The organism is Streptomyces sp. NPDC079141 (genome assembly GCF_040686775.1).
Classification (GTDB): domain Bacteria; phylum Actinomycetota; class Actinomycetes; order Streptomycetales; family Streptomycetaceae; genus Streptomyces.
This window is the reverse complement of the sequence record NZ_JBFBLP010000006.1, coordinates 210,481-408,335: the sequence shown is the minus strand read 5'-3', so window position 1 is coordinate 408,335 and position 197,855 is coordinate 210,481. Positions and strand designations below refer to the sequence as shown.

The 197,855-nt window shown below is 71.7% G+C and carries 171 protein-coding genes, 1 tRNA gene and 1 pseudogene; 79 read left to right on the top strand and 94 right to left on the bottom strand.

Annotation, left to right across the window (positions count from 1 at the left end; genetic code table 11):
• Positions 1 to 123: 123 nt before the first annotated feature.
• Genes AB0Q90_RS20345 through AB0Q90_RS20330 form a run of 4 tightly spaced genes read right to left on the bottom strand, consistent with a single transcriptional unit; the run spans position 124 to position 5,761 of the window.
• The gene (locus AB0Q90_RS20345) at positions 124 to 1,284 is read right to left on the bottom strand and encodes an acyl-CoA dehydrogenase family protein (RefSeq protein ID WP_363165560.1); all 1,161 of its coding nucleotides are present in this window, start codon (positions 1,282 to 1,284) and stop codon (positions 124 to 126) included.
• A gap of 5 nt (positions 1,285 to 1,289) precedes the next feature.
• Entirely contained in the window at positions 1,290 to 2,219 is a 930-nt protein-coding gene (locus tag AB0Q90_RS20340) for a hydroxymethylglutaryl-CoA lyase (protein ID WP_363165558.1), read from the bottom strand.
• Complete coding sequence (locus tag AB0Q90_RS20335) at positions 2,216 to 4,138, bottom strand: acetyl/propionyl/methylcrotonyl-CoA carboxylase subunit alpha (protein ID WP_363165557.1); 1,923 nt, start codon at positions 4,136 to 4,138, stop codon at positions 2,216 to 2,218. The genes AB0Q90_RS20340 and AB0Q90_RS20335 overlap by 4 nt, the downstream gene beginning before the upstream one ends.
• A 6-nt stretch (positions 4,139 to 4,144) precedes the next feature.
• Positions 4,145 to 5,761, bottom strand: coding sequence for a carboxyl transferase domain-containing protein (locus AB0Q90_RS20330; protein ID WP_363165556.1), 1,617 nt, complete (start codon positions 5,759 to 5,761; stop codon positions 4,145 to 4,147).
• A gap of 87 nt (positions 5,762 to 5,848) precedes the next feature.
• On the opposite strand from AB0Q90_RS20330, the gene AB0Q90_RS20325 reads away from it, so the two are divergent.
• The 4 genes from AB0Q90_RS20325 (at position 5,849) to AB0Q90_RS20310 (ending at position 9,614) form a co-directional block, all read left to right on the top strand.
• Positions 5,849 to 6,448: a TetR/AcrR family transcriptional regulator gene (locus AB0Q90_RS20325; protein WP_363165555.1), complete on the top strand. Its 600-nt coding sequence runs from the start codon at positions 5,849 to 5,851 to the stop codon at positions 6,446 to 6,448.
• Positions 6,449 to 6,546: 98 nt separating this feature from the next.
• On the top strand, positions 6,547 to 7,704 hold the full coding sequence (locus tag AB0Q90_RS20320; RefSeq protein ID WP_363165554.1) for an acyl-CoA dehydrogenase family protein: 1,158 nt from the start codon (positions 6,547 to 6,549) through the stop codon (positions 7,702 to 7,704).
• Between the two features lie 48 nt (positions 7,705 to 7,752).
• Positions 7,753 to 8,619 carry an acyl-CoA thioesterase II gene (locus AB0Q90_RS20315; RefSeq protein ID WP_363165553.1) on the top strand — a complete coding sequence of 289 codons (867 nt, stop codon included), beginning with the start codon at positions 7,753 to 7,755 and terminating at the stop codon, positions 8,617 to 8,619.
• A gap of 11 nt (positions 8,620 to 8,630) precedes the next feature.
• Positions 8,631 to 9,614, top strand: a complete 984-nt coding sequence (locus AB0Q90_RS20310; RefSeq protein ID WP_363165552.1) for a cation diffusion facilitator family transporter — start codon at positions 8,631 to 8,633, stop codon at positions 9,612 to 9,614.
• Here AB0Q90_RS20310 and AB0Q90_RS20305 read toward each other — a convergent pair.
• Both AB0Q90_RS20305 and AB0Q90_RS20300 read right to left on the bottom strand, forming a co-directional pair.
• Complete coding sequence (locus AB0Q90_RS20305) at positions 9,553 to 10,341, bottom strand: phosphatase (RefSeq protein ID WP_363165551.1); 789 nt, start codon at positions 10,339 to 10,341, stop codon at positions 9,553 to 9,555. The genes AB0Q90_RS20310 and AB0Q90_RS20305 overlap by 62 nt on opposite strands.
• A gap of 74 nt (positions 10,342 to 10,415) precedes the next feature.
• Entirely contained in the window at positions 10,416 to 11,990 is a 1,575-nt protein-coding gene (locus tag AB0Q90_RS20300; protein WP_363165550.1) for a PucR family transcriptional regulator ligand-binding domain-containing protein, read from the bottom strand.
• Between the two features lie 193 nt (positions 11,991 to 12,183).
• Between AB0Q90_RS20300 and AB0Q90_RS20295 the strand changes: the two genes are divergently transcribed.
• The 6 genes from AB0Q90_RS20295 (at position 12,184) to AB0Q90_RS20270 (ending at position 19,001) form a co-directional block, all read left to right on the top strand.
• Positions 12,184 to 13,644 (top strand): sodium:solute symporter, encoded by a 1,461-nt coding sequence (locus AB0Q90_RS20295; RefSeq protein ID WP_363165549.1) that lies wholly within the window; start codon positions 12,184 to 12,186, stop codon positions 13,642 to 13,644.
• Positions 13,645 to 13,698: 54 nt separating this feature from the next.
• On the top strand, positions 13,699 to 14,667 hold the full coding sequence (speB, locus tag AB0Q90_RS20290) for an agmatinase (RefSeq protein ID WP_363165548.1): 969 nt from the start codon (positions 13,699 to 13,701) through the stop codon (positions 14,665 to 14,667).
• A complete protein-coding gene (locus AB0Q90_RS20285) occupies positions 14,664 to 16,349 on the top strand; it encodes a thiamine pyrophosphate-binding protein (protein WP_363165546.1) in 1,686 nt (561 codons plus the stop codon). Before speB ends, AB0Q90_RS20285 begins: the two co-directional genes overlap by 4 nt.
• A gap of 96 nt (positions 16,350 to 16,445) precedes the next feature.
• Positions 16,446 to 16,931 (top strand): MarR family winged helix-turn-helix transcriptional regulator, encoded by a 486-nt coding sequence (locus AB0Q90_RS20280; RefSeq protein ID WP_363165545.1) that lies wholly within the window; start codon positions 16,446 to 16,448, stop codon positions 16,929 to 16,931.
• A gap of 97 nt (positions 16,932 to 17,028) precedes the next feature.
• A complete protein-coding gene (locus AB0Q90_RS20275; protein ID WP_363165544.1) occupies positions 17,029 to 18,522 on the top strand; it encodes an MFS transporter in 1,494 nt (497 codons plus the stop codon).
• Positions 18,523 to 18,560: 38 nt separating this feature from the next.
• Positions 18,561 to 19,001, top strand: a complete 441-nt coding sequence (locus tag AB0Q90_RS20270) for a pyridoxamine 5'-phosphate oxidase family protein (RefSeq protein WP_363165543.1) — start codon at positions 18,561 to 18,563, stop codon at positions 18,999 to 19,001.
• A 68-nt stretch (positions 19,002 to 19,069) separates the two neighbouring features.
• On the opposite strand, the gene AB0Q90_RS20265 is transcribed toward AB0Q90_RS20270, so the two are convergent.
• Complete coding sequence (locus tag AB0Q90_RS20265; protein ID WP_363165542.1) at positions 19,070 to 19,873, bottom strand: endonuclease; 804 nt, start codon at positions 19,871 to 19,873, stop codon at positions 19,070 to 19,072.
• 335 nt (positions 19,874 to 20,208) lie between these two features.
• On the opposite strand from AB0Q90_RS20265, the gene AB0Q90_RS20260 reads away from it, so the two are divergent.
• Positions 20,209 to 21,051 carry a serine hydrolase gene (locus tag AB0Q90_RS20260; protein WP_363165541.1) on the top strand — a complete coding sequence of 281 codons (843 nt, stop codon included), beginning with the start codon at positions 20,209 to 20,211 and terminating at the stop codon, positions 21,049 to 21,051.
• 48 nt (positions 21,052 to 21,099) lie between these two features.
• On the top strand, positions 21,100 to 22,119 hold the full coding sequence (locus tag AB0Q90_RS20255; protein ID WP_363165540.1) for an esterase-like activity of phytase family protein: 1,020 nt from the start codon (positions 21,100 to 21,102) through the stop codon (positions 22,117 to 22,119).
• Between the two features lie 57 nt (positions 22,120 to 22,176).
• Here AB0Q90_RS20255 and AB0Q90_RS20250 read toward each other — a convergent pair whose 3' ends face one another.
• Together AB0Q90_RS20250 and AB0Q90_RS20245 are read right to left on the bottom strand one after the other, a co-directional pair.
• Positions 22,177 to 22,770, bottom strand: coding sequence for an ankyrin repeat domain-containing protein (locus AB0Q90_RS20250; protein WP_363165539.1), 594 nt, complete (start codon positions 22,768 to 22,770; stop codon positions 22,177 to 22,179).
• Between the two features lie 108 nt (positions 22,771 to 22,878).
• Positions 22,879 to 23,430: a heme-binding protein gene (locus AB0Q90_RS20245; RefSeq protein ID WP_363165538.1), complete on the bottom strand. Its 552-nt coding sequence runs from the start codon at positions 23,428 to 23,430 to the stop codon at positions 22,879 to 22,881.
• Positions 23,431 to 23,615: 185 nt separating this feature from the next.
• Here AB0Q90_RS20245 and AB0Q90_RS20240 point away from each other — a divergent pair, with 185 nt between their 5' ends.
• Both AB0Q90_RS20240 and AB0Q90_RS20235 read left to right on the top strand, forming a co-directional pair.
• The gene (locus tag AB0Q90_RS20240; RefSeq protein ID WP_363165537.1) at positions 23,616 to 24,851 is read left to right on the top strand and encodes a sensor histidine kinase; all 1,236 of its coding nucleotides are present in this window, start codon (positions 23,616 to 23,618) and stop codon (positions 24,849 to 24,851) included.
• The gene (locus AB0Q90_RS20235) at positions 24,848 to 25,474 is read left to right on the top strand and encodes a response regulator transcription factor (RefSeq protein ID WP_363165536.1); all 627 of its coding nucleotides are present in this window, start codon (positions 24,848 to 24,850) and stop codon (positions 25,472 to 25,474) included. Before AB0Q90_RS20240 ends, AB0Q90_RS20235 begins: the two co-directional genes overlap by 4 nt.
• A gap of 12 nt (positions 25,475 to 25,486) precedes the next feature.
• On the opposite strand, the gene AB0Q90_RS20230 is transcribed toward AB0Q90_RS20235, so the two are convergent.
• Complete coding sequence (locus tag AB0Q90_RS20230; protein WP_363165535.1) at positions 25,487 to 26,056, bottom strand: hypothetical protein; 570 nt, start codon at positions 26,054 to 26,056, stop codon at positions 25,487 to 25,489.
• 196 nt (positions 26,057 to 26,252) lie between these two features.
• Here AB0Q90_RS20230 and AB0Q90_RS20225 point away from each other — a divergent pair, with 196 nt between their 5' ends.
• The 3 genes from AB0Q90_RS20225 (at position 26,253) to AB0Q90_RS20215 (ending at position 31,985) form a co-directional block, all read left to right on the top strand.
• Positions 26,253 to 29,957 carry an ABC transporter ATP-binding protein gene (locus tag AB0Q90_RS20225; protein ID WP_363165534.1) on the top strand — a complete coding sequence of 1,235 codons (3,705 nt, stop codon included), beginning with the start codon at positions 26,253 to 26,255 and terminating at the stop codon, positions 29,955 to 29,957.
• Positions 29,958 to 30,065: 108 nt separating this feature from the next.
• Positions 30,066 to 30,455, top strand: coding sequence for a hypothetical protein (locus tag AB0Q90_RS20220; protein ID WP_363165533.1), 390 nt, complete (start codon positions 30,066 to 30,068; stop codon positions 30,453 to 30,455).
• A gap of 102 nt (positions 30,456 to 30,557) precedes the next feature.
• Positions 30,558 to 31,985 (top strand): S28 family serine protease, encoded by a 1,428-nt coding sequence (locus AB0Q90_RS20215; RefSeq protein ID WP_363165532.1) that lies wholly within the window; start codon positions 30,558 to 30,560, stop codon positions 31,983 to 31,985.
• Between the two features lie 60 nt (positions 31,986 to 32,045).
• Here the strand turns inward: AB0Q90_RS20215 and AB0Q90_RS20210 are convergent, their stop codons facing one another.
• The 6 genes from AB0Q90_RS20210 to AB0Q90_RS20185 all read right to left on the bottom strand — a co-directional run bounded on the left by AB0Q90_RS20210 (position 32,046) and on the right by AB0Q90_RS20185 (position 40,707).
• Positions 32,046 to 36,179 (bottom strand): trypsin-like peptidase domain-containing protein, encoded by a 4,134-nt coding sequence (locus AB0Q90_RS20210; protein WP_363165531.1) that lies wholly within the window; start codon positions 36,177 to 36,179, stop codon positions 32,046 to 32,048.
• Complete coding sequence (locus AB0Q90_RS20205; protein WP_363165530.1) at positions 36,176 to 36,520, bottom strand: CU044_2847 family protein; 345 nt, start codon at positions 36,518 to 36,520, stop codon at positions 36,176 to 36,178. Before AB0Q90_RS20205 ends, AB0Q90_RS20210 begins: the two co-directional genes overlap by 4 nt.
• 82 nt (positions 36,521 to 36,602) lie before the next feature.
• On the bottom strand, positions 36,603 to 37,247 hold the full coding sequence (locus tag AB0Q90_RS20200) for a hypothetical protein (RefSeq protein ID WP_363165529.1): 645 nt from the start codon (positions 37,245 to 37,247) through the stop codon (positions 36,603 to 36,605).
• Positions 37,248 to 37,362: 115 nt separating this feature from the next.
• A complete protein-coding gene (locus AB0Q90_RS20195) occupies positions 37,363 to 39,162 on the bottom strand; it encodes a glycoside hydrolase family 3 protein (RefSeq protein ID WP_363165528.1) in 1,800 nt (599 codons plus the stop codon).
• Between the two features lie 367 nt (positions 39,163 to 39,529).
• Positions 39,530 to 40,177 carry a LysE family translocator gene (locus AB0Q90_RS20190; protein ID WP_363165527.1) on the bottom strand — a complete coding sequence of 216 codons (648 nt, stop codon included), beginning with the start codon at positions 40,175 to 40,177 and terminating at the stop codon, positions 39,530 to 39,532.
• Positions 40,165 to 40,707, bottom strand: a complete 543-nt coding sequence (locus AB0Q90_RS20185; protein ID WP_363165526.1) for a hypothetical protein — start codon at positions 40,705 to 40,707, stop codon at positions 40,165 to 40,167. The genes AB0Q90_RS20190 and AB0Q90_RS20185 overlap by 13 nt, the downstream gene beginning before the upstream one ends.
• A 194-nt stretch (positions 40,708 to 40,901) precedes the next feature.
• On the opposite strand from AB0Q90_RS20185, the gene AB0Q90_RS20180 reads away from it, so the two are divergent.
• From AB0Q90_RS20180 to AB0Q90_RS20165, 4 genes are all read left to right on the top strand, one after another.
• Positions 40,902 to 42,239, top strand: coding sequence for a PLP-dependent aminotransferase family protein (locus AB0Q90_RS20180; protein ID WP_363165525.1), 1,338 nt, complete (start codon positions 40,902 to 40,904; stop codon positions 42,237 to 42,239).
• Between the two features lie 182 nt (positions 42,240 to 42,421).
• Positions 42,422 to 43,654 (top strand): 3-phosphoshikimate 1-carboxyvinyltransferase, encoded by a 1,233-nt coding sequence (gene aroA / locus AB0Q90_RS20175; RefSeq protein WP_363165524.1) that lies wholly within the window; start codon positions 42,422 to 42,424, stop codon positions 43,652 to 43,654.
• A gap of 12 nt (positions 43,655 to 43,666) precedes the next feature.
• Complete coding sequence (locus AB0Q90_RS20170; protein WP_363165522.1) at positions 43,667 to 44,305, top strand: GNAT family protein; 639 nt, start codon at positions 43,667 to 43,669, stop codon at positions 44,303 to 44,305.
• Positions 44,302 to 44,661: a DUF6086 family protein gene (locus AB0Q90_RS20165; protein ID WP_363165521.1), complete on the top strand. Its 360-nt coding sequence runs from the start codon at positions 44,302 to 44,304 to the stop codon at positions 44,659 to 44,661. The genes AB0Q90_RS20170 and AB0Q90_RS20165 overlap by 4 nt, the downstream gene beginning before the upstream one ends.
• Here the strand turns inward: AB0Q90_RS20165 and AB0Q90_RS20160 are convergent.
• Positions 44,648 to 45,586 carry a LysR family transcriptional regulator gene (locus tag AB0Q90_RS20160; RefSeq protein ID WP_363165520.1) on the bottom strand — a complete coding sequence of 313 codons (939 nt, stop codon included), beginning with the start codon at positions 45,584 to 45,586 and terminating at the stop codon, positions 44,648 to 44,650. The genes AB0Q90_RS20165 and AB0Q90_RS20160 overlap by 14 nt on opposite strands.
• Before the next feature lie 51 nt (positions 45,587 to 45,637).
• Here AB0Q90_RS20160 and AB0Q90_RS20155 point away from each other — a divergent pair, with 51 nt between their 5' ends.
• Positions 45,638 to 46,204 carry an alpha/beta hydrolase gene (locus AB0Q90_RS20155; RefSeq protein WP_363165519.1) on the top strand — a complete coding sequence of 189 codons (567 nt, stop codon included), beginning with the start codon at positions 45,638 to 45,640 and terminating at the stop codon, positions 46,202 to 46,204.
• Here AB0Q90_RS20155 and AB0Q90_RS20150 read toward each other — a convergent pair.
• From AB0Q90_RS20150 to AB0Q90_RS20130, 5 genes are all read right to left on the bottom strand, one after another.
• Positions 46,185 to 47,420: an MFS transporter gene (locus AB0Q90_RS20150; protein WP_363165518.1), complete on the bottom strand. Its 1,236-nt coding sequence runs from the start codon at positions 47,418 to 47,420 to the stop codon at positions 46,185 to 46,187. The two genes, AB0Q90_RS20155 and AB0Q90_RS20150, sit on opposite strands and share 20 nt — an antisense overlap.
• 80 nt (positions 47,421 to 47,500) lie before the next feature.
• Complete coding sequence (locus tag AB0Q90_RS20145) at positions 47,501 to 48,301, bottom strand: sugar phosphate isomerase/epimerase family protein (RefSeq protein ID WP_363165517.1); 801 nt, start codon at positions 48,299 to 48,301, stop codon at positions 47,501 to 47,503.
• A 17-nt stretch (positions 48,302 to 48,318) separates the two neighbouring features.
• Entirely contained in the window at positions 48,319 to 49,251 is a 933-nt protein-coding gene (locus tag AB0Q90_RS20140; RefSeq protein WP_363165516.1) for a bifunctional helix-turn-helix transcriptional regulator/GNAT family N-acetyltransferase, read from the bottom strand.
• A 77-nt stretch (positions 49,252 to 49,328) separates the two neighbouring features.
• Positions 49,329 to 49,925: a dihydrofolate reductase family protein gene (locus AB0Q90_RS20135; RefSeq protein ID WP_363165515.1), complete on the bottom strand. Its 597-nt coding sequence runs from the start codon at positions 49,923 to 49,925 to the stop codon at positions 49,329 to 49,331.
• An 87-nt stretch (positions 49,926 to 50,012) separates the two neighbouring features.
• Positions 50,013 to 50,762 carry a sporulation protein gene (locus AB0Q90_RS20130; protein ID WP_363165514.1) on the bottom strand — a complete coding sequence of 250 codons (750 nt, stop codon included), beginning with the start codon at positions 50,760 to 50,762 and terminating at the stop codon, positions 50,013 to 50,015.
• Positions 50,763 to 50,884: 122 nt separating this feature from the next.
• Between AB0Q90_RS20130 and AB0Q90_RS20125 the strand changes: the two genes are divergently transcribed.
• Complete coding sequence (locus tag AB0Q90_RS20125; RefSeq protein WP_363165513.1) at positions 50,885 to 51,457, top strand: DinB family protein; 573 nt, start codon at positions 50,885 to 50,887, stop codon at positions 51,455 to 51,457.
• On the opposite strand, the gene AB0Q90_RS20120 is transcribed toward AB0Q90_RS20125, so the two are convergent.
• Both AB0Q90_RS20120 and AB0Q90_RS20115 read right to left on the bottom strand, forming a co-directional pair.
• Positions 51,454 to 52,299, bottom strand: a complete 846-nt coding sequence (locus AB0Q90_RS20120) for an NmrA/HSCARG family protein (protein ID WP_363165511.1) — start codon at positions 52,297 to 52,299, stop codon at positions 51,454 to 51,456. The genes AB0Q90_RS20125 and AB0Q90_RS20120 overlap by 4 nt on opposite strands.
• Before the next feature lie 46 nt (positions 52,300 to 52,345).
• Positions 52,346 to 53,269, bottom strand: a complete 924-nt coding sequence (locus AB0Q90_RS20115; protein WP_363165510.1) for an EamA family transporter — start codon at positions 53,267 to 53,269, stop codon at positions 52,346 to 52,348.
• Positions 53,270 to 53,348: 79 nt separating this feature from the next.
• On the opposite strand from AB0Q90_RS20115, the gene AB0Q90_RS20110 reads away from it, so the two are divergent.
• Positions 53,349 to 54,218: a LysR family transcriptional regulator gene (locus tag AB0Q90_RS20110; RefSeq protein WP_363165509.1), complete on the top strand. Its 870-nt coding sequence runs from the start codon at positions 53,349 to 53,351 to the stop codon at positions 54,216 to 54,218.
• 62 nt (positions 54,219 to 54,280) lie between these two features.
• On the opposite strand, the gene AB0Q90_RS20105 is transcribed toward AB0Q90_RS20110, so the two are convergent.
• From AB0Q90_RS20105 to AB0Q90_RS20095, 3 genes are read right to left on the bottom strand one after another with little or no spacing between them, the layout of a single operon-like run.
• Positions 54,281 to 55,078 carry a sugar phosphate isomerase/epimerase family protein gene (locus AB0Q90_RS20105; protein WP_363165561.1) on the bottom strand — a complete coding sequence of 266 codons (798 nt, stop codon included), beginning with the start codon at positions 55,076 to 55,078 and terminating at the stop codon, positions 54,281 to 54,283.
• A gap of 32 nt (positions 55,079 to 55,110) precedes the next feature.
• A complete protein-coding gene (locus AB0Q90_RS20100) occupies positions 55,111 to 56,262 on the bottom strand; it encodes a dihydrodipicolinate synthase family protein (RefSeq protein ID WP_363165508.1) in 1,152 nt (383 codons plus the stop codon).
• On the bottom strand, positions 56,259 to 57,416 hold the full coding sequence (locus AB0Q90_RS20095) for a Gfo/Idh/MocA family oxidoreductase (RefSeq protein WP_363165507.1): 1,158 nt from the start codon (positions 57,414 to 57,416) through the stop codon (positions 56,259 to 56,261). The genes AB0Q90_RS20100 and AB0Q90_RS20095 overlap by 4 nt, the downstream gene beginning before the upstream one ends.
• 266 nt (positions 57,417 to 57,682) lie before the next feature.
• Between AB0Q90_RS20095 and AB0Q90_RS20090 the strand changes: the two genes are divergently transcribed.
• A complete protein-coding gene (locus AB0Q90_RS20090; protein ID WP_363165506.1) occupies positions 57,683 to 58,729 on the top strand; it encodes a LacI family DNA-binding transcriptional regulator in 1,047 nt (348 codons plus the stop codon).
• Between the two features lie 253 nt (positions 58,730 to 58,982).
• Here AB0Q90_RS20090 and rbsD read toward each other — a convergent pair whose 3' ends face one another.
• The 5 genes from rbsD to AB0Q90_RS20065 form a co-directional block, all read right to left on the bottom strand.
• The gene (rbsD, locus tag AB0Q90_RS20085; RefSeq protein ID WP_363165505.1) at positions 58,983 to 59,375 is read right to left on the bottom strand and encodes a D-ribose pyranase; all 393 of its coding nucleotides are present in this window, start codon (positions 59,373 to 59,375) and stop codon (positions 58,983 to 58,985) included.
• On the bottom strand, positions 59,372 to 60,274 hold the full coding sequence (locus tag AB0Q90_RS20080) for a ribokinase (protein WP_363165504.1): 903 nt from the start codon (positions 60,272 to 60,274) through the stop codon (positions 59,372 to 59,374). The genes rbsD and AB0Q90_RS20080 overlap by 4 nt, the downstream gene beginning before the upstream one ends.
• A gap of 66 nt (positions 60,275 to 60,340) precedes the next feature.
• Complete coding sequence (locus tag AB0Q90_RS20075) at positions 60,341 to 62,284, bottom strand: substrate-binding domain-containing protein (protein WP_363160356.1); 1,944 nt, start codon at positions 62,282 to 62,284, stop codon at positions 60,341 to 60,343.
• Positions 62,274 to 63,794: a sugar ABC transporter ATP-binding protein gene (locus tag AB0Q90_RS20070; RefSeq protein ID WP_363160355.1), complete on the bottom strand. Its 1,521-nt coding sequence runs from the start codon at positions 63,792 to 63,794 to the stop codon at positions 62,274 to 62,276. The genes AB0Q90_RS20075 and AB0Q90_RS20070 overlap by 11 nt, the downstream gene beginning before the upstream one ends.
• Positions 63,791 to 64,810, bottom strand: a complete 1,020-nt coding sequence (locus tag AB0Q90_RS20065; RefSeq protein ID WP_363160354.1) for a LacI family DNA-binding transcriptional regulator — start codon at positions 64,808 to 64,810, stop codon at positions 63,791 to 63,793. The genes AB0Q90_RS20070 and AB0Q90_RS20065 overlap by 4 nt, the downstream gene beginning before the upstream one ends.
• Before the next feature lie 392 nt (positions 64,811 to 65,202).
• Between AB0Q90_RS20065 and AB0Q90_RS20060 the strand changes: the two genes are divergently transcribed.
• Positions 65,203 to 67,470, top strand: a complete 2,268-nt coding sequence (locus AB0Q90_RS20060; protein ID WP_363160353.1) for an ATP-dependent RecD-like DNA helicase — start codon at positions 65,203 to 65,205, stop codon at positions 67,468 to 67,470.
• A gap of 210 nt (positions 67,471 to 67,680) precedes the next feature.
• Positions 67,681 to 68,970 carry a citrate synthase gene (locus tag AB0Q90_RS20055; protein ID WP_363160352.1) on the top strand — a complete coding sequence of 430 codons (1,290 nt, stop codon included), beginning with the start codon at positions 67,681 to 67,683 and terminating at the stop codon, positions 68,968 to 68,970.
• A 567-nt stretch (positions 68,971 to 69,537) separates the two neighbouring features.
• Here AB0Q90_RS20055 and AB0Q90_RS20050 read toward each other — a convergent pair.
• The 3 genes from AB0Q90_RS20050 to AB0Q90_RS20040 form a co-directional block, all read right to left on the bottom strand.
• Positions 69,538 to 71,769 carry a heavy metal translocating P-type ATPase gene (locus tag AB0Q90_RS20050; protein ID WP_363160351.1) on the bottom strand — a complete coding sequence of 744 codons (2,232 nt, stop codon included), beginning with the start codon at positions 71,767 to 71,769 and terminating at the stop codon, positions 69,538 to 69,540.
• Positions 71,770 to 71,803: 34 nt separating this feature from the next.
• Positions 71,804 to 72,019 (bottom strand): heavy-metal-associated domain-containing protein, encoded by a 216-nt coding sequence (locus tag AB0Q90_RS20045; RefSeq protein ID WP_363160350.1) that lies wholly within the window; start codon positions 72,017 to 72,019, stop codon positions 71,804 to 71,806.
• Between the two features lie 74 nt (positions 72,020 to 72,093).
• Positions 72,094 to 73,053 carry a PrsW family intramembrane metalloprotease gene (locus AB0Q90_RS20040; protein WP_363160349.1) on the bottom strand — a complete coding sequence of 320 codons (960 nt, stop codon included), beginning with the start codon at positions 73,051 to 73,053 and terminating at the stop codon, positions 72,094 to 72,096.
• Positions 73,054 to 73,107: 54 nt separating this feature from the next.
• On the opposite strand from AB0Q90_RS20040, the gene AB0Q90_RS20035 reads away from it, so the two are divergent.
• Positions 73,108 to 74,307, top strand: coding sequence for a cation:proton antiporter (locus AB0Q90_RS20035; protein WP_363160348.1), 1,200 nt, complete (start codon positions 73,108 to 73,110; stop codon positions 74,305 to 74,307).
• A gap of 53 nt (positions 74,308 to 74,360) precedes the next feature.
• On the opposite strand, the gene AB0Q90_RS20030 is transcribed toward AB0Q90_RS20035, so the two are convergent.
• Together AB0Q90_RS20030 and AB0Q90_RS20025 are read right to left on the bottom strand one after the other, a co-directional pair.
• The gene (locus tag AB0Q90_RS20030; protein ID WP_190069091.1) at positions 74,361 to 74,561 is read right to left on the bottom strand and encodes a MerR family transcriptional regulator; all 201 of its coding nucleotides are present in this window, start codon (positions 74,559 to 74,561) and stop codon (positions 74,361 to 74,363) included.
• Between the two features lie 279 nt (positions 74,562 to 74,840).
• Positions 74,841 to 75,767: a sugar phosphate isomerase/epimerase gene (locus tag AB0Q90_RS20025; protein ID WP_363160370.1), complete on the bottom strand. Its 927-nt coding sequence runs from the start codon at positions 75,765 to 75,767 to the stop codon at positions 74,841 to 74,843.
• Between the two features lie 123 nt (positions 75,768 to 75,890).
• Here AB0Q90_RS20025 and iolC point away from each other — a divergent pair, with 123 nt between their 5' ends.
• The 5 genes from iolC to mmsA are packed head-to-tail and all read left to right on the top strand — an operon-like array spanning position 75,891 to position 81,930.
• Complete coding sequence (iolC, locus tag AB0Q90_RS20020) at positions 75,891 to 76,841, top strand: 5-dehydro-2-deoxygluconokinase (RefSeq protein WP_363160347.1); 951 nt, start codon at positions 75,891 to 75,893, stop codon at positions 76,839 to 76,841.
• Positions 76,838 to 77,719, top strand: a complete 882-nt coding sequence (locus AB0Q90_RS20015; protein WP_363160346.1) for a deoxyribose-phosphate aldolase — start codon at positions 76,838 to 76,840, stop codon at positions 77,717 to 77,719. The genes iolC and AB0Q90_RS20015 overlap by 4 nt, the downstream gene beginning before the upstream one ends.
• Positions 77,720 to 77,726: 7 nt before the next feature.
• Positions 77,727 to 78,539: a 5-deoxy-glucuronate isomerase gene (iolB, locus tag AB0Q90_RS20010; protein WP_363160345.1), complete on the top strand. Its 813-nt coding sequence runs from the start codon at positions 77,727 to 77,729 to the stop codon at positions 78,537 to 78,539.
• Positions 78,536 to 80,413 carry a 3D-(3,5/4)-trihydroxycyclohexane-1,2-dione acylhydrolase (decyclizing) gene (gene iolD, locus AB0Q90_RS20005; protein ID WP_363160344.1) on the top strand — a complete coding sequence of 626 codons (1,878 nt, stop codon included), beginning with the start codon at positions 78,536 to 78,538 and terminating at the stop codon, positions 80,411 to 80,413. Before iolB ends, iolD begins: the two co-directional genes overlap by 4 nt.
• Positions 80,414 to 80,427: 14 nt before the next feature.
• Positions 80,428 to 81,930: a CoA-acylating methylmalonate-semialdehyde dehydrogenase gene (gene mmsA / locus AB0Q90_RS20000; RefSeq protein ID WP_363160343.1), complete on the top strand. Its 1,503-nt coding sequence runs from the start codon at positions 80,428 to 80,430 to the stop codon at positions 81,928 to 81,930.
• Between the two features lie 52 nt (positions 81,931 to 81,982).
• Here the strand turns inward: mmsA and AB0Q90_RS19995 are convergent, their stop codons facing one another.
• Together AB0Q90_RS19995 and AB0Q90_RS19990 are read right to left on the bottom strand one after the other, a co-directional pair.
• Positions 81,983 to 82,816 (bottom strand): hypothetical protein, encoded by an 834-nt coding sequence (locus AB0Q90_RS19995; RefSeq protein ID WP_363160342.1) that lies wholly within the window; start codon positions 82,814 to 82,816, stop codon positions 81,983 to 81,985.
• A gap of 71 nt (positions 82,817 to 82,887) precedes the next feature.
• Positions 82,888 to 84,258, bottom strand: coding sequence for a condensation domain-containing protein (locus tag AB0Q90_RS19990; RefSeq protein ID WP_363160341.1), 1,371 nt, complete (start codon positions 84,256 to 84,258; stop codon positions 82,888 to 82,890).
• 255 nt (positions 84,259 to 84,513) lie between these two features.
• Between AB0Q90_RS19990 and AB0Q90_RS19985 the strand changes: the two genes are divergently transcribed.
• From AB0Q90_RS19985 to AB0Q90_RS19970, 4 genes are all read left to right on the top strand, one after another.
• Positions 84,514 to 87,144 (top strand): alpha/beta fold hydrolase, encoded by a 2,631-nt coding sequence (locus AB0Q90_RS19985; protein WP_363160340.1) that lies wholly within the window; start codon positions 84,514 to 84,516, stop codon positions 87,142 to 87,144.
• Positions 87,141 to 87,995: an ABC transporter permease gene (locus tag AB0Q90_RS19980; RefSeq protein ID WP_363160339.1), complete on the top strand. Its 855-nt coding sequence runs from the start codon at positions 87,141 to 87,143 to the stop codon at positions 87,993 to 87,995. The genes AB0Q90_RS19985 and AB0Q90_RS19980 overlap by 4 nt, the downstream gene beginning before the upstream one ends.
• Positions 87,996 to 88,142: 147 nt before the next feature.
• Positions 88,143 to 89,651 carry a von Willebrand factor type A domain-containing protein gene (locus AB0Q90_RS19975; RefSeq protein ID WP_363160338.1) on the top strand — a complete coding sequence of 503 codons (1,509 nt, stop codon included), beginning with the start codon at positions 88,143 to 88,145 and terminating at the stop codon, positions 89,649 to 89,651.
• 312 nt (positions 89,652 to 89,963) lie between these two features.
• The gene (locus AB0Q90_RS19970) at positions 89,964 to 91,883 is read left to right on the top strand and encodes an AMP-dependent synthetase/ligase (protein WP_363160337.1); all 1,920 of its coding nucleotides are present in this window, start codon (positions 89,964 to 89,966) and stop codon (positions 91,881 to 91,883) included.
• A 60-nt stretch (positions 91,884 to 91,943) separates the two neighbouring features.
• On the opposite strand, the gene AB0Q90_RS19965 is transcribed toward AB0Q90_RS19970, so the two are convergent.
• From AB0Q90_RS19965 to AB0Q90_RS19955, 3 genes are all read right to left on the bottom strand, one after another.
• On the bottom strand, positions 91,944 to 92,354 hold the full coding sequence (locus tag AB0Q90_RS19965) for a rodlin (RefSeq protein WP_363160336.1): 411 nt from the start codon (positions 92,352 to 92,354) through the stop codon (positions 91,944 to 91,946).
• A 124-nt stretch (positions 92,355 to 92,478) separates the two neighbouring features.
• Positions 92,479 to 93,507, bottom strand: coding sequence for an LCP family protein (locus tag AB0Q90_RS19960; protein ID WP_363160335.1), 1,029 nt, complete (start codon positions 93,505 to 93,507; stop codon positions 92,479 to 92,481).
• A gap of 76 nt (positions 93,508 to 93,583) precedes the next feature.
• Positions 93,584 to 93,985: a rodlin gene (locus AB0Q90_RS19955; RefSeq protein ID WP_363160334.1), complete on the bottom strand. Its 402-nt coding sequence runs from the start codon at positions 93,983 to 93,985 to the stop codon at positions 93,584 to 93,586.
• A 283-nt stretch (positions 93,986 to 94,268) separates the two neighbouring features.
• Between AB0Q90_RS19955 and AB0Q90_RS19950 the strand changes: the two genes are divergently transcribed.
• The 3 genes from AB0Q90_RS19950 (at position 94,269) to AB0Q90_RS19940 (ending at position 96,163) form a co-directional block, all read left to right on the top strand.
• Entirely contained in the window at positions 94,269 to 94,682 is a 414-nt protein-coding gene (locus AB0Q90_RS19950) for a rodlin (RefSeq protein WP_363160333.1), read from the top strand.
• Between the two features lie 316 nt (positions 94,683 to 94,998).
• On the top strand, positions 94,999 to 95,226 hold the full coding sequence (chpD, locus tag AB0Q90_RS19945; RefSeq protein ID WP_363160332.1) for a chaplin ChpD: 228 nt from the start codon (positions 94,999 to 95,001) through the stop codon (positions 95,224 to 95,226).
• Between the two features lie 130 nt (positions 95,227 to 95,356).
• Positions 95,357 to 96,163 (top strand): chaplin, encoded by an 807-nt coding sequence (locus AB0Q90_RS19940; RefSeq protein ID WP_363160331.1) that lies wholly within the window; start codon positions 95,357 to 95,359, stop codon positions 96,161 to 96,163.
• 126 nt (positions 96,164 to 96,289) lie between these two features.
• Here AB0Q90_RS19940 and AB0Q90_RS19935 read toward each other — a convergent pair.
• Positions 96,290 to 97,001, bottom strand: a pseudogene (locus tag AB0Q90_RS19935) (dimethylaniline monooxygenase); the annotation flags it as partial.
• A complete protein-coding gene (locus AB0Q90_RS19930; RefSeq protein ID WP_363160330.1) occupies positions 96,998 to 98,269 on the bottom strand; it encodes an ATP-grasp domain-containing protein in 1,272 nt (423 codons plus the stop codon). The pseudogene AB0Q90_RS19935 and the gene AB0Q90_RS19930, both read right to left, overlap by 4 nt.
• Before the next feature lie 136 nt (positions 98,270 to 98,405).
• On the opposite strand from AB0Q90_RS19930, the gene AB0Q90_RS19925 reads away from it, so the two are divergent.
• Complete coding sequence (locus AB0Q90_RS19925) at positions 98,406 to 99,650, top strand: glycosyl hydrolase (RefSeq protein WP_363160329.1); 1,245 nt, start codon at positions 98,406 to 98,408, stop codon at positions 99,648 to 99,650.
• 22 nt (positions 99,651 to 99,672) lie between these two features.
• Here AB0Q90_RS19925 and AB0Q90_RS19920 read toward each other — a convergent pair whose 3' ends face one another.
• From AB0Q90_RS19920 to AB0Q90_RS19880, 9 genes are read right to left on the bottom strand one after another with little or no spacing between them, the layout of a single operon-like run.
• Entirely contained in the window at positions 99,673 to 100,764 is a 1,092-nt protein-coding gene (locus AB0Q90_RS19920; protein ID WP_363160328.1) for a GNAT family N-acetyltransferase, read from the bottom strand.
• Entirely contained in the window at positions 100,761 to 101,405 is a 645-nt protein-coding gene (locus AB0Q90_RS19915) for a lipopolysaccharide biosynthesis protein (RefSeq protein ID WP_363160327.1), read from the bottom strand. The genes AB0Q90_RS19920 and AB0Q90_RS19915 overlap by 4 nt, the downstream gene beginning before the upstream one ends.
• Positions 101,402 to 102,556 carry a glycosyltransferase gene (locus tag AB0Q90_RS19910; RefSeq protein WP_363160326.1) on the bottom strand — a complete coding sequence of 385 codons (1,155 nt, stop codon included), beginning with the start codon at positions 102,554 to 102,556 and terminating at the stop codon, positions 101,402 to 101,404. Before AB0Q90_RS19910 ends, AB0Q90_RS19915 begins: the two co-directional genes overlap by 4 nt.
• On the bottom strand, positions 102,553 to 103,287 hold the full coding sequence (locus AB0Q90_RS19905; protein ID WP_363160325.1) for a polysaccharide deacetylase family protein: 735 nt from the start codon (positions 103,285 to 103,287) through the stop codon (positions 102,553 to 102,555). The genes AB0Q90_RS19910 and AB0Q90_RS19905 overlap by 4 nt, the downstream gene beginning before the upstream one ends.
• Positions 103,271 to 104,932, bottom strand: a complete 1,662-nt coding sequence (locus AB0Q90_RS19900; protein ID WP_363160324.1) for a lipid II flippase MurJ — start codon at positions 104,930 to 104,932, stop codon at positions 103,271 to 103,273. The genes AB0Q90_RS19905 and AB0Q90_RS19900 overlap by 17 nt, the downstream gene beginning before the upstream one ends.
• Positions 104,929 to 106,227, bottom strand: a complete 1,299-nt coding sequence (locus AB0Q90_RS19895; RefSeq protein WP_363160323.1) for an O-antigen ligase family protein — start codon at positions 106,225 to 106,227, stop codon at positions 104,929 to 104,931. The genes AB0Q90_RS19900 and AB0Q90_RS19895 overlap by 4 nt, the downstream gene beginning before the upstream one ends.
• Positions 106,228 to 106,231: 4 nt before the next feature.
• Positions 106,232 to 107,647 (bottom strand): exopolysaccharide biosynthesis polyprenyl glycosylphosphotransferase, encoded by a 1,416-nt coding sequence (locus tag AB0Q90_RS19890; protein WP_363160322.1) that lies wholly within the window; start codon positions 107,645 to 107,647, stop codon positions 106,232 to 106,234.
• The gene (locus AB0Q90_RS19885) at positions 107,644 to 108,804 is read right to left on the bottom strand and encodes a glycosyltransferase (protein ID WP_363160321.1); all 1,161 of its coding nucleotides are present in this window, start codon (positions 108,802 to 108,804) and stop codon (positions 107,644 to 107,646) included. The genes AB0Q90_RS19890 and AB0Q90_RS19885 overlap by 4 nt, the downstream gene beginning before the upstream one ends.
• A gap of 51 nt (positions 108,805 to 108,855) precedes the next feature.
• Positions 108,856 to 109,926 (bottom strand): DUF3344 domain-containing protein, encoded by a 1,071-nt coding sequence (locus tag AB0Q90_RS19880; RefSeq protein WP_363160320.1) that lies wholly within the window; start codon positions 109,924 to 109,926, stop codon positions 108,856 to 108,858.
• Between the two features lie 243 nt (positions 109,927 to 110,169).
• On the opposite strand from AB0Q90_RS19880, the gene chpG reads away from it, so the two are divergent.
• The 8 genes from chpG (at position 110,170) to AB0Q90_RS19840 (ending at position 115,343) form a co-directional block, all read left to right on the top strand.
• On the top strand, positions 110,170 to 110,409 hold the full coding sequence (gene chpG, locus AB0Q90_RS19875; RefSeq protein ID WP_363160319.1) for a chaplin ChpG: 240 nt from the start codon (positions 110,170 to 110,172) through the stop codon (positions 110,407 to 110,409).
• 263 nt (positions 110,410 to 110,672) lie between these two features.
• A complete protein-coding gene (locus AB0Q90_RS19870; protein WP_363160318.1) occupies positions 110,673 to 111,533 on the top strand; it encodes a hypothetical protein in 861 nt (286 codons plus the stop codon).
• A gap of 169 nt (positions 111,534 to 111,702) precedes the next feature.
• On the top strand, positions 111,703 to 111,984 hold the full coding sequence (locus tag AB0Q90_RS19865; protein WP_363160317.1) for a hypothetical protein: 282 nt from the start codon (positions 111,703 to 111,705) through the stop codon (positions 111,982 to 111,984).
• 193 nt (positions 111,985 to 112,177) lie between these two features.
• Complete coding sequence (locus AB0Q90_RS19860; protein WP_363160316.1) at positions 112,178 to 112,675, top strand: DUF5949 family protein; 498 nt, start codon at positions 112,178 to 112,180, stop codon at positions 112,673 to 112,675.
• Positions 112,675 to 113,259, top strand: a complete 585-nt coding sequence (locus tag AB0Q90_RS19855) for a vitamin K epoxide reductase family protein (protein ID WP_363160315.1) — start codon at positions 112,675 to 112,677, stop codon at positions 113,257 to 113,259. The genes AB0Q90_RS19860 and AB0Q90_RS19855 overlap by 1 nt, the downstream gene beginning before the upstream one ends.
• A gap of 116 nt (positions 113,260 to 113,375) precedes the next feature.
• Complete coding sequence (locus tag AB0Q90_RS19850; protein WP_363160314.1) at positions 113,376 to 113,888, top strand: hypothetical protein; 513 nt, start codon at positions 113,376 to 113,378, stop codon at positions 113,886 to 113,888.
• A 125-nt stretch (positions 113,889 to 114,013) separates the two neighbouring features.
• The gene (locus AB0Q90_RS19845) at positions 114,014 to 114,490 is read left to right on the top strand and encodes a tyrosinase family oxidase copper chaperone (RefSeq protein WP_363160313.1); all 477 of its coding nucleotides are present in this window, start codon (positions 114,014 to 114,016) and stop codon (positions 114,488 to 114,490) included.
• Positions 114,474 to 115,343, top strand: a complete 870-nt coding sequence (locus tag AB0Q90_RS19840; RefSeq protein ID WP_363160312.1) for a tyrosinase family protein — start codon at positions 114,474 to 114,476, stop codon at positions 115,341 to 115,343. The genes AB0Q90_RS19845 and AB0Q90_RS19840 overlap by 17 nt, the downstream gene beginning before the upstream one ends.
• Positions 115,344 to 115,414: 71 nt before the next feature.
• Here the strand turns inward: AB0Q90_RS19840 and AB0Q90_RS19835 are convergent, their stop codons facing one another.
• Positions 115,415 to 115,696, bottom strand: a complete 282-nt coding sequence (locus tag AB0Q90_RS19835; RefSeq protein WP_363160311.1) for a chaplin — start codon at positions 115,694 to 115,696, stop codon at positions 115,415 to 115,417.
• Positions 115,697 to 115,898: 202 nt separating this feature from the next.
• Between AB0Q90_RS19835 and AB0Q90_RS19830 the strand changes: the two genes are divergently transcribed.
• A complete protein-coding gene (locus tag AB0Q90_RS19830) occupies positions 115,899 to 116,459 on the top strand; it encodes a DUF2087 domain-containing protein (protein ID WP_363160310.1) in 561 nt (186 codons plus the stop codon).
• Here AB0Q90_RS19830 and AB0Q90_RS19825 read toward each other — a convergent pair.
• Together AB0Q90_RS19825 and AB0Q90_RS19820 are read right to left on the bottom strand one after the other, a co-directional pair.
• On the bottom strand, positions 116,423 to 117,382 hold the full coding sequence (locus AB0Q90_RS19825; RefSeq protein WP_363160309.1) for a D-2-hydroxyacid dehydrogenase family protein: 960 nt from the start codon (positions 117,380 to 117,382) through the stop codon (positions 116,423 to 116,425). The two genes, AB0Q90_RS19830 and AB0Q90_RS19825, sit on opposite strands and share 37 nt — an antisense overlap.
• Before the next feature lie 59 nt (positions 117,383 to 117,441).
• A tRNA-Arg gene (locus AB0Q90_RS19820) sits at positions 117,442 to 117,514 on the bottom strand.
• Between the two features lie 321 nt (positions 117,515 to 117,835).
• Here AB0Q90_RS19820 and AB0Q90_RS19815 point away from each other — a divergent pair.
• The 7 genes from AB0Q90_RS19815 (at position 117,836) to AB0Q90_RS19785 (ending at position 126,688) form a co-directional block, all read left to right on the top strand.
• Complete coding sequence (locus AB0Q90_RS19815; protein WP_363160308.1) at positions 117,836 to 119,443, top strand: dynamin family protein; 1,608 nt, start codon at positions 117,836 to 117,838, stop codon at positions 119,441 to 119,443.
• A gap of 3 nt (positions 119,444 to 119,446) precedes the next feature.
• Positions 119,447 to 121,390: a YfjP family GTPase gene (locus AB0Q90_RS19810; protein WP_363160307.1), complete on the top strand. Its 1,944-nt coding sequence runs from the start codon at positions 119,447 to 119,449 to the stop codon at positions 121,388 to 121,390.
• Between the two features lie 226 nt (positions 121,391 to 121,616).
• Positions 121,617 to 122,081, top strand: a complete 465-nt coding sequence (locus tag AB0Q90_RS19805; protein ID WP_363160306.1) for a single-stranded DNA-binding protein — start codon at positions 121,617 to 121,619, stop codon at positions 122,079 to 122,081.
• A 262-nt stretch (positions 122,082 to 122,343) separates the two neighbouring features.
• A complete protein-coding gene (locus tag AB0Q90_RS19800) occupies positions 122,344 to 123,768 on the top strand; it encodes a Cys-Gln thioester bond-forming surface protein (RefSeq protein WP_363160305.1) in 1,425 nt (474 codons plus the stop codon).
• 164 nt (positions 123,769 to 123,932) lie between these two features.
• On the top strand, positions 123,933 to 125,597 hold the full coding sequence (gene ettA / locus AB0Q90_RS19795) for an energy-dependent translational throttle protein EttA (protein WP_363160304.1): 1,665 nt from the start codon (positions 123,933 to 123,935) through the stop codon (positions 125,595 to 125,597).
• A 6-nt stretch (positions 125,598 to 125,603) separates the two neighbouring features.
• Positions 125,604 to 126,017 (top strand): thioesterase family protein, encoded by a 414-nt coding sequence (locus tag AB0Q90_RS19790; RefSeq protein WP_188293368.1) that lies wholly within the window; start codon positions 125,604 to 125,606, stop codon positions 126,015 to 126,017.
• Positions 126,014 to 126,688 (top strand): hypothetical protein, encoded by a 675-nt coding sequence (locus AB0Q90_RS19785; protein WP_363160303.1) that lies wholly within the window; start codon positions 126,014 to 126,016, stop codon positions 126,686 to 126,688. Before AB0Q90_RS19790 ends, AB0Q90_RS19785 begins: the two co-directional genes overlap by 4 nt.
• 18 nt (positions 126,689 to 126,706) lie before the next feature.
• Here AB0Q90_RS19785 and AB0Q90_RS19780 read toward each other — a convergent pair whose 3' ends face one another.
• On the bottom strand, positions 126,707 to 127,120 hold the full coding sequence (locus tag AB0Q90_RS19780) for a globin (RefSeq protein ID WP_363160302.1): 414 nt from the start codon (positions 127,118 to 127,120) through the stop codon (positions 126,707 to 126,709).
• A 133-nt stretch (positions 127,121 to 127,253) separates the two neighbouring features.
• Here AB0Q90_RS19780 and AB0Q90_RS19775 point away from each other — a divergent pair, with 133 nt between their 5' ends.
• Positions 127,254 to 128,237, top strand: coding sequence for a methyltransferase domain-containing protein (locus AB0Q90_RS19775; RefSeq protein WP_363160301.1), 984 nt, complete (start codon positions 127,254 to 127,256; stop codon positions 128,235 to 128,237).
• Between the two features lie 391 nt (positions 128,238 to 128,628).
• On the opposite strand, the gene AB0Q90_RS19770 is transcribed toward AB0Q90_RS19775, so the two are convergent.
• The 15 genes from AB0Q90_RS19770 to AB0Q90_RS19700 form a co-directional block, all read right to left on the bottom strand.
• Complete coding sequence (locus AB0Q90_RS19770) at positions 128,629 to 130,125, bottom strand: FHA domain-containing protein (RefSeq protein ID WP_363160300.1); 1,497 nt, start codon at positions 130,123 to 130,125, stop codon at positions 128,629 to 128,631.
• Positions 130,126 to 130,229: 104 nt separating this feature from the next.
• Positions 130,230 to 131,576 carry a VWA domain-containing protein gene (locus tag AB0Q90_RS19765; protein WP_363160299.1) on the bottom strand — a complete coding sequence of 449 codons (1,347 nt, stop codon included), beginning with the start codon at positions 131,574 to 131,576 and terminating at the stop codon, positions 130,230 to 130,232.
• A 102-nt stretch (positions 131,577 to 131,678) separates the two neighbouring features.
• Positions 131,679 to 133,013, bottom strand: a complete 1,335-nt coding sequence (locus AB0Q90_RS19760; protein ID WP_363160298.1) for a protein phosphatase 2C domain-containing protein — start codon at positions 133,011 to 133,013, stop codon at positions 131,679 to 131,681.
• Positions 133,014 to 135,536 carry a tetratricopeptide repeat protein gene (locus tag AB0Q90_RS19755; protein WP_363160297.1) on the bottom strand — a complete coding sequence of 841 codons (2,523 nt, stop codon included), beginning with the start codon at positions 135,534 to 135,536 and terminating at the stop codon, positions 133,014 to 133,016. It abuts the gene before it with no gap.
• Positions 135,533 to 136,867, bottom strand: a complete 1,335-nt coding sequence (locus AB0Q90_RS19750) for a hypothetical protein (RefSeq protein WP_363160296.1) — start codon at positions 136,865 to 136,867, stop codon at positions 135,533 to 135,535. Before AB0Q90_RS19750 ends, AB0Q90_RS19755 begins: the two co-directional genes overlap by 4 nt.
• Positions 136,868 to 136,923: 56 nt before the next feature.
• The gene (locus AB0Q90_RS19745) at positions 136,924 to 137,979 is read right to left on the bottom strand and encodes a glutamate ABC transporter substrate-binding protein (protein WP_363160295.1); all 1,056 of its coding nucleotides are present in this window, start codon (positions 137,977 to 137,979) and stop codon (positions 136,924 to 136,926) included.
• Between the two features lie 14 nt (positions 137,980 to 137,993).
• The gene (locus AB0Q90_RS19740) at positions 137,994 to 139,382 is read right to left on the bottom strand and encodes a hypothetical protein (RefSeq protein ID WP_363160369.1); all 1,389 of its coding nucleotides are present in this window, start codon (positions 139,380 to 139,382) and stop codon (positions 137,994 to 137,996) included.
• Between the two features lie 504 nt (positions 139,383 to 139,886).
• A complete protein-coding gene (locus tag AB0Q90_RS19735; protein ID WP_363160294.1) occupies positions 139,887 to 140,858 on the bottom strand; it encodes a BadF/BadG/BcrA/BcrD ATPase family protein in 972 nt (323 codons plus the stop codon).
• On the bottom strand, positions 140,849 to 142,114 hold the full coding sequence (locus tag AB0Q90_RS19730; protein ID WP_363160293.1) for a 6-phospho-beta-glucosidase: 1,266 nt from the start codon (positions 142,112 to 142,114) through the stop codon (positions 140,849 to 140,851). Before AB0Q90_RS19730 ends, AB0Q90_RS19735 begins: the two co-directional genes overlap by 10 nt.
• 7 nt (positions 142,115 to 142,121) lie before the next feature.
• Positions 142,122 to 143,012, bottom strand: a complete 891-nt coding sequence (locus AB0Q90_RS19725; protein WP_363160292.1) for a carbohydrate ABC transporter permease — start codon at positions 143,010 to 143,012, stop codon at positions 142,122 to 142,124.
• Positions 143,009 to 143,947 (bottom strand): sugar ABC transporter permease, encoded by a 939-nt coding sequence (locus AB0Q90_RS19720; RefSeq protein WP_363160291.1) that lies wholly within the window; start codon positions 143,945 to 143,947, stop codon positions 143,009 to 143,011. Before AB0Q90_RS19720 ends, AB0Q90_RS19725 begins: the two co-directional genes overlap by 4 nt.
• A gap of 6 nt (positions 143,948 to 143,953) precedes the next feature.
• Positions 143,954 to 145,288, bottom strand: a complete 1,335-nt coding sequence (locus AB0Q90_RS19715; RefSeq protein WP_363160290.1) for an ABC transporter substrate-binding protein — start codon at positions 145,286 to 145,288, stop codon at positions 143,954 to 143,956.
• 55 nt (positions 145,289 to 145,343) lie between these two features.
• The gene (locus AB0Q90_RS19710) at positions 145,344 to 146,558 is read right to left on the bottom strand and encodes an ROK family transcriptional regulator (RefSeq protein ID WP_363160289.1); all 1,215 of its coding nucleotides are present in this window, start codon (positions 146,556 to 146,558) and stop codon (positions 145,344 to 145,346) included.
• Positions 146,559 to 146,691: 133 nt separating this feature from the next.
• Positions 146,692 to 147,309: a Uma2 family endonuclease gene (locus AB0Q90_RS19705; protein ID WP_363160288.1), complete on the bottom strand. Its 618-nt coding sequence runs from the start codon at positions 147,307 to 147,309 to the stop codon at positions 146,692 to 146,694.
• A gap of 94 nt (positions 147,310 to 147,403) precedes the next feature.
• Positions 147,404 to 148,495, bottom strand: a complete 1,092-nt coding sequence (locus AB0Q90_RS19700; RefSeq protein WP_363160287.1) for a mechanosensitive ion channel family protein — start codon at positions 148,493 to 148,495, stop codon at positions 147,404 to 147,406.
• 301 nt (positions 148,496 to 148,796) lie between these two features.
• On the opposite strand from AB0Q90_RS19700, the gene AB0Q90_RS19695 reads away from it, so the two are divergent.
• Positions 148,797 to 149,333 carry an HNH endonuclease gene (locus AB0Q90_RS19695; protein WP_015660341.1) on the top strand — a complete coding sequence of 179 codons (537 nt, stop codon included), beginning with the start codon at positions 148,797 to 148,799 and terminating at the stop codon, positions 149,331 to 149,333.
• 70 nt (positions 149,334 to 149,403) lie between these two features.
• Here the strand turns inward: AB0Q90_RS19695 and AB0Q90_RS19690 are convergent, their stop codons facing one another.
• The 5 genes from AB0Q90_RS19690 to AB0Q90_RS19670 all read right to left on the bottom strand — a co-directional run bounded on the left by AB0Q90_RS19690 (position 149,404) and on the right by AB0Q90_RS19670 (position 153,795).
• On the bottom strand, positions 149,404 to 150,003 hold the full coding sequence (locus tag AB0Q90_RS19690) for a hypothetical protein (RefSeq protein ID WP_363160286.1): 600 nt from the start codon (positions 150,001 to 150,003) through the stop codon (positions 149,404 to 149,406).
• Positions 150,000 to 151,349, bottom strand: a complete 1,350-nt coding sequence (locus AB0Q90_RS19685; RefSeq protein WP_363160285.1) for a hypothetical protein — start codon at positions 151,347 to 151,349, stop codon at positions 150,000 to 150,002. Before AB0Q90_RS19685 ends, AB0Q90_RS19690 begins: the two co-directional genes overlap by 4 nt.
• Positions 151,346 to 152,125: an ABC transporter ATP-binding protein gene (locus AB0Q90_RS19680; protein ID WP_363160284.1), complete on the bottom strand. Its 780-nt coding sequence runs from the start codon at positions 152,123 to 152,125 to the stop codon at positions 151,346 to 151,348. Before AB0Q90_RS19680 ends, AB0Q90_RS19685 begins: the two co-directional genes overlap by 4 nt.
• Positions 152,126 to 152,221: 96 nt before the next feature.
• Entirely contained in the window at positions 152,222 to 153,172 is a 951-nt protein-coding gene (locus AB0Q90_RS19675) for a zf-HC2 domain-containing protein (protein ID WP_363160283.1), read from the bottom strand.
• On the bottom strand, positions 153,169 to 153,795 hold the full coding sequence (locus tag AB0Q90_RS19670) for an RNA polymerase sigma factor (RefSeq protein ID WP_363160282.1): 627 nt from the start codon (positions 153,793 to 153,795) through the stop codon (positions 153,169 to 153,171). The genes AB0Q90_RS19675 and AB0Q90_RS19670 overlap by 4 nt, the downstream gene beginning before the upstream one ends.
• A gap of 298 nt (positions 153,796 to 154,093) precedes the next feature.
• Here AB0Q90_RS19670 and AB0Q90_RS19665 point away from each other — a divergent pair, with 298 nt between their 5' ends.
• The 3 genes from AB0Q90_RS19665 (at position 154,094) to AB0Q90_RS19655 (ending at position 156,983) form a co-directional block, all read left to right on the top strand.
• Positions 154,094 to 154,327 (top strand): hypothetical protein, encoded by a 234-nt coding sequence (locus AB0Q90_RS19665; protein ID WP_363160281.1) that lies wholly within the window; start codon positions 154,094 to 154,096, stop codon positions 154,325 to 154,327.
• Positions 154,328 to 156,421 (top strand): 4-alpha-glucanotransferase, encoded by a 2,094-nt coding sequence (gene malQ, locus AB0Q90_RS19660; protein WP_363160280.1) that lies wholly within the window; start codon positions 154,328 to 154,330, stop codon positions 156,419 to 156,421. It begins immediately after the preceding gene.
• A gap of 268 nt (positions 156,422 to 156,689) precedes the next feature.
• Positions 156,690 to 156,983, top strand: coding sequence for a hypothetical protein (locus AB0Q90_RS19655; protein WP_363160279.1), 294 nt, complete (start codon positions 156,690 to 156,692; stop codon positions 156,981 to 156,983).
• Positions 156,984 to 157,070: 87 nt separating this feature from the next.
• Here AB0Q90_RS19655 and AB0Q90_RS19650 read toward each other — a convergent pair whose 3' ends face one another.
• Positions 157,071 to 157,682, bottom strand: a complete 612-nt coding sequence (locus AB0Q90_RS19650; protein WP_363160278.1) for a TetR family transcriptional regulator — start codon at positions 157,680 to 157,682, stop codon at positions 157,071 to 157,073.
• 193 nt (positions 157,683 to 157,875) lie between these two features.
• Between AB0Q90_RS19650 and AB0Q90_RS19645 the strand changes: the two genes are divergently transcribed.
• Positions 157,876 to 159,345 carry an FAD-dependent monooxygenase gene (locus tag AB0Q90_RS19645; protein ID WP_363160277.1) on the top strand — a complete coding sequence of 490 codons (1,470 nt, stop codon included), beginning with the start codon at positions 157,876 to 157,878 and terminating at the stop codon, positions 159,343 to 159,345.
• 33 nt (positions 159,346 to 159,378) lie between these two features.
• Here AB0Q90_RS19645 and AB0Q90_RS19640 read toward each other — a convergent pair whose 3' ends face one another.
• A complete protein-coding gene (locus tag AB0Q90_RS19640; protein WP_363160276.1) occupies positions 159,379 to 159,891 on the bottom strand; it encodes a MarR family transcriptional regulator in 513 nt (170 codons plus the stop codon).
• A gap of 135 nt (positions 159,892 to 160,026) precedes the next feature.
• Between AB0Q90_RS19640 and AB0Q90_RS19635 the strand changes: the two genes are divergently transcribed.
• The 3 genes from AB0Q90_RS19635 to AB0Q90_RS19625 all read left to right on the top strand — a co-directional run bounded on the left by AB0Q90_RS19635 (position 160,027) and on the right by AB0Q90_RS19625 (position 162,850).
• Positions 160,027 to 160,971, top strand: a complete 945-nt coding sequence (locus AB0Q90_RS19635; RefSeq protein ID WP_363160275.1) for an EamA family transporter — start codon at positions 160,027 to 160,029, stop codon at positions 160,969 to 160,971.
• Between the two features lie 83 nt (positions 160,972 to 161,054).
• Positions 161,055 to 161,933 carry a DMT family transporter gene (locus AB0Q90_RS19630; protein ID WP_363160368.1) on the top strand — a complete coding sequence of 293 codons (879 nt, stop codon included), beginning with the start codon at positions 161,055 to 161,057 and terminating at the stop codon, positions 161,931 to 161,933.
• A 14-nt stretch (positions 161,934 to 161,947) separates the two neighbouring features.
• Positions 161,948 to 162,850 (top strand): LysR family transcriptional regulator, encoded by a 903-nt coding sequence (locus AB0Q90_RS19625; protein ID WP_363160274.1) that lies wholly within the window; start codon positions 161,948 to 161,950, stop codon positions 162,848 to 162,850.
• A gap of 365 nt (positions 162,851 to 163,215) precedes the next feature.
• Here AB0Q90_RS19625 and pepN (AB0Q90_RS19620) read toward each other — a convergent pair whose 3' ends face one another.
• Positions 163,216 to 165,789: an aminopeptidase N gene (gene pepN, locus AB0Q90_RS19620; RefSeq protein ID WP_363160273.1), complete on the bottom strand. Its 2,574-nt coding sequence runs from the start codon at positions 165,787 to 165,789 to the stop codon at positions 163,216 to 163,218.
• A 113-nt stretch (positions 165,790 to 165,902) separates the two neighbouring features.
• Here pepN (AB0Q90_RS19620) and AB0Q90_RS19615 point away from each other — a divergent pair, with 113 nt between their 5' ends.
• Complete coding sequence (locus AB0Q90_RS19615; protein WP_363160272.1) at positions 165,903 to 166,373, top strand: DUF1203 domain-containing protein; 471 nt, start codon at positions 165,903 to 165,905, stop codon at positions 166,371 to 166,373.
• Here AB0Q90_RS19615 and AB0Q90_RS19610 read toward each other — a convergent pair.
• Positions 166,370 to 167,386, bottom strand: coding sequence for an aspartate-semialdehyde dehydrogenase (locus AB0Q90_RS19610; RefSeq protein WP_363160271.1), 1,017 nt, complete (start codon positions 167,384 to 167,386; stop codon positions 166,370 to 166,372). The two genes, AB0Q90_RS19615 and AB0Q90_RS19610, sit on opposite strands and share 4 nt — an antisense overlap.
• Positions 167,387 to 167,505: 119 nt before the next feature.
• Positions 167,506 to 169,563, bottom strand: coding sequence for a TerD family protein (locus AB0Q90_RS19605; protein WP_363160270.1), 2,058 nt, complete (start codon positions 169,561 to 169,563; stop codon positions 167,506 to 167,508).
• 107 nt (positions 169,564 to 169,670) lie between these two features.
• On the opposite strand from AB0Q90_RS19605, the gene AB0Q90_RS19600 reads away from it, so the two are divergent.
• Both AB0Q90_RS19600 and AB0Q90_RS19595 read left to right on the top strand, forming a co-directional pair.
• Positions 169,671 to 170,216, top strand: a complete 546-nt coding sequence (locus tag AB0Q90_RS19600) for a sigma-70 family RNA polymerase sigma factor (protein WP_363160269.1) — start codon at positions 169,671 to 169,673, stop codon at positions 170,214 to 170,216.
• Position 170,217: 1 nt separating this feature from the next.
• Positions 170,218 to 170,946, top strand: coding sequence for a hypothetical protein (locus AB0Q90_RS19595; protein ID WP_363160268.1), 729 nt, complete (start codon positions 170,218 to 170,220; stop codon positions 170,944 to 170,946).
• Between the two features lie 51 nt (positions 170,947 to 170,997).
• Here AB0Q90_RS19595 and AB0Q90_RS19590 read toward each other — a convergent pair whose 3' ends face one another.
• Positions 170,998 to 174,294, bottom strand: a complete 3,297-nt coding sequence (locus tag AB0Q90_RS19590) for a S8 family serine peptidase (RefSeq protein WP_363160267.1) — start codon at positions 174,292 to 174,294, stop codon at positions 170,998 to 171,000.
• A gap of 165 nt (positions 174,295 to 174,459) precedes the next feature.
• The gene (locus tag AB0Q90_RS19585; RefSeq protein ID WP_363160266.1) at positions 174,460 to 175,005 is read right to left on the bottom strand and encodes a CGNR zinc finger domain-containing protein; all 546 of its coding nucleotides are present in this window, start codon (positions 175,003 to 175,005) and stop codon (positions 174,460 to 174,462) included.
• A gap of 110 nt (positions 175,006 to 175,115) precedes the next feature.
• Here AB0Q90_RS19585 and AB0Q90_RS19580 point away from each other — a divergent pair, with 110 nt between their 5' ends.
• The 3 genes from AB0Q90_RS19580 (at position 175,116) to AB0Q90_RS19570 (ending at position 178,415) form a co-directional block, all read left to right on the top strand.
• Entirely contained in the window at positions 175,116 to 175,559 is a 444-nt protein-coding gene (locus AB0Q90_RS19580; RefSeq protein ID WP_363160265.1) for a VOC family protein, read from the top strand.
• Between the two features lie 2 nt (positions 175,560 to 175,561).
• Entirely contained in the window at positions 175,562 to 176,443 is an 882-nt protein-coding gene (locus AB0Q90_RS19575; protein WP_363160264.1) for a pyridoxamine 5'-phosphate oxidase family protein, read from the top strand.
• Between the two features lie 217 nt (positions 176,444 to 176,660).
• A complete protein-coding gene (locus AB0Q90_RS19570; RefSeq protein ID WP_363160263.1) occupies positions 176,661 to 178,415 on the top strand; it encodes a TIGR03767 family metallophosphoesterase in 1,755 nt (584 codons plus the stop codon).
• 7 nt (positions 178,416 to 178,422) lie between these two features.
• Here AB0Q90_RS19570 and AB0Q90_RS19565 read toward each other — a convergent pair whose 3' ends face one another.
• Positions 178,423 to 179,184, bottom strand: coding sequence for a helix-turn-helix transcriptional regulator (locus AB0Q90_RS19565; protein WP_363160262.1), 762 nt, complete (start codon positions 179,182 to 179,184; stop codon positions 178,423 to 178,425).
• A gap of 87 nt (positions 179,185 to 179,271) precedes the next feature.
• On the opposite strand from AB0Q90_RS19565, the gene AB0Q90_RS19560 reads away from it, so the two are divergent.
• Positions 179,272 to 179,691 carry a hypothetical protein gene (locus tag AB0Q90_RS19560; RefSeq protein ID WP_363160261.1) on the top strand — a complete coding sequence of 140 codons (420 nt, stop codon included), beginning with the start codon at positions 179,272 to 179,274 and terminating at the stop codon, positions 179,689 to 179,691.
• Between the two features lie 76 nt (positions 179,692 to 179,767).
• Here the strand turns inward: AB0Q90_RS19560 and AB0Q90_RS19555 are convergent, their stop codons facing one another.
• Entirely contained in the window at positions 179,768 to 180,805 is a 1,038-nt protein-coding gene (locus AB0Q90_RS19555) for a hypothetical protein (protein WP_363160260.1), read from the bottom strand.
• A gap of 216 nt (positions 180,806 to 181,021) precedes the next feature.
• Positions 181,022 to 183,598, bottom strand: coding sequence for an aminopeptidase N (gene pepN / locus AB0Q90_RS19550; RefSeq protein WP_363160259.1), 2,577 nt, complete (start codon positions 183,596 to 183,598; stop codon positions 181,022 to 181,024).
• A 136-nt stretch (positions 183,599 to 183,734) separates the two neighbouring features.
• Here pepN (AB0Q90_RS19550) and AB0Q90_RS19545 point away from each other — a divergent pair, with 136 nt between their 5' ends.
• Positions 183,735 to 184,373, top strand: coding sequence for a DsbA family protein (locus AB0Q90_RS19545; protein WP_363160258.1), 639 nt, complete (start codon positions 183,735 to 183,737; stop codon positions 184,371 to 184,373).
• 127 nt (positions 184,374 to 184,500) lie between these two features.
• Here the strand turns inward: AB0Q90_RS19545 and AB0Q90_RS19540 are convergent, their stop codons facing one another.
• The 3 genes from AB0Q90_RS19540 to AB0Q90_RS19530 are packed head-to-tail and all read right to left on the bottom strand — an operon-like array spanning position 184,501 to position 187,786.
• Positions 184,501 to 185,925 (bottom strand): FGGY-family carbohydrate kinase, encoded by a 1,425-nt coding sequence (locus tag AB0Q90_RS19540; RefSeq protein WP_363160257.1) that lies wholly within the window; start codon positions 185,923 to 185,925, stop codon positions 184,501 to 184,503.
• 12 nt (positions 185,926 to 185,937) lie between these two features.
• Entirely contained in the window at positions 185,938 to 186,981 is a 1,044-nt protein-coding gene (locus tag AB0Q90_RS19535; RefSeq protein ID WP_363160256.1) for a 2-hydroxyacid dehydrogenase, read from the bottom strand.
• Entirely contained in the window at positions 186,959 to 187,786 is an 828-nt protein-coding gene (locus AB0Q90_RS19530) for a DeoR/GlpR family DNA-binding transcription regulator (RefSeq protein ID WP_363160255.1), read from the bottom strand. The genes AB0Q90_RS19535 and AB0Q90_RS19530 overlap by 23 nt, the downstream gene beginning before the upstream one ends.
• A 146-nt stretch (positions 187,787 to 187,932) precedes the next feature.
• Between AB0Q90_RS19530 and AB0Q90_RS19525 the strand changes: the two genes are divergently transcribed.
• From AB0Q90_RS19525 to AB0Q90_RS19515, 3 genes are all read left to right on the top strand, one after another.
• Positions 187,933 to 189,372: an FGGY-family carbohydrate kinase gene (locus AB0Q90_RS19525; RefSeq protein ID WP_363160254.1), complete on the top strand. Its 1,440-nt coding sequence runs from the start codon at positions 187,933 to 187,935 to the stop codon at positions 189,370 to 189,372.
• Between the two features lie 128 nt (positions 189,373 to 189,500).
• Entirely contained in the window at positions 189,501 to 190,136 is a 636-nt protein-coding gene (locus AB0Q90_RS19520) for a histidine phosphatase family protein (protein ID WP_363160253.1), read from the top strand.
• Between the two features lie 12 nt (positions 190,137 to 190,148).
• Positions 190,149 to 190,922: an SAM-dependent methyltransferase gene (locus AB0Q90_RS19515; RefSeq protein WP_363160252.1), complete on the top strand. Its 774-nt coding sequence runs from the start codon at positions 190,149 to 190,151 to the stop codon at positions 190,920 to 190,922.
• A 141-nt stretch (positions 190,923 to 191,063) separates the two neighbouring features.
• Here the strand turns inward: AB0Q90_RS19515 and AB0Q90_RS19510 are convergent, their stop codons facing one another.
• Both AB0Q90_RS19510 and AB0Q90_RS19505 read right to left on the bottom strand, forming a co-directional pair.
• Complete coding sequence (locus AB0Q90_RS19510; protein ID WP_363160251.1) at positions 191,064 to 191,705, bottom strand: superoxide dismutase; 642 nt, start codon at positions 191,703 to 191,705, stop codon at positions 191,064 to 191,066.
• A 134-nt stretch (positions 191,706 to 191,839) separates the two neighbouring features.
• The gene (locus tag AB0Q90_RS19505; protein ID WP_363160250.1) at positions 191,840 to 193,219 is read right to left on the bottom strand and encodes an amino acid permease; all 1,380 of its coding nucleotides are present in this window, start codon (positions 193,217 to 193,219) and stop codon (positions 191,840 to 191,842) included.
• Positions 193,220 to 193,581: 362 nt separating this feature from the next.
• Between AB0Q90_RS19505 and AB0Q90_RS19500 the strand changes: the two genes are divergently transcribed.
• Positions 193,582 to 194,160 (top strand): biotin transporter BioY, encoded by a 579-nt coding sequence (locus AB0Q90_RS19500; RefSeq protein WP_363160249.1) that lies wholly within the window; start codon positions 193,582 to 193,584, stop codon positions 194,158 to 194,160.
• Here the strand turns inward: AB0Q90_RS19500 and AB0Q90_RS19495 are convergent.
• Positions 194,150 to 195,457 (bottom strand): FAD-binding oxidoreductase, encoded by a 1,308-nt coding sequence (locus tag AB0Q90_RS19495; protein ID WP_363160248.1) that lies wholly within the window; start codon positions 195,455 to 195,457, stop codon positions 194,150 to 194,152. The two genes, AB0Q90_RS19500 and AB0Q90_RS19495, sit on opposite strands and share 11 nt — an antisense overlap.
• 116 nt (positions 195,458 to 195,573) lie before the next feature.
• Complete coding sequence (locus AB0Q90_RS19490; protein WP_363160247.1) at positions 195,574 to 196,299, bottom strand: hypothetical protein; 726 nt, start codon at positions 196,297 to 196,299, stop codon at positions 195,574 to 195,576.
• Between the two features lie 262 nt (positions 196,300 to 196,561).
• Here AB0Q90_RS19490 and AB0Q90_RS19485 point away from each other — a divergent pair.
• The coding region (locus AB0Q90_RS19485) for a protein kinase (protein ID WP_365733418.1) at positions 196,562 to 197,855 on the top strand (1,294 nt) is incomplete at its 3' end.

The window sequence follows — 197,855 nt, the reverse complement described above, 5'->3', positions numbered from 1 at the left end:
ACCTGGCGCCGACACCATCAAGCTGTCGCGCGAGCCTGCCACCAGCACCGACACGTCCTCCAAGATCAGCCATGACCAGATCTACAACTGCCGTGTCAGATGTCCCTGTCACATGCCCCCGTACTACGCCGGCAGCCCCAACTCCCTTGCGATCAGCATCCGTTGGACCTCGCTCGTGCCCTCGCCGATTTCGAGGATCTTGGAGTCGCGCCACATTCGGGCCACCGGGTACTCGTTCATGAAGCCGTAGCCGCCGTGGATCTGCGTCGCGTCACGGGCGTTGTCCACCGCGATCGTCGACGAGTACAGCTTGGCGAGCGCCGCCTCCTTCTTGAACGGCTCCCCGGCCACCAGCCGGTACGCCGCGTCGCGCCACGCCAATCGGGCCGTGTGGGCGCGCATCTCCATGTCGGCGAGCTTGAACTGGATGGCCTGGTTGGCGCCGATCGGCTTGCCGAAGGCGTGCCGCTCCCGGGCGTACTTCACCGACTCGTCGACGCAGCCCTGCGCAAGTCCCGTCGCCAGCGCCGCGATCGCGATGCGGCCCTCGTCCAGGATGCGCAGGAACTGGGCGTAGCCCCGGCCCGCCTCGCCCAGCAGGTTGGCCGCCGGGACACGGACGTCGGAGAAGGACAGCTCACGGGTGTCGGAGGCGTTCCAGCCGACCTTGGAGTAGGCCGGCGCGACCGTGAAGCCCGGGGTGCCCGAGGGCACGATGATCGAGGAGATGAGGGGCTTGCCGTCGGGCTTGCGGCCGGTCACGGCCGTGACCGTCACCAGGCCCGTGATGTCCGTGCCCGAGTTGGTGATGAAGCACTTGGTGCCGTTGATCACCCACTCGTCCGTCTCCGGGTCCAGCCGGGCCGTCGTGCGGGTCGCGCCCGCGTCGGAGCCGCCGTCCGGCTCCGTCAGCCCGAACGCGCCGAGCATCTCGCCCGAGCACAGCCGGGGCAGCCAGGTGCGCTTCTGCTCCTCGGTGCCGAACAGGTGGATCGGCATGGCGCCGAGTGAGACCCCGGCCTCCAGGGTGATGGCCACCGAGGAGTCGACGCGGGCCAGTTCCTCCAGCGCCACACCCAGGGCCAGATAGTCGCCGCCCATCCCGCCGTACTCCTCGGGGAACGGCAGTCCGAACAGGCCCATGCGGCCCATCTCCCGCACGATCTCGTACGGGAACTCGTGCCGCTCGTAGAAGTCGCCGATCTTGGGGGCCACGACGTCGTGCGCGAACTCCTCCACCGTGCGGCGCAGTTCTTCGAGCTCTGGGGAGAGCTTGTGGTTCATCGGGGTCACTCCTTGTGGGAGAGGGCTCGTACGGTGCGGGACGGGCTGGGCCGGCCCAGGTGTCCGGCCATCCATGCGCTTGTGGCGACGAGGCGGCCGAGGTCGACTCCGGTGTCGATGCCGAGGCCCTGGAGCATCCACACCAGGTCCTCGGTGGCGAGGTTGCCGGTGGCGGACTTCGCGTAGGGGCAGCCGCCGAGGCCGCCCGCGGAGGCGTCGACCGTGCTGACGCCGTGCTGAAGGGCCGCGAGGGTGTTGGCGAGGGCCTGGCCGTAGGTGTCGTGGAAGTGGACGCCGATGGCGTCGGTGGGCACGCCGTCCCGGTTCAGGGCGGAGAGCAGCTCGCGCACATGGCCCGGGGTCGCGACCCCGATCGTGTCGCCGAGGCTCAGCTCGTCGCAGCCCATGTCCCTGAGCGCCTTGCAGACCCCGACGACCTGCTGGACGGGGACCGCGCCCTCCCAGGGGTCGCCGAAGCACATGGAGAGATAGCCGCGGACGTGCATGCCCTCGGCCTTCGCCCGGGCCACCACCGGCTCGAACATGGCCAGCGCCTCGTCCACCGTCCGGTTGAGGTTGGCCTTGGCGAAGGACTCCGTGGCGCTGGCGAAGACGGCCACGCGCGTGGCGCCCAGGGTGAGCGCCCGGTCCAGGCCGCGTTCGTTCGGCACCAGCACCGGCAGCGCGACCGGGAGGCCGGCGACGAGCGGGAACAGCTGCTCGGCGTCGGCGAGTTGGGGCACCCACTTGGGGTGGACGAAACTGGTCGCCTCGATCGTGGTCAGTCCGGCGTCGGCCAGGCGGCGGACGAACTCCGCCTTTACCTCCGTCGGCACGGTCGCCTTCTCGTTCTGCAGGCCGTCGCGGGCGCCGACCTCGTGGATACGGACGCGGGCGGGCAGGTCCGGGGCCGGTACGACCATGGGGAGCGTCATGGCTGCGCCTCCTCGTGCGGTGCGATCACTGCCAGGACCTGGTCCATGGCGACCGTGCTGCCCGGCGAGACGTCCAGTTCGGCGACCGTGCCCGCGTGCGGGGCGGAGATGACGTGCTCCATCTTCATCGCCTCCACGACCAGCAGGCTCTGACCGGCGGTCACCTCGTCGCCGACCGCGACCTTCACCACGGTCACCGTGCCGGGCATGGGTGCGGTGAGGGATTCGGCGCCGCTCGCTCCGGCGCCCGTGAGCGAGGCCGCCACCGGGTCGTGGTCGCGTACGTGCCAGGCGTCGCCGTCGCGGCCGAGCCAGTCGGCGGCGCGGTGGAAGGTGTGGCGGACGCCGTCGAGGGTGACGGACACGGTCTCGTCGGTGACGGTGTGCGTGCCCTTCGCCTCATGAGTGACGGGTTCGAGTCCCGGCACGCGCAGGGGGAAGCCGACGGTCCTGGCCTGCCCGCCCAGCCGCCAGCCGTTCGGCACCGAGAAGGGATCGGTCCAGCCGCCCGCCCGCGGTTGCAGCGCGTCGAGCCGTACGGCGGCGGCGGCCTCGTAGACCTCCTCGGGCACGTCCGCCGGGACGAGCGAATCCGCCTCCCGCTCCACCAGCCCCGTGTCCAGCTCGCCCGCGACCACGTCCGGATGGGCCAGCAGCCGGCGCAGGAACCCCGCGTTCGTCGGCACGCCCAGCGTGATCGTCTCCGCGAGGGCGGCCCGGAGCTTTCTGAGCGCGGTCGCACGGTCGGGGCCGTATGCGATCACCTTGGACAGCATCGGGTCGTACAGGCTGCCGACCTCGGTGCCCTCGCTCAGCCCCGAGTCGGTGCGCACGCCGGCGCCCTCCGGCTCGCGCAGCCTCAGGACCGTGCCGCCCGACGGCAGGAATCCGCGGGCGGGGTCCTCGGCGCAGATCCGGGCCTCGACGGCGTGCCCGGTGAGCGTGATGTCGTCCTGCGCGAAGGCGAGCGGTTCGCCCGCCGCCACCCGCAGCTGCCACTCCACCAGGTCCAGGCCGGTGATGAGTTCGGTGACCGGGTGCTCCACCTGGAGGCGGGTGTTCATCTCCATGAAGTAGTACGCGGAGGGATCGCCGCCCGGCACGATGAACTCCACCGTGCCCGCGCCCCGGTAGCCGCAGGAGCGCGCCGCCTGGACGGCCGCCTCGCCCATCGAGGCCCGGGTCTCCTCGTCGAGGAGCACGCTCGGCGCCTCCTCGATGATCTTCTGGTGGCGGCGCTGGAGGGAGCACTCGCGCTCGCCCAGGTGCACGACATTGCCGTGACCGTCCGCCAGGACCTGGATCTCGATGTGCCGGGGGCGGTCGATCCACCGCTCCACCAGGAGCGTGTCGTCGCCGAAGGAGGCGCGGGCCTCGCGGCGGGCGGCCGCGATCTCCTCCTCCAGCACGGTCAGGTCCCGCACCAGGCGCATGCCCTTGCCGCCGCCGCCCGCGCTGGGCTTGAGCAGTACGGGGGCGCCCAGCTCACGGGCGGCCTCGGCGAGTTCGGGGTCGCGGCCGCCGGGGACGACGGGGACTCCGGCCGCCTTCACGGTCTCCTTGGCGCGGATCTTGTCGCCCATCAGGGAGATGGCGTCCGCGGGCGGCCCGATGAAGACGAGGCCCGCCTCGGCGCACGCGCGCGCGAAGCCCGCGTTCTCCGCGAGGAAGCCGTAGCCCGGGTGCACGGCCTGGGCGCCGGTGCGGGCGGCGGCCTCCAGGAGCCGCTCGGCGGACAGATAGCTCTCGGCGGCCGGCGCCGGGCCGATCCGCACGGCGGTGTCGGCCTCCCGGACGTGCCGCGCGTCGGCGTCGGCGTCGGAGAAGACGGCCACCGAGCGCACGCCCAGCTGTCGGAGGGTGCGGATGACGCGGACCGCGATCTCGCCCCGGTTGGCGACAAGCACTGTGTCAAACATGGGTCCTCACATCCGGAAGACGCCGAACTGGGGGTCACCCAGCGGGGCGTTGGCGCAGGCGGTCAGGGCCAGACCCAGCACCTGCCGGGTCTCCAGGGGGTCGATGACCCCGTCGTCCCAGAGGCGGGCGGTGGCGTAGTAGGCGTTGCCCTGACGCTCGTACTGTGCGCGGATCGGGGCCTTGAAGGACTCTTCCTCCTCGGCCGGCCAGGCCTCGCCGCGGGCTTCGAGCTGGTCGCGCTTGACGGTGGCGAGGACGGAGGCGGCCTGCTCGCCGCCCATGACGGAGATCTTGGCGCTCGGCCACATCCACAGGAAGCGGGGGGAGTAGGCCCGGCCGCACATGGAGTAGTTGCCCGCGCCGTACGAGCCGCCGACCACGACCGTCAGCTTCGGCACCCGGGTGGTGGCGACGGCGGTGACCATCTTGGCGCCGTGCTTGGCGATGCCGCCGGCCTCGTAGTCCCGGCCGACCATGAACCCGGAGATGTTCTGGAGGAACACCAGCGGGATCCCGCGCTGGTCGCACAGCTCGATGAAGTGGGCGCCCTTCTGGGCGGACTCCGAGAACAGGATGCCGTTGTTGGCGACGATGCCGACCGGGTGGCCGTGGATACGGGCGAAGCCGGTGACGAGGGTCTGTCCGAACTCGGCCTTGAACTCCGCGAACCGGGAGCCGTCGACCACGCGCGCGATGACCTCGCGTACGTCGTAGGGGGTGCGGGAGTCGACGGGTACGGCGCCGTAGAGCCCGGCCGGGTCGACCTTCGGCTCGGCCGCCGTCTGCACCTGCCAGGGCAGCGATCCGCGCGCGGGGAGGGTGGAGACGATCGTCCGGACGATCCGCAGGGCGTGCGCGTCGTCCTCCGCGAGATGGTCGGTGACGCCCGACACGCGCGAGTGGACCTCGCCGCCGCCCAGCTCCTCGGCGGTGACGACCTCGCCGGTGGCCGCCTTCACCAGCGGGGGGCCGCCGAGGAAGATCGTGCCCTGGTTGCGGACGATCACGGCCTCGTCGCTCATGGCGGGGACGTACGCCCCACCGGCCGTGCACGAACCGAGGACGGCCGCGATCTGCGGGATCCCGGCGCCGGACATCCGGGCCTGGTTGTAGAAGATCCGCCCGAAGTGCTCGCGGTCGGGGAAGACCTCGTCCTGCATGGGCAGGAAGGCGCCCCCGGAGTCGACCAGGTAGAGACACGGAAGCCGGTTCTCCAGGGCGACCTCCTGGGCGCGGAGGTGCTTCTTGACGGTCATCGGGTAGTACGTGCCGCCCTTGACGGTGGCGTCGTTGGCGACGATCACGCACTCGCGCCCGCTGACCCGGCCGATTCCGGCGATCACCCCGGCCGCCGGGGCCTGGCCGTCGTAGAGCCCGTCGGCGGCGAGGGGCGCCAGCTCCAGGAAGGGCGAACCGGGGTCGAGGAGGGTGTCGACACGGTCGCGCGGGAGCAGCTTCCCGCGCGCGGTGTGCCGGGCGCGCGCCTTCTCGCCACCGCCGAGCCGGGCGGCGGCGAGCTTGCCGCGCAGCTCCTCGACGAGCGCGCGGTGGGCCTCCTCATTGGCCTGCCAGGCCTCCGACGCGGGGTCTGCCGCGCTGTGAAGCTCCGGTGCCTCGAACATCCTGCGGGTCCCCTCACCTTGTTAATGAGCGTTAACGCATTTCCTTCAGGTTAACGAGCGCTAACCTCCCTGTCTAGAATTGCTTCCATGGCCACCAGAACCGACGCCCCCACCCGCCGCGAGCAGATCCTCAAGGAGGCCGCTCGACTCTTCGCCGAGCGCGGCTTCCACGGCGTCGGCGTGGACGAGATAGGCGCCGCTGTCGGCATCAGCGGACCCGGGCTCTACCGACACTTCGCGGGCAAGGACGCGATGCTGGCGGAGCTGCTGGTAGGGATCAGCGGCCAGCTGCTGACCGGCGCGAAGCGGCGCCTGGCCGAGGCCGACGGGTCGGGTCCGGACGAGGTCCTGGACTCCCTCATCGAGGGCCACATCGACTTCGCGCTCGACGACCGCCCCCTGATCACCCTGCACGACCGCGAGCTGGACCGCCTCCGCGACAGCGACCGCAAGCTGGTCCGCCAGCTCCAGCGGCAGTACGTCGAGCTGTGGGTGGAGGTGGTCCGTGAGGTCTACCCCGAGCTCGCGGAGCCGACGGCCCGCTCGGCGGTGCACTCCGTCTTCGGCCTGCTCAACTCCACCCCGCACCTGGGCCGCCCCGGCTCCCTGCCCGGCCGGGGCGCCACGGCGCAGCTGCTGCACCGGATGGCTCGCGGAGCCTTCGCCGCCGCGAGCGGCGAGGCGTGACGAGCGTTACGGGACTGATCCTCTGGACGCCTGTGGATACTCGCCGGTACGGTTGAGTGAGCAAGCGCTTAGAAAGTCGTAGCTGGAGGAGGTCGGCCGTGCGCCGTACTGTGTTCAACGAGGACCACGAGGCGTTCCGGGAGACCATCCGCGCCTTCATCGAGGCCGAGGTCGTACCCGTGTACGACGAGTGGTTCGCGGCGGGCCAGGCCCCGCGCGACTTCTACCACCAGCTCGGCGAGCTGGGCATCTTCGGCATCAACGTGCCCGAGGAGTTCGGCGGCGCCGGCCTGGACACGCACAAGTTCGAGGCCGTGCTCTACGAGGAGACCGCGCGCGCGGGCGTCCAGTTCGGCGGCTCCGGCGTGCACGTCCTGCTCGCCCTGCCCTACCTCAAGATGCTCGGCAGCGACGAGCAGAAGAAGCGCTTCCTGCCGAAGTTCGTCTCCGGCGAGGAGATGTGGGCGCTGGCGATGACCGAGCCGGGCACCGGCTCCGACCTCGCGGGCATGAAGACCACCGCCAAGCTCTCCGAGGACGGCACGCACTACGTCCTCAACGGCGCCAAGACCTTCATCACCGGCGGCGTCCACGCCGACCGCGTGATCGTGTGCGCCCGCACCGCCGCGCCCACGGCCGAGGACCGCCGCCACGGCATCTCCCTGTTCGCCGTGGACACCAAGTCCGAGGGCTACTCCATCGGCCGCAAGCTCGACAAGCTCGGCCTGAAGACCTCCGACACCGCCGAGCTGGCCTTCGTCGACGTCAAGGTCCCCGTCGAGGACCTGCTCGGCGAGGAGAACAAGGGCTTCTACTACCTCGGCCACAACCTCGCCTCCGAGCGCTGGGGCATCGCCTTCGGCGCCTACGCGCAGGCCAAGGCCGCGATCCGGTTCGCCAAGGAGTACGTCCAGGAGCGCACCGTCTTCGGCAAGCCCGTCGCCTCCTTCCAGAACACCAAGTTCGAGCTGGCCGCCTGCCAGGCCGAGGTGGACGCGGCCGAGGCCGTCGTCGACCGGGCCACCGAGGCCCTGGACGCCGGTGAGCTCACCGCCGCCGAGGCCGCCAGCGCCAAGCTGTTCTGCACCGAGGTCGCGCACCGCGTCATCGACCGCTGCCTCCAGCTGCACGGCGGCTACGGCTTCATGAACGAGTACCCGATCGCCCGCCTGTACGCGGACAACCGCGTCAACCGCATCTACGGCGGCACCAGCGAGATCATGAAGTCGATCATCGCCAAGGACATGGGTCTGTAAGGTCCCGGAAATCACTGGCCGATACAACCAGTTGTTCAATCGGTTGCCATGAACCAGGCACTACAGGATCTCCTCGATCTGCTCGACCTGGAGCAGATCGAGGAGAACATCTTCCGCGGCCGGTCCCGGTCCGCCGTCGTCCCGCGCGTCTTCGGCGGACAGGTGGCGGCCCAGGCACTCGTCGCCGCCGGACGGACGGTCCCCGAGGACCGCCTCGCCCACTCCCTCCACGCGTACTTCCTGCGCATGGGCGACCCGGGCGCGCCCATCGTCTACACCGTCGACCGCATGAACGACGGCCGCTCCTTCACGGCGCGCCGCGTCGTCGCGGTCCAGCACGGGCAGCCGATCTTCGCCCTCTCCGCCTCCTTCCAGAAGCCGGAGGAGGGCTTCGAGCACCAGAGCGCGATGCCCGACGCCCCCGACCCCGCCACCCTCCCCACCTCCGAGGAACGGCTGAGCGGCTACGGCCATCTCGACCCCGGCGTCGTCGAACGGTTCCTGGAGGCCCGCGCCGCCGTGGACCTGCGCTACGTCGACGAACCGCCCTACGGCAAGTTCGGCGAGCCGCGCGAACCGCACTCCCAGGTCTGGTTCCGCGCCAACGGCAAGCTCGGCGACGACCCCCTCCTGCACGTCGTCCTCGCCACCTACGTCTCCGACATGACCCTCCTCGACTCGATCCTGCTCGCCCACGGGCGCGGCGGATGGGCCGTGGGCGATGTCGTGGGCGCCTCCCTCGACCACGCGATGTGGTTCCACCGCCCCTTCCGCGCCGACGAATGGCTGCTGTACGACCAGGAGTCCCCGTCGGCCTCCGCGGGCCGCGGCCTGGGCCAGGCCCGCATCTACACGCAGGACGGCCGGCTCGCCATCACGGTCATCCAGGAAGGCGTGGTCCGCAGCCCTCGGTGACACTGAGGACCATGAGCGCAGCGGCGGACGACGGCGGCGGCGAGAGCACCTTCACGGTGATCGTCGCCGCCGTCGCCAATCTCGGGATCGCGGCCGCCAAGGCCGTCGCCGGCGTCGTCAGCGGATCCAGCGCGATGCTCTCCGAGGCCGCGCACTCGGTCGCCGACACGGTCACCGAGGTACTGCTCCTGACCGCCCTCAAACGCAGCGAGAAGCCCGCCGACGAGGACCACCCCCTCGGCCACGGCCCCGAACGCTACGTTTGGGCGCTGCTGGCCGCCGTCGCCACCTTCGTCGGCGGCGCCGTCTTCTCCCTCTACGACGGCATCCACACCCTGGCCGAGGGCGAGGAACTCGGCGACCCGCTCGTCTCGTACGTCGTCCTCGCCGTCGCCTTCCTGCTGGAGGGCTACTCCCTGCGCACGGGCCTACGGCAGGCGCGCGGCGAGGCCGCCCGCTTCGAGGCGCCGTTCCGCACCTATCTGCGCCACACCCCGGACACCGCCGTGAAGGCCGTCGTCCTGGAGGACTCCGCGGCGCTGATCGGCCTGCTGCTCGCCGCGGGCGGGCTGCTCGGCGGGCAGCTCACCGGTTCGGGCGTGTGGGACGGCATCGCCTCGCTGCTCATCGGCCTGCTGCTGCTCTGCGTGGCCTGGGTGCTCGGCCGGTCCAACGCCGAGCTGCTGATCGGCCGCCCGCTCCCCAGGGCGATGCGGGAGCGGATCCGGGCCGAGCTGCTGGTCGTGGACGAGATCGAGGCCGTACTGGAGCTGACGACGCTGGTGCAGGGCCCGCGCGAGGTTCTCGTGGCCGCGAAGGTCGACTTCCGGGACGTCTCCACGGCGGCCCAGGTCGAGTGGGCCTGCGAGCGGGCGGAGGAGCGGTTGCGGGCGGCGTTCCCGGCGGTGCGCCGGGTCTACCTGGACCCGACGCCTACGCCAGACCCGCCTCCGCCAGCAGATACGCCGTCAGCGGGTCGTAGTAGCGCGGGCTGAGGACGTGGTCGTCGAGCGGGACCGCGACCTGGAGGGTGCCCTCGGACTCGGCGAGGAAGAGGGCAGGGTCGTTGCAGTCGGCGTAACCGACCGAGTCCAGGCCGTGCTGACCGGCGTAGCCCGCCCAGCCGTGGTCGGCGACGACCAGGTCGGGCAGCGGGGCGCCGAGCCGCTCCAGCGCGGTGAGGATGGCCCGCATCGGCTCGCCCGAGTGGGTGTGCCACAGCGTGGCGCCGTGCTCCAGCACCGCCACGTCCGCGAACTGCATGACGTACCCCTCGTCCGTCTGCAGCCCGTCCGGGATGACCACGATCTCGCAGCCGGCCGTGCGCAGGGCGGCGGCGGTGGCGCGGTGCACGTCGAGCAGGCCGCCGGGGTGACCGGTGGCGAACAGCACCCGCTGACCGCCGTCGGCCGCCTTGCGCAGCCGGCCTGCCATCCGCTGCAGGGCGTCGACCGTCAGCTCGGGGTCGATGCTGTCCTGGCCGAAGCGGTACTCGGGGTCGTCGTTCACGCCGACGCGCTCCGCCATCACCGCGAGCACGTCCTGCTCGTCGGTCCAGCGGTCGCCGAGCTCCAGGCCGAGCCAGAAGTTGCGGTCGCCGTTCGCGAGCTTGCGGTAGTGGGAGAGGTTGTTCTCGCGGGGGGTCGCCACGGCGCCCGCTATACGGGTTCTGACGAGGTGTTCGACGAGCTCGGCGCGGCTGGGTGTCCCGGGTATCGGCATGTGTCCCATTGTGGGGCAGACCCCTGTGGGCGTGCCGGGTGTCCCGGACGCTGGGACGTGGGTCACTCGGCAGTTCACTCACGCAGGGCGAACCACAGCTCCATGCGTACGTCGGGGTCGTCGAGGTCGGTGTCCAACAGCGCCGCGCAACGGGCGATGCGCTGCCGCACGGTGTTGCGGTGCACGGAGAGCGCGACGGCGGTGCGGTCCCAACTGCCGTGCAGCGACAGCCAGGTGCGCAGCGTGTCGACGAGTGCGGGGGAGTCGGCGACCGGCGCGAGCAGGGCACGCGCGTGTGCCTCGGCCTCGTCGTGCGGGACCAGATCGGTGAGGGCGGCGCGGGCGTGGTGGCGGACCAGCGGGGAGCGGGTGGCCCGGGCGCGGGCCAGGGCGCGGGCCGCCTGGGTGTCGGCCGTCGGCCACGCGTCCGGTTGCGCGGCATCGCTGACGCCCAGGGTCCAGCCGGGCTGGGGGGTGGGTTCGCGGCCGACGGGGACGAGGACGCGTACGACGTCCTCGGCCAGGTCCACGAGGGGGGAGCCGAGCGCGGTGCCGAGGGCGGAGGCGGCGATGGGGTCGGGGGCGGTGGGGGTCTTGGTGGCGGGATGGGCGTGCACGACGTGCCAGGCGCCTTGGCCGAGGAGGGGGGCCACGTCCTGAGGGGCGGCCCCCAGAAGGAGCCGTACGAGCGCGGAGGAACGGGCCGCGCCCGTGCCGCTGTGCTGTTCGCCGGTGAGGAGGGAGAGGAGTACGGCGGCGACGGAGGCGATGGTGTGGGCGGCGGGGTCGCGGTGGGGGGTGGCTACGCCCAGGACGAAGCCGGGGGTGGGGGCGAGGGCGTAGGTGGCCAGGTGGGTGTCGGGGGTGGTGTCTGTGGCGGTGCGGGTGGGCTGGGGCTGAGGTGGGGGCGGGTGGCGCAGCCCGGCGCTGCGGGGTGCCGCTTTCTGTGGGACGGGCGCCGCCCCAGCGGCACGATTGCCCGCGGCTGCGGGGGAGGCGGCGGCTGCCGGTCGTACTACCCCCGCCAGATCCCCCAGCGCCGTCCTCGCCTCGCCCCCCGGCTCCCTGCCCCCCTCCGCGAGCTCCGTGCCGTCCGGTCCGTACAGCACGGCCCAGCCGCCTACCCGCTGGGCGAGCTGGCGTAGTACCGAAGGCACCGCGTCCGGGCGGGACGCTGCTGCGGCCAGGCTTTGCTGGGCCTCGGTGACTCGGCGGAGTTCGGCCAGGCGGGCCTGGGCCATCAGTTGCCAGACCGCGCGGGCCACGCCCGAGAAGGTGGTCTGCGGCGGCACCTCCAGCAGCGGCAGGTCGTACGCCTCGCAGGCCGCGACCAGCGCGCGCGGGACCGTGTCGTGCACCGGCGCCAGGCCGAAACCGAGGGCCGCGCCGCCCGCCGCGACGATCCGGGAGACGTAGTCGTCGAAGTACGTTCCCGAGCCCGCCGCCTCGGGGATGTGGACGCCCGCCGTCAGCAGCAGCTCGCCACCGAGCAGGTACGGGTACGGGTCCGCCATCTCCGACGTGTGCGCCCAGTGGATCACGATGTCCGGGTCGGCCGGGCCCGCGATCAGGCGCAGGGCCAGGTCCTCGCGGGCCAGGAGCGCCGACAGCGGTACCGGTGGGGTGGGTGGGACAGCCGGATCCGGCATGGTGTGCGGAACCTCCACTGCGTACGGCCTCAATGGATGAAACGTACACTTCGCAGTCGCTTTCCGGCCACCTACTGTCAGTCCAGACCGGCAGCCGCGGGTACGGGCGGATGTCCCCGCGATCCGCTGCCGGCGTCCCCACCCATGCATCTGCACGACACGCCACCGGATGTGCGCGAAGGAGGGCCCCAACATGGCCGTCGACTACACAGTGATCGTCGTCTATCTGGCCGGCATGCTGGCCATGGGCTGGTGGGGCATGCGCCGCGCCAAGTCCAAGAGCGAGTTCCTGGTGGCGGGGCGGCGCCTCGGGCCCGCCATGTACTCCGGCACCATGGCCGCGATCGTCCTCGGCGGCGCGTCCACCATCGGCGGTGTGGGTCTCGGCTACCAGTACGGGCTGTCCGGCGCGTGGATGGTCTTCACGATCGGCCTCGGGCTCCTCGCCCTGTCCGTCTTCTTTTCCGCCCGCATCGCCCGGCTGAAGGTCTACACCGTCTCCGAGATGCTCGACCTCCGCTACGGCGGCCGGGCCGGCGTCATCTCCGGCGTCGTCATGTGGGCGTACACCCTCATGCTCGCCGTCACCTCGACGATCGCCTACGCCACCATCTTCGACGTGCTCTTCGACATGAACCGCACGCTCGCGATCGTGCTCGGCGGCTCGATCGTCGTCGCGTACTCGACGCTCGGCGGCATGTGGTCGATCACCCTCACCGACATGGTGCAGTTCGTGGTGAAGACCATCGGGGTGCTTCTGCTGCTTCTGCCCATCGCCGTCGTCAAAGCCGGCGGGTTCAGTGAGATGAAGGCCGAGCTGCCCACCGAGTACTTCGACCCGCTGGGCATCGGCGGCGAGACGATCTTCACCTACGTGCTCATCTACACCTTCGGCATGCTCATCGGGCAGGACATCTGGCAGCGCGTCTTCACCGCGCGCAGCGACAGGACCGCCAAGTGGGGCGGCACGGTGGCCGGAACCTACTGCCTCGTCTACGCCCTCGCCGGCGCCGTCATCGGCACGGCCGCCAAGGTCCTCTACCCGAACCTGGCCAACGCCGACGACGCCTTCGCCACCATCGTCAAGGACGAACTCCCCGTCGGCGTACGGGGGTTGGTCCTGGCCGCAGCGCTCGCGGCCGTGATGTCGACGTCCTCCGGCGCGCTCATCGCCTGCGCCACCGTCGCCAACAACGACATCTGGTCGCGGCTGCGGGGCATCGTCGGACCGGGGCGCGAGGAGCACGACGAGGTCAAGGGCAACCGCGCCTTCATCCTGATCATGGGCGTCGGTGTCATCGTCACCGCGATCGCGCTGAACAACGTCGTCGAGGCCCTCACCGTCGCCTACAACCTCCTCGTCGGCGGCCTCCTCGTCCCGATCCTCGGCGGGCTGCTGTGGAAGCGCGGCACCGTCCAGGGCGCCCTCGCCTCGGTCGTCGTGGGCGGCCTCGCGGTCGTCGGGCTGATGGCGACGTACGGCATCCTCGCCAATGAACCCGTCTACTACGGCCTGCTGTCTTCCCTTGCGGCCTACATCGCCGTCTCCTTGGTGACAGAGCCCACCGACGCCGCCGTCCTCGCCGCCTGGCGCGAGCGCCTCGCCGGGCGCACCCCCGAACTCGTGTCCGAACCGGTCCCGGCTCACCAGTAGAGTCGAGGGCAGATGTACATACGCGACGAAGCGTAGGAAAGAAGGCAGTTTTCCATGAGCAGCAACGAGACGCCCCGCGGCCCCGTCGACTCCTCCCGCATCCCGAGGTACGCCGGACCCGCGACCTTCGCCCGGCTCCCGCGCCTGGACGAGGTCGGCACCGCCGACGTCGCCGTGGTCGGCGTGCCCTTCGACTCGGGCGTCTCGTACCGGCCGGGCGCCCGCTTCGGCGGCAACGCCATCCGCGAGGCGTCCCGGCTGCTGCGCCCCTACAACCCCGCGCAGGACGCCTCCCCGTTCGCCCTCGCGCAGGTGGCCGACGGCGGCGACATCGCCGTCAACCCGTTCAACATCAACGAGGCCGTCGAGACCATCGAGGCCGCCGCCGACGACCTGCTCGGCACCGGCGCCCGCCTGATGACCCTGGGCGGCGACCACACCATCGCGCTGCCGCTGCTGCGCTCGGTCGCGAAGAAGCACGGCCCGGTCGCCCTGCTCCACTTCGACGCCCACCTCGACACCTGGGACACGTACTTCGGCGCGGAGTACACCCACGGCACCCCCTTCCGCCGCGCGGTGGAGGAGGGCATCCTCGACACCTCCGCCCTCTCCCACGTCGGCACCCGCGGCCCGCTCTACGGCAAGCAGGACCTCACCGACGACGAGAAGATGGGCTTCGGCATCGTCACGTCCTCCGACGTCTACCGCCGCGGCGCCGACGAGATCGCCGACCAGCTGCGCCAGCGCATCGGCGACCGCCCGCTGTACATCTCCATCGACATCGACTGCCTCGACCCGGCCCACGCTCCCGGCACCGGCACCCCGGAGGCGGGCGGCATGACCTCCCGCGAGCTGCTGGAGATCCTGCGCGGCCTCGCCTCCTGCAACCTGGTCTCGGCGGACGTCGTCGAGGTGGCGCCCGCGTACGATCACGCCGAGATCACCTCGGTGGCCGCGTCGCACACCGCGTACGAACTGACCACGATCATGTCCCGCCAGATTGCAGAGGCTCGTTCGAAGTGACCCACGACCACGACCTGGTGCTCCGTCCGACGCCCGCGCAGGTTTCGGCAGCCCTGAATCCTCCCCCGGGCCGCAACGGCGGAGACCTGGTCGTGGAGACGCTGGCCGGGCTCGGCGCGACGACGGTCTTCGGCCTGCCCGGCCAGCACGCCCTCGGCATGTTCGACGCGCTACGGCGCTCCGACCTGAGGTACATCGGTCTGCGCGTGGAGAACAACGCCGGTTTCGCGGCCGACGCGTACGGCCGGATCACGGGCGAGGCGGCCCCCCTGCTGCTGTCGACGGGCCCCGGAGCCCTGACCTCCCTGGCCGCCCTCCAGGAGGCGGCGGCGGCTTCGGCCCCCGTCCTGGCGATCAGCAGCCAGGTCCCGACGGCGGGCCTGGGCGGCGGCCGCCACGGCTACCTGCACGAACTCCCCGACCAGGCGGCCTCGTTCCGGGGCGTGGTGAAGTCCGTCCACACGGTCCGCACCCAGTCCCAGATCCCCTCCGCGATCGAGGCGGCCTGGAAGTCGGCGCTGACCGCCCCGCACGGCCCGGTGTGGGTGGAGATCCCGCAGGACGTGCTGCTCGCCGAGACGACGATCCCGGTGGTCACGGGCGGCGACGCGTTCCCCGAGGAACTGCCGCCACGCCCCGAACTGACGGCGGTGGCCGCTGACTTGCTTTCCACGGCCACCCGCCCGGCGATCATCGCGGGCGGCGGAGTGGTACGCGCGGACGCAAGCGGCAAGCTGCGCCAACTCGCCGAACTGCTCCAGGCGCCGGTCGTCACGACCCCCGGCGGCAAGGGCGCGTTCCCGTGGACGCATCCGCTGTCCCTCCAGTCGTGGCTGGAGGACCGGTACACGACGGACTTCCTGGAGGACGCCGACGTACTGCTGGTGGTCGGCTCGGGCCTCGGCGAACTCTCCTCCAACTACCACACGTTCAAGCCGCGCGGCCGGGTGATCCAGATCGAGGCGGACCTCGGCAAACTGGAGTCGAACCATCCGGCGCTGGGCATCCACGCGGACGCACGCCTCGCCCTCCAGGCGCTGCTGGAAACGGTGTCGAAGCGGGAGGATCCGACGGCCCCGGGGCGGGTGCGGGAGCTGCTGGGCCGGGTGCGTGACCGTATCGCGTCCCAGGAACTCACCCTGGAACAAGAGGTGTTGGCCTCGGTCCGCAAGGCCCTGCCCGCCGACTCCCCGTCCTTCTGGGACATGACGATCCTCGCCTACTGGGCCTGGTCCGCCTTCGACGCCAAGGGCCCCAACCACATGCACTCGGCCCAGGGCGCCGGCGGCCTCGGCTACGGCTTCCCGGCGGCGCTGGGCGCGGCGGCCGCGGACCCGACGCGCCCGGTCCTCGCCGTCTCCGGCGACGGCGGAGCCCTGTACTCCATCGCCGAACTGGCCACGGCCAAGCAGTACGACCTCCCGGTGACCTGGCTGATCATCGACGACGGCGGCTACGGCATCCTCCGCGAGTACATGACGGACGCCTTCGGCCAGCCGACGGCGACCGAACTGACCCGCCCGGACTACGTGGCCCTGGCCGAGTCCTTCGGCGTCCCGGGGGTCCGCACGACCCCCGAGACCCTGGAGTCCGACCTGGCGAAGGCGCTGGGCGAGCCCGGGCCTTCGGTGGTCGTGCTCCCGGCGGTGCTGAGGATGTTCGCGCCGACGCACCTGGGCTGAAGCGGTGGCGCCGGCCGGGCGGTGCGGTCCGGGCGGGCCCGATTAAGGTCTCTTCTGGATAATCTGTCTCGGATCGAATTGTTCTACGCTGGTGGCATGACCGCCATGACGCCCGCTCGCACCGAACCGGACCTGTCGTTCCTCCTCGACCACACCAGTCACGTCCTGCGGAGCAAGATGTCCGCCGCTCTCGCCGAGATCGGCCTGACCGCACGCATGCACTGTGTGCTGGTCCATGCCCTGGAGGAGGAGCGCACTCAGGCCCAGCTCGCCGAGATCGGCGACATGGACAAGACCACGATGGTGGTGACGGTGGACGCCCTGGAGAAGGCGGGGCTGGCCGAGCGTCGCCCTTCCAGTACGGACCGGCGGGCCCGGATCATCGCCGTCACCGACGAGGGTGCCCGGATCGCCGGGCAGAGCCAGAAGATTGTCGACCGCGTGCATCGCGACGCCCTGGCCGCGCTCCCCGAGGGGGATCGGGAGGCCCTCCTGCGGACCCTGCGCAACCTGGTCGACGACGGTCTGGCGACCCCTGCCGAGGCCCCGCGCGCCGCGCGCCGGGCGCGTCAGTCCGGGTAGGCCCGCACGCGCAACAAAGTAGGACCGAAAAAAATAGTCTGCAACGAAACCATCTGCTACGGTCTCTCCTGTCGTCCCAACTGACAGGAGAGACCGCATGTTTGCCGCATCCGGCTCAGCGTCGTCGCCCGCTTCTTCCGCCACCCCGCGCTTGCGCCGGCTCGCCCTCGGAGTCCTCGCCACCGGGATGCTGATGATCATCCTCGACGGCTCCATCGTGACCGTGGCGATGCCGGCCATCCAGAACGATCTGGGCTTCACCCCGGCCGGTCTCAGCTGGGTCGTCAACGCCTACCTCATCGCCTTCGGCAGCCTGCTCCTGCTGGCCGGCCGGCTCGGCGACCTGATCGGCCGCAGGCGCATGTTCCTGTCCGGCACCGCCGTCTTCACCGCCGCCTCGCTCCTGGCCGGCGTTGCGGCCTCGCCCGTCGTGCTGATCGCCGCCCGCTTCCTCCAGGGCGTCGGCAGCGCGATGGCCTCCGCCGTCAGTCTCGGCATCCTCGTGACGCTGTTCACCGAACCCAGGGAGCGCGCCAAGGCCATCGCCGTCTTCAGCTTCACCGGCGCGGCGGGCGCGTCCATCGGCCAGGTCCTCGGCGGCGTACTCACCGACGCACTGAACTGGCACTGGATCTTCTTCATCAACCTGCCGATCGGGCTCGCCACCCTCGCGATCGCCGTACGCGTCCTGCCCGGTGACCGCGGCCTCGGCCTCAGGGCGGGCGCGGACGTCCTCGGCGCCACCCTGGTCACCGCGGGCCTGATGCTCGGCATCTACACCGTCGTCAAGGTCGAGTCGTACGGCTGGACCTCGGTGCGCACCCTCGGCTTCGGCGCCCTCGCCGCCGTACTGCTCGCCGCGTTCCTCGTCCGTCAGGCCACCGCGAAGAACCCGCTGATGCCGCTGCGGATCTTCCGCTCGCGCAGCGTCTCCGGCGCCAACCTGGTGCAGATCCTGATGGTCGCCGCGCTCTTCTCCTTCCAGATCCTCGTCGCCCTCTACCTCCAGAACGTGCTCGGATACGGCGCCGCCGAGACCGGCCTCGCGATGCTCCCGGCAGCCGCCGTGATCGGTGCGGTCTCTCTGGGAGTCTCCGCCCGCCTCAACGCCCGCTTCGGTGAGCGCAACGTCCTGCTGGCGGGCATCGTGCTCCTCATCGGCGTCCTCGGCCTCCTCACCCGCCTTCCCGTACAGGCCGGTTACGCCGTCGACCTCCTCCCGGTCATGCTGCTCGCCGCGGGCTTCGGCCTCGCGCTGCCGGCGCTCACCGCACTCGGTATGTCCGGCGCGAACGAGGAGGACGCCGGTCTCGCGTCCGGCCTGTTCAACACCACGCAGCAGATCGGCATGGCCCTGGGCGTGGCGGTCCTGTCCACCCTGGCCGCCTCCCGCACCGAGAGCCTCGCGGCGGACGGCCGGACGGCGGCCGAGGCCCTGACCGGCGGCTACCGCCTCGCCTTCGCGGTGGGCGCGGGACTCCTGGTCATCGCCTTCGCCGTCGCCTTCACGATGCTGCGCCGCCCCGAGCGGCAGGCCGCCCAGGAGCCCGCGGCCGATGCGCCGGCTCCCGCCCACGCCGCGGCCGTCTGACCCGGCCTCCCGCCCCGACCACCGAAGGGTTGATCCCCATGAGCGAGCTCACCGCCACCGAGACCACCACCGGCACCACCAAGAACGACGGCCCGGCCCCTCGGGCGCTCACCGACCAGGAGCTCTCCCGCCTGTTGAGCCAGCAGCAGTTCGGCGTACTCGCGAGCGTCAGGAGTACCGGCCACCCGCACCTGTCGACCGTCCTCTACGACTGGAACGCCGAGGAGCGCGTACTGCGGGTCTCCTCCACCGCCGACCGCCTCAAGGTCCGCCAGCTGCGCCGCGACCCGCACACCTCACTGCACGTCAGCGGCCCGGACGTCTGGTCGTTCGCCGTGGCGGAGGGCGAGGCGGAGATAGTGGACCCGGCCGACGAGGCGGCCCCCGGCGAGCAGCCGCTGCCCGACCGGCGCGTGGTGATCCTGATCCGGGTTTCCCGCCTGTACGGGACCGCCCTGGACATCCCCGCCCAGGACTGAGGATTCAACGCAAAAATCCGGGTTGGACCCCCTGAGGCAGGGGGTCCAACCCGGATTTGCGCGTTGACCTACCAGATCGCCTCGATCCACTCCGGGTGGTCGATGAACGGGTTTCGGTTGCCCTGGTAGTTGGTGTAGATGAGGTCGTTGCGGCGCTCCTCGAAGGCGTCCGGCGGGTCCTCGTCGTTCCAGGCCTTCAGGACGGAGAGGCGGCCGTGGTAGCGGGTGCCGCCGTTGTTGACCGAGTCGTTGGGCTCCAGGTTCGGCCAGCCGTCGTCGCCCTCGTAGCGGACGGCCATGTAGAGGATCATGCGGGCCACGTCGCCCTTGACCGCGTCGCGCGGCTCGAAGGAGTTGGAGTCGACGAGGCTGCCGCCGCTGTTGGTGAAGCTGCTGCCGCCGTTGTCGAAGTCCAGGTTGCCGCGGATGCTGTTGACCTGGACGTCCTCCGGGCGCAGGTGGTGCAGGTCGGTGCCCGGGCCGGCGGAGGTGCCGAAGTCGCCGTGGGACTGGGCCCAGACGTGCTCACGGTTCCAGTTGCCGGTGCTGCCGCCGTTGAGCGACTTGCTGCGGGAGATGCCCGAGTACAGCAGGATGACGTTGCTGCTGTTGTTGGGGTCCTGGTCGGTGACCTTCAGCGCCTCCCAGACGGCGGAGTACGAGATCTTGGTCTGGGGGCTGATGATCGTGTGCAGCGAGCTCTTCAGCGTCGTGCCGGTCTTGCCGATCGCGTTCTTGTAGTACGTGCTGTCGTACGCGGTCGTCGTGGCGGCGGCGGGGGTCGCGGTGAGCGCCGGCGCGGTGAGGCCGACCATCACGGCCGACACGGTCAGCGCCAGGGACTTCCAACGGCGTATCGGTCTCACGGGCATTGGGGAGTGTCCGTTCTACGCGAGTTGAATGAGGGGGACATCCGGGAGAGTGACATGGACATGCGGCCGTGTAAATGGATGGCGTGTGTCCATCGGGTGACGGGAATCGGCAAATCAGCCCTTGTCTACGCGAGTTGACATACCAAAACGGACCCCGACCGGTGGTCGGGGTCCGTTGGGGATGGTCGGGGCTGTTCAGCTTCAGCTGACGTCCGACGGGTCCAGGCGGTAGATCGAGGAGGTCGAGGTCGAGTCCGACGCCGGGCAGGTAACGGCTCGCACAACCTTTCCCCCACGCCTACAACCTTTCCCTCGCACCCGTGAGTCAACAGGGCATGACTCACGCAATATCCAGACGCGCCAGATGGGTGGCGGGCGGCGCGCTCGTCGCCTGTGTGGCCGGCGTCACGCCCGCCGCCGCGGCCACCACGCCGACCGTCAGCTGTACGTCCGCCAAGGCGGGCCTCGCCGACAAACTGAAGAAGGACATCACCGCCGCCCTCTCCACCCGCAGCGGCACCGTCGCGGTCGGCCTCTACGACCGCACGACCGGCACCACGTGCACCCTGCGCCCGTCCAAGGCGTACGACTCCGCGAGCGTCGTGAAGGTCACCGTCCTCGCCACCCTGCTGTGGGACGCGCAGAAGACCGGGCGGGCCCTGACCAGCCGCGAGAAGTCCCTCGCCACGGCCATGATCACCAAGTCGGACAACGCCTCCACGACCGAACTGTGGAAGCAGCTCGGCGTGACCAAGGTGAAGGGCTTCCTCACCGCGGCCGGCATGACGCAGACCGTTCCCGGCGCCAACGGCTACTGGGGTCTGACCCAGATCACCGTCACCGACGAGCAGAAGCTGATGAAACTGCTCACGGCCCACAACGCGGTGCTCACCGACAGCTCCCGCTGGTACATCCGCAAGCTGATGGGCGACGTCATCTCCTCCCAGCGCTGGGGCACGCCCTACGGCGCACCCTCCGACGTCATCGTGCACGTCAAGAACGGCTGGCTCCAGCGCGCCACCTACGGCTGGCGGGTGCACAGCGTGGGCACCTTCAAGGGCGGCGGCCACGACTACATGATCACGGTGCTCACCCACGGCAACAGCACCATGAGCTACGGCATCACGACCATCCAGGGCGTGGCCAAGGTCATCCACCGCGATCTCGCCGCGAGTTGACTCCTGGCGGTCTCCCTCCCTTCACCGACCCGCCCTACGGTGGCGCCCATGCGCATGAGAACCGTACTCGCGACCGCCACCGCGGCCCTGGCGGCGGCCACCTGCCTGTCCGCCGCCGGACCCGCCAACGCCCAGCCTGACCACGCCTGTTCGCCGTCCGTCTCCATCGACCGCTTCTCCGACGCGCTCGACAAGACGTCGTACGAGGGCACGTACGTCGGCAACTTCTCCGCGCTCGCCGTGGACCGGGACGGCTCCCTCGCCGCCGTGTCCGACCGGTCGGCGCTGTTCGGCCTCGACGCCCGCACGCTCGCCCCGCGTGACGTGGTCGCGCTTGCCGACGAGAACGGCGCCGCCCTCGACTCCGAAGGCCTGGTGGTCGACCGGGACGGCACCCGGCTGATCAGCAGCGAGGGCGAACCGGCCGTCCGGCGCTACTCCGCCGACGGCCGCATCCTCGGCCGCCTGCCGGTGCCGGACGCGCTGCGGGTCGCCCCGGCCGGGCGCGCCGCCACCAACGGCACCTTCGAGGGGCTGACCATGCTCCCCGGCGGCCGGACCCTGCTGGCGGCGATGGAGTACGCCCTCTCCGGCGACTCCGCGGGCATCGTCCGCTTCCAGACCTGGGACCGCCACGAGGGCCGGTTCGAACTCTCCGCCCAGTACGCCTACCGCACCGACACCGGCCTCGGCGTCCCCGAGGTCCAGGCCCTCCCCGACGGCCGACTCCTCGTCCTGGAACGCGGCTTCACCGCCGGCGTCGGCAACACGGTCCGCCTCTACCTCGCCGACCCGCGCCGCGCCACGGACACGAGCTCCGTCGAGAACCTCACCGGGCAGGACGACGTGCGCCTGGTGAAGAAGACGCTGCTCGCGGACATCGCCGACTGCCCGGACCTCGGAGCGACCGCGAAGCAGCCGCAGCCGAACCCGCTGCTGGACAACATCGAGGCCATGGCGGTCACGGGGTGGACGAAGGGGGGCCGTCTGAAGGTGCTCCTGGCCAGCGACGACAACCAGAACACGGCCCAGACCACCCGCTTCTACTACCTCCGGGTACGCGTCTAGCGAGGCAGCACCGCTGTCCCCAACGGCCGCTGTCCCCAACGGCCGTTTTCCGGCCCCTCACCGCACGGCCCTCAGCAGGCCCGCGATCTCGGTGAAGCCGCGGCGCTCGGCGTGTTCCAGGGCGGTGACCCCGTCGCCGTCCGGCAGGCCCGGCTTGGCGCCCGCCGTGATCAGCAGCTCCACGATCTCCTGGTGCGCCCGGCCGCCGTCGCCGAGTATCACGGCCTCCAACAGGGCGGTCCAGCCGAGGCGGTTGACGTGGTCGACGTCGATGTCGGTCTCGCGCAGAACGGCCCGCACGTAGTCGACGTGCCCGCGCTCGGCGGCGGGTATCAGGGAGACGCCGCCGTACCGGTTGCGCAGCTTCAGGTCGGGCCCGGCGGGGAGCAGGACCCGCATCATCCGCACGCTGCCCGTGACGCCGGTGACCAGCCAGGCGCTGTCGTCCCGGTCGTCCTGGGCGTTCGGATCGGCGCCGGCGGCGACGAGCACTTCGGCCGCGGACACGTGGTCACCGAGGGCGGCGAGGAGGAGAGGCGTACGTCGGTGCGCGTCACGCGCCTCGACGCGAGCCCCGGCGGCGAGGGCCGCGCGCACGGCATCCGCGTCACCGAGTTCGGCGGCGGAGAGAAGGTCGCGGTCGGCGGTCATCGAGGGTCTCCTTCTGAGAAGCGGTAGGGAAGCGCCGCCAAAGGGGCGCGGGGAACTGCGCGACCAGCCCCCACGCCCCCGCAGCCGATCGACGGCCAAGAGCGGCGCTCAGTCGTTCAGCGCAGCCACACCCGCACGGGCAAACTTCTCGTCCAGGTCACCGGACGGCGCCCCCGCGACACCGATACCGGCTATGGGCGCGTCGTTCACGGTCACCGGCACGCCCCCGCCCAGGAACAGCGTCCCCGGAATGTCCTTCAGGTTCGGGGTCTGCTCCAGCCGCTTCGCCAGCTCGGAGGTCGGCGCGTTCCAGGACACGGCCGTGAACGCCTTCTTCTCCGCGGACTCGTACGACTGCGGCCCGGCCCCGTCGCCGCGCAGCGTCACGACGGTGTTCCCGTTGCGGTCGACGACCGCGACGGACACCCGCTGGTTCTCCTTCTTCGCGGCGTCCAGGACGGCCTCGGCGGCCTCGGTCGCGGCGTCGACCGTCAGGTGCGTGGAGGTGAAGGTGTCCGCGGACTTCACGGCGGCCGGCGCGGCGGCGGGCGCGGCCGTCGAAGTGGCGCTGGCGGAGACGGCACCGAACGTGCCGGCGGCCACGGCCGCGAGGACGACGCCACCGGTGGCGACACGGGCACGACGCGAGAACTTCTTCATGGCTCAGCAACTCCTGGGATCCGGTGCGGCGTCGGTGGCTCGACGTCCGCCGTGCTTCCATCGTGGGTCCGGATCCGCCCGCCTCCCGTCGACGTTCCGGCTGGTCACGGCGGACCGGACGGCTGACGCGGGGGTCATCCGATCGGTTGACCCAGGAGCCACGGGGACGGGGGAAGACTGGAGGGATGCGGACACCACGGCACGACGACGAAGGGCTGATCCCGGGCGACCCGGACAGCCGGTGGCTGGCCGTCGTCATGCACGTGACCTTCTTCGTGCTGCTGTTCACGGCGATGGCCCGCTTCGTCCAGCGCCACGAAGGCGATGTCCGCACCCCCTGGGTGATCGCGCTTGCCGTGGTCCTCGGGGTGTTGTACGTCATCGGTCCTGCCGCCATTGCGGCCGGCCGAAGGAGCGCCGCGCGCCTGTTCTGGCTCGGCGCCGCCGTCGCCGTATGGGAAGTCCTCGTCGCCCTGGCGCCCAGCTTTGCGTGGGTCGCCGTACCGCTGTTCTACGTGGCCCTGCGCCAGCTGCCGCCCCGGGCCGCCTACGTCCTCGTCGGCGTGCTCACCGTCTTCGTGATCGTCGCCCAGCTCCAGCTGGCCGAGCGTTTCGACCTCGATCTGGTCGTCGGCCCGGTCGCCGTCGCCACGCTCGCCACCGCGATCTTCGTGTACATGCAACGCCAGACGGCCCGCCAGCGCGCTCTGATCGACGACCTGGTGCGCACCCGCCGCGAACTGGCCGCCACCGAGCGCCGCGAGGGCACCCTCGCCGAGCGTCAGCGCCTCGCCATGGAGATCCACGACACCCTCGCGCAGGGCCTGTCCAGTCAGCAGATGCTGCTCCAGGCCGCCGACCGGGTCTGGGAGTCCGATCCGGCCAAGGCCCGCGCACACGTGCGTACCGCCGAGTCCGTCGCCGAGCACAACCTCACCGAGGCCCGCCGCTTCGTCCACGACCTGGCCCCCGCCGACCTGAGCCGTGGCGGCGGCCTCGGCGAGGCGCTGCACGCCCTCGCCGCCCGCGAGTCCGGCGACCGCCTCACCGTCCGCGTCCACGTCGACGAAGGCGGCCGCGCCCCCCAGCTGCCCGACCGGGTCCAGTCGGCGCTGCTGCGCATCGCCCAGGGCGCCCTGGCCAACGTACGGGAGCACTCCGGCGCCGCCACCGCCGCGCTCACCCTCACCCTCCTCGACGACCAGGCCGTCCTGGACGTCGCCGACGACGGCCGCGGCTTCGACCCGGCGGCGCTGCCCGACGCGCCGACCGGGGTGCGCGGCCACGGCCTGCCCGCGATCCGCGCGCGGGTGCGCCAGCTCGGCGGCACCCTGACCGTGGAGTCGGCACCGGGGGAGGGCACCGTCCTGTCCGCCGCGATCCCGTTGGAGAACCTGGAGAACCTGGAGAACCCGAGATGACCGTACGCATCCTGCTCTGCGACGACCACGCCGTCGTCCGGGCCGGGCTGCTCGCCCTCCTCGACAGCGCCCCGGACATCGAGGTCGTCGGGGAGGCCGGTACCGGCGAGGAGGCCCTCGCGCTCGCCGCGAAGCTCGCCCCGGACGTGGTGCTGATGGATCTCCAGCTGGGGGAGGGCATCGACGGCGTGGAGACCACCCGTCGGCTGACCTCGACCCCCGGCGGCGGCCCGCACGTGCTGGTGCTCACCACGTACGACACCGACGCCGACATCACCCGCGCCATCGAGGCCGGCGCGACCGGCTATCTCCTCAAGGCCGAGCGGCCCGAGGAACTGTTCGCCGCGATCCACGCCGCCGCACAGGGGCGTACGGCCCTGTCGGCGCCGATCGCCGGTCGGGTGATGGCCAATATGCGCAACCCGCGCCCCACGCTCACCGACCGTGAGCGGGACATCCTCGGCCAGCTCGCGCAGGGCCTCGGCAACCGGGAGATCGCCAAGGCCCTGTTCATCAGCGAGGCCACGGTCAAGACCCACCTGGGCCGGATCTACGACAAGCTCGGCGTGGACACGCGCGCGGGGGCGGTCGCGGTGGCGAAGGAGCAGCGGCTGCTGTCCTGAGCCCCCACCGCCCTACCAGGAGGGCTTCTCGTACTCGTCCACGGTTCCGTCGCCGTCGTCGTCGAACATGTAGTCGTACTCGTCGCCATAGGTGTCCCGGTAGCGCATGCAGGTGCCCATGGCGCGCAGCTCGGGCTTGTGGTCGTAGTAGCCCAGGTGGACCGTGACCCGGATGCCGTCGAGGGTGGTGGCGATGCCGTCCTCGACCTTCTCGACCTTGTGGCCGTCCTCGCGCCAGTCGGCTTCCAGGGCTGTCAGGGCGGCACGGAAGTCGGCGTCGCTCGCGTACTCCAGGTCCCAGGTGTAGCTCGGCTCGTCGCGGGTGACATCGCCGTCGTCCCAGCCGAAGTCGTCCACACAGGAGGAGCTGCCCTCCTTGGCGGGGTACAGATCACCGGCCGGCGCGGGGAGCAGGGCGAGGTAGGTGTCCGTGCCCGCCCGAGTCGTGGCCCGCACGTGGTCGCGGAACTCGTCGGTGCTGTGGACGGGCCCGCCCTGCATCGACTCGCACCCCTTCGCCGCCAGGCCGAACAGGGCGACGAAGGCGAGGGCGGAGGTGAGGGCGACCACGTTCTTCTTCATACGTTGATCAAACCGGCCGGTGGGGGAGCGGGGTCAGGGCCGAGGTACTCAGGCGGATGGGCGGCGGTACTCAGAAACCGCTACCGAGAAAACCGCTGCCGGGGAAACCGCTGCCCGGGGAAACCGCTGCCCGGGATGAAATGCGCCCGCCTACGCGTTGGCCCTGCGTAGGCGATCAATACGGGGAGGCACCGACGTGGCAGCGCGGCAGGGATGGGCGCGGAGACTTTGGGGATATGCGTGGCGCCATCCCATGGACGTCGTGCTGGCCCTCGGGTCCTCGCTCGTCGGCATGGCCGTCATGGCGCTGGTGCCGCTGGTCACCAAGGTGATCATCGATGACGTGATCGGCGACGAGAGCCGCGGCATGGCCCTGTGGGCGGGGCTGCTGATCGGCGCGGCCGTGCTCGTGTACGTCCTCACCTACGTCCGCCGCTACTACGGCGGCCGGCTCGCCCTCGACGTACAGCACGATCTGCGGACCGACATGTACGGGACGATCGTGCGGCTTGACGGGCGGCGGCAGGACGAGCTGTCCACCGGGCAGGTCGTCGGGCGCGCCACCAGCGACCTCCAGCTGATCCAGGGCCTGCTCTTCATGCTCCCGATGACCATCGGGAACTTCGCCCTGTTCCTCATCTCCCTGGTCGTCATGGCCTGGCTGTCCCTGCCGCTCACCCTTGTCGCGCTCGCCGTCGCGCCCGCCCTGTGGTGGATCGCCAGGCGCAGCCGCTCCAAGCTGCACCCCTCCACCTGGTACGCCCAGGCCCAGGCCGCCGCCGTCGCGGGCGTGGTCGACGGAGCGGTCACCGGGGTCCGGGTGGTGAAGGGCTTCGGGCAGGAGGAGCAGGAGACCGGCAAGCTGCGCGAGGTCGGCCGGCGGCTGTTCGCCGGGCGGCTGCGCACCATCCGCTTCAACTCCAGGTACACCCCGGCCCTCCAGTCCGTCCCCGCCCTCGGCCAGGTCGCGATGCTCGCCCTCGGCGGCTGGCTGGCCGTGCGCGGGCACATCACGCTCGGCACGTTCGTCGCGTTCTCCACCTATCTCGCCCAGCTCGTCGGGCCGGTGCGGATGCTCGCCGTGGTCCTCACCGTCGCGCAGCAGGCGCGCGCGGGTACCGAGCGGGTGCTGGAACTGATCGACACCGAGCCGTCGATCAAGGAGGGCACCAAGACCCTCCCCGCCGACGCGCCCGCCACCGTCGAGTTCGACGACGTGTCCTTCGGCTATGAGGACGGCCGCCCCGTCCTCGACGGGCTCAGTTTCGAGATCCGCCCCGGCGAGACCCTTGCCGTCGTCGGCTCCTCCGGCTCCGGCAAGTCCACCGTCTCGCTCCTCCTGCCGCGCTTCTACGACGTCACCCGCGGCGCCGTCCTCGTCGGCGGCCACGACGTCCGCGAGCTGACCCAGGACTCCCTGCGCGCCGCGATCGGGCTCGTGCCCGAGGACTCCTTCCTCTTCTCCGACACGGTCCGCAGCAACATCGCCTACGGCCGTCCCGACGCCACCGACGAGCAGATCGAGGCAGCCGCCCGCGCCGCTCAGGCGGATCGTTTCATCGCCGAGTTGCCCGAGGGCTACGACACCACCGTCGGCGAACACGGCCTCACCCTCTCCGGCGGCCAGCGTCAGCGCATCGCGCTCGCCCGCGCCCTCCTCACCGACCCCCGTCTGCTCGTCCTCGACGACGCCACCTCCGCCGTGGACGCCCGCGTCGAGCACGAGATCCACGAGGCCCTCCAGCAGGTCATGCGGGGGCGGACCACGCTGCTGATCGCCCACCGGCGCTCCACCCTGAACCTCGCCGACCGCATCGCCGTCCTCGACGGCGGCCGGCTCGCCGACCTCGGCACCCACGAGGAGCTCCAGGAGCGGTCGGCCCTGTACCGGCGGCTGCTCACCGACCCCGACGAGCTGGGCGGCGTCTCGCCCGGCCACACCCAGCCGGCCGTACCCCAGGAGGACACCTCCGTACGGGACGAGCTGGACGCCGAGTTCGATGCCGAGCGCGGCATCACGCCCCACCTCTGGGCCGGGGAGCGCACCCCGCGCGACACCGCGCTGGACGGCACCCCGGCCACCCCCGAACTCCTCGCCCAGGTCGAGGCGCTGCCCCCGGCGAGCGACACCCCGGACGTGGACGAGGCGCAGGCGGTCAGGCCGGAGGAGTCGTACGGCCTGCGCAGGCTTCTGCGCGGATTCGGGCTGCCCCTCCTCGTCAGCCTCGGCCTCGTCGCCGTGGACGCGGGCACCGGCCTGCTGCTGCCCGTGCTGATCCGGCACGGCATCGACAGCGGTGTCTCCGAGGCCGCCCTCGGCGCTGTCTGGGCGGCGGCGCTGCTCGCGCTGCTCGCGGTGGCCGTCCAGTGGGCGGCGCAGGCCGGGGAGACGCGGATGACCGGGCGGACCGGTGAGCGGGTCCTGTACTCCCTGCGTCTGAAGATCTTCGCCCAGCTCCAGCGGCTCGGACTCGACTACTACGAGCGCGAGCTGACCGGCCGGATCATGACGAGGATGACGACGGACGTCGACGCCCTGTCCACCTTCCTGCAGACCGGTCTGGTCACCGCGTTCGTCTCGGTCGTCACCTTCTTCGGCATCATGGTCGCCCTGCTGGTGATCGACGTACAGCTCGCGCTGGTCGTCTTCGTCACGCTGCCGCTGCTGATCGTCGCCACGTACTTCTTCCGCCGGGCGAGCGTGAAGGCGTACGAACTGGCCCGCGAGCGTGTGTCCGTGGTCAACGCCGACCTCCAGGAGTCGGTGTCCGGGCTGCGGATCGTGCAGGCCTTCCGGCGCGAGGGCGACGGCGGCCGGCGGTTCACGGAACGCAGCGACAGCTACCGGCAGGCCCGGATCCGCGGCCAGTGGCTGATCTCGGTCTACTTCCCCTTCGTCCAGCTGCTGTCCTCGGTCGCCGCGGCCGCCGTACTGATCGTGGGCGCGGGCCGGGTGGACGCCGGGACGCTGACGACGGGCGCGCTGGTGGCGTACCTGCTGTACATCGACCTGTTCTTCGCGCCCGTCCAGCAGCTGTCCCAGGTCTTCGACGGCTACCAGCAGGCGAGCGTCTCCCTGGGCCGGATCCAGGAGCTGCTGCGGGAGCCGACCTCCACGAAGTCCGCCGACGAGCCGCTCGACGTGCTGTCGCTGCGCGGCGAGATCGCCTTCGAGGGCGTGCACTTCGCCTACGGCAAGGAGGAAGAGGCGCTCACCGGCATCGAGTTGCGCATCCCCGCAGGGCAGACGGTCGCCTTCGTCGGCGAGACCGGCGCCGGCAAGTCCACCCTCGTCAAGCTGGTCGCCCGCTTCTACGACCCGACCACCGGGCAGGTCACCGTCGACGGCACCGATCTGCGGGCGCTGGACATGACCGCCTACCGGCACCGGCTCGGCGTCGTCCCGCAGGAGGCGTACCTCTTCCAGGGCACCGTCCGCGACGCCATCGCCTACGGTCGCCCCGACGCCACCGACGCCGAGGTGGAGGCGGCGGCCCGCGCGGTCGGCGCGCACGACATGATCGCCACGCTGGAGGGTGGCTATCTGCACGAGGTCGCCGAGAAGGGCCGCAACCTCTCGGCCGGCCAGCGCCAGCTGATCGCGCTGGCCCGCGCCGAACTCGTCGACCCCGACATCCTGCTCCTCGACGAGGCGACGGCCGCCCTGGACCTGGCCACGGAGGCCCAGGTCAACCAGGCCACCGACCGCCTCGCGGGCCGCCGTACCACTCTTGTGGTCGCCCACCGTCTGACCACGGCCGCCCGTGCGGACCGGGTCGTCGTGATGGCCCACGGCCGGGTCGCGGAGGACGGCACGCACGAGGAGCTGCTGGCGCGGGGCGGACGGTATGCGGAGCTGTGGCGGACGTTCGTGGGGGAGGCCGAGGCCGCCGCGGCCTGAATTCGGCCGGTGTCGAGTCCGCGTGACGGTCGGCACGCAACCGTCCGGCGTACGTCGTGCGTCCGTACACCAGTACGCTCATCGCCGGGGTACGGGGAGGACGACACAGTGGGCAGTGGTGCGATACGCCGACGGCTGGCGGCCGGTCTGGCCGTGCTGACCGCGTCCGGCCTGATCGCTCTCGCGGCGCCGGGGGAGGCAGAGGCCGCCGGCTCGTCCTGTCCCGGCCGCAAGGTCCGCACGGTGCCGTTCTCCACGGGCGCCGTGCACGTCTACCAACAGGGCGGCCAGGTCTGCGCCTTCACCGTCGCCAAGAACACCGGCCCCAAGCGGACGATGGCCGTCAGCGTGCAGGCGCGCGGCCACCGGCCGGTCCCCTACACGGGCAAGCACCGGCGCAAGACCCGCTCGGTGAGCGTGTACGCGGGGCACCGCTGTGTCCGGGTGACGGGCAAGGTGGGCGGCGGTTCGGGCAGTTCCGGTTGGATTCTGTGCTGATCCGGCCACTCCCGTAACAGGTTTTTTCCGTAACTCCCCTGGTGTGAACATCAGTTGCTCCGATAGCTTCCGGGCGCACATCTGTCTCACAGGGGAGGGTGCATGCGCAAAGCGCTCAGATGGCTGCTGGCGCTCACGGTGCTCATAGGCACGCTGAGCACGGCAGGGGCGGCCACCGCCGCCGAGCCGGAGGCCACCGCCACCACCGACATCAAGGAGAGGCTGCTCTCCATACCGGGCATGAGCCTGATCGAGGAGAAGCCGTACACCGGCTACCGCTTCTTCGTACTGAACTACACCCAGCCGGTCGACCACCGGAACCCGGCGGGGGGCACCTTCCAGCAGCGGATCACCGTGCTGCACAAGGACGAGGCCCGCCCGACGGTCTTCTACACCGGCGGCTACAACGTCTCCACGACCCCCAGCCGCCGCGAGCCGACCCAGATCGTGGACGGCAACCAGGTCTCCATGGAGTACCGCTTCTTCACCCCGTCCCGGCCCGCCCCGGCCGACTGGACCAAGCTGGACATCTGGCAGGCCGCCAGCGACCAGCACCGCATCTTCAAGGCCCTCAAGCCGATCTACGACAAGAAGTGGCTCTCCACGGGCGGCTCCAAGGGCGGCATGACCGCCACCTACTACGAGCGCTTCTACCCGCGTGACATGGACGGCGTCGTCGCCTACGTCGCCCCCAACGACGTGGTGAACAAGGAGGACTCCGCCTACGACGAGTTCTTCGCGAGCGTCGGCACCAAGGAGTGCCGCGACCGGCTGAACGGCGTCCAGCGCGAGGCCCTGGTGCGCCGGGAGCCGCTGGAGCAGCGGTACGCGACCTACGCGGCCGAGAACGGCTACACCTTCGACACCGTCGGCAGCCTCGACAAGGCCTACGAGGCCACGGTGCTCGACTACGTCTGGGGCTTCTGGCAGTACAGCCTGCTGTCCGACTGCGACACCATCCCCGCGGACGCGAAGAACGCCACCGACGAGGACATCTGGACCTCCATCGACACGATCGCCGGGTTCTCCTTCTACACGGACCAGGGCCTGGAGCCGTACACGCCGTACTACTACCAGGCGGGCACGCAGCTCGGGGCGCCGACGATCGTCTTCCCGCACATCGAGCAGCAGTACATCCGCTACGGCTACCTGCCGCCGCGGTACTTCGTGCCGCGGTCGATCCCGATGACCTTCGAGCCGTACGCGATGCGGGACGTCGACAGCTGGGTGCGGCACAACGCGCGGCACATGCTGTTCGTGTACGGCGAGAACGACCCGTGGGGCGCGGAACAGTTCCGCCTGGGCAAGGGCGCGCGTGACTCGTACGTCTTCACCGCGCCGGGCGCCAACCACGGCGCGCGGGTCGCGGGCCTGGTCGACTCCGAGAAGGCCCTCGCCACGGCGAAGATCCTGGAGTGGGCGGGCGTGGCCTCGACCGCGGTCCAGGCAGACCCGACCCGGGCAAAGCCACTCGCGACGTACGACGCGAAGCTGGACAGGCGCACGGTGGAGCGGACGCTGCGGCCGTAAGGCGTCCTGAAGTTTGCAGTGGTGCGCCGACGGCGGGTCCGGGAGGGCCCGCCGTCGGTGTCAGGGGCAGACGGAGGTGTCCTCGTCGGGGAGGTAGGCGGCGCGCTCGTCCGTGGTGAGGTCCCGGCCGAAGGTGCGGCAGATTTGCTGGAGGGCCTCGTCGGGTTCCGGGATGGAATCGATGTTCCACAGCCGCGTCGTCCCGTCGCCGCCCGCGGTGGCGAGAGTACGACCGTCGGGACTGAACGCCACGGACGTCACACCGCTGAAGCTGCCGAGAAGTGCAGTGCGGGGCTTGCCGGTGTGCGCGTCCCACAGACGGACGGTTCCGTCCCCGCTGCCGGTGGCCAGGATGTCGCCGTCGGGGTGAAAGGCCACCGAGTGAACAGCCGCGATGTGCTTGGTCAGAGCGGTGAGTCGCTCGCCCGTGTGGGCGTTCCACAGGCGGACGGTTCCGTCGTCGCTGCCCGTTGCGACTTTTTCGCCGTCCGGGCTGAATGCCACCGACCACACGGCGCCGCCGTGCCCCGCGAGTGTCGTGCGCTTCTCCCGAGATGCCACGTCCCAGAGAACTGCCGTCGAGTCGGCGCTGGCTGTGGCCAGGAAGCGGCTGTTCGGGCTGAACGCCACGTTGAACACCTCCTCGTCGTGCGCGGCGAACTCATGGCGGGGCTCCCCGGTGACCGGGTCCCGAAAGAAGACGATGCCGTTGTCATCGGCGGTGGCGAGGGTCCGACCGTCATCGCTGAAAGCCACTGACCGCACCCAGTCCTGGTGTTCTTTGTGTTCGGCGAGGCGCTTGCCGCTTTCCGCATCCCAGAGGCGGACGGTTTCGTCGTCGCTCGTGGTGGCTACGGTGTGGCCCTTGGGATGAAGGGCAACCGCTTCCACCTCGTCGCCGTGTTCGCCGAGTTTCTCGCGGAGCGCACCGGTCTCCGGGTCCCACAAGCGCGCGGTCTTGTCGGCGCTTGCGGTGGCGATGGTGTGGCCGTCGTGGCTGAAGGCCACTCGGTACACGCTGCTGGTGTGGCCCCTGAGGGTGGAGCGGTCCTTGCCGGTCTCCGCGTCCCACACACGCAGCGTCGTATCGCTGCTCGCGGTGACGAGCGTACGGCTGTTCCGGCTGAAGGCCAGCGCGAGCACTTTGTTCGCATGCCCGATCAAGGTGGCTCTGGGCGCACCGGTGTGCGCGTCCCACAGCTGCACGAAGCGGTCGGTGGCCGTGGCGAAGGTCTTGCCGTCCGGGCTGAAGGCGATGACGAGCGCCACGTCGAACAACTTGGTGTGCTTCTTGCCGGTGAGCGGGTCTCTCAGGTAAGCCGCCTCGTAGCTGTCGGTGGTGGCGAGCGTCTTGCCCTTCGGGTTGAAGGCCACCGATGTCACGGCCAGCCCGTGCTCCTTGAGCGTGGCGCGTGAGGCACCGGTGTGGGGGTCCCACAAGCGGACGGTGCTGTCGGCGCTGCCGGTGGCAAGCGTGTTTCCGTCCGGGCTGAAGGCGAGGGTTCTGACGGACTCCTGGTGGCCGGTGAGGATTCTGCCGGGTTTGCCGGTGTGGGGGTCCCACAGCCGGACGGTGTTGTCGGCGCTGCCGGTGGCGAGGGTGTTTCCGTCCGGGCTGAAGGCGAGGGTTCTGACGGACTCTTGGTGGCCGGTGAGGATTCTGCCGGGTTTGCCGGTGTCGGCGTTCCACAGCCGGACGGTCCTGTCGGCGCTGCCGGTGGCGAGGATGGTTCCGTCCGGACTGAACGCCAGGGCATTCACCGCGTCCCTGTGCCCGGACAGTTCGGCACGGGTTTTCATGGTGGCCGTGTTCCACAGCCGGATGTCCCGGTCCACGCCCGCGCTGGCGATGGTGCGGCCGTCCCGGCTGAAGGCCACGGCACGCACCTCTTCGGAGTGCCCGGACAGACGTCGCTGGGCCGGCAGGGCCGCGGCGCTGCGCAGCGTGTCGGTCGCCTCGGACGTACGACTGCTGCGGTACGCCTTCACCGCCAGCAGTGCCGCGAGTTCTGGATTGGTGCCGAGGAGTTCGTTGGACTGGGCCGCGAGTTCGCGGGACAGCGCGGCCTCCTTCGCGTTTCCCACCCGCACCCACTCCCACACCGCACCCGCCACCGCCAGCAACGCCAGCACCAGCAATCCGCCGAGCACCCCGTTGAGCACCCTGCTCCGTCGGATCGCCGACCGTTGCCGGTCCCTGCTGGCCGTCAGGAAGTCGGCGAGGTCCGTCGGCAGGCGTCGTTGTTCGGACCATTCGAGGCCCTCCGCCAGTGCGGTGCCGCCCAGCAGGTCGCCCGGGTCCTTCTGCGCCGCCCAGCGGGACTGGCGTTCGCGGGTGCGGCCGAGCCACTCCTGGAAGCGGTGGTCCTGGTCGACCCACTCGCGCAGGGCGCCCCAGTCGCGGATGAGCGCCTCGTGGATCAGTTCGGCCACCGGCTCTCCGGGAGGGGCGCCGGGGAGTTGCGGGGCCCGGAGGGTCTGGGTGGTGATGATGCGGCGGCGGGCGAGCGCGGCGATGACCGAGTCGACGGCCTCCTGCTCCCCGGTGTCGCCGGTCGCGGCGGCCAGATCGCGCAGCTCGTGGAGGGGAACCTGGGTGCGGACGGCGGTGATGTTGTGGCGGGGGTCGGCCGGGTGCACGAGAGAGGTGAGCGCCCGGCGGGCGATGACCTGCTGTTCGGGGGAGAGCTCGTCCAGCGCGCTGTCGCACCACGTGGTGACGCTGCCGCTGACCTCCCCGATGCGTGAGTACGCCTCGTGGGTGAGGTAGCCGTCCTTGCGCCGGTCCCACAGCTGCTGGAGCGTCATCTCCAGCAGCGGCAGCACGGTGACGGGCGCCTGACGGGTGATCGCCGCTTCGGGGGTGATGTTCAGTACGTCGCCGATGATCCGGTCGGGCAGCCCGGGCTGGAAGTGCAGCCCCACGTCGTCCGCGGGACGGACGATGATGTCGTGCAGGTCCTGATAGCTGAGCGTGCCCGGCACATTCAGCAGGCCCGGCATCGCCGCGTCCAGCAATCTCGGGGCCAGCGCCGCCAGTTGCGGATAGAAGTCGTCCCGCATGATCAGGATCATGGTGACCTTCGTGTACGCGTCCGCGGCCGAGGTGACCTCGTCGATGGCGCCCAGCAGTTTCCGCAGCCGGCCGTTGGTGCTCTGCAGCAGCAACTCCTCGAACTGGTCGATCACCAGCAGAACGCGCTGGTAGGACGGCTCGGCCGCCAGCCTGCGGTTGACGGCCGCGATGATGCCGTCCTCGCTCGCCCCGGGCAGCCCCGCCTGCTCGATCTCGGCGAGCATGTCCTGCCGGGGCCTCGTCAGCACCGGCAGCCAGCGGTCGCTGCCCGGCAGTTCGCCCGCCGCGAGCGCACGCAGCACGCCCGCCTGGATCAGCGAGGACTTCCCCGACCCCGAGGGCCCGAGCAGCAGCGTCAGCCGCTGCTGCCGGGCCAGGTTCGCCACCACCTGCCGTACCGCCTCCGAGCGGCCCTCGAACCACCTGGCGTGCTCGGCGGTGAACGGCTCCAGACCCCGGTACGGGCACACATCGTGCTCGGCCAGCTCAGGCAGGATCTCCCGCAGCACCTGGGTGGGCGTGGCGTACGCGATGGCCAGACCGCGTTCATGCAGGTCAGGCGAGACGATCTCGATGAGCATGCCGATTACGAGACCGGTCCTCTCGTCGAGCACAGGCCCGCCGCTGAACCCCGTGGTCAGGTCGTTGGCATCGGTCAGCTGCAGCAACGCTCCCCGGCCGTCCACGGCGGGCAGCAGATCGCCGACCGTGCCGAAGCCGAGGTGTCCTTCCGGCCGGGCCTGCGCGGGGAACCCGTACGAGCGCACATCGTGGCCCCGGCAGCCCTCCGAGGAGCCGAGCGGCAGGACGCGCGCCCCGGCCGGTGTGCTGCTCAGCCGGACGAAGGCCACGTCCTCGCCCTGCACGGAACGCCACCATTCGGCCGGGACGAGGCCCTCCAGCCGATCGGCGTCCACCAGGTGCGGGAAGGCCAGCGGCACTGTCGCGCCGGGCCCGCCGCCGGCCGCCTCGACGACGTGCGCACAGGTGACCACCAGGCCCTCGGCGACCAGGAAGCCCGTGCCGGCCACCCGGCCGTCGGGGGTGAGGATCTGGGCCACCGACATCGGCAGGTCGGTGGCGATGCCCTCGCCCGGTGTCTGTTCCTCCCCGGTCATGGCGCCCCCGCGGGGGAGTGACCGGGGTCCTCGCTCTTCCAGGCCACGGTCACCTTCAGATGGCAGCCGGCCTGGCTCTTGGTGATCACGGCCCCCGCCTCGAACGCGAGGTCGACGCCGAACTCGACGGTGATCTCGTCGGGGCGGGCCTTGCGCAGTTGGGCGAGGGTGGCCCGGGCGGCCTCCGTGACCGGTTCCAGGGCCCCTTCCAGCGTGGCCGGCAGCTCCCGCACGGTGTCGCCGATACGCCCGGCCTTCACCGGCCCCGCGTCCGGCGGGCCCGGCTCCTCCACCAGCAGCCAGCCCCCGCTCTCCAGAGGTATCCGAGTCAGAGGTGTCACGACGCCACTGTGCGTGAACCTGGCATATGCCGCACGCCGGAGTGGGCCGTCCGCGTGCCTTCCCCGGATCCGCGTGCCTTCCTCAGAGCGGCCGGGCGCACCCCACCGGCCGCTCGCCGCCGAGCTGGACGTAGAGGGCCGTGGAGATCGGGCAGTCGGCGCGCTCGGCGACCGCCTTCACCACCTTGAACTGCGGCTTCTTGCGGCCCTTGCCGTCGCAGGCCGTCTCCCGGACCTGGCCGCCGCCGGAGCTGTAGACGCAGTCGCCGACGATGGTGCGCGGGCCGCCCCCGCCGCCCGGGTCGCCGGGGTGCGGTGCGGAGAGGTTGCGCATGCAGGCGTAGCCCTGCGGGACGGCGCCGTCGCCGTCCTCGTCGGAGGCCGGGGCCTGTTCGCTGATGTGCAGCACGAAGTCCGTGGTCGCCGGGCACGGCGGACCGTCGCCGACCGCGCCGTCGAAGCGCGCGACGACCCGCGCCGCCGCCCGCTCCCCGGTGCACGGCACCTCCGTGAAGCTGGTCGTCCCGAACGAACTGCACTCGTCGACCCCGAGGAACACCGTTCCGTAGCCGGAGGGCCGGGCCCCGGCCGACGAGGCCGGTGACGAGGCGTCCCCGGCGAGCCGGCCGTCCCCCTCGGTGCCGTCCCCCGACTGGCACCCCGTCAGCAGGGCGGCGGCCAGCACCAGCAGTGCACAGCCCACCCCCACGGCACGTCTCTCACGCATCGCACTCCCCCCAATACCCCCGCCCAGCGTGGCCCGCCGCAGCGGGCGCACGCCAGACGCGCGGGACGCTTTGGGCCCTTTTGGGGTCGTGCGCCGGGGCCGTGACGTACGGGCGCTACGCCGGATACGACAGCCCGTGCCCGATCGGATACAGCACCCGCGTCGGATCGTCCGCCCGCTGCACCGGCACCGGCAGCTGCCCGGTCGGCGACACCTCCCCGGCGATCACCCGGGCCGCCGCCCGCAGTTCGACGTCGGTCCAGGAGTACGAGGCCAGGTAGCCGCGGACGGCGGGGAGGTGTGCCACGTCGTACGGGTTGCGGATCGCCACCGCCACCACCGGTTTCCCGGTCGCCAGCAGTTGCTGCACGAGCGTCTTCTGGGCGCTCGTCGCCGAGACGTTGTACGTCCCGACCACGATCGTGTCCGCGCCCTCGGCCGCCGCCACCGCCCGGGCGATGGTCGTCGCGGACGGGGCCGTGCCCGTGGACAGGGCCGTGGCCGTGAAGCCGAGTTCGCCGAGCGCGCCGGCGAGCACCCCCGTCGGCGGTCCCGTGGTGCCGGAGGGGGAGGCCGGGTCGGCGCCCACCACCAGCAGCCTCGGACGCTCGGCCGGGGACAGCGGCAGCAGGCCGCCCTCGTTGACCAGCAGGGTCGTCGTGCGGTCGGCGACCCGGTCGGCCGCCGCGAGGTGCGCCTCGATGCCGACCGTGCGGTCGACGCCGCGGTGGCCGACGTACGGGTCCTCGAAGAGCCGCAGCTTCGCCTTCAGCCGCAGCACCCGCAGAATCGACTCGTCGAGCCGGGCCTCGGTGAGCTCCCCGTCCTGTACGGCCTTCAGGACGGCGTTCCAGGCGACGTCCAGCTTGGGCGGGTTGAGGAGCTGGTCCACGCCCGCCTTGAGCGCCAGCACCGGGACGCGGTCGTCGCCGTACTTGGTCCGTACGCCCTCCATGCCGAGGGAGTCGGTGACGACGACCCCGTCGTAGCCGAGCTCCTCGCGCAGGATGCCGGTGAGGATCGGGCGGGAGAGGGTGGCCGGGTCGCCGGAGTCGTCGAGCGCCGGGACCATGATGTGCGCGGTCATGATCGAGTCGATGCCGGCCCGGATCGCGGCGCGGAAGGGCGGCGCGTCCAGCTCGTCCCACTGGGCGCGGGTGTGGGTGATGACGGGGAAGCCGTAGTGGCTGTCGACGGCCGTGTCACCGTGCCCGGGGAAGTGCTTGGCGGTGGCCGCGACCGACGAGTGCTGGTAGCCGACGACCTCGGCGGCGACCAGGCCGGCCACCGCCGCCGGATCGGCGCCGAAGGAGCGCACGCCGATGACCGGGTTGGCCGGGTTCACGTTCACGTCGGCCACCGGCGTGTAGTCCTGCCGGATGCCGATCGCCCGCAGCTCCTTGCCGGCGACCCGGCCCAGGGTGCGGGCGTCGGTGCGGGAACCGCTCGCCCCGATGGCCATCGCGCCCGGAAAGAGGGTGGCGGGCTTGCCCACGCGGGCGACTATGCCGTGCTCCTGGTCGGTGGAGACGAGGACGGGCAGGCCGCGGGGCTGCTCCAGGGACGCCTTCTGGATCCCGTTGGACAGGTCCGCGATCTGGTGCGGATCGCGGGTGTTGTGCGCCCACGCGAAGTAGATGATGCCGCCGACGCGGTACTTGGCGATGAGCTCGGCGGCCGTGCGGACGCCGATCTCCTTGAGGTTGGCGTCGATGTCGGCCTGGTCGGGGGCGGTGGCGGAGTGGCCGTAGACCCGCATCACGAAGAGCTGGCCGACCTTCTCCTCCAGCGTCATACGGGAGATGAGCGAGCGGAGCTTCTTGTCGTCGAGGCTGTCGGCGTGTGCGTCGGTTCCGATCGCCAGTGCCGCGGTGACCCCTGCTGTCGCGGCGAGGACGGTACGTCTGGAGGGCACATGCGCTCCTTCCGGAGGCGGTCCGCTGAAGGAAACTTCCGAGGAGTCACGAATAACCGGGAAGTTTCTGCCAGTCAAGGGAACGCACGCTAATGGGAAAACCGGTCAGGAGAACGCACGCCGACGAGAAGGGGGGGCCGCCATCGGCGCTGTTTGGAGGGGGGCGCGCCGATGGCGGCTTGCTGCCGGCCGCAGTACGGCGGAGAGGGTGGTCAGCGTTCGCAGCCAGCAGCGAGGCCGACACCGCACCGCGGTGACTCTCCGGCAACCTGCGAGTTGGACGAGCGGGGGTGGGGGCGGGTTCCCGCCTCCGGGCGGATTTCCCGAAGTTGGTGCACCGGTGCCGGAGGGTGCGAGTGCGACGCCGTCAGCTCGCCTTCGCCGGGCCCGAGGTGTCCACGGCCAGGGACGCGGCGAGCGCCCCGAGGACCGTGCCCATGGCATAGCGCTGCACCTTCAGCCAGGCGGGGCGGCGGGCGAGGAAGACGGCGATGGTGCCGGCCGCCAGCACGATGGTGAGGTTGACCGTCACGGCGACCACGATCTGCACCGAGCCCAACAGCAGCCCCTGGAGCAGCACATGGCCCGCCTCCAGGTCGATGAACTGGGGGATGAGCGAGAGGTACATGATGGCGATCTTCGGGTTGAGCAGGTTGGTCACAAGGCCCATCGTGAACAGCCGGCGCGGCGAGTCGTGCGGCACGTCCTGCGGCGCGAACACGGAGACCCCGCCGGGCCGCAGCGCGGTCCATGCGAGGTACGCCAGATAGCAGGCACCGGCCAGCTTCACGGCGACGTACAGCCCGGGTACGGCGAGGAAGACGACGGACAGGCCCAGGTTCGCGGCCGTCAGATACACCAGGAAGCCGACGGCGACGCCGCCCAGCGAGATCACCCCGGCGCGTCTGCCCTGGGTGATGCTGCGGGAGACGAGATACAGCATGTTCGGGCCCGGGGTGAGCACCATGCCGAGGGCCACGACGAACACGCCGAGGACTCCGCTCAGGTCGACCATGACAACTCCTGGTGTGCCGGACCGCCGCCCGCCTCGACGAGACCGTGGGCGAGGTCGTGGAGCAGATGACGGGTGAAGAAGCCGACGGTGAGCCGTGGGTCGGCGAGGCCGGGGTCGGCGCGGTCCCAGTCGTCGGCGGTGAACGCGGCCAGCCGGCGGGCGAGGGTCTCGGCGGCGCCGGCCAGCTCGCGGGAGACGCGGTCGGGATTCTCGTCGCGGTAGGGGAGCTCCGAGATGGGGCCGACCCTGCTCGGTGCAATATCGAGGATTGCATCGAGTCGGGAGTGGAAGAGCAGACACATGTCCCGGGCGTGGCAGCCGTGCTCAAGAGGCGACCAGCCGGGTGTGCCGGCCCGCCGTCGGGCGGGGTGCGCGGGGTGCGCGAGGAGCAGCTGCCACTGGGTCGCGTACGTCCGCAGCAGGTGGGCGACTTGACCGCGCCCGGCCGCCTGTGAGGTGAAGCCGCACCGGTCGCAGTCCGGCGGCGGGAGCGGTATCCGATGGAGCGGGGACGGCAGGGTGTCGCACACGGGACGCGGGGCTCCTTCCCGACCTCGGTCAAGGCAATGCCCCGAGTGTAGGGAGGAGAATCGACTCGATGCAATGACGTTATTGCACTCGGTGCAATTCTGTGGTTGGGTGGGTGGCCCGGAGGCCGATGCCGTCCGGGTCATCCGGATCGTCCAGGTCATCCGGATCATCCGGGACGAGAGGAGAGCGCGCCGTGCGGGACTACCGGAGCGTCGCCGACGAGGTGGCCGAAGAGATCAGGTCCGGCACCCTCCGGCCGGGCGACCGGCTGCCCCCGCAGCGCGTGTTCGCCCGCCGTCACAACATCGCCGGCTCCACCGCCACCCGCGTCTACCGGGAACTCGCCCGCCGCGGCCTGACCGTCGGCGAGGTGGGACGCGGCACCTTCGTCCGCGCCGCCGCCCCCGCCGACCCGCGCGCCCTCGGCGAACCCACGGGCAGCCGGATCGACCTGGAGTTCAACTACCCGGTCGTACCCGAGCAGTCCGCGCTGCTCGCCGAGAGCCTCGACGGACTCCTGCGCCCCGACGTCCTCCAGGACGCGCTGCGCCCGGTCGGCCCGGCCGCTCACGCGGCCGTCCGGGAGTCCGCCGCCGACCTCCTCACCCGGGGCGGCTGGCGCCCCGACCCCGCGCACGTACTGTTCGCCGGGAACGGCCGGCAGGCCCTGTCGGCCGTCTTCGCCGCCCTGGTCCCGCCCGGCGCCCGGCTCGGCGTGGAGGAGCTGACCTACCCCGTCGTCAAGGCGATCGCGGCCCGGCTCGGCATCACCCTCGTCCCCCTCGCCATGGACGAGGACGGCCTCGTCCCGCAGGCCGTCGAGGAGGCCCACCGCGCGGCCCCGCTGCACGCCGTCTACGTCCAGCCGGTCCTGCACAATCCGCTGTCGCTCACGATGCCCCCAGAGCGCGTGGCGGCGTTGGCCGAGGTCCTCACCCGCCTGGACCTCCCCGCGGTGGAGGACACGATCTGGGCCTTCCTCCACGACGAGCTGCCGCCCCTGGCCGCCCGCGTCCCCGAACGGACCGTCCTCGTGGACAGCCTGTCCAAGCGCATCGCCCCCGGCCTCTCCCTCGGACTGGTGGTCGCCCCCGCCCCGCTGCTCGGCGACCTCGCCGCCGCCCTGCGCTCCGGCGGCTGGACCGCCCAGCGCTTCGCCGTGGAAGCGGCGGCCCGCTGGCAGCGCGAGGGCATCGTGAAACGGCTCGTGCGGGCCAAACAGCAGGACGCCGCCGTACGCCAGGCCCTCGCGGCCCGGCACCTCACCGGCTTCACCGTGCGCACCGACCCGCACTCCTACCACTGCTGGTGGCAGCTGCCCCGCCCCTGGCGCGCCGACACCTTCGTCGCCGCGGCAGCCCGCTACGGCATCGGCGTCCCGCCCGCCGCCGCCTTCACCGTCGGCGACGCCCACGCCCCCAACGCCATCCGCCTGGGCCTGGCCACCCCCCGGCCCGAAACCCTCTCCTCGGCCCTGGCAACACTGGCCGACCTGGCCCACTCGGCCCCGGACGACCTGGTGACGGACTGAGGCGGCAGGGCCCATCCAGCGGACGCGCCGGTGGCGAGGCCCGCCCTCGGGGGCTCCCCGGCGCGATGGTTCACCACGTGGACTCCCCGGCGGCACGGCCCCTCCTCGTGGCTCCCCGCCGGCGCGGTCCATCCCGTGGACGACCCGGCACCGCCCACCCCCCGCGGGCAATCATGGGCGGCATGCCCGTTGTCGACATTCCCGGTTCCAAGTCCATCACCGCGCGCGCACTCTTCCTCGCGGCCGCTGCCGACGGGGTGACCACGCTCGTGCGGCCGTTGCGGTCGGACGACACGGAGGGGTTTGCGGAGGGGCTGGCGCGTCTTGGTTATCGCGTCGGACGGGCGCCGGAGGCCTGGCAGGTCGACGGGCGCCCGGAGGGCCCCGCGGTCGCGGAGGCGGACGTGTACTGCCGCGACGGGGCGACGACCGCCCGCTTCCTGCCGACCCTGGCCGCGGCGGGCCACGGCACCTACCGCTTCGACGCCTCCGCGCAGATGCGCCGCCGCCCCCTGCTCCCGCTCACCCGCGCCCTGCGCGACCTGGGCGTGGACCTGCGGCACGAGGAGCGGGAGGGGCACCATCCGCTGACCGTCGTGGCGGCGGGGGTCGAGGGCGGCGCGGTGACCCTCGACGCCGGGCAGTCCTCGCAGTACCTCACCGCGCTGCTGCTGCTCGGCCCGCTCACCCGCAACGGCCTGCGCATCCACGTCACCGACCTGGTCTCCGTGCCGTACGTCGAGATCACGATCGCGATGATGCGGTCGTTCGGGGTGGAGGTGACCCGTGAGCAGAACGTCTTCGTCGTTCCGCCGGGCGGCTACCGCGCCACCACCTACGCCGTCGAGCCCGACGCCTCCACCGCCAGCTACTTCTTCGCCGCCGCGGCCGTCACCGGCGGCGAGGTGACCGTGCCGGGTCTCGGGCAGGGCGCGCTCCAGGGCGACCTGGGCTTCGTAGACGTCCTGCGCCGGATGGGCGCCGACGTCGAGATCGGCACCGACCGCACGACCGTCCGCGGCACCGGCGAACTGCACGGCCTGACCGTCAACATGCGGGACATCTCCGACACCATGCCCACCCTCGCCGCCATCGCCCCCTTCGCTTCCGGCCCGGTGCGCATCGAGGACGTAGCCAACACCCGGGTGAAGGAGTGCGACCGCCTTGAGGCCTGTGCGGAGAATCTGAGGCGGCTGGGCATCACCGTCGCCACCGGCCCCGACTGGATCGAGATCCACCCCGGTGCCGCCCCCACCGGCGCCGACATCAAGACCTACGGCGACCACCGCATCGTCATGTCCTTCGCCGTCACCGGCCTGCGCGTCCCCGGTATTTCGTTCGACGACCCGGGCTGCGTCCGCAAGACTTTCCCCGGTTTCCACGAGGAGTTCGGGGCGCTGCGCGCACGACTGTGAAGGTGAGCACGGGTGGGGTTCAAGCTGGAGGGTCCGGTCCTTGAAGGTGCGCTGGTGCGCCTTGAGCCGCTGGAGAGGCGGCATACGGCCGGGCTGGCGGTGGCGGCCGAGGAGAACCGGGGCTCGTACGACTTCACCTGGGTGCCGAGGGCCAGCGAGGTGGAGGCGTACATGGACGCCCAGTTCGCCCGGGCGGCCGCGGGCCTGCTCGCGCCCTACGCGCAGATCTCGACGGCGACGGGACGCGTGGTCGGCACCACCTCCTACTGGGAGCCCCGCTGCTGGCTGTCGGAGGACCGACTGGACGCCATCGAGGTCGGCTTCACCTGGCTCGCCGCGTCCGCACAGGGAACCGGCGTGAACGCCGAGGCGAAGCTGCTCCTCTTCCGGCACGCCTTCGAGGAGTGGGGCGTCTCCCGCGTCGATCTGAAGACGGACGCCCGCAACAGCCGTTCACGCGCCGCGATCCAGAGCGCGGGCGCCCGCTTCGAGGGCGTCCTGCGCAACTGGTCCCGCTCCTGGGCGCCCGGCGAGGAGGGCCGTCTGCGCGACTCCGCGATCTACTCGATCACGGCGGCCGAGTGGCCCGAGGCCCGGACCCGCCTGGAGGAGCGCGTCGCCCGCTACCCGGTCCCGACGGCGGCCCCTTGAGCCAGTACTTCGAACTCGGCGACGAAACCCTCTGGAACCCCTCGAACGGCGCCGCCCGCCTGTTCCTCCGCCAAGTGGCCGTCTTCGAGGCGGAACTCGGCCTCCCCTCCGGCATCGGCCCGATGGAGAACGACGAGAGCGCGATCGACCCCGCCGCACTGGAGGCGTTCGCGACCGCCCTGCTCCAACGCCGCCGGAACACTCATCACCGGATCATGTGGATCCTCTCCGAGGGCTTCACGGTCACCCTGCTCGCCCTCGCCGAGCAGGCCCACCTCGACCTGCCCTGGTCCACCGAGGAGGAGGACACCCTGCGCCAACAGGTGCGCAGGGTGCGCGGCTTCATGCCGACGTGACCGCGCGCGCCGACTCCACCAACGCCTCCCGTACGGCCGTCAGTACCGGATCCGCTTCCGAGCCCGTGCGTACGGCCGCGAAGACGTTCCGGGACGGCGGTGTGCCCCGCGTCGTCAGCAGCGCGACCCGGCGGTGCGCGTACAGCGGCCGCACCAGGCGGGGGACCAGCGCCACGCCCTGCCCCGCCTCGACCAGCGCCGCCAGCGCACCCCAGTCGTTCACCGCGTGCCGGATGTCCGGCGTGAACCCCGCCGCCGCGCACACCGACCGCGCCACCGCCCCGCAGCAACTGCGGGCATCGCCCACCACCCAGGCCTCCGCGGCCAGCTCCCGCAACCCGACACGGTCCCGCCCGGCCAGCCGGTGACCCTCCGGCACCGCGACGTCCAGGACGTCCGTGCACAGGTCGATCCGGTGGTAGCGGGCGTCCGTGGACGGCGGTGCCGCCGCGAAGTCCACCGCCACGGCCACATCGACCTGGCCGCCGTCCAGCGCCGTGAACAGGTCCGGCGGCTCCGCCTCCACGACGTCGACGCGGACCCGCGGCAGCCGCTCGGCCAAGGCCGTCAGCGCCGCCGGCAGCAGCCCCAGGATCCCGCTGGAGAAGCAGCCGACCGTCACCGCACCGCGCCCGCCCTCCCCGTACCCCGCCAAGTCGGCCCGCGCCCGCTCCAGTTGGGCCGCGATCAGATCGGCGTGCGCCAGCAGCACCCGCGCCTGCCCGGTCAGCCGTACGCCCCGGCCCTCCCGTTCCGTCAGCGGTACGCCCGCCTCGCGGGCCAGCGCCGCGATCTGCTGCGAGACCGCCGACGGCGTCAGATGCAGCGCCTCGGCCGTACGCGCCAGGCTGCCCCGGCGCTGGAGCTCCCGCAGGACGGTCAGACGGCGCAGATCAACAGTGAAGGGCTCGCTTACCGGTTCCATCACCAAAGATTAACTGGACCTGGTGAACGGTGATCGGAAACCATCGACGCCATGACCTCTTACCTCATCCTCCACGGCTGGCAGAACCACCGCCCCGAGGGCCACTGGCAGCACTGGCTCGCCGGACAGCTGACCGAGCTCGGCCACCAGGTCACCTACCCGCAGCTGCCCGACCCCGACGACCCGGAACTGGACGTATGGCTCGCGGAGCTGGAGCGGCACCTGGACGGGGTCGAGGTCGTCGTCGCGCACAGCCTGTCCGTCGCCCTGTGGCTGCACGCCGTCGCGCGCGGACTGCCGGGCCTCGATGCCGTGGAGCGGGTGCTGCTCGTCGCCCCGCCGTCCGACGCGGTCATCCGGAGCAACCCGGAGATCGCCGGATTCGCCCTGCCGCCCCTGGAGTTCGGCCTCCCCGGCCCCACCCGGCTGGTCGCCGGCGACAACGACCCGTACTGCGCGGAAGGCGCCGACCGCCTCTACGGCGACCCGCTCGGCCTGCCGGCCGACGTCCTGTCCGGCGCCGGCCACCTCGACCTGGACGCCGGTTACGGCCCGTGGCCCGCCGTACTGGCCTGGTGCCTGGATCTCACCGCCGGGTTCACTCCTCGTCCGGCGTGACCCCGTCCCGCAGTTCCGGGGTGCTGACGGCGACGTAGGCCACCGCGAGGAGGCACAGCAGGCCCCCCGTGATCAGGGCGGTCGCGCCGGAGGTCCAGCCCGCCACCAGACCGCCGCGCAGATTGCCGAGGTGCGGACCCGCCTGGCCGACGACGGCCTCGGCCGCCGTCACCCGGCCCAGCAGGGCGTCCGGGGTGCGGGTCTGCACGATCGTGGTGCGCGACAGCACCGAGACGGAGTCGGCGGCACCGGCCACCACCAGCAGCCCGAGGCCCGCCCACGCGCTGGTGGTGAGGCCGAACAGGGCGAGCGCCCCGCCCCAGACCGCCGCCCCGCACAGCATGACCGCGCCGGGCCGGGCCATCCGGGTGATGGGCCCGGACAGGGCGGTCGCCGCCACCCCGCCGACGGCCAGCGCGGACAGGAACAGGCCGAGGGTGCGTGGACTGCCGCCGAACCGTTCCTCGTTGACCAGCGGGAACAGGCTCACCGGCATCGACAGCAGGGTCGCCGCCAGGTCGGTGATCAGCGCGCCGCGGACCACCCGGTTGCCGCCCAGGAAGCGCAGACCGTCCAGCACGCCGTGCAGCCCGGCCCGCGACGGCTCGCCCTCGGGCGGCAGCGCGGGCAGGCCGAAGGCGCCGTAGAAGGACAGGGCGAAGCTGAGGGCGTCGATCAGGTAGCAGATGCCGATGCCGAACCAGCCCAGGAACAGACCGCCGAGGGCGGGGCCGAGGAGCATCATCGCCTGGGCGGTGACCTGGTTCAGGGCCAGTCCGGCGGCCACCTGGTCCTTGGGCAGCAGCCGCGGCACGAACACGCCCGCCGCCGGACCGCCGACCGCCCCGAAGCAGGAGCCGGCCGCCACCAGCGCCAGGATCCCCGGCACCGGCAGACCCCCGACGAAGCCCTGCACCGCCAGCAGCAGGGAGCAGACCGCCTGGCCGACGGTGGCGACGAGATAGATCCGGCGCCGGTCCCCGCGGTCCACCCAGGCCCCGGCGATCAGCCCGACGACCACCAGGGGCACCGCCTGGGCGAGCCCCACCGCGCCGCTCCACATCGCGCTGTGCGTCATGTCCCACACCTGGAACATGACGGTCACGATGGTCATGAAGCTGCCCAGGATGGACGCCGTGCGCCCGATCAGCAGCCGCCGGAAGACGGGGGAGGTGTGCAGTGGCCGTACGTCGACGAAGGTACGGGCGAGGCTCATGAGGGCATGGCGGAATACGGCTCTGGCTGCTGCGGCATGGCGGGGACGCTAACCCACGATCCCCGCCCCGGGCCAACGAATTACGCGGACTCGTTCAGCAGCCGGGCGAGGTGGTCGTGCCCGGCCCGGAGCAGCTCCGGAAGCGGCGCGGCGGCCTCGTACCACCGCTTCTCGTACTCCCAGCACAGCCAGCCGTCCCAGCCGTGCCGGGAGAGCACCTCCACGCACTCGGACAGCGGCAGCACCCCGGCGCCCAGCGGCAGCGGGGTCGTGTCCTCGGCCGAGGCGATGTCCTTGACCTGCACATAGCCGAGATACGGGGCGAGCGCGGCGTAGGACTCGGAGGGCTGCTCGCCGCCCAGCCAGGTGTGCATGACGTCCCACAGCGAGCCGACGCTGCGGTGCCCGACCGGCCCGAGGACGCGGATCGCGGCGGCGCCGGTGCGGTGCGAGTCGTGGGTCTCCAGCAGGATCCGTACGCCGAGGTCGGCGGCGTACTCGGCTGCGGTGCCGAGCCTGCGGGCGGCGGTCGCGTCGGCCTCCTCGGCGCTCTGGGCCACATCCGCGCCCGGAAAGACGCGGACGAAGCCGGCGCCCAGGTCACGGGCGAGGTCGAGCAGGCCGTGGATCTCCGCGATCACCGGTTCGTCGGGGCCGGGCGCGGCCACGCGCGCGTACCCGGCGACACCGAGGACCTCGATGCCGGCCGCCTTGAACTCGGCCGCCGCCTCGGCCCGCTCGGCAGGACCGAGGCCCGGGTGCACCGGCTCCTCCGGATGCGCGCGCAGCTCCACGCCGTGATAGCCGTGCGCGGACGCCAGCCGCAGCACGTCGGGGAGCGGAAGACCGGGGACACCGAGGGTGGAGAACGCCAGCTTCATGGTCGCGACTCTACGCGTCACTCGGCGCTGTCGTGCAGGTCCAGACGCCAGTCCTGGCCGACCAGATCCTTGCCGAAGGAGCGGTGCGGCTTCTCCGCGCACAGGACGAAACCGTGGCGCCGGTAGATACGGCGGGCGGCGGCCAGGACGTCGTTGGTCCACAGCACGAGGTCGCGGTAGCCGACCCCGCGGGCGAACTCCACGACCGCCCCGACCAGCCGGTCCCCGATGCCGAGGCCGCGCGCGTCGGGCTCGACGAGGAGGAGGCGCAGCCGGGCGGTGGCGGGCGCCTCGTCGCGTACGCACATCACGCACCCGACCGGCCGCCCGTCGAGCTCGGCGATCCACACCCGCTCCAGATGCGGATCGTGGTCCTCGGCGAAGTCGGCGACGATCCTCGCGACCAGGCCCTCGTAGTCGGTGTTCCAGCCGAACTGGGCCGCGTACAGGGCCGCGTTGCGCTGCACGATCCAGCCCAGGTCGCCGGGGCCGGGCTCGCGCAGTACGACGTCCTCGCGGCGCGGGGGCCGGCCGTCGGAGAGGATCTCGCGGACGGTGCGCATCGCCTCGGCCAGCCGCGGCCGGTCGGCGGCCGGCACCGTCGACAGCAGCGAGCCGACCGCCTCGTCCGACCGCTCTGCCAGCAGGGCCGCGGTCTCCCGCCCGCGCGAGGTGAGCACGATCCGGCGCCGCCGGGGATCGTGCTCGGAGGTGGTCCGCTCGACCAGCCCGTCCTGCTCGAACTTGTTCAGGATCCGGCTCAGGTAACCGGCGTCCAGGGAGAGTTCGCCGCGCAGGTCGGCCGCGTCCGTGCGCGGCGAGTGCGCGAGCTCGTACAGGACGCGGGACTCGGTGAGGGTGTACGGCGCGTACAGGTGGCGGCTGTAGTCGAGGGCGCCGATGACGTTCGTGTAGAAGCGGTTGAAGGCGCGGATGTCCTGGACGGTCATGATCGACCCGCTCCCCGATACTTGACTCAGTCAGAGATACCGAACGGGTCGAGCGTAGGACGCCCGCGCCTTCGGGGCTACCCCTCGGCGGCGGGCCGGAAGACGCACAGCTGTACGCCGGTCTTCCCGGTGGTCGCGGAGACCAGTTCGAAGGGACGCTTGCCGCCGTCCGTAGGGAAGATCGACTTGCCGCCGCCGAGCAGTACCGGCATCACGGCGAGCCGGAGCTCGTCGACGAGGCCCTCGGCGATCAGCGTGCGGACCAGGGTCGGGCTGCCCATCATCGCCAGGTCGCCGCCCTCGGCCTCTTTGAGCGCACGGATGCGGGCCACGGCCTCGTCGCCCGCAATGCGCTCGGTGTTGTTCCAGGTCAGCTCCGCGTCGGTCAGCGTGCTGGAAACGACGTACTTCTTCAGGGAGTTGAGCCGGTCGGCGAACGGGTCACCGGCCCGCTCCGGCCACGCCCCCGCCATCGTCAGATACGTACGACGCCCGTACAGCAGCGCCTCCGCCTGCTCCAGCCCCTCCGCGAACGCCGGGCCGAGCACCTCCGGGTCGAAGTACGGGTGCGACCAGCCGCCGTGCTCGAAGCCGCCGTCGGTGTCCTCCTCGGGACCGCCGGGGGCCTGGACGACGCCGTCGAGGCTGATGAACTCGGTGATGACGATGCGCATGGGACTGTCTCCGTTTCCGTGTTCCGTTGTTGTCGGTGGTGAAGACCGGGGCGGGCCCCGGAACTCATCGGTGCGACGGCGACGGATTTACGAGCCGGGCAGGAACCGCGACCGGTAGTGGGCGTCCAGCTCCGCACGGACCTTCTCCGCGTCGAGGCCGTCGTAGGAGAAGGAGAGCCTGCCGGTGCCGCCGGTCAGCAGGTCCATCGAGTCCTCGAAGGCGTTGAAGGCGATCTCGACCTGGCCGATGGAGCTGCCGTACTCCGCCGGGAACCACATCTCGATCTCCTGCCACCAGTCCACCCGCGAGGCCACCGCGGAGCTGGGCGTGCCGCGCTTCAGCTCGGCCTCGTCGAAGCGGAAGCCGAGGTCGGCGAAGGCCTGGAGCACGATGTCCTGCGGGGCGAGCGGGTGCACATGGAACTCGTCGAAGTCGCCGCGGTCCACGGACTTGTCGATGGCCAGCTCGGTCCGTACGGCCACCCGGGCGCCCTTGAGCAGCTTCCCGCCGAGGAAGTGCGTCAGCGGCATCTCGAAGGGCAGCTGGAAGACGACGTCCTTGACCAGGTCCTTGCCGGCCGCCAGCGTGAAGGGCTGCTCGTCGGTCCAGGACAGGAGCACGCCGGGGTTGTCCCAGCTGCTCTCGTTGCTCTCGTTGTCCTCGAACAGCCCGACGACGTCCAACTTCAGCCGCTCGACCAGCACATCGGCGCCGCCCCCGCGCAGCGTGACGGTCGCGGTCAGCTGCTCGCCCGGCCGGACCGAGCCCCGGTCCAACACCGTCTCCACCTGCGGTGCGTTGATGCCGAGCGAGCTGAGAAACGTACGGAATGCCATGCTGGCGCCCCTCCCCTGGGTATGTGTCCAGCGCACTCTATGGTGCGGAACCGGACATTCAGTAGTGATCTTGGTGCGCGAAATCCGCTGGACGGGCATCGCTCGCCCGACAGACTGGCCCGATGACCGAACAGGACCTCAAAGCGGACCTCCGCCTGAACCTCCAGGACGCCCGCGATGCCCTGCTCTGGAAGCTCCAGGGCCTGTCCGAGTACGACGTCCGCCGCCCCATGACCCCGACCGGCACGAACCTGCTCGGCCTGGTCAAGCATCTGACCGGCGCGGAGGCCCTGTACTTCGGCACGACCTTCGAACGGCCCTGTCCCGCACCGCCGTTGTGGATCACGGGCGACGCCGAGCCGAACGCGGATCTGTGGGCGAGGCCGGACGAGAGCCGTGAGCGGATCGTGGCCGACTACCGCCGGGTGTGCGCGCACGCGGACGAGACGATCGACGCGCTGCCCCTGGACGCCCGCGGAAAGCTGCCCGGCGGCGGTCCCGAACTGACCCTCCACCGCGTCCTCGCCCACATGATCGGTGAGACCCACCGCCATGCGGGCCACGCCGACATCGTCCGCGAACTGATCGACGGCGCGACCGGGCAGCGTGCCGCGGGCCCGAACACGGCTCCGGGCGACGCCAGTTGGTGGGCAAAGCACCGGGAGCGGGTGGAACGGGCGGCCCGCGAGGCCTAGCCGCGGCTCACGCTCAGCCACGCCTCCAGGGTCAGCAGCCCCGGATGCCGCTCGCGGAGGGCGGCGAGGTCGGCTCCGTACCCGTGCTCGTTGATCCAGCCGTACATCTTGGCGAACTCCTCGACCGCTTCCGGCCGTTGCTCGAAGCGCGTCGGAACGCCGTCGACCCGGCCGAACACCTCGGCGATCTGCCGCACCGTCAGCTCGTCACCGGCGATCTCGACCGCCCTGCCGATGAACGCGTCCGGATCAGCGAAGGCGTCCGCGGCGATCCGGCCGATGTCGGACACCGCGATCATCTGGAGCGGGGTGTCGGCGTCGAGAGCGACACCGCACACCCGTTCACCGCCCTCGGCCCGCTCCGGCAGCATGTACCGCCAGTTCTCCATGAAGAACACCGGCCGCAGCACCGTCGCGGGCACCCCGACGGCCTCGATGTACGTCTCTATCTCCGCCTTGCTCTCGAAGTGGGCGACGCCGGTGCCGAGTCGGGCGGGGCCGACGGAGCTGTACACCAGGTGCGGCACACTGGCGGCCACGGCCGCGTCAACGACGTTCCTGCCCTGCCGCACCTCGACCTCGGGACGTGGATCGGTGAAGTCGGCGGGCTGCACACTGAAGACACCGTCCACGCCCCGCGCCGCCGCACGCAGCGACCCCGGGTCGTCGAGGTCACCGTCGGCCAACTCGGCGCCGAGCACCCGAAGTTCCTTGGCTGCCGCGGAGTCCGGGTCGCGGACGAGGGCGCGCACCGCGCGGCCGCGGTTGAGCAGCGCGCGGGCGACGGCGCCGCCCTGGCCGCCGGTCGCGCCCGTGACCAGGACGGGGCTGTTGTTCTGCATGGTGAGTTCCTTGGGGGGCTGGAGGGTTTCGGGGGCGGGCCGGTGTTCAGTCGCGTGAGCGTGCCGGTGGCGGCAGTTGGCCCGCGACGATCGCGGCGAGCGCGAGTGCGAAGCCGACGAGCTGGAGCGGACCGAAGGTCTGGCCGAGGACGACCGCGCCGAGCACCGCGGCGACCAGCGGGGAGAGCAGGACGAGTACCGCGGCCGAGGTGACGGGCAGGGCGGTGATGCCGCGGAACCACAGGACGAAGGTGATCAGACCGCCGACCAGCCCCAGCCAGAGGTATCCGAGGGTGGCGGGCAGGTCGATCGCCGGCGGCGCGCCCTCGAAGAGCACCGTGAGCGGCACCAGGAACAGGCCTCCGGCGGTGAGTTGCCAGGCGGCGAAGGTTGTGGGACTGGCCTCGGCGGGACGCCCCCAGCGCTTGGTGAGCGTCACCCCGAGCGCCATCGAGGCCGCGCTCGCGAGGCCCGCCGCGACACCGATGGCGTCGAAGCTCGCGGCCGGCCCGATCACCACCAGGCCGACACCGGCCATGCCGGCCAGCCCCCACGCCAGACGCCAGGCCGTCAGCCCCTGGCGCAGGATCGCCACGGCCAGCAGGGCGACCACGAGCGGCTGGGCCGCCGCCAGGGTCGCGGCGACGCCGCCCGGCAGGCGCTCGGCCGCGACGAACAGCAGCGGGAAGAACATGCCGATGTTCAGCACCCCGAGCACCGCCGCCTTGCCCCACCAACTCCCGCGCGGCAGCGTCCGGGTGAAGGCCAGCGCGATCAGCCCGGCGGGCAGGGCGCGCAGCATCCCCGCGAAGAGCGGGTGCCCCGGCGGAAGCAACTCGGTGGTGACGACGTAGGTGGTTCCCCATACGACGGGTGCGAACGCCGTCAGCAGGGTGCGCGGCAGATTCCCGCCGAGCAGACCGCTGCCACTGGCTCCGCCCACGACTGTCTGTGCTGCTGGACTGGTCATGCGACGAGTCTCGTCCCGCACCGATCAATGAGTCCAACACATGCTTGTCAGTTCATCGATCGTGATTCACGATAGATCGGTGGAACTCCAGCAGATGCGCTACGTCATCGCCGTCGCCGAGACGAACAGCTTCACGCGCGCCGCCGAGCGCTGTCTGGTCGTCCAGTCCGCCCTCAGCCACCAGATCGCCAAGCTGGAGAAGGAACTCGGCGCGAAACTCTTCGAGCGCACCAGCCGCCGGGTGCGGCTGACCCCGGCCGGCGAGGCGTTCCTCCCGGCGGCCCGCCAGTGCCTGGACGCCGCCGAGCGCGCGGCCGCCGAAGTCGCCGCGGCCGTGGGGGAGGTACGCGGCAGGCTCGCCGTGGGCCTCATCCCCACCGTCGCCGCGGTCGACATCCCGGGCACGCTGCGCGAGTTCCGCCGGCGCTACCCGCACGTACGCATCAGCCTGCGGGTGGCGGCCAGCGAGCACCTGGTCGAGCGGGTCAAGGAGGGGACCATAGATGTGGCCTTCCTCGGACTGCCGCCCACGGTCCACCCCCAGGGCGTCGCCGCACGCGAACTCGCCCGCGACCGGCTCGTCGCCGTGGTCGCACCGGACCATCCCCTCGCCGAGGAACCGACGGCCGACCTGCGCCGGCTGTCCTGCGAAACCTTCGTCGACCTGCCCACCGGCACGGCCGGCCGCATCCAGTCCGACCAGGCCTTCGCCGCCGCCGGCCTCACCCGCGAGGTCGCCTTCGAAGTCACCACCGTCGACTACAACATGACCCACCTGATCAGACAGGGCCTCGCCATCGCGATGCTCCCCTCCACCTACGTCCCCCACCTGGCCGGCGTCACCACCATCGAGGTCACGGACGCACCCACGCGCGTCGAGTACGTCGCGTGGAGCCACGGCGGCCGCACACCCGCGGCGACGGCGTTCCTCGACCTGCTCGACAAGTAGCCCGGACATGCGAACGGGACGCCGACGGCCCGCATGCCGTCGGCGTCCCTGGCCGGTCCCGGCTACCCCGCGTGCTCCACGAACCGCGCCGCCGTCTCCGCCAGCAGCTCACGCCCGTCCCGGGCCCACAGTTCGTCGTTGAACAGCTCCACCTCGATGGCGCCGGTGTACCCGGCGGCCTCGACGTAGCCCTTCCACTCCCGCATGTCGATCGAGCCGTCGCCGATCTGGCCGCGTCCGTTGAGGACGCCCTCGGGCAACGGGGTGATCCAGTCGGCGAGTTGGAAGGTGTGGATACGGCCGCCCGCACCGGCCCGGGCGATCTGCGCGGGCGCGGTGTCGTCCCACCAGATGTGGTACGTGTCGACCGTGACGCCGACCTGGTGGGCGGGGAAGCGCTCGGCGAGGTCGAGGGCCTGGGCGAGCGTGGAGACCACGCAGCGGTCCGAGGCGAACATCGGGTGCAGCGGCTCGATCGCCAGCTTCACCCCGTGCTCCTCGGCGTACGGGCCCAGCACCGCCAGCGCGTCCGCGATCCGCTCCCGGGCGCCGTGCAGGTCCTTCGAACCGGCCGGGAGGCCGCCCGAGACCAGGACCAGCGTGTCCGTGCCGAGCGTCGCCGCCTCGTCGACCGCCCGCCGGTTGTCGTCCAGCGCCTTGGCGCGCTCGTCCGGCTCGATGGCCGTGAGGAAACCGCCGCGGCACAGCGTGGTGACGGTCAGGCCCGCGTCGCGGACCAGCTTGGCCGTCGCCTCCAGGCCGTAGGACTGGACGGGCTCGCGCCACAGGCCGACGTTGGTGACGCCCAACCGGCCGCAGGAGTCGACCAGTTCCGGCATCGACAGCTGCTTGACGGTCATCTGGTTGATGGAGAAGCGGGAGAGGTCGCCGGTCACTGGTTCACCCCGTACAGCGAGAGCAGGTTCTTCATCCGCTCCTCGGCCAGCTTCGGGTCCGGGAACAGGCCCAGGCCGTCGGCGAGTTCGTAGGCCCGGGCGAAGTGCGGAAGGGAGCGGGCCGACTGGAGGCCGCCGACCATGGTGAAGTGGCTCTGGTGGCCCGCGAGCCAGGCCAGGAACACCACGCCCGTCTTGTAGAAGCGGGTCGGCGCCCGGAAGAGGTGGCGGGACAACTCGACGGTGGGGTCGAGCAGTTCACGGAAGCCCTGGGTGTTCCCCGTGTCCAGGACCCGGACCGCCTCCGCCGCCAGAGGGCCCAGCGGGTCGAAGATGCCGAGCAGCGCGTGGCTGAAGCCCTGCTCGTCACCGGCGATCAGCTCGGGGTAGTTGAAGTCGTCGCCCGTGTAGCAGCGCACCCCGTCGGGCAGCCGCCGGCGCAGGCCGATCTCGCGCTGCGCGTCGAGCAGCGAGACCTTGATGCCGTCGACCTTGTCGGGGTGGGCCGCGATCACCTCCAGGAAGGTGTCGGTGGCCGTGTCGAGGTCGACCGACCCCCAGTAGCCCTCCAGCGCCGGGTCGAACATCGGGCCCAGCCAGTGCAGGACCACCGGCTCGGCGGCCTGCCGGAGCAGATGGCCGTAGACCTCCAGGTAGTCCTCGGGGCCGGAGGCAGCGGCGCACAGGGCTCGGGAGGCCATCAGGATCGCCTGCGCGCCCGACTCCTCCACGACAGCGAGCTGCTCCTCGTAGGCCGCGCGGACCTCGGCGAGGGAACCGGCCGTGATCTGGTCGGTGCCGACCCCGCAGGCGATCCGGCCGCCGACCGCCTTGGCCTCGGCGGCACTGCGCCGGATCAGCTCGGCGGCGCCCGCCCAGTCCAGGCCCATGCCGCGCTGGGCGGTGTCCATCGCCTCGGCGACGCCCAGCCCGTGGGACCACAGGTGGCGGCGGAAGGCGAGGGTGGCGTCCCAGTCGACGGCGGCGGGCGAGTCGGGCGTCGTGTCGGCGAACGGGTCGGCGACGACATGGGCCGCCGAGAAGACCGTACGGGAGGTGAACGGCGCACCCGTGGTCAGCGCGAGGGGCTCCTGGCGGGGCTCGTACGCCCGCAGGGCCCCGGTGGAGTCCGGGAGCTGGATGGTCACAGGCCGATCTCCGGGACGTCCAGGCGGCGGCCCTCGGCCGAGGACTTCAGGCCCAGCTCGGCGAGCTGGACGCCGCGGGCGCCGGCCAGCAGGTCCCAGTGGTAGGGGGCACCGGCGTAGACGTGCTTGAGGAAGAGCTCCCACTGGGCCTTGAAGCCGTTGTCGAACTCGTCGTTGTCCGGCACCTCCTGCCACTGGTCGCGGAAGGAGTAGGTGGCCGGGATGTCCGGGTTCCAGACGGGCTTGGGGGTGGTGCTCCGATGCTGCACGCGGCAGTTCCTGAGCCCCGCGACCGCGGAGCCCTCGGTGCCGTCGACCTGGAACTCCACCAGTTCGTCGCGGTTGACGCGGACGGCCCAGGAGGAGTTGATCTGGGCGATCGCGCCGCCCTCCAGCTCGAAGACGCCGTAGGCGGCGTCGTCGGCGGTGGCGTCGTAGGGCTTGTCGTTCTCGTCCCAGCGCTGGGGGATGTGGGTGGCGGTGAGGGCCTGGACGGACTTCACCCGGCCGAAGAGCTCGTGCAGGACGTACTCCCAGTGCGGGAACATGTCGACAACGATGCCACCGCCGTCCTCGGCACGGTAGTTCCAGCTCGGCCGCTGGGCGGTCTGCCAGTCACCCTCGAACACCCAGTAGCCGAACTCGCCGCGGATGGACAGGATCCGGCCGAAGAAGCCGCCGTCGATCAGCCGCTTCAGCTTGAGCAGGCCGGGGAGGAAGAGCTTGTCCTGGACGACGCCGTGCTTGATGCCGGCGGCGTTGGCGAGGCGAGCCAGCTCCAGGGCGCCGTCCAGGCCGGTGGCGGTGGGCTTCTCGGTGTAGATGTGCTTGCCGGCGGCGATCGCCTTCTTGATCGCCTCCTCGCGCGCGGAGGTGACCTGGGCGTCGAAGTAGATGTCGACGGTCGGGTCGGCGAGGACCGCGTCGACATCGGTGGAGATGTTCTCCGGGTCCAGGCCGTGCTGCTCGGCCAGCGCCTTGAGCGCGTGCTCGCGGCGGCCGACCAGGATCGGCTCCGGCCACAGCACGGTGCCGTCGCCGAGGTCGAGACCGCCCTGCTCGCGGATGGCCAGGATGGACCGGACCAGGTGCTGTCGGTAGCCCATGCGCCCGGTCACGCCGTTCATGGCGATACGCACCGTCTTGCGTGTCACGTCATTCCCTTCGCAGGAGTCGTACGCGGTTGTGCGCGCCGCGTACGCCTCTACTGATGAGCGTCACAGCAAGCGCTTTCTATCTATGAAGAAGCTAGCCTCTCTGCAGCGGTCCGGACAAGACCGTGACGGGGTTGAGTTGTTCGAGGGGGCGAACAACGAAGGGTCATGGCCTTAAGGTCTGCTCGGAACCGGGCCCTGTATGCCCGCGTGTACGACGACGTACGACTGAGACGCGCTGATGCGTGCGACCGGAGGACGACGAGATGACGGTGACCCTGGCGGACGTGGCGGCCCGCGCGCAGGTCTCCCCCGCGACGGTGTCGCGCGTACTGAACGGCAACTACCCCGTGGCCGCGTCCACCCGCGAGCGGGTGCTGCGGGCCGTGGACGAGCTGGACTACGTGCTGAACGGCCCGGCGAGCGCGCTGGCGGCGGCGACGTCGGACCTCGTCGGCATCCTGGTGAACGACATTGCCGACCCCTTCTTCGGGATCATGGCGAGCGCGATCCAGGCGGAGATCGGCGGCCCGGGCGGACGCGCGGGCGGTGAACGGCTGGCCGTCGTCTGCAACACCGGCGGCTCCCCGGAACGCGAACTGACCTACCTGACCCTGCTCCAGCGCCAGCGGGCCGCGGCCGTGGTCCTGACCGGCGGGGCCATCGAGAACGCCACGCACATCGCGGCCGTCTCCTCCAAGCTGCGGAAGCTGGCGGACGCGGGCACCCGGATCGTGCTGTGCGGGCGCCCGCCGGCGCCGGACACCGGGGCGATCGCGCTGACCTTCGACAACCGCGGCGGCGGCCGCGAACTGACCGAGCACCTCATCGGCCTCGGCCACCGGCGGCTCGGCTACATCGCCGGCCCCGAGGAGCGCACCACGACCCGGCACCGCCTGGAGGGACACCGGGCGGCGCTGGAGGCACGCGGGATCAAGGAAGACCCGCGCTGGACGGTGCACGGCCGCTACGACCGCCAGTCCGGCTACGAGGCAACGCTGGAGCTCCTGCGCCGCGACCCGTCCCTGACCGCCGTGGTCGCCGCGAACGACTCCGTCGCGCTGGGCGCCTGCGCGGCACTGCGTGACTCCGGGCTGCGGATCCCGGAGGACGTCTCCGTGGCCGGCTTCGACGACCTGCCGTTCAGCATCGACGCGGTGCCCTCTCTTACGACGGTGAGGCTGCCGTTGTCGGAGGCGGGGGCGCGGGCCGGACGGATCGCCATGGGGCGGGAGGAGGAGCCGCCCGGGGGGATCGCGACGATTCGGGGGGAGCTGATGGTTCGGGGGTCCACGGCGGGGCCTCGGGAGTAGGCGGCAGGGGGCCGTTTCCCGGGGCGCGCCGGGGTGCGTGCTTGCGCCCGCAGCGCCGGGCTCGACCACGTCGTCCAGGCGGCGAAAAAAATTCTCGCGGCGCCGTGCAACCCTTCCGGGGACTCCCGAGTCGTACATGGCATCAGGACTTCTGGAGGGGGATCTGGGGGGATCGCGGGGGTTCTGATACGGAGGGGGACAGCACGAGGGGCCCGGTCGACGGACCGGGCCCCTCGAAGCATGTACGGGTGGTCTAGAAGAAGACCCCGCACCTCAGGAGCACATTCGCGTACGGCCGGGCCTCGCCCGTGCGGACGACCAGGCGCGCGCCCGCCGACAGTTCCTTGAGGCGCTCGTGCGGGACCAGGGTCAGGGCGTCGGCGAAGTGGTCGTCCAGCAGCGCCGAGGCCGCCGGGTTGGCCTGCCGTACCTCCGTCGCCGCCGTCGCTCCCTCCACGACCAGCTCGGCCAGCAGGCCCTCCAGCACCTCCGCGAATGCCGGCACCCCGGCCCGGAAGGCCAGGTCGACCACCTTCGGGCCGTCGGGTATCGGCATGCCCGCGTCGCACACCAGGACCCCGTCGCCGTGGCCCAACTCGGCCAGCGCGCCGGACAGATGACGGTTCAGGATGCCCGCCTTCTTCACAGGGCCTCGACCTCCGCGGCCGTCGGGAAGGACACCTGCGCCCCCTCCCTCGTGACGGCCGCCGCCCCGACCCGGGCCGCGTACGCCGCAGCCTCGGTCAGGGAGGCACCGGTGCCCAGCCGGTACGCCAGGGCCGCGGTGAAGGCGTCACCCGCGCCGGTCGTGTCCACGGCGTCGACCTTCACCGACGCCACCCGGGCCGTGCCCTCGGCCGACGCCACGAGGGCGCCCTCGGCACCCAGCGTCACGACCACCGAGCGCGGGCCCTTGGCCAGCAGGATCCGCGCCCAGTCCGCGGGCTCCTCGCTCACGCAGGCGTCGCCGAGGATCACCTTCGCCTCGTGCTCGTTGACGATCAGAGGGTCGCAGGCCGCCAGAACTTCCGCGGGCAGTGGCTGCGGCGGGGACGGGTTCAGTACGAAGCGGCTGCCGTCCGCGAGGTTGCGCACCACCTCCGCCACCGTCTCCAGCGGGATCTCCAGCTGTACGGAGACCACCCGCGAGGCCTGGAAGAGGCTCGCGGCGGCCCGCACGTCCACGGGCGTGAGCCGGGCGTTGGCGCCCGGCGAGACCACGATGCTGTTGTCCCCCGACGGGTCCACGGTGATCAGCGCGACCCCCGTCGGCGCGCCGCCGACCAGCACGCCCACCGTGTCCACCCCGGCCTGCCGCTGCGAGTCGAGCAGCAGCCGGCCGTGCGCGTCGTCACCGACCCGGGCCAGCAGCGCCGTACGCGCCCCGAGCCGGGCGGCCGCGACCGCCTGGTTCGCGCCCTTGCCGCCCGGGTGGACGGCCAGGTCGGAGCCGAGCACGGTCTCGCCGGCCCCCGGCCGGCGCTCGACGCCGATCACCAGGTCGGCGTTGGCCGACCCTACGACCAGGAGGTCGTAGTCGTACATGAAGTAGCTCCCCTAGTAAGTCACTTGGGGTGGGCGGTCCAAGGACCGCCCACCCCTCGCCGAATGTCAGCCGCCGAAGCCGGCCACGTTCTCCTTCGTGACCACCTTCACCGGCACCTTCACCATCTGCTCGGTCTTCTTGCCCTCGGCCGCCCGAACGGCGTTGTCCACGGCGATCCTTCCGAGCTCCTTGGGCTGCTGCGCCACCGACGCGTACAGCGTGCCCGCCTCCACGGCCTTCAGACCGTCCGGGGTGCCGTCGAAACCGACGACCTGGACGGACTTGCCGGCCTTGTCGCCCAGCGCCTTGATCGCGCCGAGCGCCATCTCGTCGTTCTCGGCGAACACGCCGTCGATGTCCGGGTGGGCCTGGAGGAGGTTGGTCATGACGTCGAGGCCCTTGGTGCGGTCGAAGTCCGCGGGCTGCTTGGCCACGACCTTGATGCCCGGGTAGGCCTTGAGCCCCTCGGCGAAGCCCGCGCCGCGCTCCCGGCTGGCGGACGTGCCGGCCTGGCCCTGGAGGATGACGATCGTGCCCTTGCCGCCGAGCTTCTCGGCGAGCGCCTTGGCGCCCAGTTGGCCGCCCTCGACGTTGTCGGAGGCCACCAGGGCGGCCGTGGAGGCGTCGTTCACGCCGCGGTCCACGCCCACCACGGGGATGTCGGCCTTGTTCGCCGAGCGCACCGAGGGGCCCGCCGCGTCCGAGTCGACCGGGTTGACGATGATCGAACCGACGCCCTCGGACGTGAAGTTCTGGAGCTGGTTGGCCTGCTGCGAGGCGTCGTTCTGGGCGTCGGTGACCGTCAGGTCGACGCCCAGCTTCTTCGCCTCCTCCTGCGCACCGGCCCGGATCTGCACGAAGAACGGGTTGTTGAGGGTCGACAGCGACAGACCGACCTTCTGCTGGGCCGCGCCGGCGGAGCCGGTGTGCAGCAGCGAGGTGGCGCCCATGACCGCCGCCGCGACCACGGCCGCGAGGACGTAGGTCACCGCCTGCTTGCCCTTGTTGCCGCCGCTGGTGGCCACCGGAGTCGCCCCGGCCTTGCGGCGCACGGTGTCCAGCAGCACCGCCAGCGCGATGACGACACCGATGACGACCTGCTGCCAGAACGCGGACACGCTCAGCAGATTCAGCCCGTTCCTCAGCACCGCCAGGATCAGCGCGCCGATCAGCGTGCCGGACGCCTTGCCGGTGCCGCCCGCCAGGGAGGCGCCGCCGATGACGACGGCCGCGATGGCGTCCAGCTCGTAGCCCTGCGCGGCCTGCGGCTGCGCGGAGGACAGCCGGGAGGCGAGCACGATGCCCGCGGCCGCGGCGAAGAGGCCGGACAGCGCGTAGATGGCGAGCTTCTGCTTCTTCACCCGCAGACCCGAAAGGCGCGCGGCCTCCTCGTTGCCGCCGATCGCGTACATGGAGCGGCCGATGTAGGTCCGCCCCAGCACAAAGGCGGTGACGAGCCCCATGACGACCATCACGAGCACCGGCACCGGCAGCCACCCGCCGAGCGTGTCGCCGAGATGCGAGACGGAGTCGGGGAAGGCGATGGGGGAGCCCTGCGAGATGACCAGCGACAGACCACGGCCGACCGACAGCATCGCGAGCGTCGCGATGAACGGCGGCAACTTGCCGTAGGAGATCAGAAAACCATTGACCAGACCGCACGCGATACCGGTCGCTATGGCCAGCAGCACCGCAAGGAAGACCGGAACGCCCTCCTGCGTGGCACTCCAGGCAAGAACGGTGGCCGACAGAGCAGCCACCGACCCGACCGACAGATCAATACCGGCCGAGACGATCACAAACGTGACGCCGAAAGCCAGGATGGCGGTCACGGCCGCCTGGACGCCGACGTTCAACAGGTTGTCGGTCGTCAGGAAGTCACCGGACAGCGCCGACATGGCAATAACGAGAACGATCAGCGCGGTCAGCGCGCCGTTGTCGAGCAGGAGGCGGCGAAGCCCCGAGGCGCCACTCGCGCCCGTCGTGCTCTTGAGCGTGTCAGCGGCCACGGGTGGCCTCCTTCTCACTGATAGGAGTGCTTACGGCAAGCGCCATCACGGCGTCCTGGGTCGCCTCGTCGGCGGCGAGTTCTCCGGCGATCCGCCCCTGGGCCATCACCAGCACCCGGTCGCTCATGCCGAGCACCTCGGGCAGATCGCTGGAGATCATCAGTACGGCGGCACCGGCGGCCGTCAGTTCGTTGATCAGCTGGTAGATCTCGACCTTGGCGCCGACGTCGATACCGCGGGTCGGCTCGTCGAGGATCAGCACCTTGGTGTCGGCGAGCAGCCACTTGCCGATGACGACCTTCTGCTGGTTGCCACCGGACAGCGTGCGCACGTGCTGGCCGAGGCCCGCCATCCGCACGCCCAGCTGCCCGGCGACCCGGGCGGCGGCCTCGCGCTGCCCCTTGAGATCGACGATCCCCGCGCGCGTGGCCGAACGCAGCGTCACAAGACCGAGGTTCTCCTCGACCGACGCGTCCAGCACGAGCCCCTGCCCCTTGCGGTCCTCGGGGACGAGCCCGATCCCGGCGGACATGGCGGCGTTGACATCGTTGCCGCGCAGACCGGAGCCGTTCACCCGCACCGTGCCGCGGTCGTAGGGATCGGCCCCGAACACGGCCCGCACGACCTCCGTACGCCCCGCACCCACGAGCCCGGCGATCCCGACGACCTCACCGGCGCGCACCTCGAAGGAGACGTCGTGGAAGACACCGTTCCGCCCGAGCCCCTCCACCTTGAGCAGCGGCTCACCGGTCTCGCCGCGCTCACGCGGGTACTGCTGCTCGATGGAGCGCCCCACCATGAGCCGGACGAGCTCGTCCTCGGAAGTGGCGGCCGGGACCTGACCGACGGACCGGCCGTCGCGAATGACGGTGACCCGATCCCCCAGGGCGGCGATCTCCTCCAGATGGTGCGTAATGAAGACAACGCCGACGCCGTCCTCGCGCAGGCTGCGCACGATGGCGAAGAGCTTGTCGACCTCCTCGGAGGTGAGCACCGCGGTCGGCTCGTCCATGATCAGCACACGGGCGTCCAGGCTGAGCGCCTTGGCGATCTCGACCATCTGCAGGCGCGCGATGCCGAGTTCACGCACACGCGCGCGTGGGGACACGTTCACCCCGACCCGCTTCAGCAGCTCGGCGGCCTCGGCCTCCATCCGCCCGCGGTCGATCATCCCGAACCGGCGCGGCTGCCGCCCCAGGAAGATGTTCTCGGCGACCGTCAGATCAGGAACGAGATTGAACTCCTGATAGATGGTGGCGATCCCGAGGCGCTCGGAGTCCTGCGCACCATGAATGCGCACCTCCTCACCACCCACCAGGATCCGCCCGGCATCAGGCGTGTAGGCACCGGAGAGCATCTTGATGAGCGTGCTCTTGCCGGCGCCGTTCTCACCGAGGAGGACGTGCACCTCGCCCCGGCGCAGATCGAAGTCGACGCCGTCCAGCGCGACCACGCCCGGGAAGGTCTTCCGTATGCCCTCGATACGCAGCAACTCGTCCGGGTTGCTCACGACGTGCTCCTTTGCACTGGGGTGGGGTTCTCGCCGCACGAGCGGCGTACGACGAGACGGGCGGGGAGGGTGACGGACTTGGGGAGCCGCCCCTCGATGCGGTCGATCAGCGCACGCACGGCGGCGCGCCCCAGCTCGCCCGTGGGCTGGGCAATCGCGGTGATCGGCGGATCGGTGTGCACGAACCACCGGATGTCGTCGAACGCGGCCAGCGCGATGTCCTGCGGCACCCGCAGCCCACGCGCGCGTACGGCGTCCAGCGCGCCGAGCGCCATCAGGTTGTCGGCCGCGAACACGACCTCGGGCGGCTCGGGCAGATCGAGGAAGCCCTCGGTGACCCGCCGCCCGCTTTCGGCCTGGAAGTCGCCCTGGCCGATATAGGCGTCGGGAAGTTCCAGACCATGAACAGCAAGCGCCTCCCGGAAGGCCTCCACACGTTCCTGTCCGGTGGTGGTGGCCGCGGGCCCCGCGATGATGGCGAGCCGCCGATGCCCCAGCCCATACAGATGCGCGACGAGATCCCGCACCGCCGCCCGCCCGTCGGCCCGCACCACCGGCACGTCCACGCCCGGGATCCACCGGTCGACGAACACCATCGGCGTCCCCGCGCGCGCGGCCTCCAGCATCAGCGGGGAGCCACCGTCGGTGGGGGAGACGAGAAGCCCGTCGATCCGCCGGTCCAACAGCGTCCGCACATGGTGGTCCTGGAGATCGGGCCGCTCGTCGGCGTTGCCGATGATGACGCTGTACCCGAGCGCACGGGCCTCCTCCTCCACAGAGCGGGCCAGTTCGGTGAAGTAAGGGTTCAGCACATCGCTGATGACCAGCCCGAGGGTGCGCGTCTGGTCGGTACGCAGAGAACGGGCGACAGCGTTGGGCCGGTAACCCAACACCTCGACGGCGGCCAGCACACGAGTGCGCGCGTCGGCACTGACCGACGGATGGTCATTCAGGACACGCGAGACCGTGGCAACGGACACGCCCGCTTCACGGGCGACGTCCTTGATGCTCGCCATCGCCGCTCCACCTCCTCGTGGAATTGCTGCTGGAATCGATTACATCGATCACTCAGACAGGATTGGAATCGATTACAACCCCATTAATCAACCCCTCAACCACCCCCTGAGACCGGATCGTGATGTTCCGCGCACCCGAGCGCACCCCCGCGGAGCCGCAGCCGCCCACGGCGGGAAGGTGACGTGTCGGGGGGTGTCCGCCCGCAGAGGCCGGCGTAAAGACACACCACCCCCCAAACCCACAGCACCGCCGGTCCGAGGACGGACCCCCCCGGCGCGGCCCCGACTCACGGCACCGCCGATGGCGCTACGCGAACCCCCACCGAACCGCAACGGGCCGCCGCAGGCACACCCCCACCCCGACTGTCAGCGAGGCCCGATACCGTCGCCTCATGGATCGAGCAACGGGGACCGGCGAGCGACACCTCGCCGTGCTCGAAGGCGTCCTGGAACGCATCACATACGCCAACGAGGACAACGGCTACACAGTCGCCCGAGTGGACACCGGCAGAGGAAGCGCCGACCTCCTCACGGTCGTAGGCGCACTGCTGGGCGCCCAGGTAGGCGAGTCCCTGCGCATGGAGGGCCGCTGGGGCTCCCACCCGCAGTACGGCAAGCAGTTCACCGTGGAGAACTACACCACCGTCCTGCCGGCCACAGTCCAGGGCATCCGCCGCTACCTCGGCTCAGGCCTGGTCAAGGGCATCGGCCCGGTCTTCGCCGACCGCATCACCCAGCACTTCGGCATGGACACCCTGAAGATCATCGAAGAGGAGCCCAAGCGCCTCATCGAGGTCCCCGGCCTGGGCCCCAAGCGCACCAAGAAGATCGCCGACGCCTGGGAGGAACAGAAGGCGATCAAGGAAGTCATGCTCTTCCTCCAGACCGTGGAGGTCTCCACCTCCATCGCCGTACGCATCTACAAGAAGTACGGCGACGCCTCGATTTCCATCGTGAAGAACCAGCCCTACCGACTGGCCGCCGACGTCTGGGGCATCGGCTTCCTCACCGCCGACCGCATCGCCCAGTCCGTGGGCATCCCGCACGACAGCCCGGAACGCGTCAAGGCGGGCCTCCAGTACGCCCTTTCGCAGTCCGCGGACCAGGGCCACTGCTTCCTGCCCGAGGAGCGCCTGATCGCCGACGCGGTGAAGCTGCTCCAGGTCGACACGGGCCTGGTCATCGAGTGCCTCGCAGAACTGGCCGCACCGCCCGAGGAGGGCGAGGACCCCGGCGTCGTACGGGAGAAGGTGCCCGGCCCGGACGGCGGGGACGGAGGGGACCCCGTCACAGCCGTCTACCTCGTCCCCTTCCACCGAGCCGAACTCTCCCTCTCCGCCCAGCTGCTGCGCCTGCTCCGCACCGACGAGGACCGCATGCCCGGCTTCCGCGACGTGGCCTGGGACAAGGCGCTGGCCTGGCTGAAGGACCGCACGGGCGCCGACCTGGCCCCCGAGCAGGAGGCCGCCGTCCGGCTGGCGCTGACGCAGAAGGTCGCCGTCCTCACCGGCGGCCCCGGCTGCGGCAAGTCGTTCACGGTCCGCTCGGTCGTAGAGTTGGCCCGCGCCAAGAAGGCGAAGGTCGTCCTCGCCGCCCCCACCGGCCGCGCCGCCAAGCGCCTCGCGGAGCTCACCGGCGCCGAGGCCTCCACCGTCCACCGCCTGCTGGAGCTCAAGCCCGGCGGCGACGCGGCCTACGACAAGGACCGCCCCTTGGACGCCGACCTAGTAGTGGTGGACGAGGCCTCGATGCTGGACCTACTGCTGGCCAACAAGCTGGTGAAAGCCGTCCCTCCGGGCGCCCACCTGCTCTTCGTGGGGGACGTCGACCAGCTCCCCTCCGTCGGCGCGGGCGAGGTCCTGCGCGACCTCCTGGCCGACGACAGCCCGGTCCCCGCCGTACGCCTGACCCGGGTGTTCCGCCAGGCCCAGCAGTCCGGAGTGGTCACCAACGCGCACCGGATCAACTCCGGGCAGCACCCGGTCACCGACGGCATGAAGGACTTCTTCCTCTTCGTCGAGGACGACACCGAGGAGGCCGGCCGCCTGACCGTCGACGTCGCCGCCCGCCGTATTCCGGCCAGATTCGGGCTCGACCCGCGCCGGGACGTCCAGGTGCTGGCGCCCATGCACCGCGGCCCGGCCGGCGCCGGCACGCTCAACGGCCTGCTCCAGCAGGCCATCACGCCGGGCCGCCCCGACCTGCCCGAGAAGCGGTTCGGCGGCCGGGTCTTCCGGGTCGGCGACAAGGTCACCCAGATTCGCAACAATTACGAGAAGGGCAAGAACGGCGTCTTCAACGGCACCGTGGGCGTGGTCACCTCGCTCGATCCGGTCGACCAGCGCCTGACGGTGCTGACGGACGAGGACGAGGAGGTCCCGTACGACTTCGACGAACTGGACGAGCTGGCGCACGCGTACGCGGTGACCATCCACCGTTCGCAGGGCAGCGAGTACCCGGCGGTGGTGATCCCGGTCACCACCGGCGCGTGGATGATGCTCCAGCGGAACCTGCTGTACACGGCGGTCACCCGGGCCAAGAAGCTGGTGGTGCTCGTCGGTTCACGCAAGGCGATCGGCCAGGCGGTGCGCACGGTGTCGGCCGGTCGGCGCTGGACGGCGCTGGACTTCAGGCTCTCACCACGCCCGCTCGAGAAGTGAGTGAAATTTGATCGATCAAACGAGTCGGAAAGGTCACACAGCCCTTCCGGATGCCGGTCCGGAGGGGGCAGGATGAGCAGGTTGGCGGCACTGAGTGCCGCCAATAGGCCCAATGGTCGACCCCGAGTGCACTCTCCTGCGCCAAATGGGGGATGGTAGAGACAGTCAGGGCAACCTCGAAGAAGAGGCACAACGTCGGTGAGGGAAGACGTGAGCGACAACTCTGTAGTACTGCGGTACGGCGACGGCGAGTACACCTACCCGGTGATCGACAGCACCGTCGGCGACAAGGGCTTCGACATCGGCAAGCTCCGCGCCCAGACCGGACTGGTCACCCTGGACAGCGGCTACGGCAACACCGCCGCCTATAAATCCGCCATCACCTACCTCGACGGCGAGCAGGGCATCCTCCGGTACCGCGGCTACCCGATCGAGCAGCTGGCCGAGCGCTCGACCTTTCTGGAGGTCGCGTACCTGCTGATCAACGGTGAGCTGCCCACCGTCGACGAGCTGAGCACGTTCAAGAACGACATCACGCAGCACACCCTGCTGCACGAGGACGTCAAGAACTTCTACAAGGGCTTCCCGCGCGACGCCCACCCGATGGCGATGCTGTCGTCGGTCGTCTCCGCGCTGTCCACCTTCTACCAGGACAGCCACAACCCGTTCGACGAGAAGCAGCGCAACCTCTCCACGATCCGGCTGCTCGCCAAGCTCCCGACGATCGCGGCGTACGCGTACAAGAAGTCGATCGGTCACCCGTTCGTCTACCCCCGCAACGACCTCGGCTACGTCGAGAACTTCCTGCGCATGACCTTCTCGGTCCCGGCGCAGGACTACGACCTGGACCCGGTCGTCGTCGCCGCCCTCGACAAGCTGCTGATTCTGCACGCGGACCACGAGCAGAACTGCTCGACCTCCACGGTCCGTCTGGTGGGCTCCTCGCAGGCGAACATGTTCGCCTCGATCTCGGCCGGCATCAGCGCCCTGTGGGGCCCGCTGCACGGTGGCGCCAACCAGTCCGTGCTGGAGATGCTGGAGGGCATCCAGGCCGCCGGCGGTGACGTCGACTCCTTCATCCGCAAGGTGAAGAACAAGGAGGACGGCGTCCGCCTGATGGGCTTCGGCCACCGGGTCTACAAGAACTTCGACCCGCGCGCGAAGATCATCAAGGCTGCGGCGCACGACGTCCTGTCGGCCCTCGGCAAGTCCGACGAGCTGCTGGACATCGCGCTGAAGCTGGAGGAGCACGCGCTCTCCGACGACTACTTCGTCTCGCGCAGCCTCTACCCGAACGTCGACTTCTACACCGGCCTGATCTACCGCGCCATGGGCTTCCCGACCGAGATGTTCACGGTCCTGTTCGCCCTCGGCCGCCTCCCGGGCTGGATCGCCCAGTGGCACGAGATGATCAAGGAGCCGGGCTCCCGCATCGGCCGCCCGCGCCAGATCTACACGGGCGTCGTGGAGCGGGACTTCGTCCCGGTCGAGGAGCGCTGATCTCTTCGTAGATTCCCGGTTCTGCCCTCCGGGCAGGCCGAGAGTGAGCAAAAAAAGAAGACGCCCTGGCGCCGGTCCCCCCACGGGCCGACGTCCAGGGCGTCTTCCCATGTCCCGGTGCGGATTCCCCCCACGGGATCCGGCCGGGCGTCTGTGGAGATCAGCGCCTGAATCGCTGTTGTTCCGTACTGCGTTGAGCAGAACGAGTACATCTCCTCGTACCACTCGGGTGTGCGGTCTGCCGGGACAGCGCACGCTCGGGAGGGCCGCTCAAAGCTCCCCGGTGTACGTGCCCCGGCAACGCATCTCTGAGGAAGTCCCCCAAGACATCCCCAGATGTCAGTCGGCGCCCCCCAAGACGCTTTCTGACATCGCCAACTTAGACCTTCGAACCCCTTCGATGGTTACGTTCACATCACTGTGATCTGCGTCTCTTGCATATGTCCGTTAGATACGCAAGGGCCCCGAAACAGCGAACGAGGCTCCTGAGTAAGGATGATGCGCGAGCCTTGTGAAGAGCTTATGTGAGGCTCGCGCAGGACTCCAGAGGGGGGCCGGGCCGTGATCTCAACGGAACGTCCGCAGTCGGAGACTGTTGGTCACCACGAACACCGACGAGAAGGCCATCGCCGCCCCCGCGATCATCGGGTTCAGCAGCCCCGCCGCGGCCAGCGGCAGCGCGGCGACGTTGTATCCGAACGCCCACACGAGGTTGCCCTTGATCGTGGTCAGCGTCCGGCGTGACAGCCGGATCGCGTCCGCGGCCACCCGCAGATCGCCGCGCACCAGGGTCAGATCCCCGGCCTCGATCGCCGCGTCCGTACCGGTCCCCATGGCGAGGCCCAGATCGGCGGTGGCGAGCGCCGCGGCGTCGTTGACGCCGTCGCCGACCATGGCGACCGTCCGGCCCTCGGCCTGGAGTCGCCGTACCGCCTCGACCTTGTCCTCGGGCAGCACCTCCGCGATCACCTGCTCGATCCCGACGGCGCGCGCCACCGCCTCGGCCACCGCCCGGTTGTCCCCGGTCAGCAGCACCGGCGTAAGCCCCAGCGCACGCAGGTCGCGCACGGCCTCGGCGCTGGTCTCCTTGACCGCGTCGGCGACGGCGAGCACCCCGCGCGCGACCCCGTCCCAGCCGACGACGACGGCCGTAAGGCCGTTGCTCTCGGCCTCGTCCCGGGCGCGGGCCAGCTCCTGCGGAAGCTCGTCGAACAGCCGCCCCACGGCGACGTCATGGCCCTCCACCCGCCCCCGTACGCCCCGCCCCGGCACGTTCTCGAAGTGCTCGGCCGGCGGCAGCGCCCCGACGCGTTCCTCGGCGCCCGCGGCGACCGCCCGGGCGACGGGGTGCTCGGAGGCGTGTTCCAGGCCGCCCGCGAGCCGCAGCACCTGCCGCTCGTCGGCGTCCTCGGCGACGTAGACCTTCTGGAGGGTCATGCGGCCGGTGGTGACGGTGCCGGTCTTGTCGAGGACGACGGTGTCGACGCGGCGGGTGGACTCCAGGACCTCGGGTCCCTTGATGAGGATGCCGAGCTGGGCGCCGCGGCCCGTGCCGACCATCAGCGCGGTCGGCGTGGCCAGGCCCAGCGCGCACGGGCAGGCGATGATCAGGACGGCGACGGCCGCGGTGAAGGCGTCCACGGTGTCGCCGGTGGCGCCTAGCCAGCCGCCGAAGGTGGCCACGGCGATCGCGATGACCACCGGCACGAACACCGCGGAGATCCGGTCGGCCAGCCGCTGCACCTCGGCCTTGCCGTTCTGCGCGTCCTCCACCAGCCGCGCCATCCGCGCCAGTTGGGTGTCGGCGCCGACCCGGGTGGCCTCGACGACCAGACGTCCGCCGGCGTTGACGGTCGCCCCCGTGACCGCGTCCCCGGCCGCCACGTCCACCGGCACGGACTCGCCGGTCAGCATGGCGGCGTCCACCGCGGAGGCGCCCTCGACGACGGTGCCGTCGGTGGCGATCTTCTCCCCGGGCCGGACGACGAACCGGTCCCCGACGGCCAGCTGCGCCACCGGGATCCGCACCTCACGCCCGTCCCTGAGTACGGCGACGTCCTTGGCGCCCAGCTCCATCAGCGCCCTGAGCGCCGCCCCCGCACGCCGCTTGGCGCGGGCCTCCAGATAGCGGCCCAGCAGGATGAACGTGACGACCCCGGAGGCCACTTCGAGGTAGATCGTCGACGCGGCGTCCATGCCGCCGACGGTGAACCGGAAGCTGTCCCGCATCCCGGGCATGCCCGCGTCACCGAAGAACAGCGCCCACAGCGACCAGCCGAACGCGGCCAGCGTGCCGAGCGAGACCAGGGTGTCCATGGTGGCGGCGCCGTGCCGGGCGTTCGTCCACGCGGCGCGGTGGAAGGGCAGCCCGCCCCAGACGACGACGGGGGAGGCCAGGGTCAGCGCCAGCCACTGCCAGTTGTCGAACTGCAGGGCCGGGACCATCGAGAGCAGGATGACCGGCACCGCGAGAACGGCGGAGACGGTGAAGCGCTGCCGGTAGGAGACCAGCTCGGGATCCTCGGGCGCCGCCGCCTCGTCCTCCGGCGCGGGCTGCGGCGGCGCGGGCTCCTCGGCCGTGTACCCGGTCTTCACCACGGTCGCGATCAGATCGGCGACCTCGACGCCCTCGGGGTAGCTGACCTTCGCCTTCTCCGTCGCGAAGTTGACCGTGGCGGTGACCCCGTCCATACGGTTGAGCTTCTTCTCGACCCGGGCGGCGCAGGAGGCGCAGGTCATCCCGCCGATGAGGAGCTCGACATCGGAGGTGGGGGTTATCGGTGCCTGGGTGGTGGACATGTTCCGACTCCAGAGGCGCGGACGGCGGCCGTGGTCAGATGACGCCGACCAGTTCGAAGCCGGCCTCGTCCACCGCCGCCCGGACGTCCTCCTCGCGGAGCGCCCCGTCGGAGACGATCGTGACCTCGCCCGTCGACGCAACGGCCTTCACCGAGCTGACCCCCGGAATTTCGGAGATCTCGCCGGAGACGGCACCTTCACAGTGTCCGCAGCTCATTCCGCTGACCTTGTACGTGGCGCTGACGCTCATGTCGTTACTCCTCGTCGGGGCATGTGGGGCTCGCGGGGTCCGGGAGGGAACCCCGCACTTACCACGCTATACCCCTACGGGGTATTTCTCCAAGAAGGGTCGCGCCGGGACAGCGAACGCGCCCAGGCGATGCCGAGCAGCGAGACGAGAACCAGGCCGCCGACCGAGAACAGCGTGAAGAGATGCTGCTGCTCATCGGTGGGCTGCGGGAGGTACCCCTCGGCGAACAGCCGCCGGTCCAGCCCCGTGCTCGTCAGCTGGGCCACCAGCCACACCGCGATCCCGTGCGTGGAGTCCCACAGGGCGTGCAGCAGGGAGACGCCCAGGTAGGTCCCGAGCACCGGCCCGGCGAGCCGGAAGCGCCCGTCCGGCCGCCGGTACGCCAGCAGCACACCGCCCGCGATCGCCGTCCACAGTCCATGCCCGAAGGGGGCCAGCACCCCGCGCAGGATCTCCGTCTCCACCAGGGCCCGCAGGTCGATGCCCTGAGTGGAGACGGCGGCGTTGAAGGCGTACCCGGCGCTCTCCAGGGCCGCGAAACCGAAACCGACGGTCGCGCCGAGCACCAGGCCGGCCCGCAGCCCGCGGATCCGGGGCTGCCGGCGCAGCACGAACATGAGCGCGCCCAGCTTCACCGCCTCCTCGATGAGGCCGACGCCGACGAACATCCACAGGGACGGGTGCAGCAGGTAGTACTCCATCACCGACGCGCCCAGGACGCCCAGCGTGCCACCGGTCAGGAAGCAGCCGAGGATCACGCCGACCCCCAGGTCGCGGCCGTGCCGTTCGTACGCCCAGAGCACGAAGGTGACGGGCACCAGGAAGCTGCCGAGCAGGATCAGCGTCGGCAGCAGGGTGGTGTTCTTCGTGGCGTAGGTGACGAGCGCGGTCAGCATCCACAGCGCGAGCCCGCCCCACAGACAGCGCCGCCACAGACCGGCCCGGGCGCGGGGGTAAGCCGACGGGGGCTGCTGCGGTCCGGGGATGCGGGCCTGGGGCGCGCCGGGCGAAGGGGGCGTGGGGGAGTCGGTCACGGCAAATCCCTCAGGTTGGACGGATTTGTCCGAACTTTATGGTAAGCACCCCCTATGTCGCAGGCCGGGACGCTCATCCTGATCATGTCCATCGCGGTGCTCGCACCGCTGCTCGCCCACGGGATCAGCCGCTGGCTGCCGGTTCCGCTGGTCATCTTCGAGATCGTGCTGGGCATCCTGGCCGGCCCGGACGTGCTGGGCTGGGCGGGCGAGGGCGCGGTCATCGACGCGCTCTCCGACCTCGGCCTGGCGATGCTGATCTTCCTGGCCGGCTACGAGATCGAGTTCGACAAGGTCCGCGGGGACCCCCTGAAGCGGTCGGTGCTGGCCTGGCTGATCTCGCTGGCCGCGGGCCTCGGCCTCGCCACCCTCCTCTCCGGCTTCGACCGGGGCGTCTACATCGGCACGGCGCTGACCAGCACCGCCCTCGGCGTCGTACTGCCCGTCCTGCGGGACGCCGGAGACCTGCGCTCCCGGTTCGGCTCGGTGATGAGCGCCGTCGGCGCGGTGGGGGAGTTCGGGCCGATCATCGCCATCGCCCTGCTGCTGAGCGGGCGTTCGCCGGGCGAGTCGACGGCGCTGCTGGCCGCGTTCGCGCTGCTGACCGCCGGAGCGGTGTGGTGGGCGATGCGCCCGCGCCCGCCGTGGTTCGCCACGGTGATCGCCGCGACCCTGCACAGCAGCGGCCAGTTCGCCGTGCGCCTGGTGGTGCTGCTCCTCGCGGTCATGCTCGGCCTCTCCCAGGCCCTCGGCCTCGACACCCTGCTCGGCGCCTTCGCCGCCGGGATGATCGCCCGCCTGGTGCTGCACGGTGCGGCACCCGAGAGCGCCGGGTCGGTGGCGGAGAAGGTGGAGGCGATGGGATTCGGCTTCCTGGTACCGGTGTTCTACGTCGTCACGGGCATCGAGTTCGACCTCGACGCGCTTCTGTCCGGCGGCCGTGCCCTGCTGCTCCTGCCGGGGTTCCTGCTGCTCTTCCTCGTCGTGCGCGGCCTCCCCGTGCACGCACTGGCCCCGCCCGACCTGGACGGCCGCGACCGGCGCGCCCTCACCCTGTTCGCCTCCACCGCCCTGCCGCTGGTCGTGGCGATCACCACGATCGGCGTCGACGCGAAGGAGCTGCACACCGACGAGGCGGCGGCACTGGTCGGCGCGGCCATGCTGTCGGTACTGCTGTTTCCGCTGGCGGGGCTGCGATTGAGAGGGGAGAGGGTGGAGCGCAAGGACGTGGCCGCGGAGACGGAGTCGTGGTAGCGCCGGTGCGCGGCCTGCGCCTCACGCACGGGGCGCAGGCCGGCTCCGGAAGGTCAGTCCGCTCTGCGCCCCCGGTTGCCCGGCCTGGAGGCCACCCACGCCCGGACGGTGTCGGCGTACCAGAAGGGCTTCCCGCCCTCCACGTGGTCGGGCGGCGGCAGCAGCCCGTGTTTGCGGTAGGACCGCACGGTGTCGGGCTGCACCTTGATGTGCGCCGCGATCTCCTTGTAGGACCAGAGCCGTCGGTCGGTCATGAGTTGCACCTCCCTGCGCGCACCGCGGCGGCGGCCGGGGGCGGCCGTCGGGGGTACCGGGCGCTGCGCTGGCGATCACAAAGCCTGTGCCCCGTGAACGACGCTGCGTGACGCCAGGGCAGGGCCTGTGTGCCGGGTGTGACGCAGGACCCGCGTACACGCGACATGCGTGACAGAAGGGGGGCGTTTGTGACACAGGTGACGCAAAGGCGTACGCGGGAGTGCGGGCGCGGCGCATTGACTCCCGTCAGTTCGCGACCCGCAGATCCAAGCAGATCACTACGCTCCGCAGGACCTCAAGAACGCCCGAGTCCGCTGAGCAATGGGCAGCGGCTTGTCCGGCTCGCACGGGTACATGTCCTGCTCGACGATCGCGAACAGATCGACATCCAGCTTCTGCGCCGCCTCCAGAACCGGCCCCAACGCAGGCACACCACCCGGCGGTTCACACATGACTCCCTGCGCAACCGCAGGCCCGAACGGCGTCCCCTTCGCCCGTACGTCCGCCAGGATCTCCGGATCCACCTGCTTGAGATGCAGATACCCGATCCGCTCCCCGTACGTCTCGATGAGCTTGACGCTGTCCCCGCCGCAGTACGCGTAGTGCCCGGTGTCCAGGCACAGGGACACGAGCGAGGAGTCGGTCCCGTCCAGGAACCGCACCACGTTCTCCTCGCTGTCGATGTGCGTGTCGGCATGCGGGTGGACGACGATCTGCAACCCGTAGCGCTCGCGCACCTCCCGCCCGAGCCGCTCCGTCAGCGAGGTGAGATTCCGCCACTGCTCAGCTGTCAGCGACGAGGGCTCCAGCACTTCACCGGTCTTGTCGTCCCGCCAGAAGGACGGGATGACCACCAGGTGGGACGCCCCCATGGCCTGGGCCAGCACCGCGTTGTCCGCGACATGCGCCCAGGTCTTCTCCCAGACGCCCTCGCCATGGTGCAGCCCGGTGAACACCGTGCCGGCGGACACCTTCAGGCCGCGCCGCGAGACCTCCTCGGCGAGCACCGCGGGATCGGTCGGGAGATACCCGTACGGCCCCAGCTCGATCCACTCGTAGCCGGACTCGGCGACCTCGTCGAGGAAGCGCTGCCAGGGGACCTGCTGGGGGTCGTCGGGGAACCACACGCCCCAGGAGTCGGGAGCCGACCCGATCCGGATGCGGGACAGTGAGGACTGGGATGACTGAGGTGACAACGGCGTCATGGCGGCCAGCTTCGGGGCGGGCGGCACCCCTGTCAAGGTCTGGTCCGAATGTCTGGACAAAACATTGACAGGGCTCCACGCTCGGGGCTAGAAAGCCGGGAGAGCCGATACGAAGGGAACGCGATGGCGTACGACCTGATCACCATGGGGCGGATCGGAGTGGACCTCTATCCGCTGCAGACGGGCGTCCCGTTGCCGCAGGTCACATCCTTCGGCAAGTTCCTGGGCGGCTCGGCGGCGAACGTCGCGGTCGCCGCGGCCCGGCTGGGACGGCGCACGGCTCTGATCAGCCGTACCGGCGACGACCCCTTCGGCGCCTATCTGCACCAGGCCCTCGGGGACTTCGGCGTCGACGACCGCTGGGTCACCCCGGTCCAGGGGCTGCCCACCCCCGTCACCTTCTGCGAGATCTTCCCGCCGGACGACTTCCCGCTGTACTTCTACCGGCAGCCCAAGGCCCCCGACCTGGAGATCGACGCCCACGAGCTCGACCTCGACGCCGTGCGCGACGCCCGTATCTTCTGGGTGACCGGCACGGGCCTGAGCGAGGAGCCCAGCCGTACGGCGACCCTCGCGGCCCTCGCCCACCGCGCCAAGGCCGGTACGACGGTCTTCGACCTCGACTGGCGCCCGATGTTCTGGGCCGACCCCGACGCGGCCCGCCCCTTCTACACCGAGGCCCTGCGCCACACCACCGTCGCCGTCGGCAACCTCGACGAGGTCCAGGTCGCCACCGGTGTCCGCGAACCGCACGCGGCGGCGCGGGCGCTGTTGGACGCCGGAGTCGAACTCGCGGTCGTCAAGCAGGGACCCAAGGGCGTGCTGGCCGTCAACAGCAAGGGCGATCAGGCCGAGGTCCCGCCGCTCCCGGTGGACGTCCTCAACGGCCTCGGCGCGGGCGACGCCTTCGGCGGCTCCCTCTGCCACGGCCTCCTCAACGACTGGGACCTGGAGACGATCATGCGCCACGCCAACGCGGCCGGCGCGATCGTCGCCTCCCGCCTGGAGTGCAGCTCGGCGATGCCGACACCGGACGAGGTCGAGGCCGCGATCGCCGCGGGAGCCGTGAAGTGACCATCAACCCGGCGGAGCTGACCCGCACCCGCACCCGCCACCCCGAGGCGATCGCCGAGGCTGCCGCCCGCCGCCGGCGCAGGCCGCTGCTCGACGACACCGACCGGCTCATGATCGTCGCCGCCGACCACCCGGCCCGCGGCGCGCTCGGTGTGGGCGACCGCAAGCTGGCCATGGCCAACCGCGCCGACCTGCTCGAACGCCTCTGCCTGGCACTCAGCCGCCCCGGCGTCGACGGTGTCCTCGCCACCGCCGACATCCTCGACGACCTGCTGCTGCTCGGCGTGCTGGACGACAAGGTCGTCATGGGCTCGATGAACCGCGGCGGCCTCCAGGGCGCCAGCTTCGAACTCGACGACCGCTTCACCGGCCACCGCCCCGAGGACATCGAGCGCCTCGGCTTCGACGCGGCCAAGCTGCTGCTGCGCATCGACTACGACGACCCGGGCTCGCTCAACACCCTGGAGTCCACCGCCCGTGCGATCGACGACATGGCGGCCCGCCGACTCCCGGTGTTCGTCGAGCCGTTCATCAGCCGTCGCACGCCGGAGGGCCGCCTCGGCAACGATCTCTCCGCCGACGCCGTGACCAGGTCCATCGCCATCGCCTCGGGACTGGGCGGAAGTTCGGCCTACACCTGGCTCAAGGTCCCGGTCACCGAGAACCCGGACGACATGGCCCAGGTGATGGAGACCTCCACGCTGCCCGCGGTCCTGCTCGGCGGTGAGGTGGGGGAGGACCAGGAGGGCGCGTACGAGAAGTGGCGCGGCGCCCTTCAACTGCCCACCGTGCGGGGCCTGGTCGTGGGCCGTTCGCTGCTGTACCCGGCGGACGGCGATGTGGCCGCCGCCGTGGACACCGCCGTAGGACTGCTGTGAGGGCCGCATGAGCAACGAGTTGTACGTTCCGAGGGGCACCACCGCCGACGCGGACCATGTGCTCGACATCGATCCCAAGCGGGCCGGCTGGACCCACAGCAGTCTGCGGATCGTCGAGCTGGGAGCGGGCGGCAGCCATACCCTCACCACGGGGGACAGCGAGTGGATCGTGCTGCCCCTCAGCGGTGGTTGTACCGTCCAAGTGGATGCCGACGAGTTCCAACTCCTGGGCCGGGAGAACGTGTTCGCGGGGGTCACCGACTTCGCGTACGTCCCCCGGGACGCCCGGGCACAGATCGCCTCCGGCGCGGGTGGCCGCTTTGCTTTGGCAGGAGCAAGGTGCGAGCGACGACTCCCCGCCCGCTACGGCCCCGCGCCGGAGGTCCCCGTCGAGCAGCGCGGCAGCGGCAACTGCACCCGCCACGTGCGCAACTTCGCCTCCGCCGACGCCTTCGAGTGCGCCAAGCTGATCGCCGTAGAAGTGATCACACCCGGCGGCAACTGGTCCTCGTACCCGCCGCACAAGCACGACGAGCACCGGCCCGGCGAGGAGTCGGAGCTGGAGGAGATCTACTACTTCGAGATCGACGGCCCGCACGGCTTCGGCTACCAGCGGGTGTCGCCCTCCCGGGCGGGCGGCGCCGACGTGCTCGCCGAGGTCCGCTCCGGCGACGCCGTCCTCGTCCCCGACGGCTGGCACGGCCCGTCCATCGCCCAGCCCGGGCACGACATGTACTACCTGAACGTCATGGCAGGACCGGGCGAGACCCGCGAGTGGCGGATCTGCTTCCACCCCGATCACACGGAGGGTTACCGATGACCACCCGGCTGACCGTCGCACAGGCGCTGGTCCGTTTCCTCGCCGCGCAGTACACCGAACGCGACGGCGTACGGCAGCGGCTCATCGGCGCGACCTGGGGCATCTTCGGCCACGGCAATGTCGCAGGGCTCGGCCAGGCGCTGGTCGAGTACGCGGACGTCATGCCGTACCACCAGGGCCGCAACGAGCAGTCCATGGTGCACGCGGCCGTCGGCTACGCCCGCCAGTCGAACCGCCTGTCCACGCACGCGGTCACGACCTCGATCGGCCCGGGCGCCACCAACCTGGTCACCGGCGCCGCCCTCGCCACGATCAACCACCTCCCGGTCCTGCTGCTGCCCGGCGACATCTTCGCCACCCGCCCGGCCGACCCGGTCCTCCAGCAGCTGGAGGTCCCCTACGCGGGAGACATCAGCGTCAACGACTGTCTGCGCCCGGTGTCGAAGTACTTCGACCGCATCACCCGGCCGGAAGCCCTGATTCCCGCGGCCCTGAACGCCGTACGCGTGCTCACCGACCCCGTCGAGACGGGCGCGGTCACCCTCGCCCTGCCGCAGGACGTGCAGGCCGAGGCGTACGACTGGCCCGAGGAGTTCTTCGCCGAGCGCACCTGGGTGGTGCGCCGCCCGGGCGCCGACCCGACCGAGCTGGCCGAGGCCGTGACGGCGATCCGCTCGGCCCGGCGGCCCCTGGTCGTCGTCGGCGGCGGGGTCCACCACAGCCGCGCCGAGGAGGCCCTCGCCGAGTTCGCCGAGGTCACCGGCATCCCGGTCGCCTCCACCCAGGCCGGCAAGGGCTCCCTGCGCCACGACCACCCCCAGGACGTCGGCGGCATCGGCCACACCGGCACCGCGACCGCCGACGAACTCGCCCGCACCGCCGACCTGGTGATCGGCGTCGGCACCCGCTACACCGACTTCACCACCGCCTCGAACACGCTCTTCCAGCGGCCGGACATCCGTTTCCTCAACCTCAACATCGCGCCCTACGACGGCCACAAGCTCGCCGGCATGCCGCTCGTCGCGGACGCCCGCAGCGGTCTTGAGGAGCTCACCGAGGCCCTGGAGATGCACGACCACCGGGTCGCCGACTCCTACCGCGCCGAGTACACCGAGGACAAGGAGCGCTGGGAGCAGCGCGTCGACGCCGCCTACGAGGCCGACGAACCGGACGTACGCCCCACCCAGCCGCAGGTCCTCGGCGCACTGGACGCGCTCGTCGACGAGACGGACGTGATCATCAACGCGGCCGGCTCCCTCCCCGGCGACCTGCACAAACTGTGGCGGACCCGGTCGCGCGACCAGTACCACCTGGAGTACGGCTACTCCTGCATGGGCTACGAGATCCCGGCCGCGATCGGCGTGAAGCTGGCGGCCCCCGACCGGCCCGTGTGGGCGCTGGTCGGCGACGGCACCTATCTGATGATGCCGACCGAGATCGTCACGGCCGTGCAGGAGGGCATCGCCATCAAGGTGCTGCTCGTGCAGAACCATGGGTACGCGTCCATCGGGGGCCTGTCCGAGTCGGTGGGCGGCGAGCGGTTCGGCACCGCGTACCGCTTCCAGGCGGCCGACGGCACGTACACGGGCGCGCCGCTGCCGGTGGACCTGGCCGCCAACGCCGCCAGCCTCGGCATGCGCGTGCTGCGCGCGAAGACCGTCCGCGAGCTGCGCGAGGCGCTCGCCGAGGCACGGGCCGCCGACACTCCCACATGTGTCTACGTGGAGACCGAAACGGCAGACACAGTGTCGGGCGCGCCTCCGGCGCAGGCCTGGTGGGATGTTCCTGTGGCCGAGACCGCGACCCGTCCGTCGGCGGTCAAGGCCCGCGATGAGTACGACCGGCACGTGTCGACCCGACGCCGCCATCTGTGAAGGAGTTCTTGGGCATGACGAAGATCGTCAACCACTGGATCGGCGGCAAGACCGCCGAAGGCGCCTCGGGTACGTACGGGCCGGTCACCGACCCGGCGACCGGCGCGGTCACCACCAAGGTCGCGTTCGCCTCGGTCGACGAGGTCGACGCGGCGGTCGCCGCCGCCAAGGAGGCCTACGCCACCTGGGGCCAGTCCTCGCTGGCCCAGCGCACGTCCATCCTCTTCAAGTTCCGGGCGCTGCTGGACGCCAACCGGGACGCCATCGCCGAGCTGATCACCGCCGAGCACGGCAAGGTGCACTCCGACGCCCTCGGCGAGGTCGCGCGCGGCCTGGAGATCGTCGACCTCGCGTGCGGCATCAACGTGCAGCTGAAGGGCGAGCTGTCGACGCAGGTCGCCAGCCGTGTGGACGTCTCCTCGATCCGCCAGCCGCTCGGTGTCGTCGCGGGCATCACGCCGTTCAACTTCCCGGCGATGGTCCCGATGTGGATGTTCCCGATGGCCATCGCGTGCGGCAACACCTTTGTGCTGAAGCCGTCCGAGAAGGACCCGTCGGCCTCCATCAAGATCGCCGAGCTGCTCGCCGAGGCCGGTCTGCCCGACGGCGTCTTCAACGTCGTCCACGGCGACAAGGTGGCCGTCGACCGCCTGCTGGAGCACCCGGACGTCAAGGCCGTCTCCTTCGTCGGCTCGACCCCGATCGCCCGCTACATCCACACCACGGCCGCCGCGAACCACAAGCGCGTCCAGGCGCTCGGCGGCGCCAAGAACCACATGCTGGTCCTGCCGGACGCCGACCTGGACGCGGCGGCGGACGCCGCGGTCTCGGCCGCCTACGGCTCGGCCGGCGAGCGCTGCATGGCGATCTCCGCGGTCGTGGCCGTCGGTTCGATCGGCGACGAGCTGGTGGAGAAGATCCGCGAGCGCGCCGAGAAGATCAAGATCGGCCCCGGCAACGACCCGACCTCCGAGATGGGCCCGCTGATCACCGCCGTGCACCGCGACAAGGTGGCGTCCTACGTCACCGGTGCCGCCGCCGAGGGCTGCGAGGTCGTCCTGGACGGCACCGGCTACACGGTCGAGGGCTTCGAGGACGGTCACTGGATCGGCATCTCGCTCCTCGACAAGGTGCCCACCAGCGCCAAGGCCTACCAGGACGAGATCTTCGGCCCGGTCCTGTGCGTGCTGCGCGCGGAAACGTACGAGGAGGGCGTGGCCCTCATCAACGCCTCGCCGTTCGGCAACGGCACCGCGATCTTCACCCGGGACGGCGGCGCCGCCCGCCGCTTCCAGCTGGAGATCGAGGCCGGCATGGTCGGCGTGAACGTCCCGATCCCGGTCCCCGTCGGCTACCACAGCTTCGGCGGCTGGAAGGACTCGCTCTTCGGCGACCACCACATCTACGGCAACGACGGCACGCACTTCTACACCCGCGGCAAGGTCGTCACCACGCGCTGGCCCGACCCGTCCGAGGCCCCCACGGGCGTCGACCTGGGCTTCCCGCGCAACCACTGAGTCAGAGCCTGAGCCCGGGGCACTCGCCGGAGCGCCCCGGGTTCCGTCATGCCTACTGCTGTGTGCCCGCGGCGTCCTTGATCTCCTCGGTGACGTCGGCGGTGTTGGCGGCGGGCGGGGCCTCGACCTCGGCCGTGGCGCCGAACTTCTCGAAGTCCATGGTCACCTTCATGGTGCCCATCACCTGCTTCAGACGGACCGGCAGGTCCTTGTCGTTGACCCAGATGTCCATGGTCACGGAGTCGACACCACCGGCCGCCGAGCCGAACAGGCTGTCCCCGTTGCTGAGAGTGTCCCCGAACTGGCCCATGTCCTCGGAGTCGATCTCGGCCCGGTAGTGCGTCGCGCTCTGGCCGTTCACGGTCTCGGTGCCGAGGTCCTCGACATTGCTGGCGTACTTCAGGCCCTTCAGGGAAGCCGTAGGGTCGCCGCTGCTCTGCGCCAGCGCCTCGCTCCCCGAGCCGAGGATCGCGGAGGCTTCGACCTTCATCCAGTCCTTGCCCTGGAGCGGGCCCGAGGTCTGCGGGTCGATGTTGTAGTAGTAGGCGCCGTCGACCAACAGCATGCGGATCGTCTCGTCGTCCTGGAGCGTCTGCATCTGGGCGGCCTTGGTGTCCATCTGGACGTCGTAGGCCATGCCGTCGCCCCACGAGTACGTCCCGTCCATGGCTATCGGCGTGCCGGTGCCCAGGTCGGTCGTCATCTGGACCTCGGCCGACCCGAGCTCCTCGGTCCTGTCCGTGGCGCGGGAGAGCGCCGCCATGATCGCGTCGGTCTGGTCGACCGCGTCGGCCGCGTCCTTGACGGAGTCGGCTCCACACGCCGTCGTCGCCACCAGCGCCGCCGCCGTGAGCCCCACCCAGGCGGCGGTGTGCTTCAGCCTCATGTGTGTCCCCACCCTCGCTGTGTCTCTGCTGTGACACGTGACTCTAGCGGGAGGCGCTGACACGCCCTTCCCTAAGGGGCACGCCGTACGGACACCACGATGTCCCGCAGCCGCTCCACGTACAGCCGCATGTTCTTGTAGGCGACGTCGGTCTCCGGGTAGCGGCAGGTGAACCAGAGTCCCTCGTGCAGCCGGTTGAGCCACACGCACACCTGATCGCCGTACGACACCCGGACCAGTCCGTAGGCCGAAAGCCCGGCCCAGTCCGCGGACCCCGGAATGCCACGGGCATCGAGGAAGGAAACGATGGAGTACATGTCGGGCGAGGTGGGCCTGAAGTCCGCGCCCAGCAACTGCAGCACCCGGGCCAGCGGCATCCGCGCCAGCGGCCTCGCGGCCTGGAGCTGGGCGCGTACGGCCTTCAGGGCGGCGGGGAAGTCGGCCGGGACCGGCACCTCGATCGGTGCGCCGCCCACGTACCAGCCCACGGAGTCCGACCACCGCGACTTCACCCGGGTGTGGAAGGGCACGACCGTGCGGTAGACGGACGTGCCGCCGATCTCGCCCACGATCAGTGCCGTAGCCGCCAGCGCACCGACCAGGCTCCCGCCGTACGGCCGGCAGTACGCCTCGAAGGCGGCGGCGTCGTCCGCGTCGACGAGCGGCTCGCGCATCAGCCGCTGGGCGGGCAACGGTCCGCCGGGCCGCACGCCTAGATCGACCGGGAAGGACGGCAGCGTGCCGTCGCAGCGCCGGATGAACTCCCGCCAGCGGGCGACCGTCTCATGGCTCTCGTCGATCCGGTCCGCGTCCGCCCGCTCCAGCGCGCAGAAGTCGATGTAGCTCTGCACCGGCGCCTCGTCGACCGCGCGGCCCGCGTACAGCTCATGGATCTCCGCGGGGATCCGCAGGATGGAGTAGGCGTCGACGTTGCTGTGGTCGAAGGCCATGTACACGCTGGCGCCGTCGTCCCGCAGGACCGCCGCGTAGATGAGGTTCGGCCAGCCGAGCGCGTCCGCGGCGACGTCGAAGCGGTCCTGGAGATGCCGGACCAGCTCGGCCGCGTCGGTGAAGTCCCCGACGACCTCGCGGTGCAGGGTCACGGCCTGCGGGTCGAGCGTGAACCGGCGCAGCTCCTCGCCCGCCGGACGGAACCCACTGCGCAGCGTCTCGTGCCGCAGGGTCCAGCTCCGCAGGGCGTCCTCCAGCGCGTCGAGGTCGACCGGGCCGGGGATGTCGAAGGCGGTGCCGATCCAGGTCGGCACGAACAGCCCGTCCTCCCGCACGGACCGGGCCGTTCTGATGTGGGACTCCTGGATGTACGCCGGTGGCCGGGCGTCGTCCGGCAGTGCCGCGGCCGCCTCCACGGTCGCCGGACTGAGCGTGAACTCGACGAGCCGGCCGGGCCGGGCCTCGCAGCGCTGGATGTCCGTCATACGCACAGGGCGTCTCCGTTCGCAGGGGGCGGACCTTCGAGGATCCGCCGCCCCCACCGCCGGGAACTGCGGTTTCCCGGTATTCCATGGGTATTTCAACGGAACGAGTGGGGTATTTCAGCGGAACGGGTGGCGGCTCGAACAGCGGTCCTCGTACCGCGGGCGCGGTATGCGGGAAGGGCCCTGTACGCCCCTGGGAGGGGCGCCGGTTCGGCCTGCGGTCGATAACTCGCCGACAGGTTCAGCCCGTACCGTTGAACCATGGATCTTCGACTGCGCGGGCCGTCACGGCGGCCCCGGCGTCTGCTGGCCGCCGGGGCCGCCGTCGTCGCGCTCGCCGGGGCCGGCACCTGGACGGCCGTCGCCTCCGACGAGGCACCCGCGGTGCACGCCACCGAGCGGGTCATGTCCGTGGGCGGCGTCCGCATCGACACCTCGTACTTCACCGCGCCGGGCGGCGGCCGCCGCCCGGCCGTCCTGCTCGCACACGGCTTCGGCGGCAGCAAGGACGACGTACGGCAGCAGGCCGAGGACCTGGCCGCCGACGGGTACGCGGTGCTGACCTGGTCGGCCCGCGGCTTCGGCAGGTCGACGGGCAAGGTCGGGCTGAACGACCCGAAGGCCGAGGTCGCCGACGTCTCCCAGCTGATCGACTGGCTGGCGACCCAGCCCCAGGTGCAGCTCGACAAGGCGGGCGACCCGCGCGTGGGCATGGCCGGCGGCTCCTACGGCGGCGCCATCAGCCTCCTCGGCGCCGGCTACGACGACCGCGTCGACGCCATCGCCCCCGCGATCACCTACTGGAACCTCGCCGACGCCCTCTTCCCGAACGGCGTCTTCAAGAAGCTCTGGGCCGGCATCTTCTTCAACACCGCCGGTGGCTGCGACCAGTTCGAGCGGCAGCTGTGCCGGATGTACGACCGGGTCGCCGAGTCGGGCACCCCGGACGCCGAGGCACGGCAGCTACTTGAGGAGCGCTCACCGTCGGCGGTCGCCGACCGCATCAAGGTCCCCACCCTCCTGGTGCAGGGCCAGACCGACTCCCTCTTCCCGCTCGGCCAGGCCGACCAGGCCGCCAAGGCCATCCGGGCCAACGGCGCACCCGTCGACGTCGACTGGATCGCGGGCGGCCACGACGGCGGCGACCTGGAGTCCGACCGCGTCGAGGCCCGCGTACAGGCCTGGTTCGACCGCTACCTCAAGGACGACAAGTCCGCCGACACCGGCCCGGCGTTCCGCGTCACCCGCACCGGAGGCATCGACTCCACCGACGGCGAGACCCAACTGCGCGGCGCGAGCGGGGACACCTACCCCGGCCTGGAGAGCGGCACGCGGCAGCTCGCCCTGACCGGCCGCGAACAGCGCTTCGCCAACCCGGCCGGTGCCAGCCCGCCCGCTGTCTCCGCCCTGCCCGGTCTCGGCGGCGGAGGCCTCGCCCAGCTCTCCTCGCTCGGCGTCGGCGTCTCCCTGGACTTCCCCGGCCAGTACGCCCGCTTCGACTCCGCCCCCCTCGACGACGACCTGCGGATCACCGGCTCCCCGACGGTCACCGTCCACGTGAAGTCGACCAGCGAGGACGCGGTCCTCTTCGGCAAGGTCTACGACGTCGGCCCCGACGGCGGCGGGCAGGTGCTGCCCGCCCAACTCGTCGCCCCCGTACGCGTCGAGGACGCCAGGGCCGACAAGGACGTGACGCTCACCCTGCCCGCCATCGACCACGAGGTCGACAAGGGCCACCGGCTGCGCCTGGTCCTCGCCTCCACCGACCTCGGCTACGCCTCACCGCCCGCCCCGGCGACGTACACCGTCTCCCTGAAGGGCGACCTGTCGGTGCCGACCGCCCCCGGCGTCAGCACCGCGGCCGCGCCGCTGCCCGCGTGGGTGTGGTGGCTGCCCCTCGCGGGCGCCGCGCTCGCCCTCGCCCTGCTGCTGACCGGCCGCCGCCGCACGGCGACACCGGCCCCCGACCCGGAGCTGGCCGACGTCCCGCTCCAGATCACGGACCTGAGCAAGAAGTACGCGGGTGGCGACCGTTACAGCGTCCGCGAGCTCTCCTTCCGTGTGGACAAAGGCCAGGTCCTCGGCCTGCTCGGGCCCAACGGCGCGGGCAAGACGACGACCCTGCGCATGCTGATGGGCCTGATCAAGCCCGACGAGGGCGAGATCCGAGTCTTCGGCCGCGCCATCCGCCCCGGCGCCCCGGTGCTCTCCCGGGTCGGCGCCTTCGTCGAGGGCGCGGGCTTCCTGCCGCACCTGTCCGGCCGCGAGAACCTGGACCTGTACTGGCAGGCCACCGGCCGCCCGGCAAAGGACGCCCACCTGGACGAGGCCCTGGAGATCGCGGGCCTCGGCGACGCGCTCGCCCGCGCGGTGCGCACCTACTCCCAGGGCATGCGCCAGCGCCTGGCCATCGCCCAGGCCATGCTCGGCCTGCCCGACCTGCTGATCCTCGACGAGCCGACCAACGGCCTCGACCCGCCCCAGATCCGCGAGATGCGCGAGGTGATGATCCGGTACGCGGCCGCCGGACGCACGGTCATCGTCTCCAGCCACCTGCTGGCGGAGGTCGAGCAGACCTGCACCCACCTCGTGGTCATGGACCGCGGCCGGCTGGTCCAGGCAGGCCCGGTCGGCGAGATCGTCGGCTCCGGCGACACCCTCCTCATCGGCACGGGCGTGGTGGACGACCCGGTCGTCGAGAAGGTCGCGGCGCTGCCCGGCGTCGCCTCGGCCACCCGCACCGACGACGGACTCCTCGTACGGCTCGATGCGGACGGCACGGCCCAGCGCCTGGTCGCCGAACTGGTCCGGCTCGACGTGCCCGTCCAGTCCGTCGGCCCGCACCGCCGCCTGGAGGACGCCTTCCTCACCCTGATCGGAGGTTCCGCATGAGCACCCTCACCGAGGTCGCCTCCGGCTACCGGGCGGGCCGCACCCTCCCGCTGCGCGTGGAGCTGGTCCGCCAGCTCAAGCGCCGCCGCACGCTGGTCATGGGCGGCATCCTCGCCGCCCTGCCCTTCGTCCTGCTGATCGCCTTCGCGATCGGCGGCGAACCGGGCGGGCGCAACAACCAGGTCACCCTGATGGACACGGCCACCGCGTCCGGCGCCAACTTCGCCGCGGTGAACCTCTTCGTCTCCGCGGGCTTCCTTCTGGTCATCCCGGTCGCCCTGTTCTGCGGGGACACGGTCGCCTCGGAGGCGAGCTGGTCCTCGCTGCGCTATCTGCTCGCCGCGCCCGTGCCGCGCGCCCGCCTGCTGTGGTCGAAGCTGGTGGTCGGCCTCTCCCTCAGCCTGGCCGCGATGATCCTGCTGCCCGTCGTCGCCCTGGCCGTCGGCACCGCGGCCTACGGCTGGGGCCCGCTGGAACTGCCCACGGGCGGCTCGCTGGACCCGGGCACGGCCGCGCAGCGTCTGGTGGTCGTGGTGGCGTACGTCTTCGTCTCCCAACTGGTCACCGCCGGGCTCGCGTTCTGGCTGTCGACCAAGACCGACGCCCCGCTCGGCGCGGTCGGCGGCGCGGTCGGCCTGACCATCGTCGGAAACGTCCTGGACGCGGTGACCGCCCTCGGCGACTGGCGTCACTTCCTGCCCGCGCACTGGCAGTTCGCCTGGGCGGACGCCGTCCAGCCCACTCCCGAGTGGTCCGGCATGATCCAGGGCACCGTCGTCTCGGTAACGTACGCCCTCGTGCTGTTCGCGCTGGCCTTCCGCGGTTTCGTGCGCAAGGACGTGGTCTCGTAGGTCAACGGAAGATCACCCACCGGTCTCGGCGGCCCCCTCTCGTGGCCGCTTCGAGACGCATCCGCAACGCTCCGTGGCGCACGTTCCGCCCCTCTTCCCCGTCACAGTCACATGAGTCGACGTCAACGGACCCAGGGGGAACGGAAGATGGAGCGGTACCGCATACGCGGCGCGGTCCTCGCGCTCACGGCGGCAGGCCTGCTGCTGACGGGCTGCGGCGGGGGAGCCGACAACAGCGCCACGGACTCCTCGGGCAGGAGCGACTACCCGGCCCCGGCCCCGGACAACGGATACAGCGCCGCCCCGGACGACGAGTCCCGCGAGGTGGCGCCCTCACCCGACTACCTCTCCACCTTCGCCCTCGACGTCGACACGGCGTCCTACGGCTACGCCCGCCGCACCCTCGCCGACGGCCGGCGCCCCGACCCGTGGACGATCCGCCCCGAGGAGTTCGTCAACAGCTTCCGCCAGGACTACGAGCGCCCCGACGGCAACGGCTTCACGGTCACCGTCGACGGAGCCCGCACGGACGCGGAGGACTGGTCCCTGGTCCGCGTGGGCCTGGCCACCCGCCCCGCCACCGACGACGGCGAACGCCCGCCCGCCGCCCTCACCTTCGTCATCGACGTCTCCGGCTCGATGGCCGAGCCCGGCCGTCTCGACCTGGCCCAGGAATCCCTGCGCGCGATGACGGACCGCCTGCGCGACGACGACTCCGTCGCGCTCGTCACCTTCAGCGACGAGGCCGAGACGGTCCTGCCGATGACCCGCCTCGACGGCAACCGCGACGAGATCCACGACGCGATCGACGACCTCGCTCCGCGCGAGTCCACCAACCTCGGCGCGGGTGTGGAGACCGGCTACGAGACGGCGGTCGAGGGCCGCCGCGAGGGGGCGACGAACCGCGTCGTCCTGGTCTCCGACGCCCTCGCCAACACCGGTGACACCGACGCCGACACCATCCTCGAACGCGTTGCGGGCGCCCGCGAGGAGTACGGCATCACCCTCTTCGGCGTCGGAGTCGGCAGCGACTACGGCGACGCCCTCATGGAACGCCTCGCCGACAAGGGCGACGGCCACACGGTGTACGTCTCCGACGAGGAGGAGGGCCGCGAGGTCTTCACCCAGGACCTCCCCCAGAACATCGACCTGACGGCGCGCGACGCGAAGGCCCAGGTGGCCTTCGACCCGGAGACGGTCTCGGAATTCCGGCTGATCGGCTACGACAACCGCCAGGTCGCCGACGAGGACTTCCGCGACGACAGTGTCGACGGCGGCGAGATCGGCCCCGGCCACACGGTCACGGCCCTCTACGCGGTCCGCACGAAGCCGGGCGCGGACGGCCACTTGGCCACGGCAAGCGTCCGCTGGCTGGACCCGGAATCCCGCTCCCCCCACGAGGAGTCGGGCCAACTGGAAACAACCTCCCTCGACGACTCCGTCTGGACCGCGTCCCCCCGCTTCCAGGTAACAGCAGTAGCGGCCTACTTCGCCGACGCCCTCCGCAGGGGCCACTCGGAGTGGCCCTCCCTGCCCGCGGCCCCCTCCTGGACCGAACTCACCAACCAAGCAACCGACTTGGCCCACCAAACCGAGGACAACGAGGTCCACCACCTCGCAGAGGCCATCAACAGGGCGTCCCACCTGACGGAGTGACCCGCGGGGGCTGCCGGCGTCGTCATGTGAGCCGCCGATCCTGCGGGCATGCGTGCCGCCCGAGCCGTCCATCCTGCGGGCATGCGTGCCGCCCGAGCCGTCCATCCTGCGGGCATGCGTGCCGCCTGGGGCGGCACGGGTGGGCGCAGGCGGCACCCCGTTAGCGCCGGGCAGCGCGACCCACCCCCGGCCAGCAACAACCGGCGGCACCCGCAAACGCCCCCCACCCCCGATGCCGCCGCACCCATTGACCTGACGCTACGCGCGAGTAAGTTGACCGTCCAGTAAGTCCGACTGGCACCGGGAGCCGTCATGGGCGTACGCAAGGACCTCAAGCGAGCAAAGCACCGCACCGACCTGATGAGCCGCACAAGGGTCGAGATCACGAAGGACGAGACCGGCACGGTAAGGGAGGCCCGCACCCCACCCCTCGCCCCCCACCACCCCACCGGCACCACCGCCGACATCCCCTTCACCAACGCCACCGAGGCCCCGCACACAGTCGTCCTGCGCCGCAAGACGCACCACACCTGGCACCCGGTAACCGCCTCCGCCTTCGCCCGCGAAGTCACCGACACCGCAAAGGGCCTGATCGCCGCCGGCCTCGAACCCGGCGGCCGCGTAGCCGTGATGTCCCGCACCCGCTACGAGTGGACGGTCCTGGACTTCGCCATCTGGGCCGCCGGCGGCCAGACCGTCCCCATCTACGCCACCTCCTCCGCCGAACAGGTCGAGTGGATCCTCCGCGACTCCGGCACCCGCTTCGTCGTGACCGAGACAGCGGAGAACACCGAAACAGTCAGGACCGGCACAGCCCGCCACCAACAACCCCCGCACATCTGGGAGTTGGACAAGAACGCCCTGACCGACCTGGCCGGCCAAGGCCGCGACATCCCGGACGAAGAGGTCACCAAGCGCCGCACGGCCCTCACCCCCGACACCCCCGCGACAATCTGCTACACCTCCGGCACCACCGGAAAACCCAAGGGCTGCGTCCTCACCCACGCCAACCTCCACGCGGAGTCCGCCAACACCGTGGAGATGCTCCTCCCGATCTTCAAGGAGGTCACCCGCCAGACCCCGTCCACCCTCCTCTTCCTCCCCCTCGCCCACATCCTCGGCCGCACCCTCCAGATCGCCTGCCTGATGGCCCGGATCGAGGTCGGCCACTGCCCGAGCGTCAAACCCGACGAACTCCGCCCGGCCCTCAAGGAGTTCCGCCCCACCTTCCTCATCGGCGTCCCGTATCTCTTCGAGAAGATCCACGACACCGGCCGCGCCACCGCCGAGAAGATCGGCCGCGGCGCCTCCTTCGACCGCGCCGACCGCATCGCCGTCCGCTTCGGCGCGGCCTACCTCGACAAGTTCCTGGGCCGCTCCAAGGGCCCCGGCCCCGCCCTCTACGCCGCCTGGGCCCTCTACGACCTGCTGGTCTACCGCCGCGTCCGCAAGGAACTCGGCGGCCGCATGCGCTACGCGATCAGCGGCGGCTCCCCGCTCGACCGCAACCTCAACCTCTTCTTCTACGCCGCCGGAATCATCGTCTACGAGGGCTACGGCCTGACCGAGACGACCGCCGCCGCCACCATCGTCCCGCCCCTCGGCCCCCGCCCCGGCACCGTCGGCACCCCGGTCCCCGGCACCGCCGTCCGGATCGCCGACGACGGCGAGGTCCTCATCAAGGGCGGCATCGTCTTCGGCGCGTACTGGAACAACCCGGCCGCCACCGACGCCGTCCTGAGGGACGACTGGTTCGCCACCGGCGACCTCGGCTCGCTCGACGAGGACGGCTACCTCACCATCACCGGCCGCAAGAAGGACATCATCGTCACCTCCGGCGGCAAGAACGTCTCCCCGGCCGTCCTGGAGGACCGCCTGCGCAGCCGCCCACCCGTGGGCCAGTGCATCGTCGTCGGCGACAACCGCCCCTTCGTGGCCGCGCTGATCACCCTCGAACCCGACGCGGTCGCCCACTGGCTGTCCGTCCGCAAGCTGCCCGCCGACACCCCGATGTCCGAGGTCGTCCGCGACGAACGCATGCGAGCCGACGTCCAGAAGGCCGTGGACTACGCCAACGAGGCCGTCTCCCGCGCCGAGTCGATCCGCGCCTTCGCCCTCGTGGAGGGGGAGTTCAACGAGGACAACGGCCTGCTCACCCCGTCCCTGAAGGTGAAACGGCACGCGGTGATGCGGGCGTACGAGGAGCGGATCGAGGCGCTCTACCGCCGCTGACGCACGACAAAGGCGGGTCACCGGAAGGAACCCGGTGACCCGCCGCGGCGGAGTGGAGGCTCAGCCGTTGCCCTCGCCGTTGCCCGACAGGGCCGAGATGTCGTCCAGGATGTGCGACAGCGGCTCGTCGCCCTTGGCCTGGGTCGAGTTCTCGACGCACTGCTGGTTCTGCGGGGCCGACAGGATCGGCACGTCCTGGGCGACACCGACGGCGGCGAGACCGACGAGACCCTGGAGGTTCAGCTTCGCCGGCAGGCCGACACAGGGCTTGTTCAGCGAACCCTGGACCAGCGAGAGCTGCGGGCTCATGTCACCGAACGTGGCCGAGTTGCCGAACTCCTGCTTGGCGTGGTTGCCACTGGCGGAGGTGGTGCCGTTGTCGTCACCGATGGCCAGCGCCTGGGGGGCGGCAGCGGCCGACATACCGGCGACGGACGCGGCGACAGCCGCGGTTGCCCACAGCTTCTTCATGTTTGTTCCCTTCGAAAAGCGGACTCCGGGGGAGGAGCTGCATGATCGTCAACGCCGAGACCCCTGCCGGGGTTGCGGCCCTTGCCCCGATTGGCCCAGCGCGCACACCGCCCCGCGAGCGCCCTCAGCGGCAGGCGTAAGCGCTCCCGCGCACCGTGACCGAGCGCGTCATCAGCGGTGGGTCGTAGGGCCGCGGATCGGCCCCGGCCTCGATCAGCGGCCGGTCCTCACGCAACTGCGTGAACATCGCCCGCGCCTTCGGCCCGTCCCAGGCCAGCGTGGAGCCGACGTCCTCCCGGACCGGGTTGAACCCGGCGATCGGCACGGTCGCGAACTCCGTCGCCCGGGCCGGCACCCGGTTCAGGGCCGCCGCCAGTTCCACCAGTTCCCGCGCGCCGATGCCCTGCTCCACCTGCCCGGAACCGAGCAGTGTGTTCGCCAACTGCCCCATCGCCACCGGATCGGTGAGCAGATTCGTCCCCTGCATCCCGCGCAACGCCTGGACGAGGAACCGCTGCTGACGCTGGATCCGCCCGAGGTCGGCGGCCCGGTCCACCTTCCGCGAGCGCACGTACTGAAGGGCAGGCCCGCCGCTCAGCCGGTGCTTGCCGGGCTTCAGCTGGAGCTTGGTGGCCTTGTCCCGCATGGGCCGCGGGGTGCACACCTCCACCCCGCCGACCCGGTTCACGGCATCGATGAAACGCCGGAAGTCGAGCTGGAGATAGCGGTCGACGCGCAGTCCCGTCATCGCCTCGACGGTCTGCACGGTGAGCTCGGGCCCGCCCTCCGCGTAGGCGCCGTTGAGCTTGACCGGATGCGGCGGCCGCTCCTCACCGTTGGCCGCGTCGCGGTACGGGGGGACATCCGCGTAGGAGTCGCGCGGCAGGCTGACCACGCTCACCCGGTCGCGCCGGGCCGAGACATGCACCAGCATCAGCGTGTCCGTGCAGTCGCAGGCGATGCCGCCCGCGTGGAACTCGCGTTTCTCGGCGGCGCTGATGGTGTCCCTGCCGTCGGTGCCCATCACCAGGATGTTCATCCCGCGCGGGGCCTGCTGCCGGTCGGGGAGGGCCGAGCTGCCGAGCAGCGTGGCGCAGGACGCCAGGACGATTCCGGACAAGGTCAGGGAAGAAAGGGTTCTCTTCGTCGTCACGCGACGAAACGTAAGCCAGCGGGCCGCCGGTGATCCGGCGGCCCGCTGACGGGGGCTCAGAATGCAGCCCGGTGCCTCAGTGGTTGTCGTCGCCGTTGCCGGCGAGGACGGAGATGTCGTCCAGGATGTGCGACAGCGGCTCGTCGCCCTTGGCCTGGGTGGAGTTCTCGACGCACTGCTGGTTCTGCGGCGCCGAGAGGATCGGCACGTCCTGCAGGACACCGACGGCGGCGAGGCCGACCAGACCCTGGAGGTTCGCCTTCGCGGGCAGGCCGATGCAGGGCTTGTTGAACGAGCCCTGGATGAGCGCCATCTGCGGGCTCATGTTGCCGTGCGTGCTGGAGTTGCCGAACGACTGCATCGCACCGTTGCCGCTGGCGGACTTGGTGCCGTCGTCGTTGCCGATGGCCATGGCCGGCGAGGCGGCCCCGACGACGGAGGCGGCGACCGCGGCGGTAGCCAGAACCTTCTTGATCACTTGCTAGTCCCTTCTGGAGAAACCCCGTCCACCGGAGCACTCTGGTCAACTGCGGCGGGCCCGCTTGGTTGCTGCCATTCACTCCGATGGCCCACAGGAGGGAAGGCTGATTACTTCGTTGGCGTCCCGGTGTTTCCGTTGATTCGCCGCAGCGAACGGCCCGATCGGGTGAAGCGCCGAAACCAATCCCCGCACACCGGGTTGAAGCGGAGGCAGGAGCGTGCGTCTCACTCAGGGTGCGTCCGGCCCCATGACGTCTCCTGTCCCAGGAAAGGAAAGCGAAATGCTGAAGAAGGCAATGGCCGCCGCGGCGGTCGCCGTGTCCGTAGTCGGTGCTTCGGCCGCGGCCGCCCCCCAGGCGCTTGCCATCGGTGACGACAACGGCACCACCTCTGCCAGCGGCAACCACGCCCACTCGAAGTTCGGCAACTCGGTGACCAAGGGCGACATGAGCCCGCAGGCCACGCTGGTCCAGGGCACGGCCAACAAGCTCTGCCTCGGCGTGCCGCTGAAGGCGAACGCCCAGGGCATCCTCGGCGCCGCCGCCGTCGGTCTCGTCCAGGACGTGCCGGTCCTGTCCGCCGCGCAGAACCAGCAGTGTGCCGACAACTCCACCCAGGCCAAGGGTGACGAGCCGCTGTCGCACATCCTCAGCGACATCTCGGCGCTGTCCGGCAATGGCATGGGCAACGGCTGATCCCTCGTCACTTCGTAAACCGCCCGGGCAGGTTCGCATTCCCTGCGGACCGCCCGGGCGGTTTCGATGCGCTGGTAAATACTTTGCTTTTCTTCACCCAGGCGAAGCGTTTCAGCTCTGCAGGAACGCTCCTGTGGATCTTTGGTGTCAATTCTGCGAAGGCGTTCGAGTGAATTAACCGGCGACTCGCGTTCCGTAGTTTCTTCGGCTGTCTATCCCTCGTTCTACAGCCTGCCGGTCATGGTGCGAGCCATTCAAGCTGTGCTCGCTCGGCTTCGGTCGACAAAGGGGCATGACCGCAGAGAAGGGAAAGTCCATGAAGAAGAGCGCTGCTGTCGTCGCGGGCGCGATCCTGGCCCTGGGCATGGCCACGCCGGCGTTCGCCGACGCGGGCGCCGAGGCTGCCGCCATCGGTTCTCCCGGGTTCCTCTCGGGCAACGTGATCCAGGTTCCCGTGCACGTTCCCGTCAACGTGTGCGGCAACTCCGTGAACGTCATCGCCCTGCTGAACCCGGCGTTCGGCAACACCTGCGTCAACGACTGACGACGTAACGCACCAGCCGCCCGGCTGTGCCACGGCCGGCCTTGGACACCTTCTCCCCGTTCCAAGGCCGGCTTTTCCCACTTCTTCAAGCAGGAAGACAACGAGATTGCGACAGACCCTGAGTAGGGGAATGGTCGCGGCAGCAGCCGCGACAAGCATTCTGTCCCTGTGCGGCAGTCCCGCCCTCGCCGACACGGGCGCGAGCGGGGCCACCAAGGATTCGCCGGGCGTCCTGTCCGGCAACAACGTCCAGGCGCCGGTCGAAGTGCCGGTCAACGCCTGCGGGAACTCCGGCAACCTGGTCGCCGCGCTCAACCCGGCGTTCGGCAACTCATGTGCCAACGGCTCGGATTCGGACAAGAGCGGTGGCTACGGCTCCGACTACGGCTCGGACGAAGGCGGTTCGGGCACCTCGGCGCACGGTTCGACCGAGGGGTCGCCCGGGGTCGGGTCCGGGAACAACACGCAGGTCCCGGTGGATGTGCCGGTGAACCTGTGCGGGAACACCGTGGACGTGATCAGCGCGCTCAACCCGGCGTACGGCAACGACTGCGAGAACGGCGGGGACTCGGAGGGCGGTTACGGCGACACGCCGACGACGCCGCCCCACACGACGCCCCCGCACACGACGCCCCCGCACACGACACCGCCTCCCACGACGACGCCGCCCCACACGACGCCGCCTCCGACGGGTGGTGACCAGCCGCCGCCCACGACGACCCCACCCCACACGACGCCGCCCACGACGACGCCGCCTTCCACGACGCCGCCTCCCCCCGGTGGCGACCAGCCCCCGGGTCCCCCCGGCGGGCCGCCGCCCACCATGCCCGACACCGGCAGCAACGAGGCCATGCTGGCCGCGTCCGGTGCCAGTGCCGCGCTGATCGCGGCCGGAGCCGTTCTGTACCGACGAGGCCGAGCCGCCTCCCGTCGGTGAGCTGTGCGACGGGTGCCGGACGCCACGCGTGTCCGGCACCCGCGCCGCGTCCGCAGCCCTTCTCCAGCGGGCCGCCGCCCCCACACGACCGCCCGCGACCTGGCCGTGCAGAACCGCCCCCGCCCCGGCCCGCAGCCGTCGCTGCACCCCGCGTACCAACGCCCCCGCCGTGTACGTCGCCCCGTACACGAAGCGCATGGCTGGGCCGTAGGCGGACGCTGTCGTCAGGCCCGCCAGGAACAGGTCCGGGTGGGAGGACTCGAAGTCGCGGGCGATGTGCGGGGAGCCGTTCGGAGAGCAGGGTCGGACGGTTTCGGGTAGCTCTGAACCCCGTTGCCGCGATGACGTGTTCGGTCTCCAGTGAGGCGCCCTCCGTCAGCTCCAGGCGTACCCCGGACGCCGTCGCGCCCGCCGCTGCCACCTCGTGGCCCAGCAGGACCTCGACGGCCGGTTCGACCCGGTCGCGGAGCCACCAGGCGCCCGCCGGGCCCAGGCCGGTGTGCGGGGAGCGGGCCGACCGCCACCAGGGGCGGTCCCAGGGGGGTGGGACGTCGTTCCAGCGGAGCCGGGCCGCGTTGTGGTGACTGCTGTGGGAGACGAGCGACGGGGGCAGGCTGCGCAGGGGCCGGGGGATCTCCACGAAGGGCATGACGCCCACGGCCAGTGCCACCGTGCGGGCGTGCAGGGTCTCGCCGTCGTACATCCCGCGCGGCATGTGGTCGCGCCAGGACGCCATCGGCCGGCCGAGGACCCGCAGGCTCAGCCCGGCCGCCGCCGCGTGGGACGCGGCGGACAGACCGTACGGACCCGCGCCCACCACCAGCAGGTCGTACGTCAGCAGCTGCTCGCTTTCTCGTCGTCGGTCACGTCGGTGTCGAGGGTGGGAGGCACCTGGCGGACCACGCGCGCGTGTGCCCGGTCCGTCGAGGGCGCGCGGCGCAGACGGGCCAGCAGGCGGCGGGCGACGTGGGCCGTCCACAGCGCCCACATCGCCCAGCCGGGAGCGCGGTCGTCCCGCGCGTACCAGGCCGCCTCCCGGCCGTCCGGCGCCGGGCGCAGCGCGGTCAGCGGCGCGTAGTTCTCCACCACGAACAGCCGCCCGGAGCGCGGTGAGCCGTCCGGCAGCGGACGGTGGGTCAGGTCCAGGTGCTGGGCGCGTACGACGTCCAGGTCCGCGGTGTCGGTGAAGAGGCGGAACTGGGCGCCGGGGCGCGGGTTGAAGTCGAGCAGGTGGTACCGGCCGGTCGTGGTGCAGCGACGGAAGTCGAGGTCGAGGATGCCGCGGTAGCCGAGCTCGCCGACCAGGCGTTCGGCGAGCGCCTGCACCTGCGGGTTGGGCGTCCACCGGCCCACCGCCGTCAGGCCCGCGCCGCGCGGCCAGGACAGTTGCTTGACGCCCGGACCGCCGCCGCGCACCGCGCCGGAGCGGTCGGCATAGCCGTGGAAGAACCAGTCGCCGTCCGGTGTCGGCGGCAGGAACTCCTGGAGCAGCAGCCGGCTGCCCGCCTCCGGCGATCGCTCGTACAGCGCCCGTGCCTCCTGGGCCGAGCGCACGACGACCGTGCTGCGCAGCCCGCTGTCCGTCGGCAGCAGCCAGGGCCGGCTCCACTTCGCGACCACGGGCAGCCCCAGCCGCCAGGCCGCGCGAGCCGCCTGGTCCGCGCTGTCCGGGACGACGGTCCGCGGCTGCGGCACGCCCGCCGCCGCGCACAGCTCGGCCAGCCCGGCCTTGTCGGCCACCCGTTCGGGCAGCCGGCCGGGCTGCTGCGGCAGCAGATAGGCGGGCGCCAACTCCTCGCGCAGCCGGCTCACCGCTACGGCACCGGCGTCGTCCATCGGGATCAGCACGGCGGGACGCGCGATCCCGGCGGCCACCCGGCGCAGCGCCACCGCGATGTCACCGAGGGCGGCGCCGGGCGGCGGCGGTGGATGCAGTTGCCGTACGAAGCGCGAGGCGCGTACGGGACTTGCCGTGCAGTCGGCGACCACGTGCACATCCACGCCCGCCCTGCCGAGGGAGCGCACGGCACCCAGCGTGCCGTGGTGAAAGGGATTCCGGTCGATTCGCAGCAGTACCGCGGGGACCCGGGTGTCGAACAGTGGCACGTATTCAAATTCCTTCGGTCGGGCGAGCGCGGCACTCGAAAGCCGTAACGGCGCTGGCGTAATTCCTGTTCATATGACTGAGTGTCAGTGAGGCTCAGTCATCCGTATCCGAGCGAGAGTGGAGAAAGGAGCAGGCATGGCCCCACAACAGCGACCGGCACGGTCCCGCCGGCGGCTGGCTTGTGTCGCGGCAATGGTCGCCGCGTCCGCCGCCCTGGCGTCCGGTCCTGGATTCGCCGCGGGCGCGGGGGTGGTGCGGGTCGCCGACCCTCCCGCTCCGACGCCCACGGCGCCCGCGGTGATCGAGCCGGCGCCGGGCATCACCCCCGAGCCGGCCGAGGAGCCCAGGAAGGACGTCCCCGCCTTCGGCGCCTACCTCGACTACGGCCCCCGCGGCGTGGCCCGGATCGCCGAGCTCAGCCGCTGGCTCGGCGGCGCCGAACTGCGCGTCGGCCACACCTATCTGCCGGGCGACCGGTGGAGCAATATCGAGGGCGCCCCCGGCTTCCTCGACGTGTGGGCGGACTGGCGGCGCGAGCAGGACGACCGGATGCTCGTCCTCAACGTCCCCATGCTGGAGCGCAACGAGGACCACGTCTCCGACGCCGAGGTCCGGCTGCTGCTGCGGCGGGGCGCCGCCGGCTACTTCGACCACCACTACCGCGCCCTGGCCGAGCGGCTGGTGGAGCTGCAGGTGCCGGACACGGTGATCGTGCTCGGCTGGGAGATGAACGGCATCACGTACACCCATCGGTGCGGGCCGGACCCGGAGGCCTGGAAGAAGTACTGGAACAGGATCGTCACCACCATGCGTTCGGTGCCGGGCCAGGAATTCCGCTTCGATTTCACCCCGACCCGCGGCCGGGACGCCGTTCCCTGGACGCAGTGCTATCCGGGTGACGACACCGTCGACGTCATCGGAATGGACTCGTACGACCAACCGCGCGGAATGGCGTTCGACGAGCAGGTGAAAGAGCCCTACGGACTTCAGGAACACGTGGACTTCGCCAAATCCCACGGCAAGCCCATTTCCTATCCCGAATGGGGACTCTTCCGCAACGGCGACAACGCCGAGTACATGCGGCGGATGCTCGCCTGGATGGACGAGCACAAGCCGCTGTACAACACGCTGACCGACTACTGCCCGCACGGCGTGTGGCAGTGCGAGGACAACCCCGCCTCGTCCGAGGTCTACCGGTCGGTTCTGTTCGGCCGCACCGACGACCCCTCGCCGACGCCGACGCCGGTCGAACCGACGCCGACTCCGGTCGAGCCCACCACACCGCCCGACTGCTCGCCGCTGGACCTGGGCGACTGGGTGGAGTACTGGCTCGGCGGGAAACTGTGCCTGCGCTTCGACTGGTGGTCGCGCAACAGGTGAACCCCGGGTGGCGGCAGGCCCGTCAGGACCTGCCGCCACCGTCGCGCTCCCTCCAGCGGCGCACCAGCTCCTTGCCCCGTCGCCGCGCGGCGACGTCGCACAGCGCCGCCGCCAGCAGCGGGGCGGTGCGGCGCCGGGCCAGCAGCAGCCGCTGGTTGACGACCGGTTCGGGACGCCAGTGCTGCTTGTACGGCTCGTTCCCGCGCAGCAGGCTCAGCGTGCCCCGGGCGTGCTCGCTGCACGCGTCGAGCAGCATCACCGCCACGTCCGCCTTGCGCTCCCTGAGGCACGGATGGGCGCCGTACAGATAGCCGCCGGCCAGCCGCCCCGACAACAGCGTCAGATCGACGGCCACCACGTCGTCGGCGAGGCGGAACTCGGTGACCACCGCGTCACCGCAGCGCACCATCGGCTCGACCGAGCGCACCAGGTGCTCGCAGAACCGGGGCCGCAGGTGCTCGGACGTCACCTTCCGCCCCTGCCACTGCAACTGATGCAGCTCCAGCAGCCGCCGCAGCGCCTTGTCGACCTCGTCCGGCGCCACCACGTGCCGCTCGACCCCGAGCGAGGCCAGCTTGCGCAGCTTGGCCCGCACCCGCTGCTGTGCCTTCGCCGACGGCAGCCGGGCCACCAGCTCCTCCATCGGTACGGCGGGCAGCTCCAGGCAGAGCGAGTCGGCCACCCGGCGCCGGGGCCCGGGCCAGTGGTCGTAGATCCGCTCGGCCGCGCCGCCCGGCCGTACCTCGCGGAAGTCGACCAGCGCGGTGCGGGCCGCGGCGGCGAGCCCCTCGGTGAGCGCGGCGGCCGCCTTCTCGCCGCGCTCGTCGTCCATCAGGACGTCCCCGTAGTCGGAGATCGCCCCGCCGAGCGGCACGAGGGAGGGTACGGGACGGCGTACGCGCATCAGGGGCGCGGCGGCGACGAGTTCGCCTCCGTCGCGCACCAGGAGCAGCCGCAGTCGGCCGGGGCGGCCGTACGACAGCCACCACGAGTGCAGCCAGGCATGGCTCTGGAACGGGGTCGCGGTGGAGCACCGGCCGTACAGCCGCGCCCAGTCCGGGGCGAGGCCGGCGAAGACGGTGTCGTCCGTGACGAGTTCCGTCGTGTGCGTCACAGCTGGCCGTGGGCGTCGGCGGCGACGGCCGGACCGGGCACGGAGGCCGGGCGGCCGGGCGCTTCGGCGGTCCGCCGCGGCCGGACCAGCAGCACGAGACCGCCCAGCAGACCGCCCGCGCTCGCGCCGACCAGGCCGGTCACCACGGGTCCGGCCGAGGACGGGTCGGTGGGCTTGGTGGCGCGGGCGAACTGCTGGAGCTTGACGTTGGTGGAGTCGGCGCCGTCGTTGGCGTGCCGGGTCAGGGCGCGGGAGACGGCGTTGGCCATGTCGGCGGCGAGGTCCGCGCGGGTGGAGGTGGCGGTGACGGCGACCATCGGGGCGTCCGGCGAGGTCGCGGTCTGCACGCTCTCCTTCAGCGTCTTCACCGGCACCCCCGCCCACACCTGCGCGTCCCCGAGCACCGCGAGCTGCGTGGCGACCCGGCCGTAGGCCTGGGCGAAGCCGAGCGCGGAGGCCGGGTCCGACTTCTCGGTGGGGACGGCGACGACATAGCTGGTGGCTGTGTAGGTCGGCGTCTTGACGACGCCGTAGGCGCCGCCGAGCACGCCGCCGGCGAGGACACCGGCGGCGAGCAGGGACCAGGGTGGCAGGGCCTTGGCGCGGGTCAGTGGTGTGAGCGGGCGGGGGTTCTCGGTCATGACGGACTGACTCCCTGGGGTGATGGGGACAATGCGGGGGCTGTCGTGATCGCCGTGTACACGTCCATCAGGCGGTCGGCGCTGCGGGTGATGCCGTAGTGCAGGGCGGCCTCGGGCGCGGTGCGCGGGCGCGGGCCCTCGGCGCGGGCCGCGGCAATGGCGCGGGCGAAGTCCGCGGGGCCGCCCCGCACCCGGCGTGCGGCCGGCGCGAAGTGGCGCGGGAGGTCCTCGATCGCCGGGCAGGAGGCGTAGAGCACCGGCAGTCCGGACGCCAGGGCCTCCACGGCCGCCAGGCCGAAGGCCTCCTCCGGGGACGGCGAGGCGAACAGGTCCATCGCGGACGTGAGCGCGGGCAGGTCGGGGCCGGGGGTGCCGTCGGGCACGTATGGGCGTTCGCCGGTGAACAGGACCCGGTCGGCGACGCCTGCCTCGTGCGCGATGCGCCGCAGCACGTTCTCCTCCGGGCCGCCGCCGACCAGCAGCAGCCAGCAGTCGTCCGGGAGCCGGTCGAGGGCCCGGATCACGGTGGCGAAGTCCTTGCCCGCGGTGAGCCGGCCGATGCCGCCCACGACGTAGGCGTCCTCGGGCAGGCCGAGGCGGCGGCGGGTGCGCAGGCGCTGGACCGGGTCGAAGCGGAAGCGGTCGAGGTCGATGCCGTTCGGGACGACCTCGATGCGCTGTGCGGGCACGCCCCAGCGCTTGAGGCGGTCGGCGACCGTGGGGGAGACGGCGACGGTCATCCGGCCGAGCCGCTCGCCCGCCAGATACAGGCCGCGCACGCCCGCGCCGAGCCTGCGGCCCTCCATCTGCGAGTCGCCGAGGGAGTGTTCTGTGGCGACGACCGCCCGCACCCCGGCGAGGCGGGCGGCGAGGCGGCCGTAGAGGCAGGCGCGGTAGAGGTGGGTGTGGACGAGGTCGTAGCCGCCGGTGCGGATCAGGCGGGTCAGGCGGGGGAGGGCGGCCAGGTCGCGATTGCCGGTCATGCCGAGGTGGACGACGCGCACCCCGTCGGCGACCAGTCCGTCGGCGACCGCGCCCGGGTTGGTGAGCGTCACGACGTCGCAGCCGACCGGCAAGTGCCTGATCAGCAGCCGCAGTTGCTGCTCGGCGCCGCCCACACCGAGGCCGGTGATGATGTGCAGCGCCTTCATCGCAGGCCTGCCACGGGACGGCGGCGCAGCCGGTGCAGCCGGTGCTTGAGGTAGAGGCGTACGGCGGTGTCGTTCTGGCCGATGTGCACGCGCGGGATGGCAAGCAGGCTGCTGAGCGGGCCGGGGTCGATGGCGCAGCCGTAGGCGTATCCGGCGTCCCGTACGGCGTCGACGGCCCGCTGGTCGACCGTGCCGTAGGGGTAGCAGAAACCGGTGACCGGAGCACTGATCAACTCCGAGAGCAGTGCTCTGCTTTCGGCGGTCTCGGCGCGGAGTCGCGCGTCGTCCGCCTTGGTGAGGTCGACGTGGGTCAGGCCGTGCGAGCCGATCTCGATGCCCGCCTCGGCCGCCCGCCGGATGCCGTCCGCGGTCAGCAGGGGTTTGCGCGGACCCAGCGGGTCCCAGGCGTTGTCGCCGCCGAGGCGGCCGGGGAGGACGAAGAGGGTGGCGCCGCAGCCGTGGCGGCGCAGCACCGGCAGGGCGCCGGCGAGGAAGTCGGCGTACCCGTCGTCGAAGGTGAGCCCGACCAGGTCCCGGCCCTCGCCGCGGGCGCGGGCGGCCAGCAGGTCGGCCATGGACACGCCCCGCAGACCGCGCCGGCCGAGCCGGGCGAGCTGTTCGTCGAGGCGGTCGGGGGTGACGGTGATGCGATACGGGTCGTCCGAGCAGTCGCCCACGGAGTGGTACATCGCCACCCACGGGACCGGGCCGGTCTCAACGGTTACGGACATGGCAGAGCCTTCGCGTGACGGAACGTACGGAGTGGAGGGCGGGTGCGATTCCCTGGGCGCCGATGGCCCAGCCGAGCAGGACGAAGACGGCGACCACCGTCGCGGCACCGGCGGCCAGGCCGGGCAGGGCGGAGTCGAAGCGGGCGGCGGCGAAGGCCCCGGCCACGGTCGCGACCACCGCCGCGCGCACCGGTCGGCTCAGCTCGTGCAGCACCCGCCGGGTGCGGATCGCGACGCTGCGCCGCTCGCCCATGCCGGCGAGCAGCAGGGCGGCGGTGACGGTGATGCCGGCGGCGTTCGCGGCGGCGATCCCGGACACGCCCCAGGGGCCCACGGTCCAGGCGCCGATCCAGGACGTCACGACGATGCCGACGGTCATCACGGCGACCGGGAACCAGGTGGGACGGCCCGCCGAGAAGTACGAGCGGACCAGGGCGCCGACCAGGGTCTGGCCGAGCAGCCCGAGGGCGTACACGCGCATCACGCCGGCGGTCGCCGCGGTGTCCTGTGCGGTGAACGCGCCGCGCTGGAAGAGGACTTCGACGATCTGCGGCGCGCAGGCGATCACCGTCGCGGCGCCCAGCAGCACCACGCACGCGGCAAGGGCCAGATCGCGCTCCACTCGGGTGCGGGCCCGCTCGACATCGCCCTCGGCCAGCGCCCGCGCCACCACCGGGAAGGTGACGGTGCACAGCATCAGCGACAGCGTCATCGGGATCTGGGCGACCTTCTGCGCGTAGTTCAGGTGCGAGATGGACCCTGCGGGCAGGGTGGAGGCGAGGTACCGCTCGATGAGGACCTGGCACTGGCGGCACAGCGCGAACAGCAGCACGGTCGCCACCAGGGCGAGGGCGACGGCCTGTCCCTCCGTGGCTCCCGCCTCCTCGGTCACGGTCGCCTTGCGCCGCAACTGCCTGAATACGAAGGGGAGTTGGACCGCCACCATCAAGGCGCCGCCCACCGCCACTCCCACGGCCGCCGAGCGCACCCCCCAGTGCCCGCCGAGCACGAACATCGCCGTGATGATGCCCGTGTTGTACGCCACGTAGATCGCGGCCGGGGCCAGGAACCGCCGGTGCGCCCGCAGCGCCGCGCTGCAGTACCCGGCGAGCCCGAAGCTGAGCACGCAGGTCGCGGTCAGCCGGGTGCAGTCCACGGCGAGCGCCCGGTCGGGCAGCCCGGGGGCGAGCGCCTCGACCAGGTAGGGGGCGGTCATGACGACCAGGGCGGCGGCGCCCACGAGGGTCAGCGTGAGCCGGGGGAGCGTGGTCGCGACCAGCGACCGCACCGGATCGCCGGGGGCGCCCTGCGCGCGGCGGGCCAGCGCCAGGCTGAACGCCGGGACCAGCGCGAAGGCCAGACCGTCCTCGATCAGCAGCGTCGAGGCGAACTCCGGCACCGTCCACGCCACGAGAAAGGCGTCCGTCTCGCTCCCCGCCCCGAACAGCCGGGCCAGCGCCTGGTCGCGGGCCAGTCCCAGCAGGGCGCCGGCGATGGACAGCACCGCCGTGACCAGGGTGGCGCGGGCAAGGAACTTCCGGGACACAGGGGCGAGTTCGGTGCCGTCCCGGACCGGCCCGGGGTCACCGGAACGCGCCGACGGAAGCGTCACGTCGGCGCCGGTCCGAGGAGGCGTCACCGTCATCGCGCCGCGGCCTCCTCGGAGGCGCCGCTCAGCCCGAACCACCCCGCAAGGCCTAGGCAGAGCGCGGTCAGCACGGTCGACGGGCCGCCGATGTCGGCGTACGCGAAGTCGACGAGCAGCCACACCAGCAGCCCGCAGGCGACCAGCCCGCAGTCGAGGCCGGGGCCGCGCCGCAGGACCTTCCGCAGGGCGCACACCAACAGCGCCAGCCAGCCGCCCGCCAGCGCCAGCAGGCCGATCAGGCCCTGCTCGGCGAGGATCAGCAGATACATGTTGTGCGGGGACAGCAGCGGCTGCTTCACATACGCGGCACCCGCGCCCTCGGTGTCGCTGCCCGAGGACAGCGCGAGCGAGGCGTGCGCGTCCCGGTGCTCGGGGAAGCCCTTCAACCCCACGCCGGTCAGCGGCTGTTCGCGCCACATGCCGACGGCCGCCGCCCACATCGTGTACCGGTCGGTGACGGACTGGTCGGGTGCGTCGGTGACCTGGGTGATGCTGCTGATCCGCTCCTGGAGCATCGCCGTGCCGATCCCGAACCCGCCCACCAGGATCACCCCCGCCGCGGCCACGGCAGCGCCCACCTTCAGCGCGCGGCGCAGCCCGGCGAGCGCCAGCTGCACCGTGCATGTCAGCGCGGTCGCGATCCACGCGCCCCGGCTGAAGGACAGCGCGAGCGGCAGCAGCAGCGCCACGGCGCAGACGGCGGCGACCGCGCGCTGCCGCAGCGGCGTGCGGCCCAGGGCCAGGCCCACCGCGCACACCAGCCCGAAGGAGACGACGGTCGCCATGCCCATCACGTCCTGCGCCCCGAAGGTGCCGACCGCCCGGATGGTCTCGCCCTGGTAGGAGGCGCCGGTCCCGGTGACGTACTGGTGCACGCCGACGGCTCCCTGCCATCCCGCGAGGGCGACGAACGACCAGGCCAGCAGCCGGAAGTCGGCGCGGTCCCGGATCAGCAGCAGCACGGCGGCCGGGACCAGCACGAACACCTGGAGATAGCGGCCCATGCCGGTGAGCCCGGCCCCCGGCGACGACGCCCCCATGGCCGCGACCGCCAGCCCCACCACGGGCAGGCCCAGCACCACGGCGGCGGTACGGGACAGGGGGCGCCGCCGGTCCCGTACGAGACGGATCGCGCAGTACAGCACCACCAGTGCGGAGAGCGCGTCGGCCGGGCCCGCGCCGCCCTCGCCGCCCGGTCCGAGGGGCAGCCCCACCAGGGCCACGACGGCCACCACCGGCAGGACCGGGGAGAGGGACCGGGCGCGGGGCGCGGTCAGTGCCAGGCTGGTCATCGGTTCAGCTCCCCGTCGGACGCACGAGCGCGGCGGCCGTGCGCAGCAGGATGCAGACGTCCTGCCACAGCGACCAGTTGTCGATGTAGGCGTTGTCGAAGCGCGCCCGGTCCTCGATGGAGGTGTCGCCGCGCAGTCCCTGGATCTGGGCCAGACCGGTGATGCCGGTCTGCATCCGGTGACGGGCCGCGTAACCGGGGTAGGTCTGGCTGAACTTCGCGACGAAGTACGGGCGTTCGGGGCGCGGACCGACCAGGCTCATGTCGCCCCGCAGGACGTTCCACAGCTGGAGCAGCTCGTCCAGCGAGGTGCGGCGCAGAAAGCGGCAGAACCACGACATGCGCACCTCGCCGGCCACGCTCCAGCGGGTCGCCGCCTCGTGCTCGTCGACCGGGCGGTGGGTGCGGAACTTCAGCAGCGTGAAGGGGCGCCCGTCCTTGCCGATGCGCTCCTGCCGGAAGACCACGCCGGGTCCGTCGGTCACCCGCAGCACCACTGCGCACACCAGCAGCAGCGGGCTGACCAGCAGCAGCAGCGTCCCGGACACCGTCATGTCCAGCATCCGCTTGCCCGCACTGCCGCGCCGCCGGGTCGTCCCCAGGTCCAGGCGCCGGCAGGCGAACCCGGCGAGCTGGCCCCGGGTGGTGTACGCGGGGGAGTCCGCGTCGACCTCCCACACCGTGCACCCCGACTCGGCCAACGCCCGCAGCAGCGGCGCCTGTTCGGAGCGTACGGACGGATGCACGGCCAGCACGTCGCGTACGCCGTTCTGGATGAGCGCCCGTTCGACCTCCCCGCCGGTCGCCAGCACGGGCAGGCCCTCGGTGCCGTCCGGGTCCTCGGCGACGATGCCCACCGGGCGCACCCCGCACCGCGGATGGCGCAGCACTCCGGCGGACACGCGCTGCGCGGTCGCCGCCGGGCCGATGACGAGCGCGGCGCGCGGGCGGTCCCGCAGCGCCGTGCGCCGCCGCCAGTGCACCAGGCCGCGGCCCGCGCAGCCCGCCGCCGACTGGAGCAGGAAGCCGAACAGGAGGGTGCGCGCGGACAGGGCGTGGTGCGGGGCGTACGTGGCCACCGCGGCCGCCAGCGCCAGCCAGGCCACCGCGATCCGGCCGCAGAGCGCGGGCAGTTCGTCCAGCACGCCGGTCGTGGGCCGGGGCAGGTGCGGGCGCAGCAGCAGGGAGGCGGTCACCAGCAGCCCGACCAGGATCGGGCGGCTCAGGGCCAGGGCACCCGTGCAGGCGGCGGCGCCGTCGGCGGCCAGCAGGGGCAGCGGCGAGGCGGGGCGCGGGCGGGGTCTGCGCGCCGGGAAGCGGAAGCCGGCGGCGGTGCGGCGCGACGGCATGACCGAGAGGGGCGAGAAACCGGGATCCCGTGGCTGCCCGGCGGGCGAGGGGACGGTGCTTTCGGCAGTCACGAGTGGATGGACTCCCTGTACTCGGTGGGCACTTCACGCCCCAGCAGTTCGCGGTAGAGGTCCGCGATCCGCTCGGCGGTGTGCCGCACGTCGTGCGTGGACAGGACGTGCCGGCGTCCTTGGTGGCCGAGCGACTCGCACAGCAGCGGATCGCCGAGCAGCCCGGCAACGGCGTCGGCCAGACCCGCCGGGTCCCGCGGCGGCACCAGGCAGTGCGGCGCGAGCGAGGCCGGCAGGCTCTCCCGGGCGCCGTCCACGTCCGTCACCACCACGGGCCGCCCGCAGGCCATCGCCTCCAGCGGGGCGAGCGCCATCCCCTCCCAGCGCGAGGGCAGGACGACCAGGTCGGCGGCCTGGTACCAGGGGGCGGCATCGGCGACAGCCCCCGCGAACAGCACCGACCGCGGCGCGCGGGCCCGCAGCGACACCCCGTCCGGCCCGTCCCCGACCAGCACCAGCCGGGCCCCGGGAACCCGCCGCGCCACCGAGCCCCACGCCTGGAGCAGCACGTCCTGCCCCTTCTGCCGGCACAGCCGCCCCACGCACACCACCAACGGGGCCCGCGGATCGACCTCCGGCAGAAGCCCGGAGCGTACGGTGCCGACGGCGGCCGGGTGGAAGCGCTCCGGGTCGATGCCGTTGGGGATCACCGACCACTTGGCGCGAATCCCGGCGCGCAGCCCGGTCATGCGCTCCGCCTCGCTCACACACACCGTCCGCGAGGCCCAACGCGCCCCCTGCCGCTCCCAGTTGAGCGCCATGGCCGCCAGGGGCCCGCCGACCGCCTCGAACGACCAGGCGTGCGGCTGGAACACGGTCGGGATCCGCCCCCGCACGGCGAGCCGCCCGGCAAGCCCGGCCTTCGCGCTGTGGGCGTGCACCAGATCGGGGCCCACGTCCTCGATCACGCGCGCGAGATGACGTACCTCTCGAACGAGTGTCGGACCCGGGGAGCGGGTCGCGGACCAGTGCCGTACGTCGGCGCCCAGCGCCCGCAGTGCGGCACTCAGTGCGCTGTCCGGGCAGGCGACGGTGACGTGCAGGCCGGCCGCGAGCTGGGCCCGGGCCAGGTCCGTAACGACCCGCGCGACCCCGCCGTCCACGGGCTGGGTGAGGTGCAGGACCCGCGGCGGAGGGTCGGTGGCTGACTGGTGCATTGCGCGGTTTCCTCGCTCACGGGTGTCGCTCGGGACGGGCGGGAACGCGCCTCACTGCTGGGCGTCGACGGCGACGAAGAGCACGCCGGCCCACGCCGCGTCCCGCTGGGAAACGAGCCGGAAGGCCAGCTGGTCACCACCGGCCCGCAGCGCCGGGTCCAGTTCGAACACGTCGGAGTCGTAGCCGAGCGTGTTCGCGTACGCGGGCGCACGCTCCGCCGGAGCCGCCCCGGGCTCGCTGATCGTCGAGTTCAGGACGTCGTCGCGGGGGTTGGCCGGGTCGCCGAGCGGGACCCCCGCGACGGTCAGCGCGTCACCCCTACGGCCGCGGTCCCCGTCGTACGCCACCAGCCCGGCGTATCCGCGCGCCCCCTTCGGGAACGGCATTCCGCTCAGCCGGATGAGCTGTCCGGCACGGGAGTTCAGCGCGTCGAACCCGTCCCACAGGGCGAGGTGCCGCAGCGGCTCCTCGGGGTTCTCGTACGCCACGACCAGCGTCCAGCCGCCCCACGCCCCGGCCGCCGACCTGCCCATGGCCACATTGACCTGCGCCACCGTGTACAGCCCCGAACCGCTCTCCCGCACCAGCTTCGTGACGTCCGCCGAGGCCTGGAAGGCGTCCGCGCCGTGTGCCACGCGATGCCCGACGACCGTGTCCGCGAGGACCGCCTCGTACTGGCCGCCCGGCTCGGCGATCAGCACCCGCCCGTTGTCCGCCGACGGCTTCTGCTCACCCACACGGAGGTTGCCGCCCCAGTACAGGCGCGCGTACGTCACCCGGGAGCCGGCCGGCATCCGGACCTCGGCGCGGGAGGAGTTGTAGGTGTTCGGGTCGCTGTCGACGTCGACGTAGAACATGTCGAGCCGGCTGTTGGCGCCGGCCGGGCCGGTGCGGGCGGCCGCGCAGTCCTGAGCCGTCGTCGTACGGCAGCTGATCGAGGCGTTGGCCGCGCGGACGATCCCCCCGTGCTGGAGCGCCTGATGCCGTTCCGCGAAGGCCAGGCGCGCGGACTCCGGGGCGGGCGGGGCGGTGGCCCGGGCGGCGCCGGGGGCCCAGATCGTGGCGAGAGCGAGGACGCCCACCGTCGCACGGCGCAACAGCAGGCCCGGGGAATGGCGCATGACCGGCGGTGACCTTTCGGAAAAGGTGCGATTTGCTTGCAATAGGGGTGCTTCAGGAGGTCCGCAACTCTAGCCGCTATCCGTATTAATCCGGCGAAACGTGCCAAGTGTGTCGGAATGGTGAAGCCGGGCCTGTCGCGAGATCACTCCATTGGCGGCACAACCCCGGTGAGCGCCGCGCGTTGACACAGCGCCGGGCATCCCCGCCCGGGTGTTTGTGACAACTCCAAGGAGCACCTCTCCATGTCGCGTATCGCGAAGGGCCTGGTCCTTACGTCCGCTGCCGCCGCGGCCGTTGCGGGTGGCGCCGGCATCGCCGCCGCCGACAGTGACGCGCACGCCGCCGCCGCCCACTCCCCGGGTGTGCTGTCGGGCAACGTCATCCAGGTTCCGGTCCACATTCCGGTCAACGTCTGCGGCAACACGGTCAACGTGATCGGTCTGCTGAACCCGGCGTTCGGCAACACCTGCGTCAACGACTGACGTCGCAGCGAGCCCCTTTCCCGGCCGCCTTTCCGTGGATCCGCCACGGCAGGGCGGCCGGTTCGCGTTGCGGTTCGCGTTGCGGTTCGCGTTGCCCCGAATGGGGGGTAGGTGCGGCGAGCGGGTGTTGGTGCTTGACAGGCCGCCTCACCAGGGGTGACGCGGATGAGGTGCGGTCACGCAGTGGATTCGCTCGGTTGCAGAGCGCGGTGAGCGCTTTCACGGTGGGCACAGGTTTGTCCCACACCGAAAGGTAATTTCCCATGCGTGCTCTGCCCGCACGGCGTATTGCGTCCGCCGCACTCAGCGCCGCCGTCCTCATCGGAATCGCCGCACCAGCCGCGGTGGCGGTCGAAACCGAGTCGAAGCGCGAGCGCATCGAGGCGGCGTCCGCAGTGCCGGTCCCCGGCGCGGACGCGCTCCTCGCCCAGGTGAAGGGCCTGGGTGACCTCGGCACCGTGCTCACCCCCGTCACCGACCTGCTGAACTCCGTACTCAAGGCCGACAACGGCCAGCTGCCGGCCGCGGACGCGGCCGCGCTCGGTGACGCCGTGAAGGAGGCCATCGCCAAGGTCACCGCGGCCGCGCCGGTCACCCCGCCGACGCTCCCGGAGACCCCGGCGGTACCGGCCGACCCGGCCGCCGCGCTGCCCGCCGACCCCGCCGCCGCCCTCCCGGTCGACCCGGCCGCCGCCGTGCCCGCCGTGCCGGCTCTGCCCTCGCTCCCCAAGAGCGACGACACGAGCGACGACACGAGCGACGACAGGAGCGACGACAGGAGCGGCGACTCCAAGGCGCCCGCCGCCGAGCTCCCCGCCGACCTCGTCGGCGACGCGCTGGCCGCCCTGCAGAAGGCGGTCGACACCCTGCTCGCGGCCGTCACCTCCGGGGACGTCGCTCAGGTCGTCCCGGCCGTCACCGGGGTACTGACCGGCCTCGTCAACGTCCTCGCCGCCACGCTGCTCGGCGGCGGACTGCCCGCCCCCAGCCTGGCCGGCCTGCCGCCGCTGCCGAGCCTGCCGGTCGACCTCCCGGTCGCCCCGCCGGCGCTGCCCGTGTCGCCGCCCGCCCTGCCGGTGTCGCCGCCCGCGCTGCCGACGGGCGGTCTGCTGCCCACCAGCTGAGCAGCCCTCACCGAATGCCGTGGTGCCGGTCTCTTCCCGAGGCCGGCACCACGCCTTTTTCATGAAAGCCCAATTACGTCGCCCGGGGTTTCCGGTCCGCAGGAAGGTCGTTAGGCACGGCGTCAGAATTCCCTCTGGTGACAAGAGTTGCCGGAAAGAAAGGACCACGATGAAGTCCCTGAAGGCTGCCGCTGTCGTTGCCGGTTCCCTGGCCATCGCCGGTGCCGCCGCACCCGCGTTCGCCTACGACACCGCCGACCTCACGCCCACCAGCCTCAACGGCGCCGTGAACACGCTCACCAAGGGTCCGCTGGACGTGATGCCGGTGCAGAACCAGTCGAACGCGCTCGACACCGAGAACAAGGACTCCGTGCTCAACACCGTCAAGGGCGCCACCACCGCCCTGAACTCCAGCGGTGGCCTGCTCGGCGGGCTTCCCCTCCAGAGCTGACTTCCCCCCCCGAATTCCTGCGCCCCGCGCGCCGAAAGGGCCGGTTCCGTGACACACGGAACCGGCCCTCGGCGTTGTGCTCCGGCCGCTGTTCGAGGCCGCGTCCCTCGTTCGTGTGGACAGGCCGCGGGCGCTCGCCCGTGCGGGTGAGAACGGGCCCGGGGGCCTTCCGGCGCGTCGATAAGGTCGCGCGGTGACCTCAACCTCAAGCGATACCCGCGCCTACCGCGCCGCCGACCTGGGCACGCTCGTCGTGATGGCCTGGAGCGGAGAGGCTCCCGACGGCGACATGCCCTACCTCCTCGCCTACACCCTCGGCGACGGCGCGCAGGGCCCGGAGGCCTCGGCCGAGGCCGTCGAAGCGCTGCTGGAGAACAACGGACTGCCCGTCGGCGGCGAACTCGTCGACGGCGCCGCCCGGCCCAGCCTCCCGGTCAGCCTGCTCGTCGAGTCCGGCGCGGCCGTCGTCAACATGCCCGGCTTCAACGCCCAGTGCGCCCCGCCGCCGGAGTGGCTCGCGGCCGTCGAGGAACGCGGCTTCGCCTACTTCGTGTTCACCACCCGCCCCTGGCCCGAGGCCGAGCCCGGCAAGCCGGTGGACCCGGAGGCGCTGGCCGCCTTCGCCGGTGCCGACGAGACCCTCGACGCCGCCGCGCACGTCGTCCTGCCGGCCCGCAGCCTGCGCGGCTGATGACACGCACCGCGGGCGGCAGTCGCGCCTTCTCCGCCCTGCTGGTGATCACGGGAGCGGCCGGCCTGCTGGCCTCCTGGGTCATCACCATCGACAAGTTCAAGCTGCTGGAGGACCCGGACTTCACTCCGGGATGCAGCCTGAACCCGGTGGTGTCCTGCGGCAGCGTCATGGAGAGCGACCAGGCCTCGGCCTTCGGGTTCCCCAACCCGATGCTGGGCCTGGTCGCCTACGGCATCGTCATCTGCGTCGGCGTGAGCCTGCTGACCGGTGTGGCCTTCCCCCGCTGGTACTGGCTGACCTTCGCGGCCGGCTGCCTGTTCGGGGTCGGGTTCGTGTCCTGGCTCCAGTTCGAGTCGCTGTACCGGATCAACGCGCTGTGCCTGTGGTGCGTCCTGGCGTGGATCGCCACGATCATTCTGTTCTGGTACGTCGTCTCGCTAGTAGTACGGCAGCGGTTCCTGCCCGCGCCCGGATGGCTGCGGGCGTTCTTCGACGAGTTCACCTGGGTGCTGCCGGTGCTGCACCTCGGTGTCGTCGGGATGCTGATCCTGACGCGCTGGTGGGACTTCTGGACGAGCTGACCGGCGTAGGTCGTACTACTGCGGCAGTCGGGCGAATTGTGCGCTGGTGGCGATTGCGGGCTCGTTGTGCGGTACGGACGTCGATCCACCGAACCCTGGAAGGGACCGTACCTGAGATGAAGTCGACCACCCGAGGAACTCTTGCCGCCGTCGTCACGGGCGTCGCGGCCGCGGTGGCCAGCGCCGCCCCCGCCGCCGCGGTCGGCACGGTCCCGGTCCCGGTGCCGCTGGACGGCGTCGAGAAGTCCCTCAACATCGAACTGCCCAAGCTCGGCGGCGAGATCCCGGTGCCGATGCCGGGCGCGCCCGAGGGCCCGCGGTACGTCGAGGGCCGGCTCATCCCCGACCGGGTGATCCCGCAGCTGCCGGTCAGCGGCGGCCTGCCCGGCGCCGGTCTGCGCGCCCCGCTGCCGCACGTGCTGGGCGACGACTTCGACCACGTCGGTGTCCAGGCCCCCGCCTCCGACCTGCGCACGCTGGCGCCGGGCCTGAGCGTGGACGCCCCGCTGACCGCGCCGAACGCCGACAACTTCGGCCTGCCGGAGCCGAAGCTGCCGCAGGTGGGTGTGCTCACCCCCGTGCTGCAGACCGTGCCCGGCGCCGAGCTGGTGACCGGGCCCGGCCTGTAACGGCAGCGGCGGACGGGCCCGGGCGGCGCGCCCGGGCCCGTCGGCTTTTCGGAGCACGTTCCGTCACTCCTCGGGCCGTCGGGCGGTTACCGCTACGGACAAGCGAACCGGACGAGGAGCACACGATGGTCGTCAGCGTCGGCGGATTGGCAGTGGGTGCGGAACCCGGAGCGAAGGGCCAGGCGAGACCCGGCCCGGTGCGCGGCCGGCGGCGGGACCTGTTGCGCGGGCTGGGCGCCGCCGTCGGCGCCCTCGCGCTCGCCCCCGTCGTCGCCGCCTCCCGGCCCGCACGCCCGCAGGACAACCCCGGAAGCGTCGTCTTCGACGAGACCTACCGGGGCCGCCGCATCCGCGGCATCAAAACCTCCGCGGCCCGTTCGCTGGGCGCCGCCGAGTGGCACATCACGGTGGACGGGCGCCGGCTGCACCTGATGCGGCGCGCCGACGGCACCTGGCTGAGCATGGTCGACCACTACCGCTCGTACGCCACCCCCCTGGAGGCGGCCCGCGCGGCGGTCGACGAACTCGGGCCGGGGGAGCGGCTGCGCGAGACAGGAACACACGACGCGGACACGGGGGATCACCATGGCGTACATCCGTAAGGACGTCAGCACCCTCACCCGCGCCGAGCGGCGGCGGTTCGTCAAGGCGCTGCTGGAGCTGAAACGGCGCGGCGAGTACGACGAGTTCGTGCGGATGCACATCGAGTACTACGTCTCCGACGGCGAGGGCGGGCTGCGTACGGCCCACATGGCGCCGTCCTTCCTGCCCTGGCACCGGCAGTTCCTGCTGGACCTGGAGCGGGCGCTGCGCCGGGTGGACTCCTCGGTGACCGTGCCGTACTGGGACTGGACGAAGGACCGTACGGCGGCCTCCGCGCCGTGGACCGCGGACCTCCTCGGCGGCACCGGACGGCGCTCGGACCGCCGGGTGATGACCGGGCCGTTCGCCTACGGGGAGGGCAACTGGACCATCAAGGAGTCCGTCACGGACGGGGAGTTCCTCACCCGCGACCTCGGGCGGGTGCGCGATCCGATCGAGCTGCCGACCAGGAGCGACGTGGAGTGGGCGCTGTCCGATCGCCGCTACGACGTCGAGCCCTGGGACTCCACGGTCCGCGAGGGGTTCCGCAACAAGCTGGAGGGGTGGGGCGCCGGGCGCGGACCGGTCGCCTGGCGCAATCACAACCGCGTACACCGCTGGGTCGGCGGGGACATGGTCGGCGGCTCCTCCGTCAACGACCCGGTCTTCTGGCTGCACCACGCCTTCATCGACCTGCTGTGGACCCGCTGGCAGCGCCGGCACGGCTCGGGCGCCCGCTACCTGCCCGCGAAGCCGCCCGGCCTGGGCAGCAGCCAGCGCGGCCGGATCGTCGCCCGGCACCAGAAGCTGCCGCCGTGGGACGTGACGCCGGACGGGCTGGAGGACGTGGGGCGGATCTACCGGTACGGCTGAGGGGAGCTGTATACGTGGCTGAGCCCCGGCGCTCGGGGAGTGCCGGGGCTCCGGGGTGCAGCCGACGAGGGTCAGTCGCCGTAGCCGTAGCCGCCGTTCTTGTCGTCCCCGTCGCTGACGTTGGCGCAGGTGTTGCCGAAGGCCGGGTTCAGCAGGCCGATCACGTTGACGGTGTTCCCGCACACGTTGACGGGCACGTGGATCGGGACCTGGATGACATTGCCCGACAGCACGCCGGGCGAGCCGACGGCCTTGCCCTGGGCGCCCGCGTCCGCCAGGGCCAGGCCGGCCCCGCCGACGACCATGGCACCGGTGCCGACGGCGACAGCGGCTGCCTTCGCGATGCGAGACATCACGTTCTCCTTTTGATTCGGTGAGCACGACGGCAGGACGCGCCGCCGCACTTCCCCTTCAACGCCGACACTCACGGCTGGTCACGGGCGGTCGGGCCCGGATCACCCTTCCTGGACGGCGAATGACGGCAAAGGGCCGGTGGCGGCGGGTGGGCCGGAAATCGTTTTAGGCCGTGCGGCGGCGTCCATTAGCCTCCGCGGCATGGCAACCGACGAACTCATGCGTCTGTTCACCGACGAGAAGCGGGTGCGTGTCTTCGCCGCCGTGGCCCTGGGAGCGGCCACCCCGGCCGAGGCCGCCGAGGCGGCCGGCCTGTCGGTGAAGGAGGCCGCCACGGCGCTGCGGCGGCTGCGCGAGCAGGACGTGGTGACCGGCGGGGACGGCGGGGAACTGGGCGTCGCCTACGACGTGTTCCGGGAGCGGGTCAGGGCGCGGGCGGCGCAGGAGGCGGTCCCGGACGCCGGGGGCGATCCGACCCTGCGGACCTTCGTCCGGGACGGACGGCTGGTGCGGCTGCCCCGGCAGTGGACCCGCAAGAAGCTCCTGCTCCAGCACATCGCCGAGCAGAGCTTCGAGGCGGGCGTCGAGTACCCGGAGCGGGTCGTCGACGAGCGGTTGCGGGCCTGGTGCGAGGAGGACGGGGAGGTCGACCATGTGACCCTTCGGCGCTATCTGGTCGACCTGCATCATCTGCGGCGCAGCGACGGGATCTACCGGCTCGTCGGTCAGGGGAGCCTGCGCACGGGGGCGCCCGCAAGGTAGGCGCGGATGTTCTCCACGGCCTGGCCGTAGTACGTGCGGTAGTTGGCCTCGGTGACATAGCCGAGGTGGGGCGTGGCCAGGAGGCGCGGTGCCGTGCGCAGGGGGTGGCCGACGGGGAGGGGCTCGGCGTCGAAGACGTCGAGCGCCGCACCAGCGATACGGCCCTCGTGCAGGGCGGCGAGCAGGGCGTCCTGGTCGACGATCGCCGCGCGCGAGGTGTTGATCAGGTAGGCCGTCGGCTTGAGGAGGGCGAGTTCGGGGGCGCCCAGCAGGCCGCGGGTGCGGTCACCGAGGGCGAGGTGGACGGAGACGAAGTCGCTGTCCGCGAGCAGCGCCTCCATGGAAGGGGCCAGGTGGACGCCGACCTCGTCCGCGCGCTCCTTGGTGAGGTGCCGGCTCCAGGCCGTGACCTGCATACCGAAGGCGAGCCCGATCCGCGCCACCCGGCTGCCGATCTTCCCCAGCCCGAGCAGCCCCAGCCGACGGCCGTACAGGTCCGCGCCCACGGTGGACTGCCAAGGCCCGCCCGCACGCAGGGCGTTGCTCTCCTCGACGAGGCCGCGTGCCAGGCCCAGCAGCAGCGCCCAGGTCAGCTCGACGGGCGGGGTCGAGGAACTCTCCGTACCGCAGACGGTGACCCCGTGCGCCTCGGCAGCGGCGTAGTCGATCACACTGTTGCGCATCCCGGAGGCGACGATCAGTTTCAGCCGAGGCAGACGCGCGATCAGCGAGGCGGGAAAGGGGACGCGCTCGCGCAGGGTGACGACGATGTCGAACCCGTCGAGCACGGCGGCCAGCGCGTCCTCGCCTTCGATGTGCTCGAAGAACGGGACGACTTCGACGTCGTCCGCGACCGGCGTCCAGTCGGCGAGCCGGGCGGCCACGTTCTGGAAGTCGTCCAGGACGGCGCAGCGCAGGGGCACGGGGGTCTCCCTCTGTCCTCAACAGCAAAAAGCCCTCCCGAGGGAGGGTGAGGAATGAGCGCCCCCGGCAGGACTCGAACCTGCGGCCAAGCGCTTAGAAGGCGCCTGCTCTATCCACTGAGCTACGGGGGCCGGGTGTGGTGGCCTCTGTCGTGGTGCCCGGGTGCGGGCTGATCCGTGACGTTGCCGGGGACAAGGATAGGGCTCCCGCGTCCTTGTCCCTGCTGCTTCGCCTCCGTGGCTCGATGTGGAGGTTCGGTGAAGCGGTCCTGATAATCGCAGGCAGGTACGAATCGTGCACCGCTTTTGGCGTCTCACGCATCGGGTGTTGTGCACTCGTTATGCCTGGACTGTGCCGGTGTCCCAGTCATCCCTTCCATCCCTTGTGTTCCATCGGCGCGCAGACATTCTCATATGCTTCAGAATTCCCCTAAAATTGGGCATTCTTCGCATGTGGTGACCTTGGACGTACGGCCTCAGCTGCTTGACGCACTCTCCGCTCTGCGCGACCGTGTCGCCGCCGCACGCTTCCCGCTGCCCCTGGCGGGGGCCCCACGCGCGCGTGCCAACCGCGACGAACTGCTCGCCCAGCTCGACGACTACTTGGTGCCCCGGTTGAGAGAACCTGAAGCACCCTTGCTGGCGGTCGTGGGAGGCTCCACCGGGGCCGGCAAGTCGACGCTCGTCAACTCCCTCGTGGGGCGCCGGGTCAGCGAGGCCGGCGTGCTGCGGCCGACGACACGGACTCCGGTGCTGGTGTGCCACCCGGAGGACCATCACTGGTTCAGCGGGATGCGGGTGCTGCCCGACCTCACGCGCGTGTGGGTGCCCCAGCAGGAGCCCGGCGACGAACTCCTGCTGCCCGGCGAGGACCCCGCGCGCGTGCTGCGGGTCGAGACCGCCGAAACGCTCCCGCGCGGACTCGCCCTCCTCGACGCGCCCGACATCGACTCCCTGGTCGCCGACAACCGCGTCCTGGCCGCCGAACTGATCTGCGCGGCCGACATCTGGGTCATGGTCACCACCGCCGCCCGCTACGCCGACGCCGTCCCCTGGCACCTGCTGCGCACCGCCAAGGAGTACGACGCCACGCTCGTGACGGTGCTCGACCGTGTGCCGCACCAGGTCGTCTCCGAGGTCTCCCGGCAGTACGGGGCGCTGCTCACCAAGGCAGGCCTCGGCCATGTGCCCCGCTTCACCGTGCCCGAGCTGCCCGAGTCGGCCTGGGGCGGCGGACTGCTGCCGGCCACCGCCGTGGCGCCGCTGCGCACCTGGCTCGTCCACCAGGCCCAGGACCAGGCCGCCCGGCAGCACGTCCTGGCCCGCACGGCCTACGGCGCCCTCGAATCGCTCAAGGCCCGCATGCCCGAGCTGGCCGGCGCAGCCGCTGCGCAGTACGCCGCCGCGCTGCGGCTCACCGCCGCCGTCGACGGGGCCTACGACAGCGAGCACACGCGCGTACGGGGCCGTCTCCAGGCCGGGGCCGTCCTCGCCGGGGACGCCCTGAAGCGCTGGCGCGCCTTCCCGCTGGACTGCTCCGCCGGAGAGCTCCTGGACGCCCTCGTGGAGAGTCTCGCGGCCCTCCTGCTGTGCGCCGTCACGGCCGCCGACGAGCGCGTGGACGAGGCCTGGCGGCGCGAACCGGCGGCGGGCGCCCCGGGCCTGGCCGACCGCGACCCCTCCCTGGAGAGCGCCGAACACCGCATCGGTCTTGCCGTACGGCGGTGGCGGCGCGAGCTGGAGGAGTACGCCGAGGACGAGGTGCGCGACCTCGACCGGAGTGCCGCGCCCGATCCCGAGGTGGTCGCCGCCCTCGTCGCCACCGCGCTGCTGGGCGGACGCCGGGCCCGTTCCGCGGGCGAGGGCCTCGCCGAGCGCATCGGCGCGCACGGCGCGCTGCGGTTGCGCGACCGGGGCGGGCGGCTGCTCACCGAACACCTGGACCGGGTCGTGCACGCCGAACGCGAGCGCCGTCTCGCCCCCCTCGACGCGCTCGACGTCCACCCCGAGCCCCAGGCCGAACTCATCGCCGCGCTGTCCGTACTGCAGAAGGAGAGGTGACAGGTGACTGCCGTCACTGACCGGGACCACGACCACGGGCACACACAGGATGCCGAGGGCACGGACCAGGGCGTCGCCAAGGGCGAGTCCCCCGAGGGCGGCGTCTCCGTGGGGGAGCCGTCCGGCGCGGAAACCGAGGAGGCGGCCGAACCGGACGTAGAGGCCGCGGAGGCCGAGGACGCCGGTGCGGAAGGGGAAGCCGACGACGAGCACGCGCGCGTGGACGACGGCTCCCCTCGCGCGGACTCCCCGCCCGCCTGGGACGACGGGCTGATCGCCCGGCGGGTGAACGAGACCGCCGCCGGGGAACAGCCGGCCGTCGTCACGGAGAGCAGGGCTACCGGGCCGCAGACCGTGACGCCGCTCGCGTACGACGGTCCGCTGCGGTCCCGGCTCGACGCGCTGCGCGAGCTGGTGGGGCTGTCCCGGACGCGGCTCGACAGCCGGACCCTCGCCGAGGCGGGCCGGGTGCTCGACGAGGCGGCGGCGCGGCGCAGGCTCTCCGGGCAGCACACCGTGATCGCCATCGCGGGGGCCACCGGCAGTGGCAAGTCACAGCTGTTCAACGCGCTTGCCGGGGTGACGATCTCGGAGACGGGTGTACGCCGGCCGACCACCGCCGCGCCCATCGCGTGCAGCTGGAGCGACGGCGCGGCGAGCCTCATCGACCGGCTCGGCATCCCGCCGCGGCTGCGGCGGCGGCCCGCGCAGAACGCCGACCCGGACGGGCAGTTGCGCGGGCTCGTCCTGGTCGACCTGCCTGACCACGACTCCGCGGCCGTACAGCACCGCGAGCAGGTGGACCGGGTGCTGGACCTCGTCGACGCGGTGATCTGGGTCGTCGACCCCGAGAAGTACGCGGACGCCGTCCTGCACGAGCGCTATCTGCGGCCGATGGCGGGCCACGCGGAGGTCATGTTCGTCGTCCTCAACCAGATCGACCGGCTTCCCGGGGAGGCCACCGAGCAGGTCCTCGACGACCTGCGACGGCTGCTGGACGAGGACGGGATCGCGCTCGGCGAGTACGGCGAACCCGGCGCGAGCGTGCTCGCACTGTCCGCGCTCACCGGGGACGGCGTCGGCGAACTGCGCGAGGCACTCGGCCAGTTCGTGGCGGAGCGCGGGGCCGCGGCGCGCCGTATCTCGGCCGACGTGGACGCCGCGGCGTGGCGGCTGCGGCCCGTCTACGCCACGTCCCGGCGGACCGGGCTGAGCGAGGAGGCGCGGGACGAGTTCGCCGCGCGGCTCGCGGACGCGGTGGGCGCCACCGCCGCGGGCGAGGCCGCCGAACGCGCCTGGCTGCGCAACGCCAACCGCGCGTGCGGTACGCCCTGGCTGCGGCTGTGGCGCTGGTACCAGGACCGGTGCGAACCGCCCACCGGGCGGCTGCCGTTGCGGGCGCAGGCGGACGAGGAGGCCACCGCGCGGCAGCGCGTGGAACAGGCGGTGCGGACGGTGTCCGAGCGTGCGTCGGCCGGGCTGCCCGCGCCCTGGGCGCAGGCGGTGCGCGAGGCGGCCGTACGCGGCTCCCAGGGGCTGCCCGAGGCGCTGGACGAGCTCGCCGCGCGCGCGGGTCTGCCGCCGGGGCGCCCGCCGCGGCCGGGCTGGTGGCCGGCGGCCGTCCTGGTGCAGGCGTGCATGACGCTCCTTCAGATCGTCGGCGGGCTGTGGCTGGTGGGGCAGATCGTCGGGGTCATGGCGCCGAACCTGGGAGTGCCGGTGCTGCTGATGGTGACCGGCATCGTCGGCGGTCCGCTCGTGGAGTGGAGTTGCAGGATGGCGGCGCGAGGGCCTGCGCGGCGGTACGGCACGGAGGCGGAACGGCGCCTGCGGGAGGCGGCCGCCGGATGCGGGCGGGCCCGGGTGCTCGATCCGGTGGCGGCGGAACTGCTGCGGTACCGGGAAGTGCGGGAGCAGTACGGGAGGGTGGCCGGCGTGGGCGTCTGATGCGGAGTGTCCCCTGCGGCGATGTGGAGTCTCCCCTTCGGGTGACGGGGTTTTCCACAGGCCGGGGGTGATGCACAGGGCGCAGCGGGCTCGGTCCGACGGAGGCAGTCTGGCTTCGCGGCGATCGCGGTGGTCGCGGTCGCGGCAAGGCAGGACGCAGCCGTACGGGACGGGCCCGTACGCGTATCCGCCCGACGCGGATGCTCGGGCGAGGGAGGGATTCGCGATGAACGAGACGGTGCTGTGCGTGGTGGGCAACGTGGCGACGCGGCCGGTGTACCGGGAGCTCGCGGCGGGACCGTCGGCCAGGTTCCGGCTGGCGGTGACCCAGCGCTACTGGGACCGGGAGAAGAGCCTCTGGACGGACGGGCACACCAACTTCTTCACGGTGTGGGCCAATCGCCAGCTCGCCACGAACGCGGCGGCGTCGCTGAACGTGGGCGACCCCGTCATCGTGCAGGGCAGGCTGAAGGTCCGCTCGGAGGTGCGCGAGGGGCAGTCCTGGACCTCGGCCGACATCGACGCGCTGGCGATCGGCCATGACCTGGCGCGCGGCACGTCGGCCTTCCGGCGGCCGGGCAGGCCCGAGCCGGAGGCGGGCAGTTCGCCGCCGGAGCCCGACTGGGAGACGCCGGCCGGCGACGGGAGTGCACCGCCTCAACAGGCGGCGGAGGCCGTCGCGGTGACGTGATGTCAGCTGTGCGCGAGCCCTGACCGAACTGCGGCTTATCGACGAATGCGTACCGTACGACCTCGGTGGATTTGTCGATAAGCCCTGCTCACCGGCGATCACCGCGATAACGATTCCGAGTCGGATCGCCCCTGCGGCGGTATCCCCGGGAGGCGTGGTGCGCCTGGTCCTTAGGATGCCGAACAAGGCTCTCTGGGCTTGAAGATTCTGCTGGTGGGACCGTGCCCCCCACGTCAACGGGTCCTGCTGGAAGGGGAATTCTGTGCTTTCTGCTTTCTCTGCGCTGTCCGGGCGCGGGCGAGGGGCGGCGCGCCGCGCCGCAGTGACGCTGGCGTCCGGACTCGTCGCCGCCGGTGCGCTGGCCGGCGCCGGTCCGGCCGCTGCCGACGACGGGACGGTGCAGAACCAGGGCGGGGCGGCCGCCACCATAGGTGGCCTCAAGACGTACGGCGCCGCCGTCATACATGGCGACAACGGCGACCAGGAGATCTCGGCCGGCCTGTTCGAGATGTCCGTCGACGGCGGCGGCATGCTGCAGACGTACTGCGTCGACCTCCACAACCCCACGCAGAAGGACGCCAGGTACCACGAGACGCCGTGGAGCGGGACCTCGCTGGGTGCCAACGAGGACGCGGGCAGGATCCGCTGGATCCTGCAGAACTCCTACCCGCAGGTGAACGATCTCGCGGCGCTGGCCGACCGGGCCGGCGTCAACGGCGGCCTCACCGAGCAGGACGCGGCGGCCGGAACGCAGGTGGCCATCTGGCGCTACTCGGACGGCGCGGACGTCGACGCGGCCGATCCGCAGGCCGAGCGGCTCGCCGACTACCTGGAGAAGAACGCCCGCGACCTGGCCGAGCCCAAGGCGGCCCTCACCCTGGACCCGCCCGCGCTCTCCGGCCACCCGGGCGAGCGGATCGGGCCGGTGACGGTGCACACCGGCGTGGACCGCGTGACGGTGACGCCGCCCGCGGACGCGGCCATGAGCGGCGTACGGATTGTCGACGAGAACGGCAAGCGCGTCACGTCGGCGGTGGACGGCGGGCAGGTGTACTTCGACGTGCCCGAGGACGCCGCGGACGGTACGGCGGAGCTGACCGTGCAGGCCTCCACGACCGTGCCGGTCGGCCGTGCCTTCGCCTCCGAGAGCCGCAGCCAGACCCAGATCCTGGCCGGCTCCAGCGAGTCGACGGTCTCGGCGACCGCGAGCGCGACCTGGGCGAAGACGGGTGCGATACCCGCGCTGTCCGCCGTGGAGAACTGCGCCGAGGGCGGCGTCGACCTCACCGCCGTCAACGAGGGCGACGAGGAATTCACCTTCGAGCTGCTGGGCATCGACTACACCATCGCGGCGGGCGAGTCCCGCACGGTGACGATCCCGCTGCAGGAGGACCAGGCCTACGACTTCACGATCGAGGGACCCGGCGGCTTCACCAAGCGGTTCACCGGCGTACTCGACTGCATGACCCAGGCCGCCGAGGCCGCCGAGGCCGACGGCACCACCACCCAGACCCTGGCCGAGCCCAGCCCCGCCACCGCGGGCAACCCGACCGACGACACCAACCTCGCCGCAACGGGCAGCTCCACGGCGACCCCCCTGATCGCCGGCTCCGCCATCGGCCTACTGCTCCTCGGCGCCACGGCCCTGCTGCTCACGCGCCGGAAGAAGCGGTCACCCGAGAACTGACGGACCCACCCCGTCGCAGACGGTGACAGTCCTGTCGCAGTCCGCAGCGGTGAACCTCCATGCCGACGGCCCCCGACCTAACGGGTTTCCTCCCAAGGGTGGCGGTACGGCAAGATGGGGTGTATCTGCCCACTGCCAGATTTCAAGCTGCCGGACGGTTTCTCTTGGCTGAGTTCATTTACACCATGCGCAAGGCGCGCAAGGCGCACGGCGACAAGGTGATCCTCGATGACGTCACCCTGAACTTCCTCCCCGGAGCGAAGATCGGCGTCGTCGGCCCGAACGGAGCCGGTAAGTCGACGGTTCTGAAGATCATGGCGGGGCTGGAGCAGCCGTCCAACGGTGACGCCTTCATCTCGCCCGGGTACAGCGTCGGCATCCTGATGCAGGAGCCGAAGCTGAACGACGAGAAGACCGTCCTGGAGAACGTCCAGGAGGGTGTTGCCGAGACCAAGGGCAAGCTCGACCGGTTCAACGAGATCGCCGAGCTGATGGCCACGGACTACTCCGACGCGCTGCTCGACGAGATGGGCAAGCTGCAGGAAGAGCTCGACCATGCCAACGCATGGGACCTCGACGCTCAGCTGGAGCAGGCCATGGACGCGCTCGGGTGCCCGCCCGGGGACTGGCCCGTCGTCAACCTCTCCGGTGGTGAGAAGCGGCGTGTGGCGCTGTGCAAGCTGCTGCTGGAGGCGCCCGACCTGCTGCTCCTCGACGAGCCCACCAACCACCTCGACGCCGAGTCCGTGAACTGGCTGGAGCAGCACCTCGCCAAGTACGCGGGCACCGTCGTGGCCATCACCCACGACCGGTACTTCCTCGACAACGTCGCCGAGTGGATCCTTGAGCTCGACCGGGGCCGTGCGTACCCGTACGAGGGCAACTACTCCACCTACCTGGAGACCAAGCAGACCCGTCTGAAGGTCGAGGGGCAGAAGGACGCCAAGCGCGCGAAGCGGCTCAAGGAAGAGCTTGAGTGGGTCCGCTCCAACGCCAAGGGGCGGCAGGCCAAGTCCAAGGCCCGTCTCGCGCGGTACGAGGAGATGGCCGCCGAGGCCGAGAAGATGCGGAAGCTGGACTTCGAGGAGATCCAGATCCCGCCGGGCCCGCGGCTCGGCAGCATCGTCGTCGAGGTCAACAACCTCAACAAGGCCTTCGGCGAGAAGGTGCTCATCGATGATCTTTCGTTCACGCTGCCGCGTAACGGAATCGTCGGTGTCATCGGCCCCAACGGCGCCGGCAAGACCACGCTCTTCAAGATGATCCAGGGTCTGGAGACGCCCGACTCCGGCAGCATCAAGGTCGGCGAGACCGTCAAGATCTCCTACGTCGACCAGAGCCGCGAGAACATCGACCCGAAGAAGACCCTTTGGGCCGTCGTGAGCGATGAGCTGGACTACATCAACGTGGGCCAGGTCGAGATGCCGTCGCGTGCGTACGTCTCCGCGTTCGGCTTCAAGGGCCCCGACCAGCAGAAGCCGGCCGGCGTCCTGTCCGGCGGTGAGCGCAACCGCCTCAACCTCGCGCTCACCCTCAAGCAGGGCGGCAACCTGCTGCTCCTCGACGAGCCGACCAACGACCTGGACGTGGAGACCCTCAGCAGCCTGGAGAACGCGCTGCTGGAGTTCCCCGGCTGCGCCGTGGTCGTCTCCCACGACCGGTGGTTCCTGGACCGAGTGGCCACGCACATCCTCGCCTACGAGGGTGACTCCAAGTGGTTCTGGTTCGAGGGCAACTTCGAGTCGTACGAGAAGAACAAGATCGAGCGGCTCGGACCGGACGCCGCGCGTCCGCACCGCGCCACCTACAAGAAGCTGACCCGGGGCTGATCGATCTTGCGGCATATCTACCGCTGCCCGCTGCGCTGGGCGGACATGGACGCGTACGGCCACGTCAACAACGTGGTCTTCCTCCGCTACCTGGAGGAAGCCCGTATCGACTTCCTGTTCCGCCCGGAGAAGGACTTCAAGCAGGGGTCCGTGGTGGCGCGCCACGAGATCGACTACAAGCGGCAGCTGGTCCACCGGCACACGCCCGTGGACATCGAGCTGTGGGTCACGCAGATACGGGCCGCGTCCTTCACCATCGCCTACGAGGTGAAGGACGACGACCTCGTCTACGTCCGTGCGTCGACGGTGATCGTGCCGTTCGACTTCGAGACGCAGCGGCCGCGCCGGATCACCTCGGAGGAGCGGGAGTTCCTTGAGGAGTACCGGGACGACGACGAGGAGGAGGCCGTCGCCGCATGACGGTGCTCCACCTCGCCGACGAGGGGGAGGCGGCGGACCTCGCGGCCTTCCTCTCCCGGCTGCTCCACTACGACCGTGGAGCCGCGGTGCGCCTCCAGGCGGCCGGCACCGCACTCGCCGTCTTCGGGCGGCCGCCCTCCTTCGAGGTGCTGGCCATCCGCGCGGCCCGGCTCGCCAAGCCGTACGAGAACGGGCTCGACGTCACCCTGGACGTGACCGTCTCCGCGGGTGAGCTGCTGGAGGCCGTGGACGAGGCGGCGGCCACGGCCGTTGTCCCGGTGGCGGTCACCGGTCCGCCGTGGGCCGGCGTGCTGCCGCCGCGCGGCGGCTGGCGGGCCGAGCCGGGCTTGCCGGCGCCGGACGCCCTGCGGGCCATGGTCCGGGCCGGGGTCGCCGAATTCCGCTCCCGTACCCAGGAACTGGCGCCCGAGCGGCGCACCCGGGCCGAACTCGACCGGATCGGCCGGGAGATCTGGTCCCGCTCGGTCGGGGACACCCGCCTGCCCGTGCGGGCCGTGCACGCGGCCCAGTCACTGGGCTTCCTGCGCGCGCCCGACAACGCCGCCCTGGGGCTGTTCTCGTCGGGCGCGTGGCTGCGGCTGCGCAGCCCCTACGGATCGATCGCCGTCCGCACGGCAGGACTCGGGGCGCTGGGCGTCAGCGTGCGCTGAGCCCGCCGCGCCGCCCGATCAGCCCTCCGAGTTCACCATCGACGCCGCCGCGTACGTCAGGTAGTTCCACAGCGTCCGCTCGTGCTCCTCGGACAGGCCGAGCTCGTCGACGGCGACCCGCATGTGCTTCAGCCAGGCGTCGTGCGCCGCCCGGTCGACGGTGAAGGGCGCGTGGCGCATGCGCAGCCGGGGGTGGCCGCGGTTCTCGCTGTACGTCGTCGGGCCGCCCCAGTACTGGATCAGGAAGAGGGTGAGGCGCTCCTCGGCGGGGCCCAGGTCCTCCTCGGGGTACATGGGCTTCAGGGTCGGGTCCTCCGCGACACCCTCGTAGAAGCGGTGGACGAGGCGGCGGAAGGTCTCCTCCCCGCCGACCTGCTCGTAGAAGGTCTGCTCCTGAAGTGTGCCGCGCCGAATCTCATTCACATTACCCATGGTCTCAGACGGCGCGACCGAGGACTCAAGGCTTAGGACCAGTACCGGGGGAGCACGGGCGCAGGACGAGGAGATTCCGGTTCGGCCGGTCCCGGTGCTCGCCTCGCGCCGTGTCCCGCAGGACAGTGGAGTCATGAGCGCACACGCGCTGGACAAGGACCTGGACGACCTCGCCGCCTCGGCACGGGCGGAGCTGGTGCACGAGATCGACGGGAGCGGGGCCTGGGACGCGGACCCGGCGTGGCGGGAGGTGTTCGCGGCGGTACCGCGCCATGTCTTCGTCCCCTATTACTACGTCGGCGTCATGGGGGGTTACGAGCGACGCTGGGGCGAGAGCCCCGACCCGGTGGCCCGTGAGCGATGGGTACGCGGGGCGTACGCGGACGTCCCGCTGGCGACCCGGATGCGGGACGGGGAGCTGGTCTCCTCCAGCAGCCAGCCCTCGCTCATGGCGATGATGCTGGTCGCGCTGGGCGTGGAGGACGGCGACCGGGTTCTGGAGATCGGGGCGGGTACGGGTTACAACGCCGCCCTGCTGGCCCACCGGCTCGGCGACGACGATCTCGTCACCACCGTCGACCTGGAGCCGGAGATCACCGAGACGGCCCGGCAGCACCTGGCCGCCGCCGGCCATCACCCCGTCGTCCTGACCGGCGACGGCGCGCGGGGCGCCCCGGAGCGTGCGCCCTTCGACCGGATCATCGCGACCTGCACCCTGCCGTCGATCCCGCACGCCTGGCTCGCCCAGTGCCGGCCCGGCGCCCGGATCCTTACGCCGCTCGCCACCGGCCTGGTCGCCCTGACCGTCCAGTCCGCCGGACAGGCCGAGGGCCGCTTCCTGCACACGCCCGCCTACTTCGTCCCGCTCCGCGGCGGCGACCGGCCCGAACCGGAACCGGCGCCCCTCGGCGGAGTGCCGCGCCGGGCCCGGGACAACGAGCTGTTCCGCTTCCTCCTGGCGCTGAGCCGCGACAGCCTCGATCCGCAGGAGGCCTACGCCCTGTGGAACCGCGAGGGCGCCCCCGGACGCGAGCGCTACGGCATCACCATCAGCGGCGAACGCGAGTGGGCATGGCTGGACGAGCCGGAGGGCCCCTACGCCTGGCCGCTCCGGTGAGACCGGGGCGGCGTTGGGCTTGGCTCCTGGTGGGATCCGCGGCCGTTGCGCGCGGCTGACCTCCGGTGGGACCGGGTGTCGTGCGCGTGGTGCCCCGTGAGGCAGGGGGCGTGTGCATGGCCGCTGGTGGGACCGGGGCGTCGTGCCGTGGCCCGTGGTGAGGCCGGGGCGGCGCGTCCATGGCGCCCGTGAGGCAGGGCGTCGTGCGTGTGGCCCCTGGTGGGACCGGGGCGTCGTACACGTGACGCCCCGTGAGGCAGGGCGTCGTGTGTGTGGCCCCTGGTGGGACCGGGGCGTCGTGCACGTGACGCCCCGTGAGGCAGGGCGTCGTGTGTGTGGCCCCGGTGGGGCCAAGGCGTTGGTATGCCTGGCCCCTCCCGTGAGCGCGGGGTCAGCCTCGGCGGATGGTGATCGTCGTCCAGGCGCCGACGTGGACGCGGTCGCCGTCCTGGAGGGGGACCGGTACGAAGGGCTGGATGGGTTCCTCGGAGCCGTTGACCGTGGTGCCGTTCGTCGAGTTCTGGTCGACGACCGCCCAGGAGCTGTCCGGCTGCTGCACCAGTACCGCGTGCTGGTGCGAGACGCCCGGGTCCTCCGGCGGCACCGACAGGTCGATGTCGGGGGTCTCGCCGGTGGAGTGGCGGCGGCGGCCGATGGTGATCTGGTTGCCGGTGAGGGTGCGCTGCTGCTCCGGCGAGTACGCGGGCAGGTTCAGGCCCGCGGCCTCGGGGCCGGAGCGCTGCATCATCGCCATGAAGTACTCGCGGTCCGGGCCGATGGTCGCGGTCCAGGTCGCCGGCTGCTGCGGGAACGCGGGACCGGGCGGCGGCGCCTGGCCGGTGCCGGGCTGCGGATAGCCGTAGCCACCGCCCTGCGCCTGGCCGGGGCCGCCGGGTGCGGTGGACGACGGGGGCGAGATCACCCAGTCGTCGTCACCGCCGCCGAAGGACGGGCCGCCGGGCTGCGGGCGGTTCGTCTCCTGCGGGAACGCGGGCGGGGCGGGCGGGCCGGACGGGGACTGGAACGCCTGCGGAGCGCCACCGGTCGCACCGGGACCGGGCGGGGGCGACGCCGGGCCGGGCGGCGGCGGAACCGGCCGCGAGGGGTCGGAACCGAAGCCGGAGGGGCCGCCCGGAGCGCCAGGGCCGTTGAAACCGCCGGGGCCGCCCGGGCTGTTGAAACCGCCAGGTCCGCCCGGGCCGTTGGCGCCGGGGCCGAAACCACCAGGTCCATCGGGTCCGCCGGGACCACCTTGGCTATTGAAACCGCCAGGCCCACCGGGACCACCGGGCCCACCTTGACCACTGAAACCACCAGGCCCGCCAGGCCCACCCGGACCACCGAATCCGCCCGGACCACCCGGAGCACCGGCTCCGCCCGGACCGCCAGGTCCGCCCGGACCCGAAGGCGCCGACGGGTCCGTGCCGAACGGCGGGATCGGTTCGGCGGGGCGGTTCATCTGTGAGGGGCGTGAGCTCTGGTAGTCGAACGCGTCGCCACCGCCGTAGGACGGGCCGGGCGGCGGCTGCTGGAAGCGGGCGGCCGGGCTGGGGCCGGGGGCCGGCGGGCGCGGGGCGGCCGGGGTGTACGAGGTCGCCGTGTTGGTGAGGAAGTTCCACCGGCACTCCTCGCAGAAGGGCGCACCGCCCTCACGGGGCGTGCGGCACTGCGGGCAGAGCTCCGGCTCGGGGTCCGGTACGGCGGACAGGTGCGGACGGGCACCGCCGGGCTGGCCGCCAGGGGCGCCGGGCGGCGGCGGGAAGCCGTAGCCACCGCCAGCGGGGGGCGGCGGGGGAGGGGGCGGAGGCACGGCACCGGCCATGCGGTGACCGCAGACCTCGCACCAGTCGTCGGAACCCGACTGGTGTCCGTTCGGGCAGGTCGGCATGTCGGCGCTTCCCCCTTTCCTTTCCGGCCGTCATGGCCGGATTTCTCCAACCCCGAAGGGTCGGGCTCGCTCACTGCTACGACAGAACTACGGCGGTTCTCAGGTCACTTCTTTACACGAACAGTCTTTGTGGACCGGGTTTCGAGAGTCATCTCGTCGGCCTCCTCGACCTTCGCCTTCAGTCGCACAGTACCTGCCGCGGCGTCGACCACGTCCACCACCTTCGCAAGGAGTTTCGCCGTATCGGCGTTTCCGGAGGCGCTGGCGAGCTGAACGGCCCGGCCCAGTTTGGCCGTTGCTCCATCCATGTCACCTGCTTTGCGCAGATCCAGCCCTTGTTGGATGGCTTGTGCCAGTTCGGCCTGGCCGGTGTAGTGGGCGACCTGGGGGTTGATCGACGTGGACGCGACCATGTCGTCGGTCCACACGGCCCTCACCAAGCCCTGGGCGCCGAGGTTCTGGACGCTGCCGTCGGGCTGCGGGATGACCAGGGAGACCCGGGCGGCGAGCATCTCCTGGCCGAGGCCGGCGGACGGGACCTCGACGCAGACGTGGTAGTCACGGGACTCGTCTCCCCAGGAACCCGTGGGATAGTCCCCGGCGCGCGGGCCGGCCTCGGTGCGGCGGTCGGTCAACTCCTCGACCGTGGGCGCGACTTGCTTGACGAACCTGATGGTCGTGCCGACCGGCGTCCACACCCGCAGCGCGACGTCCGCGACCTCCTTGCCCATGGCCGTCTCCATCATCTGCGTGAAGTCGGCGGCGAGGCCGGCCGGGTCGGCGACGATGTCGGCGGTGCCGAGGAGGGCGGAGGCGATTCCTGTGACTTCTTTCACTTCCCAGTCGGTGCCCACGCCACGGGCGTCACAGGTGAAACGCCCGGCACAGGAGTCCAGCGCCGCGCGCAGATCCTCCGGTGACTCGTGTTCATTGCGGCCGTCGGTGAGCAGGATGCCGTGGCGGATGGCGACGTCCGCGGAGGACAGCAGCCGGTCCGCGAGCCGCAGCCAGGTGCCGATGGCCGTGCCGCCGCCCGCGCTGAGCTTGCGCAGCGCCTGCTTGGCCTGGTCGCGGGTGGTGGCGTCGGCGACCGCGAGCCGCCCGCCGCCCGGGTAGACCTCCTTGGCGACGTGCGTGCCGCCGATCACCGCGAAGTGCACCCCGTCGCGCAGGGTGTCGATCGCGGCGGCCGTGGCGTCCCGCGCGTTGCGCATCTTGGTCGGCGGGTAGTCCATCGAGCCCGAGCAGTCGACCATGATCGCCACGGCCGCGGACGGACCGTGCCCCGGCGTGAAGAGATGGGGCGCCGCGACCGCGCTTCCGATCGTGCCGCCGCCGGTCGCGGTGACCGTGACGATCGCGTTGACCTCGCGGCCGCCCTCGGGCAGGTACTCGTTCTGGTAGACGTCCATCGAGAACTGCGGCACGTTCGACTTCGAGAAATTGGCCATGCCTTCTCTGATCCCCCTAGGAAACCCCACCGGAGCGGGGCGTACGGCTGTCGGCGGACCGGTCCCCTCCGGTCCGTTGAGGCTGCTTCCCGCTGCGTGGCCTCAGGCCGATCCTGCCCCCGTCGGCGGGGCCGGGAACGGCAGGACGGCCACTGTTACGTTGTCGTGGCCCCCGCCGTCGAGCGCGTGACCGACCAGGACCTGGGCGCAGTGCAGGGGGCGCACGGCGGCGTCGAGGGGCACCGCCTCGGCCATCTCCCCGGCCGTCTCGGCGTAGTTCCACAGGCCGTCCGTGCACACCACCACTACACCCGGCCGGTCCGGCTTGAAGGAAGCGGTGTGCGGCTCCAGTTCGTAGGCGTCCGCGCCGAGCCAGCCCGTGATCGCGTGGGCGCGCTCGTCGGCGTACGCCTCCGCCTCGTTCATCAGGCCCGCGGCGACCATCTGCGCGGCCCAGGAGTCGTCCTCGGTGAGCCGGGCCGCGGGTGCGCCGCGGTCCACCGGGATCCAGTAGGCGCGGCTGTCACCGACCCAGCCGACGACCAGCAGACCGGAGATGATCACGGCGCCGACGAGGGTGCAGGCGGGGGCGTTCTGGTGCGGGGCGTGCTCGCGCGCGGTGGCCGGCTCGTCCGCCAGCGCGTTCACCGCGCGGGAGGCGGCGACGATCGCCTCGTGCATGGCCTGCTGCGGATGCGTGCCGAGCGGCAGGGCCGCCAGCAGGGCGTCGCTCGCCGCCCGGGACGCGGCCAGCGAGGCGTCGTCCGGCCGCGTCGCCGAGGACACGCCGTCGCAGACGATCGCCAGGGCCGCGGACGAACCGTCGGGCAGGGCGGCGCAGCCGACGGCGAACGCGTCCTCGTTGCGGTGGTGGCGCAGGCCGCGGTCGCTGACGGCGGCCACGGGGCCGAACTCCTGCTCCATGTGGTCGCGTTCACGCGGCTGGGCGTGCCCGCAGTTCTCGCAGTAGCCGTCGTGGTCCACCCGGCCGGCCCGGCAGGCCACGCACACCTTGGCGGGCTCGGCCGGAGCGGGCTGCTCGGCGGCCACGCGCGGGTCGGGCGCCTGGAGCGGGTACTCGTCGGGCTCCGGGGCGCGGTCGAAGCGCACACCGGAGGGCGGTTCGTGAGCGCCGCGCTCACGGCCGTCCGACTCCGCGCCCTCAAGATCCGCCGGCAGATGCACCGCCGGCGGGGTGTCCGAGCTGTCCGGCTCGGAGGCCAGCGGCCAGGCCACGTCGGCGGCGGCGGGCGGCGCCGCGCCGTTCACCGCGGCCGGCGGGTCGGTCAGGGCGATCGTCGGGTCGCCGTCCGGCCGTGCGGGCACGGCGGACAGGTCGTATCCGCACGCTCCGCAGAAACGGTCACCCGACAGCGGAGGTTCTCCGCAGCTCGGGCAGTTCGACAGAGCGGCCTGCTGAGGCATCTGCGACATCAACTACACCCACGTCCGGGGGCGGTAACGGTTGGCACGTTCCACCAGGTCGATCCTCTCCTCGCCGCCCTGTGCGAGCCGGGCCAGCGTGCGGTACGAACGCTCCAGGCCGAAACGCAGTCCCCGCTCGTCCAGGCCGCTGCCGAGCAGCAGCCGTCCTCCGGGGCCATGGGGGTCCCCCCGCCCGAGCGAAGCCGAGGGTGGGGGAGGGACGGCATCCCGGCCACCGGAGAGTATCCAGTCCAGCGCGCAGCCGAGCACTTCCGCCGCCAACTGCTCGCGGCGCGCCGGGTCCAGGCCGTACGCCTCCAGCGCCTCCACCTGCCCGGCTGCCGCGGTCAGGTCCTTCAGGAACGGTACGTCACCGGCGGCCGCGGTGCGCTGCCGCAGCCGCGCCCGTACGGCCGCCACCCGCGCGGCCGTGTAGTGGATGGACGACTCCGCCACCGACTCCAGCGTCGTCACGGCGCTGCGCCGGTCGCCCGTCGCGAGCTGCACGCGGGACAGGCCGAACGCGGCGCTCACAAAGCTCGGGTCGGTCGACCAGACCAGGCCGTAGTACTCGGCGGCGTTGTCCAACTGGCCCAGTTCCTCCGCGCACAGGCCGAGGGCCAGCTTCGGCGCGGGCTCGCCCGGGAAGGCGTCGTAGATCGCGTCGAAGGCCAGCGCGGCGCCCTCGTGGTCGCCGGTCACCAGCGCGGCAACGCCCCGGTACCAGACAACCCGCCAGTCGTCGGGCCGCTCCGACTCCAGGTGCAGCAGGGCCTCGTGCGCGGTCGCCGCGTCGCCGTTCTCCAGCCAGGCGCGGACCTGCCGCAGCCGGGTCTCGGTCGACGGGGCCGGCGCCGCGGCGAGCGCGCTGACCAGCTCCGCCGGCGCGGAGGTCATCAGGCCCGCGAGGAAACCGGCGTTGGGGTCGCTCGGATCCACGTGCGGTACGGGGAGGGCGAGGGCGGCAGCGGGGGCGTTGGCGGGCTTGACGAGGCTCGCGGAGAGAGCGGGGGCGGTGTCGGCGCCGCGACCGCGCGCCTCCCGCGCCCCGAGGCGGGACACCTCGCCGTCCAGTCTTGGGAACAACTCCGTGTCCGTGACCTTCACTTCGGGCCCGAACAGGGTCGACAGGGCGGGCCGGGGACGGCCCGTCTGGAGCGAGACGACCTCCCGCAGGACGCCCGTCAGCTGCTCCGCCATCTCCTGCGCGGAGGCGAACCGGCGGGCCGGATCCGGGTCCGTGGCGCGGACCAGCAGCCGGTAGAAGGATTCGTACCGGCGGAAGACCTCGATGTTGTCCGGGTCGGGCAGGGAGTCCACGAAGACGTTCGTGTACCCCTGGAAGTCGAAGGTCAGTACGGCCAGCGTGCGTGCGACCGTGTACAGGTCGGACGCCACCGACGGGCCGACCTCGGCGACCTCCGGCGCCTGGTAGCCCACCGTGCCGTAGATGGCCGACTCCTCGTCGTCCATCCGCCGCACCGCGCCCATGTCGATCAGCTTGAGCTGGCTCTCGGTCTGGATGGCGTTGTCGACCTTGAAGTCGCAGTACAGCAGGTTGCGGCTGTGCAGATGGCCGAGCGCCTCCAGGGCCTCGATGCCGTACGCGCACGCCTGCTCCACCGGCAGCGGGTCGCGCTTGCCGTCCGTCCCGCGGCGGCCGTTGGCGATCTCCTTCAGCGACTTGCCGCCGACGTACTCCATCACGATGTACCCGTCCAGCGAACCCGTCCGCTGGTCGAGGTGCTCGACGAAGTTGTAGATCCGCACGATGTTGGCGTGCTCGATCTCGGCCAGGAAGCGCCGCTCGGAGATCGCGGCGGCCATCGCGTCCTGGTCACCGGTGTCCAGCAGGCCCTTGAGGACCACCCAACGGTCGGAGACCGCGCGGTCCACGGCGAGGTAGATCCAGCCGAGCCCGCCGTGCGCCAGACAGCCCACGACCTCGTACTGGCCGTGCACCACGTCACCGGACTTCAGCTTCGGGACGAAGGAATACGGGTGGCCGCACTTGGTGCAGAAACCTTCCGTGCGGCCGGGCCGGTCGCCGCGCGCCCGCCCCACCGGCGCACCGCAGTCGGAGCGCGAGCAGAACCGCTTGCGCTCGGGCACCTCCGGGTTCTCCAGCACCATCTCGCGCGGGTCGGGCCGCGGCACGTCCGGCACGTCGACCAGGCCCACCCCGAGCCGGCCGCGCCCGGAGGCACCGGCGGCGGACCCGGAGCTGCGCACCGACACCGAACGGCTGGTGGAACGGCCCGACAGTGAGCGCGAGAGCCGTCCCGACACCGAGCGCCGCGACTTCGACGACTGTGAGGACGTACGCGAGCTGCTGCGGCTGCTGGAGCGTGAACTCCCGCTGCCGGAACCGCCCTTGCCGCCGCCCGTCACTCCGGTCGGCGTGGAGCCGACCATGCCGGTGGTGGAGACGACCGGGGCCAGACCGCAGGTGTCGCAGTACAGCTCGCCGCCGCCCACGTCCTCGTAACTGCCGCCGCAGCCGGGCCGCTGGCAGGTCTGCTGTGCCTGACTCATGACGATGACTCCCCCCTACGGTCCTCTGGCCCGCCCTGCCCCGGCACGCGCGGCGAGCCCAGCAGCTCCGCCGCCGCGTGCTGATAGCGCAGGACGGCCTGTTCGGCGACGCGCAGATCGCAGGGCGCGCTCCACAGCATGCGCCGGGCCGCGTCGTACCGCTCGATCAGAAACGGGTCCTCGGCGAGGCCGTGCCGGGCCACCTTCGCCTTGTACGCGTCCAGGCGTCCGCGCAGCTCGGCGCGGACCGCCAGGGGCGCGGTGACCGCCGTCAACGACTCGCGGGCGCGCAGCAGTTCGTCCTCCGCCTTCTGCTCCAAAGACTCAAGCAGCGGGGACAGCCGGTGCCACTGGGCGTGCCTGCGGTACTCGGCGGCCGTCGCGAGCTGCTCCTGCAGCACGGTCGGCGGGCCGCTGACGACCGGCACCTCCGTGGCGGCGATCTTCGCGAGGACCTCGCCGCGCGCGGTGCGTGCCTCGGCGAGCGTGCGGTCCGCGCGCGAGAGCACGTCCCGCAGCTTCACCAGGCGCGCCTCCGCGTCCTGGCGGACGGTGAGGACGGCGTCGATCTCCCGGCGTACGTCCTCCAGGGCGCGCGCCTCCCGGTCGTAGACCGTGGTGTCCGGACGGCCGCCGCCGGGCGCCGAACTGCCGGGCGCGGGACGCCAGAACGCCAGCGGGTCGGAGACCACCTGCTCACGCAGGTGCGTCAACGTCCGTGTGATGTGCTCCAGGTCGTCGCCGGAGGGGTGCTCGCCGGGGCGTACGCCGACGGAGTGGGCGAGGCGGCGGGTGCGCTGGAGCTCCGCGGCGAGTAAATCGATCCGGGCGGGCAGCGCCGACCACACCGCGTCGGCGGTGACGACCATGTCCAGGCTCGTCGCGTACAGCTCGTTCATCCGGTCCACCAGGGTGACCAGCGAGAAGCGTTCGCTGAGCTTGCCCGAACCGCCGTGCAGAGTGGGCGCGTTGGCGGTCGCGGTGGCGGAGCCCGCGACCGTGACGGACTCGCCGCGCAGCAGGTCGGTGAGCTCCACCAGGTCCTCGCGGCTGGACCAGCGGCGGCGGGCGCGGATCTCGCGCGCGGAGTGCAGCGCGTCCGTGTACGCGTCGAAGTAGGCCCACAGCAGCGTGATGGAGGCCTCCGTGGTCGTCCAGCGCTCCTTGGTGACACCCGTCAGCTCGGCGCCCTCCAGGAGTCTGCGGCCCGCGTGGTCCTGGAGGGCGAGGAGTGAGGTCTCGATCGCCTCGTGCTCCGCGCCGAGCCGCGCCAGCGCACGGTCCACCTCGTCCCGGTCCATCACCGGCCCGGGGGGTCCCGTGACGCCCATCGATCACCTCTCGCTGCTGTGTTGTGTGCCTGGGGGTGTGTTCAGCGGTTGTGGGTTCAGCTCTTGCGGAGGTACTCCGGTGCCGGCGGCTCCGACTCCGCCGACTGTGCTCCCAGTGTCGCCGAAAGCCATGTGTCGTACGACGCCTGCCAGCCGCCCGAGGTGTCCTTGCGGTAGTCCACCAGGATCTGGTTGACCCGGCGTACCAGATCGTCGGCGTCCTTCTTCATCGCCACGCCGTAGTACTCGGTGGTGAACGCGGCGCCCTTCAGTTCGACCGTCGGGTCCTGCGCTGCCTGGCTCGCGGCGAGGGCGCCGTCGGTCACCACCGCGTCCACCTCGCCCAGTTGGAGCCGCACCAGGCAGTCGAGCTGGTTGGGGACGGTGTTGCCGATGTCGGCGGAGGCCGGCAGGTCGCCGTCCTTCTGCCCCTGCTCCAGCGTCGTGTACGCGGTGGAGCCCTCCGCCGAGCAGATCTTCCGGTCGGCGAGCGTCTTGTCGTAGCCGGTGATCTCGGAGGACTTGGGGGCCAGGACCTGCTGGCCGGTCTTGAAGTAGGGGGCGGAGAACGCGACATCGGTCAGCCGGTCGCAGTTGATCGTCATGGTGCGCACCACCATGTCGACCCGGCCCTCCTGGATCGCCGGGATGCGCTGGTTGGTGGGGATCGCCTTGAACTGGACGGCGTCCGGGTCGCCGAGGATGTCCTCGGCGATGCGGTGCACCAGGTCGATGTCGAAGCCCTCCAGCTCGGCGGTGCCGCTGCTGTTGGGGTTGCGGTAGCCCCAGCGGTAGCTGTTCTGGTCGACGCCGACGACCAGCTTGCGCTTCTCGCCCTGGCGGCTCTTGATCTCCTCGATCGTGGGGCCGTCCGCGCCGGACGGGGACAGCGTCTGCTTCTCCGGGTCCGTGCACTCCTCGTCGGCGCGGGTGTGGGTGGCGTTCGCGACCCCCTGGCCGCCGGTGCCGGTGCCCGTGCCGGTGCTGCCGTCGCCGGAGGACCGGAGCAGCGGCAGCAGCAGCGCGAGAACCACCGCCAGGGCGCACACGGCTGCCATCGCTCCCACTCCGCCCCAGCCCCTCAGGCTGGCCCGCAGACGTCGCGTGTGCATCGTCACGCCCCCTCTCACCGGTACTCCGACAGCCTGCGGCCGATGCCAAGGACCGCGCCGGCCGCGGCCAGGACGGCGAGCACGGCGGCGCCCAGCGACAGGCCGGACAGCGCGTCCAGGCCGTCGCCCGCCGCCCGCTCGAACTCGTTCGTCTCGTGCTTCAGTGCGGCGGCGAGGTTGGTGTCGACGCTGTCGAAGCACTCGCCGGTGGTGCCCTTGGCGCCGATCACCTTGTCCAGCGCCTGCTGGTACTCGCCGTTCTCGTCCTCCGCGCGGGCCGCGGCGTGGCGCTTCTTCCACTCGGTCATGTTGCCGACGGCCGCCGTGACGGGCTGCTCGCCGGAGGCGTCGTCGGCGAGCTTCTCGGCCTGGGCGAGGCCCTTGCCGAGGGTGTCCATGTCCTGCGTGAAGTCGTAGTCGTAGGCGTCGAAGGTCTCTTCGCCGACCTTCTTGGTCTCGGCGCCGCGGGAGACCAGGGTGAGGTTCTCGTTGCCGCGGGCCTTGAGGGAGGCGATGCGGGCGTCGTGCAGGACGTTGAGCGAGCGCACGCCGTGGTCGTAGGAGTCGTTCAGGCCGGCGCGGGCGACGCTGTGGCCGACGACCAGCCAGAGCAGTACGACCGTGGTGGCGGCGGTGGCGGCGACCAGGCCGTGGTTCAGGACGCGGTTGGTGCGGCGGTAGTTGCGGTGCTGGGCCCAGGCGAGGGCGGCGAGCGCGATGACGCCGAGGGCTATCGCGGCCCACGGGTACGGGGTGGCGTCGCCGTAGTCGTCGCGCAGCCGCTGGTTCTCCTTCTTGTAGAGATCCTCCGCGGCCGGGAGCATCTCCTGCTGCATCTTCTCGTTCGCGTACCGCAGGTAGGCGCCGCCGACCGGGAAGCCCTGGCGGTTGTACGTCCTGGCCTGCTCGACCAGGCCCTTGTACTCCGGCAGCAGTCGGTTGAGCTTGGCGACGGTCGCGGCGGAGGGGGAGCCGGGGTCGGAGTTGGCCGCAGCGTTGACCAGCTTCGCGGCGGCCGTGCGGATGCCCTTCTCGTAGCGGACGCGGTTGACGCCGGTCTCCTCGCGGCCGGCCAGGAAGCCGCTGGAGGCGGCGGTGTTGGCGTCCGCGAGCGAGCGGTAGATGTCGGCGGCGTCGGAGCTGAGCGGCTGGCTGCTGTGCAGGACGTCGTCGGCGGCGGCCTCACGGGCGGTGACCTGCCAGGCGGTGACGGCGCCGAAGGTGACGACGAGGAGGGCGAGGACGGCGCCGATGATGCGGAGGCGGCCGGGTTCGGTGGTGGCTGCGGCGCGGAGGCGGTCGACGCCCTCGGCGAACGCCGTGCGGCGGCCGGGTGGGGTGGGGTCCGGTGCGGGGGTGGGTGCGGTGGGGTGCGTGTTCTGTTGTGGTGGGATCGACGGCATTGTGGGCATGCCGGATCCCGGTGGCGCCGCGCTGCTCTTCGGCGGGTGTGTCACTTCGACCTCCCCCATGGTCATCCGTCGCCCGCAAGTATCGCTGTCGGGACTGACATTCGTCACGGCGGGCCTGCCGGCGGCCTCGCAGTATCCCGGATCACCCCCTGCCCATGAATACGCCGGGGGAATCGGTTCGGTTCCGGCGGGGGTGTGTTGGGGTGCGGGGTGGGGGTTGCGGGGGGCTGTTCTTCGCCCCCGCCGCCCCTACCCGTCCCGTCCCTGGGGGCTGCCGCCCCCAGACCCCCGCTTCGGCCTGAACGGCCTCGTCCTCAAACGCCGGACGGGCTGAAATTGCCTGGACCGGCGTTCAGAAGACTCAGCCTCTCCGGCGTTTGAGGAGCGGGGGTCCAGGGGGCAGCGCCCCCTGGGGCGGGGTTGAAGGGGCGGCAGCCCCTGGAGGATGGGACGGGTAAGGGCGGCGGGGGCGAGAACAAGTCCCCCGCCCACGAGTCACCGCTCGTAATGCGCCCGCACCCTCCTCTCCGCCTCAGCCCCCGCCCCCACCGCGTCCAGCCCCAGCAGGACCGCGCCCAGTACCGGAGGTGCTGTCACCACGCTGGGGACGGCCTTGGGGGCGCGGGACGTCAACAGGTCCCGTACCGCTTCGTCCAGTTGGGGGTGGCGGGCTGCCAGGACGCTGCCGCCCAGGATGACCGGGGTTTCTTCCGACAGGAGGTCCAGGCGGGTCAGGGCGACCGTTGCCATTGCGACCACCTCCTCCGCCAGGCGGGCCACCAGGGAGCGGGCCACCGGGTCGCCCGAAGCCGCCGTGGTGAACAGGACCGGGGTGAGTTCGTGGCGGCGGGTGGGGGTGATGTGTTCCAGGTGGAGGGCCTCGATCAGGGCCGGCATGGAGTGGAGGCCGAAATGGGCGGGGAGGGTGTGGGCCAGGGTCGTCGGGGCACCGCGGCCGTCGTCCGCGCGGGCCGCGTGCCACAGGGCCTCCTCCGCCAGCCCCCAACCGCCGCCCCAGTCACCGGAGATACGGCCGAGCGCGGGGAAGCGGGCCGTGCGGCCGTCGGGGCGCATGCCGACGCAGTTGATGCCGGCCCCGCAGACGACGGCGACGCCGCGGGGCTCGGCGACGCCGGCCCGCAGGATGGCGAAGGTGTCGTTGCGGACGTCGACCGTCGTGCCCCACGCGCGCGCGTGCAGCGCGGCCGCCAACTGTTCCTCCTCCACGGGGAGATCGGCGTTCGCCAGGCACGCCGAGACGTGCTCCACGCAGGAGACCCCGGCCTCGGCGAACGCCCGCCCCACCGCCTCCGCGACCGCGTCCACGGCCGCCGTCACCCCCACCGCGGGCGGCCGGAAGCCGCCCCCGCGGGCCGTCCCGAGCACCTCCCCGTCGGCCGTGACCACCGCCACGTCGGTCTTGCTGTTGCCCGCGTCGACGGCGAGAACCGTGCCGGTCATGCCCACGCGAGGTGCTCCCGGTTGTGCGCGATGAGCTGGTCGGTGAGGGTCTCCGCGTACTCGTACTGGCCGATCAGGGGGTGCGCGAGGAGGGCGCGGAAGGTCCTGTCCCGGCCGCCTCGCAGCGCTGCCTCCAGTGCCAGGTCCTCGTACGCCGTCACATGCGCCATCAGGCCCGCGTACAGCGGGTCCACGGGCGGCACCGGCAGCGGGGTCGCGCCCTGTGGGCCCACCGCCGCCTGTACCTCCACGACCGCGTCGTCCGGGAGGAACGGCAGCGTGCCCCTGTTGTAGGTGTTCACCACCTGGTACGGGCTTCCTCCGCCGCCCAGCAGCGACGCCGCCAGGTCCACCGCGGCCTCCGAGTAGTAGGCGCCGCCCCGGCGGGACAGCAGCTCCGGCTTCTCGTCGAGGGTCGGGTCGGCGTAGAGCGCCAGCAACTCACGTTCCATCTCGGCGACTTGCGCTGCCCTCGACGGTTTGGTGCGCAGCTCGGCCACCACCTCGTCGTGGGCGTAGTAGTAGCGCAGGTAGTACGACGGGACCACGCCCAGCCGGTCCAGCAGGGTGCGCGGCAGGCGCAGGTCGTCCGCGATCGTGTCGCCGTGCGCGGCCAGCAGCCCCGGCAGCGCGTCCTCGCCCTCGGGGCCGCCGAGCCGCACTCCGGTCTCCCAGGTGAGGTGGTTGAGGCCCACGTGATCGAGGTGTACGTCGGTGGGGGCGACCCCGAGCAGGCCCGCGAACTTGCGTTGCAGCCCGATCGCCACGTTGCACAGCCCGACCGCCCGGTGGCCGGCCTGGAGCAGCGCCCGCGTCACGATCCCCACCGGGTTGGTGAAGTCGATGATCCAGGCGTCCGGGTTGGCGCGGCGGACCCGTTCGGCGATGTCCAGGACCACCGGGACCGTGCGCAGCGCCTTGGCCAGGCCGCCCGCGCCGGTCGTCTCCTGGCCGACGCAGCCGCACTCCAGCGGCCAGGTCTCGTCTTCGTTGCGGGCGGCCTGGCCGCCGACGCGCAGTTGGAGCAGGACGGCGTCGGCGCCCTCGACGGCCCGGTCCAGGTCGCTCGTCGTGACGACCCGGCCGGGGTGTCCCTGCCGGGCGAGGATCCGCCGGGCCAGGCCGCCGACCAGCTCCAGCCGTTCGGCGGCCGGGTCGACGAGGACCAGCTCCGTCACGGGCAGGGTGTCCCGCAGCCGGGCGAACCCGTCGACGAGTTCGGGGGTGTAGGTCGATCCTCCGCCGACCACGGTGAGTTTCACAGGTGGTTCAACCCTTCACTCCGGTCAGGGTGACGCCCTCGACGAACGCCTTCTGCGCGAAGAAGAACACGAGGATCACGGGGGCCATGACCAGCACGGTCGCGGCCATGGTCAGATTCCAGTCGGTGTGGTGCGCGCCCTTGAAGGACTCCAGGCCGTAGGACAGGGTCCAGGCGCCGGGGTTCTCCGAGGCGTAGATCTGCGGGCCGAAGTAGTCGTTCCAGGCGTAGAAGAACTGGAACAGGGCTACGGCGGCGATGCCGGGCTTCGCCATCGGCAGGACCACCCTCACCAGGGTCCTGAACTCCCCGCAGCCGTCGACCCGTGCCGCGTCCAGGTACTCGTCCGGGATGGTCAGCAGGAACTGCCGCAGCAGGAAGATGGAGAACGCGTCACCGAAGGCCATGGGAATGATCAGCGGCCACAGCGTGCCCGACAGGTCCAGCTGCTTCGCCCAGAACAGGTACATCGGGATGACGACCACCTGGGGCGGCAGCATCATCATCGCGACGACCAGCATCAGCGACAGATTCCGGCCCCGGAAGCGGAACTTGGCCAGGGCGTACGCCACCGGGACCGAGGACACCACGGTGAGTACGGTGCCGAGACCGGCGTAGAGCAGGGTGTTGCGCCACCAGGTCAGGAAGCCCGGGGTGTCGAGGACCTTGCGGTAGTTGTCCCACTGCCAGGTGTCGGGGACGAGGTCGCGGGTGAGGGCCTGCTGGTCGCTCATCAGCGAGGTCAGCACGACGAAGACGAAGGGGAGGGTGAAGAAGAGCGCGGCGGCGACGCCGAGGGAGTGGACCGCGATCCACTCCAGCAGGGAGCGGCGGCGCGCGGTGCGGGCATTCGGGCCCGCCGTGCTCAACTGCGCGGGTCTGTTGAGTACTTGGGTCATCGCTCACCTGCCCCGAGCAGTCCCCCGCTGCGGCGCATCAGCAGCGCCGTGAACGCCATGGCGAGCGCGAACAGCACCAGCGCGACCACACAGGCGGCGCCGTAGTCGAAGCGCTGGAAGCCGAGGTTGTAGACGAGTTGGGGGAGCGTCAGGGTCGACTTGTCGGGGTAGCCCGGCTCGAAGGACTGGCCGGAGCCACCGATGATGCCGGAGGCGACCTTCCCGGCCACCAGCGGCTGTGTGTAGTACTGCATGGTCTGGATCACGCCCGTCACCACCGCGAACAGCACGATCGGCGAGATGTTCGGCAGCGTGACGAACCGGAATCGCTGCCAGGCCGATGCGCCGTCCAGTTCGGCGGCCTCGTACTGCTCCTTCGGTACGTCGAGCAGCGCGGCCATGAGGATGACCATGAGGTCTCCCACGCCCCACAGTGCCAGTGCGGTGAGCGCCGGCTTGGACCAGGTGGCGTCCGTGAACCAGCCCGGCGTCGGCAGCCCCAGCGCGTCCAGCACCGAATTGGCCGGTCCCGTACCGGGGTTGAGGAGGAAGACGAAGGCCAGCGTGGCGGCGACGGGCGGGGCGAGGTAGGGCAGGTAGAACAGGGTGCGGAAGACGCCCGTGCCCGTCCGGATCTTTGTGATCAGCAGGCCGACCCCGAGGCCGAAGACGACCCGGCAGGTGACCATGACCAGCACCAGCCACAGCGTGTTGGCCAACGCGGGCCAGAACATGGGGTAGTCGGAGAAGACGTAGGTCCAGTTGTCCAGGCCGCGGAACTCGGGGGTGCCGAAGCCGTCGTACTTCATCAGGGAGAAGTAGGCGGTGGAGATCAGTGGGTAGGCGAAGAAGACGCCGAAGCCGATCAGCCAGGGGGAGAGGAAGGCCAGCGTCCGCAGGGCGGATCTGCGGCGCCGTACGGCGAGCGTGGACATGGGCGGCTACTTCGCCTGCTCGATGTCGCGGTCGATCTGCGCGGCGGTCTTCGCGAGGCCGGCCTTGAGGTCCGTCGCCTTGCCCGACTCGTACTGGTAGCCGAAGTCCTGGAGCGTCAGCTGGTAGGTGGAGCCGTTGACGGAGCCCGGGACGGTGGTCGACTCCGGGTGCTGGGCGATGTCCAGGAAGGTCTTGAACGCCGGGTCGGTCTTGAGGTCGGGGGACTTCAGGGCCTCGAAGGTGGAGGGCACGTTGTGGATGGCGTTGGAGAAGGCGACGACGGCCTCGGTGTCGGTCGTCATGTACTTCACCAGCTCCCAGGCGGCGTTCTGCTTCTCGCTCTGCGGGGCGATGCCGATGATCGTGCCGGACAGGAAGCCCTTGCCGTACTCGTCCGCCTCGTCGTCGGCCACCGGCAGCGGTGCCGTGCCGACCTCGAAGTCGAGCCCCGCGTCCTCGGCCATGCCGAGCCGCCACTCGCCGTCCAGCTGCATGGCCACCTGGCCGGTGTGGAAGGGATGTTCGGCGCCCCACTCGTCGCCGAAGGTGTTGCGGTACTTCTCCAGCTTCGCGAACCCGCCGAGGTCGTCGACGAGCTTCTTCTGGTACGTGAACATCTCCGCGAACGCCGGGTCCTTGGCGATGTTCGACTTGCCGTCCGCGTCGAAGTAGGCGTGGTCCCACTGGGACATGTAGTGGTCCACGACCGTCTCGTAGCCGTGGTACGTCGGCATGAAGCCCAGCTGCTCGTAGCCGTCGCCCTTGGACTTCGTCAGCTTCTTGGCGACCTCGGCGAACTCCGACCAGGTCTTCGGCGGGGCCTTGATGCCCGCCGCCTCGAAGGCGTCCTTGTTGTAGTACAGGCCGTAGGCGTCGCCGAGCAGCGGGAGCGCGCAGCGCGTGCCCTCGAACTGGGTGTAGTCGAGCATCGGCTTCGGGATCATCGCGTCCAGGTCGAGCTTCGACTTCTCGATGAACGGCTTCAGGTCGAGGAAGGCTCCGGAGGAGCAGAACTTGCCGACGTTGGACGTGGTGAACGAGGACACCACGTCGGGTCCGTTCGAACCGCCCGCGCGCAGCGCCTGGTTGAGCTTGTCGTCGTTGATGTTGCCGACGACCTTCACCTTGATGTTGGGGTGCGCCTGCTCGAACCGGTCCACGTTCGCCTGGACGGCCTTCACCTCGGCGGGCGCGCTCCAGCCGTGCCAGAAGGTGATCGTGGTCTGCGCGTCGGGGTCGTCGTTCGCCCCGGATTCGGTTGATCCGGTGCAGGCGGTGGCGAGGAGGGCGAGCGAGGCGGCCGACAGGAGGTAAGCCGCATTTCGGGTGGATATGGGCATGACGAAGTCTCCCTGGAGGGGAAAGGGCAGCGGGGACTGTTGCTGTTGCTGTTGCTCAGCGCGAGGTGTCGAAGACCTCGTCGCGGGTTGTCGCGAGCGCGCTCTCCAACGCGCCGCGCAGTACGGGGTGTTCGGCGACATCGCCGAGGACCAGGCGGGGACGGGACGCGGCCAGCTCGGCCAGTTCGGCCTGGACGAGGGCCAGCAGACGTTCGCCGCCGGCGGCGAGGGCGCTGCCGCTGAGGACGACGAGTTCGGGGTCGAGCACGGAGACGAGCGAGGCCAGACCGGTGGCCAGACCGGTCGCGTAGGTGGTGAGGAGCTGCTTCTGCGGTCCGGCGCCGCTGTCCGCGGCCCGCGCCAGCAGTGCGGCGGCGACCTCGGTGTACGGACCCTCGGGGATGTCCTCGATCCCCAGCTCCCGGGCGAGCCGCGGGATGACCTGGGCGCCGGCCAGCTCCTGGTAGCCGCCGCTGTTGGCGCGGGTCACCTGGCGCACGAGGGGCGCGCCCGGCACCGGCAGGAAGCCGACCTCGCCGGCACCGCCGGTGAAGCCGCGGTGCAGCCGGCCGCCGAGGACGAGGGCAGCGCCGAGTCCGGCCTCGTTCCACAGCAGTACGAAGTCGTCGTGGCCCTTGGCCGCCCCGAGCCGCTGTTCGGCGACGGCGACGAGATTGACGTCGTTCTCGTACTCCACCGGCATCGGCAGCGCGGCGGCCAGTTCGTCGAGGAGGCTCGGGGAGTGCCAGCCGGGGAGGTGGGCGGCGTAGCGCAGCCGGCCGGTGCCCGGGTCGAAGGCGCCGGGGGTGCCGATGACCAGCCGGCGGACGTCGTCCCGGGTGAGCCCGGCCGCCTTCACGGCGCCGTCGAGGGCGTCGGTGACCTGCTGGACGACGGGCCGGGCGGGTCGCCGTCCCGGGGTGGGGAGTTCGAAGCGGCCGACGGTGCGGCCGGTGATGTCGGCGACGGCGGCGAGGACGCGCTGGGGGGTGACGTCGAGCCCGGCGGCGTGGCCGGCGGCCGGGTTGACTCCGTAGAGCTGGGCGCTCGGGCCGGGGGTGCCGCCCTCGGTGGTGCCCGTGACGCGGACCAGGCCGACGGCCTCCAGGCGGGCCAGCAGCTGGGAGGCGGTGGGCTTGGACAGGCCGGTGAGCTTGCCGATCCGGGTGCGGGAGAGGGGGCCGTGTTCCAGGAGGAGGTCCAGGGCGGCGCGGTCGTTCATGGCGCGCAGGACGCGCGGGGTGCCCGGCGTACCAGCGGTTCCTGCCATGGGGTCTGCACCTGCCTCTCGGGCGACAGCTTCTCACGGTGATCTGTTAGGAAAGTTTCCTATTGGTTGGGAGGACCGTAGGCGTGGGTGAGAGATGCGTCAAGAGGGGGTGTGGCACGGGTTCCGCTGATCGCTAGCTTTCCAGGAACGGTGCCGTGTCCAGGGTGGGGTAGGGGGTCGGGAGGGGGAGGGGTTCGCCCAGGCCGACCTTGGTGTCGGTGTCGTAGTAGGCCTCGGTGGGGTCGTCGCCGGGGAGGATCGGGTCGGTGTAGCAGTGGGCCGTCTTGGAGTGGCGGTCGATGAGGACGTAGACGGGGACTCCGGCGGCGGCGTATGTACGGAACTTGGGGCCGGTGTCTGTTTCGTGGTTGATGGAGGTGATCTCGCCGACGAGGGCGATCATGTCGATGGGGTACCAGCCCGGGTGCCGCTCGAACGCCGCCTTGTCGGCGGGTGTCGGTCCGCGGCGCAGTACGTACAAGTCGGGGATCACCAGAGCTGCCGTGCTGTCCGTGGCGTCAGCGGCGCGAAACCCGTTCCCGGTGCCTATGTGGGCGACGCCTGAACTCTGGAGGGTGAAGAGGGCCGTCGTGACGGCGGCGCTGTGGCTGTCGTTCGGGGGCGAGATCGGCAGATACGCCCTTCCCTCCAGGTACTCGGGGCGTGTGGGCATGGGCGAGACGGCCTCGTAGGCGGCCAGCAGGCGGACCGGCTCCAGGTCGAACGGCGAGCCGGTGGGTTGGGGTTCCATACGGTGACGGTCGATCATGATGGGGGTGCCGGCCGATCGTTCCGACACCCTTTCACTCGAACGAGTGTGCTGAACCGTTCTTTCGATACCTGCCCTACTTCGTCACGCTCGGCGGCGTAAGCGGCGTAGCCGCCTGGGCCTGCGGTGAGGAGGTGTTGGCGTAGGCCGACGGGGCGGCCATGCCGGCCGTCGGGTCCGCCGCGGCCGCGTCCTCCACCGGCAGCGCCGGGCCGCCCACGATCTGGATGTCCGCCGCGTCGAAGGCCCGCTTGATCCGCCAGCGCAGCTCGCGCTCCACGGTCAGCGACTTGCCCGGCATGGTCTTCGCCGAGACCCGCACCACCATGGAGTCCAGCAGGACGCTGTCCAGGCCGAGGATCTCGATCGGGCCCCACAGCAGCTCGTTCCAGGGCTCTTCCTTGCTCATCCGCTCGCCGACCCCGGCGATGACGCTCTTCACCCGGTCCAGGTCCTCGGACGGCCGGACGGTCACGTCGACCCCGGCCGTCGACCAGCCCTGGGAGAGGTTGCCGATGCGCTTGACCTCGCCGTTGCGGACGTACCAGATCTCGCCGTTGTCGCCGCGCAGCTTGGTCACGCGCAGGCCCACCTCGATCACCTCGCCCGAGGCGACCCCGGCGTCGATCGAGTCGCCGACGCCGTACTGGTCCTCAAGGATCATGAAGACGCCGGAGAGGAAGTCCGTGACGAGGTTGCGGGCGCCGAAACCGATCGCGACACCGGCGACACCGGCCGAGGCCAGCAGCGGCGCGAGGTTGATCTCGAACGTGCCCAGGATCATCAGGCCCGCGGTGCCCAGGATCAGGAAGCTGGCCACCGAGCGCAGCACCGAACCGATCGCCTGCGAGCGCTGGCGCCGGCGCTCCACATTGACCAGCAGACCGCCGATCGCCGTGCCGTCGACCGCCTGGGCCGTGCGGTTCATCCGGTCTATGAGCTTGGTGATCGCCCGCCGCACCACCACGCGCAGCACGGCCGCTATCACCAGGATCAGCAGGACCCGCAGGCCGATCGCGAGCCAGGTCGACCAGTTCTCCTCGACCCAGCTGGCGGCGTTGGTCGCGCTCTCCTGGGCGTCCTGGAGCGACGGAACCGCCGGGGTCGTCTGCGAGGGCGACGGGGACGGCGTGGAACCGGCGGCCAGTAGGGCGGCGGACAAGGACACTGCGGGTACCTCCAGGTGCGGCTTCTGCCTCCCGGTACGGCGGTCAGGGTTCGTCTACGTCGACAAGGTCACGGAAAGGTCACCGAGGGGGCAGACCCACCACACTAACGGTGCATCGTGTGTGGATCGTTGCAATGTTCGAGGGAGAGACGGTGCTCACCTGGGGATGAAGAAGGGTGTGGTCGAAAACACTCCCAGCCCGTTACCTGGACATGGTGGCGCTTCCACCAGGCATGAGGAGAGACTGACTACAGATCGTCCCGGCGCGAGCCACGCGCCGCCGACGCCCAAGGAGGCATCCGTGCCGCATGTCCTGGTCCTCAACGCGTCGTACGAGCCACTCGGCGTCGTACCGCTCCGCCGCGCGCTCGTCCTCGTCCTCGAAAACAAGGCAGTCTGCCTTGAGGAGTCCGGCGCCTTCATGCACAGCGCAACCGTCACAGTCCCCGCACCCAGCGTGGTCCGGCTCAAGCGATTCGTCCGGGTTCCCTATCGGGGGCCCGTTCCTCTTACCCGTCGTGCGCTCTTCGCGCGGGACGGGGGCCGGTGCATGTACTGCGGTGGCGTCGCAACCAGCGTCGACCACGTCATCCCGCGCAGCCGCGGGGGCAAACACGTCTGGGACAACGTGGTGGCGTCCTGCCGCCGCTGCAACCACGTGAAGGCCGACCGTCATCTGTTCGAGATCGGCTGGCGGCTGCGGCACAAACCGGCTCCGCCGTCTGGACTTGCCTGGCGCATTATTGGCACCGGGCATAGGGATCCGCGCTGGCTGCCGTACTTGCAGCCGTACGGCGCGGATGATGCGTTGGCCCGGATCGACGGCATTTCTGCCTGACGACGATCCGGGCCTTTGTGTTGTTCGGCTGCGGGCCGGTGGGGGCCGGTCGCGCAGTTCCCCGCGCCCCTTAGGGGGTTGGTCTGGCCCCTCTTGTGACGTACAGGGTGCTGCCCAGTACGAAAAGGACTGCTGCCACTGCCCACGCCCCCCGCTCCGCCGTTGGCTGTAGTAGCCATGCCCAGATCGGGACTGTGCCGCCGCGCAGGCCCGAGACGCCCAGGTAGATGGCGCTGACATAGCCGAATACCGGGAGCCAGCTCAGGCGGGCGCCCAGGAGTGCCGCCGTGGCGGCTGTCAGGCCGGTGCAGCCGAGGACGTTGCGGATCATGGCGGGCGGGCCGAAGGACGAGACGTGTCCGAGGACGGCGAGCGGCAGCAGGGCCGTGGCCAGGGCGGTGAGGCACAGCAGGTGCAGCAGGCGGCGGCGCCACCAGGGGCGTACCGCCGTGCGGTCCAGTTCGTCGGAGGCGGTGTGCAGGCTGGAGCCGATCACCGCGGACGCGAAGAGCGGGGCCAGCGCCACCACCGGCACCCGTCGGTCGGGGTCCAGGTAGGCGTCCAGGCCCTGTGCGGACCAGACGGCGACGGCCGTGGTCGCGGCGAGGGCGGCGACGGTGAGCGGGAGGGCGCGGGAGCGGGCGTAGAGGAGAGGGCCGGCGAGGGTCACAGGGCCGGCACCTCGCTCGGCTCGCACTTGTCCGCCGTCGCGAAGTACTCCGACAGCCAGGCGCGGCGCTTGTCGTCGTCCATCGCCAGGAGACGGGCGCGGGCCTGCTGCCTGTCCTTGACCGCGGCGCGGTCGGCCTTGCTGCCCCTGGCGTACCGCTCGTCGAAGTACGCCTCGGCCGGGCTGGGCGCCAGGTAGTGCTCCACGGCCTGGTCCGTTCTGCTGACGACGGGGTCCGTGCGGTCGCACCAAGCGCGGCCGATCAGCGTCATCCCGGCCTCCCAGGCGTACTGCTCGGGGTCGGTGAGCCGGCCGCGTACGACGGACGACCCGAGCGGTGTGAGCATCGGCAGCTCCACCTCGTCCTTGCGCGGCCGGCCGGGACGGTCCTCGAAGCGGACCGGCAGGTTCTGTACGCCCTCCAGGCGGCCCGTGAGTCCCGACAGCGCCTGGGTGATCTGCGGCAGGAGCTTCTCGTGGCGGGCGTTGACGCAGACCTGGGGGGTGGTGGAGGTGTCGCAGACCTGGTGGCGGGCGACCGGGTTGGTACGGGTGAGCCCGTCGCCGGTCTGCAGGAGCAGCGCGCCCGCGGCGAGGGCGGCGGCCAGCGGCAGCAGGGCCGTGGCGCGGCGGCGGGCGGCGTGCACGAGGACCGCGGCCACGGCGAGACCGCCCATCCAGGTGGCCGCCGCCAGGGGCTGCCACCACACCGGCACCTTGTGGCCGGCGTCGTTGGCGAGGGGGGAGAGGTGACCGAGGGCGCCCGCCTGGCCGTAGGACAGGACGCCGAGGGTGACGTAGGCGGCCACCGCCAGCAGCGGCGCCGTCAGCCGCCAGGACAGCACCCGGCCCACGACGTGCCCGGCGAGCGCGGCACAGCCCACGACGACCGTGTCCACCAGCGGCACGAGCGGGTACGGGCTGTCGCCCGTGGCGCGGTACCAGGTGGCCAGCAGGGCGAACGCGACGGCGACCAGGTGTCCGACGGCCATCCACAGCGCGACCGGCAGGGCCGAGGCGAGGAACCGGGCGAGCGAGCCGCGTACGGCCGTCGCCATCAGCTCTTCGGTACGGCGCCGGCGCTCCCGTCCGCCCTGCCAGCAGCCCGCGGCGAGCGCCAGCGGGACGCCGAGCAGATGGGCCGCCGTGTGGACCTGGTCGCGGGTCTCCTTCCAGCCGCCCTGCCAGCTCTCCGACGGGACGGCCAGCGCGACGGCGAGCGTCAGTAGGACCGCGCCGCTCGCCCAGGGGGCGAAGCCGCGGAGGAATTCGGCGCGGAGGGGGTGGGGGGCGGCTTCTGTCCGGGCGGTGTCTTCGGTGGTGTTTTCCGTGCTGACGAGGGTCATCGGGCCGTCGCCTCCAGTACGGCGGGGGACTCGCGGTGGGCGCGCAGGGCCGCCGTGTAGCCGCGTTCGATGGGGTTGTCGCCGATGCCGCCGGTCGTCTCGCCGAGCGCGGTCAGCGATGCGGGGGTGCCGCGGTAGGCGACCCGGCCCGCGGCGAGGAGCGTGACCTCGGTGCAGGCCGCGGCCACGTCCTCCACCAGGTGGGTGGAGACGATGACGGTGGCCGAGGCGCCGAGCTCGCGCAGCAGCTCACGGAACTCGACCCGCTGCTCCGGGTCGAGACCGGCGGTCGGCTCGTCCAGCAGCAGCACCTTCGGGTCGTTGACGACGGCCTGGGCGATGCCGACGCGGCGGACCATGCCGCCGGACAGCGTCCGCACCTTCGCGTCGATGCGGTCGGCGAGGCCGACACGGGCGACGGCGCGCTCGACGGCGGCCGGGGTGTCGGCGGCGGGCATCTCCTTCAGCCACGCCATGTACGCGACGAACTCGCGCACGGTGAAGCCCGGGTAGTAGCCGAACTCCTGCGGCAGATAGCCCAGCCGGCGCCGGACCGCGCCGCGCCCCCGGGGGTCGCCGACGTCCTCGCCGAGCATCTCCACCCGGCCGGAGGTCGGGGCGGCGACGGTGGCGAGAACCCGGATCAGGCTGGTCCTGCCGGCGCCGTTCGGCCCGAGCAGACCGTGCACACCCGGACCGAAGTCGAGGTCCAGCGCGTCGAGCGCGAGGGTCTTGCGGTGCCGGACGTGCAGGCCGGACACATGAATGGTGGTCAAGAGGGCTCCTGGAAGGGGAGTAAGCGTGGTTGTGCGAGGCCTCGGTGCCGGTCGAGGCGGTTGTGGGTGGAGACGGTGGCGTGGTTGTGCGAGGCCTCAGTGCCGGTCGAGGCGGTCGTAGGCGGAGTGGCGGGCCGCCAGCAGTGCGGCGCACAGGGCGGCTGCCGCCGCCCAGCCGCCCTGCGCGGGGGCGCCGCCGACGTAGGCGGAGACCTGGTCCGTCAGATGCGCGGTGATCCGGCCGCCGGGGGCGGCGAGCGCCGGGGCGAGTACGGCGCACAGCCAGCTGCCGCCGGTCACCGCGGTGGCGGTGCGGAAGCCGAGCCAGCCGGCCAGGGCCAGCGAGGCCAGCGTCAGCGCGAGCCCGGGCAGCAGCCAGGCCGCCGAGTTCGGGGCATCGGAGGACGGCAGCGCCAGCCCCGCGAGGGTCAGCAGCGGCAGGCTCACGGCCAGCACGGCCACCGTCCGCGTCAGCACGAGCCGCAGTCCGGCGGACGGCGTGGCGGCGGCGATCTCGTGCAGCGGGTCGGCATGGGCGCCGTAGGACAGGGCGACCCCGACGATCGGTACGACGGGGGCGACGGCCAGCAGCAACGGCCGCGCACCCGCGAAGTCCGCCCCGTAGGCGAGCGCCACGGCACCGAACGCCACCAGCAGCACCGCCGGCACCCAGGCCCCACGCACGGCGGGCCCAGCCGCCCACAGCACCCGAGCCCACAGCGACCCGGCAACGGGCGGCACGAGGTTCCGGGCGGCCCAGGTACGGGCGTGGGCGAGCACGGTTGCCCGTGCGCGGGCAGCGTGACCCGGCTCGGTCGCCCCTGCGCCGGCCGTCTGTGTCAGTTCCGTCGGGGCCGCCCGTAGTACCGCCTCCCGTACCTCGGCCAGCACGGTTCCTGTCGCTGTCGCGGCGACCGTGTGGGAGACGCGGGTTGCGCAGGGGGTGCAGGACTCCAGGTGCCTTTCCAGGGACCAGGCGTCCGGCTCCGGGAGGGTGCCGGCGGTGTAGGAGCGGACCTGGTCGTCCGTCGCGTGCCAGTCGGTCATGCCGGGCCTCCCATCGGGGACGGGGTCAACTGGGCGAGGGCGGCGCGCAGTTCGGCGCGGGCGCGCATGGCGCGGGACTTGACGGTGCCCTCGGGGATGCCGAGCAGCCGGGCCGCCTCACGGGTGCTGAGCCCGTCGACGACCGTGGCGCGGAGCACCTCGCGCAGCTCGGGCGAGATGCGGTCGAGGGCGGTGCCTACGTCGCCGTACTCCAGCCCCGCCAATACCCGGTCCTCCGCGGACGGCGCGGACGCCGTGGGGTCGCAGCCGGAGCGCGGCTCGTCCATGGGCGTCGTCTCCAGCCGCGCCGCCCGCTCGTGCACCCGCCGCGCATCGACCAGACGGCGTGCGGCGATGGTCCACAGCCAGCCGCCCGCCTCCTCGCCGCGGTGCCCGCCGGCGGACCGCCACACGGTCACGAAGGTGTCCTGGAGCACCTCGCGCACGACCTCGGGGTCCGCGCAGCGCCGGGTCAGCCGGGCGTGCAGCCAGCCCGCGTGCCGGTCGTACAGCGTGGCCATGGCCGCCGAGTCCCCGGCCGCGACGGCACGCAGAAGCGCCGCGTCCGCCGCATCCGCCCCGTCCTTCTCCCGATGGCCCCCCACGGGGCGGAACAGTCTCACACCCCGTCTATCGACGGGCCCCGGGCGACCGGTTCACGGCACGGGGCCCTCCCACTCCTCGACCGGGAGTCGAGCCCACGACTGGCATGGTGAAGGTGGTGACGAGAGTGGCCGTTGCGGATGGTTTGCCCCAGTCTGGAGGTGGCGCGGCGGAGCAGAATGTGACGACAGGCACGTTGTTCCCCCTTGGGGGTCTGTCGCCGCGCCCGCTGGGTAGGGCTGCGGTAACCCGCAAGGGCCTGGCCGGCGCGATCCGCAGGACAGGCCGTAGGTCGCCGTACTCGACAAGGAGGCCCCCGTGGCCGCATCGGCACACCTTCTGCTCTCCGCCCTGTCCAAACCCGAGGCGCTCACCGAGCCCGAACCGCACCTGTGCGTCTTCAGCGCGGAGAGCGCCTGCGCCGAGACCCCGCTGACCAGCGAACCGCCCCTGCCCGACGCCGAGCCCCTGACCAGCGAGCCGCCGCTCGCCGACGCCCCGCCGCTGACCAGCGAGGCCTTCCCCGTCGACCCGGACCCCGCGAGGCCCTAGATGGCAGCACAGAGGTCGGCCGAAAGCCCGTCCGGGGACACCCCCTCCGAGGATCTGTCCCGGCTCGCCGAACTGCACGGCGTCGCCACCTCCTACCGGCCCTCCCCGGACCGCACGGTCCCGGCCTCGGCCACCGCGCTCACCCTCGCCCTGGCCGCCCTCGACGTCGACGCGAGCAGCCCCGAGGCCGCCCGCCGCGCGCTCGCCGCCCGCGAACGCGAGCTGCGCGAACGGCTGCTGCCGCCCACGGTGGTCAGCTGGAGCGGGTCGCGGGCGCCCGCGCTCACCGCCCTGCCGCCCGGCACCCGGCTGCGCGTCGAGACCGAGCAGGGCGAGACCCGCGCCTCCGCCGAGCGACTCCCCACCGGCGTCCACCGGTTGACGGCCACCGCACCCGACGGCCGCACCGCGACCGCCCACCTCGTCGTCGCCCCGGCCCGGCTGCCCACCCCCGCCGGGCGCTCCTACGGACTCCTCGTCCAGCTCTACTCACTGCTCTCCCGCCGCTCCTGGGGCATGGGAGACCTCGGTGACCTCGCCGAACTCGCCGGCTGGGCCGGGCGGACGCTCGGCGCCGGCTTCGTCCAGGTCAACCCGCTGCACGCGGCCGTACCCGGCGCGCCCACCGACCCCTCCCCCTACCGCCCCTCCTCGCGCCGCTTCCCCGACCCGGTGCACCTGCGCGTCGAGGACATCCCGGAGTACGCCCGCGTCGAGGACCGCGAGCGGGTGCGGGCGCTGCTGGAACGCGCCGACGGCCTGCGCGAATCCGTCCTCGGCAAGGGCGCGTTGATCGACCGCGACGCCGTGTGGGAGCTCAAGCGCGAGGCGCTGGAACTGGTCCGCGAGGTCCCGCTCGGGCCGGGACGGCGCGCGGCCTACGCCGACTTCCTCGCCGAGGAGGGCCAGGCGCTGGAGGACCACGCCACCTGGTACGCGCTCGCCGAGGTGCACGGCTCCGACTGGCAGAGCTGGCCGGAGGGGCTGCGCGATCCGCGCTCGGCCGAAACGGCGCGGGCCCGCGGCGAGTTGATGGACCGCGTCGACTTCCACTCGCTGCTCGCCTGGCTGACCGACGCCCAGCTCACGGCGGCCCAGCGCACCGCGCGCGAGGCCGGGATGCCGGTCGGGATCGTGCACGATCTCGCGGTCGGGGTGCATCCGCAGGGCGCCGACGCCTGGGCCCAGCAGGACCACTTCGCCGGGGGGATGTCGGTGGGGGCGCCGCCGGACGCGTTCAACGCGCGCGGCCAGGACTGGGGTCTGCCGCCCTGGCGCCCGGACCGCCTCGCGGAGTCCGGGTACACGCCGTACCGGCGGCTGCTGAAGGCGCTGTTCCGGTACGCCGGTGCGCTGCGCATCGACCATGTCATGGGCCTGTTCCGGCTGTGGTGGGTCCCGCAGGGGCATCCGCCCACGGAGGGCGCCTACGTCCGCTACGACGCCGAGGCCATGCTCGCGATCCTCGTGCTGGAGGCCACGCGGGCCGGGGCGCTGGTGATCGGCGAGGACCTGGGGACCGTCGAGCCGGGTGTGCGCGAGGCGCTGCGGGCGCGGGGGGTGCTGGGGACGTCGGTGCTGTGGTTCGAGCGGGACTGGGAGGGGGACGGGCGGCCGTTGCCGCCGGACCGTTGGCGCGCGGACTGTCTGGCCACGGCCACGACGCACGATCTGCCCTCCACGGCGGCCCGGCTCACCGGTGAGCACGTCGAGCTGCGGCACAGTCTGGGGCTGCTGACGCGGTCGCTGGAGGAGGAGCGGGCGGAGGCGGCGGCCGATACGGGGGAGTGGCTGGCCGTGCTGACGCGGCTGGGGTTGTTGCACGGTACGGGGGGTGGGCACGGTACGTCGCAGGAGGAGGCGGAGATCCAGGCCGTCCACCGTTTTCTGCTGCGCACGCCGGCTCGCATGCTCGGCATCTGGCTGCCGGACGCGGTGGGTGACCGGCGGCCGCAGAACCTGCCCGGTACGTGGGACCAGTATCCGAACTGGCGCCTTCCCGTCGCGGACGCGGACGGCCGCCCGGTGACGCTGGAGGAACTGGCGTCGTCGCCTCGGCTGCATGCGCTGGTGGAGGTGTTGCGGACGGGTTGATCGCCCCCGCCGCCCCTACCCATTCCCGTCCCCTGGGGGCTGCGCCCCCAGACCCCCGCTTCGGCCCTGAACGGGCCTCGTCCTCAAACGCCGGACGGGCTGGATATACGCCCCCCTCAGGGGCGCGGGGAACTGCGCGATCAGCCCCCACCGGCCTGTGGGTCATCACCACCTCTGGGCCCGCGGCGGGTGGTCACCCGCGGCCCGGCGGCAGCCATATGCACCCCCGGACGCGCGCCCTCAACCGGCGTTCGATACTTTTGGCACCGTGGACAAGAAGAACGCCCTGCGCGCCGGCGCCCTGGCTGCCGGTACGACGCTGATGATGCTGCTCATGTCGTCCCCCGCGCTCGCGCTGACCCGCGACGACGGTGACGACCCCGGCTCGGGCCTGAGCGTCATCGAGACGCTGGGTCTGTTCGTCGTGGCCCCGCTGGCCCTGTTCGCGGTCATCGCGGGCCTCGTGATGGTCCTGGACCGGTCGAACCCCGACCACCGCGTGACCACGGGCAAGTCCAAGCCGAAGGCCAAGGCCACGGAGAAGGCCACGGCGAAGGCCTGACCCCGCCGGTCCCACCCGCACTTCCCGAGGGCGCCGCCCCCGACGTTCGTACGACGCCGGGGACGGCGCCCTCGGCGTACGTACCCCCTACGCGACCGGCGCCGTCAGATACCGCTGCACCGTCGGCGCCATCCACGCCACCACCTCCTCGCCGCTGAGCGCCACGGCCGGCGGCAGTCGCAGCACATACCGGGTGAGCGCCAGCCCGAGGAGCTGCGTCGCGGTGAGGGCCGCCCGCACCGGGGCCTGTTCCGCGTCCGGGCAGACCTCGCGGGCCACGGGCAGCAGCTGCTCCCGGAAGATCTCCTGCATGCGCTCGGCCCCGGCCTGGTTGGTCACGCCGACCCGGAGCATGGCCGTGAGGACCTCGTTCTCCTCCCACAGATGCAGGAAGTGCTCCACCAGCGCGGCGCCGACCTGCGCACGGGGCATGGCGCTCAGGTCCGGCAGTTTCAGGTCGACCGAGACGGCGGCCGCGAACAGGCCCTCCTTGTTGCCGTAGTAGCGCATCACCATCGACGGATCGATCGCGGCGTCCTTGGCGATGGCGCGGATGGTGGCGCGCTCGTAGCCGTCGGCGGCGAAGCGCTCGCGGGCCGCGGCGAGGATCGCGGTACGGGTGGCGTCGGAGCGGGAACGGCGGCGCGCGCCGTTCGCGGATTCTGTGGCGGTACGTCCCTCTGGCTCAATCTTTCCCATGCCAACAAGCGTAGGCCAACACTTGTGGGCCAACAAGTGTTGACTATCTGTGACGAGCGTCCTATCGTCGTCAACGAGCGTTGGCCAACAAGTGTTGGCAATGGCTGTCGGCCAACGCCTGTGTGCCAACGACACGGGCACACAGACGGGGAAACAGGTGCGGACCAACAAGCGTTGGCAACAGGAGGCCACCATGAACGCCACCACCAGCTCCGTGATCGTCGTCGGCTGCGGCCCCACCGGCCTGCTGCTGGCCGGCGACCTCGCCGCCGCCGGTATCCCCGTCACCCTCGTCGAGAAGCGCGGCCGCAGGATCAGCAACCTCTCCCGCGCCTTCGTCGTGCACGCCCGCACCCTCGAACTCCTCGACGCCCGCGACCTGGTGACGGAGGTGGAGGCCCTCGGCACTCGCCTGGACCGCTTCAACCTCTTCACCCGGCTCACCATCGAGCTCAAGACCCTCCCCTCCCGCTACAACCACCTCGTCGTCCTGCCGCAGTACGAGGTGGAGAAGATCCTGGAGCGCCGCGCCGTCGCGGCCGGCGTCCGGTTCCGGTACGAGACCGAGGTGACCGGCGTGAGCCAGGACGCGGACGGCGTCACGGTCGAGGTGCGCGGGCCCGACGGGCCGGCCGAGGCGCTGCGGGCGGCGTACGTCGTCGGCGCCGACGGGATGCACAGCACCGTGCGCGGCGCGGTCGGCCTGCCCTTCCCCGGCCGGTCGGTGATCCGCTCCGTCCTCCTCGCCGACGTCCGGCTGGCCGAGCCGCCCGAGGACCTGCTCTCCGTGCACGCCACCGGTGACGCCTTCGCGTTCTTCGCGGCCTTCGGCGACGGCTACCACCGTGTGGTCGCCTGGCAGCGCGGGCACAACATCCCCGAGAGCGAGCCGCTCGGTCTGGAGGAGGTCAGGGAGGCCACCCGGCTCGCCGCCGGCCACGACTTCGGGATGCACGACGCCCGCTGGCTGTCCCGGTTCCACAGTGACGAACGCCAGGCGCCCGCCTACCGCGTGGGCCGCGTCTTCCTGGCGGGCGACGCCGCGCACGTGCACACCCCGGCCGGCGGCCAGGGCATGAACATCGGCATGCAGGACGCGGCCAACCTGAGCTGGAAGCTCACGGCCGTGCTCCAGGGCCACGCGGACGACACCCTGCTCGACACCTACCAGGCCGAGCGGCACCCGGTCGGCACCGACGCCATGCGCAGCAGCGGCGCCATCGTCCGTCTCGCCATGGTCAAGTACCCCTGGACACTGGCGATGCGCTCGGCGCTCACCAGCGCCGTCAACGCCCTCGCCCCGGTCCGCCGCAAGCTGGCCCTCCAGGTCACCGGCATCGGCGTCAAGTACCGCGCACCGGAGGGCGCCCATCGGCTGACCGGCTCCCGGGTCGCCGACGTGGCCCTGGAGGGCGGCCGCCTCTACGAGGCCCTGCGCGGCGGCCGGTTCGTGCTGATCACCCCGGCCGAGTGCGAGGGCAAGACCGGGCTTGAGGACCGGCTGACCGTGGAACGCCGCACCGGCCGCGGCCACGACACCCGCACGACGGTGCTGGTCCGCCCCGACGGCTACGTGGCCTGGGCGGCGGACGCGGCGACTCCCGCGCAGATCGAGGAGGCCGTGGCCAGGCACTTGGGCGAGCGCATGACCCTGGCCAGCTGAAAGCGGCTCTTCGGGGGCGCGGGGCCGTAGCGCCTACTCGCGCAGTGTCCCCTCAAGCAACTCCCTCAACAGGTCGGCCAGTTGGCCGACCTGTTCGGCGTTCAGCGACGACAGTGCCTCCGCCTGGAGGGCGAGCCCCGCGCCGACCGCCTCGTCCACGAGCCGCAGACCGTCCTCCGTCAGGGTCACCTGAAGTCCACGCCGGTCATGAGGGTCGGGGGACCTCCGCAGCAGGCCGGCCCGCTCCAGCTTGTCCAGGCGTCCGGTCATGCCCCCCGTCGTGAGCATGAGCGTCGCCGAAAGCTGCCGCGGCGACAGCGTGTACGGCTCCCCGGAGCGCCGAAGTGTCGCCAGGACGTCGAACTCGCCGCGGGAGATGCCGAAGCGGCCGTAGGCCTTCTCCTGGCGGTCGCCCATCGTGCGCGACAGGCGGTTGATCCGCCCGAAGACCTCCATCGCGGCCGTGTCGAGGTCGGGCCGTACGTCCGCCCACTGGTCGATGATCGCGTCGACGGCGTCCCTGCGCCGCTCCGGGCGTGCATTCATGCGCCGAGTATCGGACCTGGAACGGTCGGCCGCAAGAAAGTGGCTCGCGGGAAAGTGGATCACTGGAAAGAGGCTTGCGGAAAAGTAGCTTAGGAGTAAGCTACTTTCCATCGACCTACTTGAAGGGTGCGTCCCATGGCCACCAGTCGCCTCGCGCTCATAGCCCTCACCGCGCTCGCCCCCGTCTCCTGGGGCACCACCTACGTCGTCACCACCGAGTTCCTGCCGCCGGACCGCCCCCTGTTCACCGGCCTGATGCGGGCGCTGCCCGCCGGGCTGCTGCTTCTGGCGTTCGCCCGGGTGCTGCCGCGCGGCGCCTGGTGGTGGAAGGCGGCGGTGCTCGGCGCGCTGAACATCGGCGCCTTCTTCCCGCTGCTGTTCCTGGCCGCGTACCGGCTGCCCGGCGGTATGGCGGCGGTCGTCGGCTCGGTCGGGCCGCTGCTCGTGGTCGGTCTGTCGGCGGTGCTGCTGGGGCAGCGGCCGACGCTGCGCGCCGTGCTGACCGGGGTCGTGGCCGCGTTCGGGGTCAGTCTGGTCGTGCTGAAGGCGGCAGGCGCGCTGGACGCACTCGGCGCGCTCGCGGCGCTCGCCTCCACCGTCTCGATGTCCACCGGCACCGTGCTGACGAAGAAGTGGGGCCGCCCCGACGGGGTCGGTCCGCTGGCGCTGACCGGCTGGCAGCTGACCGCCGGCGGGCTGCTCATCGCGCCGGTCGCCCTGCTGGTCGAGGGGGCGCCGCCCGCGCTGGACGGCCGGGCCCTCGGCGGCTACGCCTACCTCGCGCTGGCGAACACGGCGGTGGCGTACTGGCTCTGGTTCCGCGGCATCGGCCGGCTCACCGCCACGCAGGTCACCTTCCTCGGCCCGCTCTCCCCGCTGACCGCCGCTGTGGTCGGCTGGGCGGCCCTCGGCCAGGCACTGACGCCGGTGCAGCTGACGGGCATGGCGCTGGCGTTCGGGGCGACGGTCGCCGGGCAGATCGCCGTACCGAAGGACACCGCCCGCAAATCGTTCAGTTTCCCTGAAGGGAAAGCTCGAAAAGATTCGATGGACGTGACAGGTCGGGCGCTGCGACGGTAGATCCACCGAGATCCCCGCCCAGCGAAAGGACCTAAGTGGCCGTCGCCACCGCCCACCGACCCTCCCGTACGACCTTCCGCGCCCTGAGCCCGAGGACGGCAGCCCCCGTCCTCGGGCTCGCGCTCGCCGCCCTCGCCACGCTCGTCTGGTCCGGCAGCTTCGTCACCTCCCGCGCGCTGCACGACAGCGTGCCGCCGGTCCAGCACGCCTTCTGGCGCTGGGTCGTGGCCCTCGCCGTGGTGGCCCCGTTCGGCGCCCGCGGAGCCTGGCGGCAGCGGGTGCTGATCCGGCGCCACCTCGGATACGTGCTGCTCGCCTCCGTCCTCGGCGTCTCCGTCTACAACACCCTGGTCAACCAGGCCGGACTGACCACGCCCGCCGCCAACATGGGCATGATCATGGCCGCGTCGCCGGTGCTGATGGCGGTGTTCGAGCGGATGAGCGGCGTACGGCTCGGGGCACGCCGGGTCGCCGGGCTGCTGGTCGCCTGTGCGGGGGTGCTGCTGCTGGTCCGGGGCGGGGGCGCCTTCGCCGTGGGCGATCTGTGGATGATCGCCGCGGCCGTCAGCTTCGGCGGCTACAGCGCCCTCCTGCGCCGGCGTCCCGCCGAACTGGGCGGAACGGCCTTCCTGTTCACCACCTTCCTGCTGGGCACCGTGCTGCTGCTGCCCGCGCAGGGGGCGAGCCTCGCCCTCCAGGGCGGCTTCACACCGACGCCCGGCACCGTCCTGCCCCTCCTCTACGTCGGCATCGCCTCCTCCGCCGTCGCCTTCTTCGCCTGGAACAAGGCGATCGCGCTGATCGGCCCGGCCCGTGCGGGCGTCGTCTACTACCTCCAGCCGGTGTGCGTGGCACTGCTGTCCTGGGCGCTCCTCGGCGAGGCGACCGGCCCGTCCCAGGCCCTGTGCATGGCGCTGATCCTCGGCGGGGTCGTGCTGGGCGCGGGCGGCGCGCGCCGGTGACGTAGGTTGCCGCCATGGCCGAGTGGGACATCCGGAAGCTGCAGATCCTGCGGACGCTGCGGGAGGAGGGGACGGTGACCGCGACGGCCGAGGCGCTGCGGATGACTCCGTCGGCCGTCTCCCAGCAGCTGACCAACCTCGCCAGGCAGCTCGGCGTGCCGCTGCTGGAGGCCCATGGGCGGCGGGTACGGCTGACCGACGCCGCCCGGCTGGTCCTGCGGCATGCCGAGGCCGTCTTCGAGCAACTGGAGCGGGCGGACGCGGAGTTGGCGGCGTATACGCAGGGTGAGGTCGGCGAGGTGCGGGTCGGGGCCTTCTCCACGGCGGTACCGGCGCTCGTCGTACCGGCCGTGCGGGTGCTGCGGCGGGCGCATCCCGGGGTGTCGGTGCGGGTCCGTGAGACGGAGGCGGCCGAGGCGTACGAGTTGTTGGCCGCCGGAGAGGTCGACCTCGCCCTCTCCCTCGCCGCCCATGCGCCGACGGCGACGGACGTACGTTTCACCCGGCTGCCGCTGCTGACGGACCCGCTGGACGTGGCCCTGCCCCGCGGGCATGCGCTGGCGTCCGCGGAGTCGGTGCGGCTGGCTGACCTGGCGGGCGATCCGTGGATCTTCGGGGGGAGCGGGCCGTGGGCCGACATCACCCGCACCGCGTGCGAGGCGGCCGGCTTCAGCCCCGTCCAGGGACACTCGGCTTCCGGCTGGACCGCGATCCTCGCCATGGTCGAGGCCGGGATGGGCGTTGCCCTCGTGCCGCGGATGGCGGCCGTGCCGCGGGACGGAGTGCTGATGCGCGAACTGGGCGCCGACCGCCCGGTCCGCCACGTGGTGGCAGCCGTCCGCAGAGGCGCGGAGGACGCACCGGCGGTGCGGCGAGCCTGGGAGGCGTTGCGGGGGGTTGCGGAGGGTCTCGGTTAGCTGGGCGGGGTCTGTGCTGGCCGGGGGTGGGTCGCGCAGCCCGGCGCTCACGGGGTGCCGCCTCTCTTTGGCAGCGGGGCCGCCCTAGGCGGCACGCATGCCCGCAGGATGAGCGGCTACATCGCCACCGCCTGCTCGGGTGGGCGCCGACCCGGGCGGCACGCATGCCCGCAGGCTGAGCGCCCCGTTAGGGGCGCGGGGAACTGCGCGAGCAACCACGACGGACCCGCAGGTCATGCGCGGACGGTGGCGCCCCGATAGGGGCGCGGGGAACTGCGCGATCAGCCCCCACGTGCCCGCGGACGAAGTACGGACAGGGGCGCCCGGCGCAGAACCGGGCGCCCCTGTTGCAGACTTACTGCCCGCTACTCGGCCGCCGCGTCCGCCGACTGGGCCTTCAGGGCCCGCTCCACGCCCGCGCGGGACTCGGAGACCAGGCGGCGCAGGGCCGCGTTCGGAGCCGCGGAGGTCAGCCAGGTGTCCGTCTTGGACAGGGTGGCCTCGGAGACCTGGACCGTCGGGTAGAGGCCGACCGCGATCTGCTGGGCGATCTCGTGGGACCGCGTGTCCCAGATGCCCTTGACCACCTCGAAGTACTTGTCCGTGTACGAGGACAGCAGCTCACGCTGGTCGGTCTGGACGAAGCCCGAGATGACAGCTTCCTGCACGGCGTTCGGCAGCTTGTCGGACTCGATGACCGACGCCCACGCCTCGGCCTTCGCCTCCGGCGTCGGCCGCGCCGCACGCGCGGTCGCCGCGTGTCGCTCACCCGCGGCCGTCTTGTCCCGCTCGTACTCGCCCGCGATCTCCGCCTCGTCGAACCGGCCGACCGCCGCGAGGCGCTCCACGAACGCCCAGCGCAGCTCGGTGTCGACGACCAGGCCCTCGATCGTCTGCGAACCGTCCAGCAGCGCCTCCAGCAGGTCCAGCTGCTCCGGCGTACGGGCCGTCGCCGCGAACGCCCGCGCCCACGCCAGCTGGTGGTCGCTGCCCGCCGCAGCCGACCGCAGATGGGCCAGCGTCGCGTCCGTCCAGCGGGTCAGCAGGGCCTCGCGGCCGGCCGGTGCGCCGTACAGGTCGATCGCCAGCTTCACCTGGCGGTGCAGCGACTGCACGACGCCGATGTCGGACTCCTTGCCGATGCCGGAGAGGACGAGGGAGAGGTAGTCGCGGGTGGCCAGTTCGGCGTCCCGCGTCATGTCCCACGCCGACGCCCAGCACAGCGCGCGCGGCAGCGAGGACTCGAAGTCGCCCAGGTGCTCCGTCACGAAGGCCAGCGACTGCTCGTCGAGGCGGACCTTGGCGTACGACAGGTCGTCGTCGTTCAGCAGGACCACGGCCGGGCGGCGCTTGCCGATCAGCTGCGGTACGGCCGTCAACTCGCCGTCCACGTCCAGCTCGATGCGCTCGTCGCGGACCAACTTGCCGCTGTCGTCGTCGAGTTCGTACAGGCCGACCGCGATGCGGTGCGGACGGAGCGTCGGCTCGCCCTTCGCGCCCGCGGGGAGCGCCGGGGCCTCCTGGCGGATCGCGAAGGAGGTGATGACGCCGTTCTCGTCCGTCTCGATCTCGGGGCGCAGGATGTTGATCCCGGCCGTCTGGAGCCATTTCTCCGACCAGTTCTTCAGGTCGCGGCCGGAGGTCTCCTCCAGCGCGCCCAGCAGGTCGGACAGGCGGGTGTTGCCGAACGCGTGGCGCTTGAAGTACGCCTGCACACCGCCGAAGAACTCGTCCATGCCGACGTAGGCGACGAGCTGCTTCAGCACGCTCGCGCCCTTGGCGTACGTGATGCCGTCGAAGTTGACCAGGACGTCGTCCAGGTCGCGGATCTCGGCCATGATCGGGTGCGTGGACGGCAGCTGGTCCTGGCGGTACGCCCACGTCTTCATGGAGTTGGCGAACGTCGTCCACGAGTGCGGCCACCGCGACTCGGGCGCGTACGCCTGGCACGCGATCGACGTGTACGTGGCGAACGACTCGTTCAGCCACAGGTCGTTCCACCACTCCATGGTGACCAGGTCGCCGAACCACATGTGGGCCAGCTCGTGCAGGATCGTCTCCGCGCGCATCTCGTACGCGGCGTCCGTCACCTTCGAGCGGAAGACGTACTGGTCGCGGATGGTCACCGCGCCCGCGTTCTCCATCGCGCCCGCGTTGAACTCCGGCACGAACAGCTGGTCGTACTTCTTGAACGGGTACGCGTAGTCGAACTTCTCCTGGAACCAGTCGAAGCCCTGCCGGGTCACCTCGAAGATCGCGTCCGAGTCGAGGAACTCGGCGAGCGAGGGACGGCAGTAGATGCCGAGCGGCACGGACTGGCCGTCCTTCTCGTACACGCTGTGCACCGAGTGGTACGGGCCGACGATCAGCGCCGTGATGTACGTCGAGATGCGCGGCGTCGGCTCGAAGGCCCAGACGTCGTCCTTCGGCTCCGGCGTGGGCGAGTTGGAGATGACGGTCCAGCCGCTCGGCGCCTTCACGGTGAACCGGAAGGTGGCCTTGAGGTCCGGCTGCTCGAAGGACGCGAAGACGCGGCGGGCGTCCGGCACCTCGAACTGGGTGTACAGGTAGGCCTGCTGGTCGACCGGGTCGACGAAACGGTGCAGACCCTCGCCGGTGTTGGTGTACGCGCAGTCCGCGACGACCCGCAGGACGTTGGGGCCCTGCAGCAGCCCCGCAAGGGCGATGCGGGAGTCCTTGAAGACCTCGTCCGCGTCGAGCGCGTCGCCGTTGAGAGTGACCTCGTGCACGGTCGGTGCCACCAGGTCGATGAAGGACTCCGCGCCGGACTCGGCGACGTCGAAGCGCACCGTGGTCACGGACCGGTAGGTACCGCCCTCCTGCGCGCCGGAGAGGTCGAGATCGATCTCGTACGAGTCAACGGTGAGCAGCTTCGCCCGCTGCTGTGCCTCTTCGCGAGTCAGGTTTGTGCCAGGCACGCGGTCATCTCCTCGTTATGTGTGGGTTCGGCCATCCTTCCATGGGACCTGAGGAGAATGCGATGTCCGTTTCCCGCCGGTGGGAGGGCGGCAACGGGCGGGAGCCTGGAGCCATGACCACGTACACCGCACGACCCATCACTCCCGCGATCCTGAAGGAACTGCGCGCCACCGACGACGCGGGCCGCGAGACGGTCCCCGTGACCGACGAGGAGGGCGGGGCACCGCTGAGGTGCTGCCTGCGCCGCAGCGAGCCCGGCGAGCGGATCGCGCTGGTCTCCTACGCCCCGCTGCGCCGCTGGGCCGCCGAGACCGGCGCGGACCCCGGCCCCTACGACGAACAGGGCCCGGTCTTCGTCCACGCCGAGGAGTGCGCGGGCCCCTCCGGCACCGGCCTCGCCTTCACGAACGCCCACCGCACGGTCCGCCGCTACTCGGCCGACGGCCGCATCCTGGGCGGAGCGCTGGTGGAGACACTCGACGAGGACGCCTTCCACAACGCGTTCGACGACCCGGCCGTGGCACTGGTCCACGTCCGGGCCGTCGAGTACGGCTGTTTCCTCTACGAGGTCAGAAGGGACTAGCCCTTCAGCTCCGCCGCCACCAGCTCCGCGATCTGTACGGCGTTCAGCGCCGCGCCCTTGCGGAGGTTGTCGTTGGAGATGAACAGGGCGAGGCCGTGGTCGACGGTCTCGTCCTTGCGGATGCGGCCGACGTAGGAGGCGTCCTTGCCCGCCGCCTGGAGCGGGGTCGGGATGTCGGAGAGCTCGACGCCGGGGGCGGCGGCGAGGATCTCCGTCGCGCGCTGCGGGGTGATCGGACGCTCGAAGCGGGCGTTGATCTGGAGCGAGTGGCCGGAGAAGACCGGGACGCGCACACAGGTGCCGGAGACCTTCAGCTCGGGGAGCTCAAGGATCTTGCGGGACTCGTTGCGGAGCTTCTGCTCCTCGTCGGTCTCGTTGAGACCGTCGTCGACGAGGTTGCCGGCGAAGGGCAGGACGTTGAAGGCGATGGGGCGCTTGTAGACCTGCGGCTCGGGGAAGTCGACCGCCGAGCCGTCGTGGGTGAGCTTGTCCGCGTCGGCGCCGACCTTCTGGACCTGGCCGTGCAGCTCCGCCACGCCCGCGAGACCGGAGCCGGACACCGCCTGGTAGGTGGTGGCGACCAGCGTCTTCAGGCCCGCCTCCGCGTCCAGCACCTTCAGGACCGGCATCGCGGCCATGGTGGTGCAGTTCGGGTTGGCGATGATGCCCTTGGGGCGGTCGACGATCGCGTGCGGGTTCACCTCGGAGACGACCAGGGGCACCTGGGGGTCCTTGCGCCAGGCCGAGGAGTTGTCGATCACGACGGCGCCCTGGGAGGCGACCTTCTCGGCCAGCGCCCGCGAGGTCGCGCCGCCCGCGGAGAACAGCACGATGTCCAGGCCCGTGTAGTCGGCCGTCGCCGCGTCCTCCACCGTCACGCCGTCCAGGACCGTCCCCGCCGAGCGGGCCGAGGCGAACAGGCGCAGCTCGTCGAGGGGGAAGTTCCGCTCGGCGAGGATCCTGCGCATGACCGTGCCGACCTGGCCGGTGGCTCCGACGATTCCTACCTTCACGGCGACTCCTCTGCGTGACGTTCCTGTGCGTGCCCGGACGGCCGGGACCCTTCCATCATGCGGGGGACCCCGGCGTATGTGTCCAATCGTTTGCCCGATGCGTGGACGATCACTCCTGGTCAGCCGCGCCGTTCCAGCCCCCACTCGCCGAAACCGCGGACCTGGAGGAATCCGCTCGGGAGCCGGTGCGGACCGCGGGATCTTCCGATATGACGCACCGGGAACAGGTTTTCGTCCAGCTCGAAGAGGTGGATCAGGTCGGACAGCATGTCGTAGTCATGGGTGAGCAGCATCTCGGTTTCGGGCCCGGTGTGATGTACGACTCCGAATCCGCGGCCCGTCACCCGCTTGATCCGCCCGCCGATCTCGGGGGCCTCGTCGAGCGGCACGGGCTCGACCCGCCAGCCGACCCCGTCACTCGCCTGGACGCGTACGAAGCACGAGCCGTCCGGGGCGACCCACAGGGGGCCGACGACGGGACGGCGGCGGGTGTCGGTGTCGGCGATGAGGATGCGCTGGCCGCGCGGATGGTTCTGCGCGTGCGCCGCCAGGTGGCCGGCCTTCTCGGTCGTCCGGGACAGGCTGAGCAGCGTGGGCGGGCCCTGGTAGCGCAGGAGGGCGCTGCCGGTGCCCTCCAGGGGTCCCTTCAGCAGGGGCGCCTCCTCGATGGGCCGCAGCCGCAGCCGCCACTTGCCCGCGCGGCGGATCTGCAGGGTGCGCTGCTGCTGGCCGGTGGTGAACACCACGTTGCTGCCGCGCTCGCCGTGCCGGGTGCCGTTCATCCACTCGCCGTCCGAGTCGCCGTACTCGTCGAGCAGGGTCACCTGGTGGCCCCGGTCGTCGGCGTTGCGGATGTCGTACTCCAGCAGGGCCGGGTGGCCGGGGCGCGGGTTGACCAGGGTGACCGTCGTGTCCCGGTGTCCCTCGTAGACGTTGTCGGCGGGGGCGGCCGAGCTGTCGAGGACGGGGATGGGGACCGCGTTCAGCCGCCAGTTGCCCTCGCCGTTGGCCACGGTGACGAACAGCGGACCTTTGGAGAGCGGCCCGGTCTTCGTGACCCGGCCGAGCTCGTTGACGAGGAGCGCGTAGTCGTGAAGGGCGGTCAGCCGGGCGGGGTCGTGGGCGTTCACACAGAACAGCTCGGAGTTCTCCCCGCCGTCGAACCAGGCCTGGAGGTCGGCCGCCGGGCCGTCGTACCGCAGCACCTCGGGGCCGGCGCCGCTCGCTTCCTCGCCGGGGACGAGGGGGCGCGCCGCGGACAGGGGCCGGACGGTGATCTCCCACTCTCCGTGGAACTCGACCCGCAGCCGTAGCCGGCGGTCGTCCGGCACCACGGCCAGCCCCCGGCCCCGGAAGCGGTTCCGGCAGCTGTTGAGGACGAGACGGTCGGGCTTCTTGTCGTCGTCGAGGGTGTCGACGCAGAACAAGCCCTCGCCGTCGTGCCGCCCTTCCAGGATCACCGGTCCCGCAGGCAGCTTCACCGAGAGCACGCGGTTGCCTTTGCCGCTGCGGGTCCAGGGCCTGAAGTCCGCGCCGAAGGACGCGGCGGACGCGGCGGACGTCTTCGCGGCGGCCACCGGTATCGCCCCGGGTGGCGGACCCGTCACCTTCGACACCTCGGTGTTCACGACCGGCCCGCTGGGCGCCGACGGCCGCGCCACCACGATCCCGAAGTCCGTCGCCAGCCCCGCGAGCCCCGAGTCGTACCCCTGTCCCACTGCGCGGAACTTCCACTCGCCGTTGCGCCGGTAGAACTCCCCGAGGACGAAGGCCGTCTCGGTGGCGGCGTCCGTCACCTCGTAGTGGGCGACGATCGTGCCGTCGGGCGCCACCGTCTGCGCCGCGAGCCCCGGTACCGCCCTGAAGACGCCGTTGTCGCAGGACGCGGCGATCAGCACCCGCTGGACCGCCGGTTCCACCCGGGGCAGATCCAGCTCCAGCCACTCCGCGAACTGGTCACCGCCGTCTCCCGTACCGATGTGCCGCACCGCGCCCGAGGGATGCACGGGCTGGTTGTGGAAGACGAGGTCGGCGTCGCCGCGTACCTTGCCCGCCGCGTCCAGCAGCAGTGCCGAGACGTCGACGGCGGGTGTCCCCGGGACCTTCCGGCGGCATACGGCGACCCGCAGCGGACCTGTGGGGACAGGGGTGTTGGCCCCCTTGGTGATGATCGTCATGGGGCACATGGTGACAGTGAAGATGATGTGAAGAAAAGATTCCGCCGATCGGGACCGAACGTTTCCGCCCGCACCGGCGTCATAGGGGAAACGCGGCGAGGGGAGGGGTGGCTGTGCTGCGCAGAAAGGCCCGCCGCGGCCAGGGGGACGCGGTGCTCGACGTACCGGACGACCCCTTGGACGCGGCGCAGGAGCGCCGGGTGCGGGCGGTGCTCGCGCTCGGCGGGGTACCGCAGGCGGACCTGCCGGACGGGGTGCAGCAGGTCCGCCTGCGGTTGCTGGAGCGGGCGGCGAAGGGGTACGAGGCACCGCGGGACGTGTCCGCCTGGGCCGCGGTCGTCGCCTCCAACCTCGCCATGGACTGGCACCGCGCCAAGCGCCGCCAGGAGCGGATCGGCGAGCGCCTGGCATCCCTGCGCCAGCTGGAGCACCCCTCCGGCGAGGACACGAGCGTGCTCTCGCTCGCCGTCGCCCAGGGGCTGGACGAACTGCCCGACGCCCAGCGCCAGGTGGTGGTCCTGCGCTTCTACGCCGACCTGCCGGTGAGCGGGATCGCCCAGGAACTCGGGATCCCCGAGGGCACGGTCAAGAGCAGGCTGCACACGGCGGTACGGGCTCTGCGCGCCCGCCTGCACGAGGACGAGGTGGTGTGACGTGACCGCCGAACACAACGGTCTCGACGCCCTGATGGCCGCGATCACCGACGAACACCCGCCCGACGGGGCGGACTCCGCGTTCCTGGCCGAGCACCGGTCCGCCACCGCCGACCTCGCCGTGCTGCGCGAGCAGCTGGAGATCATCGGTGCGGCGCTGGGCGCACCCGAGGAGTCGGCGAAGCCGGCCCCGACGCCCGCACCGGTACGCCCCGTCCGGCGGCGCCGCGCGTTCCGGCTCGCCCTCGGCTCCCTCGCCGTGGCCGCCGCCGCGTCCGTGATGGTGGGGTTCGGCTGGCTGCTGGTGCAGTCCGGCACCGGCGACAACGCAGACTCGTCGGCATCGGGATCCGCCGAGAAGGCGCAGAGCGACGCCGGCGGGGTCCTCTTCGGCAGCCGCCGCTATCTCGCCTGCGCGTACCTGGTCGCCGAGGGCGAGGTCGTCTCCGCCGAACCGGTCGACGTGGAGCCGGAGTTGGTGCGTGTGAGCGTGGATCTGACCCACGTCTACAAGCCGGAGAAGCCGGGGCCGAAGAAGGGGGACGACGTGGAGTACGTCATCGACAAGAACACCGCCCCCGGCCTGCGCGCGGGCGACCACGTCCTGTTCGGCGTCCCGGCGAAGGGCGCCCCGCCGGACATGTGGGTCATCGGCGAGAAGGCGGTCGCCACGGAACGGGACCGGATCAACGACTCGCTGCCCGAGTCGCGCACGCTGACCTGCGAATGAGAAAGGGCGGGCGCCCGTACGGACGCCCGCCCCGGTCAGCCGCAGCAATCGCTACGGAGTGACCTTCTCGATCTTCACATTGCCCGCGCCCGCGACCGTGCCGCGCGCGTTGGCCAGCTGGACCTGGCCGAAGAACTCACGGCCCTCCGGCGCGGCGGCCGCGACGGTGACGCTCGCGGAGACCGTGGCGGAGTCGCCCGTGCCCAGCTTCACCGGCGTCGAGTCGTCGACGGTGACGGAGCCGAGCGAGGCGGAGAAGAACACGTCCAGGTAGTCGTAGGCGGTGGAGCCGGACGGCACCGCGTAGCCCACGACCTCGATGGTGTACGTGCCGGCGGCGGGGGTCGGGATCGAGACCGACTCCTCCGAGTCGCCGTCCGCGTCCTGTGCGACCTGGTTGCCGTCCTTGTCGTAGACCGTCAGGTCGAGGTCGGCGGCCGTGTCCGAGACGTTGCCGATGGCGACGTCCAGGGACTTGGCGCCCTCGGGCACCTCGACCGTGGTGGTCTGCGTCTCGTGGTCGGCGATGGTCGGCCGGGCCGTCTTGGAGGAGCCGAGCGGACCGCCGACGAGCTTGCCGTCGAGGGCGGCGAACTTGTTCGTCACCGTCCAGGAAGCCTCGACCGGGGTGCCCACCTTGGCCTCCGCCACGGTCACGGTCTCCGGGTCGAAGGCCGCGCCGAGGACGGTGACGTCCAGCTTGTAGGGGTTGTCGAGCACCGGCGACGTGCGGCGCGACTCGACCTCGATCTCCCAGACGCCGGGCTGCGGGTCGGCGTACGAGCGCACGTCGGGCTTGCAGCCGTTGCCGTCGAGGTAGTTGTTGTAGCAGTTCGGCGTGGACGTGGTGTCGGACGGAACGCCGTAGGGGTGGATGGCGATGAAGCGGGTCTGGCTCTTGTCCTTGAGCCCGCCGATCGCGACCTCCAGCGACTTGGCGCCCTCGGGCACGGTCACGAAGTAGTGCTTGGTGCTGTTGCGCTGCACCGTGCCGGACGCCGAGTAGGTGAACTGGAGCGGCGCGGCGACCACGACGGTCGTCATGATCTGCTTGTCGATGCCCTCGGTGCGCGGGTCGTCGAGCTCCAGGATCGCGGACTTGAGCCCGGCGGACCGCGGCGCGGCCTGGACCTTGACGGTCACCGGCTGGTTCAGCGGCAGGTAGACCTCGTCCGAGCCGACGATCCGGAAGGTGTCACCGGCGTTGTTCTCGAAGTGCAGCTCGTGCCGGATCGCGCGGGCGGCGCCGGAGGTACGGGTGACCGTGACCTCGTAGGTCTTCTTCTGGCCGGCCTTCAGGCCGCCCTCACGGTCGTAGAGGCCGGTGCCGTAGCCCGGCGTCTTCAGGAACTGGTCGATCGCGGTGTCGACCGGCGCCTTGACCGAGTAGGCGTGCGCGGTGGCGCCGTCCTTGATGGAGTCCCAGGCGTCCTCGATGTTGATGAGGCCCGCGCCCTCCTCGTACGTCTGCACACCACTGATGTGGTCGGCGGTCGAGGTCAGCGCGGTGCGCAGCGTCGCCGGCGTGAGGGCGATGCCCTTCTGCTTGGCGGCGCTCAGCAGCAGCGCGGAGGCGCCCGCGGCCTGCGGGGAGGCCATCGAGGTGCCCTGGAGCATGCCGTAGCCGGCGGGCAGCGAGTAGCCCGCCTCGGCGACCGGGGCGCCCGGCAGCCAGGTCTGGATGGTGTTGACCGAGGCACCCGGCGCCACGAGCGTCGGGGTGAAGCCGCCGTCCTCGCGCGGGCCGCGGGAGGAGAACGGCATCATCGCGTACGACTTCTGCACCAGCGAGCCGTAGTTGGACGCCCAGGTCTCCTTGGAGATCGAGGCGCCGACCGAGATGACCTTGTCGGCCAGCGACGGGTCGCCGATGGTGTTGGCGCCGGGGCCGGAGTTGCCCGCGGAGATCACCAGCTGGACGCCGTAGGTGTCGATCAGGCGGGTGTAGAGCTCGGCGCGCGCGTTGTTGCCGTCGTTCAGCGCCGGCAGACCGCCGATGGACATGTTGACGATGTCGACGCCGCGGTTGACGACGAGGTCGATCATGCCCTCGGTCAGCGCGACGTTGGTGCAGCCGCCGGTCCAGGTGCAGGCGCGCGAGGAGACGACCTTCGCGCCGGGCGCGGCGCCGTTCATCTCGCCGCCGAACAGGCCGTTGGCGGAGGTGATGCCGGCGACGTGGGTGCCGTGCTCGGACTCGATGACGCCGATGTTGACGAAGTCGCGCTTCTGCCCGACCCAGTCACCGCCGTAGGGGTCCATCGGGACGTCCTTGCGGATCTCCACGACGAACGGCTGCCGCTCGGCGACGTCGGTGTCCGGGTTGTCGGTGCCGAACCAGCCGATCTGGTAGCCGTCCTTGTACGGCTTCATCGCGGCGTCGTCACCGAAGTCGGCGTTGTTGTTCAGGTCGACGCGGACCGTGCCGGCCGCCGCGTCGTAGAGGACGCCCCAGGAGTCGGTGGTGTCGCCGTCCCGGTTCGCGTCGCCCTTGGCGTCGCCGCCCGCGGTCACCGACTCGCGGAACAGGCTGATCTGGTACGAGCCCTCCGGCGCCGTCCAGCTGCGGCCGCCGTAGGTGAAGGTGGGCCCGGCGACGTTGGTGACCATCGGCCGCCAGGTGGCGTCGCTGTCGAGGATCGGGTCGGTCGAGGTCACCCAGTCGACGATCTTGCGTTCGCCGGTGGTGGTCTTCTGCAGTGCCGGGTGGGAGAGGTCCACGCCCGAGTCCAGCACGCCGATGGTGATGCCGCGGCCGTCCGCCTTCGGGTGGTCGTCGACGAAGTCGACGGCGCCCGTCTCGAAGGAGGGGTTGTACGGGTTCTCGGCCGGGGTGTTCTTCCCGGGGGCCGGGTAGGCGGCCGCGGTCGACGCCGACTTCTTGGTGTCGACGGCCGGGTCGTCCAGCGGGATCTCCTCGCGCAGGTCGATGCCGTGCACGGAGGACAGCTTCGCGGCGGCGGCGATGGCCGCGTCCGCCTTGCCGGTGGGGACGGTGGCCCGGACGTAGCCGAGCTTGTCGTAGGAGCGGCCCACGGAGGCGCCCTTGACCGCGTCCAGCTCCCCGGCGACCTGCTCGGTCTTGCCGGGGGCGGTGGCGATCATCATCGTGACGTTCTTGTCGCCGGCCGCCTTGGCGTCGGCGAGCAGGTCCGCGTCGTCCGCACCGAGCTTGTCGTGCGCGGACTTCAGAGCGGGGTCGGCCGCGGTGACGGCCGGGTCGTCCGCGGCGAGGGCCAGGGGTATCGGCCCGGCGGCGGAGAGCGCGGCCACCAGTCCCGCGGCCACGGCTATACGGGCCGCGCGTCTTGCGCCCGATATCGGGTCACGCTGGGGGGTGAGGGTCATCGGCATCCCTTGTAGGTAAAGGAACGAGCGTGGAACGACCGCTCAGCCTTACGCAAGGGACAGATGTTTGGGGAGAGTTGACCCAAACGAAATCGAGGGATGGGGAAAACCCGCTATCCCTTTCCGGGCGATCCGCGACGAACGGCGCAAGTCGCCCGGTCGCCGTCAATCCTCCTTGGTCCGGGCGTAATGGCGGGACGCCTTCGCGCGGTTGCCGCAGGTCGCCATGGAGTGCCAGCGGCGGGTGCCGTTCCGCGAGGTGTCGAAGAAGTGCAGGATGCACGCCTCGTGGGCGCAGGAGCGGATCCGGTCCGGCGCGGTGCTGAGCAGCCGGAGGTAGTCGCGGGCGGCGAGCCAGGCCGGACCCCATGAGGGAGTGTCGAACTCGGCCAGTTCGCCCGGCCCGTCGGCGGTGAGCGTGGCCCGGATCCGCCCGTGCGCGAGGACGGCGTCGACGAGCGGGGCCCCTTCCGGCAGCGAGCCGTCGACGGCGGCCTTCAGCGCGTCGCGGGCCTGGAGGACGTGCCGCAGGGTCGCGGCGTCGCAGGGGTGCGCGCCGTCCAGACCGTTCGCCGCGAGCCACACCCCCAGTCCGTCGGTGTCCGCCAGCAGGTCCTGCACGGCCCCGTCCCGCATCCAGCGCGTGTTCAGCAGGTCGAGCGCGAGCGGCTCACCGGTGAGGGGGCGGGGGTCGCGGGGTGTGGTGGACATGGAGGGCTCCCTTCCGTGCTAACCGGTCAAGAGTACGTGACTGGTTGACTTCCTCGAATCTAACCTCTAATCTCACTTACACAGGTTAGAAAACGTGGAGAGGGAACGTCATGACCCTGCGCACCGGCCACCTCGGCCTGAACGTCACCGACCTCGACCGCTCGCTCGCCTTCTACCGGGACGTCCTCGGCTTCTCCCTGCTTGCCGAGGGCAAGGAGGAGGACCGGCGGTACGCGTTCCTGGGGGCGGACGGCCGGCTCGTCCTCACGCTCTGGCAGCAGGCGCAGGCGCCCTACGACAAGGCGCGCGCCGGACTGCACCACCTGGCCTTCGAGGCCGACTCCGTCGAGCAGGTCCGCGAGTACGAGACGGCCCTGCGGGAGTACGGCGCGGAGTTCGCCTACGAAGGGGTCGTCGCCCACGCCGAGGGCGCCGCGTCCGGCGGCATCTTCTTCCACGACCCCGACGGCACCCGCCTTGAGATCTCGGTGCCGAGCGGCGTGGAAGGCGCGCCGGCGCCCACCGAGTCGGCTCCGACCTGCGGATTCTTCTAGCCATGGGCGTCTATCACGCAGGCTCGCGCGCCGTGCAGGAACAGGTCGGCGTGCGGGAGCTCGCCGACCATGTGGGCCGGTCCATCGGCCATGGCATCAAACCGGTCGCCGCCGCGTTCCTGGAGCTCCAGCCGCTGCTGGTGGTGGGGGCCACCGACCCGGCGACGGGCAGGGTGTGGGCGTCCCCGCTCACCGGGACGCCCGGATTCGTGCGGGCCACCGGGTCCGGGCAGATATCCGTCGCGGGCCGGGTCCCGGCGGCCGATCCGCTCGCGGCGGCGCTGGACTCCGAAGGCGCCCACGTCGGCACCATCGCCCTCGACCCCCGCACCCGGCGCCGGATGCGGCTCAACGGACGGCTCCGGCCCACGGCCCGGGGATTCGCCATCGAGGCGGACCAGGTCTTCGCCAACTGCCCGAAGTACCTCCAGAGAAGGGAGACGTACGAGACGCTGCCCGACCGCACGCCGGGGGAGACCCGCAGGAGCGGCGAACTGACCCAGGAACAGGCCGAGTTCATCACCCGGGCGGACACCTTCTTCATGGCCACCGTGCACGAGGGCGGCGCCGACGCCAGTCACCGCGGCGGCAACCCCGGATTCGTGCGCGTCGACTCGCCGGGCGAACTCAGCTGGCGCGACTACCAGGGCAACTCCATGTTCCTCACCCTGGGGAACATCGAGGCGGACCCGCGCGCGGGCCTGCTCTTCCTGGACTGGACGACCGGGACCACGCTGCACCTGACGGGCGAGGCGCGCACGGAGTTCACCGGCGAGGAGCGCCGAGTGCACTTCACGGTGAGCGAGGTCGTCGAGACCCCGTCGGCGGTTCCGCTGCGCTGGTCGGCCCCCGAGTACTCGCCCGCCAACCCCGAATACCCCTGAAAGTGAACACCGCGTGACCGCTCCTCGGCCGTCCGAGGAGCGGTCGCCTACGCGCAGGGGGGTCCAAGATCCACGTACGGCGATCGGCGTTGCGCGTTGCCGCCTCGTTCACGCGCAGGTCATCCCCGGTGCCAACGATCCAGAGCGAGCGGGTTGTTCGCGACAGCGAGCGCCCGCGACCACTGCCGACGCGTTATGCACTCGGGGAGACCGCGCCATGTCGCGCATACGCTCTGTCGCCAGCTCCGCGCTGGGCGTCCACCGCCGTTCCGTCCTCGCCGCCGCCGGAGCGGTGTCCCTCTCCGCGGGTGTCGGCTACGCCCTGCGGCCCACCGACAGCCAGGCCGCCACCGTCCCCGCCCCGCGCTCCGCCGCCGGCGAGGCGCCGGTCGCCGTCTCGCGGCAGGCCCCGGCCGCCCCGCTCGCCCCGTACACCCGCGGCACCACCGTCGCGAGCGTCGCCGCCCCGCGCGGCACCTCCGGCTACCGCCGGCTCGTCGACGGGCCCGGCTGGAAGCGCGTCGTGCGCGCCGAGCTGGCCGACGCCAAGTCCGGCCGCGAGGACCGCCGTACCGCACTCGCGGCCTTCGTGCAGCTCACGGACATGCACATCCTGGACGTCCAGCACCCGATGCGCCTGGAGTTCCTGCGCTCGACCGACGTGCACGCCTGGCGGCCGCAGGAGGCGCTCACCGTGCACGGCGCGATCTCCCTCGTGGAGCGGGTCAACGCGCTGCGGGGCGCCCCCGTCACCGGCGCCCCGCTGCACTTCGCCATGACCACCGGCGACAACACCGACAACAACGCCATGACCGAGCTGGACTGGTTCCTGACCGTCCTCGGCGGCGGCCGCATCACCCCCAACTCCGGTGACCCGCGGCACTACGAGGGCGTCCAGAACAGTGGCCTCAAGCAGTTCTGGCAGGCCGACTCGGCCGTCCGCGACGCCGACAAGCAGCTCGGCTTCCCGCACGTCGACGGCTTCCTCGCCGCCGCCGTGCGGGAGGTGAACAGCCCCGGCCTGAACATGCCGTGGTACTCCACCGTCGGCAACCACGACGCGCTGCCGCTGGGCACCTACGCCTCGCACCGTGACCCCTTCCTCACCGACTTCGCCGTCGGCGGCAAGAAGCTGATGACGCTGTCCGCGGCCGAGGCCAAGAAGCTCCAGGACGCGCTGAAGCAGGCCAGGGACCCGCAGGGCGTGCAGTACCGCGAGGTGCTCAAGGCCCACGCCCGCGACCTGCGTTCGGTCACCGCGGACGAGCGGCGGGCCCCGTACACACCCACCGAGTACCTCAAGGCCCACCTGGACCCGGCCTACCGCGGCATGGGCCCGGTCGGCCACGGCTACTCCACCGCCAACCTCGACGCGGGCACCCAGTACTACAGCTTCCGCATCGCCGACGACGTCATCGGCATCAGCCTGGACACCACCGACGCGGGCGGCCACCACGAGGGCTCCATCGGCACCGCCCAGCTGCGCTGGCTGGACCGCACCCTGCGCGAGAACAAGGACTCGTACGCCATCGTCTTCAGCCACCACACCAGCGAGACGATGGACAACACCAACCCCGACCCGGCCCGCCCGAACGAACGCCGCCACAACGGCCAGGAGGTCCTCACCCTCCTCGGCCGCCACCGCAACGTCCTCGCCTGGGTCAACGGCCACATCCACCGCAACAACATCACCCCGCGCGACGGCTTCTGGGAGATCTCGACGGCCTCGCACGTCGACTACCCCCAACTCGCCCGCGTCATCGAGATCGTGGACAACAAGGACGGCACCCTCTCCCTCTTCACCACCTGCGTCGAATCGGCGGCCCCGCACGCCACGGACTTCACCGACCTGTCCCAGACGGGCCTCGCGGCGCTGTACCGCGAGCTGTCCTACAACGCCCCGGGCGCCAGGACGGACCTGGCGGGCGGGCGCTCGGACCGGAATACGGAGCTGGTGCTGAAGAAGGGCTGAAACACCCTCAACCGGCAGCCTGCCGCAGCCGGTCGGCGCTCTCCGCGTCGGCCGGCAGGAACGTCTCCAGCTTGAGCTCCGCCACGGTCAGGTCGTGGGCCGTGGTGAAGGTGGCGATCATGGCGAGCAGGCGTAGGCCGCCCTGCGGAGAGGCGAGTTCGAGGGGGACCGCGAAGCCGAGGTGGGGCACGTCGTCGGTGGGTGGGGCGTAGGTCTCCAGCTCCCGCAGGAGTGCGGCCAGGCGGTCGTCGGGGTTGCGGTCGAGCTCGGTGCGCAGGTTGCCGAGGATGTGGCGGGACCAGTGGGGGAGGTTGCGGACCCGGGGTGCCATGCCCTCGGGGTGCAGGCCCATGCGGTACGCGTTCCAGCGGCCCCGGCGCAGTTTCGGGGCCGAGCCGTCGATGAGGACGCCGATCGCGTCGTTGGCGGCGAGGACGTCGCCGTAGCGGTCCATGACGAACGCCGGATACGGGTGGTGACCGTCGAGCAGCTCCTGGAGCGCCTGGTGGACCGCCCGTACGGCGGGACCGTCCGGGTCGCCCTCCGGAACGAGCGGGGCGAACCCGGCGGCGAGCAGCAGGCCGTTCTGTTCGCGGGCGGGCAGCTCCAGCGAGGCGGCGAGTCGTACGACGAGGTCCCGTCCCGGCGCCGAGCGGCCGCTCTCCACGAAACTCACGTGCCGTTGCGTCGTGTTCGCCCGCACTGCCAGGTCCAGCTGGCTCAGCCGGCGTCGGTGCCGGTGGTCGCGCAGCAGCTCACCGAAGGTCATGGCCCCCATTCTTCGGCACCCTTCGCCGCCCGCCGATTCCCCGCAGGGAATTGTCGCGATACCCCGCGCCGCCGGATGCTCCCTGCCATGACGGAAACTGCACTGCGCGAACTGGCCCGGAAATACGTGGGAATGTGGAACGAGCCCGACCCCGCCGCCCGACGTGCGGCCGTCCGGGAGCTGTGGGCCGAGGACGGCGTCCACCTCCTGCACCCGCCCGAGGACATACGGAAGGCCGCGGCGGGCTACGGGTTCGTCGGACAGGCCCTGGAGGCCCGCGGGTACGAGGCGCTGGAGCTCCGGGTCGCCCGCTCCCACGAGGAGTTCGTCGCCACCGGAGAGTTCACCTTCGCGCCGGCCGGAGAGCCGGTGCGGCTGAAGGACGTGGTCCGTCTCGACTGGCAGGCCGTGCGCACGGCCGACGGCGAGGCCGCTGGCGGCGGCACCGACTTCCTGGTCCTTGACCGGGACGGCCGGATAGCGGCCGACTACCAGTTCCCCGGCTGAACATGAGGAGGGGCCGCCGGTCCCCAGCCTCCGGCGGCCCCTCCTCTCCCCTCCTGATGCCTCCCCGATCCCCCTCCTACCGGGGCAGCACCACGACATACGCGGCCGGATCGCGGTCCGCCGACGCCATCAGCGCCGTACGGACCACGGCCGCCTGCTGTTCCAGTGCGTCCCGCAGCTTCTTGGGCGTGATGTACACGACCGTGATGCCGAGGCGCTCCAGGTGCTCGCGCTTGCGGGCGTACTCCGACCACATCGCGTCCTCGTCCTGGCGAGGGGCGCGGGTGTCCAGCTCCACCGCCACCGCGTGCTCGGGCCAGTAGGCGTCGAGGCCGCCGAGGTGCGGGCCGCCGGGCAGGCGCAGGTCGACGTTCCAGACCGGGTCGGGCAGGCCGTGCTCGCGGACCATCGCGTACAGGCGGTCCTCCGCGATCGCCCGGCCCTCGGCCAGCAGGGAGTCCACCGCGTCCACCACGTGCGGGCGGCTCAGCAGCTTCGCCTGGTTCAACTCCCGTACCACCGCCGCCGGTTCGCAGTGGCCGCCGCGGACGGCCTCGGTCAGCAGCCGGCGTACGGCACCCGCGTCCGAGAGTTCGGCCACCGCGTCCGCGAGGGCCCGCGGCACCGGGGCGACCGGGAGGCCCGTCACCTGCTCGGGGGCCGGCAGCGATGCCGTACGGACGATCCGGGCGCAGCCGGTGGAGCGGAGCCGGCGCAGCCGGGGGACCAGGACGTCGATGGAGTCCAGGGCGGTCAGCGGGGGCGTGGCCGCGAAGCCGTGCAGGGTCAGCGCCGCGAGCCCGGTGATCATCGCCTCGGTGTACACCGGCCGGTGCGGCTCCTCCGCGCCGGGCTGGGACGGCACCCCCGCGTTCCGCTCCCGCGCCGCGAACAGCAGCACCGCGTGCAGCCGTTCCTCGCTGGTCGGCGGGCCCGGGTGGAGCAGGAAGACGCCCGGCAGGATCTGCTGCCAGGGGCCGCCGGCCCGGCACTGCTCGTTCGTCTCGGCGGCCGAGACACCGTGCGCCCGCAGCTGCGCGGCCGTCAGGACGCGCCGCCGGACGTCGGCCAGCTGGTGGAGGGGGCGGGGGGAGAGCGGGGTGTTGTGGTTCATGACCCTGGAATTCCCGCGTCCGGTCCGCCCTTTAACCCCTGTTACACGCCCGTCGACAAATCCGGACAAGCTCGTCCTAAAGGACGGTTGTTCGGATGCCGAGTAGGCACGGAAAACCCCTGGTCCGTTCGGGGTGGACCAGGGGTTACGGCTGTGATTGCCTGAATTCCGTAACGGTCACGGAGGGCCCAGGCCAAGGCCAATGATCAGTACGCCTCAGCCCGTGGCCGCCGCCGCGTCGCACGCCTGTCCCCGCAGCCCGCGCGCCAGGTCGTCGCGTGCCTCCAGCACCAGCCGGCGCAGCGCCGGAGGGGCGTCCTCGTGCGCGGAGAGCCAGGCGTCCGTCGCCTCCAGCGTCCCCGGCGAGTCCTGGTACGCCGGGAACAGCCCGCTGACCACGTCCATCCCGATCTGGATGGACCGCTCGTCCCACACCCGCCCGATCGCGCCGAAGTACTTCTCCGCGTACGGCGCGAGCAGCTCCCGCTGGGACGAGCGGGAGAAGCCCGCGATCGTCGCGCCGACCAGGGCGTTGGACAGCGCGTCCGACTCCACCACCTGCGCCCAGGCCTGCGCCTTCACCGCCGCGGACGGACGGGCGGCCAGGCAGCGGACCTGGTGGCGCTTGCCGGAGGCCGTGTCGTCCCGGGCCAGCTCCGCCTCCAGCACCTTCTCGTCGGCGAACCCGTGCTCGGCGAGCGCGTCCAGGAACGCCCAGCGCAGCTCCTGGTCGATCTCCAGGCCGTCGATCGCCGTGGTGCCGTCCAGCAGTTCCCGCAGCAGCCGGAAGCCGGTCTCGTCCCCGACGGTCCGCGCGAAGAACCGCGCCCACGCCAACTGGTGCTCACTGCCCGGCTCGGCGGCCCGCAGCTCCCGCTCCGCGCTCTCGGCCAGCAGCACACCGCCCTGCTCGCGCCAGGCGGGCGCCGCGTAGTGGACGACCGCCGACTCGGCCCACGCGTGCAGCATCTGCAGCACACCGACGTCCGACTCGCGCCCGGCGAACCGCACCACCAGGTCCACGAAGTCCCGGGCCGGCAGCAGCGCGTCCCGCGTCATGTTCCACAGCGCCGACCAGCACAGCGCACGCGCCAGCGGGTCGGTGAGGTCACCGAGCGCGGTCCGGAGCGTGGCCAGCGAGGTCGCGTCGAAGCGGGTCTTGCAGTACGTCAGGTCGTCGTCGTTGACCAGCACCAGCTCCGGCGCCTCGGCACCGGCCAGCTCCGCCACGACCGTACGCGCCCCGGCGACGTCCACCTCGGCGCGCGCGTACCGCTTCAGAACACCGTCGGCGCGCCGGTACAGGCCCACCGCGATCCGGTGCGGCCGCAGTTCGGGGTGCGACTCGGCGGCCTCCTGCAACACGGCCAGTTCGTCGATGCGCCCCTCGGCGTCCAGCAGCACCTGCGGGGTCAGCGAGTTGACGCCCGCCGTCTGGAGCCAGGACCGCGCCCACGCGCCCATGTCCCGGCCGCTGGTCTCCCCGAGCACCGACAGCAGGTCGCCCAGGCGCGTGTTGCCGTACGCGTGCCGCTTGAAGTAGCGCCGCGCGCCCTCCAGGAACGCGTCCTGGCCGACGTACGCCACCAGCTGCTTGAGCACGGAGGCGCCCTTGGCGTAGGTGATGCCGTCGAAGTTGAGCTTGGCGTCCTGAAGGTCGCGGATGTCGGCCGTGACGGGGTGGGTGGAGGGCAGCTGGTCGGCGCGGTACGCCCACGCCTTGCGGCGGTTGGCAAAGGTGATCCAGGCGTCGGTGAAGCGGGTCGCGCCGACGTTGGCGAAAGTGCCCATGAAGTCGGCGAAGGACTCCTTCAGCCACAGGTCGTCCCACCAGACCATGGTGACCAGGTCGCCGAACCACATGTGCGCCATCTCGTGCAGGATGACGTTCGCCCGCGCCTCGTACGAGGCCTGCGTCACCTTGCCCCGGAAGATGTACTCCTCCCGGAAGGTCACCAGGCCCGGGTTCTCCATCGCGCCCAGGTTGTACTCCGGCACGAACGCCTGGTCGTACTTGCCGAACGGGTACGGGTAGTCGAAGTGGTCGTGGAAGAAGTCCAGCCCCTGCTTGGTGACGAGGAACACGTCGTCGGCGTCGAAGTGCGGGGCCAGGCCCTTGCGGCACATCGCGCCGAGCGGGATCTCCAGCGTCGTACCGTCCTCGAAGGTACGGGTGTAGGAGTCCGTCACGTAGTGGTACGGGCCCGCCACGACACAGGTGATGTACGTCGAGATCGGCTTCGTCTCCGCGAACCGCCACACCCCGTCGGTGTGCCGGCCGGCGCCGTTGCTCCACACCGTCCAGCCCTCGGGCGCCCGTACCTCGAAGCGGAACGGCGCCTTGAGGTCGGGCTGCTCGAAGTTGGCGAAGACGCGGCGGGAGTCGGCCGGCTCGTACTGGGTGTACAGGTACACCTCGCCGTCCTCCGGGTCGACGAAGCGGTGCATGCCCTCGCCGGTGCGGGAGTAGGCGCACTGGGCGTCGACGACCAGCTCGTTGTCGGCGGCCAGGTCCTCCAGGGCGATCCGGGAGCCGTCGAAGACCTCGCCGGGGTCGAGGTCCTTGCCGTTGAGGGAGACGGCGGTGACGCTCGGCGCGATCAGATCGGCGAAGCTGGAGCCGCCGGGCTCCGCGCAGCGGAAGCGGATCGTGGTGACGGAGCGGAAGGTACGCGGCTCGGTCTCCGTGTCGCCCACCGCCGAGCGCAGATCGAGGGACACGTCGTACCCGTCGACGGACAACAGGGCGGCCCGTTCCCGGGCCTCCTCGCGGGACAGGTTCTCACCGGGCACGAGTGGTACTCCCTCAAACGGTGTTCAGAATGCGGACAGGGCCGATACTGCCATGCGCTCCTGACAGGCGGCAGTGGGAATGGCTTCGGCAGGCACTGGTGTTCCCCGGAGAAACCGTTCCTTCATGAGGAGAGACATGTCGGACAAGACGCCCGTCGACTTCTGGTTCGACCCCCTGTGCCCCTGGGCCTGGATGACCTCGCGCTGGGTGCTGGAGGTGGAGAAGGTCCGGGACATCGAGGTCCGCTGGCATGTGATGAGCCTCGCCGTCCTCAACGAGGACAGGATCGACGAGCTGCCGGAGGAGTACCGGGAGATGCTCGCCACCAAGGCGTGGGGTCCGGTCCGGATCGTCATAGCGGCGCAGGAGGAGCACGGCGCCGAGGTGCTCGGCGACCTCTACACCGCGCTCGGCACCAGGATCCACAACCAGGGCGAGGGCGCGGAGAAGTCCGCGGTCGCCGCCGCGCTGAAGGACGTGGGCCTGCCCGAGTCCCTGATGGACCACTGGGACTCCACCCCCTACGAGCCGCAACTGCGCGCCTCCCACAAGGAGGGCATCGACAAGGTCGGCCAGGAAGTCGGCACCCCGGTCATCGCGGTCCCCGGCGCCGACGGCGAACAGCTCGCGTTCTTCGGCCCCGTCGTCACCCCGGCCCCCAAGGGCGAGCAGGCCGCGAAGCTCTGGGACGGCACCCTCGCGGTGGCCTCGGTCCCCGGCTTCTACGAGATCAAGCGGACGCGGACGAAGGGGCCGGACTTCAGCAACCTGTAGCCCGCCTGCGCCGTCGTTGCCCGTGCAGCGCTGGTAGGCGGCGGGATCCGACACTCCCTTGGTGAATTCCCCCGGCCCCGCGAGCCTAGAAGCCCGCGGGGCTGGGGCGGCGGCCCGGAATCGGGCCTCAACGCTGCGCCCGCTCCCGCGCCTCCGTCAGCCGCTCAAGGTGCTCCTCGTAGCCCCGCGCGTAGTACGCGGCTCGCCCGGGGTGCGGCTCCATCACCGCCGTCGGGCGCGTCCACGACTCCGCGTCCAGCGCGACCCCGTGCCGCTCCGCCGCCGCGAGCACCGCGCCCCGCGCGCCCACCTCACCCTCGACGACCCGCAGCGGCCGGCCGAGCACGTCCGCCAGCAGCCGCATCCAGGCCGGGCTGCGGGTGCCGCCCCCGCACACCGCGAGCGAACCGGTCAGCCCCGCCGCCTCCAGGCAGTGCCGGGCCGAGTACCCGATGCCCTCGCAGGTGGCGCGGACCAGGTCGCCGCGGGTCGACTCCAGGCAGACGCCGGTGAGTTCGGCACGCAGCCGCGGCTCGACGAACGGCGCGCGCTCGCCCGACGGCGCGAAGTACGGCAGTACCCGCACCCCGTGCGCGCCCGGCGGGGTCGCCGCCAGCAGCCCGTCCACCTCCTCGTGGCCCACCCCGGTCGTCGACAGCACCCAGTCCAGGGCGGCCGTGCCGACCATCGCCGGCATCGCGCGCAGCCAGTGCCCGGTCCGGTCGGTGGAGATGTACAGCCCGGCCGGCTCCCCGGTCAGGTCCACCTCGGCCGTCGCCACCAGCGCCGCCAGACAGGTGCCGACGATCAGCAGCCCGTCCCCGGCGGTGGTGACCCCCGCGCCGAGCGCACAGGCGGGCAGGTCGTACGGGCCGTTCGCGATCGGTGTCCCGGCCGGCAGCCCCTCGCCGAGAGCGACCGCGCAGGCCGCCGGATCGCTGACCGGCGCCAGCAGCCCGCGCCGGTGGGTCAGCCCCAGCAGCTCCACCACCCGGTTGTCGTACGTCCGCGCCACCGGGTCCAGGAACGGCATCGACGCGTCCGACACATCCGTCGCCGCCGGTGCCCCCGTCAGCCGGCGGAACACCATGTCCTTGCAGTACAGGGCGTGGGCGGCAGCGTCCAGGGACTTCGGCTCATGGCTGTCCAGCCAGGCCAGCAGCGGGCCCGGGCAGCCCGGGAACATGGCGCTGCCGGTACGCCGGAACACCGCCTCGAACGTGCCGTCCGCCAGCCACTGGTCCACCAGCTCGTGCGCCCGCCCGTCCATCCAGGACGCCGCCGCCCGCACCGGACGCCCCTCGGCGTCCACCAGCCACACCCCGTCGCCCTGCCCGGTGAGCCCGGCCAGCTCCACCGGCTCCGGCACCCGCCCGGTCACCTCGTCGAGCACGGCGACGACCGCCGCGTACACCTCCGCCATGTCCTGCTCGACCACCCCGCCGTGCAGCGAGAGACCCAACGGCCGTGAGGCGAGGGCCAGTTCACCGCCCGTGCCGTCGAACGCGGCGGCCTTCACCAGGGACGTCCCCACGTCGATACCGACGTACATGCGCCAACCTCCTCACGTCAGGCAGTGCGCCGGCGGCTCCCCGCGCACCCAGCGGCCCACCTCCGCCGCCGCGATGACCGCCGCCTTCTCGGCCACCGCCCGGCTCGCCCCGCCCAGGTGCGGGGTAAGCACGACCCGGTCGGCGAGCCCGTGCAGCCGCGACCCGGCGGGCAGCGGTTCCGTCACGAAGGTGTCGAGCGCCGCCGCCGACAGGTGCCCGCTCTCCAGCGCGTCGCACAGCGCGTCCTCGTCGAGCAGCGGGCCGCGCGCCGCGTTCACCACGACCGCCCCGGGCGGCAGCAGAGCGAGTTCACGGGCGCCGATCAGGCCTCGCGTCCCGGGGGTGAGCCGGGCGTGCAGGCTGAGCACCCGGGAGCCGCGCAGGAGTTCGTCGAGGGAGGCGACCCGCAGCCCGTGGATCTCGCCGTGCACATACGGGTCGTACACCGACACCCGCGCCCCGAACGCGCACAGCACCCGCGCCACCCGGCTGCCGACCGCCCCGTACCCGACCAGCCCGACGGCCAGGTCCTCCAGCTCCAGACCGCTGTGCTCGTACGTGTAGTAGGACGCCCCCGCCCAACTGCCCCGCCCGGACAGCAGACCGTGTGCCTGGGGGATGCGGCGCAGGGCCGCCAGCAGCAGACCTACGGTGAACTCGGCGGTCGCGGCGGCATTGCGGCCGGGTGCGTAACACACCCGGACGTCATGGGACTTGGCCGCGTCCAGGTTCACATTGACCGGCCCGCCCCGGCAGACCACGACCAGCCGCAGGGCCGGGCAGGCGGCCAGGACGCGCCCGGTGACCGGGCCCATCTGGGTGACCAGCACCTCCCGGTCGTCCGACAGCGCCTCGATCAGCGCGTCCTCGGCGTCGCCGGCCTCCGTCACCTCGGCCACCGGGCCGAACGGCTCCAGCGGCCAGCCGAGCATCAACTCCCGTACGTCCGCCGCGTGTTCCCGCCGTACCGCGTCCGCGATCAGTGACGGCAGGACGAAGTGGTCCCCGGCGGCCAGCACCCGCACACTCGGCTCACGGAGCGCCGGTTCCGTCATCCCTGTCGCCCCCTTCCTGCCGGGTCGCGCAGACCTCGTAACGGACCTTGTGCTCGTCCAGGTCCCGCAGCGCCTCGGCCGACGCCCCGTCGTCGACCAGCAGCAGATCGAAGTGGGACAGCGGCACGACCCGGTGCAGGGCGACCCGGCCGAGCTTGGTGTGGTCGATCAGCAGCACGTTGCGGGCGGCCGCGTCGAGCATCGCCCGCTTCACCGACACGATGTGCTGCTCCTGGTGGTAGGCGTGGCCCGCGTGCACCGCCGACGTCGACGCGAAGCACACGTCGACCCGAAGCTGCTGGACCGCCTCGACACAGGACACACCGAGGAAGGAGGAGTGCAGCGGGTCGTAGTCGCCGCCGAGGGCCATCAGATGGATGCCCCGCTGACCGGAGAGCAGGTTGATCGCCTCCAGGAAGTTGGTGACGACCGTCAGCGGGGTGATCTCGCCGAGCCGCAGTCCGCGCGCCATCTCCAGCGTGGAGGTCGAGTCGTCCAGCATGACCGCCATACCGGGCTCGATCAGCTTCAGCGCACGGTCGGCCACGGCCGCCTTCTCGGCCCGCATCGTCTTCAGCCGGTACTGCACGTTCGACTCGAAGACCCCGGACGGCTGCGCGGTCACCCCGCCGCGGAACTTCCTTACGACGCCCTGCCGTTCGAGCTCGTCGAGGTCGCGGTGGATGGTCATCAGGCTCACCCCGAACCGCCCGGCGAGCTCCGCGGCGGTCGCCGTGCCGTCGGCCAGGACCTGTTCCGCCATGGCGGACTGCCGGGCCGCGGGCCCCTGCTGTGCGTTGGTCATCGTCCGATCCTCGTCCTGGGTGTGCTCTGCCGAGTCGGCTCGTCAACCGAGAGTGGAACGGCGGAAGTTGGCCGTCAATCCGTCGCGCACGCGAAAATATCGGTGCAGAGTGAGAAGTTCACGGTGCCCGATGTGAGGGAGGTTCGATGACGGCCTGGCTCGGGATCGACCTCGGCACCCAGAGCGTCCGCGCACTGCTCGTCACGGCGGACGGCACGGTCCTCGGCAGCGGCAGCGCGCCCCTGTCCGGCCGGCGGGACGGGGTGCGGCACGAGCAGGACCCGGCCGAGTGGTGGGACGGGGTGTGCACGGCGTCCCGGGCCGCGCTGCGCGGGCGGGCGCGGATGCCGGTCGGCGGGCTCGCGGTGTGCGGGACGTCCGGGACCGTGCTGCTGACGGACGGGGCCGGCCGGCCGATGAGCCCCGCGCTGATGTACGACGACGGACGGGCGGCGGCCGAGGCGGCGCGGGCGCGGGCGGTGGGGCTCGCGGTGCAGGACACCTGGGCGCTGCCGAAGGCGCTGTGGCTCACACGGACGTACGGGCCGGGGCGGATCACCCACCAGCCGGACCTGATCGTCTCCCTGCTCACCGGCGAGCTGCCCCCGGCCGACTCCAGCCACGCCCTCAAGACCGGCTACGACGTCGAACGCGAGGCCTGGCCGACGCTGTTCCCGCCGGACCTGCCGCAGAGCGCGCTGCCCGACGTGGTGCGCCCCGGCACCCGGCTGGGCGAGGTCGGCCCGACCGCCGCCGAGGCCACCGGCATCCCCGCGGGGACCCCGGTCGTCGCGGGGATGACCGACGGCTGCGCGGCCCGGATCGCCGCCGGAGAGCTACGGCCGGGCGCGTGGAACTCGGTGCTCGGCACCACCCTCGTCCTCAAGGGCGCGACCTCGTCGCCGGTCCGGGACGCCACCGGCGTGGTCTACAACCACCGGGCGCCGGACGGCAGTTGGCTGCCGGGCGGGGCCTCCGGTGTGGGCGCGGGCGTACTCGAAGCGTGCTTCGCGGGCGCGGACCCGGCGGCCATGGACGAGCAGGCCGCCGCGTACTCACCGTCCGGGGTGATCACTTACCCCCTGGTCTCCCCGGGCGAGCGCTTCCCGTTCCTGGCCCCGGACGCCACGGCCCTGGTCCTGGGCACCCCTGCCTGCGACGCGGATCTGTGGGCGGGTCTGCTCCAGGGCATCGCCTTCACCGAACGACTCTGCCTGGACTACCTCCACCACCTGGGCACCCCGCTGGACGGCCCCCTCACCTTCACCGGCGGCGCCACCCGCAGCCGGTACCTCAACCAACTCCGCACCGACATCCTCGGCCGCCCGGCCCGCGTCCCCCGCCAGCCCGAACCGGCCCTGGGCATGGCAGCGCTGGCCGCCTACGGCACGGGCGCGGCCCCCACCCTCGCCGCCGCGGCGGACTCCATGTCCCACACCGCAACGGTCCTACACCCCCGCCCAACCCGCACAACAGCCTTCACCGAGCCCTACGCCCGTCTCCTCGACGCCTTGGAGTCCCGCGGCTGGCTTCCGTCCCCGGTAGCGGCACACGCACGGGACAGATTGCATGAGGGCTCGACGTAGCGCGCGGGCCGGTGGGGGCTGATCGCGCAGTTCCCCGCGCCCCTTCAGGGCGGCACCCCGTAAGCGCCGGGCTGTGCGACCCACCCCAACCGCCGGGCAACACAACCCACCCCACCACAGGACCGTTCATGACCACAGCCACCACCACCACCCTCCTCCTCGCCCGCCACGGCCAGACCGTCTGGCACGCCGAGAACCGCTACGCCGGCATCAGCGACATCCCCCTCACCGACACCGGCCGCCAACAAGCCGACGCCCTCGGCAGATGGGCCGCCGCCCACCCCGTAGACGCGATCTGGACCTCCCCCCTCTCCCGCGCGGTAGCCACCGCCGCCCCCGCGGCCCGCGCCCTCGGCCTCACCCCCCACCAGGACCCCGACCTCCGGGAATGCGACTTCGGCGTGCTGGAGGGCCGCACCCTCACGGAGTTCGAGAAGGAAGACCCCACCGCCGCGCAAGCGTTCCGCACGGACCCGGTGAACCACCCGTTCCCCCACTCCGAGGACCCCACGGCGGCAGCCGCCCGCGGCGCCACCGCCCTCCACCGCATCGCCGCCACCCACCCCGACGCCCGCGTCCTGGTCGTCGCCCACAACACCCTGCTCCGCCTGGTGCTGTGCACCCTCCTGTCGATCCCGCCCGCCCGCTACCGCACCGTGTTCCCGCGCCTGCGCAACGCCGCGATCAGCGAACTCCTGATGAAATCCGACGGTTCCACCGCACTTATGTCCCTCAATGTGCCCTGCGAGCCCGACCTGCCGTAGCACCATGGGCACATGACGGAGATCGACACCTCGGTACCGCACTCGGCGCGCATCTGGAACTACTGGCTCGGCGGCAAGGACAACTACGCCGTCGACGAGGCGGCCGGCGACGCCTACACCGCCGTCTTCCCCGGCATCGTCACCATCGCCCGCAGCAGCCGCGCCTTCCTGGGCCGCAGCATCCGGTACCTGGTGCAGGAGGCAGGCGTCCGCCAGTTCCTGGACGTCGGCACGGGCCTGCCCACCGTCGACAACACCCACGAGGTGGCCCAGCGCATCGCCCCCGAGTCGAGGATCGTCTACGTCGACAACGACCCGCTGGTCCTCGCCCACGCCCGCGCCCTGCTCACCTCCACCCCCGAGGGCGTCACGTCGTACGAGGACCTGAGCCTCTACGAGCCCGAGCGGATCATCGAGGCCGCCGGCCGGACGCTGGACCTCACCCGGCCCACCGCCCTGATCCTCAGCGGCATCCTCGGCCATGTCGCCGACCACGCAGCGGCCCGTGACCTGGTCCGCAGGCTGCTGGCGGGCCTGCCCTCCGGCAGCTATCTGTCCGTCAACGACGGCTCCCGTGGCACCGACCCGGTCTACGAGCAGGCCCAGGACGCCTACAACGAGACCGGCGCCGTCCCCTACTTCCTGCGCCCGGTGGACCAGATCGAGGCCTACTTCGAGGGCCTGGACCTGGTGGAGCCGGGAGTCGTCCCGGTCCCCCTGTGGCACCCGGACACCGAGCACCCGGCTCCGATCGGCCAGCACGGCGGCCTGGCCCGCAAGCCCTGACGAAGCGGAAAGCCCCGACGAAGCGGAAAGCCCCCGCGAGTCACGTCCTCGCGGGGGCTTCCCTCATTCCGCCTGCCGTTCGTGAAGGGTGAGAAGACGATCACGAGGCAGGACGATCACCAGGCAGGACGACCCCGGGGGTCAGGGCGTCAGCAGCAGCACATCCGCGCGGGACTTGGCGGCCTCGTAACGCCGGGCCACGTCCTGCCAGTCGACGACCTGCCACATGGCCTCGATGAAGTCGACCTTCTGGTTCCTGTACTGGAGATAGAAGGCGTGCTCCCAGGCGTCGAACACGAGGATCGGCACCGAGCCCTGCCCGACGTTGCCCTGATGGTCGTAGACCTGCTCCACGACGAGCCGCCCGCTCAGCGGCTCGTAGGCCAGGACGCCCCAGCCCGAACCCTGCGTCGTCGCGGAGGCCTTGGTCAGCTGGGCCTTGAAGCCCGCGAACGAGCCGAACGACTCGGTGATCGCGTCGGCCAGCTCGCCGACCCCGTCGACGGCCAGCGGCTCGCCGCCGCCCTCGCCGGTCATGTTCTGCCAGTAGATCGAGTGCAGGATGTGCCCGGACAGATGGAAGGCCAGGTTCTTCTCCAGCCCGTTGACCGAGCCCCACTGCTCCTTGTCCCGCGCCTCGGCGAGCTGCTCCAGCGTGTCGTTGGCCCCCTTCACGTACGCCGCGTGGTGCTTGTCGTGATGCAGCTCGATGATCTCGGGGCTGATCACGGGGGCGAGCGCGGAGTAGTCGTACGGCAGTTCAGGAAGCGTGTAGACGGGCATGGGTGAAGTCCCCTCCGACCTCTTATTGCAAATAACTTGCAAGTGCACGCTAGCAGCAAAAAGGGCCGCCAGGGCAACGAAGAAGGCCCCCGCGTGTGTCACGCGGGGGCCTTCCGGCGGTCAGGGGGAGGGCGTCAGGCCTTGGCCCGCGCCCGCTGCCGCGCATATCCGACGGCCGCCAGGAACAGCGTCATCCCGCCGGTCGAGTACAGCTGCACCCGCGTGTCCGGCTCGCGCGCCATCAGCACGAAGATCGTCACCATGCCGGCCAGCGCGACCCAGGTCAGCACCGGGAAGGCCCACATCCGCACGGTCAGCTTCTCCGGGGCCTCGCGCTCCAGGTGGCGGCGCATCCGCAGCTGGGAGACGGCGATGAAGATCCAGACGACGAGGATGACCGCGCCGATCATGTTCAGCAGCCAGGTGAAGACATCGTCCGGCCGCCAGTAGCTGAGCAGCACGCACGCGAAGCCGAAGGACGAGGAGGCGAGCACGGCGATGCGCGGGACGCCCGCGGACACCCGCCCCAGCGCCTTCGGGCCCTGGCCGCGCTGGACCAGGGAGTAGGCGATGCGGGAGGAGCCGTAGATGTTGGCGTTCATCGCGGACAGCAGGGCGACCAGGACGACCACGTTCATCAGCTGGCCGGCGCCGGGGATGCCGAGCTCGTCGAGGGCGGCGACGTACGGGCCCTTCTCCACGACCGCCTTGGAGTCCCACGGGACCAGCGTCACGATGACCGCCATCGAGCCGATGTAGAACAGCGCGATGCGCCACATCGCCGTACGGACCGCGCTCGCCACGCCCTTGACCGGGTTCTCGGACTCGGCCGCCGCGATGGTGACCGTCTCCATGCCGCCGTAGGCGAAGACGGAGGCGAGCAGGCCGATGACCAGGCCCTCGCCGCCGTTGGGCAGGAAGTCGGTCAGATTGCTCGTGCCGGGGGAGTCCGTGCCGGGCAGGACGCCGAAGACGGCCAGGCCGCCGAGGACCAGGAACAGGCTGATCGCGCCGACCTTCAGCGCCGCGAACCAGAACTCGAACTCGCCGAAGTTCTTCACCGCGGCGAGGTTCGTGGCGCAGAACACCACCATGAACAGGGCCACCCACGCCCACTCGGGCGTGCCCGGCAGCCAGCCGGTGACGATCTTCGCGGCGCCGATGCCCTCCAGGCCCACGGCGGTACAGAGCAGGACCCAGAAGGACCAGCCCGCGGTGAAGCCGGCCCAGGGGCCGATGGCCTTCTCGGCGTGCGCCGAGAAGGAGCCGGAGGACGGATAGGCGGCCGACATCTCGCCGAGCATCCGCATCACCAGCATCACGAGGAGGCCGGAGAGGGCGTAGGCGACGACGATCGAGGGACCCGCGGCGGCGATACCGGCGCCGGAGCCCACGAACAGGCCCGCGCCGATGACACCGCCGAGGGCGATCATCGACAGGTGGCGCTGCTTGAGGCCGTGGGAGAGGGAGGCGCCGTCCTGCTGCGGCGGCGTCTCGACTGTGGTGCTGGGCATGGGCGCGGCTCGTCCAATGCATGAGATGGCAAAAACGCCCACAGTCTGAGCGCCCTGTCCGCTCAGACGAAGGGGATGCCCACTATGCGGACAGGTGCGCCACGCAGGGTATGGGAGCCCTCACCGGGCCGGATTAAGCCCTGTTTGGTGGAACCCTACAGAGCGCCCCGCCGGGCCGCCCGTGACGTGCGCGTCCTCACCTCAGTGACCGGTATCACGCCGTACCGGGTGTAACCCCGTCTCTTTGTCCGGAGCCCACCAAGCCCGTGATCCAGCCTTTGTCGACCGCTGACGGTGATCGGCGCGAGCGTGCCGGGATAGCGTCGCCGTGTCCCAACGTGCCCACACCCCGCGGAGTCCCCATGAGCACCGCCGTCGCCCCCGTCCGTCCTGGCCAGGTCCTCGCCGATCTGCTGCCGGCCTCCCGTGTCCGCGACGTCGCGCTCGTGGTCGGCGGCGCCGCCCTCACCGGCCTCGCCGCCCAGATCTCCGTGCCCGTGCCGGGCTCCCCGGTCCCGGTGACCGGTCAGACCTTCGCCGTCCTGCTCGTCGGCATGACGCTGGGCGCGGGGCGCGGCTTCCTCTCCCTCGCGCTGTACGCGCTCGCGGGCATCGCGGGCGTGCCGTGGTTCGCGGACGGCGGCTCCGGCGCGGCGGCCCCCTCCTTCGGCTACATCCTCGGCATGATCCTCGCCTCCACGGTCGTCGGCGCCCTGGCCCGCCGCGGCGCCGACCGCTCGGTGTGGCGCACCGCGGGCGCGATGCTGCTGGGCGAGGCGATCATCTACGCCGTCGGCGTCCCGTACCTGGCCCTGTCCCTGGACTGGTCCGCCTCCGCCGCCATCGCGGCCGGCCTCACCCCGTACCTGTTCGGCGACGCCCTCAAGGCGGCCCTGGCGATGGGCCTGCTGCCTACCGCCTGGAAGTACGTCAACCGCTGACGTCGTAGTTCCTGCGGAAGAGGTTCGCCGGGTCGTAACTCGACTTCAGCTCGGCGAGCCTCTTCCGCGTCTCGGCGTCGTACAGCCCCTCGGTCCGGTCCCCGGCCCCGAAGGCGAAGTTGAGCGCCCGCCCGAGCGTGCCCGGCGCCAGCAGCGCGAAGGCCGGATCCAGGATCGTCCGCGCCCGCTCCCGGTCCGCCATGGTCAACAGCCGCACCAGAAAACGCCCGTCACGCCACGGCACCGAGTTCTCCGCGGACCGCGACAGCGCCCCACCCAGATGATTGACCTGTACGACGACCATGGCGTCGGCGCCGGGCCCGGTCCGCCGCAGCACTTCGCCGACCGCTGCGAGATCCAGCTCTTCCAACACCGCACTGTCCCCGTAGTAGGCGTGCGGGAAGTCCGGGTCACTGTGAATGGTGTGGCTCTCCGAGTACGGCATCTCCCGCAGTGAGTCCGCCAGCACCGGCCCGATCTCCCGCAGCGGAGCGACCAGTTGCTCCCCGTCCGCACCCGTGTGGGCGACGCGCACGGAGATGACGTACCGCCCGCGCAGGTGCGGCGGCAGCACCGGCAGATCCGGGTACGGTACGGCGGCGAAGGACGAGGTCAGCCCGTCGGGCACGGTCCGCGTCCACTCCTCGTACGCCCGCAGCGCGGCCGCCGGATCGACCTCGCCCCCGTCGAACGCGAGCGAGCCGCCGTACAGCGTGCGCACGGGGACGAGGCCGATCTCCAGCTCGGTGACGACGCCGAGGTTGTGGCCGCCGCCGAGCAGCGCCCAGTACAGGTCGGAGCCCTCGGTGACATGGCGCAGCTCGCCGTCGGCGGTCACCACGTCGAGCGAGCGCACATGGTCGGCCGCGTATCCGAACTCCCTGGCCAGAATGGGGAGCCCACCGCTCAGCGTGTACGAGACGGCACCCACACCCGGCGCGGAGCCGTTGAGCGGGGCGAGCCCGTACGGCGCCGCCGCCTCGACGACCTGCCCCCAGCGCACGCCCGCCTGCACGCGGACCGTGCGGGCCTCGGGATCCACGCTCACCCTGTCCATGCGCCGGGTCGTGATGAGCACGCCGCCCTCCGCCGGACCCGGCAGCCCGTGCCCGGTGGCCTGGACGCCGACGGGCAGGTTCTCGGCGGCGGCGTACCGCACGGCGGCGACGACGTCCTCGGCGGAGGAGGCGGCGAAGACGATCGCGGGGCGCTGGGCGAACCCGGTCTGGAATCCGGCGAGTTCCTCGTCGTAGCCGGGGTCGCCGGGACGGAGTACGGGCAGATCGGTGAAGTTCATGGGGATCATGATGGAGGCATAACCTGACACCTGCCGTCAGGTTTTCCGGGATGGGTGAGGGGGGCCCGGCAGAAGCACCCGGACCCCCTTCTTCGCTGTCGCCTTCGACGGGCGGCTCAGCCCTGCCGCTCCCGTGGCCGCCGCAGCGACGACCACCACAGCCCGGCCACGCCGGCCGTCATGAGTGCCGCGCCCGCCGCGCCCAGCGGGAGCAGATCGGGGGCGACGCCGGTCTTCGGCAGCTCGTCGCCGCCGGGCGCCACCGGCTTGTTGTCGGTGCCCAGCAGCAGCGGGGTGGCCGGGGCGTTGGGCGACGGGTTCGTCGTACCGAACGGAACCGGGCCCTGCTGCCAGTACGTCTTCTTCCCGTCGGCGGTCTGGACGGGCAGACAGATCTTCCCCGTCGTGCTCAGGTCGTACGTCGCGTCGACGTCGTACGACTTGGAGTCACCCGCCGCGAGATTGTCCAGTGCACAGCTGAAACCGCTGTTCGAACCTTCCGGCAGATCGCTTTCGGCAATTGCCGAACAGCCTTGCACATTCTTGACCGTAAGGCCGTCGAATCCGACGACCAAGAGCCTGATCTCTCCGCTGTCCTCGGTCCCTTCGTTCTTCACGGTGGCGGTAATCGCCGTCTCTTCCGAGCTGTTGTCGACCGAGATCTTCTCGGGCAGTGTCGTGGTCAGTTTCACGCCTGCCGGAGCCTCGTCGACGGCCTTTCCCCCCTTGTTGCTTGCCGGTCCCGGGTCATCTGCCACAGCAGTGAACGGAAGGATCATCACTACCGAGAAAGATGCTGCAACCAGCGATCCCGCGATGGTCGTCGTACGACGAGAACTCATGTTCGTCCCCCTTGGCTGCGCCTGAATTCGCAGTACTTGAAGAGGTACCACAAGATTTCTCCGCACTATGCTGGTACGGCATGAAGTGTGACCATCGTGTTTCAAATGGACAGTCATTGACAGGCCGTTCAGGATCTTTGCGGGTCCTTGAGGATCTTTGAGGGGGTGCAGCGGATTGCCGGGGAATACGAGGAGCGGCGGAGTTCCAGGGCTACTGGTGACGGGACGTTATCGGTTGGTCGAAAGTATCGGCCAGGGGGGAATGGGGCGGGTGTGGCGAGCCGCCGACGAAATACTCGACCGTCCGGTAGCGGTCAAGGAGATGCGCATAGACGGCCTCGACGCCGAGGACACGCGCACCCGCCGCGAACGCACCCTGCGCGAGGCGAGGGCCACGGCGAGGATCGACCACCCCAACGTCGTACGGGTCTACGACGTGGTCGACGAGGGCGAACGCCTGTGGATCGTCATGGAGTTGGTGGCCGGCCGCTCCCTGGAACGGATCGTGGCGGAGGACGGCCCCCTCGGCCCGCGCGAGACGGCACGCCTCGGCCTGGGACTCGTCGCCGCGCTGCGCCAGGTGCACGAACGGGGCGTGCTGCACCGGGACATCAAGCCCGGGAACGTCCTGGTGGAGTCCGGCGCACGACGGATCGTCCTCACGGACTTCGGCATCGCCGCGATCCAGGACGCCAAGGCGCTGACGATGGTCGGCATGCTCGTGGGCTCGCCCGACTACATGGCCCCCGAGCGGATCTCCGGCCGCCCGCAGGGTCCGCCGTCGGACGTGTGGTCCCTCGGCGCCACCTTGAGCGCGGCGCTGGGCGGCCACTCCCCCTTCTCCCGCGACACGACTCTGGCCACCCTGCACGCCGTCCTCTACGAGGAGCCCGAACTCCCGGCCTCGGCAGGCCCCTTGCGGGACATCCTCTCCGCGCTCCTGGAAAAGGACCCGTCGGTACGCCCAGGCCTCACCGACCTGGAAACCGTCCTCCACCCCATCGCGTTCCCGCCCCCGACCCCGACGGAGACCCTGCCGGTCGGCGGGGGAGGGGAGTGGAACGGAGCCGGGACCTCGCACCGGACCCCGTCCAACGGCCCGGCGGCCGCCGCGCACGCCACCCCGGAAGCCCCAACGGGGGCAGGCGGTACGGCTGTTACGCAGCCCCCGGACGGCTCCCAAGACCACGAGGCACCCGCCGAGCCGACGACGAGGAGGCCGTCCGGCACCGTGGAAGTCCCCGAGGCGGCACGGGTTCAGGAGCCGCCACAGCCCACACCCGCCTCGGACGGACCCCAGCCCCCCGACGACGCGTCCCCCTCCGATCCCCAACACCCGACGCGCGACCCCAGGCAGCCCGCGCCCCCTTCATCCCCCCGCGCTTCCACTGCCCCGACACCGGCGAGCGGCCAGGCTCCTTCCGCTCCGACACCGGCGAGCGGCCAGGTTCCTTCCGCACCGACACCGGCGAGCGGCCAGGCTCCTTCCGCTCCGACACCGGCGAGCGGCCAGGTTCCTTCCGCACCGACACCGGCGAGCGGCCAGGCTCCTTCCT

Bases quoted from the DNA above. Each gene is read 5' to 3' on its own strand.
- AB0Q90_RS20125 (WP_363165513.1), top strand. From the start codon at position 50,885: ATGACCGAACAGGACCTCAAAGCGGACCTCCGCCTGAACCTCCAGGAC.
- AB0Q90_RS19885 (WP_363160321.1), bottom strand. From the start codon at position 108,804: ATGCACCAGTCAGCCACCGACCCTCCGCCGCGGGTCCTGCACCTCACC.
- AB0Q90_RS19555 (WP_363160260.1), bottom strand. From the start codon at position 180,805: ATGAACCACAACACCCCGCTCTCCCCCCGCCCCCTCCACCAGCTGGCC.
- AB0Q90_RS20030 (WP_190069091.1), bottom strand. From the start codon at position 74,561: ATGACCGACCGACGGCTCTGGTCCTACAAGGAGATCGCGGCGCACATC.
- AB0Q90_RS19645 (WP_363160277.1), top strand. From the start codon at position 157,876: ATGAACGCCACCACCAGCTCCGTGATCGTCGTCGGCTGCGGCCCCACC.
- iolD (WP_363160344.1), top strand. From the start codon at position 78,536: ATGACCACCCGGCTGACCGTCGCACAGGCGCTGGTCCGTTTCCTCGCC.
- AB0Q90_RS20305 (WP_363165551.1), bottom strand. From the start codon at position 10,341: ATGCCGATACCCGGGACACCCAGCCGCGCCGAGCTCGTCGAACACCTC.
- AB0Q90_RS19835 (WP_363160311.1), bottom strand. From the start codon at position 115,696: ATGTCTCGCATCGCGAAGGCAGCCGCTGTCGCCGTCGGCACCGGTGCC.
- AB0Q90_RS19535 (WP_363160256.1), bottom strand. From the start codon at position 186,981: ATGACGGAACCGGCGCTCCGTGAGCCGAGTGTGCGGGTGCTGGCCGCC.
- AB0Q90_RS20300 (WP_363165550.1), bottom strand. From the start codon at position 11,990: ATGCCGGATCCGGCTGTCCCACCCACCCCACCGGTACCGCTGTCGGCG.
- AB0Q90_RS20115 (WP_363165510.1), bottom strand. From the start codon at position 53,269: ATGACCAGTCCAGCAGCACAGACAGTCGTGGGCGGAGCCAGTGGCAGC.
- AB0Q90_RS20280 (WP_363165545.1), top strand. From the start codon at position 16,446: ATGACCGCCATGACGCCCGCTCGCACCGAACCGGACCTGTCGTTCCTC.
- AB0Q90_RS19580 (WP_363160265.1), top strand. From the start codon at position 175,116: ATGACCCTGCGCACCGGCCACCTCGGCCTGAACGTCACCGACCTCGAC.
- AB0Q90_RS19985 (WP_363160340.1), top strand. From the start codon at position 84,514: ATGGATCTTCGACTGCGCGGGCCGTCACGGCGGCCCCGGCGTCTGCTG.
- AB0Q90_RS19725 (WP_363160292.1), bottom strand. From the start codon at position 143,012: ATGACCCAAGTACTCAACAGACCCGCGCAGTTGAGCACGGCGGGCCCG.
- AB0Q90_RS19525 (WP_363160254.1), top strand. From the start codon at position 187,933: ATGACGGCCTGGCTCGGGATCGACCTCGGCACCCAGAGCGTCCGCGCA.
- AB0Q90_RS19515 (WP_363160252.1), top strand. From the start codon at position 190,149: ATGACGGAGATCGACACCTCGGTACCGCACTCGGCGCGCATCTGGAAC.
- AB0Q90_RS19530 (WP_363160255.1), bottom strand. From the start codon at position 187,786: ATGACCAACGCACAGCAGGGGCCCGCGGCCCGGCAGTCCGCCATGGCG.
- AB0Q90_RS19500 (WP_363160249.1), top strand. From the start codon at position 193,582: ATGAGCACCGCCGTCGCCCCCGTCCGTCCTGGCCAGGTCCTCGCCGAT.
- AB0Q90_RS20145 (WP_363165517.1), bottom strand. From the start codon at position 48,301: ATGAAGCTGGCGTTCTCCACCCTCGGTGTCCCCGGTCTTCCGCTCCCC.
- AB0Q90_RS20035 (WP_363160348.1), top strand. From the start codon at position 73,108: ATGTCGCAGGCCGGGACGCTCATCCTGATCATGTCCATCGCGGTGCTC.
- AB0Q90_RS19970 (WP_363160337.1), top strand. From the start codon at position 89,964: ATGGGCGTACGCAAGGACCTCAAGCGAGCAAAGCACCGCACCGACCTG.
- AB0Q90_RS19565 (WP_363160262.1), bottom strand. From the start codon at position 179,184: ATGACCTTCGGTGAGCTGCTGCGCGACCACCGGCACCGACGCCGGCTG.
- AB0Q90_RS20265 (WP_363165542.1), bottom strand. From the start codon at position 19,873: ATGCCCGTGAGACCGATACGCCGTTGGAAGTCCCTGGCGCTGACCGTG.
- AB0Q90_RS19570 (WP_363160263.1), top strand. From the start codon at position 176,661: ATGTCGCGCATACGCTCTGTCGCCAGCTCCGCGCTGGGCGTCCACCGC.
- AB0Q90_RS19765 (WP_363160299.1), bottom strand. From the start codon at position 131,576: ATGGCCAATTTCTCGAAGTCGAACGTGCCGCAGTTCTCGATGGACGTC.
- AB0Q90_RS19845 (WP_363160313.1), top strand. From the start codon at position 114,014: ATGGTCGTCAGCGTCGGCGGATTGGCAGTGGGTGCGGAACCCGGAGCG.
- AB0Q90_RS19925 (WP_363160329.1), top strand. From the start codon at position 98,406: ATGGCCCCACAACAGCGACCGGCACGGTCCCGCCGGCGGCTGGCTTGT.
- AB0Q90_RS19865 (WP_363160317.1), top strand. From the start codon at position 111,703: ATGAAGTCCCTGAAGGCTGCCGCTGTCGTTGCCGGTTCCCTGGCCATC.
- AB0Q90_RS20065 (WP_363160354.1), bottom strand. From the start codon at position 64,810: ATGGCGAGCATCAAGGACGTCGCCCGTGAAGCGGGCGTGTCCGTTGCC.
- AB0Q90_RS19995 (WP_363160342.1), bottom strand. From the start codon at position 82,816: ATGAGGCTGAAGCACACCGCCGCCTGGGTGGGGCTCACGGCGGCGGCG.
- AB0Q90_RS20150 (WP_363165518.1), bottom strand. From the start codon at position 47,420: ATGAGCCTCGCCCGTACCTTCGTCGACGTACGGCCACTGCACACCTCC.
- AB0Q90_RS19540 (WP_363160257.1), bottom strand. From the start codon at position 185,925: ATGTACGTCGGTATCGACGTGGGGACGTCCCTGGTGAAGGCCGCCGCG.
- AB0Q90_RS19745 (WP_363160295.1), bottom strand. From the start codon at position 137,979: ATGCACACGCGACGTCTGCGGGCCAGCCTGAGGGGCTGGGGCGGAGTG.
- AB0Q90_RS19750 (WP_363160296.1), bottom strand. From the start codon at position 136,867: ATGGGCGTCACGGGACCCCCCGGGCCGGTGATGGACCGGGACGAGGTG.
- aroA (WP_363165524.1), top strand. From the start codon at position 42,422: ATGCCCGTTGTCGACATTCCCGGTTCCAAGTCCATCACCGCGCGCGCA.
- AB0Q90_RS20310 (WP_363165552.1), top strand. From the start codon at position 8,631: ATGAGCGCAGCGGCGGACGACGGCGGCGGCGAGAGCACCTTCACGGTG.
- AB0Q90_RS19770 (WP_363160300.1), bottom strand. From the start codon at position 130,125: ATGCCGACCTGCCCGAACGGACACCAGTCGGGTTCCGACGACTGGTGC.
- AB0Q90_RS19650 (WP_363160278.1), bottom strand. From the start codon at position 157,682: ATGGGAAAGATTGAGCCAGAGGGACGTACCGCCACAGAATCCGCGAAC.
- chpD (WP_363160332.1), top strand. From the start codon at position 94,999: ATGAAGAAGAGCGCTGCTGTCGTCGCGGGCGCGATCCTGGCCCTGGGC.
- AB0Q90_RS19870 (WP_363160318.1), top strand. From the start codon at position 110,673: ATGCGTGCTCTGCCCGCACGGCGTATTGCGTCCGCCGCACTCAGCGCC.
- AB0Q90_RS19490 (WP_363160247.1), bottom strand. From the start codon at position 196,299: ATGAGTTCTCGTCGTACGACGACCATCGCGGGATCGCTGGTTGCAGCA.
- AB0Q90_RS20080 (WP_363165504.1), bottom strand. From the start codon at position 60,274: ATGTACGACTACGACCTCCTGGTCGTAGGGTCGGCCAACGCCGACCTG.
- AB0Q90_RS20260 (WP_363165541.1), top strand. From the start codon at position 20,209: ATGACTCACGCAATATCCAGACGCGCCAGATGGGTGGCGGGCGGCGCG.
- AB0Q90_RS20235 (WP_363165536.1), top strand. From the start codon at position 24,848: ATGACCGTACGCATCCTGCTCTGCGACGACCACGCCGTCGTCCGGGCC.
- AB0Q90_RS20330 (WP_363165556.1), bottom strand. From the start codon at position 5,761: ATGTTCGAGGCACCGGAGCTTCACAGCGCGGCAGACCCCGCGTCGGAG.
- AB0Q90_RS19495 (WP_363160248.1), bottom strand. From the start codon at position 195,457: ATGAACTTCACCGATCTGCCCGTACTCCGTCCCGGCGACCCCGGCTAC.
- AB0Q90_RS19950 (WP_363160333.1), top strand. From the start codon at position 94,269: ATGCTGAAGAAGGCAATGGCCGCCGCGGCGGTCGCCGTGTCCGTAGTC.
- AB0Q90_RS19740 (WP_363160369.1), bottom strand. From the start codon at position 139,382: ATGCCGTCGATCCCACCACAACAGAACACGCACCCCACCGCACCCACC.
- AB0Q90_RS20255 (WP_363165540.1), top strand. From the start codon at position 21,100: ATGCGCATGAGAACCGTACTCGCGACCGCCACCGCGGCCCTGGCGGCG.
- AB0Q90_RS20200 (WP_363165529.1), bottom strand. From the start codon at position 37,247: ATGCGTGAGAGACGTGCCGTGGGGGTGGGCTGTGCACTGCTGGTGCTG.
- AB0Q90_RS19590 (WP_363160267.1), bottom strand. From the start codon at position 174,294: ATGACCCTCACCCCCCAGCGTGACCCGATATCGGGCGCAAGACGCGCG.
- AB0Q90_RS19720 (WP_363160291.1), bottom strand. From the start codon at position 143,947: ATGTCCACGCTCGCCGTACGGCGCCGCAGATCCGCCCTGCGGACGCTG.
- AB0Q90_RS20060 (WP_363160353.1), top strand. From the start codon at position 65,203: ATGGATCGAGCAACGGGGACCGGCGAGCGACACCTCGCCGTGCTCGAA.
- AB0Q90_RS19895 (WP_363160323.1), bottom strand. From the start codon at position 106,227: ATGACCAGCCTGGCACTGACCGCGCCCCGCGCCCGGTCCCTCTCCCCG.
- AB0Q90_RS20315 (WP_363165553.1), top strand. From the start codon at position 7,753: ATGAACCAGGCACTACAGGATCTCCTCGATCTGCTCGACCTGGAGCAG.
- AB0Q90_RS19545 (WP_363160258.1), top strand. From the start codon at position 183,735: ATGTCGGACAAGACGCCCGTCGACTTCTGGTTCGACCCCCTGTGCCCC.
- AB0Q90_RS20120 (WP_363165511.1), bottom strand. From the start codon at position 52,299: ATGCAGAACAACAGCCCCGTCCTGGTCACGGGCGCGACCGGCGGCCAG.
- AB0Q90_RS19940 (WP_363160331.1), top strand. From the start codon at position 95,357: ATGGTCGCGGCAGCAGCCGCGACAAGCATTCTGTCCCTGTGCGGCAGT.
- AB0Q90_RS20340 (WP_363165558.1), bottom strand. From the start codon at position 2,219: ATGACGCTCCCCATGGTCGTACCGGCCCCGGACCTGCCCGCCCGCGTC.
- AB0Q90_RS20210 (WP_363165531.1), bottom strand. From the start codon at position 36,179: ATGACCGGGGAGGAACAGACACCGGGCGAGGGCATCGCCACCGACCTG.
- AB0Q90_RS20140 (WP_363165516.1), bottom strand. From the start codon at position 49,251: ATGACCGTCCAGGACATCCGCGCCTTCAACCGCTTCTACACGAACGTC.
- AB0Q90_RS20135 (WP_363165515.1), bottom strand. From the start codon at position 49,925: ATGCGCATCGTCATCACCGAGTTCATCAGCCTCGACGGCGTCGTCCAG.
- AB0Q90_RS19780 (WP_363160302.1), bottom strand. From the start codon at position 127,120: ATGGGTAATGTGAATGAGATTCGGCGCGGCACACTTCAGGAGCAGACC.
- AB0Q90_RS20345 (WP_363165560.1), bottom strand. From the start codon at position 1,284: ATGAACCACAAGCTCTCCCCAGAGCTCGAAGAACTGCGCCGCACGGTG.
- AB0Q90_RS19560 (WP_363160261.1), top strand. From the start codon at position 179,272: ATGACGGAAACTGCACTGCGCGAACTGGCCCGGAAATACGTGGGAATG.
- AB0Q90_RS20295 (WP_363165549.1), top strand. From the start codon at position 12,184: ATGGCCGTCGACTACACAGTGATCGTCGTCTATCTGGCCGGCATGCTG.
- AB0Q90_RS19685 (WP_363160285.1), bottom strand. From the start codon at position 151,349: ATGACCCTCGTCAGCACGGAAAACACCACCGAAGACACCGCCCGGACA.
- AB0Q90_RS19900 (WP_363160324.1), bottom strand. From the start codon at position 104,932: ATGACGGTGACGCCTCCTCGGACCGGCGCCGACGTGACGCTTCCGTCG.
- AB0Q90_RS19775 (WP_363160301.1), top strand. From the start codon at position 127,254: ATGAGCGCACACGCGCTGGACAAGGACCTGGACGACCTCGCCGCCTCG.
- AB0Q90_RS19520 (WP_363160253.1), top strand. From the start codon at position 189,501: ATGACCACAGCCACCACCACCACCCTCCTCCTCGCCCGCCACGGCCAG.
- AB0Q90_RS19625 (WP_363160274.1), top strand. From the start codon at position 161,948: ATGGCCGAGTGGGACATCCGGAAGCTGCAGATCCTGCGGACGCTGCGG.
- AB0Q90_RS19675 (WP_363160283.1), bottom strand. From the start codon at position 153,172: ATGACCGACTGGCACGCGACGGACGACCAGGTCCGCTCCTACACCGCC.
- AB0Q90_RS20335 (WP_363165557.1), bottom strand. From the start codon at position 4,138: ATGTTTGACACAGTGCTTGTCGCCAACCGGGGCGAGATCGCGGTCCGC.
- AB0Q90_RS19980 (WP_363160339.1), top strand. From the start codon at position 87,141: ATGAGCACCCTCACCGAGGTCGCCTCCGGCTACCGGGCGGGCCGCACC.
- AB0Q90_RS20130 (WP_363165514.1), bottom strand. From the start codon at position 50,762: ATGGCATTCCGTACGTTTCTCAGCTCGCTCGGCATCAACGCACCGCAG.
- AB0Q90_RS20105 (WP_363165561.1), bottom strand. From the start codon at position 55,078: ATGACCGTCAAGCAGCTGTCGATGCCGGAACTGGTCGACTCCTGCGGC.
- AB0Q90_RS19880 (WP_363160320.1), bottom strand. From the start codon at position 109,926: ATGCGCCATTCCCCGGGCCTGCTGTTGCGCCGTGCGACGGTGGGCGTC.
- AB0Q90_RS20215 (WP_363165532.1), top strand. From the start codon at position 30,558: ATGCGCAAAGCGCTCAGATGGCTGCTGGCGCTCACGGTGCTCATAGGC.
- AB0Q90_RS19640 (WP_363160276.1), bottom strand. From the start codon at position 159,891: ATGAATGCACGCCCGGAGCGGCGCAGGGACGCCGTCGACGCGATCATC.
- AB0Q90_RS19785 (WP_363160303.1), top strand. From the start codon at position 126,014: ATGACGGTGCTCCACCTCGCCGACGAGGGGGAGGCGGCGGACCTCGCG.
- AB0Q90_RS20245 (WP_363165538.1), bottom strand. From the start codon at position 23,430: ATGAAGAAGTTCTCGCGTCGTGCCCGTGTCGCCACCGGTGGCGTCGTC.
- AB0Q90_RS19830 (WP_363160310.1), top strand. From the start codon at position 115,899: ATGGCAACCGACGAACTCATGCGTCTGTTCACCGACGAGAAGCGGGTG.
- malQ (WP_363160280.1), top strand. From the start codon at position 154,328: ATGGCAGCACAGAGGTCGGCCGAAAGCCCGTCCGGGGACACCCCCTCC.
- speB (WP_363165548.1), top strand. From the start codon at position 13,699: ATGAGCAGCAACGAGACGCCCCGCGGCCCCGTCGACTCCTCCCGCATC.
- AB0Q90_RS20240 (WP_363165537.1), top strand. From the start codon at position 23,616: ATGCGGACACCACGGCACGACGACGAAGGGCTGATCCCGGGCGACCCG.
- AB0Q90_RS19635 (WP_363160275.1), top strand. From the start codon at position 160,027: ATGGCCACCAGTCGCCTCGCGCTCATAGCCCTCACCGCGCTCGCCCCC.
- AB0Q90_RS19965 (WP_363160336.1), bottom strand. From the start codon at position 92,354: ATGAAGAAGCTGTGGGCAACCGCGGCTGTCGCCGCGTCCGTCGCCGGT.
- AB0Q90_RS19805 (WP_363160306.1), top strand. From the start codon at position 121,617: ATGAACGAGACGGTGCTGTGCGTGGTGGGCAACGTGGCGACGCGGCCG.
- AB0Q90_RS20275 (WP_363165544.1), top strand. From the start codon at position 17,029: ATGTTTGCCGCATCCGGCTCAGCGTCGTCGCCCGCTTCTTCCGCCACC.
- AB0Q90_RS19585 (WP_363160266.1), bottom strand. From the start codon at position 175,005: ATGTCCACCACACCCCGCGACCCCCGCCCCCTCACCGGTGAGCCGCTC.
- AB0Q90_RS20190 (WP_363165527.1), bottom strand. From the start codon at position 40,177: ATGGTCGACCTGAGCGGAGTCCTCGGCGTGTTCGTCGTGGCCCTCGGC.
- AB0Q90_RS19705 (WP_363160288.1), bottom strand. From the start codon at position 147,309: ATGGAACCCCAACCCACCGGCTCGCCGTTCGACCTGGAGCCGGTCCGC.
- AB0Q90_RS19505 (WP_363160250.1), bottom strand. From the start codon at position 193,219: ATGCCCAGCACCACAGTCGAGACGCCGCCGCAGCAGGACGGCGCCTCC.
- AB0Q90_RS20050 (WP_363160351.1), bottom strand. From the start codon at position 71,769: ATGTCCACCACCCAGGCACCGATAACCCCCACCTCCGATGTCGAGCTC.
- AB0Q90_RS19605 (WP_363160270.1), bottom strand. From the start codon at position 169,563: ATGACGATCATCACCAAGGGGGCCAACACCCCTGTCCCCACAGGTCCG.
- iolC (WP_363160347.1), top strand. From the start codon at position 75,891: ATGGCGTACGACCTGATCACCATGGGGCGGATCGGAGTGGACCTCTAT.
- mmsA (WP_363160343.1), top strand. From the start codon at position 80,428: ATGACGAAGATCGTCAACCACTGGATCGGCGGCAAGACCGCCGAAGGC.
- AB0Q90_RS20270 (WP_363165543.1), top strand. From the start codon at position 18,561: ATGAGCGAGCTCACCGCCACCGAGACCACCACCGGCACCACCAAGAAC.
- AB0Q90_RS19975 (WP_363160338.1), top strand. From the start codon at position 88,143: ATGGAGCGGTACCGCATACGCGGCGCGGTCCTCGCGCTCACGGCGGCA.
- iolB (WP_363160345.1), top strand. From the start codon at position 77,727: ATGAGCAACGAGTTGTACGTTCCGAGGGGCACCACCGCCGACGCGGAC.
- AB0Q90_RS19855 (WP_363160315.1), top strand. From the start codon at position 112,675: ATGACACGCACCGCGGGCGGCAGTCGCGCCTTCTCCGCCCTGCTGGTG.
- AB0Q90_RS19905 (WP_363160325.1), bottom strand. From the start codon at position 103,287: ATGTCCGTAACCGTTGAGACCGGCCCGGTCCCGTGGGTGGCGATGTAC.
- AB0Q90_RS19840 (WP_363160312.1), top strand. From the start codon at position 114,474: ATGGCGTACATCCGTAAGGACGTCAGCACCCTCACCCGCGCCGAGCGG.
- AB0Q90_RS19710 (WP_363160289.1), bottom strand. From the start codon at position 146,558: ATGGCAGGAACCGCTGGTACGCCGGGCACCCCGCGCGTCCTGCGCGCC.
- AB0Q90_RS20090 (WP_363165506.1), top strand. From the start codon at position 57,683: ATGACGGTGACCCTGGCGGACGTGGCGGCCCGCGCGCAGGTCTCCCCC.
- AB0Q90_RS20045 (WP_363160350.1), bottom strand. From the start codon at position 72,019: ATGAGCGTCAGCGCCACGTACAAGGTCAGCGGAATGAGCTGCGGACAC.
- AB0Q90_RS20025 (WP_363160370.1), bottom strand. From the start codon at position 75,767: ATGACGCCGTTGTCACCTCAGTCATCCCAGTCCTCACTGTCCCGCATC.
- AB0Q90_RS20230 (WP_363165535.1), bottom strand. From the start codon at position 26,056: ATGAAGAAGAACGTGGTCGCCCTCACCTCCGCCCTCGCCTTCGTCGCC.
- AB0Q90_RS19510 (WP_363160251.1), bottom strand. From the start codon at position 191,705: ATGCCCGTCTACACGCTTCCTGAACTGCCGTACGACTACTCCGCGCTC.
- AB0Q90_RS20160 (WP_363165520.1), bottom strand. From the start codon at position 45,586: ATGGAACCGGTAAGCGAGCCCTTCACTGTTGATCTGCGCCGTCTGACC.
- AB0Q90_RS19850 (WP_363160314.1), top strand. From the start codon at position 113,376: ATGAAGTCGACCACCCGAGGAACTCTTGCCGCCGTCGTCACGGGCGTC.
- AB0Q90_RS19715 (WP_363160290.1), bottom strand. From the start codon at position 145,288: ATGCCCATATCCACCCGAAATGCGGCTTACCTCCTGTCGGCCGCCTCG.
- AB0Q90_RS19910 (WP_363160326.1), bottom strand. From the start codon at position 102,556: ATGAAGGCGCTGCACATCATCACCGGCCTCGGTGTGGGCGGCGCCGAG.
- AB0Q90_RS19755 (WP_363160297.1), bottom strand. From the start codon at position 135,536: ATGAGTCAGGCACAGCAGACCTGCCAGCGGCCCGGCTGCGGCGGCAGT.
- AB0Q90_RS20155 (WP_363165519.1), top strand. From the start codon at position 45,638: ATGACCTCTTACCTCATCCTCCACGGCTGGCAGAACCACCGCCCCGAG.
- chpG (WP_363160319.1), top strand. From the start codon at position 110,170: ATGTCGCGTATCGCGAAGGGCCTGGTCCTTACGTCCGCTGCCGCCGCG.
- AB0Q90_RS19575 (WP_363160264.1), top strand. From the start codon at position 175,562: ATGGGCGTCTATCACGCAGGCTCGCGCGCCGTGCAGGAACAGGTCGGC.
- AB0Q90_RS19915 (WP_363160327.1), bottom strand. From the start codon at position 101,405: ATGACCGAGAACCCCCGCCCGCTCACACCACTGACCCGCGCCAAGGCC.
- AB0Q90_RS20250 (WP_363165539.1), bottom strand. From the start codon at position 22,770: ATGACCGCCGACCGCGACCTTCTCTCCGCCGCCGAACTCGGTGACGCG.
- AB0Q90_RS20325 (WP_363165555.1), top strand. From the start codon at position 5,849: ATGGCCACCAGAACCGACGCCCCCACCCGCCGCGAGCAGATCCTCAAG.
- AB0Q90_RS19615 (WP_363160272.1), top strand. From the start codon at position 165,903: ATGACCACGTACACCGCACGACCCATCACTCCCGCGATCCTGAAGGAA.